Annotated in this window: 176 protein-coding genes, 5 tRNA genes, 1 other RNA gene and 7 pseudogenes (2 of these 189 cut by a window edge); 73 read left to right on the top strand and 116 right to left on the bottom strand. The window is 59.0% G+C overall.

What is annotated here, in order from left to right; genetic code table 11:
• Window positions 1-246: the 3' portion of a MarR family transcriptional regulator gene (locus AC4ANK_RS10025; protein WP_004658431.1), read on the top strand. It extends 225 nt beyond the left edge of the window; 246 of the gene's 471 nt are visible here — the last part of the coding sequence; its start codon lies off the left edge, out of view; it ends in the stop codon at window positions 244-246.
• Window positions 247-362: 116 nt separating this feature from the next.
• Window positions 363-1,556, top strand: a complete 1,194-nt coding sequence (locus AC4ANK_RS10020) for a benzoate/H(+) symporter BenE family transporter (protein ID WP_031596030.1) — start codon at window positions 363-365, stop codon at window positions 1,554-1,556.
• 30 nt (window positions 1,557-1,586) lie between these two features.
• On the opposite strand, the gene AC4ANK_RS10015 is transcribed toward AC4ANK_RS10020, so the two are convergent.
• Window positions 1,587-2,522 carry a S66 peptidase family protein gene (locus AC4ANK_RS10015; protein ID WP_002552830.1) on the bottom strand — a complete coding sequence of 312 codons (936 nt, stop codon included), beginning with the start codon at window positions 2,520-2,522 and terminating at the stop codon, window positions 1,587-1,589.
• A 231-nt stretch (window positions 2,523-2,753) separates the two neighbouring features.
• On the opposite strand from AC4ANK_RS10015, the gene AC4ANK_RS10010 reads away from it, so the two are divergent.
• Window positions 2,754-3,761 (top strand): NADP-dependent oxidoreductase, encoded by a 1,008-nt coding sequence (locus AC4ANK_RS10010; protein ID WP_002552829.1) that lies wholly within the window; start codon window positions 2,754-2,756, stop codon window positions 3,759-3,761.
• 67 nt (window positions 3,762-3,828) lie between these two features.
• Here the strand turns inward: AC4ANK_RS10010 and pyrF are convergent, their stop codons facing one another.
• Entirely contained in the window at window positions 3,829-4,527 is a 699-nt protein-coding gene (gene pyrF, locus AC4ANK_RS10005) for an orotidine-5'-phosphate decarboxylase (protein ID WP_002552828.1), read from the bottom strand.
• A 291-nt stretch (window positions 4,528-4,818) separates the two neighbouring features.
• On the opposite strand from pyrF, the gene eat reads away from it, so the two are divergent.
• Together eat and AC4ANK_RS09995 are read left to right on the top strand one after the other, a co-directional pair.
• Window positions 4,819-6,183 (top strand): ethanolamine permease, encoded by a 1,365-nt coding sequence (eat, locus tag AC4ANK_RS10000; protein WP_002552827.1) that lies wholly within the window; start codon window positions 4,819-4,821, stop codon window positions 6,181-6,183.
• A gap of 119 nt (window positions 6,184-6,302) precedes the next feature.
• Window positions 6,303-6,470, top strand: a complete 168-nt coding sequence (locus AC4ANK_RS09995) for a DUF2897 family protein (RefSeq protein WP_002552826.1) — start codon at window positions 6,303-6,305, stop codon at window positions 6,468-6,470.
• A gap of 36 nt (window positions 6,471-6,506) precedes the next feature.
• On the opposite strand, the gene AC4ANK_RS09990 is transcribed toward AC4ANK_RS09995, so the two are convergent.
• Entirely contained in the window at window positions 6,507-7,343 is an 837-nt protein-coding gene (locus tag AC4ANK_RS09990; RefSeq protein ID WP_002552825.1) for a substrate-binding periplasmic protein, read from the bottom strand.
• Between the two features lie 249 nt (window positions 7,344-7,592).
• Here AC4ANK_RS09990 and AC4ANK_RS09985 point away from each other — a divergent pair, with 249 nt between their 5' ends.
• Together AC4ANK_RS09985 and ppnP are read left to right on the top strand one after the other, a co-directional pair.
• Window positions 7,593-8,135 (top strand): 3'-5' exonuclease, encoded by a 543-nt coding sequence (locus AC4ANK_RS09985; RefSeq protein WP_002552824.1) that lies wholly within the window; start codon window positions 7,593-7,595, stop codon window positions 8,133-8,135.
• A gap of 112 nt (window positions 8,136-8,247) precedes the next feature.
• The gene (gene ppnP / locus AC4ANK_RS09980; RefSeq protein WP_002552823.1) at window positions 8,248-8,529 is read left to right on the top strand and encodes a pyrimidine/purine nucleoside phosphorylase; all 282 of its coding nucleotides are present in this window, start codon (window positions 8,248-8,250) and stop codon (window positions 8,527-8,529) included.
• Window positions 8,530-8,592: 63 nt separating this feature from the next.
• On the opposite strand, the gene AC4ANK_RS09975 is transcribed toward ppnP, so the two are convergent.
• Window positions 8,593-10,362 (bottom strand): ABC transporter transmembrane domain-containing protein, encoded by a 1,770-nt coding sequence (locus AC4ANK_RS09975; protein WP_002552822.1) that lies wholly within the window; start codon window positions 10,360-10,362, stop codon window positions 8,593-8,595.
• 280 nt (window positions 10,363-10,642) lie between these two features.
• Between AC4ANK_RS09975 and AC4ANK_RS09970 the strand changes: the two genes are divergently transcribed.
• Window positions 10,643-10,813 (top strand): PA1571 family protein, encoded by a 171-nt coding sequence (locus AC4ANK_RS09970; protein WP_002552821.1) that lies wholly within the window; start codon window positions 10,643-10,645, stop codon window positions 10,811-10,813.
• A gap of 72 nt (window positions 10,814-10,885) precedes the next feature.
• On the opposite strand, the gene pdxB is transcribed toward AC4ANK_RS09970, so the two are convergent.
• From pdxB to dnaX, 4 genes are all read right to left on the bottom strand, one after another.
• Window positions 10,886-12,028 carry a 4-phosphoerythronate dehydrogenase PdxB gene (gene pdxB, locus AC4ANK_RS09965; protein ID WP_002552820.1) on the bottom strand — a complete coding sequence of 381 codons (1,143 nt, stop codon included), beginning with the start codon at window positions 12,026-12,028 and terminating at the stop codon, window positions 10,886-10,888.
• 89 nt (window positions 12,029-12,117) lie between these two features.
• Window positions 12,118-12,372, bottom strand: coding sequence for a sulfurtransferase TusA (gene tusA / locus AC4ANK_RS09960; protein WP_002552819.1), 255 nt, complete (start codon window positions 12,370-12,372; stop codon window positions 12,118-12,120).
• Between the two features lie 156 nt (window positions 12,373-12,528).
• Window positions 12,529-12,855 (bottom strand): YbaB/EbfC family nucleoid-associated protein, encoded by a 327-nt coding sequence (locus AC4ANK_RS09955; protein ID WP_002552818.1) that lies wholly within the window; start codon window positions 12,853-12,855, stop codon window positions 12,529-12,531.
• A 61-nt stretch (window positions 12,856-12,916) separates the two neighbouring features.
• A complete protein-coding gene (gene dnaX / locus AC4ANK_RS09950; protein ID WP_002552817.1) occupies window positions 12,917-15,130 on the bottom strand; it encodes a DNA polymerase III subunit gamma/tau in 2,214 nt (737 codons plus the stop codon).
• 109 nt (window positions 15,131-15,239) lie between these two features.
• On the opposite strand from dnaX, the gene AC4ANK_RS09945 reads away from it, so the two are divergent.
• Both AC4ANK_RS09945 and AC4ANK_RS09940 read left to right on the top strand, forming a co-directional pair.
• Entirely contained in the window at window positions 15,240-16,019 is a 780-nt protein-coding gene (locus tag AC4ANK_RS09945; RefSeq protein ID WP_044343796.1) for a substrate-binding periplasmic protein, read from the top strand.
• A gap of 93 nt (window positions 16,020-16,112) precedes the next feature.
• Window positions 16,113-17,798 (top strand): acid phosphatase, encoded by a 1,686-nt coding sequence (locus tag AC4ANK_RS09940; protein WP_002552815.1) that lies wholly within the window; start codon window positions 16,113-16,115, stop codon window positions 17,796-17,798.
• Window positions 17,799-17,815: 17 nt separating this feature from the next.
• Here AC4ANK_RS09940 and AC4ANK_RS09935 read toward each other — a convergent pair whose 3' ends face one another.
• The gene (locus AC4ANK_RS09935; protein ID WP_002552814.1) at window positions 17,816-18,940 is read right to left on the bottom strand and encodes a mechanosensitive ion channel family protein; all 1,125 of its coding nucleotides are present in this window, start codon (window positions 18,938-18,940) and stop codon (window positions 17,816-17,818) included.
• Window positions 18,941-19,275: 335 nt separating this feature from the next.
• On the opposite strand from AC4ANK_RS09935, the pseudogene AC4ANK_RS09930 reads away from it, so the two are divergent.
• Window positions 19,276-19,929, top strand: a pseudogene (locus AC4ANK_RS09930) (DUF1826 domain-containing protein).
• Between the two features lie 186 nt (window positions 19,930-20,115).
• On the opposite strand, the gene ffs reads toward AC4ANK_RS09930, so the two are convergent.
• Window positions 20,116-20,212: signal recognition particle sRNA small type (gene ffs, locus AC4ANK_RS09925), an RNA gene on the bottom strand.
• Window positions 20,213-20,438: 226 nt separating this feature from the next.
• Between ffs and AC4ANK_RS09920 the strand changes: the two are divergent.
• A pseudogene (locus AC4ANK_RS09920) lies at window positions 20,439-20,738 on the top strand (GNAT family N-acetyltransferase); the annotation flags it as partial.
• A gap of 12 nt (window positions 20,739-20,750) precedes the next feature.
• On the opposite strand, the gene AC4ANK_RS09915 reads toward AC4ANK_RS09920, so the two are convergent.
• Window positions 20,751-21,500 (bottom strand): IS5 family transposase, encoded by a 750-nt coding sequence (locus tag AC4ANK_RS09915; protein WP_460382697.1) that lies wholly within the window; start codon window positions 21,498-21,500, stop codon window positions 20,751-20,753.
• 76 nt (window positions 21,501-21,576) lie between these two features.
• Here AC4ANK_RS09915 and AC4ANK_RS09910 point away from each other — a divergent pair.
• Window positions 21,577-21,786 (top strand): annotated as a pseudogene (locus tag AC4ANK_RS09910) (N-acetyltransferase); the annotation flags it as partial.
• Between the two features lie 52 nt (window positions 21,787-21,838).
• On the opposite strand, the gene AC4ANK_RS09905 reads toward AC4ANK_RS09910, so the two are convergent.
• The 5 genes from AC4ANK_RS09905 to AC4ANK_RS09885 all read right to left on the bottom strand — a co-directional run bounded on the left by AC4ANK_RS09905 (window position 21,839) and on the right by AC4ANK_RS09885 (window position 31,407).
• Window positions 21,839-23,002, bottom strand: coding sequence for a zinc-binding metallopeptidase family protein (locus tag AC4ANK_RS09905; protein ID WP_005731470.1), 1,164 nt, complete (start codon window positions 23,000-23,002; stop codon window positions 21,839-21,841).
• A 639-nt stretch (window positions 23,003-23,641) separates the two neighbouring features.
• Window positions 23,642-26,005, bottom strand: coding sequence for an NAD-dependent DNA ligase LigA (gene ligA / locus AC4ANK_RS09900; RefSeq protein WP_082301340.1), 2,364 nt, complete (start codon window positions 26,003-26,005; stop codon window positions 23,642-23,644).
• 129 nt (window positions 26,006-26,134) lie between these two features.
• Window positions 26,135-27,004: a cell division protein ZipA gene (gene zipA, locus AC4ANK_RS09895; protein ID WP_002552810.1), complete on the bottom strand. Its 870-nt coding sequence runs from the start codon at window positions 27,002-27,004 to the stop codon at window positions 26,135-26,137.
• Between the two features lie 250 nt (window positions 27,005-27,254).
• Window positions 27,255-30,743, bottom strand: coding sequence for a chromosome segregation protein SMC (gene smc / locus AC4ANK_RS09890; RefSeq protein WP_002552809.1), 3,489 nt, complete (start codon window positions 30,741-30,743; stop codon window positions 27,255-27,257).
• A gap of 4 nt (window positions 30,744-30,747) precedes the next feature.
• Window positions 30,748-31,407: a GntR family transcriptional regulator gene (locus tag AC4ANK_RS09885; RefSeq protein WP_002552808.1), complete on the bottom strand. Its 660-nt coding sequence runs from the start codon at window positions 31,405-31,407 to the stop codon at window positions 30,748-30,750.
• Window positions 31,408-31,682: 275 nt separating this feature from the next.
• On the opposite strand from AC4ANK_RS09885, the gene xdhA reads away from it, so the two are divergent.
• The 4 genes from xdhA to guaD are packed head-to-tail and all read left to right on the top strand — an operon-like array spanning window position 31,683 to window position 37,816.
• Complete coding sequence (gene xdhA, locus AC4ANK_RS09880; RefSeq protein WP_002552807.1) at window positions 31,683-33,137, top strand: xanthine dehydrogenase small subunit; 1,455 nt, start codon at window positions 31,683-31,685, stop codon at window positions 33,135-33,137.
• Entirely contained in the window at window positions 33,130-35,649 is a 2,520-nt protein-coding gene (gene xdhB / locus AC4ANK_RS09875) for a xanthine dehydrogenase molybdopterin binding subunit (protein WP_002552806.1), read from the top strand. Before xdhA ends, xdhB begins: the two co-directional genes overlap by 8 nt.
• Complete coding sequence (gene xdhC, locus AC4ANK_RS09870) at window positions 35,646-36,485, top strand: xanthine dehydrogenase accessory protein XdhC (RefSeq protein WP_002552805.1); 840 nt, start codon at window positions 35,646-35,648, stop codon at window positions 36,483-36,485. The genes xdhB and xdhC overlap by 4 nt, the downstream gene beginning before the upstream one ends.
• Before the next feature lie 17 nt (window positions 36,486-36,502).
• Window positions 36,503-37,816, top strand: coding sequence for a guanine deaminase (guaD, locus tag AC4ANK_RS09865; protein WP_002552804.1), 1,314 nt, complete (start codon window positions 36,503-36,505; stop codon window positions 37,814-37,816).
• Window positions 37,817-37,980: 164 nt separating this feature from the next.
• On the opposite strand, the gene AC4ANK_RS09860 is transcribed toward guaD, so the two are convergent.
• A complete protein-coding gene (locus AC4ANK_RS09860; protein WP_002552803.1) occupies window positions 37,981-38,733 on the bottom strand; it encodes a GntR family transcriptional regulator in 753 nt (250 codons plus the stop codon).
• Window positions 38,734-38,844: 111 nt separating this feature from the next.
• Window positions 38,845-39,198 carry a hydroxyisourate hydrolase gene (gene uraH / locus AC4ANK_RS09855; protein ID WP_002552802.1) on the bottom strand — a complete coding sequence of 118 codons (354 nt, stop codon included), beginning with the start codon at window positions 39,196-39,198 and terminating at the stop codon, window positions 38,845-38,847.
• A gap of 388 nt (window positions 39,199-39,586) precedes the next feature.
• Between uraH and puuE the strand changes: the two genes are divergently transcribed.
• The 6 genes from puuE (at window position 39,587) to AC4ANK_RS09825 (ending at window position 45,277) form a co-directional block, all read left to right on the top strand.
• A complete protein-coding gene (gene puuE, locus AC4ANK_RS09850) occupies window positions 39,587-40,516 on the top strand; it encodes an allantoinase PuuE (RefSeq protein WP_002552801.1) in 930 nt (309 codons plus the stop codon).
• Window positions 40,513-41,028, top strand: coding sequence for a 2-oxo-4-hydroxy-4-carboxy-5-ureidoimidazoline decarboxylase (uraD, locus tag AC4ANK_RS09845; protein WP_002552800.1), 516 nt, complete (start codon window positions 40,513-40,515; stop codon window positions 41,026-41,028). Before puuE ends, uraD begins: the two co-directional genes overlap by 4 nt.
• Before the next feature lie 41 nt (window positions 41,029-41,069).
• The gene (gene alc / locus AC4ANK_RS09840) at window positions 41,070-42,065 is read left to right on the top strand and encodes an allantoicase (protein WP_002552799.1); all 996 of its coding nucleotides are present in this window, start codon (window positions 41,070-41,072) and stop codon (window positions 42,063-42,065) included.
• Between the two features lie 242 nt (window positions 42,066-42,307).
• Complete coding sequence (locus AC4ANK_RS09835) at window positions 42,308-42,820, top strand: ureidoglycolate lyase (protein ID WP_002552798.1); 513 nt, start codon at window positions 42,308-42,310, stop codon at window positions 42,818-42,820.
• Window positions 42,821-42,825: 5 nt separating this feature from the next.
• Window positions 42,826-44,100 carry a urate hydroxylase PuuD gene (locus tag AC4ANK_RS09830; RefSeq protein ID WP_031594823.1) on the top strand — a complete coding sequence of 425 codons (1,275 nt, stop codon included), beginning with the start codon at window positions 42,826-42,828 and terminating at the stop codon, window positions 44,098-44,100.
• Between the two features lie 391 nt (window positions 44,101-44,491).
• Entirely contained in the window at window positions 44,492-45,277 is a 786-nt protein-coding gene (locus tag AC4ANK_RS09825) for an outer membrane protein OmpK (RefSeq protein WP_002552796.1), read from the top strand.
• Window positions 45,278-45,455: 178 nt separating this feature from the next.
• Here the strand turns inward: AC4ANK_RS09825 and AC4ANK_RS09820 are convergent, their stop codons facing one another.
• Both AC4ANK_RS09820 and AC4ANK_RS09815 read right to left on the bottom strand, forming a co-directional pair.
• Window positions 45,456-46,364 (bottom strand): DUF808 domain-containing protein, encoded by a 909-nt coding sequence (locus AC4ANK_RS09820; RefSeq protein WP_002552795.1) that lies wholly within the window; start codon window positions 46,362-46,364, stop codon window positions 45,456-45,458.
• Between the two features lie 149 nt (window positions 46,365-46,513).
• The gene (locus AC4ANK_RS09815; protein WP_460383056.1) at window positions 46,514-47,020 is read right to left on the bottom strand and encodes an Lrp/AsnC family transcriptional regulator; all 507 of its coding nucleotides are present in this window, start codon (window positions 47,018-47,020) and stop codon (window positions 46,514-46,516) included.
• 187 nt (window positions 47,021-47,207) lie between these two features.
• Here AC4ANK_RS09815 and AC4ANK_RS09810 point away from each other — a divergent pair, with 187 nt between their 5' ends.
• A complete protein-coding gene (locus AC4ANK_RS09810) occupies window positions 47,208-48,224 on the top strand; it encodes a 1-aminocyclopropane-1-carboxylate deaminase (RefSeq protein ID WP_002552793.1) in 1,017 nt (338 codons plus the stop codon).
• Between the two features lie 50 nt (window positions 48,225-48,274).
• Here AC4ANK_RS09810 and AC4ANK_RS09805 read toward each other — a convergent pair whose 3' ends face one another.
• Complete coding sequence (locus AC4ANK_RS09805; RefSeq protein WP_002552792.1) at window positions 48,275-49,129, bottom strand: LysR family transcriptional regulator; 855 nt, start codon at window positions 49,127-49,129, stop codon at window positions 48,275-48,277.
• A gap of 74 nt (window positions 49,130-49,203) precedes the next feature.
• Here AC4ANK_RS09805 and AC4ANK_RS09800 point away from each other — a divergent pair, with 74 nt between their 5' ends.
• Window positions 49,204-50,136, top strand: coding sequence for a DMT family transporter (locus AC4ANK_RS09800; RefSeq protein ID WP_460383059.1), 933 nt, complete (start codon window positions 49,204-49,206; stop codon window positions 50,134-50,136).
• Window positions 50,137-50,166: 30 nt separating this feature from the next.
• On the opposite strand, the gene AC4ANK_RS09795 is transcribed toward AC4ANK_RS09800, so the two are convergent.
• The 3 genes and pseudogenes from AC4ANK_RS09795 to AC4ANK_RS09785 form a co-directional block, all read right to left on the bottom strand.
• Window positions 50,167-50,871, bottom strand: a complete 705-nt coding sequence (locus tag AC4ANK_RS09795) for a methyl-accepting chemotaxis protein (protein WP_460414689.1) — start codon at window positions 50,869-50,871, stop codon at window positions 50,167-50,169.
• Window positions 50,872-51,072: 201 nt separating this feature from the next.
• A pseudogene (locus AC4ANK_RS09790) lies at window positions 51,073-51,966 on the bottom strand (methyl-accepting chemotaxis protein); the annotation flags it as partial.
• Window positions 51,967-52,363: 397 nt separating this feature from the next.
• Window positions 52,364-53,491, bottom strand: coding sequence for a saccharopine dehydrogenase family protein (locus tag AC4ANK_RS09785; RefSeq protein WP_002552788.1), 1,128 nt, complete (start codon window positions 53,489-53,491; stop codon window positions 52,364-52,366).
• Window positions 53,492-53,644: 153 nt separating this feature from the next.
• Between AC4ANK_RS09785 and AC4ANK_RS09780 the strand changes: the two genes are divergently transcribed.
• Entirely contained in the window at window positions 53,645-54,160 is a 516-nt protein-coding gene (locus AC4ANK_RS09780; protein ID WP_002552787.1) for a GNAT family N-acetyltransferase, read from the top strand.
• Between the two features lie 42 nt (window positions 54,161-54,202).
• On the opposite strand, the gene AC4ANK_RS09775 is transcribed toward AC4ANK_RS09780, so the two are convergent.
• The 4 genes from AC4ANK_RS09775 to AC4ANK_RS09760 all read right to left on the bottom strand — a co-directional run bounded on the left by AC4ANK_RS09775 (window position 54,203) and on the right by AC4ANK_RS09760 (window position 77,467).
• Window positions 54,203-55,072 carry a TauD/TfdA dioxygenase family protein gene (locus AC4ANK_RS09775; RefSeq protein ID WP_460383061.1) on the bottom strand — a complete coding sequence of 290 codons (870 nt, stop codon included), beginning with the start codon at window positions 55,070-55,072 and terminating at the stop codon, window positions 54,203-54,205.
• A gap of 98 nt (window positions 55,073-55,170) precedes the next feature.
• Window positions 55,171-64,323, bottom strand: a complete 9,153-nt coding sequence (locus AC4ANK_RS09770) for a hybrid non-ribosomal peptide synthetase/type I polyketide synthase (protein WP_031594821.1) — start codon at window positions 64,321-64,323, stop codon at window positions 55,171-55,173.
• Window positions 64,323-68,435, bottom strand: a complete 4,113-nt coding sequence (locus AC4ANK_RS09765) for a non-ribosomal peptide synthetase (protein ID WP_002552783.1) — start codon at window positions 68,433-68,435, stop codon at window positions 64,323-64,325. Before AC4ANK_RS09765 ends, AC4ANK_RS09770 begins: the two co-directional genes overlap by 1 nt.
• A complete protein-coding gene (locus tag AC4ANK_RS09760) occupies window positions 68,432-77,467 on the bottom strand; it encodes a non-ribosomal peptide synthetase (protein ID WP_460383064.1) in 9,036 nt (3,011 codons plus the stop codon). Before AC4ANK_RS09760 ends, AC4ANK_RS09765 begins: the two co-directional genes overlap by 4 nt.
• A gap of 619 nt (window positions 77,468-78,086) precedes the next feature.
• On the opposite strand from AC4ANK_RS09760, the gene AC4ANK_RS09755 reads away from it, so the two are divergent.
• Entirely contained in the window at window positions 78,087-78,605 is a 519-nt protein-coding gene (locus AC4ANK_RS09755) for a GNAT family N-acetyltransferase (protein WP_002552781.1), read from the top strand.
• A 25-nt stretch (window positions 78,606-78,630) separates the two neighbouring features.
• Here AC4ANK_RS09755 and AC4ANK_RS09750 read toward each other — a convergent pair whose 3' ends face one another.
• Window positions 78,631-79,353, bottom strand: coding sequence for a haloacid dehalogenase type II (locus AC4ANK_RS09750; protein ID WP_002552780.1), 723 nt, complete (start codon window positions 79,351-79,353; stop codon window positions 78,631-78,633).
• A gap of 157 nt (window positions 79,354-79,510) precedes the next feature.
• Between AC4ANK_RS09750 and AC4ANK_RS09745 the strand changes: the two genes are divergently transcribed.
• Together AC4ANK_RS09745 and AC4ANK_RS09740 are read left to right on the top strand one after the other, a co-directional pair.
• Entirely contained in the window at window positions 79,511-80,506 is a 996-nt protein-coding gene (locus AC4ANK_RS09745; RefSeq protein ID WP_002552779.1) for an aldo/keto reductase, read from the top strand.
• Between the two features lie 288 nt (window positions 80,507-80,794).
• Window positions 80,795-82,435 (top strand): methyl-accepting chemotaxis protein, encoded by a 1,641-nt coding sequence (locus AC4ANK_RS09740; RefSeq protein WP_460383067.1) that lies wholly within the window; start codon window positions 80,795-80,797, stop codon window positions 82,433-82,435.
• Window positions 82,436-82,507: 72 nt separating this feature from the next.
• On the opposite strand, the gene AC4ANK_RS09735 is transcribed toward AC4ANK_RS09740, so the two are convergent.
• The 7 genes from AC4ANK_RS09735 to AC4ANK_RS09705 form a co-directional block, all read right to left on the bottom strand.
• A complete protein-coding gene (locus tag AC4ANK_RS09735; protein WP_031594820.1) occupies window positions 82,508-83,707 on the bottom strand; it encodes an MFS transporter in 1,200 nt (399 codons plus the stop codon).
• Window positions 83,708-83,957: 250 nt separating this feature from the next.
• Window positions 83,958-85,250: a PQQ-dependent sugar dehydrogenase gene (locus tag AC4ANK_RS09730; protein WP_002552776.1), complete on the bottom strand. Its 1,293-nt coding sequence runs from the start codon at window positions 85,248-85,250 to the stop codon at window positions 83,958-83,960.
• Window positions 85,247-85,675 (bottom strand): DUF2231 domain-containing protein, encoded by a 429-nt coding sequence (locus AC4ANK_RS09725; RefSeq protein WP_002552775.1) that lies wholly within the window; start codon window positions 85,673-85,675, stop codon window positions 85,247-85,249. Before AC4ANK_RS09725 ends, AC4ANK_RS09730 begins: the two co-directional genes overlap by 4 nt.
• A 146-nt stretch (window positions 85,676-85,821) precedes the next feature.
• A complete protein-coding gene (locus tag AC4ANK_RS09720; protein WP_004658371.1) occupies window positions 85,822-85,965 on the bottom strand; it encodes a DUF2256 domain-containing protein in 144 nt (47 codons plus the stop codon).
• Window positions 85,962-87,500, bottom strand: coding sequence for a cryptochrome/photolyase family protein (locus AC4ANK_RS09715; RefSeq protein WP_031594819.1), 1,539 nt, complete (start codon window positions 87,498-87,500; stop codon window positions 85,962-85,964). The genes AC4ANK_RS09720 and AC4ANK_RS09715 overlap by 4 nt, the downstream gene beginning before the upstream one ends.
• 255 nt (window positions 87,501-87,755) lie before the next feature.
• Window positions 87,756-88,340 carry a glutathione S-transferase family protein gene (locus tag AC4ANK_RS09710; RefSeq protein WP_002552773.1) on the bottom strand — a complete coding sequence of 195 codons (585 nt, stop codon included), beginning with the start codon at window positions 88,338-88,340 and terminating at the stop codon, window positions 87,756-87,758.
• Window positions 88,337-88,765 carry a VOC family protein gene (locus AC4ANK_RS09705; RefSeq protein ID WP_005731427.1) on the bottom strand — a complete coding sequence of 143 codons (429 nt, stop codon included), beginning with the start codon at window positions 88,763-88,765 and terminating at the stop codon, window positions 88,337-88,339. The genes AC4ANK_RS09710 and AC4ANK_RS09705 overlap by 4 nt, the downstream gene beginning before the upstream one ends.
• 115 nt (window positions 88,766-88,880) lie before the next feature.
• Between AC4ANK_RS09705 and AC4ANK_RS09700 the strand changes: the two genes are divergently transcribed.
• Entirely contained in the window at window positions 88,881-89,789 is a 909-nt protein-coding gene (locus AC4ANK_RS09700; RefSeq protein WP_002552771.1) for a LysR family transcriptional regulator, read from the top strand.
• A 185-nt stretch (window positions 89,790-89,974) separates the two neighbouring features.
• The gene (locus AC4ANK_RS09695; RefSeq protein ID WP_031594818.1) at window positions 89,975-92,143 is read left to right on the top strand and encodes a TonB-dependent siderophore receptor; all 2,169 of its coding nucleotides are present in this window, start codon (window positions 89,975-89,977) and stop codon (window positions 92,141-92,143) included.
• 50 nt (window positions 92,144-92,193) lie between these two features.
• On the opposite strand, the gene AC4ANK_RS09690 is transcribed toward AC4ANK_RS09695, so the two are convergent.
• Window positions 92,194-92,877, bottom strand: a complete 684-nt coding sequence (locus tag AC4ANK_RS09690; RefSeq protein WP_002552769.1) for an ArsR/SmtB family transcription factor — start codon at window positions 92,875-92,877, stop codon at window positions 92,194-92,196.
• Window positions 92,878-92,950: 73 nt separating this feature from the next.
• Here AC4ANK_RS09690 and AC4ANK_RS09685 point away from each other — a divergent pair, with 73 nt between their 5' ends.
• The 3 genes from AC4ANK_RS09685 (at window position 92,951) to AC4ANK_RS09675 (ending at window position 97,473) form a co-directional block, all read left to right on the top strand.
• Window positions 92,951-94,177 (top strand): MFS transporter, encoded by a 1,227-nt coding sequence (locus AC4ANK_RS09685; RefSeq protein ID WP_057425942.1) that lies wholly within the window; start codon window positions 92,951-92,953, stop codon window positions 94,175-94,177.
• A 297-nt stretch (window positions 94,178-94,474) separates the two neighbouring features.
• Entirely contained in the window at window positions 94,475-94,723 is a 249-nt protein-coding gene (locus tag AC4ANK_RS09680; RefSeq protein WP_002552767.1) for a hypothetical protein, read from the top strand.
• Window positions 94,724-94,782: 59 nt separating this feature from the next.
• Complete coding sequence (locus tag AC4ANK_RS09675) at window positions 94,783-97,473, top strand: beta-glucosidase (RefSeq protein WP_460385218.1); 2,691 nt, start codon at window positions 94,783-94,785, stop codon at window positions 97,471-97,473.
• Between the two features lie 74 nt (window positions 97,474-97,547).
• On the opposite strand, the gene AC4ANK_RS09670 is transcribed toward AC4ANK_RS09675, so the two are convergent.
• Window positions 97,548-98,201 (bottom strand): TetR/AcrR family transcriptional regulator, encoded by a 654-nt coding sequence (locus AC4ANK_RS09670; protein WP_002552766.1) that lies wholly within the window; start codon window positions 98,199-98,201, stop codon window positions 97,548-97,550.
• Between the two features lie 342 nt (window positions 98,202-98,543).
• On the opposite strand from AC4ANK_RS09670, the pseudogene AC4ANK_RS09665 reads away from it, so the two are divergent.
• From AC4ANK_RS09665 to AC4ANK_RS09640, 6 genes and pseudogenes are all read left to right on the top strand, one after another.
• Window positions 98,544-101,397 (top strand): annotated as a pseudogene (locus AC4ANK_RS09665) (PAS domain-containing hybrid sensor histidine kinase/response regulator).
• Between the two features lie 106 nt (window positions 101,398-101,503).
• Window positions 101,504-102,112, top strand: coding sequence for a TetR/AcrR family transcriptional regulator (locus AC4ANK_RS09660; protein ID WP_002552765.1), 609 nt, complete (start codon window positions 101,504-101,506; stop codon window positions 102,110-102,112).
• Window positions 102,113-102,466: 354 nt separating this feature from the next.
• Window positions 102,467-104,098 carry a methyl-accepting chemotaxis protein gene (locus tag AC4ANK_RS09655; protein WP_002552764.1) on the top strand — a complete coding sequence of 544 codons (1,632 nt, stop codon included), beginning with the start codon at window positions 102,467-102,469 and terminating at the stop codon, window positions 104,096-104,098.
• Window positions 104,099-104,201: 103 nt separating this feature from the next.
• A complete protein-coding gene (locus AC4ANK_RS09650) occupies window positions 104,202-105,023 on the top strand; it encodes an aldo/keto reductase (protein ID WP_031594815.1) in 822 nt (273 codons plus the stop codon).
• 170 nt (window positions 105,024-105,193) lie between these two features.
• Window positions 105,194-106,213 (top strand): transporter, encoded by a 1,020-nt coding sequence (locus AC4ANK_RS09645; protein ID WP_002552763.1) that lies wholly within the window; start codon window positions 105,194-105,196, stop codon window positions 106,211-106,213.
• Between the two features lie 116 nt (window positions 106,214-106,329).
• A complete protein-coding gene (locus AC4ANK_RS09640; RefSeq protein ID WP_005733138.1) occupies window positions 106,330-107,946 on the top strand; it encodes an inorganic phosphate transporter in 1,617 nt (538 codons plus the stop codon).
• 315 nt (window positions 107,947-108,261) lie between these two features.
• Here the strand turns inward: AC4ANK_RS09640 and AC4ANK_RS09635 are convergent, their stop codons facing one another.
• Together AC4ANK_RS09635 and AC4ANK_RS09630 are read right to left on the bottom strand one after the other, a co-directional pair.
• Entirely contained in the window at window positions 108,262-109,419 is a 1,158-nt protein-coding gene (locus AC4ANK_RS09635) for an HlyD family secretion protein (protein WP_005733139.1), read from the bottom strand.
• On the bottom strand, window positions 109,416-111,095 hold the full coding sequence (locus tag AC4ANK_RS09630) for an MFS transporter (protein ID WP_002552759.1): 1,680 nt from the start codon (window positions 111,093-111,095) through the stop codon (window positions 109,416-109,418). Before AC4ANK_RS09630 ends, AC4ANK_RS09635 begins: the two co-directional genes overlap by 4 nt.
• A gap of 278 nt (window positions 111,096-111,373) precedes the next feature.
• On the opposite strand from AC4ANK_RS09630, the gene AC4ANK_RS09625 reads away from it, so the two are divergent.
• Together AC4ANK_RS09625 and AC4ANK_RS09620 are read left to right on the top strand one after the other, a co-directional pair.
• Window positions 111,374-112,471: an enoyl-CoA hydratase/isomerase family protein gene (locus tag AC4ANK_RS09625; protein WP_002552758.1), complete on the top strand. Its 1,098-nt coding sequence runs from the start codon at window positions 111,374-111,376 to the stop codon at window positions 112,469-112,471.
• A 3-nt stretch (window positions 112,472-112,474) separates the two neighbouring features.
• Window positions 112,475-113,626 (top strand): acyl-CoA dehydrogenase family protein, encoded by a 1,152-nt coding sequence (locus tag AC4ANK_RS09620; RefSeq protein WP_004664374.1) that lies wholly within the window; start codon window positions 112,475-112,477, stop codon window positions 113,624-113,626.
• A gap of 43 nt (window positions 113,627-113,669) precedes the next feature.
• Here the strand turns inward: AC4ANK_RS09620 and AC4ANK_RS09615 are convergent, their stop codons facing one another.
• Window positions 113,670-118,895, bottom strand: a complete 5,226-nt coding sequence (locus tag AC4ANK_RS09615; RefSeq protein WP_031594814.1) for a dermonecrotic toxin domain-containing protein — start codon at window positions 118,893-118,895, stop codon at window positions 113,670-113,672.
• Between the two features lie 137 nt (window positions 118,896-119,032).
• Window positions 119,033-119,602: an NADPH-dependent FMN reductase gene (locus AC4ANK_RS09610; protein ID WP_002552754.1), complete on the bottom strand. Its 570-nt coding sequence runs from the start codon at window positions 119,600-119,602 to the stop codon at window positions 119,033-119,035.
• Window positions 119,603-119,813: 211 nt separating this feature from the next.
• On the opposite strand from AC4ANK_RS09610, the gene AC4ANK_RS09605 reads away from it, so the two are divergent.
• Window positions 119,814-120,029: a hypothetical protein gene (locus AC4ANK_RS09605; RefSeq protein WP_002552753.1), complete on the top strand. Its 216-nt coding sequence runs from the start codon at window positions 119,814-119,816 to the stop codon at window positions 120,027-120,029.
• A gap of 46 nt (window positions 120,030-120,075) precedes the next feature.
• Here AC4ANK_RS09605 and AC4ANK_RS09600 read toward each other — a convergent pair whose 3' ends face one another.
• Together AC4ANK_RS09600 and dnaQ are read right to left on the bottom strand one after the other, a co-directional pair.
• Window positions 120,076-120,630, bottom strand: coding sequence for a GNAT family N-acetyltransferase (locus tag AC4ANK_RS09600; RefSeq protein ID WP_002552752.1), 555 nt, complete (start codon window positions 120,628-120,630; stop codon window positions 120,076-120,078).
• Between the two features lie 21 nt (window positions 120,631-120,651).
• Window positions 120,652-121,431: a DNA polymerase III subunit epsilon gene (gene dnaQ, locus AC4ANK_RS09595; protein ID WP_002552751.1), complete on the bottom strand. Its 780-nt coding sequence runs from the start codon at window positions 121,429-121,431 to the stop codon at window positions 120,652-120,654.
• Between the two features lie 260 nt (window positions 121,432-121,691).
• Between dnaQ and epsC the strand changes: the two genes are divergently transcribed.
• Complete coding sequence (gene epsC, locus AC4ANK_RS09590; RefSeq protein WP_031594810.1) at window positions 121,692-122,456, top strand: serine O-acetyltransferase EpsC; 765 nt, start codon at window positions 121,692-121,694, stop codon at window positions 122,454-122,456.
• Window positions 122,457-122,471: 15 nt separating this feature from the next.
• Window positions 122,472-123,377 (top strand): VOC family protein, encoded by a 906-nt coding sequence (locus AC4ANK_RS09585; RefSeq protein WP_002552749.1) that lies wholly within the window; start codon window positions 122,472-122,474, stop codon window positions 123,375-123,377.
• Window positions 123,378-123,398: 21 nt separating this feature from the next.
• Here AC4ANK_RS09585 and rnhA read toward each other — a convergent pair whose 3' ends face one another.
• Together rnhA and AC4ANK_RS09575 are read right to left on the bottom strand one after the other, a co-directional pair.
• Complete coding sequence (gene rnhA / locus AC4ANK_RS09580) at window positions 123,399-123,848, bottom strand: ribonuclease HI (protein WP_002552748.1); 450 nt, start codon at window positions 123,846-123,848, stop codon at window positions 123,399-123,401.
• Window positions 123,849-123,894: 46 nt separating this feature from the next.
• Window positions 123,895-124,656 carry a class I SAM-dependent methyltransferase gene (locus tag AC4ANK_RS09575; RefSeq protein ID WP_002552747.1) on the bottom strand — a complete coding sequence of 254 codons (762 nt, stop codon included), beginning with the start codon at window positions 124,654-124,656 and terminating at the stop codon, window positions 123,895-123,897.
• 81 nt (window positions 124,657-124,737) lie between these two features.
• Between AC4ANK_RS09575 and gloB the strand changes: the two genes are divergently transcribed.
• The 8 genes from gloB (at window position 124,738) to fabI (ending at window position 135,544) form a co-directional block, all read left to right on the top strand.
• A complete protein-coding gene (gloB, locus tag AC4ANK_RS09570) occupies window positions 124,738-125,517 on the top strand; it encodes a hydroxyacylglutathione hydrolase (protein ID WP_002552746.1) in 780 nt (259 codons plus the stop codon).
• A 99-nt stretch (window positions 125,518-125,616) separates the two neighbouring features.
• Window positions 125,617-127,203 (top strand): LysM peptidoglycan-binding domain-containing protein, encoded by a 1,587-nt coding sequence (locus AC4ANK_RS09565; protein WP_460383079.1) that lies wholly within the window; start codon window positions 125,617-125,619, stop codon window positions 127,201-127,203.
• Window positions 127,204-127,340: 137 nt separating this feature from the next.
• Entirely contained in the window at window positions 127,341-129,170 is a 1,830-nt protein-coding gene (locus tag AC4ANK_RS09560; RefSeq protein WP_002552744.1) for an extracellular solute-binding protein, read from the top strand.
• Window positions 129,167-131,023, top strand: coding sequence for an extracellular solute-binding protein (locus AC4ANK_RS09555; protein WP_002552743.1), 1,857 nt, complete (start codon window positions 129,167-129,169; stop codon window positions 131,021-131,023). The genes AC4ANK_RS09560 and AC4ANK_RS09555 overlap by 4 nt, the downstream gene beginning before the upstream one ends.
• Window position 131,024: 1 nt before the next feature.
• Window positions 131,025-132,098 carry a microcin C ABC transporter permease YejB gene (locus tag AC4ANK_RS09550; protein ID WP_002552742.1) on the top strand — a complete coding sequence of 358 codons (1,074 nt, stop codon included), beginning with the start codon at window positions 131,025-131,027 and terminating at the stop codon, window positions 132,096-132,098.
• Window position 132,099: 1 nt separating this feature from the next.
• A complete protein-coding gene (locus tag AC4ANK_RS09545; RefSeq protein WP_002552741.1) occupies window positions 132,100-133,119 on the top strand; it encodes an ABC transporter permease in 1,020 nt (339 codons plus the stop codon).
• Between the two features lies 1 nt (window position 133,120).
• Window positions 133,121-134,731: an ABC transporter ATP-binding protein gene (locus AC4ANK_RS09540; protein ID WP_002552740.1), complete on the top strand. Its 1,611-nt coding sequence runs from the start codon at window positions 133,121-133,123 to the stop codon at window positions 134,729-134,731.
• Window positions 134,732-134,749: 18 nt separating this feature from the next.
• Window positions 134,750-135,544, top strand: a complete 795-nt coding sequence (fabI, locus tag AC4ANK_RS09535) for an enoyl-ACP reductase FabI (RefSeq protein ID WP_004660733.1) — start codon at window positions 134,750-134,752, stop codon at window positions 135,542-135,544.
• Window positions 135,545-135,654: 110 nt separating this feature from the next.
• On the opposite strand, the gene AC4ANK_RS09530 is transcribed toward fabI, so the two are convergent.
• From AC4ANK_RS09530 to tig, 6 genes are all read right to left on the bottom strand, one after another.
• Window positions 135,655-137,538 carry a SurA N-terminal domain-containing protein gene (locus AC4ANK_RS09530; RefSeq protein WP_002552738.1) on the bottom strand — a complete coding sequence of 628 codons (1,884 nt, stop codon included), beginning with the start codon at window positions 137,536-137,538 and terminating at the stop codon, window positions 135,655-135,657.
• Between the two features lie 205 nt (window positions 137,539-137,743).
• Entirely contained in the window at window positions 137,744-138,016 is a 273-nt protein-coding gene (locus tag AC4ANK_RS09525) for an HU family DNA-binding protein (protein WP_002552737.1), read from the bottom strand.
• A 146-nt stretch (window positions 138,017-138,162) separates the two neighbouring features.
• Window positions 138,163-140,559, bottom strand: a complete 2,397-nt coding sequence (lon, locus tag AC4ANK_RS09520; RefSeq protein ID WP_002552736.1) for an endopeptidase La — start codon at window positions 140,557-140,559, stop codon at window positions 138,163-138,165.
• Window positions 140,560-141,038: 479 nt separating this feature from the next.
• Window positions 141,039-142,322 (bottom strand): ATP-dependent Clp protease ATP-binding subunit ClpX, encoded by a 1,284-nt coding sequence (clpX, locus tag AC4ANK_RS09515; RefSeq protein WP_002552735.1) that lies wholly within the window; start codon window positions 142,320-142,322, stop codon window positions 141,039-141,041.
• 106 nt (window positions 142,323-142,428) lie between these two features.
• The gene (gene clpP / locus AC4ANK_RS09510; RefSeq protein WP_002552734.1) at window positions 142,429-143,070 is read right to left on the bottom strand and encodes an ATP-dependent Clp endopeptidase proteolytic subunit ClpP; all 642 of its coding nucleotides are present in this window, start codon (window positions 143,068-143,070) and stop codon (window positions 142,429-142,431) included.
• 91 nt (window positions 143,071-143,161) lie between these two features.
• Window positions 143,162-144,472 carry a trigger factor gene (gene tig / locus AC4ANK_RS09505; RefSeq protein WP_002552733.1) on the bottom strand — a complete coding sequence of 437 codons (1,311 nt, stop codon included), beginning with the start codon at window positions 144,470-144,472 and terminating at the stop codon, window positions 143,162-143,164.
• 1,123 nt (window positions 144,473-145,595) lie between these two features.
• On the opposite strand from tig, the pseudogene AC4ANK_RS09500 reads away from it, so the two are divergent.
• A pseudogene (locus AC4ANK_RS09500) lies at window positions 145,596-146,083 on the top strand (hypothetical protein).
• 135 nt (window positions 146,084-146,218) lie between these two features.
• Here AC4ANK_RS09500 and AC4ANK_RS09495 read toward each other — a convergent pair.
• The 4 genes from AC4ANK_RS09495 to AC4ANK_RS09480 all read right to left on the bottom strand — a co-directional run bounded on the left by AC4ANK_RS09495 (window position 146,219) and on the right by AC4ANK_RS09480 (window position 147,599).
• A complete protein-coding gene (locus tag AC4ANK_RS09495; RefSeq protein WP_031594806.1) occupies window positions 146,219-146,863 on the bottom strand; it encodes a hypothetical protein in 645 nt (214 codons plus the stop codon).
• Between the two features lie 391 nt (window positions 146,864-147,254).
• A tRNA-Leu gene (locus AC4ANK_RS09490) sits at window positions 147,255-147,339 on the bottom strand.
• Window positions 147,340-147,395: 56 nt separating this feature from the next.
• A tRNA-His gene (locus AC4ANK_RS09485) sits at window positions 147,396-147,471 on the bottom strand.
• 51 nt (window positions 147,472-147,522) lie between these two features.
• Window positions 147,523-147,599, bottom strand: a tRNA-Arg gene (locus AC4ANK_RS09480).
• Between the two features lie 293 nt (window positions 147,600-147,892).
• Between AC4ANK_RS09480 and folD the strand changes: the two genes are divergently transcribed.
• On the top strand, window positions 147,893-148,747 hold the full coding sequence (folD, locus tag AC4ANK_RS09475) for a bifunctional methylenetetrahydrofolate dehydrogenase/methenyltetrahydrofolate cyclohydrolase FolD (RefSeq protein WP_002552732.1): 855 nt from the start codon (window positions 147,893-147,895) through the stop codon (window positions 148,745-148,747).
• 62 nt (window positions 148,748-148,809) lie between these two features.
• Here the strand turns inward: folD and AC4ANK_RS09470 are convergent, their stop codons facing one another.
• The 6 genes from AC4ANK_RS09470 to AC4ANK_RS09445 form a co-directional block, all read right to left on the bottom strand.
• The gene (locus tag AC4ANK_RS09470) at window positions 148,810-150,582 is read right to left on the bottom strand and encodes an ABC transporter substrate-binding protein (RefSeq protein WP_002552731.1); all 1,773 of its coding nucleotides are present in this window, start codon (window positions 150,580-150,582) and stop codon (window positions 148,810-148,812) included.
• 85 nt (window positions 150,583-150,667) lie between these two features.
• Entirely contained in the window at window positions 150,668-150,940 is a 273-nt protein-coding gene (locus tag AC4ANK_RS09465; protein ID WP_002552730.1) for a DUF2160 domain-containing protein, read from the bottom strand.
• Between the two features lie 12 nt (window positions 150,941-150,952).
• Window positions 150,953-151,753: a carbohydrate ABC transporter permease gene (locus AC4ANK_RS09460; protein ID WP_003315280.1), complete on the bottom strand. Its 801-nt coding sequence runs from the start codon at window positions 151,751-151,753 to the stop codon at window positions 150,953-150,955.
• 10 nt (window positions 151,754-151,763) lie between these two features.
• Window positions 151,764-152,630: a carbohydrate ABC transporter permease gene (locus AC4ANK_RS09455; protein WP_002552729.1), complete on the bottom strand. Its 867-nt coding sequence runs from the start codon at window positions 152,628-152,630 to the stop codon at window positions 151,764-151,766.
• Window positions 152,623-153,738: an ABC transporter ATP-binding protein gene (locus AC4ANK_RS09450; protein ID WP_002552728.1), complete on the bottom strand. Its 1,116-nt coding sequence runs from the start codon at window positions 153,736-153,738 to the stop codon at window positions 152,623-152,625. The genes AC4ANK_RS09455 and AC4ANK_RS09450 overlap by 8 nt, the downstream gene beginning before the upstream one ends.
• Window positions 153,738-154,832, bottom strand: coding sequence for an ABC transporter ATP-binding protein (locus AC4ANK_RS09445; protein WP_002552727.1), 1,095 nt, complete (start codon window positions 154,830-154,832; stop codon window positions 153,738-153,740). The genes AC4ANK_RS09450 and AC4ANK_RS09445 overlap by 1 nt, the downstream gene beginning before the upstream one ends.
• A gap of 299 nt (window positions 154,833-155,131) precedes the next feature.
• On the opposite strand from AC4ANK_RS09445, the gene AC4ANK_RS09440 reads away from it, so the two are divergent.
• On the top strand, window positions 155,132-156,985 hold the full coding sequence (locus tag AC4ANK_RS09440; RefSeq protein ID WP_002552726.1) for a sigma-54-dependent Fis family transcriptional regulator: 1,854 nt from the start codon (window positions 155,132-155,134) through the stop codon (window positions 156,983-156,985).
• Between the two features lie 164 nt (window positions 156,986-157,149).
• Here the strand turns inward: AC4ANK_RS09440 and cysS are convergent, their stop codons facing one another.
• Both cysS and AC4ANK_RS09430 read right to left on the bottom strand, forming a co-directional pair.
• Window positions 157,150-158,532, bottom strand: coding sequence for a cysteine--tRNA ligase (gene cysS / locus AC4ANK_RS09435; protein ID WP_002552725.1), 1,383 nt, complete (start codon window positions 158,530-158,532; stop codon window positions 157,150-157,152).
• Window positions 158,533-158,551: 19 nt separating this feature from the next.
• A complete protein-coding gene (locus AC4ANK_RS09430) occupies window positions 158,552-160,246 on the bottom strand; it encodes a glutamine--tRNA ligase/YqeY domain fusion protein (protein ID WP_002552724.1) in 1,695 nt (564 codons plus the stop codon).
• 207 nt (window positions 160,247-160,453) lie between these two features.
• Here AC4ANK_RS09430 and AC4ANK_RS09425 point away from each other — a divergent pair, with 207 nt between their 5' ends.
• Together AC4ANK_RS09425 and lpxH are read left to right on the top strand one after the other, a co-directional pair.
• Entirely contained in the window at window positions 160,454-160,957 is a 504-nt protein-coding gene (locus AC4ANK_RS09425) for a peptidylprolyl isomerase (protein WP_002552723.1), read from the top strand.
• Window positions 160,954-161,700: a UDP-2,3-diacylglucosamine diphosphatase gene (gene lpxH / locus AC4ANK_RS09420; protein ID WP_002552722.1), complete on the top strand. Its 747-nt coding sequence runs from the start codon at window positions 160,954-160,956 to the stop codon at window positions 161,698-161,700. Before AC4ANK_RS09425 ends, lpxH begins: the two co-directional genes overlap by 4 nt.
• Window positions 161,701-161,960: 260 nt before the next feature.
• On the opposite strand, the gene AC4ANK_RS09415 is transcribed toward lpxH, so the two are convergent.
• The 3 genes from AC4ANK_RS09415 to AC4ANK_RS09405 all read right to left on the bottom strand — a co-directional run bounded on the left by AC4ANK_RS09415 (window position 161,961) and on the right by AC4ANK_RS09405 (window position 166,456).
• Window positions 161,961-163,298: an MFS transporter gene (locus AC4ANK_RS09415; RefSeq protein WP_005733175.1), complete on the bottom strand. Its 1,338-nt coding sequence runs from the start codon at window positions 163,296-163,298 to the stop codon at window positions 161,961-161,963.
• Window positions 163,299-163,446: 148 nt separating this feature from the next.
• The gene (locus AC4ANK_RS09410) at window positions 163,447-164,391 is read right to left on the bottom strand and encodes a 1-aminocyclopropane-1-carboxylate deaminase/D-cysteine desulfhydrase (protein ID WP_002552720.1); all 945 of its coding nucleotides are present in this window, start codon (window positions 164,389-164,391) and stop codon (window positions 163,447-163,449) included.
• A gap of 25 nt (window positions 164,392-164,416) precedes the next feature.
• Window positions 164,417-166,456 (bottom strand): NADPH-dependent 2,4-dienoyl-CoA reductase, encoded by a 2,040-nt coding sequence (locus AC4ANK_RS09405; protein ID WP_002552719.1) that lies wholly within the window; start codon window positions 166,454-166,456, stop codon window positions 164,417-164,419.
• Between the two features lie 203 nt (window positions 166,457-166,659).
• Here AC4ANK_RS09405 and AC4ANK_RS09400 point away from each other — a divergent pair, with 203 nt between their 5' ends.
• Together AC4ANK_RS09400 and AC4ANK_RS09395 are read left to right on the top strand one after the other, a co-directional pair.
• The gene (locus AC4ANK_RS09400; RefSeq protein ID WP_002552718.1) at window positions 166,660-167,793 is read left to right on the top strand and encodes a nitrilase-related carbon-nitrogen hydrolase; all 1,134 of its coding nucleotides are present in this window, start codon (window positions 166,660-166,662) and stop codon (window positions 167,791-167,793) included.
• A 2-nt stretch (window positions 167,794-167,795) separates the two neighbouring features.
• Window positions 167,796-168,836, top strand: coding sequence for an AraC family transcriptional regulator (locus AC4ANK_RS09395; protein ID WP_002552717.1), 1,041 nt, complete (start codon window positions 167,796-167,798; stop codon window positions 168,834-168,836).
• A 6-nt stretch (window positions 168,837-168,842) separates the two neighbouring features.
• Here AC4ANK_RS09395 and AC4ANK_RS09390 read toward each other — a convergent pair whose 3' ends face one another.
• Window positions 168,843-169,262: a hypothetical protein gene (locus AC4ANK_RS09390; protein WP_010208991.1), complete on the bottom strand. Its 420-nt coding sequence runs from the start codon at window positions 169,260-169,262 to the stop codon at window positions 168,843-168,845.
• Between the two features lie 121 nt (window positions 169,263-169,383).
• Between AC4ANK_RS09390 and ilvA the strand changes: the two genes are divergently transcribed.
• Window positions 169,384-170,919 carry a threonine ammonia-lyase, biosynthetic gene (gene ilvA, locus AC4ANK_RS09385; protein WP_080900718.1) on the top strand — a complete coding sequence of 512 codons (1,536 nt, stop codon included), beginning with the start codon at window positions 169,384-169,386 and terminating at the stop codon, window positions 170,917-170,919.
• 158 nt (window positions 170,920-171,077) lie between these two features.
• Here ilvA and AC4ANK_RS09380 read toward each other — a convergent pair whose 3' ends face one another.
• The 31 genes from AC4ANK_RS09380 to AC4ANK_RS09230 all read right to left on the bottom strand — a co-directional run bounded on the left by AC4ANK_RS09380 (window position 171,078) and on the right by AC4ANK_RS09230 (window position 198,865).
• Window positions 171,078-171,896, bottom strand: coding sequence for a DUF2242 domain-containing protein (locus AC4ANK_RS09380; protein ID WP_002552716.1), 819 nt, complete (start codon window positions 171,894-171,896; stop codon window positions 171,078-171,080).
• 233 nt (window positions 171,897-172,129) lie between these two features.
• A tRNA-Asp gene (locus AC4ANK_RS09375) sits at window positions 172,130-172,206 on the bottom strand.
• Between the two features lie 66 nt (window positions 172,207-172,272).
• A tRNA-Val gene (locus tag AC4ANK_RS09370) sits at window positions 172,273-172,348 on the bottom strand.
• Between the two features lie 149 nt (window positions 172,349-172,497).
• Complete coding sequence (locus AC4ANK_RS09365) at window positions 172,498-173,316, bottom strand: SDR family oxidoreductase (RefSeq protein WP_460383092.1); 819 nt, start codon at window positions 173,314-173,316, stop codon at window positions 172,498-172,500.
• Window positions 173,313-174,524 (bottom strand): O-succinylhomoserine sulfhydrylase, encoded by a 1,212-nt coding sequence (locus AC4ANK_RS09360; RefSeq protein WP_002552714.1) that lies wholly within the window; start codon window positions 174,522-174,524, stop codon window positions 173,313-173,315. Before AC4ANK_RS09360 ends, AC4ANK_RS09365 begins: the two co-directional genes overlap by 4 nt.
• A 21-nt stretch (window positions 174,525-174,545) precedes the next feature.
• The gene (gene purF / locus AC4ANK_RS09355; protein WP_004657889.1) at window positions 174,546-176,054 is read right to left on the bottom strand and encodes an amidophosphoribosyltransferase; all 1,509 of its coding nucleotides are present in this window, start codon (window positions 176,052-176,054) and stop codon (window positions 174,546-174,548) included.
• Window positions 176,055-176,066: 12 nt separating this feature from the next.
• Window positions 176,067-176,654, bottom strand: coding sequence for a CvpA family protein (locus tag AC4ANK_RS09350; protein ID WP_002552712.1), 588 nt, complete (start codon window positions 176,652-176,654; stop codon window positions 176,067-176,069).
• Window positions 176,655-176,772: 118 nt separating this feature from the next.
• Window positions 176,773-177,438 (bottom strand): SPOR domain-containing protein, encoded by a 666-nt coding sequence (locus tag AC4ANK_RS09345; RefSeq protein WP_002552711.1) that lies wholly within the window; start codon window positions 177,436-177,438, stop codon window positions 176,773-176,775.
• A complete protein-coding gene (gene folC / locus AC4ANK_RS09340; RefSeq protein ID WP_460383096.1) occupies window positions 177,422-178,726 on the bottom strand; it encodes a bifunctional tetrahydrofolate synthase/dihydrofolate synthase in 1,305 nt (434 codons plus the stop codon). Before folC ends, AC4ANK_RS09345 begins: the two co-directional genes overlap by 17 nt.
• Window positions 178,723-179,643: an acetyl-CoA carboxylase, carboxyltransferase subunit beta gene (gene accD / locus AC4ANK_RS09335; RefSeq protein ID WP_002552709.1), complete on the bottom strand. Its 921-nt coding sequence runs from the start codon at window positions 179,641-179,643 to the stop codon at window positions 178,723-178,725. Before accD ends, folC begins: the two co-directional genes overlap by 4 nt.
• Window positions 179,644-179,892: 249 nt before the next feature.
• Window positions 179,893-180,513, bottom strand: coding sequence for a phosphoribosylanthranilate isomerase (locus AC4ANK_RS09330; protein WP_002552708.1), 621 nt, complete (start codon window positions 180,511-180,513; stop codon window positions 179,893-179,895).
• A 61-nt stretch (window positions 180,514-180,574) separates the two neighbouring features.
• Complete coding sequence (gene truA, locus AC4ANK_RS09325) at window positions 180,575-181,399, bottom strand: tRNA pseudouridine(38-40) synthase TruA (protein WP_011168144.1); 825 nt, start codon at window positions 181,397-181,399, stop codon at window positions 180,575-180,577.
• A gap of 161 nt (window positions 181,400-181,560) precedes the next feature.
• Entirely contained in the window at window positions 181,561-184,389 is a 2,829-nt protein-coding gene (locus tag AC4ANK_RS09320; RefSeq protein ID WP_031594872.1) for a motility hub landmark protein FimV, read from the bottom strand.
• 109 nt (window positions 184,390-184,498) lie between these two features.
• Complete coding sequence (locus AC4ANK_RS09315; protein WP_002552704.1) at window positions 184,499-185,509, bottom strand: aspartate-semialdehyde dehydrogenase; 1,011 nt, start codon at window positions 185,507-185,509, stop codon at window positions 184,499-184,501.
• Window positions 185,510-185,594: 85 nt separating this feature from the next.
• Complete coding sequence (locus AC4ANK_RS09310; RefSeq protein ID WP_002552703.1) at window positions 185,595-186,155, bottom strand: DUF1285 domain-containing protein; 561 nt, start codon at window positions 186,153-186,155, stop codon at window positions 185,595-185,597.
• 20 nt (window positions 186,156-186,175) lie between these two features.
• Complete coding sequence (locus AC4ANK_RS09305; RefSeq protein ID WP_002552702.1) at window positions 186,176-186,778, bottom strand: DUF4823 domain-containing protein; 603 nt, start codon at window positions 186,776-186,778, stop codon at window positions 186,176-186,178.
• Between the two features lie 123 nt (window positions 186,779-186,901).
• A complete protein-coding gene (locus AC4ANK_RS09300) occupies window positions 186,902-187,564 on the bottom strand; it encodes a TetR/AcrR family transcriptional regulator (RefSeq protein WP_031594871.1) in 663 nt (220 codons plus the stop codon).
• A 155-nt stretch (window positions 187,565-187,719) separates the two neighbouring features.
• Window positions 187,720-188,373, bottom strand: a complete 654-nt coding sequence (locus tag AC4ANK_RS09295; protein WP_002552700.1) for a LysE family translocator — start codon at window positions 188,371-188,373, stop codon at window positions 187,720-187,722.
• Window positions 188,374-188,731: 358 nt separating this feature from the next.
• A complete protein-coding gene (locus tag AC4ANK_RS09290) occupies window positions 188,732-189,517 on the bottom strand; it encodes a TatD family hydrolase (RefSeq protein WP_002552699.1) in 786 nt (261 codons plus the stop codon).
• A gap of 14 nt (window positions 189,518-189,531) precedes the next feature.
• Window positions 189,532-189,888 (bottom strand): PilZ domain-containing protein, encoded by a 357-nt coding sequence (locus tag AC4ANK_RS09285; protein ID WP_002552698.1) that lies wholly within the window; start codon window positions 189,886-189,888, stop codon window positions 189,532-189,534.
• 34 nt (window positions 189,889-189,922) lie between these two features.
• The gene (locus AC4ANK_RS09280) at window positions 189,923-190,909 is read right to left on the bottom strand and encodes a DNA polymerase III subunit delta' (protein WP_002552697.1); all 987 of its coding nucleotides are present in this window, start codon (window positions 190,907-190,909) and stop codon (window positions 189,923-189,925) included.
• A complete protein-coding gene (gene tmk, locus AC4ANK_RS09275; RefSeq protein WP_002552696.1) occupies window positions 190,902-191,534 on the bottom strand; it encodes a dTMP kinase in 633 nt (210 codons plus the stop codon). Before tmk ends, AC4ANK_RS09280 begins: the two co-directional genes overlap by 8 nt.
• Before the next feature lie 22 nt (window positions 191,535-191,556).
• Window positions 191,557-192,681, bottom strand: coding sequence for an endolytic transglycosylase MltG (mltG, locus tag AC4ANK_RS09270; RefSeq protein WP_002552695.1), 1,125 nt, complete (start codon window positions 192,679-192,681; stop codon window positions 191,557-191,559).
• A gap of 3 nt (window positions 192,682-192,684) precedes the next feature.
• A complete protein-coding gene (gene pabC / locus AC4ANK_RS09265) occupies window positions 192,685-193,500 on the bottom strand; it encodes an aminodeoxychorismate lyase (protein WP_002552694.1) in 816 nt (271 codons plus the stop codon).
• Window positions 193,500-194,744 (bottom strand): beta-ketoacyl-ACP synthase II, encoded by a 1,245-nt coding sequence (fabF, locus tag AC4ANK_RS09260; protein ID WP_002552693.1) that lies wholly within the window; start codon window positions 194,742-194,744, stop codon window positions 193,500-193,502. Before fabF ends, pabC begins: the two co-directional genes overlap by 1 nt.
• A gap of 128 nt (window positions 194,745-194,872) precedes the next feature.
• Entirely contained in the window at window positions 194,873-195,109 is a 237-nt protein-coding gene (acpP, locus tag AC4ANK_RS09255; protein ID WP_002552692.1) for an acyl carrier protein, read from the bottom strand.
• 191 nt (window positions 195,110-195,300) lie between these two features.
• Window positions 195,301-196,044: a 3-oxoacyl-ACP reductase FabG gene (gene fabG, locus AC4ANK_RS09250; protein WP_002552691.1), complete on the bottom strand. Its 744-nt coding sequence runs from the start codon at window positions 196,042-196,044 to the stop codon at window positions 195,301-195,303.
• A gap of 15 nt (window positions 196,045-196,059) precedes the next feature.
• Window positions 196,060-196,998: an ACP S-malonyltransferase gene (gene fabD, locus AC4ANK_RS09245; protein WP_002552690.1), complete on the bottom strand. Its 939-nt coding sequence runs from the start codon at window positions 196,996-196,998 to the stop codon at window positions 196,060-196,062.
• A gap of 116 nt (window positions 196,999-197,114) precedes the next feature.
• Complete coding sequence (gene plsX / locus AC4ANK_RS09240) at window positions 197,115-198,137, bottom strand: phosphate acyltransferase PlsX (RefSeq protein WP_002552689.1); 1,023 nt, start codon at window positions 198,135-198,137, stop codon at window positions 197,115-197,117.
• Window positions 198,138-198,141: 4 nt separating this feature from the next.
• On the bottom strand, window positions 198,142-198,324 hold the full coding sequence (rpmF, locus tag AC4ANK_RS09235; protein WP_002552688.1) for a 50S ribosomal protein L32: 183 nt from the start codon (window positions 198,322-198,324) through the stop codon (window positions 198,142-198,144).
• Window positions 198,325-198,337: 13 nt separating this feature from the next.
• On the bottom strand, window positions 198,338-198,865 hold the full coding sequence (locus AC4ANK_RS09230) for a YceD family protein (RefSeq protein WP_460383106.1): 528 nt from the start codon (window positions 198,863-198,865) through the stop codon (window positions 198,338-198,340).
• 106 nt (window positions 198,866-198,971) lie between these two features.
• Here AC4ANK_RS09230 and AC4ANK_RS09225 point away from each other — a divergent pair, with 106 nt between their 5' ends.
• Window positions 198,972-199,550 (top strand): Maf family protein, encoded by a 579-nt coding sequence (locus AC4ANK_RS09225; RefSeq protein ID WP_002552686.1) that lies wholly within the window; start codon window positions 198,972-198,974, stop codon window positions 199,548-199,550.
• 55 nt (window positions 199,551-199,605) lie between these two features.
• On the opposite strand, the gene sppA is transcribed toward AC4ANK_RS09225, so the two are convergent.
• Genes sppA through rluC form a run of 3 tightly spaced genes read right to left on the bottom strand, consistent with a single transcriptional unit; the run spans window position 199,606 to window position 202,237 of the window.
• Complete coding sequence (gene sppA, locus AC4ANK_RS09220) at window positions 199,606-200,604, bottom strand: signal peptide peptidase SppA (protein WP_002552685.1); 999 nt, start codon at window positions 200,602-200,604, stop codon at window positions 199,606-199,608.
• 24 nt (window positions 200,605-200,628) lie between these two features.
• A complete protein-coding gene (locus AC4ANK_RS09215; RefSeq protein ID WP_002552684.1) occupies window positions 200,629-201,291 on the bottom strand; it encodes an HAD-IA family hydrolase in 663 nt (220 codons plus the stop codon).
• Window positions 201,281-202,237, bottom strand: a complete 957-nt coding sequence (gene rluC / locus AC4ANK_RS09210) for a 23S rRNA pseudouridine(955/2504/2580) synthase RluC (RefSeq protein WP_002552683.1) — start codon at window positions 202,235-202,237, stop codon at window positions 201,281-201,283. Before rluC ends, AC4ANK_RS09215 begins: the two co-directional genes overlap by 11 nt.
• 716 nt (window positions 202,238-202,953) lie before the next feature.
• Between rluC and rne the strand changes: the two genes are divergently transcribed.
• Window positions 202,954-206,310 (top strand): ribonuclease E, encoded by a 3,357-nt coding sequence (rne, locus tag AC4ANK_RS09205; RefSeq protein ID WP_460414686.1) that lies wholly within the window; start codon window positions 202,954-202,956, stop codon window positions 206,308-206,310.
• Between the two features lie 154 nt (window positions 206,311-206,464).
• Here the strand turns inward: rne and murB are convergent, their stop codons facing one another.
• The 10 genes and pseudogenes from murB to AC4ANK_RS09155 all read right to left on the bottom strand — a co-directional run bounded on the left by murB (window position 206,465) and on the right by AC4ANK_RS09155 (window position 215,532).
• Window positions 206,465-207,484 carry a UDP-N-acetylmuramate dehydrogenase gene (gene murB / locus AC4ANK_RS09200; RefSeq protein ID WP_002552681.1) on the bottom strand — a complete coding sequence of 340 codons (1,020 nt, stop codon included), beginning with the start codon at window positions 207,482-207,484 and terminating at the stop codon, window positions 206,465-206,467.
• A gap of 34 nt (window positions 207,485-207,518) precedes the next feature.
• A complete protein-coding gene (kdsB, locus tag AC4ANK_RS09195; RefSeq protein ID WP_002552680.1) occupies window positions 207,519-208,283 on the bottom strand; it encodes a 3-deoxy-manno-octulosonate cytidylyltransferase in 765 nt (254 codons plus the stop codon).
• The gene (locus tag AC4ANK_RS09190; RefSeq protein ID WP_002552679.1) at window positions 208,280-208,465 is read right to left on the bottom strand and encodes a Trm112 family protein; all 186 of its coding nucleotides are present in this window, start codon (window positions 208,463-208,465) and stop codon (window positions 208,280-208,282) included. Before AC4ANK_RS09190 ends, kdsB begins: the two co-directional genes overlap by 4 nt.
• Window positions 208,466-208,482: 17 nt before the next feature.
• Window positions 208,483-209,478 carry a tetraacyldisaccharide 4'-kinase gene (gene lpxK / locus AC4ANK_RS09185; protein ID WP_002552678.1) on the bottom strand — a complete coding sequence of 332 codons (996 nt, stop codon included), beginning with the start codon at window positions 209,476-209,478 and terminating at the stop codon, window positions 208,483-208,485.
• A complete protein-coding gene (locus tag AC4ANK_RS09180; protein ID WP_002552677.1) occupies window positions 209,478-209,909 on the bottom strand; it encodes an ExbD/TolR family protein in 432 nt (143 codons plus the stop codon). Before AC4ANK_RS09180 ends, lpxK begins: the two co-directional genes overlap by 1 nt.
• Window positions 209,906-210,583 (bottom strand): MotA/TolQ/ExbB proton channel family protein, encoded by a 678-nt coding sequence (locus AC4ANK_RS09175; protein WP_002552676.1) that lies wholly within the window; start codon window positions 210,581-210,583, stop codon window positions 209,906-209,908. Before AC4ANK_RS09175 ends, AC4ANK_RS09180 begins: the two co-directional genes overlap by 4 nt.
• Window positions 210,584-210,664: 81 nt before the next feature.
• Window positions 210,665-212,871, bottom strand: a pseudogene (locus AC4ANK_RS09170) (DNA internalization-related competence protein ComEC/Rec2).
• Between the two features lie 136 nt (window positions 212,872-213,007).
• A complete protein-coding gene (locus AC4ANK_RS09165; RefSeq protein ID WP_002552673.1) occupies window positions 213,008-213,796 on the bottom strand; it encodes an ABC transporter permease in 789 nt (262 codons plus the stop codon).
• Window positions 213,793-214,725, bottom strand: a complete 933-nt coding sequence (locus tag AC4ANK_RS09160) for an ABC transporter ATP-binding protein (RefSeq protein ID WP_002552672.1) — start codon at window positions 214,723-214,725, stop codon at window positions 213,793-213,795. The genes AC4ANK_RS09165 and AC4ANK_RS09160 overlap by 4 nt, the downstream gene beginning before the upstream one ends.
• A gap of 183 nt (window positions 214,726-214,908) precedes the next feature.
• Window positions 214,909-215,532, bottom strand: coding sequence for a glutathione S-transferase (locus AC4ANK_RS09155; protein WP_031594866.1), 624 nt, complete (start codon window positions 215,530-215,532; stop codon window positions 214,909-214,911).
• Between the two features lie 162 nt (window positions 215,533-215,694).
• Between AC4ANK_RS09155 and AC4ANK_RS09150 the strand changes: the two genes are divergently transcribed.
• The 3 genes from AC4ANK_RS09150 (at window position 215,695) to AC4ANK_RS09140 (ending at window position 219,686) form a co-directional block, all read left to right on the top strand.
• Entirely contained in the window at window positions 215,695-218,142 is a 2,448-nt protein-coding gene (locus tag AC4ANK_RS09150; RefSeq protein ID WP_031594865.1) for an acyl-CoA dehydrogenase, read from the top strand.
• Window positions 218,143-218,219: 77 nt separating this feature from the next.
• Window positions 218,220-218,630: a PA2817 family protein gene (locus AC4ANK_RS09145; protein ID WP_004657828.1), complete on the top strand. Its 411-nt coding sequence runs from the start codon at window positions 218,220-218,222 to the stop codon at window positions 218,628-218,630.
• 201 nt (window positions 218,631-218,831) lie between these two features.
• Window positions 218,832-219,686, top strand: a complete 855-nt coding sequence (locus AC4ANK_RS09140; RefSeq protein WP_002552668.1) for a pirin family protein — start codon at window positions 218,832-218,834, stop codon at window positions 219,684-219,686.
• A 107-nt stretch (window positions 219,687-219,793) separates the two neighbouring features.
• Here AC4ANK_RS09140 and aceE read toward each other — a convergent pair whose 3' ends face one another.
• Window positions 219,794-222,463 carry a pyruvate dehydrogenase (acetyl-transferring), homodimeric type gene (gene aceE, locus AC4ANK_RS09135; RefSeq protein WP_460383115.1) on the bottom strand — a complete coding sequence of 890 codons (2,670 nt, stop codon included), beginning with the start codon at window positions 222,461-222,463 and terminating at the stop codon, window positions 219,794-219,796.
• Window positions 222,464-222,607: 144 nt separating this feature from the next.
• Between aceE and AC4ANK_RS09130 the strand changes: the two genes are divergently transcribed.
• Window positions 222,608-223,060 (top strand): MarR family winged helix-turn-helix transcriptional regulator, encoded by a 453-nt coding sequence (locus AC4ANK_RS09130; protein WP_002552666.1) that lies wholly within the window; start codon window positions 222,608-222,610, stop codon window positions 223,058-223,060.
• Window positions 223,061-223,062: 2 nt separating this feature from the next.
• Here AC4ANK_RS09130 and AC4ANK_RS09125 read toward each other — a convergent pair whose 3' ends face one another.
• Complete coding sequence (locus AC4ANK_RS09125) at window positions 223,063-224,166, bottom strand: transketolase-like TK C-terminal-containing protein (RefSeq protein ID WP_002552665.1); 1,104 nt, start codon at window positions 224,164-224,166, stop codon at window positions 223,063-223,065.
• Between the two features lie 289 nt (window positions 224,167-224,455).
• On the opposite strand from AC4ANK_RS09125, the gene AC4ANK_RS09120 reads away from it, so the two are divergent.
• Window positions 224,456-225,199, top strand: coding sequence for a helix-turn-helix transcriptional regulator (locus tag AC4ANK_RS09120; protein WP_002552664.1), 744 nt, complete (start codon window positions 224,456-224,458; stop codon window positions 225,197-225,199).
• Window position 225,200: 1 nt separating this feature from the next.
• On the opposite strand, the gene AC4ANK_RS09115 is transcribed toward AC4ANK_RS09120, so the two are convergent.
• Window positions 225,201-225,881 carry an acyl-homoserine-lactone synthase gene (locus AC4ANK_RS09115; protein ID WP_002552663.1) on the bottom strand — a complete coding sequence of 227 codons (681 nt, stop codon included), beginning with the start codon at window positions 225,879-225,881 and terminating at the stop codon, window positions 225,201-225,203.
• A gap of 218 nt (window positions 225,882-226,099) precedes the next feature.
• Here AC4ANK_RS09115 and AC4ANK_RS09110 point away from each other — a divergent pair, with 218 nt between their 5' ends.
• The 5 genes from AC4ANK_RS09110 to AC4ANK_RS09090 are packed head-to-tail and all read left to right on the top strand — an operon-like array spanning window position 226,100 to window position 229,671.
• On the top strand, window positions 226,100-227,296 hold the full coding sequence (locus AC4ANK_RS09110) for an aminotransferase class I/II-fold pyridoxal phosphate-dependent enzyme (protein ID WP_002552662.1): 1,197 nt from the start codon (window positions 226,100-226,102) through the stop codon (window positions 227,294-227,296).
• Window positions 227,289-227,807, top strand: coding sequence for a DUF6190 family protein (locus AC4ANK_RS09105; protein ID WP_002552661.1), 519 nt, complete (start codon window positions 227,289-227,291; stop codon window positions 227,805-227,807). The genes AC4ANK_RS09110 and AC4ANK_RS09105 overlap by 8 nt, the downstream gene beginning before the upstream one ends.
• Window positions 227,797-228,594, top strand: coding sequence for a dihydrodipicolinate synthase family protein (locus tag AC4ANK_RS09100; protein ID WP_460383118.1), 798 nt, complete (start codon window positions 227,797-227,799; stop codon window positions 228,592-228,594). The genes AC4ANK_RS09105 and AC4ANK_RS09100 overlap by 11 nt, the downstream gene beginning before the upstream one ends.
• Window positions 228,594-229,451: an iron-containing redox enzyme family protein gene (locus tag AC4ANK_RS09095; RefSeq protein ID WP_002552659.1), complete on the top strand. Its 858-nt coding sequence runs from the start codon at window positions 228,594-228,596 to the stop codon at window positions 229,449-229,451. Before AC4ANK_RS09100 ends, AC4ANK_RS09095 begins: the two co-directional genes overlap by 1 nt.
• Window positions 229,435-229,671 carry a Rieske (2Fe-2S) protein gene (locus tag AC4ANK_RS09090; protein ID WP_002552658.1) on the top strand — a complete coding sequence of 79 codons (237 nt, stop codon included), beginning with the start codon at window positions 229,435-229,437 and terminating at the stop codon, window positions 229,669-229,671. The genes AC4ANK_RS09095 and AC4ANK_RS09090 overlap by 17 nt, the downstream gene beginning before the upstream one ends.
• A gap of 41 nt (window positions 229,672-229,712) precedes the next feature.
• On the opposite strand, the gene AC4ANK_RS09085 is transcribed toward AC4ANK_RS09090, so the two are convergent.
• A protein-coding gene (locus AC4ANK_RS09085; RefSeq protein WP_002552657.1) for a patatin-like phospholipase family protein crosses the window boundary here: on the bottom strand, window positions 229,713-230,686 show its 3' portion. Its footprint extends 208 nt past the window's final position; the window shows 974 of its 1,182 coding nt (coding positions 209-1,182); the start codon falls outside the window, past its right edge; the stop codon is at window positions 229,713-229,715.

Here is a 230,686-nt window from a genome sequence, read left to right as displayed (position 1 = left end):
CAATTGATCGGCATGGACCTGGTGCACAGCACCGCCCCGGAAACCGACAAACGCAAACGACTACTCGGGCTCACCGATGAAGGCGCCCGTTTCGAGCAGGCGTTGCGGCGTGAACAGGTCAAGCTTCTGCAACGCGTGTTCGCCGAAGCGGGTCAGGAAGCGGTGGATGGCTGGATGACAGTCAACCTCGCGCTGGGCCAGACACTGCAATCCGGTGCGTGTCCAATCGGGACTGACGTCGAGTAAATGCCACTGTCGCAACTGTGCTGGCGGTTACTCGTATCGCTGTATCGTAAAGCCGAGTGGTCATGCGTTTAGGCTTGGCGTCCTTTGCTACCTGCCCGCTTCAAGGAACGCCCTGCATGAACGAAACCCTCAAGGCACCATTGCGCCCGCTGACCGACTCATCGCCGTCTGCGGTGGTTGCCGGCTTCATTGCCATGATGACTGGCTGCACCAGCTCACTGGTGCTGATGTTTCAGGCCGGACAGGCGGCCGGTCTGAGCAGCGTGCAGATTTCGTCCTGGCTGTGGGCGTTGTTCATGGGCATGGCGGTGTGCAGCATCGGCCTTTCGTTGCGCTACCGCATGCCGATTACTGTCGCGTGGTCCACACCCGGTGCCGCACTGCTGATCACCAGTCTGGGTGGTGTGGCATACCCGCAGGCGATTGGCGCGTTCATGACCAGCGCGCTGCTGGTTATTCTGTGCGGCGTAACGGGCAGCTTCGAACGTATCGTGCGGCGTTTGCCAGCCTCGCTGGCTGCGGCCTTGCTGGCGGGAATCCTGTTCAGGATCGGCAGTGAAATATTCATCGCCGCCCAGCACCGCACCAGCCTGGTATTGGGCATGTTTTTTACGTATCTGGTGGTGAAGCGTCTTTCCCCACGCTACTCGGTGCTGCTCGCACTGCTGGTCGGCATCGGGATATCGGGCGCGCTGGGCTTGCTGAACTTCAGCGGTCTGGCGCTGCAAGTCGCCGCGCCGGTCTGGACCACTCCCGAGTTTTCCTGGGCCGCGACGGTCAGCATCGGCATTCCGCTGTTCGTGGTGGCCATGACCTCACAGAACATGCCGGGTGTGGCGGTGTTGCGAGCCGACGGTTACTACCCGCCTACCTCACCGCTGATATCGGTAACAGGCTTTGCTTCTTTGCTTACCGCACCGTTCGGCTGCCACGGGATCAACCTGGCCGCCATCAGCGCCGCCATCTGTACCAGCCCTCATGCGCACGAAGACAAGTCCAAACGCTACACAGCGGCGATCTGGGCCGGGATTTTCTACGCAATCGCCGGGATTTTCGGCGCCACGCTGGCAGGTCTGTTCAGTGCGTTCCCCACGGAGCTGATGATTTCGATTGCCGCACTGGCGCTGCTCGGTTCGATCACCAATGGCCTGACCGTGGCCATGGCCGAGCCCCGCGAGCGCGAACCCGCTCTTATCACCTTTATGGTGACGGCCTCAGGGCTGACGCTGTTTTCCATAGGTTCGGCATTCTGGGGCATTGTTGCGGGCCTGCTGACCATGCTGATTCTCAATGTACGCAAGCCCGGATAAGCCTGCCTCAAGCCCACAGCAAAAGAGCGATCAACTACGGGCAGTGGCCGATACCAACAGGGTTCCAGCATCTGCATCAAGTATTGCCTGCGTTCCCAGTGGCACGGCCTGATTGAGATCTCCATGCCCTACCGGCAAGCCGCCCAGCACCGGAATGCCCAGACTGCCCAGCCGTTCCAGCAGCACATCGGCGGGGCTGATGGTGCCGCCGGTGTTCGCGGCAGGGGTGAACTCGCCCACCGCGACACCCGCCAGACGCGCAAGGATGCCGCAGTTACCCAGATGGGTCAGCATGCGGTCAACCCGATAGGCCGGTTCGTTGACCTCTTCGATGAGCAAAATCGCACCGGTCATGTCGGGCATGAACGGCGTACCCACCGAAGTATCGAGGATGCACAGATTGCCGCCCAGCAACAGGCCCTGCGCGCTGCCGCCGGTTCTGACCTTCGCCGTTGGTGAGGCATGATCGGCCTTGAGCAATACCGGCTCGGTACTCATCAGCACATGGTGCATGCCGCTGACGAACAGGCCACCGCGTTCCAGCTGCGAGGCGACCGGGCCATGAATAGTGGCCAGACGCGCATGGTTCCATAGCGCACCATGTAGTGCGGTGATATCGGAAAAGCCGGTCACCAGCTTGGGGTCACGACGCACAGCGTCCATATCCACCTGCTGGACAATTCGCTGCACGCCATAGCCGCCGCGGTTGCAGATGACCGCACGGATCTCCGGATCAGCCAGCGCGGCATTGAGGTCAGCAAGCCGCTCCTCGTCGGTCCCCGAATAGAATGAGTATTTACCCAGCGCATGCGGATAGACGCGCGGCCGCAGCCCCCACCCCTTGAGTACTTCGACCGCAGCGTCGATTTTGCCAGGGTCAACCGGCCCGGCAGGCGACACCAACGCCACGGCGTCGCCAGCGCGCAGAACCTTAGGGTAAAGCGTCGGTTTAGATATAGCTGGCATTACGGTCACCCAGGTGTTTGTCGAGCGACGAATCTAGAGCACAGCCGCAACTGACTCAAGCCCTATCGGCCTTCAGCATGCGTCATCTGCAGATCCGTCTGAACGCCAAAGCCGCAACGGACTCCTATCAATCACATGGATCAAACAGCATTCGCTTGATGATCGCTTCTTGCCTGAGCAACGCGGCGAGCGTTTGAATCCATCTTTGAACCATTTTCTGGAGACCCTGCCATGACTGATCTTTCCAACCGCCAGTTCCTGCTCGCCAAGCGTCCGTCGGGCGATGTGCGCCGTGAAGACTTCACCTATCAAGAGGCTCCGGTCACCGCACTTGCCGAAGGCCAGATACTGGTCAGGAACAAATACCTGTCGCTGGACCCGGCGATGCGTGGCTGGATGAATGACGGAAAATCCTACATTCCGGCCGTAAAGCTGGGCGAAGTGATGCGCGCCCTGGGCGTGGGCGAAGTGCTTGAATCGAAAAACCCGAAATTTGCCGTAGGCGACCATCTGCAAGGCGCACTTGGCGTTCAGGATTACTTCGTGGGCGAGCCAAAAGGCTTTTACAAGGTCGATACCAGCCTTGCCCCGCTACCGCTTTATCTGTCTGCTCTGGGCATGACCGGCATGACTGCCTACCTGGCGCTGCTGGATGTCGGCCAGCCAAAAAGCGGTGATACCGTAGTGATTTCCGGTGCAGCGGGTGCTGTCGGCAGCGTCGCCGGACAAATTGCCAAGCTCAAGGGCTGCCGGGTTGTCGGCATCGCAGGAGGCGCAGAAAAATGTCGCTTACTGACCGAAGAACTGGGCTTCGATGCAGCCATCGACTATAAGTCCGAAGACGTTATGGATGGTTTGAAGCGCCACTGTCCGGATGGCGTGAACGTGTACTTCGACAACGTTGGCGGCGACATTCTGGACGCGGCGCTCAGCCAGCTGGCGGTCGGCGCGCGCGTGGTGATCTGCGGTGCCATCAGTCAGTACAACAACACCACGGCGATCAAAGGCCCGGCCAACTACATGTCACTGCTGGTCAACCGTGCACGCATGGAAGGCTTCATCGTACTCGACCACCCCGAGCGCTTCGCTGAAGCCGGTCAGGTAATGGCGGGCTGGATCAAGGAAGGCAAGCTCAAGAGCAAGGAGCATATCGTCGACGGTCTCGAGACTTTCCCGGAAACCTTCCAGATGCTGTTCAGCGGTGAGAACCAGGGCAAGCTGATCTTGAAAGTGGAATAAAGCTCGCGGGCCGGACACCTCATGCTTCGGCATGGGGTGCCTTGCCTGACGCTGTGCGTCCTCGCGCTCAAGCCAGCTCGGCAACCACCGCAGCCAGGGCCTTTGCCGGGTCAGCTGCCTGGCTGATCGGGCGGCCGATGACGAGATAATCGGAGCCGGCGTCCAGAGCCTGGCGCGGAGTCAGGATGCGGCGCTGGTCGTCCTGCGCACTGCCCGCAGGACGAATGCCGGGCGTCACCAGTTGCAACGACTGGTGAGCCGCTTTCAGGGCCTGCGCTTCCAGCGCCGAACAGACCAGACCGTCCATACCGGCCTTCTCGGCCAGCGCAGCAAGGCGCAGCACCTGCACCTGCGGATCAATGTCCAGGCCGATACCGGCAAGGTCTTCCCGCTCCATACTGGTCAGAACGGTAACGCCAATCAGCAGTGGTTGAGGACCGCTGCGCTGCTCCAGCACTTCGCGGCACGCCGTCATCATGCGCAGTCCGCCTGAGCAGTGCACGTTGACCATCCACACACCCATCTCGGCAGCGGCCTTGACCGCCATCGCCGTGGTATTGGGGATATCGTGGAATTTGAGATCAAGAAACACCTCGAAGCCCTTGTTGCGAAGGGTCTCGACGATATCGGCCGCGCAACTGGTGAACAGCTCCTTGCCGACCTTGACCCTGCACAACTTGGGATCGAGCTGATCAGCCAACCGCAAGGCGGCTTCACGGGTCGGAAAATCCAGGGCGACGATGACAGGAGTCTGGCAGGCGGACATGAGCGTGGTCTCAGGTAAGTCGAAATCGGCGCGCATTGTAGCCGAACCGGCGAGCAGACGGGACCCGTAGATCGGCATTTAGCCAGCCGCCATCGTAAAAACTCATGATTCCCTGCACTCGCAGCGACCATTGCTTCGGCGGCCTGCACCAAACCTGCACAACCCGATGAATCGGTTCACTGCAGCGTTCTGTAAACGACCCGTTTTGAAGCAACACGACAATGATCAGTGCACTGGCACGGCCTCTGCTACAGGATGTTTCAACGATTACCGAATCTCAGGGAGATGACCATGAGCACGCAACTCAAGCCAACGCTGGGCACGATTCATCTATGGGGGATCGCTGTCGGGCTGGTGATTTCCGGCGAGTACTTTGGCTGGAGTTACGGCTGGGGCGTGGCGGGTACACTGGGCTTTTTGGTAACAGCCTTGATGGTTGCGACCATGTACACCTGCTTCATCTTCAGCTTTACCGAGCTCACTACGGCCATCCCGCACGCGGGCGGCCCATTTGCCTATAGCCGCCGCGCCTTTGGCGAAAAAGGCGGGCTGATCGCCGGTATGGCCACGCTGATCGAATTCGTATTCGCGCCACCGGCCATTGCCATGGCAATCGGTGCGTACCTTAACGTGCAATACCCGGGGCTGGACCCCAAACATGCGGCTGTCGGCGCTTACATCGTGTTCATGGCGCTCAACATCGTGGGCGTAAAGCTGGCAGCAACCTTTGAGCTGGTCGTGTGCATTCTCGCCGTGGCCGAGCTGCTGGTGTTCATGGGGGTGGTCGCACCTGCATTCAGCTTCAGCAACTTCGCCCTCAACGGCTGGGCCGGTTCCCAGACCTTCGGGCCGGAAGCGATTGCCGGCATGTTCGCCGCCATCCCCTTTGCGATCTGGTTCTTCCTGGCCATTGAAGGCGCTGCAATGGCCGCCGAAGAAGCCAAGGACCCGAAACGCACCATCCCGAAGGCCTACATCAGCGGCATTCTGACCTTGGTGATACTGGCGATCGGCGTCATGCTGTTTGCCGGTGGCGTGGGCGACTGGCGCACCCTGGCCAACATCAACGACCCACTGCCGCAAGCAATGAAAGCCGTGGTCGGTGACAGCTCCGGATGGCTGCACATGCTGGTGTGGATCGGCCTGTTCGGTCTGGTCGCCAGCTTCCACGGCATCATCATGGGTTACTCGCGCCAGTTCTTCGCCCTCGCCCGTGCCGGTTACCTGCCTGCCTCGCTGGCCAAGCTGTCACGCTTTCAGACACCGCACCGGGCGATCATCGCAGGTGGCCTGATCGGCATCGCCGCCATCTACAGCGATGGCCTGGTCAACCTGAGCGGCATGACACTCACCGCCGCGATGATCACCATGGCTGTTTTCGGCGCTATCGTCATGTACATCATGAGCATGCTCAGCCTGTTCAAGCTGCGCAAGACCGAGCCTGACCTTGAGCGCAGCTTCCGCGCGCCAGGCTACCCGGTGGTGCCCGGCATTGCGCTGGCTCTGGCAATCGTGTGTCTGGTGGCAATGGCCTGGTTCAACATGCTGATCGGCCTGATTTTCCTCGGGCTGATGGCCATAGGTTTTATCTACTTCAGCCTGACCGCCAAATCGCGCGCCGATGCACCGACCGACGCGATGCTGACCGGGCAATAATTCAGAGACTTTCCGGGGTTGCGTGCAAAGGGTTTTGCACGCAACCCGATCAGGGCACATACACTTGAACCATTGAGCAGCCTCGCTGCTCAAACCGGTATCACAACAAGGAGAGCGCTATGCCCTGGTATGCCTGGTTAATTCTGCTCGTAGCCATCGGCTCGATCGTCGGCGGTCTTATGATGCTGCGCGATACAGCCAAGAAACTGCCCCTCACCGAAGAACAACTCAAGCGCGTCCATGAGCGCAACGCCGAAATGGACGCCAAGGAAGCCAAGGACCGTTAAATAAGTCCGGGTGGCAGGCTGAAAACCTGCCCCTGCCTATTTCCCGATCTCTGCGCTGACCGAAAGCACCTTGATATGAAGCGGCTGAAAGATCGTCTCCAACTCGCCGTCCGCGCGCAACTTCTGCAGCAGCGCTTTGAAGTGTGGAACATCAATGTTGCCATTGGGGCGCAACAATGCGTATTGACGGTAGATCTGATCAACGCGTTCGGAGACCATTAACTGCGCCGCTTCATCTTTGTTATGTGCCATAAAATCAATCAGATAGGAACGGGTAACAGGCGCGATATCCGCGCGATTGCGCACCACCATCAATAGATTACTGTCGTGAGAATAGGTGGAGGTCACATTGAAGTGCTCACTCAAGTACTTCTGATCGGTATTGAAGTTGGCAAATCCATAATGGTAACCACTGAACAACGCCAGACGTTTGTCAGACAGATCATCGAAGTAATTCTGATCACGCCCTTCGACCCGCCTTGCTACATAGACCTCGGCATCTTCAAGGCCCAGATCGACGGTTTCGTGCGCAATATCCTTCCAGCCCCAGTCAGGGTTCTCGAAGATCGCAACATCGAAACGCCCTTCCGCGAAGTCACGAAAACGCCGGGGCACGGAGGTGGGGATCATCACAAACTCGTAATCGTCCTGCTCGGCATTCAGGGCATCGATCAGCTTGGGCAACAGACCGGCGTCTTCGCCTTTTTCAGGGCGGACCATATACGGAGGGAAATGCACGGCGGCCACCCGCACGACCTGCGCGGCATAGACTTGGGACGTTGCCATGAACGGCACAAAGAGCAGAAGGCCTGTGGCGAACGTGCGCGCGACGCCATCAATTAATACTGCAAATTTTTTCATAAAACACGACATCAATCAAAGCCCTCCACGCTATGCGGTTTCCATGATTTAAACAACTGTCAAATCAACGGCGTCAGCATTGCTCACAGTGGTTACTATTGTGCACCGCTGCGATGAACTCGCGTGAGGCACCAATGCCATTAGCAGCGGTCACTGTAAGGGCAGTTGTAAAAACGATATTGTCGGCGCAGCCTCAAGCGTGGGCGCAACAGGCTAATCTGGCTACGCTGAAGCCATTGACTATCGTAAGGGAGCTTGATGATGCCGCATTGGCTGGTGATTGATCTGGAGGCTACCACTGAAGAAGGTGGCTGGCCGGTCGCAGAAATGGAAGTCATCGAAATAGGCGCGACGCTGGTCAATCAGGACGGGCGCGAGCTGGACCATTTCGAGCGCTTCGTACGCCCCGCACGCAGGCCTGTGCTGACTCATTTTTGCCGGGAGCTGACCCATATCAATCAAAGCAGTATCGACAGCGCTGCGCCCTTGACGGCCGTGTGGCCTCAGTTCGAGCGCTGGCTGAGCCATCACCGTGCCCGCGTGCTGGGTTGGGCCAGCTGGGGGGATTACGACCGCCAGCAACTGGAAGAGGAATGGCGCTACCACCGCCTCGACAGCGCATTGTCGAGCATGCCGCACGTCAATCTCAAACAGCGATTCGCCCAGGCCCGTCAGCTACAAAAGCCGATGGGCCTGAACAGCGCCCTGCAATTGGCAGGCATGCAATTCACAGGTCAGCAACACCGGGCACTGGTTGATGCACGCAATACCGCCCGGCTCTTGCCGTTGATACTGCCTAATTGAATCTCGCTGCACGTCGTCGTTTGTTCAGCATCGACTTGCAAGGGGCGTGACGAGTTTTACCGTGTTGGGCATACTGGCGGGCCATTTCCAGCCCTTTCAAAAGGAATCGCCCATGTTCAAGGTCAACGAGTACTTCGACGGCACCGTCAAATCCATTGCCTTCAGTCAGGTCGACGGTCAGGCAACCATCGGTGTCATGGCGGCGGGCGAATATGAGTTCGGTACAGCGCAACGGGAAATCATTCACGTGATCTCCGGCGAGCTGAACGTGAAGCTCCCGGACAGTACCGACTGGGAAACTTTCTCCACCGGCAGCCAGTTCAATGTCCCGGCCAACAGCAAGTTCCAGCTCAAGGTCAGCGTTGATACCGCTTACCTGTGCGAATACCGCTGAGACTGAACACGTGGGGGGCCTGACCTCCCACCTTGCCCGCACACCTGCCTATACTGCCCCTTTCTATTCGACGCCAGCATTGAACTGCAACGCCGCCAGACGTGCGTAGAGCGGGTTGCTGGCAATCAGTTGCTGATGGGTACCGACCGCCACCAGCCGGCCCTGATCCATAACGGCAATCCGGTCGGCATTCTGCACAGTGGCCAGTCGATGGGCGATGACCAGCGTAGTACGGCCCTGCATCAGGCTTGGCAAGGCTTGCTGAATCAAGTGCTCACTTTGCGCATCCAGCGCACTGGTCGCCTCGTCCAGCAACAGGATCGGCGCATCGACCAGTAACGCACGGGCAATCGCCAGACGCTGCCGCTGTCCGCCGGACAATCCCACCCCGCCCTCACCCAGATGCGTACCGTAGCCGTCGGCCATGTCGAGAATGAACTCGTGCGCATGGGCGATACGCGCTGCTGCCTGTACCTGCTCAAGGCTCGCAGTGGCGTTTCCGTAACGAATGTTGTCCTCGACACTGCCGAAAAACAGTGCGGGCGATTGTGAAACCAGCGCGAAGCAGCGGCGCAGATCGTGCGGATCGAGCCGTGCGATCGGCACGCCCTCGATCAGGATGCGCCCTTGAATCGGGTCGTAGAAACGCAGCAGCAGGTCGAGGATAGTCGACTTACCTGCTCCGGAAGGCCCGACCAGCGCCAGGGTTTCACCGGGCTCGATGTTCAGGGTCAGGTTATCCAGCGCATTGCGCTCGGGACGCGACGGGTAGGCGAAAGTGACATTCTCCAGCGCCAGACGCCCGCTGATGCGTTGCGGCAGGCTCTGCAGCTCTGTGGCTGGCGCTTTGATCTCGCTGCGAGCCTGAAGCAGCTCGCCAATCCTCTCTGCGGCACCGGCGGCGCGCTGCAAATCGCCGATCACCTCGCTCAATGTGCCAAACGCCATGCCGACCATTAGCGCGTAAAACACAAACGCTGCCAGCTCCCCGCTGGAAATACGTCCGCTGATCACGTCCATGCCGCCCACCCACAGCATTACCGCCACTGCGCCCAGCACCAGAACGATCACCAGCGTAATCAGCCAGGAGCGCTGCAAAATCCGTTTGCGAGCGGTATCGAACGCCTGCTCCACCGTATGTGAAAAACGCTGTTTGTCCTGCTCTTGATGGTTGTACGCCTGCACCGTCTTGATCTGCCCCAGCGCTTCGGCCACGTAGCTGCCCACATTGGCGACCCGGTCCTGGCTCTCGCGCGACAGGTTTCGTACCCGCCGTCCGAACATGAGAATGGGCGCGATGATCAGCGGCAACGCCACCACCACGATGCTGGTGAGCTTGGGGTTGGTGATGAACAACAGCACGATGCCGCCAACGACCATCAGTACGTTGCGCAGGAACATCGACAGTGACGAGCCGATCACCGACTGCAACAACGTGGTATCGGCAGTCAGCCGCGACTGGATTTCCGAGCTGCGATTGTTCTCGTAGAAGCCCGGATGCAGCTCTATCAGGTGATCGAATACTTTCTTGCGCAGGTCGGCGACCACGCGCTCGCCGATCCATGACACCAGATAAAAGCGGGCGAACGTTCCGATGGCCAGGCCAACCGTCAGCAGCATGAAAAAGCCGATCGAGCGTTCGAGCAACTGCGGCGAGCGGGTCATGAAGCCCTGATCGACCATCAGCTTGATGCCTTGGCCGATCGACAGGGTGATACCCGCGGTAATGACCAGTGCCAACAACGCTCCGAACGCTTGCCAGCGATACGGCGCAATGAAACTCGCGGCCAGGCGAAGTGCCTGGCGGTGACGTCGGGTAATCCGTGAAATCATGAAGCCTGCCTGTTTGCCCGATCTGTCTGAATAGCGAAGCCTACACCTGTCATGCATGGCGCGCTGTGCATCATTTCGAATGAACTTGCGCCCGGCTTCAAAGGTCAGGTTATGACTGCTTTACAGAGGCGCTATAAGACATCGATCTAAGCGCCTGCTGGCAGATTTGCATCATTTCTGTTGCACTGGGAACGCGTTTGAGCGGCTGACAGAACCTGTCACGGACCGGTCATCAAGCGCGGTTAATTTAACGCCGTTACCTGATGAAAGGAGAAACACCATGAGCCTGCAAGAGCGCAGCAACGAAGTTCCAGTCGTTCGAGCCACGCCCAATCTGCCGGTTGGCGGTGCAATTCTCGACGAGCATGGGCAAGAAGTCCTGATCACTGAAGCAATGGTTCAGGCTGCCTGCCAGGAATGCGACAAGAACTGGGTAACCCCGGAAAAATAAAACCGAACCTGACCAAATGCCTTGAAACCCGACCCTGAGTCGGGTTTTTTATGCCCCGCGTTTACCGGACGATCAGACCAGTACCGCCCCCAGTGCCCGCACGAGTTGCGCAAGCTCCCCGGACTCACCTTCCACGCGGACCTTCAGACCTTCGATTTCCCGACGTGGCGGGTAATGCTTGCGCAACGCATCGAAGGCCAGGCGCTGGCTGGCAGTGTCGCCGGTCAGGCTGCGCCGAAAATCTGCATCGTCACGCCGCGGGTCGTACACGCCACGGCACAGCATGTTCAGTGCCCAGACCGGATCGCTTGCAGCATCAAGGCTGACCTGCGCCAGCCACGGCTTGGGCAGCAGATCGTCCAGTTTTATCACCGCAGGCTGCCCCAGGAAGGCACACAGCGCCTGATAGATCTGCGCAGTGCCCCGTTGCCTGCCATCGAGGCTGTAACCGGCGATGTGCGGCGTACCCAGAACGCACAGGTCGGCCAGCGCCACGTTGACCTGCGGCTCACCTTCCCACACATCCAGCACGGCTTGCAGGTCTTCGCGCTCAAGCAGCACGTCGTGCAGCGCAGTGTTGTCCACCACGGCACCACGGCTGGCATTGATCAGCCAGGCGCCCTGCCTGAGTTGGCGCAAACGGGTTTCGTCGAGCAGGTGCCAGGTTGCCAACGCCCCGGTCTTGCTCAACGGCGTGTGCAGGCTGATGACGTCACAGCGCTGCAATATCTCGTCAAGGCTGACGAAGTCACCACCTTCGACAGACTCGCGTGGCGGATCGCAGACCAGTACGTTCCAGCCAAGCACCTTCAAGACATCGACCAGACGACCACCCACCTGCCCTGCACCGACCACACCGTAAGTACGTTGCGCGAGGTCGACGCCTTCGATTTCAGCCAGGGTCAGCAGGCTGCCGAGCACGTAATCCACCACGCCGCGCGCATTGCAGCCCGGTGCGCTGGCCCACTGGATACCGGCTTGCTGAAACCCGTCCAGATCCAGATGATCGGTGCCGATGGTGCAGGTGCCGACAAACCGCACCGGGCTGCCTTCGAGCAGCTCACGGGTTAAGGGTGTCACGGAGCGCACCAGCAGGATGTCGGCGTTCGCCACCGCAGCGCGATCTATGGCGCGTCCCGGCAAGCGATGAATCTCACCGAAATGAGCGAAAAAAGCGTCGAGCAGGGGAATATTTTCGTCAGCAACAATGCGCATGGAAGACTCTCTGGGTCTGGCGAACAGGGACCGGTCCCCAGTGGGAACAGGTGCGTCGTGAACCGGCGCGGGTTGCAGCGATGTAACAATCAATCAGGCTTTTTGCGTATCCAGTACAGGAACGTGCCTTCTTCAGCCTGCTCCGCAACCAGCTCATGCCCAAGAAATACACAGAACTTCGGAATATCGCGGCGCGTGGACGGATCGGTCGCGATCACCTTGAGCAGGCCGCCCGCAGGCAAGTCACGCACCTTTTGATGCAGCATCATCACCGGTTCCGGACAGAACAGGCCGACAGCGTCCAGCACGGCGTCGACGGTCAGGTTTTCAATGGGCTCAGACATGGGGCACTCCAGAGGCGGGTGACGATTGTCGCTCAATTCAGTCGGTCAGGCCAAATACTGATGGTTGTACTGATGCCGAACGGCGGCGCGCAGCAAGACAGCAGACAGAAAAATGCCAGGCACATGGCCTGGCATTGATCGTGACCCAGACGACCGTCAGAACGGCAGTTTCATGCCCGGTGGCAACTGCATGCCCGCGGTCATGGAAGCGGTCTTGTCCTGGCTGGCCTGCTCGATCTTGCGCACGGCGTCGTTGACGGCGGCGGCGATCAGGTCTTCCAGCACTTCCTTGTCTTCCTGCATCAGGCTGTCATCCAGATTGATGCGCTTGACGTCGTGACGACCGGTCATAACGACGCTCACCAGGCCTGCGCCCGATTGACCGGTGACTTCCGCGTTGGCCAGTTCTTCCTGCATCTTGGCCATTTTTTCCTGCATTTGCTGCGCCTGCTTCATCAGGCCAGCCATGCCACCTTTCATCATGGGATATCTCCTCGAAAATGGATGGTTTGTTTGCGCGGCGCCAATGGCGCCCTGTGTTCAGTTATTGAGGCTGCACCGCAGGCGCGTCTACGGGCTGGATAGTATCTTCCCGGATAACAGCGCCAAACTGCTGCAACATCTGCTGGATATACGGGTCGGCCTGGATCGAGGCTTCGGCCTGACGCTGACGCTCGGCACGCAGTCGCGAAGCAGCCTGGGCAGGAGTTTCCTGCTCGGGCTTGATCAGCTCGATACTCAGATTGATCGTGCGACCATGATACTGGTTCAACGCATCGTTCAGGCGGCGCTGCTGGGTTGAGTTGAACAGGGCGCTGTGCGCCGGGTCCAGGTGCAGCAGCCACTTATCGCCATCGACCGCCATCAAGGTGCAGTTGGCGGCAATGCTGCCGGTCATGCCGGAGATCGGCAGTTTGGGGAATACCTCCAGCCAGTCGGCAGCAAGGCCGGTGGCTGGTTTGGCGGCCGGAGCGGGCTCGGGCTCGACCGCTTCAAGCTCGACGACGCTCTCGTGGGCCAGTTCATCCAGATAGCTATAGGACGCCGGGTCGATGTCGATATCCGGCTCGACGTAATCGTCATCCGCTGGCGGCTCGTCATCGCGCCCCATTGGGCCGGAATTCGAAGACATCGAATCCGGATTCATGGACAGATAGGCGGAATCAGGGATGGCTTCAAGCATCGCCGGTGTAACCTGCTGCTCGGCAACCGGCTGCACAGGTTCCGCCTCCGGCGCATCTGGCACTGGGCTGGCGGGCGCAGGCGTCGGCATTGGCGTGAGGTCTGGCTGTTCGGAGACAGTCTCCAGAACCGGCTCGGCTACCGGTTCTGCAACAGTGCCAGTGTCAGGTGCGGATTCAGCGTTTTTTTCGGCAACCGGTGCCTTTGGCTCATTCCACGGCAGATCGACTTCTTCGACCGGCTCGGGCTGTGCTTGCGGCTGTGATTCTGGCTGTGCTGCGGGCTCAGCTCGTACAGCAGCGGTCGGCATCGGGGCGGCGGCTGGCGGCAGCGCTTCGAAGGCCGGATCGGGCGCAGCCATCACCGGTGCTGTTGAAACTGCGGGAGCTACCGATGCAACAGGTGTCGCATCAGCCACTGCTTTTCGGGAATCAACCGTGGCCTGGCTGATCCCCACCGGCTTTAGCGGTTGCCTCGGCGCATCGTCGTTATCGGCCGGGCGGAACGCCAGCATGCGCAGCAGGACCATCTCGAAACCGCCACGCGGATCCGGGGCCAGCGGCAAGTCACGACGACCAATCAGACCCATCTGGTAATAAAACTGCACGTCTTCGGCAGGCAATGCCTGGGCCAGCGCCAACACCCGGTCGCGGTCGCCGTGCCCGTTGTCGACGCCTTCGGGCAACGCTTGGGCAATCGCCACGCGGTGCAGAACATTGAGAATTTCCGAGAGCACACCATTCCAGTCAGGCCCCTGCTCGGCCAGGTGGCGTACCGCCTCCAGCACACCGCGAGCGTCGCCTTCCAGCAACGCAGTCAGCACATCGAACACCTGACCATGATCCAGTGTGCCGAGCATGGCGCGCACATCGGCAGCCATGACCTTGCCTTCACCAAAGGCAATGGCCTGATCGGTCAGGCTCATCGCGTCACGCATCGAACCGTCGGCAGCGCGCCCGAGCAGCCACAGCGCGTCGTCTTCGAACGGCACATTCTCGACGCCCAGCACGTGGGTCAGGTGCTCGACCACACGTTCTGGCGTCATGTTTTTCAGCGAGAACTGCAGGCAGCGCGACAGAATGGTCGCAGGCAGCTTCTGCGGATCGGTGGTAGCGAGGATGAACTTGACGTAGGGCGGCGGCTCTTCAAGCGTCTTGAGCAAGGCGTTGAACGAGTGACTGGAGAGCATGTGCACTTCGTCGATCAGGTAGACCTTGAAGCGACCGCGACTTGGCGCGTACTGCACGTTATCCAGCAGTTCGCGCGTGTCTTCGACCTTGGTGCGGCTGGCGGCGTCGATCTCGATCAGGTCGACGAAACGACCTTCATCGATCTCTTTGCACACCGAGCAAGTGCCACAGGGCGTGGAGGTGATGCCGGTCTCGCAGTTCAGGCACTTGGCGATGATCCGCGCGATAGTGGTCTTGCCGACGCCTCGCGTGCCGGTGAACAAATAGGCATGGTGCAGGCGCTGGCTGTCCAGCGCGTTGATCAGGGCCTTCAACACATGAGCCTGGCCGACCATTTCGCGGAACGAGCGCGGACGCCATTTACGTGCAAGAACCTGATAACTCATTTAAAACCGTCGCAACTGGTAAGCGGAAGACCGCCAATGCTAGCCGAGCAGGGGCAAAATTGCATCTGGTGTCCGCCTCTATTGTGGCTAAGCTGAGCAAATGAATCCAATGACGCGCTTTAAACGGACGTTTGCAGAGCCACGGCTGCCTCGTGCAGCCGTGGCGTGCATGCTATTGCTGTCGACGCAGACCGTCAGCGCGGCCAAAGCTACTCTGGACTTCGCGGTCAACGAAGGCTGGACCATGCCGATGATGCATATCACCGACTTTCGGCCCGAATCCGGCATTCTGTTCGACATCATGCAAAGCGTTGCGCACCATGTCGGCCTTGAAGCCAGGTACCACGTGATGCCGCGCCTGCGCATCCAGTCGGCGCTTGAGCGTGGCGAAGTAGACATGCATTGCTACAGCTCACAGGCGTGGTATCCCGATCTGTCCGGGGATTACCTCTGGAGCCTGCCGATTCTCTATCAACGCGACTGGCTGGTCGCTTCAGCCGAAACAGCTGCGGGTCCTTACCCGGAGCAGTTCGACAATGAAACCGTCGGCACGGTACTTGGCTACAACTACCCTGCCCTGCAGCATCTTTTCGATAATCATCAACTGATACGTGAAGACGCGCGCACACAGAACCAGACGCTCGGCAAGCTGATGGCTGGACGCTACAACTACGCCGTGACCAACCAGTTGATCCTTGAATGGACCAATCGAAACCTGCCTGTCGGCAGAAGGCTGAAGCCCATATCGCTGGTCGCAGAGCAGCCTGCGGCCTGCCTGATACGCAACACCCCCGAGCTGCCGACAGGTAAAATCCTGCGCACACTGGTGCAAATGCGCCTGTCGGGCGAGATTCAGCAAATCATCGATCACTACACCGCGCCCCCGTAACCCTTCATCTGCGGTGTAGCAATAGCGTCATATTCCGTCGTTACGCTCGCCTGAAATCTTTGGTAATACATTAACCAGCGCGAGTATTTGGCGATGAGCGACAGACCAGACGACGAAGACACCAACAACAACCCCAGCCGCCGTCGTTTTCTGGGCGGGATGGCTGCCTTGGGCGCAGGCGTCACGCTGAGCAGCTACGTTTCGGCCCACGAGAAACCGCCCGCCGACAACGACAAGCATCATCATCTTGCCGGGCCGGCGCTGGACCGGGCCTTGCGCGAAAACGTGAAGACCATTGTGGTGATCTACGCCGAGAACCGCAGCTTCAATAACCTGTTCGGCGATTTTCCCGGGGTCCAGAAGCCACTCTCCTCGCTCAGACCTTCCGACTATGAACAGCGCGACCGCGACGGCACGCTATTGTCCAAACTGCCGCCCGCCTGGGGTGGTGTGTTGCAGGTCGGGCCGCAAACCGTTGACGGCGTGACCTACCCGGCAGGCGAGCAGTTTCAGAAAGACCTGCCCAACGCTCCCTTCCCGCTCAAGGGGCCAAACGGCGAAGATCTGCCGCTGAGTCTGGTCACTCGCGACCTGTGGCACGTTTTCTATCAGAATCAGATGCAGATCAACGACGGTCGCAATGATCGATTCGTCGCCTGGGCCGACGCTGGCGGGCTGACCATGGGCAACTACGCACAGACTCAGTACTCGCTGCGCCTGTGGGACGTTGCCTCGGAATTCGTGCTGTGCGACAACTTCTTTCAGGGTGCATTCGGCGGCTCGTTCCTCAACCACCAGTACCTGATTTCAGCCACCGCGCCGATTTACCCCAACGCTGCCGAGTCTCCGGCCAAATCCCAGATCGCAACCCTGCAGAGCTTCAACCCGCAAGACCCGCGCCTCAAGCCACTGGACAAGTCGCCTGCCAGCGCAATGGAGGGGCCACCGCAGTTTGGCCCCAGCGCCATTACCCCGGACAACTACGCCGTCAACACCATGGCCCCGCCCTACTGGCCAACCTGGCTGCGCGACCCGCAGAACCCTGATTACTCGAAACCGGATCTGCCCAACGTGCTGGTTCCGCAAAGCCACGAACACATCGGCGACAAACTGTCGAAAAGAAATGTCGACTGGGCCTGGTACGCTGGGGCCTGGCAAGTGACGCTGGACGAGTTCAAGGACTCCACGGGAATCCCGAAAATCCCTAACTTTCAATACCATCACCAGCCGTTCAACTACTTCAAGCAACAGGGTCCGCAAAACCATGAAGAACGCAAAAAACGTTTGCGTGACGGCGGCCTGGGTGACGAGTCGAGCACCAACCGCTTCCTCGCCGATGCCGAAGCCGGCAAGTTGCCCGCGGTAACCTTCTACAAGCCCCAGGGCAACCTGAACATGCACGCCGGTTATGCCGACGTGGCTGCGGGTGACCGGCACATAGACCGGGTGATCAAGGTGCTGCGCAAGAGCCCGCAATGGGACAACATGGTGATCGTCGTGACTGTGGACGAAAACGGCGGCTGGTGGGACCACGTCGCACCGCCCAAAGGCGACCGCTTCGGCCCCGGCACGCGTATTCCGGCGCTGGTCATTTCACCCTTCGCCCGCAAAGGCAAGGTGGACCACACGGTCTACGACACGGCCTCGATTTTGCGCCTGATTACCCGTGTTCACGGCCTGGAAAAGCTCGACGGGCTGAAGCGCCGCGACGACGCCATGATCGCGCGCGGCCAGGCTCCCATGGGCGACCTGACCAACGCATTGCACTTTCCTGCCTGATTCCGTCGCTGTATCGCTCAGGTACTCGCGTCGGCTGCCTCCAGTGCAGTCGGACGCGACGTCTTGACCGGTGGCAGGGACGCCACATACACCGTGCGGGACGGAAATGCGAAACGCACATCCAGTTCGGCGAAGGCTTCCATGATGTCCAGATTGATCGCCTGCTGCACATCCATATAAACGTTGTAGCTGGGGTCGAGAACGATAAAGACGATCTCGAACTCCAGTGACGTTTCGCCAAAACCACGGAAATGCGAGCGGTCGAAACGGGCGAGTTTCTGCGCGTTGATGATCGTTTCTACTTTCTTTGGCACTTCCCGTATCTGATCGACAGAGCAGTCATACGTGAGCCTGAATTCGAAGACAATGCGCCGTTCCTGCAAGCGTTTGTAGTTCTGAATGGTGTTGTTGATCATGTCGGCGTTGGCCATCACGATCTGCTCGCCGCCCAGGCTACGGATGCGTGTGGTCTTCAGACCCACATGTTCGACCGTACCGGACAGCGCGCCAACCACAATGAAATCGCCCACTTCAAAAGGCTTGTCCACTGCGATGGAAAGTGAGGCAAACACATCACCCAGAATGTTCTGCACCGCCAGCGCGACCGCAATACCGCCCACCCCGAGGCTGGCGACAAACGCGGTGATGTTGACCCCGACGTTCGACAACATCGCCATGACCACCGTGGCCCACAGCAACACCTTCGCGCCCCACAGGCTCAAAGTTGCCAGCGCACTGCCCTGATAGGTGCTGCCAGCGTTGTGACGTACAAAGTAGCGCTGCAGCGCGAGCGCAATTGCCCGGTTCGCCCACAACCCGACCTGCAATGCAGCAACCACGAACCACAGACTGCTGACCCGCCCAAGCCAGCGCTCCGGCAGATCGAGCATGCCCACCCCGATCAGAATCGAAGCCAGCAGTAACAGTGTATTGCTGGTGCCCGACAGCACCTGCACCACGATGTAGCGCATATGCGTGCTGGGCGAATCAGGCCGCGAGCGCATCTTTCGGAGCACAAAACCGATAACCCCCCTGACCAGAATAAAACTCATGGTCGAGGCGAACACAGCGAGTATCCAATTGGCGAGCGAAATGCCCAGAAATTGCGAGTCTGTGAAAAATCTGATGATGTCCTGTTCCATCCGGCCCCCGGCTCCACTGCTACGAGACGCCTGACCGAAAAGCCCGTGACACCCGCAGCGACCTGAATTGCCCCTTGCCGTAAAACGGTTTCAAGCGACGCGTAAGGGGTTAGGGGGTGTGTAGGAGTGAGGGTTCAGTTGAATTGGCTATTGATCGATCACCTGAACGCACACCGAGTTTTCACTGTTCGTCGAAACTGATCGGACAGCATGGAACCTCTCCTCAATGAGTTGCCACTCACGGCCCGAGCGACGGGCTACCAAGCACCAAGCGTTCAAGCGGCCCAAAAGGCCAATTCGTGGTTAACACCACATTCAACCAGAGGAAAATATCCGTGACCTACGGCATTCGCGGCGGAGTTGGCACATCGGCTTACTACACCCAGCCCCAGCCTTTTGATGAGTTGAAGCTGAAGCCGGAACAGATTCAGGAAAAGACGGCAAAACTCATGGAGAAAGGTTATTTCACCGTTCCCATAGCAGAACCTACAAGACGTTTTTTGCATGAGCAAAGCAGTCTCAGTAACCCCGCCTGGAGACAGGAGCCCGTTGGAAAGGTTATTGATTTGAAAGCAACCGACTACGAACGATCAACAACAGCCGTAGCGAAGGAAATTGCAACCACTCTCACCGGGAAGCAACAACAATTGGGGCCTCATGAGTTCTAACTGCGAAGGGCCAAAAATCAGGGCGCAGACAAATGGCATCAGGATAAGGAGCCGAAAAAGGTCATCTGCATCGCCACTATCGAGGGGCGCGGCACCGAATACGTGAAGCGCGCAGAATCAGAAGGAATATTTGAAGCGGGGCATTTTGGGAAAATGACGCCTCTGGATGCCAGGGCTGTCGAGCAGAGAACCAGAGAAGCCAAGCAAGACCGCTTCTATTTCTTTGCGGGCAAAGGTATTTGCGAAGACAGCATTCCCAAACTGATACACCGCTCGCCCCATCAGAGTGGTCGCTCCATCTTCCTGGCACGATGGCAATAAGGCAGGCCACGCAGGATTAACCGCCGGATTGGAGACATCCGGCGGTTATCTCCGTGCCGGGCAAACTGTTTTTACAGACGCACGAAGTTCTCGCCAGCGCATGGCGCAGTCGAAACAGGAATAGGCTTTCATTTTTACGGGTAAGCCCCTTTCAGAAAAGGACCTTGAGCTTGAGATAGGTGGTGCCCCCACCAGCCACACCCCGGCACACAATGTTCCCGCTGTGGCTGCTTCCTTCCGGATCTGACCAGGTTCACGGGTAATCGTTGCGGGGGGACCGATGGGGTCACCATAACGACACTCACCAGTTGGCGAGCCGCGCCATTGTACCGGTCTGGCGTGAGTTTACAACCGTTGGTTCGGATAAAAATTTCGAGGGGGCTCAAGCACTTGTGTGCAGGGGCTAAAAGGCAAATACGTGCCGGTCATCAGCGTTACAAATCCTCGAAACGGCCCCGTTCGATCCTGTACCCTGCCCGCCTCAACCATAATCAGCCAGCAGGTTGCTCATGCAGACTCGATTGGTCGACTACCACGACCTCAGCGCCTCTCAACGCCAACAGCTCGGATACCTCGAGGTGACGCAGGAGCAGACACAGTTCTCCGGTGATATTTACACCGCGCTCAATACTCTGCTGGTCAACCCCAGCCCGAATGTTTGCGGCGTTGTGCTGCTGGGCGACGACAAGCCGGTGGGTTTTTTCCTGCTTAAGCGTGGCGACTGTCTGCCGCACTGGGCTCAGGAGGAGCTGGCTGCGACGCTGCATGCGTTGCAAATAGATCATCGCGAACAGGGCAAGGGGCTAGGGTCTGTTCCCGTTTCACATTGGCAGCCACAGAAAAGCGCAGGCCATTGCTATGACGCTTTCATAGTTTCTCTTGAGTTTGTCGAACCGAGAAGCCGCCGCCCGGAAATGCTTCAACCGGGCAAAGGCGTTTTCTACGAGATGTCGATTGCGATATAATCCTTTGTCCAGATCTGCGTTCCCTTTCAGAGAATTGCGCTTTCGTGGAATCACCACTTTGCTGCCTTGCTGCTCGACCTGAGCGCGTATCGCTTCAGTGTCGTAGCCCTTGTCCGCAATGATCACTTCTGCATTGGGCATCTTGGCAATCAACGAGGCCGCCTGCGAACAATCATTGGTCTGGCCTCCGGTCACGTCAAATGCAATGGGCAGCCCACAAGCGTCTACAGCCAGGTGAATCTTGCTGGTGTTACCGGCTCGGCTTTTTCCGATGGCCTGGTCCTGCGTGCTGGCAGCACCTGCACTGTGCTGATGAGCCTTTACATAACTGCCATCAATGAAAACCCACTCCATGTCAGGATCGGTCATCAGCACCTCAAGCACCTTGACCCACTTGCCTGAAGCAGACCAGGCATTGAACCGCTTGTAGACCTTGCTCCAGTTTCCAAACGCTTTCGGCAGGTCTCGCCAAGGGCAACCCACACGCATGCGGTACAGCATGCCTTCAACCGTGGTGCGCAAATCTCGCTTGTTGTAGATCGATTCGTGCAGCAAAATTTCTCGAAGCTTCGGCCAGTGCTCATCACTGAGCATTAATCGGGGCATTGCAGGCTCGTATTGGTGTTGTGTGAGAACTCCAACAATACGGGCCTGTTCTCATAGAGATCAATGGGTTACGTCGAAACGGGAACAGACCCTAGGCAAAGCGTGCTTGCAGGCGTTGCCTGCGGCGCTAAGCCTGAAGTGGCCAGACATCAAGCATTTGATGCTCTCGGTAGATGCAGATAATAGCGCTGCTATCGGGCTTTATTCAGGTCAGGGCTGGGTGGACACCGGAGAGGCTTACCGCGGAAGGATCGGTTTTGAGCGCAGGCTGGTGCTGAAGCTTTGATACGGCGTTTGAACACGCGCCTGACATCCAGCGATGTCAGGCGCTGTCTGGGTTACTGAGCCTGCAACACCTCGTCGGCCTTGCCGCCCGCATCCTGAATCACCAAGTGGATGAAATGCAGCTTGGCGATTACCGCAGGAGGCAGCACGAACGGATAGAAGTCCGGCTGACCCATACTGCGTGACAGCTCGTTGAGCATGCTGGCCAGTTCGATCCAGGCGTTGACGAACGACAGGAACGCCGGGCCGCCTGGGTGCTGTGGATCGTAGAGCACTTCCAGCGGGAATGGCTGGTAGTCCAGCTCCATGTCGCGCGCGCTCATGCCAAAACCCAAGGCAGTGTCGACCGCGTCCATCATGTGCAGGTAGTGAGCCCAGGTTTCGGCCCAGTCTTCCCACGGGTGCATGGTGGCGTAAGCACTGACAAAGCTTTCCTGCCAGTTGTCGGGCGCGCCGTTTTTATAATGGTGATCAAGCGCATCGGCGTAGCTGGCGCGCTCGTCGCCGAACAGATTGCGGCAACCGTCCTGCCAGTGGGTATTGGCGATCAGTCGATCCCAGTAATAATGGCCAACTTCATGGCGGAAATGGCCGAGCAAGGTGCGGTAGGGTTCGTGCATCTGCACGCGCATCGCTTCGCGGTGAGCGTCGTCGGCTTCCTCGATGTTAAGGGTAATCAGGCCATTGGCGTGGCCAGTGGTCGGCAGCTTGCCTTCCAGATCGACACCGACAAAGTCAAAGGCCAGGCCGGCTTCTTCATCGACGCTCTTGGGGATGACCTGCAGCCCCAGGGAAATCAGCTGCGCAACCAGACGACGCTTGGCGGTCTCGACCTTGCGCCAGCGCTCACCGTTTTCGGCGATGGACAGGTCGGGAATGGTGCGATTGAGGCTGCACGCAACGCAAAACTCACCGGCATTGTGCTCCGGAAACAGCCAGTTACAGGCTGCCGGGGTATCGAGGTTGGCGCAACGCCGATACAGACCAGCACCCGGCTCGTCGCTCAGGCGCCAGGTAGGCTCAGGGCCTGCTTCAAGCGTAGCCACGCGCCCCTGCTCTGGCAGGTAACCCAGCGCAGCCGAACAGGCCAGGCATTGGGAATTGGGGAAAAACACCGACTGGCCGCATGTGCACTGCCAGACCTTGCTGTTACGTTTGGATTCGCCGACAAATGGGGCGGTAATGCGTGAACTCAATTGCTCGAAAAAGCGATACATGGCGATCTCCCGTTGGCCTTGCATGGACTAGATCATGCCTAAGCTTCAGGGGTTCAAAATATTATCGAACGGTGGGGACGGATAGCGTCGACGGCGTTTGCGTGGGCGAAAACGGTGCGTCGCACGGTAGCTAAGATTATCGTTCCGCACGCTCCAGCGAGGGAATGCCGTGCGTGACGCTCTGCGTCACAGATCTGCGCTGCGCCGCACGCTCAAGATCGGACGCAGAGCGTCCAGAACGGCATGCGACGCGGAGCGTCGCACGATGATCAAGACATGCCTAAGCGGAGCGTCGCACGGTAGTTGGGATTATCGTTCCGCACGCTCCAGCGATGGAATGCCGTGCGTGACGCTCTGCGTCACAGATCTACGCCGCACCATCACACTCAAGATCGGACGCAGAGCGTCCAGAACGGCATGCGACGCGGAGCGTCGCACGATGATCAAGACATGCCTAAGCAGAGCGTCGCACGGTAGTTGGGATTATCGTTCCGCACGCTCCTGCGTGGGAATGCCGTGCGTGACGCTCTGCGTCACAGATCTACGCCGCACCATCACATTCAAGATCGGACGCAGAGCGTCCAGAACGGCATGCGACGCGGAGCGTCGCACGATAATCAAGTGGAGCGTCGGCCTGCCTCAGTCAACCGCCACGCCCAGTTCGGTCAGGCGTTTGAGCAGCGCATCTTCGTCCAGTACGGTCAGCCCCAGCTCGTTGGCCTTGGTCAGTTTCGAGCCTGCACCGGGGCCTGCAACCACGGTGTGGGTCTTGGCCGAGACCGAGCCGGAGACTTTGGCACCAAGGGTTTCGAGTTTTTCCTTGGCGACGTCGCGACTCATGCGTTCCAGCGACCCCGTCAGTACCCAGGTCTGTCCGGCCAGCGGCAAGCCTTCGACGGTTTTTTTCTCGCTGCGCCAGTGCATGCCGAAGTCTTTGAGCTGGGCTTCTATGGCGCGGGCACGCTCGGCATGTGCGCTTTCGTCGAAGAAATCACGGACTGATTTGGCCTGCTTCTCCGGCAGCGTCTGGCGCATGTCCAGCCAATCGGCGCTGATGATGGCCTCCAGCGTGCCGAATCTGTCAGCCAGTTTCTGTGCAGCGCCCGGCCCTACCGACGGGATATGTAATTTGTCGATCAGCCCTTCGAGCGTAGTGCTGGCCGCAAACTCGGCACCCAACTCGCCCTGGTCCTGCAATTTCAGTCCACATTCGCCCAACAGCGCATCAATGACGTTACGGTTGTGCTCGTCTTCGAAGAAGCTGTGAATTTCGTAGGCGACTTCCAGACCGACATCCGGCAGGTACGTCAGGACTTCCGGCAATGCCTGTTTGACGCGGTCCAGAGACGCCAGCGAACGCGCCAGCACCTTGGCCGTCTCTTCTCCCACATCAGGAATACCCAAGGCATAGATGAAGCGCGCCAGGGTCGGCTGTCGACTGTCGGCAATCGCCTTGAGCAGCTTGTTGCTGGAAATTTCGGCAAAGCCTTCCAGGTCGATGATCTGCTCGTATTTCAGCTTGTACAAGTCGGCAGGCGAGCCAATGAGTTTTTCATCGACCAGTTGCTCGATGGTCTTGTCGCCCAACCCTTCAATGTCCATCGCACGACGTGACACATAGTGGATGATCGCCTGTTTGAGTTGCGCACCGCAGGCCAGACGCCCGACACAGCGATACACCGCGCCCTCGGTGACGGTTTCCTTGCCTTTGCTGCGTTTGATCAGCTGCGTGCGCTCGACATGCGAGCCACACACCGGGCAGGTCTGTGGAACCTGCACCGCCCTGGCATTCTCGGGGCGGCGCTCGGCAACCACCTGCACTACCTGCGGAATCACGTCACCGGCACGCCGGATGATTACCGTGTCGCCAATCATCAGGCCGAGCCGCGCCACTTCGTCCATGTTGTGCAGCGTGGCGTTGGCGACCATGACACCCGCCACCTTGACTGGCTTGAGGCGCGCGACCGGCGTTACCGCACCGGTACGGCCTACCTGGAACTCGACATCCAGCAACTCGGTCAGCTCTTCCATGGCCGGGAATTTATGGGCGATCGCCCAGCGTGGCTCGCGGGCACGAAAGCCCAGTTCGCGCTGCGCAGCCAGGTTGTTGACCTTGAACACCACACCGTCGATCTCGTAGCTCAGCGTCAGGCGCCGCTCACCGATATCGCGGTAATAGTCCAGACACTCCTCGACGCCATTCGCCAGCTTCAGCTCGCGACTGACCGGCATCCCCCATTTTTTCAACGTTTCAAGCACGCCGATGTGAGTGTCGGCGATTTCCGCCGAAGTCTGCCCCAGGCCATAGCAGCAGAATTCCAGCGGACGATTGGCAGTGATTTTCGAGTCCAGTTGGCGCAGGCTGCCCGCCGCTGCATTGCGCGGGTTGGCGAAGGTTTTGCCGCCGATTTCCAGCTGGCTGGCGTTGAGCCGCTCGAAACCTGCCTTGGACATGAACACTTCGCCGCGCACTTCCAGCACATCCGGCCAGCCCTTGCCTTTCAGCTTGAGCGGGATGTTGCGCACGGTGCGTACATTGACGCTGATGTCCTCGCCGGTGGTCCCGTCCCCGCGCGTCGCACCGCGTACCAGCGCACCATCGCGATACAGCAGGCTGACTGCCAGACCGTCCAGCTTGGGCTCGCAGCTGTACTGCACCTTGCTGCCCGCACCAAACAGGTCCCCGGCAGGCAAATCCAGCCCTTCGGTTACCCGCCGGTCAAACTCGAGCATGTCGCTTTCTTCGAAAGCGTTACCCAGGCTGAGCATCGGCATTTCGTGTCGCACTTGGGTGAACGCCGACAAAGCGGCACTGCCAACCCGTTGCGTCGGCGAATCCGGCGTGACCAGATGCGGGTTTTCTGCCTCAAGGGCCTTGAGTTCGTGAAACAGGCGGTCGTACTCGACATCCGGGATGCTGGGCTCATCCAGAACGTGATAGCGGTAGTTGTGCTCATCCAGCTCTGCACGCAGTTCCAGGATTCGGGTTTCGACGGCCTTCATACGGTGTTCTCTCAAAAAGCAAAAGAGCAGCCGAGGCTGCTCAATCTGTTGGCTCTGTTCTGTTCAAGCCCAAGTCCCGAAAAGGCCTGCCGGAGCATGCTCCTGATCGGGACGTGGACAAGGATTCGCTTAACCGCGACGCTGGGTCAACGCACGGCGCTCGAATTCAACGATGCGCTGACGGTAATGCTCGATGGTTTGCGCGGTCATGACGCTGCGCTGATCATCCTTCAGTTCGCCATCCAGCTCGTGAGCCAGCTTGCGAGCGGCGGCAACCATGACGTCGAAGGCCTGCTTGGGATGACGCGGGCCTGGCAAACCAAGGAAGAAGCTCACTGCACGGGTGCTGAAATGGTCGATATCGTCCAGATCGAACACGCCGGGCTTGACCGCATTGGCCATCGAGAACAGCACTTCGCCGTTACCTGCCATGCTTTCGTGACGGTGGAAAATATCCATCTCGCCAAAACGCAGGCCGCTTTCCAGGATGTTCTGCAACAACGCAGGGCCCTTGAAGCCGCCTTCACTGCGCGAAATCACGCTGATGACCAGCACTTCCTCAACCGGAGGCAGGTCCTTGTCCTCAGTGATGCGCTGGGCAGGCTTGTCGTCCGGGAAGTCATCGTCACGCCCGGTGAACAGGCTCGGGCCGTCCAGATCCAGATTCAGGTCACCCTGCTGCGGTTCGTCCTTGCGCTTCTTGTCGCTGTTGCCACGCTTGTCACTGTTGCTGCGCTTGCCCTCACGCGGGCTGGCGCTCATCGACGGCAAATCATGCTCATCGAGCTGCGGCTCCTTGTGGGTGTCCAGCACACGGGGCGGCCCGAGCACTTCGGCCGACGTGGCTTCCTCCTCATCCGGAAGATTGGAGAAGCTTCGATCCAGCCTGAATTTCAACTTACCTTTGCTGCCGCGCATACGGCGCCAGCCATCGAAAAGAATACCGGCAATGACTATTATGCCGATGACGATCAGCCACTCGCGCAGACCGATTTCCATGTAATCCAGTGCCTCTAATGAAGAAATCTGAAAATAAGGGCCTAAACCCCTTTAATACGTGGTGCCAAGTCTATGTTCTGACTGGCAATTTGCCCACGCGAAAATAAAAAGTGGTCACTAAACTAGCACGACCAAAGGTAACTTTACACCGTCTGTTACGTCTCTTCGCCGCCCAAAGTGCCATCTATCACACAAACGTCAAATTTTCAGACCCTTACGCAGCGATTTCGCGACTGAATCAAGCCAGAACTCAAGCATCCACGAGCGCCATCGCCTGCTCTACATCCACCGCTACCAGCCGCGAACAGCCTGGTTCATGCATCGTCACCCCCATCAATTGGTCAGCCATTTCCATGGCAATCTTGTTGTGGGTGATGTAGATGAACTGAACAGTTTGTGACATTTCTTTCACTAACCGCGCATAGCGACCCACGTTGGCGTCATCCAGCGGCGCATCCACCTCATCAAGCATGCAAAACGGCGCAGGATTGAGTTTGAAAATGGCAAAAACCAGCGCCAGTGCAGTCAAGGCTTTTTCCCCACCCGACAGCAGATGAATGGTGCTGTTCTTCTTGCCGGGAGGGCGCGCCATGATTGTCACCCCTGTATCGAGTAAATCTTCGCCCGTCAGTTCCAAATAAGCGGAGCCACCACCGAAAACTTTTGGGAAAAGTGCCTGAATTCCGCTATTTATCTGATCGAAGGTATCTTTGAAGCGGTTTCGGGTTTCTTTATCGATCTTGCGGATGACGTTTTCCAGCGTGTCGAGTGCTTCCACCAGATCAGCATCCTGCGCATCCAGATAACGCTTGCGTTCGGATTGCTGCTGGTACTCGTCAATGGCGGCAAGGTTGATCGCCCCCAGACGCTGAATACGCCCGGCGATGCTCTCCAGTTGCTGCTCGGCCGCCTGCTCGCTGGCATCAGGGGTCAACGTGGCGAGCACGCCGTGCAGGTCGTAGCCGTCCTCGTGCAATTGGTCCTGCAACGCCGTGCGGCGCACCGTCAGCGACTGCCATTCCAGACGTTGCTGCTCAAGCTGACCGCGCAGCAGTTGCGACTGCTGTTCGGCCTGGGTCCGGCGCTTTTCAGCTTCACGCAATTCGCGGTCAGCGTCTTCGAGGGCGTTCTTGGCGATGCGCATTTCATCATCGACCACCATGCGCCGCTCCAGCAGCTCTTCAAGCTTGAGGCGCAGCTCTTCAAGCGGTGCCTCGCCCTCCTCCAGATTCAGACTCAGTTGCTCGCGCTTTTCGGTCAGCCTCTCGGACTGCATACGCAGGCGCTCCAGCGCCTGACGCGTCGAATCGTACTGCGCCTTGAGCGAGCCCAGACGCACCGCCAGTTGATGACTGTGATCCTTGTGCTGCCGCGCATCCTGACGAATCCTATCCAGACGCTCACGCAGCGCATCACGCTGCGCCTGAAGCACTTCGCGCTGTTCGGTATCCTGCGCCATGCTGTCCAGTGCATCCTGCAATTGCAGGCGCGATTCGCCGAGGTGCTCGTGCTCGACAGCGCGTTGCTCGCCCAGCTCGGCCAGCTCTTCGTCCAGACGAGTACGACGCAGGGTCAACTGCTCGACCTTCACCCTGACCGCCGACAGTTGCGCCTTCAACTCGCTTTGCTGACGGGTTTCGTCCTGCACGCGGCGGCGCAGTTGCTCGCGGGCTTCTTCCTGCTGCGATTGTTGCTCGCGCAGCACCAGCAATTGCTCTTCAAGCGTAGCCAGCGTCGCTTCGCGCTCATCACGCTCCAGGCCCAGCATTTGTAATTCCTGCCCCCGCGCCAGCACGCCACTCTGCGCCTCGCTGGCACGTCGCACACGTAAAAAGTGCCGACCGACCCAATAGCCGTCACGGCTGATCAGGCTTTGTCCGGCGCTGAGTTGCGCACGTCGCGCCAGCGCTTCGTCCAGATCCTCGACCGGAATCACCTGGCCCAGCCAGGCGGACAGATCAACCGTACTGTCCACTTTCTCCAGCAGGCTGCCAGGCACCCGCACTGTATCGGCACCTGCGCTGAGCAAGCGCAGATCGCCCTGCTGGAAGTTCGCCAGATCAAGCGCGTCGAAGTCATCCACCAGCACAGCCTGCAAATCCGCGCCGAGCACGGTCTCCACGGCCAGCTCCCAGCCCGCTTCGACACTCAGCCCCTCGGCCAGACGCGGGCGTTCGGCCAATTGCTGATCGCGCAGCCATTCGGCGGTGCCGGTGTCCGGGTCAAGCGCCGCCTGTTGCAGCGCTTCCAGGGAAGCCAAACGCCCGTTGAGACGTTGCAGCTCGCCCTGCGCCTGCTGTTGCGCCTGGCTGGCCTGCTGCAGAGCTTCACGCAATTGCTCAAGACGCTCGACCGCCTGCTCTTCGCCTGCGTGCAGCTCTTCAAGGGTCATATCACGGGTGGCGAGGTCTTCGCTCAGTTCCAGAATGGCCGCATCTTCAGGATCGGCGGCCAGCAACTGACGCTCTTCGGCCAGACGCCGCTGGCGTTCGGCCAGGCGTTCGATGCTTTGTTCAAGTTGCTGAATGCGCGACTGCTGGACCTGCGCCTGGCGCTGTGGCTCGGCGGATTGCTGATTGAAGACGTCCCACTTCTCCTGCCAGCCCTGCATGGCCGCTTCGGCGTCTTCCAGGGCAATGGCCGACTCTTCGGCGGCCGCGCTGGTCATTTCCTGCTCGGGCTCAAGCATCTCCAGCTCTTCGCCCAGGGTGGCAAGCAAGGTGGTGTCGTGGCCGAGATGGGATTCGGTTTCCTGGCGGGCGCGCTCTGCTTCGCGCAGGTCGTCCTGCAATTGACGCAGCCGCTGCTGACCGTGCTGGATGCTCTGCTCGACGCGGGCGATGTCGCCACCGACCGAATAAAAACGGCCCTGCACCAGGTTGAAGCGTTCGGACAGATCATGATGGCCGTCGCGCAGCCTTTCGATGCTGGCATCGGCGCTGCGCTGATCAGCCACCAGCGCTTCAAAACCGATCTCCTGATTGCCGATCACAGCCTCGCGCTGCCCCACCAGATCATTCAGCGCCTGCCAGCGCAGGGCCGACAGTTGCGCCTTCAACTGGCGTTCTTCGGCCTTGTATTCCTGATACTTCTCGGCGGCCTGGGCCTGCCGGTGCAGACGCTCCAACTGACGCTCGAGTTCTTCCCGAAGGTCAGTCAGGCGCGCCAGGTTCTCGTGGGTGCGGCGAATACGGTTTTCGGTTTCCCGACGTCGTTCCTTGTATTTGGAGATCCCGGCGGCTTCTTCGATAAAGTTGCGCAGGTCTTCAGGCTTGGCTTCGATCAGCTTGGAGATCATGCCCTGCTCGATGATCGAATAGCTGCGCGGCCCCAGGCCGGTGCCAAGGAAGATGTCGGTAATGTCGCGACGGCGGCATTTGGTGCCGTTTAGGTAGTAGCTGTTCTGGCTGTCGCGCGTCACTTTGCGGCGAATGGAGATTTCCGCATACGCCGCGTACTCGCCAACCAGCGTGCCGTCGGAGTTATCGAACACCAGCTCGATGCTGGCCTGGCTGACCGGTTTACGGCTGGTTGAGCCGTTGAAGATGACGTCGGTCATCGACTCGCCGCGCAGGTTCTTGGCCGAGCTTTCGCCCATGACCCAGCGCACGGCGTCGATGATGTTGGATTTGCCACAGCCATTGGGGCCGACAACGGCCGCCATGTTACTGGGGAAGTTCACCGTGGTGGGATCGACGAACGACTTGAACCCTGCCAGCTTGATGCACTTCAGGCGCATGGCGTCAGTCCGCTGCCAGGGCGGCCAGCACCAGCTGGCAGCTGCGCTGACAGTAGGCGATCAGCACAGCACGAATTTTCGGCAGATCCCGCGCGATCACCGCGCCAAGCAACTCGTCGAACAGCGCCAGGTAGTCGCCCATATCGGCCTTGCGTTGCTCGAGCGCGAGGAAATAGCTGCGGCTCATGGACGGCTGCAGGTTCTCGACCGTTTCTTCGAGGTACGGGTTGCTGGCGAACGGATAGGCCGCGCGCATGACATTGAAGCTCTCTTCGACAAATGCCTTGACGTCCTGCTGCTCGAAGCTGACCTGCAGACGCTGCTGTATCTGCACGAACGGCGCAAGATCATCCTCGGTGCGCCAGCGCTCGACCACTGCATTGGCCAGCAGAATGTACAACTCGCTCATCAGGCCACACAGGCTGGTCACGTTATGCGCGTTGAGCACCGTGACCTGTGCCCCCCGACGCGGCAGGATCACCACCAGGTGGCGGCGCTCCAGAATCAATAATGCTTCGCGCACAGAACCACGGCTGACGTTCAACGCCTGCGTGACTTTCTGTTCCTGAATACGCTCTCCAGGCTTGAGCTCACCGCGAATGATCCGCTCGGCAAGATGATGAGCAATTTGCTCAGCGAGGCTGTCCGGGGCCTTGAACGTCATGACTATCCTTCAAAAAAACCAGTTCTGCACGCAAGCCGCGAAGTGTAGCGCAACCGGTACGGATGGCGCAGGGCCATAGACGCGGAAACTGGCACGAAATACGCAAAACCTTGAATACACCCGGCAGGCGATTCAAGAACCAGAGGTTGTTTGATCGGCAGATCGCCGAAAAACTCAATTTCCTGACTCCTAAGTCAGAAACAAATTGACCCAATAAGCAGAGCTGATAGATTCATCGACATGTCTGATGACAATAAATATGAGGGCTTTGCGCCGTGATTCAGTTCCTTTTGAACCAAGAGCTAAAAACCGAGCGCAGCCTGAATCCGAACATGACCGTGCTGACCTACCTGCGTGAGCAGGCACACAAGCCCGGTACCAAGGAAGGTTGTGCCAGCGGAGACTGCGGTGCCTGCACCGTCGTGGTTGGCGAGTTGCACAGTGACGCCGATGGCAAGCAAACGTTGCGTTATCGCAGCCTCAATTCGTGCCTGACGTTCATGGCGTCGCTGCACGGCAAGCAATTGATCAGCGTCGAAGACCTCAAGCACCAGGGTCAGTTGCACAGCGTGCAACAGGCCATGGTCGAGTGTCACGGCTCGCAATGCGGCTTCTGTACCCCAGGCTTTGTGATGTCGCTGTTTGCCCTGCAAAAGAACAGCACCGACGCCAACGCGCATCAGGCTCACGAAGCGTTGGCAGGCAATTTGTGCCGCTGCACCGGTTATCGCCCTATTCTGGCCGCCGCCGAGCAGTCTTGCAGCCAGCGCCAGCCGGATCAGTTCGATCAGCGCCAGGCTGAGACGGTCGAGCGCCTGCGGGCAATCACCCCAGCCCAGACCGAAGCACTGAGCGACGGCGAAAAAAACTGCTTCATTCCGCTGACCGTGGCAGACCTGGCCGACCTTTATGGCAGCCATCCGCAGGCCCGTCTGCTGGCGGGCGGCACTGATCTGGCGCTGGAAGTCACCCAATTTCACAAACAGTTGCCGGTGATGATTTACGTCGGACACATCGACGGGATGAAGGGCGTGAAGCGTTTCAACGACCGTCTGGAGATCGGCGCGGCCACTCCGCTGACCGATTGTTATGCAGCACTAAAGGCCGAATACCCGGACTTTGGCGAGTTACTACAACGCTTCGCCTCGTTGCAGATCCGCAATCAGGGCACGCTGGGTGGCAATATCGGCAATGCCTCGCCGATTGGCGACTCCCCGCCCCTGCTGATCGCCCTTGGCGCGCAGATCGTGCTGCGCAAAGGCAACAGCCAACGCACGCTGGCGCTGGAGGATTACTTCATCGACTACAAGGTCACGGCTCGTCAGGAGAGTGAGTTCATCGAAAAGATCATCGTGCCGACCGCCAATCCACTGCAGACCTTTCGTGCCTATAAAGTTTCAAAACGCCTGGATGACGACATTTCGGCGGTCTGTGCGGCATTCCGCCTGACCATAGAAGACGGCGTGATCCGCGAGGCACGTGTGGCGTATGGCGGCATGGCAGCTATTCCGAAGCGCGCAGCGGCCTGCGAGCGAGCCCTGGTCGGTCAGCTCTGGAGCAATGAAACCGTTGAGCAGGCCTGCGCCGCACTGAGCGAAGATTTCACACCGCTTTCGGACTTCCGTGCCAGCAAGGAATATCGCCTGTTGAGCGCGCAGAACCTGCTGCGCAAGTATTTCATCGAAGTGCAGACGCCTGCCGTCGCAACGCGGGTGACTGACTATGTCTGAGCATTCTCCATCCATTACCCAGGCCGAAATGCTCGCCGTGTTTCAGCAGGGCTTGAGCACTGGCGTCGGTCGCAGCGTCAAGCATGACAGCGCCGACAAACATGTGTCCGGCGAAGCGGTGTATATCGATGATCGCCTGGAGTTTCCCAATCAGTTGCATGTGTATGCACGTCTTTCCGACCGTGCCCACGCGCGAATCATCAGCATCGACACCTCGCCCTGCTACGCCTTCGACGGCGTACGCATTGCGATTACTCATCAGGATATTCCGGGGCTGAAGGACATCGGGCCGTTGCTGCCCGGCGATCCGTTGCTGGCCATCGACACGGTGGAGTTTGTCGGTCAACCGGTGCTTGCCGTTGCTGCTCGCGATCTGGACATTGCCCGGCAGGCGGCAATGGCGGCGATTATCGAATATGAGGACCTGGAGCCGGTGCTGGATGTGGTTCAGGCGCTGCGTCAGAAACACTTTGTGCTCGACAGCCACACGCACAAACGTGGCGACTCGGCCGCAGCGCTGGCAGGCGCAACCCACCGTTTGCAGGGCAACCTGCACATCGGCGGTCAGGAACATTTTTACCTGGAAACCCAGATATCCTCGGTGATGCCGACCGAAGACGGCGGCATGATCGTCTATTGCTCGACCCAAAACCCCACGGAAATCCAGAAGCTGGTGGCCGAGGTACTGGGCGTGCCGATGAACCGCATCGTGGTCGACATGCGGCGCATGGGCGGTGGCTTTGGCGGCAAGGAAACCCAGGCGGCGAGCCCGGCCTGCCTGTGCGCCGTGATTGCAAGGCTGACCGGCCAGCCCACCAAGATGCGCCTGCAACGCTTTGAAGACATGCAGATGACCGGCAAGCGCCACCCGTTCTACATCGAGTACGACGTGGGCTTCGACGACGAGGGTCGTTTGCAGGGTATAGAGCTGGATCTGGCAGGCAACTGCGGCTACTCGCCGGACCTGTCCGCGTCGATTGTCGACCGCGCCATGTTTCACGCCGACAACGCCTACTATCTGGGCGAAGCCACGGTCAACGGCCACCGCTGCAAGACTCACACCGCGTCCAACACGGCCTACCGTGGCTTTGGCGGCCCGCAAGGTATCGTCGCCATCGAAGAGGTCATGGACTGCATCGCACGTTTCCTCGGCAAGGACCCTCTGGCGGTGCGCAAGGCCAACTATTACGGCAAGACCGAGCGTAACGTCACGCACTATTACCAGACGGTCGAACACAACCTGCTGGAAGAGATGACCGCCGACCTCGAACAGAGCAGCCAGTATGCCGAGCGCCGCGAAGCCATTCGCACGTTCAATGCCGGAAGCCCGATCCTGAAAAAAGGCCTGGCGCTGACGCCGGTCAAATTCGGCATTTCCTTTACCGCCAGCTTCCTCAATCAGGCAGGCGCGCTGATTCACATCTACACCGACGGCAGCATCCACCTGAACCATGGCGGCACCGAAATGGGCCAGGGTTTGAACACCAAAGTCGCGCAGGTCGTGGCTGAAGTGTTTCAGGTGGACATTGACCGTATTCTGATCACCGCCACCAACACCGACAAGGTGCCGAACACCTCGCCCACCGCCGCCTCAAGCGGCACCGACCTGAACGGCAAGGCCGCGCAGAATGCCGCTGAAACCCTCAAACAGCGGCTGGTGGAGTTCGCAGCCCGGCACTATCAGGTGGCAGAAACAGAAGTCGAGTTTCGCAACGGCCATGTGCGGATCGGCGATATTTTCCTGCCCCTCGCCGAGCTGGCGCAGTTGGCATGGATGGGCCAGGTTTCGTTGTCCAGCACCGGCTATTACAAGACGCCGAAGATTTTCTATGACCGCAGCCAGGCGCGTGGCCGACCGTTCTATTACTACGCGTTTGGTGCGGCATGCGTCGAGGTCATCGTCGACACGCTGACAGGCGAGTACAAAATGTTGCGCACCGACATTCTGCACGACGTCGGCGCCTCGCTGAACCCGGCCATCGATATCGGCCAGGTCGAAGGCGGCTACATTCAAGGCGCAGGCTGGCTGACCACCGAGGAACTGGTGTGGAACGACAAGGGCAAGCTGATGACCAGCGGCCCGGCGTCCTACAAGGTCCCTGCGGTGGCGGACATGCCGCTTGATCTGCGCATCAAACTGGTGGAGAACCGCAAGAACCCGGAAGACACCGTATTCCACTCCAAGGCAGTGGGCGAGCCACCGTTCATGCTCGGCATCGCGGCCTGGTGCGCAATCAAGGACGCCGTGGCGAGTCTGGGCGACTACCGCCATCAACCAAACATCGCCGCCCCGGCGACGCCGGAAAAAGTGTTGTGGGGCTGTGAGCAGATGCGCCAGAAAAGCACTGCGCGTCGCGCATCCGGCGAAGGTGCCGAGCCGACTGTTTCCGCCCCTTCGCGGGTAAGTGAAGCTTCGCCAGGCTCGCCTTCACCTATTCAGGATGCCCCCGTGGAAGCGAGCTTGCTCGAGAAGGCGCCTGGCCTGGATCACTCTGTCCTGGAGCAGAAATGAACAACTGGATCAGCGCCCTGGCCGAGCTACAGGCCCGTGGAGAACCCGGCATTCTGGTGACCATCATCGAGGAGCTGGGCTCGACGCCACGCAACGCCGGCTCGAAGATGGTGGTCTGTGCCGAGCATATCCACGACTCCATCGGCGGCGGGCACCTGGAATACAAGGCCATGCAAATCGCCCGCGAGATGCTGGCCAGCGGCACCCGGCAGACGCGTCTGGAACGTTTCAACCTCGGCGCAAGCCTCGGTCAGTGCTGTGGCGGCGTCAATGTGCTGCTGTTCGAACCAATGGGCGAACCGGTCGCACAAATCGCCGTGTTTGGTGCCGGTCATGTTGGCCGTGCGCTGGTGCCACTGCTGGCCAGCCTGCCCTGCCGGGTGCGCTGGATCGACGCACGTGAGAACGAATTCCCCGAGCCGATGCCCGAGGGCGTGTTGAAGATCGTCAGTGAAGAGCCGGTCGACGAGGTCGCGCAGTTGCCTGTCGGCACTTACTGCATTGTCATGACCCACAACCATCAACTGGACCTTGAGCTGACTGCTGCAATCCTCAAGCGCGGCGACTTTGCTTACTTCGGGCTGATCGGCTCGAAAACCAAGCGCGTCAAGTTCGAACATCGCTTGCGGGAACGCGGTTTCGACGCCAGCCTGCTGCAACGCATGCGTTGCCCGATGGGCCTGGCGGAAGTCAAAGGCAAGCTGCCCATCGAGATCGCGGTGTCCATCGCCGCCGAAATAATCGCCACCTACAATGCAAGCTTTGGCCAGCACAGTGCCAATGCCGAACCAATCGCCAGACTGCTGCCCGCATCACGCCGCAGCCAGTCGCAATGAGTCACAACGAGAGTGCCATGAGTTCAGTTTCCCGCCGTAAAGCCTACCGCGCCGCCATCCTTCACAGCATTGCCGACCCCGCGGAGGTGGCAGTAGAGGCGTCTTATGAGTATTTTGCCGATGGCCTGTTGCAGGTCGAAAACGGCAAAATCATTTCAGTGGGCCCTGCTGCCGATTTGCTCGATAGCCTCGACAGCGATGTCGAGCTGATCGAATACCCGGACGCACTGATCACACCGGGTTTCATCGACACTCATATCCACTTGCCGCAAACCGGCATGATCGGCGCGTACGGCGAGCAACTGCTCGACTGGCTCAACACCTACACTTTCCCCTGCGAAAGCCAGTTCGCCGACCCCGAGCATTCAGCGCAAGTGGCGGACATCTTTATCAAGGAACTGCTGCGCAACGGTACGACCACAGCGCTGGTGTTCGGCAGCGTGCATAAAGAATCGGTAGAGGCGTTTTTCAATGCGGCTCAGGCACTCGATCTGCGCATGATCGCCGGCAAGGTGATGATGGACCGCAATGCGCCGGATTATCTGGTTGATACGCCAGAATCCGGGTATGCCGACAGCAAGGCGCTGATCGAACGCTGGCACGGTAAAAGGCGTTTGAGCTACGCAGTGACCCCGCGATTCGCGCCGACCAGCAGCCCGGAGCAATTGAGCCTGGCTGGGCAGTTGCTTACTGAGCATACCGGCCTGTACATGCAGACCCACATCAGCGAAAACCTTCAGGAGATCGAGTGGGTCAAGGCGCTGTTCCCCGAGCGCAAGCATTACCTGGATGTATACGATCACTTCAACCTGCTCGGCGAGCGCTCGGTGTTCGCCCATGGCGTGCACTTGTGTGACGAACAGTGCGCACGACTGGCGCAGACCGGTTCGGCGATTGCCTTCTGCCCGACCTCCAACCTGTTTCTGGGCAGCGGCCTGTTCAACCTGCCGATGGCCGAAAAGCACAAGGTGAATGTAGGCCTGGGCACCGACGTGGGCGGCGGCACCAGTTTTTCGATTCTGCAAACCCTGAACGAAGCTTACAAGGTCATGCAAATGCAGGGCGCACGGCTCAATCCGTTCAAGTCGCTCTATCTGGCGACATTGGGCGGCGCACGCGCATTGCGACTGGAAGACAAGGTCGGCAGCCTGAAACCCGGTAACGAAGCCGACTTTCTGGTGCTGGACTACAACGCCACCCCGCTGCTGTCATACCGGTTGAAACAGACTAAAGACATCGAAGAGATTCTGTTTGTGCTGATGACGATTGGTGATGACCGGACAGTGAAGCAGACTTGGTCGGGCGGGCGCTTGGTGCATGACAGAGGCTAAATCGTCCCTCATGCTCACGCAGGCTCTGCGTCGTCAAGAGGACGCGGAGCGTCGCACGATGGTCAAAGCTTCAGCACGAAGTTGAGATTATCGTTCCCACGCTCCGCGTGGGAATGCAGGTCTCGACGCTCTGCGTCGCACGATAATTGTTCATCCACACAGCCTCAACGCCCGGTCTTTTTCCGACCCATGACGTGCGAGAACACCGCATGCAAATCGTCCGAGGCACTGTCCTGGTCGAGGTTGAGCTTGCCGTCGATGTGGTCCATGTGATGCATCATCAACTCGACGGCGAGCGGCGCATCGCGCGCTTCGATAGCGTCGATCAGCTGAGTGTGTTCGTCATAGGAACAATGTGTGCGGTTGCCGGTTTCGTACTGGGCAATGATCAATGAAGTCTGCGATACCAGGCTGCGCTGGAAGCTGATCAGCGGCGCGTTTCTGGCGGCTACGGCCAGTTGCAGATGGAATTCGCCGGAGAGACGGATGCCTGCACCTCGATCACCACGGGCAAAGCTGTCGCGCTCGTCGCTGACCATCTGACGCAGTTCGGCCAGTTGCTCGGCAGTGGCGTGCGCGACTGCCAGTTCAGTGATTGCCTTCTCGACCATGCGCCGGGCAAAAAATACCTGGCGCGCCTCTTCGACGCTGGGGCTGGCGACCACCGCGCCACGATTAGGGCGCAACAGCACCACACCTTCATGCCCCAATCGCGATAGAGCGCGACGAATGATGGTGCGGCTGACACCAAAGATCTCGCCCAGCGCCTCTTCACTCAATTTGGTGCCCGGCGCCAGCCGCTGCTCCAGAATGGCATCGAAAATATGCTCGTAAACGACATCGTCCTGAGTAACGCTGCGGCTGGCGCTGGTCGTGCCGCGCGGCTGTTTCTTGAGAGGCAGGGACTGGTCGTTCATGGGCACTCGTGCGCAGATGGATTACGGCGTTGGGACTGGCGCATTGTACACAGGGCAAAACCGGAAACGCGCGCAAAAAAAGGCCCGCAGTGTGGGGCGGGCAAGAGGCACTCAGCTGCCCCGATACGTCGAGTAGCTGTACGGCGAGATTAACAGCGGTACATGAAAGTGTTCCTGACCTGCATCAATGCCAAAGCGCAGCACCACTTCATCAAGAAAGGCCGGTTCATTCAATACCACGCCTCGCGCACGGTAATAATCGCCAGCCTGAAAGTGCAGTTGATAAACCCCGGACTGATAAGTGTCTCCCTGCAACAGGGGCGCATCGCAACGTCCGTCGCTGTTGGTGACAGCGCTGACAACGTGCAGAAGCTGCTGGCCTTCGACCCGATACAATTCAATGCGGATGGCACTGCCTGGGCAACCGTGGGCAGCGTCCAGCACGTGTGTGGTCAATTTCCCCAAAACTTCACTCCTCACATCCGGCGATGGTGAAACAGTGCACCAATGAAGTGCTCTGCATGGTGCGATTGCGACCGATTAAGACACTTTCGCAAAAACCTGTACACAATAAAATCTTCAGTGGATTGCAGCTGACGCCTATGCTGCTCGCCAATCGTCGAATTACCTGAAAAGAAAGGAAGCAAAGGAAAAATATCAGATTTTTTTCGATTAGCTGACCACTCAGGCAGGTTTCTTGCTTTCTTTATTTGAACCGGCACAAATCGGTAACGAAACCTACAGGGTTACAAGCCGAAAATAAAATTGTATACAATCTGCGCGTCGCAGTGCCTTGTCTGCTATTCGCACCGCACCTGGCTTAACGCACATAACGCACAAAAGGAAGCTTGCAGTGAGCGCTGACTACCCACGCGACCTGATCGGTTACGGCAACAACCCGCCTCATCCACGCTGGCCGGGCAACGCGCGCATTGCCTTGTCATTCGTGCTGAATTACGAGGAAGGTGGCGAGCGCAATATTCTGCACGGTGACAAGGAATCAGAAGCCTTTCTGTCCGAGATGGTTGCTGCGCAGCCATTGCAGGGCCAGCGCAATATGAGCATGGAATCGCTGTATGAATATGGCAGCCGCGCAGGTGTATGGCGCATTCTCAGGCTGTTCAAGCAGTTCGATATTCCCCTGACCATCTTCGCCGTGGCCATGGCCGCGCAGCGTCATCCCGAGGTGATCCGCGCCATGGTCGCCGACGGTCACGAAATCTGCAGCCACGGTTATCGCTGGATCGACTATCAGAACATGGAAGAAGCCGACGAGCGTGAACACATGCGCCAGGCGATTCAGATCCTCACCGAGATCAGTGGCGAACGGCCGCTGGGCTGGTACACCGGGCGCACCGGGCCCAATACGCGGCGACTGGTGATGGAGGAAGGCGGTTTTCTCTATGATTGCGACACCTACGACGACGACCTGCCGTACTGGGAGCCGAACAACCCTACCGGCAAGCCGCATCTGGTCATCCCTTACACGCTGGACACCAACGACATGCGCTTCACCCAGGTGCAGGGCTTCAACAACGGCGAGCAATTCTTTCAATACCTCAAGGACGCGTTCGACGTGCTGTATGCCGAAGGCGAAGACGCACCGAAGATGCTTTCCATCGGTCTGCATTGCCGCCTGATCGGTCGCCCTGCCCGGCTGGCTGCGCTCAAGCGTTTCATTGAGTACGTCAGAGGCCATGAGCAGGTGTGGTTCACCCGACGTGTCGATATCGCCAGGCACTGGCACACTGAACATCCGTTTACCGGCAAGGCCGAGCAATGAGCACGTTTAAAACACTGACACCTTCAAGCCTGGGCCGGGAGGCGTTCATCGCGGCCTTTGCCGATATCTACGAACACTCACCGTGGGTCGCGCAGCAAGCGTTCGACCAAAGCACAGGCGCGCATCTCGATCAGGTCGAGACCCTTCACGCACGCATGAGCGAGATCCTGCTGGGTGCCACACACGAGCAACAACTGGCACTGATCAATGCCCACCCGGACCTGGCAGGCAAGGCTGCCGTCCAGGGCGAGCTGACTCAGGCCAGTACCGATGAACAGGCCGGCGCCGGTATCCACCACTGCACGCCTGAGGAGTTCCAGCGCTTTACCGAGCTGAACGAGGCTTACAAGGCCCGCTTCGGCTTTCCGTTCATCATGGCGGTCAAGGGCAGCGACAGGCACAAAATTCTGGCAGCGTTCGAACAACGCATCCACCACTCACCCGAGGCCGAGTTCGCTTGCGCCCTGGCCGAGATCAACAAGATCGCACTGTTTCGTCTACAGGCGCTTTGAGCGTCGCAGTCATAACCGTATTCAGAAGGCAGACAAAGAGCATGAAAGTTTACGCCGCACCGTTCGAGAAGTTCGTGAACCTGGCCGACGCACGTCTGGGCACCAAAATCCTTTCGGTCACCGATGACTGGTTCGCCGACGCCAACCGGCTGTTCCAGCCGACCCCGGCCGTCTGGAAAGAAGGCGTGTTCGACGACAACGGCAAGTGGATGGACGGCTGGGAGTCGCGCCGCAAGCGTTTCGAAGGGTACGACAGCGCAGTGATTCGCCTCGGTGTGGCAGGAACCATCAAGGGTGTGGACATCGACACCTCGTTTTTCACCGGCAACTTCCCGCCTTCCGCGTCGCTGGAGGCGTGCTTCCTGGCGTCGGGCGAGCCCGATGAAAACACTGCCTGGACCGAAGTGCTGCCGTCTGTGGAGCTGCAAGGCAACAGCCATCATTACCACGAGATCAGCAACGATCAGGCGTTCAGCCACCTGCGCTTCAACATCTACCCGGATGGCGGCGTAGCGCGCCTGCGCGTGTACGGCGTGCCGCATCGCGACTGGTCGAAAGTCAGCGAAGGCGAGCAGATCGATCTGGTCGCGGCACTCAACGGTGGCCGGTCGATTGCCTGCTCGGACGAGCATTACGGCAGCATGAGCAATATCCTCAACCCCGGTCGTGGCGTGAACATGGGCGACGGCTGGGAAACCGCGCGCCGTCGCACACCGGGCAACGACTGGGTCATCGTGGCGCTGGGACACAAGGGCGAAGTCGAGAAAGTCATCGTCGACACCCTGCACTTCAAGGGCAATTACCCGGACAGCTGCTCGATCCAGGGTGCTTTCGTCAAGGGCGGTACCTACAGCCAGATCGAAACCCAGAGTTTGTTCTGGCGCGAGCTGCTGCCAAGCCAGAAGCTGACCATGCACGCCGAACACGAGTTCGCCGAGCAGATCAACGCCATCGGGCCGATCACCCATATCCGCCTGAACGTATTCCCTGACGGTGGCGTGAGCCGCCTGCGAGTGCTGGGCAAGGTGTCCAGGTAACAACGTGTGAACTCTCGTTCCCACGCTCCGCATCATACACAGGCCTGATTTGGATTCTGGCCGAAGGCTGTAGGAGCGAACTTGTTCGCGAAGGCTTTGTTCCAAACGGTACATCTTCAGGGGGTGTACCGGCCCTTTCGCGAACAAGTTCGCTCCCACGCCCTTCGGGCAGAAGCAGGCGAGAACCGTATTCCAGGCGCGCCAAGTGCGATAAACCCTGAAGCCATTGAAGAAGAGCCCGCATGCGCAAACTGATAATCGAGCCACTGACCAAGGAAGCCTTTGCGCCATTCGGTGATGTGATCGAAACCGATGGCAGCGATCATTTCATGATCAATAACGGCTCGACCATGCGCTTTCATCGTCTGGCTGAAGTACAGACCGCGCAACCGGATGACAAGGCGATCATCAGCATATTCCGCGCCGAAGCGCTGCCGATGCCGTTGACCATTGGCATGCTGGAGCGTCACCCGCAGGGCAGTCAGGCCTTCATCCCACTGCTCGGCAACCCCTTTCTGATCGTGGTCGCGCCGGTTGGCGATGTGCCTGAATCAGAGCTGACCCGCGCCTTCGTGTCGAACGGCAGGCAGGGTGTCAATTACCATCGCGGCGTCTGGCACCATCCGGTGCTGACGATCGAAAAGCGGGATGACTTCCTGGTGGTTGATCGCAGTGGCGAAGGCAACAACTGCGACGAGCATTACTTTGCCGAGAGCCAGTTGCTGGTTCTCGATCCCAACCCACTGGAAGGGTAAAAACCGTGCTGGCACATATGATGGAATGGCTGAATCTGGGCGTACGCTGGATTCACATGATTGTGGGCGTGGCCTGGATCGGCGCATCGTTCTACTTTGTCTGGCTGGAGAACAACCTCAACCGCAGCAACCCGCGTGAAGGGTTGTCCGGTGATTTATGGGCGATCCACGGCGGTGGCATTTATCACCTGGAGAAGTACAAGCTCGCGCCGCCGACCATGCCGGAGAATCTGCACTGGTTCAAATGGGAAGCGTATTCAACCTGGCTGTCGGGCGTGGCCCTGTTGTGCGTGGTGTTCTACGCCAATCCGACGTTGTACCTGTTGGCGCCGGGCAGTAGCCTCAGTGGTGCCGAAGGCGTGCACATTGGCCTGGGTTCCTTGTTTGTCGGCTGGTTCATCTACAGTTTTTTGTGCGACTCGCCACTGGGCAAGCGCCCTGCACTGCTGGGCCTGATTCTGTTCCTGCTGCTGGTGGCCGCAGCGTACGGGTTCAGCAAAGTGTTCAGCGGTCGTGGTGCCTACCTGCACGTGGGCGCGATCATGGGCACCATTATGGTCGGCAACGTGTTCCGCATCATCATGCCGGCCCAGCGCGCCCTGGTGGCGGCAATTGCCGAGAACCGCACGCCTGACCCAAGCCTGCCCGCCAAGGGCCTGCTGCGCTCGCGTCACAATAACTACTTCACCCTGCCCGTGCTGTTCATCATGATCAGCAACCACTTTCCGAGCACATACGGCAGTGAGTACAACTGGCTGATTCTGGCGGGCATCGCACTGCTGGCGGTCCTGGTGCGCCACTATTTCAATACAAGACATGACAGCCATCGATTCGCCTGGACCCTGCCGGTCGCTGCGCTGGGCATGCTCTGCCTGGCGTACGTCACCGGCCCTGCGCAACCTCCCGCGAAAATCGTCTATCAACCGCTGCCCGGCACCGCAGTCGGCGGTCATCGGGCCGACGAGAAACCTCCGGAGCCGGTCACCGCGCCGGTCGAGGCCAAGCCTGCCAGTACCGGCGCGGACTTCGCCAAAGTGCATGAAGTGATTCAGCATCGTTGCACGGTGTGCCATTCGGCCACGCCTACCAGTAAGTTGTTCAGCGTTGCGCCTGCGGGAGTGATGTTCGATACGCCAGAACAGATTCAGCAGCAGGCCCCGCGCATCAAGGCGCAGGCCGTCACCTCGCCGATCATGCCGCTGGGCAACATCACCCAGATGACACAGCAGGAACGCGAACTGGTCGGTGCCTGGGTCGATCAAGGCGCACACACTAATTGAGCCCCTCGCTAACCAAGCGCCCCTGAAAAGGGGCGCACTCGCCCCACTTTCGCTCCAGACGCCCTGCGCTGGAGCACTTGAGCCAGACAACGCAAGTCAGTATTCTCCGCCGCCGCTGCAAAACCGGACAACCGCTCCTTGTACGCTGACTTTGACCGAACAGCCAACTAGCTGACTGTACGGTCAGGACTCTGTCGACCCGGAAAAATGACTTGAAACCGACACGTTGATGCCGGTTTGGGGATTACTTCAACTTTTTTCGCTGTTTGGCGCAGCTCTTGCTAACAACACAAAGCTGACCAGACAGACAAATTACTGCAACCACAGACAAGGCGTCATTTAGAGAACGCCAGTCTGAAAAAATCACGATCTACTTCAAGGGACTCACCGCATGAACCGTACGTTTTCCAGCGTGTTACTGGCCAGCAGTCTGCTGGCCGCTGCGCCAGCCATGGCCGGGGATATCTTCCAGTGGCAGAGCAATAGCCTGACCTATCTCAATGGACGAGACTTTGCCGTCAACCCGGCAAACCAGCAGACGTTCACCTTTGAACATGCTGACAGCTGGAAGTACGGCGACAACTTCTTCTTCGTCGACAAGATCTTCTACAACGGTAAGGGAGACGCAACGGCTGGCGATAACACCTATTACGGTGAGTTCTCGCCACGCTTGTCGCTGGGCAAGATATTTGGCCAGAAGTTTGAGTTCGGCCCGATCAGCGATGTGCTGATTGCGGCAACTTACGAATTTGGCGAAGGCGATAACGAGTCTTACCTGATCGGCCCGGCGTTCGATTTGAAGATCCCGGGTTTCGACTACTTCCAGCTGAACTTCTACCAGCGCCAGACCGAAGGCAACCGTCCGGGCGATGGTGTATGGCAGATTACCCCGGTGTGGTCCTACACCATCCCCATGGGCAAATCGGATGTGCTGATCGACGGTTTCATGGACTGGGTAGTGGACAACGACAAGACGTCGCGTGGTACTTACCACTCCAACCTGCACTTCAACCCGCAGATCAAATATGACCTGGGCAAGGCACTGAATTACCCTGAGCGTCAGCTGTACGTCGGTATCGAATACGATTACTGGACCAACAAATACGGCATCAAGGACAGCCGCTCGTTCGACACCGACCAGAACACCGCGAGTTTGCTGGTGAAGGTGTTCTTCTAAGCACGATCCGGTTGTGACGCTCGTTCCCGCGCTCAGCGCGGGAACGCATTTCTGAAGCCTCTGCGCCCAACCTTGAGAGGGTGTTGCTGCGCAGATCTGTGACGCGGAGCGTCACGGGATGCATGCCAACGCGGAGCATTGGCACGATATTCAACTCCTGCGCGGCGCCGGCCTCCACTCACTCCCTCGCCGCTTTCCAGACCTTGCCAATCAGCGTCACGACCAACACCAGCACCGCGCCAGCGATAACCCCGGCGACCGCATCGATCAGCGTCGGGACGACCATCGACAGCCCGCCCACCGCACCGGCTGCAGCTTCGGTCACGCCTTCGACCCAATGGTGAGCAAACGGCAGACCGTGAACCAGAATCCCGCCGCCGACCATGAACATGGCCGCAGTGCCGACAATCGACAGTACCTTCATCAATACCGGCGCAAGCCAGAGCAAAGCACCACCGGTTTTCTGCGCCGCAGAGCTTGCAGTCTTTTTCAGGTACAGGCCCAGGTCGTCAAGTTTGACGATACCTGCCACCAGTCCATAGACACCGACGGTAATAAGTACCGCGACAATAACCAGTACACCGACCTGATCCATGAAGGGTCGAGCCGACACTACGCCCAGCGCCAGCACGATGATTTCTGCCGAAAGAATGAAGTCGGTGCGAATCGCGCCTTTGATACGGTCCTTTTCGAACGCCACCATGTCCACTGAAGCATCCGTCGCCGCCTGCTTGCGCTGATCATGCTCTTCGCCGGTTTCGGGATGCAGCCATTTATGGGCGATTTTCTCGAAACCTTCGAAACACAGAAATGCGCCGCCGATCATCAACAAGGGAAGAATCGCCCAGGGCGCGAAGGCGCTGATCAACAGTGCTGCCGGAACCAGGATTGCCTTGTTGAGCAACGAGCCCTTGGCCACGGCCCAGACAACGGGCAGTTCGCGATCGGCTGAAACACCGGTGACCTGCTGGGCATTGAGCGCCAGATCATCGCCCAACACACCCGCGGTTTTCTTGGTGGCCAGTGCCACGTCATCCAGCAGGGTCGCAATATCGTCGAGCAGGGTAAGCAAGCTTCCAGCAGCCAAAATAAAAATCCTTGAGCAAGTAAAAAAAGGAAATAGCACTGATTGAATCATGCGCCAGGGTCAATCGTGTGGCAGTCAACAACTCTGACCTTTATCAGACGTGAACGTTTGACGCTGCGTAGTACAAGCAGGCCACGTCGAGCAACCGGTTAAATGGGTAATTGCGTGGTCGACACCACCTGACGCAATCCCATGAACGAGCGGATCTGTCTGACACCGGGCAAGTACAGCAGCTGTTCGGCATGCAGGCGGTTGAAACTCTGACTGTCTTTGGTGCGCAGCAGCATGAAGTAATCGAACTCGCCGATGACCACATGAAACTCCATGCAGCCGGACACCTTCTGCGCGGCTTCTTCAAATTGGGCAAATGAATCCGGGGTCGAGCGGTCGAGCACCACACCGATCAGCACCACCATGCCCGCGTCCAGAACGTCGCCATTGAGCAACGCCACCACGCCCTTGATAACGCCCGCCTCCTTCAACCGCTCGACGCGCCGCAAACAAGCAGGCGGGCTCAGCTTGACCTTCTCGGCGAGTGCCACGTTGGAAATCGAGGCGTCACGTTGCAGGGTCTTGAGAATGGCGCGGTCAATCCTGTCCAGCAGCGGCGCTACATCGCCAGCGGACTTTTTAGTGCGTTCATTTATTGCTTTCATGATGGCTTTCACAAAATAAAAGTTTGCGTTAGTGGCATGACACTAACGCTAATTTTGCAAATAGACAATTCTTTGCAACCACGATTATTCAGCTATTTCCTATGATAGGAACCACTTCAGGCACACCGTTCAAAACGTCGAACTCATTCCTTGCAGGCCTGAATCAACTTATCAACGGAGCCCCGATATGAACCTGAGCAAGTTCAAGCGCTACCCTCTGACCTTCGGCCCCTCGCCCATCACCCCTCTGAAACGCTTGAGCGAGCATCTGGGTGGCAAGGTCGAGTTGTATGCCAAGCGCGAGGATTGCAACAGCGGTCTGGCCTTTGGCGGTAACAAGACCCGCAAACTGGAATACCTGGTGCCGGAAGCCATCGACGGCGGCTACGACACACTGGTGTCGATCGGCGGCATCCAGTCCAACCAGACCCGTCAGGTGGCGGCAGTCGCGGCGCATCTGGGCATGAAGTGCGTGCTGGTTCAGGAGAACTGGGTCAACTATTCCGACGCGTTGTACGACCGGGTCGGCAATATCGAGATGTCACGCATCATGGGTGCCGATGTGCGCCTGGATTCGGCAGGCTTCGATATCGGCATTCGCCCGAGCTGGGAAAAGGCCATGGCCGACGTCGAGGAAAGCGGCGGCAAACCGTTTCCGATTCCAGCGGGGTGCTCGGAACACCCTTATGGCGGCCTGGGGTTCGTGCGTTTTGCCGATGAAGTGCGCCAGCAGGAAGAGGAACTGGGCTTCAAATTCGACTACATCGTGGTCTGCTCGGTAACCGGCAGTACTCACGCAGGCATGCTGGTGGGATTCGCTGCCGATGGCCGGGCACAGCGTGTGATCGGTATCGACGCGTCGGCCAAACCGGAAAAGACCCGCGCGCAGGTTCTGCGTATCGCTCAGAACACCGCAAAACTGGTAGAGCTGGGTCGCGAAATCACCGCCGAAGACGTGGTGCTCGACACCCGCTACGCCTACCCCGAATACGGCCTGCCGAACGATGGCACCCTTGAAGCCATTCGCCTTTGCGCGCGCCTTGAAGGCGTATTGACCGACCCGGTCTACGAAGGCAAATCCATGCACGGCATGATCGACATGGTGCGCAATGGTGAATTCCCCGAGGGCTCGAAAGTGCTCTACGCACATTTGGGCGGCGTACCAGCGTTGAATGCGTACAGCTTTTTGTTCAAGGATGGTTGAAGCGCCAGCGCTCTGACAGTCGATAGCGCTGCCAACTGCAGCGCTATCGACTAAAGCCGAAAATACTTCTGCAGCGCCTGCGCCAACAGGCTAACCGCCTCGTCGTTGTGTGACGACAGCGAGCGCAGGAAAACGATTTCGTGCTCGGGAATTTCAGGCAGGTCATCGAGAATCTGCATGGCTTCCGTGACACCGCTCCGGTCGATGAGGCTGATCGCCAGGCCCGCTTCCACACAGGCTTTGATCGCCTGATTGGACGGGCTTTCGAGAACTACCCGGCTTTTGCGGCCGTTGTCTTTGAGTGACGCCATCATGGCTTCACGGTAAGGACATTGCGCTGCGTGAATGGCCAGCGGCAACGGGTCCGCAGATCCCAGTGCGACGCTGGCCGGCCCGACCCAGACCGGCTTGGTGGATACCAGAAACTGCGTATCAGCACTTGGCTGCCCTTTGGGTTGCGCGATCACGGCTGTCTGCAACTTGCCGCGCGCAATCTGCTCGCGCAGGGTGTAGCTGGGTGCGGTTTTCAACTCCAGCACCACATTGGGCCAGGCCGCAGCGAACACCGGCAGGATGTCGCGGATGACATGAACGGCGTACTCATCCGGAACACCCAGCGTGATGCGCCCTGCCAGATGAGTCCCCTGCAGGTCAGCCAGCACCCGGTCATGGGTGGACAGCAATTCCGTCGTCGACAGCAACAAACGCTTGCCCAGCGCAGTCAGAGACACCGCCTGGTTGTCCCGATTGAGCAAACGCCCGCCCGCTACCGCCTCAAGCCGCTGGATATGCACACTGACTGCCGCGGGGCTTTTGTGAAGTAGCTCGGCAGCTGCAGAAAACTTCCCTATTCGCGCCACGGCATGAAAAGTACGTATCAGTTCGATATCGAGAATTGCGCTCATGATTCATAAAACCTGAACAACTACTGCACTTAATTTTGATTTATTAGATTACGCTGACTTCGTAACCTGTGTCCATGAATCAGCACCTATCGATTTCTCCGAGCGTAACGCGGCCTGCCTGGCATCAGGCCATTCCCCTTATCTTGCTGGAAGCAGCCCTTGTCCTGACCTGGAGCTCGGGTTTCATCGGCGCACGGTTTTCGCTTGATTACGCACCGCCACTGCTGGTGGTGTTCTGGCGTTGTGTGGTGGTCACGTTGATCCTCTTGCCTTTCGTCGCCAGGCAACTGAGATCGATACCGCCTGCCACGCTGTTGAAAAATGCGGGCATCGGTCTGCTGGCCATGGCGGGCTATGTGGCAGGCGTTACGCAGGGCATCGCGCTGGGCGTACCCGCAGGACTCGCGGCACTGTTTGCCGACTTGTTGCCGATGGGCATGGCACTGCTGGCTGCCGCCGTGCTCGGGCAGCGACTTGTCTCGCAAATCTGGGCGGGGCTGGTGGTCGGTCTGGTCGGCGTGGTGCTGGTCACGTACAGCGCGCTGGCGGTGGGAGATGCGCCATTGTGGGCCTACGGCCTGCCACTGCTTGGCATGTTGTCACTGGCTATCGCGACACTGTGGCAAAAACAATCGACCCACATGCAGCCCATGGGCTTGCTTCCCAACCTGTGGCTGCAATGTTTTATATCGAGCTTCGCGTTCGCCATCATTCAGGGAACACAGGGCAGCCTGGCCCCCATTCCCAGTACCGGGTTTGCGTTGAGCGTGATCTGGACGGTGGGGCTGGCGACGCTTGGCGGCTACGGGCTTTACTGGGTGTGTCTGCGCCGCGCATCAGCCACCCGCGTTGCCAGCGTGCTGTACCTCAGCCCACCGGTGACAATGCTCTGGGCCTGGGTGATGTTCAACGAGCCGCTGTCCTGGCAGATGGCGTCAGGCATGGCGGTGTCGGGCGTCGGTGTGTGGATGGTCGTACGGGCGGAAGCGCGGCAGGTCGCCTCGTGACCGAGTCACAAGGCGCCTGGTACAGGGAAGTTAAATCTTGAAACGTGCCACCATGCTCTGCAAGTCGCTGCCCAGGCGGGCCAGTTCTACAGTCGATGCGGCGCTTTGCTCGGTTGCCGAAGCCGATTGATCAGCAATGTCGCGCACGCTGAGCACGCTACGGTTGATTTCGTCGGTCGCGGCGCTCTGCTGCTCGGCCGCGGCAGAAATCTGCTGGCTCATCTGCTCGATCGTACCGATGGACTGATTGATCTCAACCAGTGCCTGTTCGGCCTGACGAGCCAGCACTACCGTGCCTTCGGTGCGTTGCAGGCTGGCATCCATCAGACCCGATGCGGCACCTGTACCTTTTTGCAAGGCCTGGATGAGCGCTTCGATTTCCGTGGTGGAATTCTGGGTACGCTGAGCCAGCGAACGTACTTCGTCAGCCACCACCGCAAAACCGCGGCCCTGCTCACCCGCACGTGCAGCCTCGATGGCCGCGTTGAGCGCCAGCAGGTTGGTTTGTTCGGCAACGGCCTTGATCACGTCAATCACGCTACCGATCTTGCCACTGTCTTCGGTGAGGCGCTGCATGGCTTCGCCCAGCTGCTTCACTTCACCGGCCAATTGGCCGATTTCGCGAGTGGCGTGCCGCACCACACTGCTACCGTGAGCGGCACGCTCGCTGGCCTGCTTGGCCGCCAGCGAAGCGTCTTCGGTGTTGCGTGCTACTTCCTGCACGGTCGACGCCATTTCGTTCATGGCGGTGGCAACCTGGTCGACTTCGTTTTTTTGCAACGTGACGCCGGCACTGGTCTGTTCGCTGACAGCAGACAACTGTTCGGCCGCAGTGGCGATCTGCGTCACACCGTTGCCGATGCCGCCGATCAGGCCGCGCAGAGAAACCGTCATGTGCTGCATGGTGTTCTGCAACAGGCCCAGTTCGTCCTGGCGGGTGGTGCTGCTGTCATGGGTCAGATCGCCGTCGGCAATCCGGCGCGCCGCAATTACGGTGCTATTCAACGGCACGGTAATCTGACGCGTGATCAGGAACGCAGCAAAGATGCCGACCAGCAGCACTACCAGCGCCACACTCAGCAATTGCACCACAGCGGTTTGTTGTTCCTTCTTGGCACTGATGACCTGCAACGCCGCCAGATCATCGGCACGGGCAGCGGTCGCTATGGATTGCTGTTGCAGATCGGTACGGACTTGCTCGGTCTGCTGCAGCATGTCCGAAATCGACGTCATCAGCACCTTGTACTGTTTCAACGCGACCAGCGCGGCATCCACTGCAGTATTTGCCTCGACAGGCAACTGGCTGCGAGCGGCGTCCACTTGCGCGATCAGGGCGTCGGCGGCCTTATAGGTGGCCTGACGGTTGTCGGCATTCGGAACACTCAGGTAGCGGCGAAACACCAGACGGAAATTGGTCATGCCGTTACGCAGGTCGCCAGCGATCTTGACCTGCCTGATGCCGGTTTCATTCGGCGAACGCAAGGTGTCGTCAATGGTCTTGTTCAGCAGATTTTCAAAGGTCGCGCTGACGTCATCGGAAACCTTGATGATCGGTTTCAACGCCTCGTCGACTTTCTGATTGATGCCGACCAATTGGTTGAACGTCTGCTTCAGACCGCCCACCTGTTCCTTGATCTCGCGCAGCTTGGCCAGGTTGCTCGATATCACGAACACCTGCAGGCCCTGATCGACACTGCGGTCCAAGGTATCCAGCGCGCTGGCGTAGTTCTGCACACCCGCAGCGGTAGGGCCGGTCGCATAGGCTTGCGCAGCAATCCGGGCATTCAGAACGTAAGCCTTGATCTCGGCGACCTTGCTGCTTTTGCCCATGCGCTCGATCAGCAGGTTGGTGCTGGAGTAACCGATGGCGGTAACGGTCAGTACGCCCAGCAAAATAGCGGCAAAGCCCAGCCCTAATTTTTTGCTGACTTTCAAGTTGTCCAACCATTTTGCGCTCATTACGTGTGTGCCTTTGATTTTTCGGGATGCACGTGAATCGGCGCTGAAAGATTTAACTTTATAGTTAACGTTATCGGAATCACGCACGCGCCAATCGAAGGCACCCTGAAGCCCAAGAATTACGTGGCCGGAGCGCGATGATGAATATTTATTTAAATCGCCTGAGCAGAATTTTTCCGATGATTGGCACCGCGCGAAACCGGAAGATCACGCAATGAAACTGCCTTGATCTTCGCCTGTACGGAGCCATCGGAGATTGGCAACAGCGTCAGACGTTGCGGTCGGTGAAATGAACATCCAGCCGGATGTTTTCCGGCTCGTTGATCGCTGCCAGGTACTCGTCTAAGGTGATTTCTCCGACGCAGGCCCGTGCGCCCGGTTGTGGGCGATAGCCACCGGCCATTTTGCCGCTCAGCGCGACGGCAGCACTGCCGGGGATCTCCGGGCCCTTGTCGTTCAGTGCAGTCAATTGCGCACGCATGTGCAGCGGCTGGCCGGTGAGGTCGACGCCATCGACATCGATGTACATCGCGCTCTTTCGATCACCCCAGTGTTCAAAGCGCGCGCCCCAACGGTACAGCCGCTCGGCCCACGACGCAGGATCGCGCAGCAGCCCACAGCGAATCGCCAGCGCCAGCAGCCAGGTCGCGATGCCGCCGGCCTTGAGCGCGGAGCCGGCCTTGAAGCTCAGATGCCGCGCGGCATAACGTGTCGCGAATACATCCAGGTCCGGGACGTCGACATTGGCCACCAGCCGTGTGCCCATGCCGGGCATCCGGCGCAGGGTCAGGTCCATCCAGCCATGGACTTCGTGGACCTTGCCGTTGCGCAGTTGCCTGATCGGCCGCCCGGCATTGGCCAGTACGCCACGCACGGTCGACAGACCGGGCATTTTCGCTGCCGAGGAGATGCCATGCGCTATCGAATCGATGCGCAGGAAACGCTGGCGATGCTGATCGATGATGGCCGCCGAAAGCGTCGGCACCGAGCTGCATCCGCTCAGCACGCAGACGCCCGCCTCACGCGCCAGGGCATCCAGAGTAGCGATACCGGAGACGAAGGTCCGGCAATCCGACAGGTCGCAATAATTCACACCCGCCGCGATGCAATGCCGGGCCACGGCATACGACTGCCCCTGAAAAGGCCCCGCCGTATGGATAACCAGATCAATGCCCAGCGCGCGAAGTTGGCTGCCAGCGCCGTCCTGCATGATATCCACGCACCAGCTCTCGCAATATTTGCCACCCTGTGTTTGCAGCTCAGCGACTTTTTCCGCCAGCTTGCGGCTGTCACGGCCGGAAATGACCAGTTCAATGTCCGGCATCATCACCAGATGATTGCAGATAAGGCTGCCGAAGTTACCATAGCCACCAATGACCAATACGCGAAGTGCCATTTACTCGTCCCTGAAATGCTGAAGGGTATGACCATGCCTTGCTGCTCAGCGATTGCCGCGAGCGATGGCGATGAAATGCGCGTGCATTATTGATCATTGGCCGAATGCCGAGTACAAAACCCTGTGCCTTTTTGATCGTGCAAGGAGCAACGGATGCTGAAACTACACACCGAACGGCTTTATCTGCGGACCCTGTTCGCCAGTGACTGGCCGTTGTTTCTGAGGCTGCACTCCGAGCCTCAGACGATGCAGTACGTCTTCGGGGAAATCGAAGAAGCACAAGTTCGCAAAGGCTTTGATCATCGCCTCCCGGTGTGGACGCCAGAGTCCGATCACTGGCTGTGCCTGGTGGTCGTCGACAAGCAGAGCGGCGTGGAGCTGGGGGTTAGCGGCTTTCGCATCATGTCGCCAGGGCATGCCGAAGTGGGCTGTCTGTTGCTGCCGGAACATCAAGGCAAAGGCTTCGGCACCGAATCCCGCCGGGCAATCATCGACTACGCTGCCGCCATCGGCCTCGATTCACTGGAATCGACCGTGACCGATGGCAACATTGCCTCCTGCAAGGTGCTGGAGAAATGCGGTTTCTCTTTCGAACGCCGCGTCCCGCAGGCCTATCAAATCGGCGATCAGTGGTTCGACGACCTGATATACCACCTGCCACTGCGCTGATGAAGCAGCTGACCGGCGTTCGCCGGTCAATCGCAAACGCCTTCAGGCCTGGGGCCGCCCTCCGAGAATCGTCACTCGCTCGCCATAGCGCGAGTGCGGGAAGTAATCCCACACCGCGTGATGCTGGGTGCAGCGGTTATCCCAGAACACCAGCGTGTTGGGCTCCCAGCGCACGCGGCAACTGAGACAGGGTTCACGGGCGATCAGGTCGAACAGCATGTTCAGCAGCTTGCGGCTCTCTCCTGCGGACAGTTGCACGATATGCGAGGTGAAACCGGAATTGACGAACAGGCTGCGGCGTCCGGTTTCAGGGTGGCGAACCACCACAGGGTGCTCGCTTTTGGGAAGGTTGGCAGGCGGCTGATAGCCCTTCCACGGAATCTCGCCATCGTGAATGGCCGTCAGTTCGCCAAGAAACGCCTGCATCGCAGGCGAGAGCATTTCTATGGCCAGGTGCATGTTGGCAAACAGCGTGTCGCCACCGGTTCCAATGGCGGGCGTCTCTTTTACATACAGCATCGAGCCCATCGACGGTTCCAGGTCGGCGGTGCCGTCGGTGTGCCACAGCTCGCCAGCAGCGAAGCGTGACTGGGCGTTGGCGCGCACCACGACCAGCTCCGGGTCATCGCCATCAATGCTTTCTACCGGCAAGGCACGTAACGGTCCAAACAGCCGGCCAAAGGCTTTGTGCTGTTCGACCGTCAGGTGCTGATCACGAAACACCAGCACGTGGTTTTCCAGAAAGGCACGACGGATTTCCGTCAGTTGCTCCTCACCCGGAGGCTGCGACAGGTCGACCCCGCTGACCTCTGCACCGATTATGGGTGTCAGGCGGTTGACCGTGATGCTGTGATACGGCGCGCGAGGCGCCCCCGCGATGCCTTCGATGGCCTTGAGTGCCATTTGATCCATGATCCCTCACCCTTGAATGGTTGGCATGGCCGATCACCATGTCCGTAACTGGTTTACCGGGACATCAGCCCCGTCTGAAAAGCGTGCCGGTAACGCGTTCAGCCCTCCCCCGCTGGCAGGTCTGCGTTGATCATCTCGGCAATCAATTGCGCCCACGGCGCTGCGACAATGCTGTAATGATCAGTATCCAGAGGCTGCCAGCTCAGCAGGTGCGGCAACAGGTCCTGCCAGGCACGCTGCAGGTCTGCCATTTGCCAGGCGCTGCCCATGCCATATGGATTGGGACGCGTAGCAATGAACAGTCGTGCCTTGGTATCAGGCAGTTGCGCGGGCCGATGATCAGCCATGCTCGCCATGTTGTTCTGGCAGCAGACAATCAGGCTTTGCAGGTAACGTGACGCGTCTTCGCTGGCCGTGCTGGCGGCAGTGTTGAGGGCCCGTCGTGCAGAAAACTCGCGCTGGAAGACCTGCTGAATATGTTCTTCGTCGATCCGCGCCAGCTCGGTGCCAGCGTCCGGCGCAGGCGGATCGATCAGGTACAGCAACGGCTGCTCGCAACCGTCCGCCAGCAGGTTGCACATCGCCTGCGCCACCCACGCGCCGAACGACCAGCCGGCCAGCCGCCATGCTGTGCCGTCGGGGTGATGGGCCTGCAACGCGTCGAGATATAGCTGCGCCCGTTCGGCCAGGCTGATATTCGGCAACTCGGCCAGGCGCAAGGCCGGGTCGGCAATTACCCACACACCCAGATCAGGGTGCAGCGCCGAGGCCAGCTCGCGATACGCCTGAACATCGCCGCCCACCGGATGGATCAGGTACAGGCGCTCGCGGTCAGCCCCCGCATGCCATTGGTCAATCCTCACCGCATCGGCCCATTGGTCTTCGACTGCAGCCGCACCGCCCTGCGCTGACTGCACCAGCGCCAGTACCTCGCGCAGGCTGACCTTGTGGCTGAACTGTGACAACTGGAATACCACACCCGTCGCGGCCTGCAATTCGTCGATCAGGTCCAGCAAGGTCAGGGAATCAGCGCCCAGCTCGTACAGCGAGTCATCCGGATCCAGAGCGCTTACGCCAAGCCATTTGCACAGGCAGCCATGCAGACGCTCTGGCAGACCGGTTTCTGCCGCAACGGCTGGCGCAATATCGACCAGCGTCGCCCCACCGCTATGACGAGCCGGGTAAAACTGGCGTGCGGTGTTCAGATCGGTCGTCGAAATCAACAATTGCGGTAGTTGTGCAGTCATGGCGGCGTCGAATACCCGGCAGCCCTCTTGCGCCGACATGCCGACCGCCAGGTGCCGCTGATGCGCTTCATCGCCGACGCCGCTGGCAGTGGCCATACCGGTTTCGCTCCAGATGTCCCAGTTGATACCCAGCCGCACGCAGGCATTTTCGGCATTCGGGCGGTAATGGGCGAAGCCGTCGAGCACCGCGCTGGCGGCGGCATAATCCAGATGTCCAGCGCCGCCAAACAGCGCCGACATCGATGAGCAGTACAGCACAAACCCAGGCGTCATCTGTTCGATCAACGCTTCGACCGCCAGCATGCCGCGGGTCTTGCTCGCCATCGCTTCAGACAACAGGTGAGCATCGCGCTGACGGATCAGGCTGCCCGCTCCGGTCCCGGCAGCATGGATTACCCCATCAAAGCGTCCATAACGCTCGCGCAGTTGCTCAAGCACCTTGGGCCAGCGTGCCAAATCGGCGATATCCGCCTGAACGCTATCGATACGCGCGGCATAATCGCGCAGCTCCTGCGGACACTCCCCACGGCGTGACAACAGCACCACCCGCCGCTGGCTTGATTGCAGAAAGTGTTCGCACAACGTACGGCCGATACCGCCTGCACCGCCGAGCACCAGAAACGTGCCATTTACCGGCAGCAGATTCGAAACGACCGTTGGCAGCGCGAGCGAGCTGGGCTGCAACTGTGGCTGCCACAGGTAACCGTCACGAATGGCCATGCGCCGTGGCAGCGACGTCGGCTCGGCGAGCAGCGTCGCCAGTTGCCGAGCCTGCGTGCCCCATTGCGCAGTGGGCAGATCCAGCCAGTGACAGCGTATCGGGTACTCCTGCGGGACCACTTCGGTAATACCTGCCAGCGCCGCCAGTTCCGGACGCATGACCTGACCATTTACCGGGCACGCCTGCCAGGACAGCAGCCAGAGTCGCAAAGCGGTCTTCTGTGCGCGTTGCCCCCAGGCCTGCAAAAACGCGCTGACCGTGTCCAGACACGCCCATTGCGCGGCGGCAAGGCTTTGCTCGTTGACCACCCCGGCAACCGAGAGTGGCAAGGCATGCAGCCAGTCGAGTTCGGTCGCCGCCTGCCCACTCTGATCAAGTTCGGCGATCAATCGGCTAAACGCCAGCGGGTCCAGTGGATCGAGCTCATAACGGTTCGGGCCAAGCTGCTGATAGCCATTACCGGCCTGCACCTCGATGACGTGCCGATAAACGCCCTGCAGGCTGCCAAGCAGTGCGGCATCAATGCGCTCGTGACTGCACACCACCAGCCTGTCGCGACGCTCGCCAATCGGTTGTGTGCCCAGACGACGCACCCGCTGCCACTGACGCTGATAAAACCAGTCCGCCATCGGCTGGCGCTCAGCGGTTTGCGGCGGCTGCGGCTCGACAGCGGCGGATGGCTTGAAGCGGAAGGTCTGCAAGTCGAACGCCGAGGGCGGCAAGTTCCACGGTGGCGGTGCCGAACGCGTCGCCACCTCGATACTGGCTCCCGCGTACCAGGCTTCCAGCAACGCCTGCGGCGAGTGTTCACTGGCCTTCAGACGCACGTCCGAGACCGTCACCCGTTTGATCGAAGAAGGTTGCAAGCGCAGCGTGTGACCCGGCTGGCAGATCACCGCAAAGCGCCAGGGCAACGCGCGCCGTCCGTTTTGCAGGTAACGCAGCAGTGCGGTCTGTTGTTCGGGAAAGGTATTGAGCCACGCATCGATTGCCGCGACGTCCCGCTCCAGCGCTGTACGGCTGTGCGCCGACAGCAGCAGGCACGGCGGGCATTCCTCGGCGCTGTCTGCCTGCGATGGCGGCGCGCCGACAATCACATGCGCGTTGGTGCCGCCGATACCGAAACTGCTCACCCCGGCCAGCCGCCGACGGCCTTCGGGCCATGGCCGTGAGGTGGTGGGTATGTAGATCGGTGAGTGCTGCAGGTCGATTTGCGGGTTGATCCGGGCAAAGCCCAGATTGGGCGGGATCACACCATGAAATACCGCAAGCGTCGCACGAATCAGCCCGACTACACCCGCCGCCGCGCCCAGATGGCCGACCTGGCTTTTCACTGAAGCCAGAGCGCAACTGGCAGCGGGCGTTGCACCGAACGCCTTGCTCAGTGCCGCCACTTCAATAGGGTCGCCCAGCAGCGTGCCTGTGCCGTGGGCCTCGATGTAGCCCATGTCAGCCCCTGTGACACCCGCCTTGCGCAGGGCCTCGCTGATCACCGCGCTCTGCCCCGCCACCGAAGGCGCGGTGTAGCTCATCTTGGCCCGGCCATCGTTGTTCAGCGCAGAGGCCTCGACCAGCGCATAGATTCGGTCGCCATCGGACTGGGCGCGGGCCATCGGTTTGAGCACCACCACCCCATAGCCGCTGGCCCCGATGGTCCCGCTGGCATCGTCACTGAAAGGACGGCACAGCCCGTCACGAGAGAAAATGTGTTGCGGGCGATAACGGTAGCCATTCGTCAGAGTCGGGTCGACGAGCACCCCGGCGGCCAGCATTACATCACTGTCGCCCTGGCGCAGCATCGCCGCCGCAAGGTGCACGGCAATCAGCGAACTGCCGCACGCTGCCTGAACACTCAGCGCCGGGCCGCCGAGGTCCAGGTGGTACGCCGCCTTGGTGGCCAGAAAGTCCTTGTCGTGGTGCAACGCCATCTGAAAGCCGTCCGGCAGATCACCCTCGGCGGTTTCACGCAGCATCTGCTGGAAATACGTGGTTTCGCCGCAACTGGCGATCAGGCCAATGCGTGGGCCGTCGGCTGTGGGCGTGATTGCAGCATGTTGCAGCGCCTGCACACAGCCCATCAACAGGTGCCGCTGTTGCGGGTCCATCAGCCGTGCTTCCTGAAGGCTGATGCCGAAGTATTCCGGGTCGAAATCCAGCATTCTCGCCAATTGACTACGCGCGCCGACCAATCCATCGGCGGCGTCGAACAGCTCGATGCCCAACTGGTTTCCCTGGACCATTGCCCAGAACTCGGCAAGGTTGCCCGCCCCCGCCACATTCACCGACATGCCGATGATTGCCATCGGCTGTTCGTCAGCTTCGGGCCCTTGCGTACGCGCCACCGAGACCGATGGGGAGGCCGAAAGGTGCTGCGCCAGACGGCGCACGGTGACATGTTCGAACAGCGCTGCCATCGCCACTGGTTGTGCCAGTTGTTCGTTGAAACGGGCATGCAGGCGCATCAGCCCGAGGCTGGTGGCACCGGCCTCGAAGAAGGTCTGATCAAGCTCGATATCACGGCCGATGACCGCCACGAACAACTCGCTCAGTTGCTGTTCAAGCGCGCTCAGCGGCACTTGCGCAAGTGCACTGCGACGCCGTGGCAGTGCCTCGCCCACTGAACCCAACGCCTTTCGGTCGATCTTGCCGCTGGGCGTACGCGGCCAGGCATCGACACAGCGGTATTCGTCGATACGCACATGCGCAGGCAAGTGCAGCGTGACCTGGCGATCCAACTGCTGCACGTCAGGCGGCGTGCCTTTGACCTGCAACCAGGCCACCAGACGCGGCGGCTCGCCGTGCATGGCCACCACCGCATTGCTTACCTGAGCGTCCTGCATCAGTGCGGCTTCGATCTGCCCAAGCTCAAGACGCTGGCCACTGACCTTGACCTGTTGGTCGTCACGGCCAAGGTAGTGCAGGCAGGCATCGGCATCAGCCCGGGCGAGGTCGCCGGTGCGATAGAACAGCATGTTGCCCTCGGGCTGCGGCAACTCGACAAACCGCGCGGCATTCAGCGCCGGGTCGGCCAGGTAGCAGCGCGAAATCATCGGCCCCGCGACCAGCAGATACCCCCGGCTGCCACCTGGCACTGGCTGGTCGTGTTCGTCCACCAGCAGCAGCCGCGCGTTGTTCACCGCCAGCCCGATAGGCGCTCGCAGTGGCCAGTCCTGAACCGCCGCTGGCAAACGCCAGGCGCTGACCACGTGGGTTTCGGTCGGCCCGTAATGATTGAACAGACGCGCCTGCGGCATGCCACCAAACCAGCTGCGCAGTGCATCGGTGCAGAGCAGTTGCTCGCCGGCCGTGATCACCTCACGCAACGCCTGCGGGTAAACGCCCTGGCTGACTGCCGTCTGCGCCAAGTGCTGCAAGGCCACGCACGGCAGGAACAACCGCTCGATGCGCGCTTGCTGCAGATAACTCAACAATGCCTGGGCATCCTGCCGCCAGCGTGGGTTGATCAGGTGGTAGCAGCCACCGCCGCAAAGCGTGCTGAAAATCTCCTGAAACGACACATCGAACGACAGCATGGAAAATTGCAGGGTCACCGACCTGGCTGGCAACTGACCTTGGTTACGCTGCCAGTGCAACAGGTTGCAGAGGGTTCGGTCCGGTACCTGAACGCCTTTCGGCGTACCCGTCGAGCCGGACGTGAACAGCGTGTACAACGGTCGCTCGCCCGCGTGACGGCGACGTTCGAATGACCGTGGCGCAGCGCTCAGGTCGACCCGATGACGGGCCACCCGACCAGCGCTCAGTTCATCCAGTGCCGCCTCGGTGGCTGTGCTGTACAGCAGGCAACACGGTTGTGCCTGCTGCATGACCTGACGCTGCACCGCCAGCGGATAGCCAGGGTCCAGCGGCACGGCCGTGAGGTTGAGTCTGGCCAGCGCCAGCAAGGCCACGATGTGCTCGACCGACGCTTCGAGGTACAGCACCACTTGCTGCGGTGCGTCATACCCTTCCGGTAATGGGCATTGCTCGACCAGGGTCGCCGCCAGCGTGTCGGCCAGCGCATCCAGTTCGGCATAGCTGATACGCTGCTGATCCGCGACCAGTGCCAGGGCATCCGGTGTGCAATTGACCTGATGTTCGAACCAGTCGGCCAGGGTGCCGAATGGCGCCGCATCGCTGCCACCCTGACTGGCGGGCGGCAGGCTGAAGCGGTAAGGCGTGAGCAGATCGTCAAGGATGGCCGCGGGTTTTTCCAGGAGCAGATCAAGGCCCTGTTGAAACACCTGGTTGACGGCGGTCATTTGCGCGGCGTCGAAATAGCTGCACTGGTATTCCCACCAGCATTCCAGCTGTGAACCGGCATCGACCACTGACAAAGTCAGCGGGCATTTGGCCTGCACGGTCTCGGTGAGTTCGAACGTCGCTCGCAAGCTGGTACGAGCGAGTCTGGCGTAGTCGGTGTTTTCCAGCACGAACATGAAATCGAACAACGCACTGCTCGACGACAGCCGCAGGTCTTCGACCAGATCAGCCAGGGCGACGTCCTGCAAGGCCAGCACCTCGCGCACTGTGCCAGTCTGGCGGTGCATCTGCTGGTCGAGCGTCATGCTGTTGTCGAACGCCGTCGGGATCAGCACGGTGTTGGCAAACATGCCGATTGCGTCTTCGAACTCGGTCAATGGACGGTTGGAGACCGGGCTGGCGATTCGCGGCCGTTCGCAGCCGGTCAGCGCGTACACGCTCCAAGCATAAACGCTGAACAACACTTCATAGCGGGTGACGCGTTGCTGGCTGCAAAACCGATCCAGTGCGGCGCTGCGCATGGCACCCAGCGGCTGGCGGTACAGCCGTGCCTGCGGGCCTGGTTCGCGAACCGCCACCAGCGGTGGAGAACATGCTGGCTGCTGGCGATGCAACCCGGCCAAGGCACGGCGCTGGTCGCGATAGCGCGGGTCGACACGCCATTGCCGCTGCCAGAGCGCAAATTCCAGCGTGCCCAGCCCAGGCAAAGGCTCGGCACTCGCCCGCCCGTGCAGCGCATCGTCGTACAGTTGCACCAGATCATCGAACAACAGGTTCATCGACCAGCCATCAATGACAATGTGGTGCAGGTTCATCAGCAAGCGACAGCTGCCATCGGCAAACGGCAATAGCCAGGCCTGGCACAGGGCTGATGTCGCCAGATCGAAGGGTGTATCGAATACCAACGTCGCGAAGCTGCGCCAGGTCTGTTCGCTGAACGCCCCCACAGCAAAGGTGCGGCACAGCACGTCACGCTCGCAAACCTCCTGATACAGCCCGTCGGCCGCGGACACGAAGGCCGTACGTAACCCGCTGTGTCGGGCCAGCAGGCGTTGCACGGCTTCGGCCAACGCAGGCAACTGAATGCCTGCCGCAAGGTGCAGAATGAGCGGCACGTTATAGGCCGTGGCTTGCGGCGTGCGTTGCTGCATCAGCCACAGGCGGCTTTGCTCGGCAGTGGCTGGCGCACGCCCGACCCTGTTGACGGGTGGCGCGGGTGGATAGGCAGACGCAGCGCCCTGTTCATCGCTCAGGCGTTCGGCCAGTGCTGCGAACGATTCGCCCAGCACCGCGCCCAGCATAATTTCGCGTCGCCAGTGCGTGCGGATTGCAGAGCGCAGGCGCATGGCCTTGAGAGAGTCGCCACCACTGCCCAGCCAGTCATCCTGGCTGTTGAGGTCGGGCTGTGCCAACAGCCTGCGGGCCTGGGTCAACAGCCAGTCCAGTGCGGGCGAGTGCTGATCGTCAGGCAGTGAGCAGGCTTGCGGTCGCCAGGGTTTCAAGGGCTGCTCCAGCAGCGCACGCTGATCGACCTTGCCATTGGCAGTCAGCGGCAGACGCTCAAGCAGAAACAGCTGATGCGGGCGCATCCATACCGCCAGGTGTTCACGCAGGTGCTGGTCCAACTCGCGATAGTCCAGGCCTTCGCGTGGCACGATGAACGCCAGCAACTGATGGTCTTCGGCCGTTTGCCTGCGGGTACAGACATGCGCCTGCGCTACCCGCGGATGGTCCAGAATGCGTTGTTCGACCTCGCCCGGCTCGATACGAAAACCGCGCACCTTCACCTGTCGGTCGATGCGGCCCAGGTACTCGATCAGCCCCTCGGCATTGACCCGTACCTGATCGCCGGTGCGGTAATAAAGAGTGTCTGCAGCGTCGAGCGCGGGCAGGCGCACGAAACTGTGTTCGGTCTCTGCCGGACGGTGGCGGTAACCCCGTGCCACCCCGCTGCCACTCAGGTAAAGCTCGCCCGCCTCGCCGACAGCAACCGGTCGCTGTTCCGGGCTCAGCACACGCACGCCTGTGTCAGGCAATGGCCGGCCAATTGGTACCGTATCACCGGTAAAGTCTCGGGCAATGGGATGGCACAGCGCAAAGGTGGTGCATTCAGTGGGACCGTAGGCGTTGAAAATCCGGCAACGGCTGTCGGGATTGGCCTGATACCAGGCACGCACCGCAGCGGCGCTGACTTGCTCGCCGCCGATCAGTACCTGGCGCAGGCTGGCAAAACAGCCAGGGTCATCCGCACTCAGCGTGTTGAACAGCGAAACGGTCATGAACAGGTTATCGACCTGTTGTGTTTCCAGCACTGTGGCCAGCAGCCGTGCGTCCTGCAGGTCTGCGTCGGCAATGATGACGCAGCAACCGCCATTGAGCAGCGGTGCCCACAGTTCGAAGTTACAGGCGTCAAACGCCGGATTGGACAGGCAGCCAAAACGGTCGCCTGCACGAATCTCGATGTAACTGTCGGCCCGGGCCAGACGCAACAGGCCGCGCTCGCCCACTTCCACTGCCTTGGGTGTGCCGGTAGTGCCCGAGGTGTAGAACAGAAAACTCAGCTCGGCGAAGTCATCCGGCACAGGTTGTGGCGGCTGATCAGGGTAATCCAGCAGCGCCTCGACGCTGATGTGCCAGCCACGCAGCGTCGAAACGGCATCAGAATCTTCGCTCAGGGTGACCAGCCCGACACACCCCCCATCGTCCAGCATCAGTTCCCGACGCCGTAGCGGGCTGGCCCGATCCAGCGGCACCACGACGCCCCCCACTTTCAAGGCGGCCATGATCGTCGCCACCCACTGCCAGCCACGCGGCATGCACAGGGCAAGCGGATCACCGCGGCCTGTGCCTTGTGCCAGCAACCCCTTGGCGATGCGCTCACTGGCGCTGGCCAGTTGCGCGTAGGTCAGCCGTACGTGCTGATCGATCACCGCCAGTGCCTCGGGATCGCGTCGCACCTGCTCGGCAAAGCGCGACAGCAGAGTTGCGGGTTGCCGGGCCATACCCTCCTTGTGGCTGCTCATCATTGCGCCTCCTGCGTGTCGAAACGTTGCAATTCCTGCCTGAGCGTCTGCGAGACCCGATGCACCTCGGCACTTTCCAGCATGTCCCAGTGCCCGCCGTGCACCAGCCTGGCTCGATAACCGTTGCCCGCGCGGCGACGCCAGAAGCTGCGCAACTCGTGCAACTGCGCGCGGCTGAAACCTTCACGGGCCTGAATCAGCACGACGCGCCCGGCGTGCGGCTCGCATTCGTAAGCGGCCATGGCCAGGCGGTTGTGGTTGTAGAGGTGGAAATAACGCTCGACCTGCGCGTCTTCGATACCGGGGTACATGCCGTTGAAGCGCACCAGCTTGTCGCGAAATTCAGCCATGTCGACGGTGCCGATCTGTTGCCGAAAGCCTGGGTCATCCGAGCCCTGGGTATCGAGCAGCACCACCGTGACCTGACGATTGCCAGCAGCCGTCAGGCGCCGGGCCATTTCGTAGGCCACCAGACCGCCGAACGACAGCCCGGTGAGTATCAGCGGTTGTGACGTCAATGGCGCGATGCGCCGCAGATAGGCGTCGGCCATCGCTTCGACGCTCGGCTCGGTGCTCTCTCCAGGGTTCAGCCCCGGCGATTGCACGCCGTACACACCGATAGCGTCCGGCAGTTCCTTGGCCAGCGACAGGTAGCAAAACGCCGTGCCGCCCGCCGGGTGAATGCACACCACGTTACGTTGCCCGGCACCACGGCGGAATTCGATCAGGTTGCCCTGTGCCGAAGTCAGGCTGGCCCCGGTACGCAGCCAGCCGCCCAGCGCCTCGATGGTCGGATGGCCGATGATCACACGCACCAGCACTTCGACTGCGAAGGCCCGGCCGATCTCGTAGGCCATCTTGATCGCCGCAATCGATGTCCCGCCAACGTTGAAGAAGTTGTCGCGAATGCCAATCTGCGGCACCAGCAGCAGATCTTTCCAGATCTGATACAGCGTCAGCTCGATATGGTCTCTGGGGCTGCCGAGGTTGACCTGCCGTTCGGCCAGGTCCTGATCGGCCAGTGTCGCGAGAGCCACACGGTCGACCTTGCCATTGACCGTCAACGGCAAGGCGTCCAGCCACAGATAAGCGCTGGGCATGACGGCGCTGGACAGGGTCGTCGCCAAGTGAGCCCGCAGCGCGGACTCGTTCACTGCGCCGTCGGCGACACAGCACGCCACCAGACGCTGGTTCTGCGCGGTATCGCCAACGATCAGTGCCACACTGCTACGGATGCCGGGAAACAAGTCGAGCCGCGCTTCGATTTCACTCAACTCCAGGCGGATGCCGCGCAGCTTGACCTGAAAGTCGTTGCGGCCGAGAAACTCCAGCTGACCGTCCGGACGATAACGCGCCAGATCGCCGCTGCGGTACAACCGGTCACCGGCAACGAACGGGTTATCGATAAACCGTTCGGCAGTGAGCTCGTCCAGCCCCAGATAACCCCGTGCAACGCCGACCCCACCAATGTGCAACTGACCGGTGACCCCGACCGGCACCGGCGCATCACGCTCGTCGAGCACGTAAAAACGGGTGTTGGCGATAGGTCGGCCGATGGGCAGTTGGCGCGGCGGAACCTCTGCGCCAGGCTGCAGCGTCCAGACACTGCTGATCACTGTGGTTTCGGTCGGGCCATAGACATTGTGCAAGCGGGCATGCGGCAGACGCTTCTGAAACAGTCTGGCCACTGCGGGCGACAGCTCCCCGCCGCCACTGAACACATCCTTCAGGGTGTGACAGGCGCTGACCTCTTCGACCTCCAGAAACAGTTGCAGCATGGCCGGGACAAATACCATCGCGGTGACGCTTTGTTCACGCACCACCTGAGCCAGATAACCGGGTTCGAAATGCCCGCCGGGACGGGCGATGACCAGTCGGCCGCCCGTCAGCAGCGGCCAGAAGAGCTCCCAGGCGGAAGCGTCGAAACCGAATGGAATCTTGTGCAGCATGCTTCCGGATTCGCCACAGAACTGCTGACACCAGAGCAGCAGGTTGCTCAGCCCCTGGTGCGTGACCATCGCCCCTTTGGGCAGGCCGGTAGTGCCCGAGGTGTAAAGCACGTACGCCAGATGGTCGGCGTTGACCCTGACACGCTGCGGGTCTGGATTGTCTGGCGAGCATTGAGCCCAGAGCACGGCATCAGCCTGCACATCGAGGATCGGCACCTCGCAGTCTGCACCTTGCAGGGCCTCGCGGAGAATCTTGCGCGTCGGCCCGAGAGCAAGCAACACCACCGGGCAAGTGTCGTCGAGAATATGACGCAAGCGTCCTGATGGATAGTCCGGGTCCAGCGGCACATAGGCGCCACCGGCCTTGAGCACAGCCAATAAAGCCACCGGCAGTTCCAGCGAGCGCTCGATACAGACGGCTACACGCACATCCGGGCCGACGCCAAGGGTGAGCAAGTGCTGCGCCAGTCGGTTGGCCTGGCTGTTGAGCTGGCTGTAACTCAGTGACCGACCTTCGAAAATGACAGCGCACTCATCATCGCGACGCGCTACCTGAGCTTCGATCAGGCGATGCACGCAATCGACAGGCTGCGTCAGCGCTGCCGGGCTGTTCCAGTCGTGCAGAATCTGTTCACGTTCGGCGTCAGTGATCAGCGTCAGTGCGCCAACCGGCTGTTTCGGGTCCAGCGCAACCTGCTCCAGCAGGTGTCGATAATGTCCACTCAGGCGCTCGATGCTGGCCTGATCAAACAGATCAGTGTTGTATTCCACCAACAGGTTCAGCGCACCGTCGCGCTCGACCCATTCGAAGGCCAGGTCGAACTTGGCCGTGGCACTGCCGGTGCCATATGGCGTCATGCTCAGCCCCGGCATCTGCACAGCGGTACCCGGGGTGTTCTGTAGCACCATCATCACCTGAAACAACGGCGAATAACCGGTATCACGCTGTGGGTTGACGGCCTCGACCACCCTGTCGAAAGGCACATCCTGATGGGCGTGGACATCCAGCAGCGTGGCACGTACCTCGCGCAACAGTTCAGCAAAGGTCTGCTGCGCATCGAGACGCTGGCGAATCACCTGGGTGTTGACGAAATGGCCGATCAGAGACTCGATTTCAGGACGGCTGCGGTTGGCAAACGGCGTACCGATGCACAGGTCCCGCTGACCGCTGTGGCGCCACAGCAGCACGGAAAGCGCGCCGATCAACACGTTGAACAGCGTGCCCTGGGTTTGTCTGGCCAGTGCATTAAGACCGCGCAAGGTGCTGCCATCGACTGTCGAGCTGAAGGTCGCCCCAGCGTAACGCTGCACGGTCGGGCGTGGTCGGTCGGCAGGCATGTCGAGCAGCGGCGGCGCGTCGGCCAGCGTGCGCTGCCAGAAAGCCAGTTGCCCCGCCAGCGCCTCGCCGCTCAGACGCTGTTGCTGCCAGCAGGCGTAGTCGGCGTACTGCACCGCCAGCGGTGCCAGACTGGACGCCTGACCGCGCAGAAAATCGCCATACAAGGTGCTCACTTCGTGAAGGATCACCCCCATCGACCAGCCATCGGCGATGATGTGGTGCACGCTGTACAGCCACAGATACTCGTCATCGGCCAGACGCCGCAGCGAAGCCCGCAACAGCGGGCCGCTGGCCAGGTCGAATGGCGCTTTGGCCTCCCGATCGACAGCCATTCCGACCTGCACTTCACGCGCCTCTGGCGACAGGTCACGCAGGTCGACCTTCGGCATCGCCAGCGCCATCACCGGGTGCACGATCTGCCGTGGCTCGCCGTCCACACTGGCAAACGTGGTGCGCAGCATTTCGTGGCGCATGATCAATTCGTTCAGCGCCTTTTCCAGCACCGGCACATCCAGCGTGCCCTTCAGCAAGATCGCAGTGGGAACGTTATAGAACGCATTGCCCGGTTCCATCTGGTCGAGAAACCACAGCTGGCGTTGCGAAAAGGACAGCGGCAGCGCCGTTAGCCCGACAGCACGACGGGGGATCGCCGCCGGGTCGGTGCCGCTCAGCAAAGCGATCAGCTCTGCCTTGTGTTGCTTGAGTGCCTGCAACATCTCGTCATTGAGAAACCCGCGCGGAGCCTTGCAACGCAGTTTTTCGCCGTCCACTTCAAGCACCACGGCATGACGACCGAACAACTCCAGCAATTGATAGGCATTCATATCTCGATCTCCTCCATGTCGCTGGCGTCGTCCGTTTGATCCGCAGCAGAAGCGAACGCCTCGATCTGCGTGCGGCGATGTTCATCAGCAGTGCGCAGGCCGCCCACCATCGAGTAGATCAACTGATGATTCGGTCCCAGTTCGAACAACGCCGACAATTGCTGCTCTTCGAACGAGCCCATGCCGCACAGGCCAAGGCCCTGCTCGACCGCAGTCATGGTCAGCAATTGCGCCATGCCTCCGGCTTCGATATGACAGAAGTCGCGACTGCGCTCGCCATACAGCGGCCGGATTGCGGCCATGTCGGCGATGAAGAACAGCGAGAACGCAGCGTTTTCGAACACCGGACGATTGACGAAGTAGTCGTAGGTGTCCGGGTCCAGCACATCACTGTCGAGCCTCAGCAGGCGGTGCTGAACCGGGTCGTAGTAATAGGCACCCGCTGCGACACCGGTTACCCGCTGCGGCTTGACGTACAGGTAGCTCTGGATCGGGTACAGACCGCCTGCGGACGGAAACTGGTATTTGACCTCTCCATCCAGTTGCCCCTGCGCCAGGCTGGCCAGCAACCCTGCAAAGGCTGCGGTCGGGATCGGCTGGGTAGCGAACTGGCGTACCGAGCGGTAATCGCTGAAGCGCCGCGCCAACGCCGGGTCATCCGGGCGCGCAAGGTCCAGCGCCGGAACCTGCGCGTTGAAGGATCGACGCCCGCGCTGGTCGGCCTTGAAGCGCGCCCGCTGCTGCGGATCTTCAATCACCTGCTCGGGCGCAGCTGCCCGTTGCCGGACGCTGTCGACCACGCTGCCATCGGCCAGAGTCTGGCGGTACATGCCGAGCAGATTGAGCAGGGTCGGCTGCGCCAGCAATTGCGCAACGTTGGGGCGGAACTGCAGCTCGCCAGACAGCGCATTGCTGATCCTGACAATGTCGATCGACGTTGCGCCCAGGTTCAGCAGATTGGCGTCGGCAGCAATCGAAGGACGCTTGAGCACGCCCTGCACAATCGTCACCAGTTGTTGCTCCTGTGGCCCTTCGACTTCAAGCGCGGGACCTGACGCCTGAGCCTGCGTTGGTTCCGGCAGGCGTTTCTTGTCGACCTTGCCGTTGGCCGACAGCGGCCATTCCTGCACGAAGGTAAACGAGCTCGGCACCATGTAGGCGGGCAACTTGTCTGCCAGGTACTGGGCAAAATCACTGGCCTGCAACGAGGGATCGGCCTTGAGTACGTAGCCCGCAAGACGCTTCTCGCCCAGCGCTTCGCCCAGCACCCGCACCACAGCGCTTTGCACGCCGGGATGGCGATTGAGCGCAGCTTCGATCTCGCCCAGCTCGATACGATGCCCCTGAACCTTGACCTGAGTGTCTTCCCGACCGAGAAACTCGATATTGCCATCGGGCAACCAACGGCCCAGATCGCCAGTGCGATACAGACGCTCGCCGGTCAGCGGGTGAGCGAAGAAGCTCCCGGCACTCAGGGTTTCATCGCGCCAATAGCCCTTGGCCAGACCGATACCGCCGATATACAACTGACCGGCCACCCACGTCGGGCGAACCTGCAACGCATCATCCAGCACATAGAAGCGCTGGTGATCCATTGCCTTGCCGTAGGGAATGCTGCGCCAGTTGGGATCGACCTGTTGCAACGGATACAGGATCGACCAGATGGACGCCTCGGTCGCCCCGCCCAGGCTGATCAGCTGCAAGGTCGGCTGCAACGCCCAGGCGCGTTCGGGCAGCGTCAGGGGAATCCAGTCGCCCGACAGCATCGCCACCCGCAGGCTCGACGGCAATGCACTGCGCTCGCCTTCGGCATACTCCAGCAACATGCCGAACAAGGCTGGCACCGAGTTCCACAGGCTGACCTGATGCCGCTCGATGAGCCCCAGCCAGTGCGCCGGGTCGAGGGCCTGCTGCGGTTCGAGCAGCACCACCGCCGCGCCAGCGGCCAGCGTGCCGAAGAAGTCATAGACCGACAGGTCGAAACTCAGCGACGAAACCGCCAGCACCCGGTCCGCAGCGCCGACGGCAAAGCGCCGGTTGATGTCGAGCAACGTGTTGACCGCGCCGCGATGATCGATGACCACGCCCTTGGGCATGCCGGTCGAGCCCGAGGTGTAGATCACATAGGCGAGGTCGTCTGGCGTGAGGTCTACAGCGTGCAATTCAGGCTGATCGGAAATGGCATCGCCGGAAATGACCGGGTCGGTCACGCTGATGACCTTGACCTGCTCGGGCCATTCGATGCGTTGCAACAGTGCAGGCTGAGTCAGGGCCAGACTCGCTTCGGCACGCTGCAAAATGTGCTCCAGACGCTCTGTCGGCAACGCCGGGTCGAGCGGCAGGTAGGCACCGCCTGCGTACTGGATCGCCAGGGTTGCGACGACCTGTTCCCAGCCACGTTCCATGACCACAGCGACCAGCCTGTTGGGCACCACGCCCATACGCTGAAGCCGCGCCGCCAGATGCCGCGCTTTGGCTCGCAGCTGTCGATAACTCAACTGGCGCTGCGTGCCGATCACCGCCAGCGCGTCCGGGGCAGCAAGCGCCTGACGGTCGAACAATTCGTGCATCAGCGCCGAGTCGACAGGACTGGCATCGGGCACAGGCAAGCGTGCCAGCGATATCAGCTGCGCGGTGTTGGCGCTCCAGGCATCCGGCGCCAGCAGACGGTCCAGCAGCGCGTTGTAGGCGACGAACATCTGCTCGATCATGCCCACCGGAAACAATTCGTCGATGCTGTCCCAGTTGAACAGCAGGCGCCCTTCCAGCTCCAGCAACGTGTGGTCCAGCCACACCTGCGGGGTCTGGGTGATGCTGTGCATGTGCTCGGCGTTCAGGGCGTCGGCCAGATTGAATTCGGCCAGTTCCGGTGCGGCCTCCGACAGGGTGCTGTTGAAGACAACCGGCATGGCGGTCTGCTGCACACCACGGGCCTGGGACAGCTCGCGCAGTACCCGGACCCCGCTGACCACTGAATGGTCGATGTCTTGCCACAACCTGGCCTGCACGGCACGCGCCTTGTCAGTGAAGCTGGCTGCCGCTTCAAGGCTGACTTCGAGCAAGATCAGCGAGGTGAAGTCGCCGATGATGTCATCGACATCCGCGTGCAAGGGCATGCGATTGAACAGCGGCAGACTCAAAGTGAAGCGCGGCTGTCGACTCCACAGCGCCAGCACTTCACTGAACGCGGTCAGCAGCATCACCGACGGCGTCACGGCAAATTGTCGGGCCAGCTCCTTGAGTCGCGACCACTGCTGCACCGACAGTTCGCGATCGCGGCGGGTAAAGTGCGGCTGGCTGATGCTTTCCGGCTGACACACCAGCGGCAGGTCCGGTGCGGGCGCCAGCGTAGCGACCTTCTCGCGCCAGTAGCCCAGCGCCTGTTCGTAGCGGCGGTCACTGCGCAAGCGCTGTTCGGCCAGCACGTAGTCGCGAAAGGTCAAGCCCGGCTCAGGCAGTTGCAACTGCGGGTCGGCATAAAATGCCATCAGTTCGCGCGCCAGAATCTGCGTACTCGCCGCGTCGACGATCAGGGCATCAAGGCTGATGTGCAGATGGCTGATGCCGTCATCGAGCAACGACAGACTGAACTCGAACAATGGCCAGCGACTGGCGTCCAGCACCTGATGGGACTGACGTTCGCGGGTCTCTTGCAGGGCCTGCTGCGCAGCGGCGACGGGCAAGCCGCGCAGATCACTGCGTGGCATCCGATACGTCGGTACGCTCTCCAGAACCTGCTGCGTGCCGTCGCTGCGAAACACCACGCGCAGCATGTCATGCCGCTGGATCATGCGGTTCAGCGCCTGCTCGAAACGTGGCACGTCGAGGCCGGGAATGCGCAGCTCTTCGTAGCCGTGGGCACTGACACCGCCGAGGCTGACCGAAGACTCGCGGCCAAACCAGTACGCTTGCTGGATATCGGTCAATGGAAAGGGTGCGTAACGTGCGCCGCGGTCAGCTTCAATCGGGGTAAACGGCGTTTCAACCGAATGACCTTCGCCACGCCCGAGCCGTACCTGCTCTGCCAGATCCACCAGCACCGGCGTCTTGAACAGACTGCTCAGGGACAACTGCGCGGCCATGCGCTGGTTGATCATGTAGACCATCCGCGTGGCCAGCAGCGAATGCCCGCCCAAGTCGAAAAAGTTATCGTGGAGGCCGACCTGCTCGCATTTGAGCACCTCGGCCCAGATCTGCGCCATCTGCCGCTCGGTCTCATCACGCGGGGCCACGTAAGTGCTTGCGTTCTGGCGCTCTGGCGCAGGCAGGGCTGGACGGTCAAGCTTGCCGTTGCGGGTCAGTGGCAGTTGCGCCAGAGAAACCCAGGCGGTCGGGACCATGTGTTCCGGCAGGTGGCGCTGCAGCCCGGCGCGCAGGGTTTCAGTACTTGCCAGGCCCACCACGTAAGCCACCAGACGCTGGTCGCCCGGCACGTCTTCGCGCAGCAGCACGACCGCTTCCTGCACGCCCGGCTGCTGTTGCAAAAGGCTGTCGATCTCGCCAAGTTCAACGCGAAAGCCGCGCAGCTTGACCTGCTGGTCGATCCGCCCCAGATACTGCACGTTGCCGTCGGCGTGAAACCGCGCCAGGTCACCGCTGCGGTACATGCGCGCGCCAGGCTGCGGATCGAACGGGTCCGGCAGGAAGCGTTCGGCGCTCAACGCCGAACGATTCAGGTAGCCACGGGCCAGACAGGTACCCGCGATGTACAACTCCCCGGCCACGCCGACCGGCACCGGGTTCAAGTCGCCGTCCAGCACGTACAGACGCGCATTGGCGATGGGCCGGCCAATCGGTGGCGCGTCCGGCCACTGTCCGGCTTCGTCACAGTTCAGGCTGAACTGGCTGACCACATGGGTTTCGGTCGGGCCGTACTGATTATGCAACTGCGCGCCGCCAAGGCCGCAAACAAAGGCACGCAGTTCGTCATTGATCAGCAACGCCTCGCCGGCCGTGACGATTTCACAGCCATACGCCGGACGCGCGGCATCGGCCTCGCTGAGACCGGCCAGTTGCTGGAGCACGGCAAAGGGCAGAAACGCCCGTTGTACGCCTTCGGCCACCAGCGTCGGGCGCAGTGAAGCGAGGTCCTTGCGAGCAGTTTCGCTCATCAGCACCAGGCTGCCGCCCTGACACAAGGTGCTGCAGATTTTCTGAAAGGACACGTCGAAGTTCAACGAGGCGAATTGCAACACCCGTTGCGAAACAGGTGCCTGTTCCAGTTGCCAGGCGATCAGATTGTCCAGCGCGGCACGGCTGTGCGCTACGCCCTTGGGCCGCCCGGTCGAGCCGGAGGTGTAGAGCACATAAGCCAGATTGCCGGGGCTGACGGGCACGTGTGGATTGCAATCCGAACACTGCGCCCACTGCTGCGCATCCACGTCCAGGCAGCAGATCGACAGCGTGTCGCGCAGCTGCGGCAGGTCTGCGCGCAGGGAGGCCTGAGTCAGCAGCAGGGTCGGTGCGGCGTCACCGAACATGAACGCCAGCCGCTCGGCCGGGTACGCGGGATCGAACGGCACGTAAGCGGCACCGGCCTTGAGAATGGCCAGCAAACCGATAACCATCTGCGGCGAGCGCTCCAGACACAAACCCACACGTTGCTCGGGCTTTACACCCTGCTGGATCAGGTAATGTGCCAGCCGGTTGGCAGACTGATTCAGCTCGGCATAGGTCAACGCTTGCTCATCGGCAAGCAACGCCACGGCATTGGGCACGCGCTGCACGATAGCCTCGAAGCGCGTTACACAATCGGGCTGCCGCGAGGTGTCGCGTTCAGTGCGGTTCCAGTCATGCACAATCTGGCGATGTTGCTCGGTGTTCAGCAAGGCGACCGTCGCAAGGGGCTGTTCGCTGTCCTCGACCATCTGCGTCAGGATGCGGCGCAAGTACTCGCCCATCTGCACCACGGTCTCGGGCTCATAAAGGCCCGAAGCATATTCCAGACCGCCGACTATTTGCCCGTCACGCTCGCTGAGCGCCAGTTGCAGGTCGAATTTGGCCACTGGCTGACTGCTTTGCAGCACGCTGACGTCAAGTCCGGACAACGTCAGGTCCGAATCCTGATGCTGTTCCCAGGCGAACAGCGCCTGAAAGACCGGGCTGTAAGCCAGACTGCGCGGCGGGTTGAGCACTTCCACCACCTGATCGAACGGCAGGTCCTGATGTTCCTGGGCCGCAAGCGCGACGTGAAGCGCCTGTTGCAGCCAGCTCGCCACTGTCGGGTTGGCGGAGCGGGTCATGCGCAAGGCCAGGGTGTTGACGAAGAAACCGATCAAGCCCTCCAGCTCTTGCTGGCTGCGGTTCGCCGAAGGCACACCGATAACCACATCGTCCTGCCCCGACAGGCGCATCAACAACAGCGACCAGGCGGCCAGCAGGTTCATGAACAGCGTGGTGCCTTGTTGCGTTGCCAATGCGCGCAGGCGTGCGCTCAGCGCACGGTCAAACACCAGCGGCACGAAGCCGCCACGGTAATTCTGGACCGCTGGACGTTTGTGATCGGTAGGCAACTCCAACAGTATCGGCGCACCGCTCAACGTTTCACGCCAGTAACGTCGCTGCGCTTCCAGCACTTCGCCAGACAACCACTGGCGTTGCCAGACTGCGTAATCCACGTACTGGATCGACAGGGGCGGCAATGGGTCGGCGTGTTTGTGGAGGGCTGCTTCGTACAACACCCCCAGCTCACGCGTCAGCACGCCCATCGACCAGCCATCCGAAATGATGTGGTGCTGGGTCAGCAGGAGCACGTGATCGTCTTCGGCCAGCTTCACCAGGCTGACGCGCATCAGCGGCCCGACCGCCAGGTCGAACGGCCTGCTGCCCTCCTCGCCCATCAGCTCAGGCAGACGCGCCTGGGCATCAGGCTCGCCATGCAGGTCGATGATCGGCAATGCAGCAATCGTCCCCGTCGCAGCAACCCGCTGCCGCCCCTCACCCTCGACGGCGATGAACGTGGTACGCAACGCCTCATGGCGGGCCACCAGCCGGTTGAAACTGCTTTGCAGTGCAGCCACCTGCAACGGTCCGCGCAGGCGCAGATTCAACGGCATGTGATAGGCCGCGTTGCCACCCTCCATCTGCGCCAGAAACCACAGCCGCTGTTGAGCAGACGACAACGCGTGTGCGCCGCAACGCTCTATGACTGTGATGGGCGGACGAGCGCTGCCTGAAGCGCTGCTCAGTTGCTCAGCAAACTGCCGCAGCACGGGGGCGGCAAACAGCGCAGCCGGCGACACGTCCAGACGCAATGTCTGCCGAACCTTGGCCAGCACGCGCATCACCAGCAGCGAGTGGCCGCCAAGCGCAAAAAAGTGATCCTGACGACCGACCCGCTCCACGCCCAGCACCTCGGCCCAGATAGTCGCGAGTGTCGTTTCCAGCGGGCCCTGAGCCGCCTCGAACGCGTGTTGATCGAACGCATCGGCACCCGGTTCCGGCAATGCACTACGGTCCAGCTTGCCGTTGGCGGTCAGCGGCAGCGCGTCCATGCGCACGAACGCTGCGGGGATCATGTAGTCCGGCAGGCTGAGTTGCAGGTGCTGGCGAAGGCTTTTCGGCGTCAGCCCTGCATCAGCCTGTTCGCGAAAGTAGGCGACCAGCCTGGGCACACCGACGCTGTCCTCACGCAGCACCACCAGGTTGTCACGCACGCCGGTAACTTCGGCCAGACGCGCCTCGATTTCACCCAGCTCCAGACGCAGACCACGCAGCTTGGCCTGCGAGTCATTACGCCCGAGAAATTCCAGGTTGCCGTCTGCGCGATAACGCGCCAGGTCGCCGGTGCGGTACAAGCGCTCACCGGCCACGAACGGGCTGTCGACAAAGCGTTCAAGGGTCAATTGCGGCAAGTTCAGATAACCGCGTGCGACACCTGCGCCGCCGATATACAGCTCCCCCGTAACACCTGGAGCAACCTGTTCGCCAAACGCATCGAGCAGGTAAATCCGCGTATTGGCCAACGCCCGCCCGATGGGCAGCACCGCATCAACGTGGCTGTTGCTATCGAACTCAAAACAGGTGCTGTCGATGCTTGCTTCAGTGACCCCGTAGGCCTGAACAATCTGCACGCGCTCGCCACACAGCCTGCGCAGTTGCCGCGCGCTATGGGCAGTCCAGATGTCCGATCCGCAGACCACCGTGCTCATGAACGACAGATTGCGCCCCGTCTCCTGCGCCCAGACCAGCAACGGGTTGAGCACCGCAGGCACGAAGTCCGCAAAATCGATGCGCGCCTCGCTCAACAAGCGATACAGCGCGGGCGGGTCCATCAGCGTGTCGCGCGGGCACAGAACAAGCGTGCCGCCAAAGCCCAGTGCGCGAATCAGATCGGCGCTGAACACATCGAAGGAAAACCCGGCCATTTGCAGGTGATTGAGGGGGTTGTGCAGTGCGTATAGCCGCTCCCATGCAGCGCTTACCGCCATCAGCCCGCGATGCTCGACCATGACGCCCTTGGGTGTGCCGGTCGAGCCCGAGGTGTAGATCACATAAGCCAGATGACGCGACGTGAGCCCGACCGCATGCGGGTCCGGATTGTCTACCGGCTGCGCTGCCCACAGCCGGGTATCGGCCAGATCAAGCAGCGGCGCTAATGCCGCACCACCCTCAAGCGCTGCCAACAACGCCGGACGCGCAGCTGCATGGCTCAGTAGCACGCGCGGTGCACTGTCCGCCAGCATGTGTGCCAGACGCGCTTTTGGGTAAGCGGGGTCGAGCGGTACATAAGCGCCGCCCGCCTTGAGTATCGCAAGCACGCCGACCAGCATGTCCAGCGAGCGCTCCAGGCACACACCGACGCGCACATCCGGTCCGACGCCGAGGCTGCGCAGGTAATGGGCCAGACGGTTGGCCTGGGTATTGAGCGTCGCGTAGTCAAGCGCGCCCTGTTCGAAGCGCGCGGCTATGGCGTCGGGATTGCGCCGCACCTGAGCCTCGAACAGGCCGTGTACACACCGGTTTTCGGCAAAGGGTTGCTCTGTATCGGGATGAGCGAAGCCCGTCCCGCGCGAGGAAGATTTGTCGACCATCAGGAACCACCGTCCGTGAGCAGATTATTTTTATGAACGGACAGAGGCACAGAGCGTCCCGCCCGTCAGGCACGGCATAGGAAATGCCGGATGTACCTTGAGACTCAGGGAGAAGGTGCGGCGCGTGCTCTTGCGCTCACGTCATGACCAGACATGGAAGCGCTTGGGGGGATCGCAGAGAAATGACGGGCGAACGCGGCAAGGCGCGACTCGCATACAGAAAGGGGGGTGGCTGGCTCGTTGACGAGACTGATCGCTCTGCCCTTGGAACTGACGTTTGCATACCGCGTGACCAATTGAAACCTCATCTTCCGTTTGAGGGTCAACGACGGGGAACGGCCTGCGCCGGGTGTCAGCGCCAAGGTGGACCCGATCGGCTGCGACTGCGGGGTTGTAGACCCATGGCAATCATTGACGCTGGGTTTTTGGCCCTGAGCGCCCGGGATAATAACCATGATTTTTGGCAGTGAGGCAAACAAAAAGTTACAAACCCCCAAAGTGTCCGTCAAACGGCACTGCTGCGCGAACCAGACATCTGTTTAAAACTCAGCGTGCGGTTAAGACTTTTCCCGCCTCCGGGTGCAATACTCAACGCTTGAGTCAGACGAATCCTGCTTTTATGACCCTTACTTACCGACGACTGACACCGACCGATGCAGTGGCTTATCGCGCGTTGATGCTTGAGGCATATGATCGCCACCCGGACGCCTTTACCTCAGATGTGAAAGAGCGTGAAACGCTGCCTGGCGAATGGTGGGAAAACAGGCTGGATAACAGCAATGCGTCGACCGAAGCAGTGTTTGCCGCCGTCGAAGACAACAAACTGCTGGGCGTAGCCGGGTTGTCCGTTGAAACCCGAAATAAGGCCCGGCACAAGTCAACCTTGTTCGGGATGTACGTGCCTCAGGCTCACAGAAACAGAGGCATTGGTTACCAATTGATGTGCAGCGTGCTCGAGCATGCCAGATCCCGTCCTGAGCTTCTGGTCGTACAGCTCACCGTCACGCAGGGTAATGCCGCAGCACAGGGGCTTTATGAGCGCGTGGGCTTTGTGACCTTTGGCGTTGAACCGCTTGCAGTTGCCGTAGGCAGCCGGTTCGTCTCCAAGGTGCATATGTGGAAGGATTTACGGGAGTAAGTTATCCCCTAGCCATTATCTGCGCTCAGCATCCGAGCGCCTCGGCTGCGTCGGTCAGAGAGTCGACAATAACGTCCCAGTCCTGTTCGGCAGTAAGGTCAGACGTCTGGCCTGGCCCGTGCTCGGACGGGCGTCGGACAAATACCGTCTTGAAGCCATTCGCACGGGCTGCCGCCAGGTCGGAGTTATGCGCAGCCACCATCGCGACTGCTTGCGGGGCCAGGCCCACGGCGTCTGCCGATTTCAGGTAGGTCTGCGGCATTGGTTTGTAAGAGCCCGCGATTTGCGCGCCGACAATCACGTCCCACGGCAAGCCAGCGAACTTTGCCAGGTTGAGCATGCCGGCAATATGCCCGTTGGAAAGCGTGCCAATCGAGAACCTGCGCTTGAGCCGCGTGAGGCCGGCGACGGAATCGGGCCATGGATCAAGCCGTTCCCACGCCTTGTTGAGCTCAATCAGTTCGGTATCCGGAATGCTGCCGAAGTCTACCTCGTGCCGTGCCAGCACGGTTTCCAGACTCTCCCGGTTGAGCACGTCAAGTGTCACGAAAGGACGCTCACCCGAGCGAACGCGCTGCATGGAAGGCTGGTAGAGCCCGCGCCATTGATCGGCAAAATCGAGGGGGTCGACGTTCACGCCATGACGCAGCAGAAAGGGCGCCGCGGCGCGTGCCACACCACCTCGCCAATCCACAACGGTGCCGAATACGTCGAACCCGAGAAAACCCACCTGTGCAAATCTGGCCATATTATCGCTCCGGTAATGTGTATCGTCGCTTATAGTTCTACACAAGCAGTCGCTCAGAGGACAGTCGTTTCCGGGCAGACATTGCCCTCGTTGAAGAGGTAATGAGTGATATCGAAACCGGTCGGCGACTGGCCAATCAACGATGGATGGAGAATTCATGAACTACGTGAAGCTTGGAAACACAGGGCTGGATATTTCCAGACTGTGCCTTGGGTGCATGACCTTCGGCGAACCTGATGCCGGAACGCATCCCTGGACACTGGGCGAAAAAGCAAGCAGACCGATCATCAAGCACGCCGTCGAGCAAGGCATCAACTTTTTTGACACCGCCAACAGCTACTCGGCAGGCACCTCGGAAACCATCGTCGGAAAGTTGCTGAAAGAGTTCACGCGCCGCGACGAAACCGTGATCGCCACCAAGGTGTTCTTCCCGGCAAACATGTGGGAAGGCTCGACAAGGCCCAACGAGAAAGGGCTCTCGCGCAAAGCCATCATGTCCAGTATCGATGCGAGCCTGACGCGGCTCGGCACTGATTATGTCGACCTGTACCAGATTCACCGCTGGGACTATGACACGCCCATCGAGGAAACCATGGAAGCCCTGCACGATGTGGTCAAGGCAGGCAAAGCCCGATACATCGGCGCCTCGTCCATGTATGCGTGGCAGTTCGCCAAGGCCCAGCAGGTCGCGGTCGCGCACGGGTGGAGCAAGTTTGTGTCCATGCAGAATTATCTGAATCTGGTGTATCGCGAAGAAGAACGCGAGATGATCCCGCTGTGTATCGATCAGGGTGTCGGCCTGATGCCCTGGAGCCCGATGGCGCGTGGCAGGCTGACCCGGCCCCATGGGCAGCAGACCGAGCGGACCAGGACCGACATTTCCGGTCAATCGTTTTACCAGGCGACGGAAAAGGAAGACGGTCGGGTGATCGACGTTGTGGAACAGGTCGCAGCAGAACGGGGTGTGCCGATGGCGCAGGTCGCACTGGCCTGGGTATTGGCCAAACGAGGGGTTTCAGCGCCGATTGTCGGCGCGTCCAAAGCGTCCCAACTGGACGATGCCATCGCCGCACTGGAGCTGGTGCTCAGCGACGAAGAGATCCAACGCCTTGAGGCACCTTATGTACCGCATCTGGTGACCGGATTCGTCTGATCCGCACAGCAGAAACCCGACGCCGGCGAACGTTACAGCGTCGCCGGTAACCTGATGGACCGCAGTCATCCGATAGAACGGTGACCAGCAACGCTTATCTTATGAACACAACATCACAACCCTCGTAACCGTCACACACTTCTGAAATAACACCTGTCTATCTCGCCGCATGCAAATATCTATTGGGCGACCGACCCGCTGCACGGTATTGTCTTGCCATTCGCAATGAATGGCCGTTTGCCAGTGCTTGATTCGACTTTACCCACTTCCCCAGTTCGAGTTCCTTCCATGAAAAATCCGGTTTCTCTGGCTACCCGCATCGGCTTGGGGTTTGCCGCGGTCGTTTCACTGCTCATATTGATCACCGCTGTCGGCATTCAGCGGGTTGGCTTCATCGACAGCACCCTGGAAGACGTTGGAGACAATGCCGCAAAGGTGCAACGCTATGCGATCAACTTTCGTGGCAGCGTGCATAACCGGGCGATCGCCCTGCGCGATGCGGTGCTGGTCAACAATGATCAGGACCTCGCGCTCCATCTGGCAGAGATGACCCGGCTGGAAAAGGACTACATCGATTCGGCTGCACCGATGGATCAACTGTTCTCCAGGCCGACCGTAAGTGCCGAAGAGCGGCAACTGCTGCGTGGCATCAAGGAAATCGAACAGCAGACGCTGGGCTCTACCAAAAGCGTCATTGCCTTGCGCCGTACCGGTGACATCGCCGGTGCCCAGGCCCTTTTGCTGAGCCAGACATCGGGGGACTACAGCGAATGGCTGAAGCGCATCAACGCGCTCATCGACCATGAGGAAGCCTCGATCAGGGTTCAGCTGGATAATGTGCAGGCGACCGCCAGCCAGTTCCGTGGCCTGATGCTGCTGGCAACGGCTTTCGCCGTGCTGCTGAGTATCGTGCTGTCGGTTTTCATCATTCGCTTTGTGAAAAAGACGCTTGGCGCGGAGCCTGTAGAGGTTGCGCAGGCCATTCGAAGATTGGCGGCCGACGATCTGCAGCAAACCATCACCACCGCGCATCCCGACAGCGTCATGGGCGTACTGAAAACCGCGTTGACTCGTCTCTCGGAAACCATCACAGAGGTGAGGACGGCTGCCCAAGAGGTCAGCCAATCATCCACCGTGCTGTCGGCGGCGTCATCTGCCAACAATACCCAGATCATGGTGCAGACCCGTGAAGCCGAACAGGTGGCGACCGCCATCAGCCAGATGGCCGCCACGGTCAATGAAGTCTCGGGCTATGCAGCACAGGCAGCGGACGCTGCACGTTTGGCAGACAGCGAAGTGGCGACCGGTAACCGACTCGTCGAAGGCACTACCACTGCCATCGAGCAACTGGCAGCCACGCTGACTGAAACAACAAATACTGTGGAGCAGGTGTCCAGGCACAGCGAGCAGATCGAAACGGTGATCGAGGTGATCAACTCGATTGCTTCGCAAACCAATCTGCTGGCGCTTAATGCGGCCATTGAAGCAGCCCGTGCGGGTGAGCACGGCAGAGGCTTTGCGGTCGTCGCCGATGAAGTTCGTTCCCTGGCGAATCGTACCCAGCAGTCGACCCAGGAAATTCAAAACATGATCAGCACGCTGCAAGGCGGTACTGAAACCGCGGCGCAGAACATGCGCGACAGCTGCGAACTGGTCAATCGCGCCGTTGACCAGACACGCAACGCACAAAGTGCTCTGTCCAGAATCAATCAGGAAGTGGGCGCGATCAATCACATGAATGCGCAAATCGCCAGCGCTGCGGTTCAGCAAAGCTCGGTGGCAGAAGACGTTGCCATGAACATCAACAGTATTCACGACTCGACACTCAAGTCCGCCAATGGATCGCAGCAGGTGGCAAGCGCCAGCGAAGAGCTGGCACAGCTTGCAGATCGCCTTACCCGCAAGGTCGCGTTTTTCAAAGCAGGCTGACGGTGTGAGCAGGTATTCGGCGATGGATGCTGCATCGGATGCTGCATCGCCGGATACCTCATTAGCGGCAAATCAGTCTGTGCAAATGACCGACCTGGAGCTACGTATCGCCAGCGCAACGGTGAACATGGACAGCGCGGCACATACCGCACCGATGACGATGGCGGCGGTAAAGCCGGCCCGACCGGACACCACGCCGCCGATGAACGCCCCACCGCCAATCGACAGATTCACCACACAGACCAGTAACGCCTGAACACCCTCCACGCGGTCATTGGAGGCCTCGAAACACCAGATCTGCGTGGTGACGGGGATCATCCCGAAAGCGAACCCCCAGACCAGAATCACCGGCCAGAGCAGCCACGGGTTGCCGACAAACATCAGCAATGCGGTCAACGATCCCAGCATCAGCAGGGTCATGATCAGCACCGAGGACGGCGCGCTTCTGGCTGCCAGGGCTCCCCCGGCCAGATTCCCTGCCACCGCTGCCAGACCGAAGGCGAAGAGCAATGCTCCCAGGGCCTGCCCCTGGATATGCGCGAACTCCTGCACGAAGGGCGCGAGGTAGGTGTAAGCCGCGAAGTGTCCGACGTAGATCAACAGTGCGGCGGCGAACATACGACGAATGCGTTGCTCGCCAGCCAGCGACAGCATCTGACTGATGCCGGCAGAGCGCTCGCCCGGTAACGCCGGTAAAAACGCTGCGATCAACAGCCCTACCGCAACCGTGACCACTGCTGCTGTTTCAAATGCCGCCCGCCAGCCGAAGGCTTCACCGATCAACGTGCCAGCCGGAATACCGGCAACGGTGCCGATCGAGACGCCCGCCAGCACATACGCGGTGGCCTTTACGCCCTCCTTGCCGGGCCTCAAGCGAGGCCCGAGCGAACCGGCAATCGTCCAGAAACCTCCCAGTGCGAAGCCAAGCAGGACCCGGCCGGCAAGCGTCAGCCAGAAGTGCGTCGACAGCGCCACGATCAGGTTGGACGCCAGCAATATCGACAGCAGCCCCAGCAGCAGGCGCTTGCGATCAACATGACTGAACAGGGCAATACAGGAAGGTGCTGAAATGGCCGCGAGGATGCCGGGGACAGCCATCATCAAGCCCGCTTGGCTGATGCTGGTTCCCAGGTCACGAGCAATATCGGGCAGCAGCCCGACAGGGAGAAATTCAGTAGTGACGGTAGCGAATGACCCAAGGGATACACTGCCTACAGCCCACCATGAAGCGGGGTTTATTACGAGGTTTCCAGCAGTTTCAAAACGACTCACAGCGGTTCCAGAATTCGGGGATGTCAGCAGCTGACCCGTCGGGCCAGCGCGTGGATGCGCGTAACCCTACCGTGTAAAGCCTTGACGAAGCCACCTTGCGAGAGAAATTCTGTGTCAACGACCCGCGATAATTTCTGCGGAAACTGGCTATCAGGCCGATGCTCTGCGTCGAGGTTTCGTGGGTGACGCAGAGCGTCACGAAAGGCGTTCCCATGCAGAGCATGGGAACGCTCACTCAGGCAGTCGTGACCTACTTGTTGCGGGTCACTCTCCAGACGGTGTTGGCCAGGTCGTCGGCGATGATGAGCGCGCCCTTCGGATCAACCGTCACGCCTACCGGCCGCCCGCGAGTCTTGCCATCAGCACCACGGAAACCCGTTGCGAAGTCCACCGGTTCACCCGCAGGACGTCCATTGCTGAACGGCACAAAGATGACCTTGTAGCCAACCGGATTATCGCGGTTCCAGCTGCCGTGCTCGCCAACGAAGACGCCGTCAGCGAACTTGTCACCCATGGCCGGGATGGAGAAATCCACACCCAGAGCGGCAACGTGCGAACCCAGGCTGTAATCCGGCTTGATCGCCGCAGCGACCTTGGCCGGATTCTGTGGCTGGGCACGCGTGTCTACGTTCTGGCCCCAATAGCTATACGGCCAGCCATAGAACGCGCCCTCCTTCACCGAGGTCAGGTAATCGGGAACCAGGTCCGGGCCCAACTCGTCACGCTCATTGACCACCGTCCACAACTGCCCGGTATCCGGCTGAATCGTCAACGCGGTCGGGTTACGCAGACCGGTCGCATAAGGCTTGTGGGCACCGGTTGCGGCGTCGATCTGCCAGACCATCGCGCGATCGATTTCGACTTCCATGCCACGCTCGGTCACGTTGCTGTTCGAGCCGATGCCAACGTACAGGGAGCGACCATCAGGGCTGACAGTCAGTGCCTTGGTCCAGTGGTGGTTGATCGCCGAAGGCAGATCGGTAACCTTGACCGGCTCACCGCTGGCCCTGGTCTGACCGTCCTGATAATCGAAGCGAACCAGCGCGTCCTGATTGGCCACGTACAGCTTGCCATCGGCAAACGCCAAGCCATAAGGAGCATTGAGGTTTTCGGCAAAGACTGTCTTTAGCTCGTACTTGCCGTCACCGTCCGCGTCGCGCAGCAAGGTCAGGCGATTGCCGCCTTTGACCTTGGTATTGCCCTGGGCTTTGATGACGCTGGCAATCACATCCTTGGGCTTGAGCTTGGCAGCACTGCCGCCGCGACCTTCGGCGATGAGGATGTCGCCGTTCGGCAACACGAGGGACTGGCGCGGAATGCTCAAGTCGGTGGCAATCGCAGTGATGCTGAACCCCTCGGGTACGGTGGGCTTTTGATCGCCCCATGCAACGGGCTCGGCAATCTTCATGCTGGGCAACAGGCCACGTTGCGGTTCCGGTAGTTTCGGGTCCGGCCCGCGTGCCTGGGTACTGTCCGCTTCGCCACCACAGGCGCTCAGCAGCAGCGCCATGCTCAATACTGTCAGTGCGTGAGAGTGCTTCATTCTGCACCTCCCGAACGCAGGCTGGTCAGCCCCGTCCATGTCGCAACACCGGCCAGTACGGTCACGATAACCGACAGGATCAAGCCAGACGGCATGACCGCCCAAGCGTCTTTAGCATGCTCGAAAGCATTGACCAGACCCAGCACCCAGGTGACCAGCAACAACAGAAAGTACACCACGGGACGACCGGCCTTGTGATCCGCACGCACTAGATTGACCAGCGCGAACAGCAACGCCAGCCCGCAGAACAGCAAGCCTCCGGCAATCAGCCAGGCGGCAAAGTTGCTCCACTGAATCTGAAAGGTCTGGTAGTAGGCGATGTCGCTCAGCAATCCGCCAAGAAACAGAGGAACGGTTCCTGCAAGCAAGGTCGCGTGTAGCGGGCCTGGCGTATATCGGTAGACGGGATGGGTGGTTACAGTCATGACGGCTCCTTTTCGTTCGGCGACCCTGGATCAATGCTCAGTGCGAATGCACTCGCCTGTCAGGGTCGCGCTGAATGCGCATAGAAAAGGATCATGCTGGCGAAGCGATAGTTCAGCACTTTTCATTTCGAAATATTTTGAAAACGCTACTGGCTTGCAGTGCGCTTGTTTCGCCGGCAACGCTCAGAGCAATAAAGCACCTCATCCCAGCAGCGCGCCCACTTCTTGCGCCAGGTAAACGGCAGCCCGCAGACCACACAGGTTTTGACCGGCAGTTCACTCTTTTTCAAAGTGCCTCTCCGGCATCGAGCCTGGCCAGCAATGCCTCGCCTCGCTCCCACAGCGCCTGCTGTTTGGGTTCAGCCATGCGATCAAGGTTCTTGTAAATAATGCCCATACGCTGGTTGCGCCGCAAAAGATCGCCATGGCGCATCAGAAAATGCCAGTAGAGCGCATTGAACGGGCAGGCATCGTCAGTCGTGCTTTCAGTGACCTTGTAAGCGCAGTCTCGGCAATAGTCAGACATGCGCTTGATGTACTGGCCGCTGGCGCAGTAGGGCTTGGAGCCCAGATAGCCGCCATCGGCGTGCATGACCATGCCCAGCGTATTGGGCAGCTCGACCCAGTCGAAAGCGTCCATGTAAATCGCCAGATACCACTCGCAGATCTGGCTCGGCACGATACCGGCAAGCAGCGCAAAGTTGCCGGTCACCATCAGGCGCTGAATATGATGGGCATAGGCATGCTTGAGGCTCTGGCCGATCGCCTGACTCATGCAGTTCATCTTCGTTTCGCCGGTCCAGTAAAACTCCGGCAGCGGCCTGCTGTTACCGAACAGGTTGCCATCGGCATACTCGGGCATTTTCAGCCAGTAAACGCCACGCACATATTCCCGCCAGCCGATCAATTGGCGAATGAAACCTTCGGCGGCATTCAGCGCCACCCTGCCCGACCAGTACGCGGACTCAACGTCACTGCAGATCTGGCGCAGATCCAGCAGACCGATGTTCAGCGCAGCGCTGATCCGCGCGTGAAACAGAAACGGCTCATCAGTGGCCATTGCATCCTGATAATCGCCGAAGCCAGACAGCCCGAAATCGAGAAAGTAGTCCCACAGCGCCTGAGCATCGACATGCGTCACCGGGTAATCGAAATCATCCAGCGAACCGTAATGACTGGCAAAACGTTCAGCGACCAGTGTCAGCACGTCGCGAGTGATCCCATCTGCCGAGAAGCGCATCGGGTAAGGCGCAGCGACGCCCTTGGGCAGCGCCTTGCGGTTTTCCGCATCAAAATTCCAGGCACCGCCCACCGGTGTGCCATCGCCGTTCAACAGCAACCGGCTCTTGCGCCGCATCTCCCGGTAGAAGAACTCCATGCGCAACTGCTTTTTACCCTGCGCCCACGACAAAAACTCTTCGCGGGAACAGAGAAAGCGCGTATCGGCATACCATTGAATCGGCAACCCGCTGTCCTTGATCGACTGCTCCAGCCGCCAGTCACCGCACTCGGTGACGTGCAGCTCTTTGGCTTGCAGCAGGGCCTGCCAGCGCCGCAACTCACCCGGCACCGACCCGGTGTTCTGCGGGTCATCAAGCATGACGTACTGCACCCGAATGCCGCGCTCACGCAGCGCCTCGGCAAAATGACGCATGGCGCTGAAGATCAGCACGATTTTCTGCGGATGATGCGGCACATGGCTCGCCTCCTCCATCACTTCGACCAGCAGGACCGTATCGCGCTCTGGGTTCAGGTCTTTCAGGGACGCCAGGTCGAAACACAGTTGATCACCAAGGACGAGGTGGAGATGGGGGGATTCGGTCAATGGAAAAAGCTCCGCATGGCGTCTGCAAGGATCTGAAAAGCTGTGGCGACAGACGATTGGCCTGTACCTCAGGGCCAGCTACCCAATACTCCGAAGCCGCAAAACTTGTACCAATGTAATTTCATGTACAAGATTTTCATAGCGTTTTTCGATGAGTTACCTGTAATGGTTGTCGCAGGTACAGCTGCGGTGGCCGAGTGGTGTCCTGCCAACTGGCAGGCACCTACACGATCATTGCCAGGCCACCGGCCCGAATCAAACCGACTGGTAACCCGCCAGCCCCGCCACCCGTTCAACCCACCGCAAAACACTCGGATACGCCCCCAGCTCCACACCGCCTTCCGGTGCCAGCACCACATACGGATAAACCGCACACTCGGCAATCGTAGGCCGCCCCATTGCCAGCCAGTCATGCTGTTCAAGGTGTTTGTCGAGTAGCCCCAACACAACAGACGATTTCTGCAGGGCCTCGGCCTTGTTCAGCGCAGCGCCGAATTTCTGCACCAGTCGCGCCGCGCAAAGGCTGTGCTGGATCTCGTTGCCGGCGAACGACAGCCATTGGGCGATTTCGGCCTGGCCTTGAGGGTGAGCGGGCCACCACGCCAGGCCGCCATATTCGCCAGCGAGGTAAATCAGAATGGCCTGCGAGTCGCGCAGGACGACCGGACCATCTTGTAGAACAGGTAATTCGCCCAGAGGATTGAGGTCAGACAGTGGTGGCTTTTTATGCTCGCCGTTCAGAAAGTCCACCGCTACCACTTCAAGCTCGATATGGGCCAGGGCAGCGAACAGGCGGACTTTGTAGCAGTTGCCGGAGGCTTGCAGATCGTACAGTTTCATTGTGTGTCTCCATCGACGAGTTGATTGAATTCCAGAACGTTGCCATCGGGGTCGCGGATGAACAGTGCAATTCGTCGCGGGCCGATGGGGTGCGGCCCTTCAGTGACGACAATTCCCTGCGCGTCGAGCCAGCGCTCTAGCGCCTGCAAGTCATCGACGATAAACGCCGGGTGCGTCATGCCGGGTAGTTTCAGCGGGGCATCCAGCAACACGTTGTGAGCACGGGGCACGCGAACGCCATTGAAGATCAGGTTGATGCGCACGCCGTCCGGGCTGAGCATCTCGTTGGCTTCGTAACGTGGAAAACGCGCACTCTCGACAAAACCAAGCGCCTGATAGAAGGCCAGTGCGCGGTTTTGGTCGCTGACGCGAATACCGATGTGGTCGTATGCGAGAATCCGGGCGGGGTTGGGTTGCAGACTCATGAGGTTGAAACTCCGGTTGGAAGCAGTTTCGCAAGTGTCGGCCACGGCAGCGGTTTCACCTATGCTGCGGACCTGACAAGACCTATGCACTAATCGCACAAATCAGAAGGTGGCAATGGACAGGCTCAAGGCAATGGCCAATTTCGTGCGGATCGTCGACAGTGGCAGTCTGAGTTCGGCGGCGGATGTCACCGGGCAATCGGTTGCGTCGCTGGTCCGCTCGCTGGCCGCTCTGGAAAGTCATCTGGGCGTACGCCTGTTGAACCGCAGCACGCGGCGCATGGCTCTGACCGATGAGGGCGAGGAGTATTTGCGCTGGACCCGGCGCATGCTCGCGGACTTCGATGATATGGAACAGCGCCTTGATGGCCGCGACGGAATCGTACGCGGCCTTCTTCGGGTGACGGCACCTGTCGAGTTCGGACAGCGTTATATCGCCCCGTTGGTAAACGCCTTTCTCTGCGAGCATCAGAACATCAACGTCGAGCTGAACCTCAATGACCAGATCGTGCCTCTGCTCGACGAGCGCCTTGATCTGGCGTTGCGCATCGGCCATCTCCCGGACTCGGCGATGGTCGCGCGCAGGATCGGGGCGACCCGGCTGGTGAGCTGCGCAAGCCCGGGCTACCTGCGCACCGCCCCGCTGCTGGACACCCCGAAATCCCTGCCTGAGCACGCGTGCATTACGCTGGCTTCGCACGGCCGGCAGTGGTACTTCCGGCATCAGGGCAAAGAGTTGATACAGGACATTATCCCCAGACTTGTCTGTAATCAGGTCCGCGCCGCCAGCCTAGCCTGCGTGCAGGGTCTGGGCGTGACCCGGCTGATGCATTATCAGGTTGCAGACGAACTGGCTGACGGTCGCCTGATCAGGGTACTCAACGACTTCGAAACGGCAGATCTGCCGATTCAACTGGTTTATCCGCACGCCTTGCAGCTCTCGCCACGGGTCAAGGCATTCGTCGAATGGGCAATTCCACAGCTGGAAAAATGCCTGCCTGATCCCTCTCTTCAAGACCGATAGCGCTGCCAAAAGCTCATCTGATGTACGGCACAGAGGCACCTGTGCTCGCAGTGGAAATGTGAAAATTTTGTTAACTATTTGTTCGCAGTGTCTTTTTCTGACAGAAACAACCTGCCACAATAATGCGAACAGTTATCAACATTATTATCATCCAGCCACGGACGGCTTCAGGGAGTGTCGGGTTCATGCCGGGCCAGCAATCGCAAAGCCGTTTTCTTTTTACCCCTGCCCTGCTGACAATGGGCATCTGGATCGCAACTTCTCAGGCTGCCTACGGCGCTGAAACGCAAGCCACAGAAGCGTCATCGGCGACGACAATGGAGCTGGGCGCGACGCAAATCAGCAGCGACCAACTTGGCTCTACTACCGAAGACAGTCAGTCCTACACCACGGGCCCGATGCAGACAGCGACCAAATTGCCGCTGACCATCCGCGAAACCCCGCAGGCTGTGACCGTCGTCACTCGTCAGCGCATGGACGACCAGGCCATGACCAGCATCAACGACGTGGTGAAATACACCCCAGGTCTGTTTTTGGACCAGTCCAGCGGACCGGGTCGGCAAACCTATACCTCTCGCGGTTTCGACATCGACAACATCATGTACGACGGCCTGCCCGCCTCATACTCGGGCTACACGGCAGGCGTTCAGCCCAACCTGGCCATGTTCGATCATGTCGAGGTGATCAGAGGCGCTACAGGCCTGGCGACAGGGTCTGGTAACCCTTCAGCGGCGATCAATATGGTGCGCAAACGTCCTACCGCCGTTCCACAAGTCACCCTCACCGGCACGGTCGGGAGCTGGGACGACTACCGCGGCGTATTCGATGCCTCCGGACCACTGAACGATAGCCGCACGGTACGCGGCCGAATAGTCGGTTCCTACCAGGATGCCAACAGTTTCCGCGACAAGGAAAAAAGCGATCACGGCGTTTTCTACGGGGTTGTCGAGGCCGATCTGAACGATGCCACGACCGCCACTCTGGGCTTGTCTCGTCAGGAAGATCAGACCAATTACTTCTGGGGCGGCCTCCCACTCGGCACTGACGGCCATCACCTGAACCTGCCGCGTTCGACCTATTCCGGCTCGGATTGGGAAAACAAGAAAATCCGCATAGACACCGTGTTCGGTGAGCTGGAGCACCGTTTCGACAACGACTGGAAACTACGCGTAGCAGGCTCGAGCTCGTCGCTGGACGGTCTGTTTTCAGGCACTTACCTGTCGCGCTACAACGGCCCGCTGGAAACGACGGCCTATCAGTCCAAGCCTGAGGAGCAGCAGACTGCGTTCGATGTCTACGCCAGCGGCCCGGTCGAAGCGTTTGGGCGCACCCATGAAGTGGTGGTCGGCACCAGCAGGCGCTTGTACGACAAGACCAGCAAGGAATACAGCCCCTACGACACAGGACTGCCGATTGGCGCGCCGAAGCCGGACTTCGTCCGCGATGGCAAGACGCATAGCATCGCCACTCAGGACGCGATTTACCTCACTACACGTCTGAGCCTGGCCGACCCGCTGACCCTGATCCTCGGCGGCCGTCTGGACTGGTACGACTACGACGATCGCTCTGGCGATGAAGACTACAAGGTCACCCGCAATCTGACCCGCTACGCGGGGCTGATCTACAAGCTGGATGAACACCATTCCCTGTACACCAGCTACACCGATGTCTTCCAGCCACAGAGCGCGCAAAGCTTGTCTGGCAAGGTGCTAGACCCCGTCGTGGGCGAAAACTATGAAGTCGGCATCAAGGGCGAATATTTCAACGGCGCCCTCAATGCCAGCCTGGCAGTGTTCCGGATCGACCAGAAAAACCTCAAGACCGAGTCACCGACCCAGGCGGGCTGCGCGGTCCTGACCTGTTACGACGCAGCCGGTCTGGTACGCAGTCAGGGCATCGAGATGGAACTGCAAGGCGCGCTGACCGAGAACTGGCAAGTCGGCGCAGGCTACACCTATGCCCGCACCCACTACCTCAAGGACACCGATCCGGCGAACAAGAACCAGCAATTCAACACCGACACACCTGAGCACCTGTTCAAGGTATCGACCGTCTACCGCCTGCAAGGCGCACTGGAAAAAATGCGCGTCGGCGGCAACGTCTACTGGCAGAGCCGCATGTACAACGACATCGCGCTCACCAATGGCAGTTACCGCCTGGAACAGGGCAGCTACGCCGTCGCAGACTTGATGGCGGGGTATCAGGTGAGCAAGAACCTCGACTTGCAACTGAACGCCAACAACATCTTTGACCGCACCTACTACACGGCGATTGGCGCAAGCTCGGTATGGGGCTCCACCGACGTCTACGGCAACCCGCGCAGCTATGCGTTGACGGCCAAGTACAGCTTTTGAGCCTGAGCCACGCTGCTACCAGGCATGCTCGGTAGCAGCGTGGTTACGCCTCACACCCCAAACACCTTCGCCATACCGCCCACCCCTTTGGCCGTCAGCTTCAGTGCTCTGGAGTCCAGATGGCGGCTTACCCAGCCGCGCGTGAGCATCAGCTCCAGCAGCGCCGCCCCCAGAGCGCCACCGATGTGCGGGGCGCGTTCGCTCCAGTCCAGACAGGCATAGGCCAGACGTCTGCGTTGCTGACGTACTGCGTCCACGTCGATGCCCAGCGCATTCAGTGATTCGACACCCCGCTCACTGATCACATAGTCCTTGCCCTGCTCATTTAACCAGCCGGCCTTCAGTAAGGCATCGTGCAACTTGACGGCGACTTCACCGGCGCAATGGTCGTAACAGGTTCGAGCCTGTCGCAAGGCCGAAGGCGTGTTGGGTTTGAAGGGCACGGCGCTGTGTTGAGTCAGTAACAGCAAGGCTTCCAGCGCTTGCGCCACCTGCGCATTGGTCAGTCGATAGTAACGATGCCGGCCCTGTACGAGCATTTCCACCAGCCCCTGCTCACGCAAACGCGCGAAATGGCCGCTGGCACTCGATGCGCCTATATCGGCCAGCGCCGCCAGCTCGGTCGCGGTTCGTGCATGCCCGTCCAGTAGCGCACAAAGCATTCGGGATCGTGCAGGGTCAGCAATGGCACCCGCCACTGCCGCCAGCGAGAGGTCTGCTGCTTCAACATCCATAGTTCAGCCATCCCTGAAGTGTTCTGGTAGGCGGTCATCATACTGCTGCCAAACCACTTGAAGGGATTCACCTATGCATCAATCTAGTTTTTTTGGCAGAAAAGTCGTCGCAGCTACATTTCTGATGGCTGTGTTTGGCTGGGGCATCGGCTTTTACGGTCCGCCAATATTCATGTATGCCGTGATTCAGAGAACCGGCTGGTCGACCGCGCTGTGCTCGGCTGCGGTCACGGTGCATTTTCTGGCAGGTACGTTGGTCGTGGTCAACCTGCCTGTGTTGTACAAAAGGTATGGCCTCCCGTGGATTACGGTTTCAGGGGCGGCAACCCTTGCTGTCGGTGTGTACGGCTGGTCGATCGCCAATCAGCCCTGGCAATTGTTCATCGCCGCAGCGCTGAGCGGATTCAATTGGGTAACCATGGGCGCGGCAGCGGTCAACGCTACCATCTCGCCATGGTTTGTCAGCAAGCGCCCTGGCGCATTGGCGATGGCCTATAACGGCGCGAGCATCGGCGGTGTAGTCTTTTCATCGGGCTGGGTGTACCTGATCGACCGGTTCGGGTTCAGCCTTACTGCGGTCGTGGTGGGTGTGCTTTCAACAGGTGTGATCGCGCTCCTCGCTTTCGGTGTGTTCCGCTTCAGGCCTGAACATCTGGGTCAGCAGCCCGACGACATTCTCCAGATAACCACTGACCTGCCTCCATTCCAGGACACTGCGCCCTTAACGTTACGGAGTAACCGACCATTCCTCACGCTGGCGGCGGCCATGTCGCTCGGGCTGTTTGCGCAGATCGGCCTGATCAGCCAATTATTCCTGCTGCTGATTGATCACGTCACACAGCAGACCGCAGGTATGGCCATGGGTGTCGCTACCTGCAGCGCTATCTTCGGCAGATTTCTGTCCAGCAGGCTATTAGCGCCAGGCACCTGTCGACGCCACGTCGCCTGCCTGAGTTACGCCTGCCAGTGCCTGGGCTGTGTGGTGCTGATGTTTATAGGCACAAGCCCTGCTCTGTTATGTGCCGGCATGATTCTTTTCGGTGTGGGTATCGGCAATGCGACATCACTGCCTCCGCTAATTGCCCAAGCGGAATTTCCCAGGCATCAGGTTGCGCGCGTGGTGACGTTGATCGTCGCCATCGCTCAAGGCTGCTACGCCTTTGCGCCAGCCTTCTTCGGTGGCGTCCGGACTTTATTCAACGGGCCTGACAGCGACCTGATAGCGCTGGCACTTGCTGCCAGTATTCAGGCGGCAGCGATACTTGTCCTCATCAGCACGCGGCCACATGTAAAACCGTAGCCAATGCCAAAAACAGAGTGAGCACTCTGCTTTTAAAAAAGAATATTAATTTCTATAAAATAGTAAAAAACACTAATTTATTGCCGTAAATATGAATTTTATGGGATTAAATCAAAGTTAAATCCGTATAGTTGATACCTGAATTTACATACCATCAACTATATAAAATTGCATTCGTGTATTTTACCGTTCAGCAATTTTCTGCTTGTTACGCACGTTTTGAAGAACCTGTCGGCCGCCCCGAGCTGCCGACTTGCCTGTCTGCCTGTTTCATATTTCTATTTGGAGACTCTCCCGATGGCCAGCCCCCTGCTGCCTGTTGTTGCCACTTTACTGATGTCCCTTGCCGCCCTGCCGGTGTCTGCCGCTGACAGGCAGAACCCGCTGCCATCCACGTCGAGCGAGCGCCGCGCAGAGGTCGACGCTCAGCGTGAGCAGATCACCGGTGCCGACGCTGCCGTACAGAAAACGCCCAATGGCGCGCAAACGGTGGTGGATGCGCCGATCGACACTGCTGACGCCCCTGCCGGCAATGAAGACCACTGAGTGACCCACTGACTGCAACCGATCAACCTATGAATGACGTAAGGAATAACTCCGTGTCCATGATCAAACAAGGCCTGGGCCTGAGCCTGTTGGCGCTCGGTATCGCCCAGGCAGGCAGGGTGTTCGCTGTGACGCCGATGACAGGCAATGAAGTCGAAGCGCGCGTAGGCGCAATGCTCGACAACATGACGCAATCGGAAAAAATCAATTTCTCGCGCGTTGACGACGGCCGGATGATTCCGAAGCTGGACAAGTTCAACCTGCAGGGTACGGTCGCCTATGATTCGGCGATGGGCGTGCTGGTCGGCGGCAAGACGTTCGGTGCGCAGTACCCTTCCCCGTCAGCACTCGCAGCCACCTGGAGCATCAACCGGGCCAAGGAATTCGGTCTGGCGATCGGCTACGAAACCCGGATAGCGGGCGGGCAGCAAATGCTCTCGCCAGCCATCAACCTCTACCGTACGCCTTTCAACGGGCGAGCGGCTGAGTACATGAGCGGCGAAGACCCGTTTCTCGGTGCCGTATTGGCACCTGCGGTGACCAACGGCATTCAGGTGCAAGGCGTCCAGGCGGCCGCCAAGCACTACCTGATGAACGAGCAAGAAGCGAACTGTCATTATCTGGATGTGAAGATTGACGAGCGAGCGATGCAAGAGCTGTATCTGCCTGGCTTCGAGTCACTGGTCAAGAACGCCAATATCGCCTCGATCATGTGCGGCTACAACAAGATCAACGGCGAATATGCGTGTGAAAACCACCACCTCATCACCGACATCCTGAAAGGCCAATGGGGCTTTCAAGGTAACGTCATGAGCGATTTCAACTCGGTTCAGGACGCCTTCAAGGGTGCGTGGGCGGGTACCGATATCGACATGCCCAGCGGGCTCCAGTTTACTGAAGCCAAACTGCTGCCTTACATCTGGAATGGTCAACTGCATCAGAACGTGATCGATGACAAGGTGCGCAGGAACCTGAGAGCGCTGGTCAGCTACGGCTTTGACAAGGGGATCAACAAGGCGCAGCCACTGGAGCATCGTGAGTACGGGCAACTGGCGGCCTTGAACGTGGCCAGGGAGTCGATAGTCCTGCTGCGCAACCAGCCGGTAGACGGAAACAAGCCTCTGCTGCCACTGTCCAGAAACGCAAAGATAGCGGTCATTGGTGATCTGGCCATGCAGCCCCCGACCGCGCCGTTCGGTACGGCTTATTCGGCACCCGCAAGCTATGTCCCTGAACTAAGCGGCCTCAAGCAACTGGCGTCGAATACATCCAACGTGGAATACCTTTCACAGATGAGCCTGAACCCGAAGTCGTCGGTCTGGTATCAGCCCGCTAAAGACCAACAGGCCATCAGCAATACCGGTGTAAAAGCCGAGTATTACGCCAATACCTCGCTGTCCGGCGACCCGGTTGCAACCCGCGTCGAACCCGGCATCAATCTGGACTGGATTACCAACACCAACCAGACCGATAACGGCACCAGCACAGTCAACGGCTATACCCCGTCAGCAGGCTCGTTCTCGGCGCGCTTCACCAGCAAGATCAAACCGACGATCAGCGGCCCTCAGGTGTTCAAGGTACGGGCGGACGGTGCCTATAAACTCTGGATCAATGACGAGCTGGTGCTTGAGGATGAGGGCTCGCAAGTCTCGTTCGACCTGATTCCAGTGGTGCCGCGCACTGTCAAAACGGCCAGTCTTAAGGCCGGTACCGAGTACAACGTGCGCCTGGAATATCGCCGGCTTAAAGGCAACTTCACTCCGGTACTGGGCGGCATGAACGGTGTGCAGATGAGCTGGGCAGCGTTGCGTCCACCGAAGAACCTGGGGGATTACGACGCTGTCGTGGTAGCCGCCGGCAATAACTTCGAATACGAGGGTGAGTCGCTTGATCGGCCGTTCGAACTGCCGCAATTCCAGTCCGAGTTGATCAGCTTCATTCAGAAAGCCAACCCTAAAACCATCGTCGTACTGCACGGTGGCGGTGGTATGGATATGCAGCCCTGGGCTGACAAGGTAGCTGCGTCTCTGCACGCATGGTATCCGGGGCAACAGGGTGGTCAGGCACTGGCCGAAATTCTGTATGGCAAGGTCAACCCGTCGGGCAAGCTTCCGATCACCCTGGACAAGAAGGCGCAGGACAACCCCAGCTATGCTTCCTACTCGAACCCGGTGCCGTACTATTTCAGCAGCGCCAACCCTCCAGTTGAAATGACCTACAGCGAAGGCCTGTACCTGGGCTATCGCGGTTACGACAAGAAGCACACCAAACCGCTCTATCCATTCGGTTTCGGGCTTTCCTATACCACGTACGAGTACAGTGATCTGAAACTGTCGAGCAACGTATTGGCTCCGGGCGCGACCATTCAGGCCTCTTTCAAGGTCACCAATACTGGCGACAAGGCAGGTTTTGAAGTTGCTCAGCTTTATGTGCAGCCATCCAGGCCTCAGGTTGATCGCCCGGAGAAAGAGTTGAAGGGCTTTACCAAGGTTTACCTGAAGCCAGGCGAAAGCAAAACCGTCACGATTGCACTGGACTCGCGTTCTTTCGCTTATTACTCACCCGATTCGGTGAGCTGGAACGTCGACCCTGGCAAGTTCAAGGTCCTGGTGGGCAAGGACTCGGAAAACCTGGCACTCGACCGCACGGTAGTAGCGCTTTATCCGGAGCAACTGACCACACGAGATTCAAACCCCCTTCCAGTCCCCCTGCGCAAGGCAGTACAAGTCAAGGCAGAGCAGGCTTACTAAGCAACAGCCATTCTGAGTAGCGGTAATCGGTGGTCGATGCGACCACCGATTACTCTCATGCGATTGATCGTTGATCAGCGCCCTGCCAGTTCCTGCGCCAGTCGTTCGAGAAACCTGGCAAATGCACTGTCTATCTGCACGTCTGCTGGCGATCGAAGCCACTGAATCTGCATGCCATCCATCATCGCAACTATCTCAAGGCTGATTTGCCTGACATCAACGTCCTGGCGAATTTCACCTGCCTGAGCCAGCACATTCAGATGCGTCTGAAGATGACTGTGCACAATCTGGAAACGCTCACTGAACCAGCGGTGTGCAGGGTGCGTGACCGACAGACTTTCAGTGTTGATGATCATCAGCGCCTGGCTGACGGAGGCGTCTTCGATGCTGAAACTCATGACCTGCTTCAGAAAGGCAATGAACCCCTCCAGCGAAGCGACTTGCCCGGCGTCCTGTAACCTGGCAGCAACGTACTGATCCCTATGTTCAAGAACAGCTTGCAACAACACCAGTTTGGTCGGGAAATGATGCAGCAATCCGACCTGAGAGAGACCTGCAACCTTGGCAATGTTAGACAACGAGGCCCCCGCATAGCCATCCCGGGCGAAGATGGTCATGGCTGCCTGAATGATCTCTGCCTTGCGCACCTCCCCTTTGGGAAGACGTCGCTTAACCGCAGGTTGCTTGACTGTGGCGGGTGTATCAGAACTGTTTGAATTCACGGACATACGAAGGGCACTGTTCGCACAACGAAAGGATAAATCGTAGCATGCGACCGGAAGAAACCCGGAAAAAAGGCCTGAGCACCGATATTGACGCCCTTTAAAGAAACCCGCACGCATGCCGATGCATACCGAAGCCCGACTGTATGTCGATAGCCATAGAGAGACATACCCAAAGTACGGCACCTGGCACCCGGACGCTGAGGGGCACTGGCAAGCGTCGACCTCGACAGTGAGATTGCAGTGCGAAAAGCAGCCACGGGCAGCTGCCCGACCATGCAGACAATTAACGTGTGAGCCGGAGGCGCTCTGAAATACCTGACAAGAGAAGAGCTGGAAGCACAGGTCGTGCACCTGCGCGCAGCACTTGAAGAAGCCGGTATCGACGCCGGGCCGGAAAACGGCGCAGCAGCACTGCACAGCCGGGAGGCGCGCAAGCGTGCGGCTTTTGACAGCGCGTTGGACTTTGCCATGATCCTCACGGATCCAGACGGCATCATTACCGACTGGAATCCGGGTGCAGAACAGGTGTTAGGCTGGTCCGCTGCACAAATGGTCGGGCAGGATGCGGAGTGTTTCTTCACGCCGGAGGACCGCGCCTGCGGCCGGATCGAACATGAAATGCAACTCGCTCTGAGCGTCGGCCGAGCGTCGGACGAACGCTGGCACCTGCGCAAGGATGGTCAGCTGTTCTGGGCGTCTGGCGAAATGATGCCGCTGTATGACGAGGAAAATACTCGTCAAGATCCTGCGCGACCGCACCCGGGAGCATCTGGTGGCACGCGCAACCGAAGAAGCCCAGGAACGTTACCGGTTGGCCGCCAAGGCTACCAATGACGCAATATGGGATTGGGATTTTACCGCCAACCACGTGCTCTGGAATGACGCACTGGAACATGCATACGGCCACCCCCTGACGACACTGGACACCTCCGGTAACTGGTGGATAGCCCAGATCCATCCCGATGACCAGACACGCATTTACCACTCTATCCATGCATTGATTGACGGCAGCGGCACTGCCTGGACCGATGAATACCGTTTTCGCCGATTCGATGGTACTTATGCCAATGTTCTGGACCGTGGTCATGTGATACGCAACAACGAGGGCAAAGCCGTACGCATGATCGGCGCGATGCTCGACATGTCACAGATGCAACAGGCAGAAAACGCGCTGCGCCAGAGCGAAGAGCGCTCCAGAGCCATGCTGGAGACCATCGAAGCAGCGTTCGCCATCATTCAGGTCAAGTTCGATGCAGACGACAGCCCGGTAGACTACCGGTTCATCGAGGTCAATCCTGCCTTTGAACGTCAGGCCGGTGTCGATTTGCGTGGCAAGTGGGTGACCGAGTTTGCTCCAGACCTGGAGCGTTTCTGGTTTGAGGCTTATGGCCATGTCGCCAAAACCGGCGAACCTGCCAATTTCGAGAATTACGCCAAGGCGTTCGAGCGCTGGTTTGAAGTCAGAGCGGTGCGTGTCGGTGAACCGGCTGATCGACAGATTGCAGTCATCTTCAGTGACGTGACGGAAAGACGCAACGCCGAGGAGCGATTGCGCACCAGCGAAGCCGTCGCACGCGCGAACGTCGACCGCGTTCAGCTCGCCCTCGCCGCGGGTGCGATTATCGGTACCTGGCATTGGGACTTGACGGCCGACCGCTTTACCGTCGACGAAGCCTTCGCCAAGGCGTTTGGTCTTGACCCCGCTCTGGGCTTCGATGGTTTGAGTCTGGAACAGGTCATTGCCACTGTTCATCCCGAAGACAAGCAAGGCTTGATCGATGCGATCAACGCGGTCATCACCAGTGGGCGTGTTTATGCCCACCAGTATCGGGTCCGCCGTGCCGACGGCCTCTACTACTGGATCGAGGCGAACGGTCGTGTCGACCGTGCCGATGACGGCACTCCACTGAGCTTCCCGGGCGTGCTCATCAACGTCGATGAACGACGTGCTGTGGCGGCCGAGCGCGACCGGGCCACTGCAGCGCTGCGCTCGCTCAACGACACGCTTGAACAGCGCGTGGCAGCACGCACTGCGGAACTGATGCAGGCTGAAGAAAAGCTGCGTCAGTCGCAGAAAATGGAAGCTGTGGGGCAACTGACTGGCGGTCTCGCCCATGATTTCAACAACCTGCTGGCGGGCATTTCCGGTGCTCTGGAATTGATGAACACCCGTATTGCACAGGGGCGCTGGAACGATGTAGACAAATACATCGTCACCGCACAGGGCGCTGCCAAGCGCGCCGCGGCCTTGACGCACAGGCTTCTGGCCTTCTCCCGACGCCAGACACTGGACCCACAGCCAACCGACGTGAACAGGCTGATGAAAGGCATGACAGACCTTATCCAGCGCACGGTAGGCCCCAGCATCGTGGTCGAAACCATTGGCACCATAGGTCTATGGCCAACGCTGGTCGATGCAAGCCAGCTGGAGAACGCGCTGCTGAATCTGTGTATCAACGCCCGCGACGCGATGCCGGACGGCGGGCGCATCACGATCGAGGCCGACAACCAATGGATAGAAGGTGATGTGGCGCGGATGCACGATATGCCTGAGGGTCACTATCTGTCGCTGTGCGTGACCGACACAGGCATGACGCCCGATGTCATCGCCAAGGCATTCGACCCCTTCTTCACCACCAAGCCCATTGGTCAGGGCACCGGTCTTGGTCTGTCGATGATTTACGGGTTCGCCAATCAGTCCGGCGGTCGGGTGCGCATTCAGTCGCAGGTGGGCAAGGGAACCTCGATATCCCTGTATCTGCCACGTTACGACGGTACAGCGACCAGAGACGAGAGCGATGTGCACCAGGCGCCGTTCGAGTTTACCCAGTCTGGAGAGACCATTCTGATCGTGGACGACGAACCGACGGTACGCATGCTGCTCACCGACGCGCTCGGGGATCTGGGTTATACCCTGATCGAGGCGGCCGACAGCCTGGCCTGCCTCAAACTGCTGCGCTCGGACGTGCATATCGATCTGCTCATCACCGACGTGGGCTTGCCCGGTGGCATGAACGGGCGACAGATGGCCGACGCGGGACGCGAAGTACGTCCGCATCTGAAAACCCTGTTCATCACCGGTTATGCAGAAAACGCTGCCATTGGTGACGAGCAGCTCGGGCCAGGCATGCGGGTACTGACCAAGCCGTTTGCGATTGATGCTCTGGCTGCCCGAGTCCAGGAATTGATGAGCGCCTGATGCAACCGGCTCGTTGCGATCCTGCTTCGGGCCTTCGACATTGAGCGCTGCGCGAACCCGGTGCTAACATGCGCGACCGCCATGCAGGCAAGGGAATAACCGGGTCATGAGCAGTATCCGCGAGCGCAACAAAGAACTCATCCTGCGCGCTGCCAGCGAAGAATTCGCCGACAAGGGCTTCGCCGCCAGCAAGACCAGCGATATCGCGGCCAAGGCCGGTGTCCCCAAGCCCAACGTCTATTACTACTTCAAATCCAAGGACAACCTCTATCGCGAGGTGCTGGAAAGCATCATCGAGCCCATCCTGCAAGCTTCGACGCCGTTCAATCCTCAAGGTGTACCGGCCGACGTACTGAGCAGCTACATCCGTTCGAAGATCCAGATTTCCCGTGACCTGCCCTTTGCCTCAAAAGTGTTCGCCAGCGAGATCATGCACGGCGCCCCGCACCTTACGTCAGAGCAGATCGAACAGCTCAATGGGCAGGCGCGGCACAATATCGAATGCATTCAAGCCTGGATCGACAGCGGGCAGATCGCCCCGCTCGATCCCCATCACCTGATGTTCACCATCTGGGCCGCGACCCAGACCTACGCAGATTTCGACTGGCAGATCGCAACCGTTACCGGCAAGGCGAAACTGGAGGACGCTGATTACGAGGCCGCGACCCGGACCATTCTCAGGCTGGTGCTCAAGGGTTGCGAGCCGGACCGCTGAACCCCACCCCGCTTTGCTGCAGACGCAAAAAACCCGCCGAAGCGGGTGGTTTTGCAACATGACCATTCCGACATCCTGTCAGTAGCCTCCTGGCAATGGTCGATCTTCCCTGATCGCTGCGGCGTTCCTTCGCTGCAGCTGTTGAATTGGATCCTACATTCACTGAGGGTCCGTCGATAGAGCCAATCGCGTCTGTTGCTGTAAGCCTTTCGCTATACCGATGTAGGTCTGTAAAAAAATGTGACTGTTATCTCATGTTTGGTCATGATGCGCCGAGAAGCTTAAAGGCTCTGCATCGCGCGTTGCGCGGCTCGGTTTCCATAAAAAGAAAAAATAATGCACGGGATGATAATCATGAGTATGCGCAGTTTTTCCATCAGCCGCCGTCTGTGGCTGATCCTTGTGGTTTCAGTGCTGATGCTTTTTGTTTTGTCGGCGACCCTGCTCAGACAGATCCATAACGATCTGTATCAGGCCAAGGCCGAAAAAACCATGCATGTGGTCCAGACCGCCAGCGGCATACTCACCTACTACCAAGGGCTTGAAGCCGCGGGCAGCATGACGCGCGAAGCCGCGCAACAACAGGCCCTGAAAGAGATAAAGGGCTTGCGTTACAGCCAGAGCGACTACTTCTGGATCAACGACCTGCGCCCGGTGATGATCATGCACCCCACCAACCCCAAACTTGAAGGCCAGGACATATCGACCATCAAGGACCCGGACGGCTTTGCGGTGTTCAACGAAATGGTCACGCTGGTCAAAGCCCAGGGTGCCGGGATGGTGAATTACCGCTGGCCCAAGCCCGGCGCCAGCGAGCCGGTGAAAAAAACTTCTTACGTGCAGCTTTTTCAGCCCTGGGGCTGGATTCTGGGGTCGGGCGTATACGTCGATGACGTAGCGGCAGAGTTCAAGGCACAGCTATGGAACGCCGGCATCTTCATCGCAGGCATCGTGCTGGTCATGGTCCTGCTACTGGTCATGATTGTGCGCAGTATCGTGCGACCGCTGAGAGCGGCGGTCGGTGCAATGGCCAGCATCGCCAGTGGCGAAAGTGACCTGACCCGTACGCTGGAAACCCACGGCAAGGATGAAATCACCGAGCTGGGCGTTCACTTCAACGCCTTTGTCGCCAAGCTGCGCAATGTCGTCGGCCAGTTGCAGAATTCGGCAGTAGCGCTGGGCCAGGCCTCAACGGATCTGGGCAGCAATGCCGGGCAGGCGCAGAAACGCAGCGAGCAGCAGTCCCAACAAATGGACCTGGTTGCCACCGCGATCAACGAAGTGACCTATGGCGTACAAGACGTGGCCAAGAACGCCGAGCAGGCCGCCAACGAAATGCGTGATGCCGAGTCACAGGCGCAGCAGGGTCAGGTCAACATCGATAACAGCCTGCGCCAGATCGAACACCTGTCCACCACCATCGGCCAAGCCGTTGAAGTGATGCAGAGTCTGGCCAGCGAGAGCACGCAGATCGGCAGCGTACTGGAAGTCATCAGTTCGATTGCCGAGCAGACCAACCTGCTGGCGCTGAACGCCGCCATCGAAGCGGCACGCGCAGGTGAACAGGGTCGTGGCTTTGCCGTAGTGGCTGACGAAGTACGTCTGCTGGCCCAGCGCACCCAGAAGTCGACTGCAGAAATCCAGGCCATGATCGAACGCCTGCAAAAGCATTCCGACGCGGCGGTCAAGGTAATCGGCGACAGCAGCCGTTCCTCGCAACTGACTATCGAGCAGGCCAACCAGGCAGGCCAGAGCCTGACGTCCATCAGTCAGGCGCTACGCAACCTCAATAGCCTGAACACCTCCATTGCCAGCGCTACTCTGCAACAGACGCATGTGGTGGACGACATCAACCAGAACGTGACCCAGGCCGCGCAACTGTCCCAAAGCACTGCACTCGCCGCTGAACAATCGACTTCGGCCAGCCTGCACCTGCGCGACTTGAGTGAAGAACTGAACGGGCTGCTGAAACAGTTCCGGGTTTAAATCTGCATTGCGATGGGGTGCACGGAACCTAGTGCGCCTCTTGTTGCCTGACACCTGCTTAATCAACCGCTCATTTAGATGCTTATTTATTGCAGGGGGTCACATGCGCACACTGGAATTGGCAGGCAGAACTGTACCAGTGCTGGGTCAGGGCACCTGGCACATGGGTGAAAAAGGGCACCTGCGCTCGGCAGAAATTGCTGGCCTTTGCATGGGTATCGAACAGGGCCTGACCCTGATCGACACCGCCGAGATGTACGCCGACGGCGCTGCCGAAGAGATCGTCGGGCAAGCCATCGCCGGGCAACGCGACAAGGTATTCGTGGTCAGCAAGGTCTACCCGCACAATGCCAGCCGCAGCGGTATCCCGGCCGCGTGCGAAGCAAGCCTGCGAAGGATGAACACCGACTACATCGACCTTTATCTGTTGCACTGGCCGGGCCAGTACCCACTGACAGAAACCGTCGAAGCCTTCGAACGCTTGCAGGAAGCGGGTAAAATCGGCGCCTGGGGTGTTTCCAACTTTGATGTCCCGGACATGATCGAACTGAACAACCCGCGTTGCGCGACCAATCAGGTGCTGTACAACCCGGAACAACGCGGCATCGAGTTCGACCTCATGCTGTGGAGCGCTGATCGCCACTTGCCACTGATGGCGTATTGCCCGATTGGCCAGGCAGGCGATCTGCTCTATCACCCTGCCCTGCACGAAATCGCCAAACGCCATGACGCAACACCGGCGCAGATTTCCCTGGCGTGGGTGCTGCGTCAGGACAACATGATCGCCATTCCCAAGGCGACCAACCCCGAGCATATCCGTCTGAATATCGCTGCCGAGCAGAGTCGCCTCACCGAGCGCGACCTGGCCGACATTGATCTGGCCTGGCCAGCGCCGACTCGCAAAGTACCGCTGGCAATGGTCTGACCGGTGTCGATGCAGTAGCAGCTGTCGATTGACTGAACGGCCGCCAATGCGGCCGTCTCTTCATGTGACAGATGACACACCCGGCAACAAGCTGTCACAAATATGAAATAACGCCTTGTCATCATGCGGCCTTCGCCTCCCTGCCCGGGCCAGGCCGCACGTGGACAGCCATGAACCACAGTATCGCGCACCACCATCAGGACTCCGACCTTTTCGGTCTGCTCTACGGCTTCCGTTTTCGCCACGCTGAAAGTGGCCAGGAAATCGGCTCGGCCGCCGCGCTGGATTACCTGCAAAATCCTCCCGAAGAGAACGACTTCATCTGGCTGCACCTGAACCTGTCGCACGCAGCCTGCGAGCGCTGGATGAAAACCCATCTGGACCTTCCAGAAGAGTTTTTCGAGGCCCTGCACGAGGGTTCGCGTTCCACCCGAATCGAGCACGTCGACGCCACGTTGCTGGCAGTAGTCAACGATGTGGTGTTCGATTTCAACAGGCTCTCGACCGACATCTCGACCTTGTGGGTCTGCGCTCGACAGCGCTTGCTGATCACCGCCCGGCTGCAGCCACTGCGTTCGGTAGACAAGTTGCGCTCGGCGGTCAAACGCGGCGAACAGTTCGATTCACCGCTGGAACTGCTCGCTCACCTGCTGAGCGATCAGGGCGAAGTGCTGACCCAGTTTCTGCGCAAGACCAGCGTCAACGTCGACCGCATTGAGGACCAGTTGCTTTCGCAGCGACTGAGCAACAATCGCTCCGAACTCGGTGCCATGCGCCGTGTGCTGGTGCGACTGCAGCGTCTGCTGGCGCTGGAACCGGGCTCTTTGATGCGCCTGTTGCACAAGCCTCCGCAATGGCTGCGCGAGCAGGATGTCCAGGCGTTGCGTCAGTCCATCGAAGAGTCCTCGCTGGTGATCAACGACCTCACGGCACTGGGCGAGCGCATCAAACTGTTGCAGGAAGAAATTGCCGCCAACCTCAACGAACAGAGCAGCAGAACCCTGTTTACCCTGACCGTGGTAACGGTTCTGGCATTGCCGATCAACATTGTCGCGGGCTTTTTCGGCATGAACGTGGGGGGTGTACCACTGGCGTCCGACCCTGAAGGCTTCTGGATTCTGGTGGCACTGGTCGCGACGTTTACGCTGGTCGCGGGACGCTGGGCATTTCGCAAACGTGGCGATTATTGACCCGGCCTGCCGGTTGTCAGAAATCTGGCGCAAAAGGCCACTGATTACTCGCATGTCGCATCTCTGTCACATTTTGCAATGACCATGTCAATATTCTTTCAATCAGGATTGCGAACATGGCTATAAACGCACTTTCTCCCGATGCGACGGGCCGGGCGGGCCTGTCGGCAACTCACTTCGGGCGCAAACCGGGTCGACTGACCATGGTCATCTTCTTCGCGATACTCATCGCCGGCCTGCTATTTACTGGCTACAGCCTCAAGCAGGATGTCGATGACATGGGCACGGTGGTTACCACCTGGACCCCGTTCGTGCTGCTGGGCGTGGCGTTGCTGATTGCACTGGGGTTTGAGTTCGTCAACGGTTTCCATGACACCGCCAACGCAGTCGCAACCGTGATCTATACCCATTCCCTGCCACCCGGCTTTGCGGTGGTCTGGTCGGGGTTCTTCAACTTTCTCGGCGTGATGCTCTCCAGCGGTGCAGTAGCGTTCGGCATCATCGCACTGCTGCCGGTGGAGCTGATTCTGCAAACCGGCTCATCGGCAGGCTTCGCCATGATCTTCGCCCTGCTGATCGCGGCGATCATCTGGAACCTGGGCACCTGGTGGCTGGGCTTGCCAGCGTCCTCGTCGCATACGCTGATCGGCTCGATCATCGGTGTCGGCATCGCCAACGCCTTGATGCACGGACGGGACGGGACCAGCGGCGTGGACTGGTCTCAGGCAACCAAAATAGGCTACTCGCTGCTGCTGTCTCCATTGGTGGGTTTCGGCTGTGCCGCCTTGCTATTGCTGGCCATGCGCATGTTCATCAAGAACCGCGCGCTGTACAAGGCACCAGAAGGCAATGCACCGCCACCGCTGTGGATTCGCGCCATGCTGATCGTGACCTGCACCGGCGTATCATTCGCTCATGGCTCCAATGACGGGCAGAAAGGCATGGGGCTGATCATGCTGATTCTGGTCGGTACCCTGCCGATGGCCTATGCGCTCAACCGCACCATGCCGGCCGATCAGGCCACTCAGTTCGGCGCGGTGGCAGAGGTCACCCAACAGGCACTGATGCGCAGTGCTCCCCTGCCTGCCCCGGCTGACTCGCGCCAGACCCTGTCGGATTATCTGGTCAGCAAACAGGCAGGCCCCGACCTGATCCCTGCGCTGGCGGTCATGACCGGCAAGATCGGCAATCAGGTCGCCAGTTACGGCTCGCTCTCGAAGGTGCCTGCGGAAGCGGTGACCAACGTTCGAAACGACATGTACCTGACCTCGGAAACCATTCGGGTGATGGATAAGAACAAGGTAGGCAATTTCGACGCCGATACCCAGACCAAGCTCGATGCGTTCAAAGGGCAGATCGACAGCGCGACGCGTTTTATTCCGACCTGGGTCAAGATTGTGGTCGCTATCGCCTTGGGGCTGGGCACGATGGTCGGCTGGAAACGCATCGTCGTGACGGTAGGTGAGCGCATAGGCAAGACGCACATGACCTACGCACAAGGCGCGTCGGCAGAAGTCGTGGCGATGTTCACCATCGGCGCGGCGGACATGTACGGGCTGCCCGTATCGACCACCCACGTGCTGTCATCCGGGGTAGCGGGGTCGATGGTCGCCAACGGTTCAGGCCTGCAAATGCGCACCTTACGCAACCTGGCCACCGCCTGGGTGTTGACCCTGCCGGCTGCCATCCTGCTTTCGGGTTCGCTGTACTGGGTGTTCAGCAAACTGTTTTGAGGTCTTCAGCGAGCGGTGCCTGCTGCCATCAAGTCTTGATGCAGGTCGCAAAGAGGACGCGGAGCGTCCAGAAATGCATGCGACGCGGAGCGTCGCACGATAGTTGCGATGATCGTTCCTCACGCTCCAGCGCAGGAATGCAGGTCGCGACGCGGAGCGCCGCACGATAGTTGCGATGATCGTTCCGCACGCTCCAGCGTAGGAATGCAGGTCTCGACGCGGAGCGTCGCACGATAGTTGCGATGATCGTTCCGCACGCTCCAGCGTGGGAATGCAGGTCGCGACGCTCTGCGTCGCACGATAGGGGTGGCGAGATTATCGTGCCTCGGGACCCGATGGTTCATCACCCTCTACACTGGTATCGATACTCACCACCACCGACATGCCCGGCCGTAAATGCTCGAGCATTGGCTGATCGGCATCGACCACGATGCGCACCGGGATGCGCTGGGAAATCTTCACAAAGTTGCCGGTCGCGTTATCGGCAGGCAGCAGGCTGAATTCAGAACCTGCGGCAGGCGAAATTCGTTGTACGTGGCCGTGCATCTCGTGACCGTCGAGCGCATCGACGGTAAAGCTTACCGGCTGGCCAAGGCGCACATGGGCCATCTGGGTTTCTTTCATGTTGGCAACGATCCAGCGCTGCTCGGGTACCAGCGCCATCAATTGTGCACCCGAGTTGACGTAGGCACCCAGGCGCACGCCGATCTGCCCCAACTGCCCGTCACGCGGGGCGACAATGCGGGTGTTGTCCAGGTCGATGCGCGCCAGTTCGATGGCCGCCTGAGCATTGGCCACTGAAGCTTCCAGTGAGCCACGGTTGACGATCACCGTTTGCAGATCCTCGCGGGCGATCTGCAATACCGCCCTGGCTTCAGCGACCGCGGCATTTGCCTGCGCATCGGCAGCACGGGTCACATCAAGCTCGCTTTTCGATACCGAGCCATCGGTCACCAGTGCCTGATTGCGGCGCAGATCGGCAGCACTCTTGCGGCTCTGGGCGATGCTGTTCTGCAGTTCAGCCTGGCGCTGGCCGATGGTCGCTTCGGCACTGCGTCGCTGTTGCAGGTTATTAGCCAGCGAGGCTTTCTGTACCGCCAGTTGCGCAATGGCCTGATCCAGGCGCTGGCGATAAATACGATCATCCAGACGCACCAGCAAGTCGCCGGCCTTGACGAACTGGAAGTCCTGAACCGGCACTTCGTAAACATACCCGCTCAACTGCGGCCCGATCAGCGTGGTCTGGCCCTTTACCTGGGCGTTCTCGGTGCTCTCGATCGGACTTGCGAACGGTGGCAGTTGCCAGGCGTATAGCACAACCAGCACCCCGACCAGCGCGACGGCAGCGAAAATCACCGAAGACACGACTCGCTTGCGGGTCGAGCGCGGCTTGCTGGTCACCGGCGACGTCAACGGTGCAGGTGGCGGCGCGCTGCGGGTTGCTTCTGTATCTGAGGTCGTGGATTCGTTCATGAAGATTTAACGCCGGAATTGGATACGGAAGGCGAAGCGGCAGGTGCTACAGGTGCCAACGCCAAAGGTTGAGTGGTCATTTTCAGCCACAGGACCCGGGCTGAAATCCAGATCATGGTCAGTACGGCAATCAGGGCGATCAGCATGAACACATCGTTGTAGGCCAGCACATTGGCTTCTCGGGTCGCAGCCGTAGCCATTGCGCGCATGCCTTGAGTGTTGCGCAGCGACGGGTCGGCAATAACCGAACTGTAACTGGCGCTGTAGCTCTGCAATCGCGCCTGAACCAGCGGGTCAATCAGGGTCAGGTGCTCAACGATGTGACTGGAGTGAAACTTCTCGCGCACGATCTGAAAAGTGCCCAGTGCAGCAGACCCGATCAGGCCGCCAATGTTTTGTGTGATCCCGAACAACACCGAAAAACTCACCATGTTGCGCGGGTTGGCCAGTACACCACTGATCCCCAGCACCAGCGTCGGACCGAGAAAAAACGTACCGCCGAATGCCAGCAGGAATTGACTGAGGTACATGTTCGACTGACGGGTCAGATTGGTCGAATGACTGTCCATCCAGGCACCGACTGCCATCATCGCCAGAGAAATCAGCAATGGCTTGATCAGGTGCGCAGGGTTGATGGTCAGCGCACTGACCGCCAACCCGGCCACACTGCCCAGCAACATCACCATGTACAGCGTGTGCAGTTGCTGACTGCCCATGTTCAGCGCCTGAAGAAAGCCTACGGCACCCACTGACTGCTCGGACAGCACCACGCGAAACAGGATAACGGCCAGCCCTAGACGCAGAATCGCCCCGCTGCCTAGCCAGCGCGTGATCAGCAACGGATTGCTTCGGTTATGCTCGATGGCCAGTCCGGCGCAGATCAGCACAATGGAGGCCGCCGACGCCAGACCTATCCACTGCGCTTCCAGCCACCATTCAATGCGCCCCAGCGAGAGAACGGCACAGAGCAGCGCAAAACCACCAGCCAACAGGCCGAAGGTCAGGAAATCCAGCTTTTCGAACGCCTTGAAACGATCACCCGGTGGCAGCTTGAGCAGCAGTACGCAACCCAGCGAGAGTAGCGCCATACCCAGTTCAAACAGATACAAACCGCGCCACTGGGCGATCTGCAACAAGTCTTCTGACACCAGCCGGGCCAGCGGCGTCGCCAGCTGGGCGGTGCCAAGCCCGAGCACCAGCGCCTTGAGCCGCCATTTCTGCGGAAACGCCTGAATCATGTAATACAGCCCAAGGGTACTGAGTGCAGCGCCAACCATGCCGTGCGCCGCACGCACGGCGATGGCTGAATCAATATCGTTGACGAACAGGTGCGCCAGCGTCACCAGTGCATAAAGCACTAGAAACAGTTCGGTGAACGCGCGCAAACCAAATTGCTGACGAAACTTCACCAGCAGCAGGTTCATCGACACATTGGTCATGATGTACGCAGCGGGCAACCAGGCGATGTCCTGCGACGTCGCACCCAGCGCACCCTGCAAATAGGGCAGGTTGGCAACCACCAGCGCGTTGCCGAGCCCGCCAGTCAGCGCGACGATCACCCCCACCAGCGCAAATGCCCAGCGCCGCGCATCGGAATGCAGAGGCGTCGAAGGCGAGCCGGGCATGGTTGGACGCTCATGGGCGGCCCACTCGCGCGGGGCATATTTATCAGTCATAGAGAACGGTCATGGAGACTTTCATGGGTGCACCCGAGGAATTCCCTTTTGTGACACTAATGACAGTCATAATACTCATCAGCCAGGCAATGATTCACCCCGGTCAGCCCGGCGCATTAAACTCAGTCTCGCCGCAAACGCTCTAAATAGTGGCTTTGTAAAACTTCAGGCTATGCTTAAACGCAGTTTTGCTTTGCACATTTGCGCTGCTAGGATCTTCTGCGATGCTCCAACAAGACTCGAACAAGAAGAAAGCGCAACCGAACAAGGAGTTCAGAATGAGTTCACAGGTTTCATCGGCCCGCCCGGTTCGGCAACCCTCCAGCCGGGATTCGATCGTTGTCGAGGTGCGTAACCACATGGGTCACCTGACCCTCAATCGCCCGGAAGGCCTGAACGCAATCGATCTGGATATGGTCCGCACACTTCGCCAGCAGCTTGACCTCTGGGCTGACGACCCGTCTGTTCATGCAGTGGTTCTGCGCGGCGCAGGTAGCAAAGCATTCTGCGCTGGCGGCGATATCCGTTCACTGTACGAAAGCCATCAGAACGGCCAGGACCTGCACTACACATTCTTTGCCGAAGAGTATGAGCTGGACCTGACCATTCACCGTTACCGCAAACCGATACTGGCCCTGATGGACGGTCTGGTGCTGGGCGGCGGCATGGGCCTTGTCCAGGGCGCTGACCTGCGCGTGGTAACCGAACGCAGCCGGCTAGGCATGCCGGAAGTCGCCATTGGCTACTTTCCGGATGTCGGTGGCAGTTATTTCCTGTCGCGTCTTCCAGGCGAGCTGGGCACCTGGCTGGGCGTGACCGGGTCCCAGATCGGCGCTGCCGATGCCTTGTACTGCGGGCTTGCCAACTGGTCGATGAACAGCGAAATGCTGCCGCGCCTCGACCACATGCTCGACCACCTGAAATGGAAATCGACGCCGCTCAAGGACCTGCAGGGTGCCCTCGCCAAGCTGGCGACCCAGCGCCTGCCCTACCCGCCTCTGGAAACCCTGCGCCCGGCGATTGATCATTTTTTCGGCTTGCCGGATATCCCCAGCATACTCGAGCAGTTGCAAGAGGTGGTCATCGGCGACACCCGCGAGTGGGCGCTGGATACCGTCGGCCGCATGAAGCGTCACTCGCCGCTGGCGATGGCCGTGACCCTGGAAATGCTCCGTCGTGGCCGTCACTTGCCACTACAGGAATGCTTTGCCATGGAACTGCACCTGGACCGCCAATGGTTCGAGCGTGGCGACCTGATTGAGGGCATACGCGCCCTGATAATCGATAAAGACAAGAAGCCGCAATGGAAACACGCCAGCGCGCAGGACGTCAGCAGCGCGCATGTGCAGGGTTTCTTCAGCGGTGTGGAGAATTAAGTCGTGCACGACCTTGAATTGACCGAAGAACAGGTAATGATTCGCGACATGGCGCGCGACTTTGCCCGCAACGAAATCGCCCCGCACGCCCAGGCCTGGGAAAAGGCTGGCTGGATCGATGATGCGCTGGTCGCCAAACTTGGCGAGCTGGGCCTTTTAGGCATGGTGGTGCCGGAGCAATGGGGCGGCACTTACATCGACTACGTCGCCTATGCGCTGGCGGTTGAAGAGATCTCCGCTGCCGACGCAGCTACCGGCACGCTGATGAGCGTACACAGCTCAGTTGGCTGCGGGCCAGTGCTCAATTACGGGACTGATGAGCAGAAACACACTTGGCTGGAAAAGCTCGCCACCGGTCGGGCTATAGGCTGCTTTTGCCTGACCGAACCGCATGCGGGCTCCGAAGCACATAACCTGCGCACTCGTGCCGAGTTGCAAGGTGATGAGTGGGTCATCAATGGTGCCAAACAGTTCGTCAGCAACGGCAAACGCGCACAACTGGCCATTGTGTTTGCCGTGACCGACCCGCAGCTTGGTAAAAAGGGCCTGTCAGCGTTTCTGGTACCCACCGAAAACCCGGGGTTCGTGGTTGACCGCAGCGAACACAAGATGGGCATCAGGGCGTCCGACACCTGCGCTGTCACCTTGAACAACTGCCGAATCCCGGCGGCCAACCTGCTGGGCGAGCGCGGCAAGGGGCTGTCCATTGCCCTCTCCAATCTGGAAGGTGGCCGTATCGGCATCGCGGCGCAGGCGCTGGGCATCGCCCGCGCCGCGTTTGAAGCCGCGCTGGCCTATGCGCGTGAACGTGTGCAGTTCGACAAGCCGATCATCGAGCACCAGAGCATCGCCAACCTGCTGGCCGACATGCACACCCGCATCAATGCCTCGCGGCTGTTGATTCTGCATGCCGCGCGCCTGCGCAGCGCCGGGCAGCCGTGCCTGTCCGAAGCCTCGCAAGCCAAGCTGTTCGCTTCGGAAATGGCCGAGTGGGTGTGTTCCAAAGCAATCCAGATTCATGGCGGCTACGGCTACCTGGAAGACTACCCTGTCGAAAGGTACTACCGCGACGCGCGCATCACCCAGATCTACGAAGGCTCCAGTGAGATCCAGCGTCTGCTGATTGCCCGCGAACTGCGTCACTACCTGGTCTGATAAACGCGACTGCCCCGGCGATGCCTGTCGCCGGGGCATGCTGTCAGCGCGTCATGAATCGCTCCCGCCCAAGCAGTGTCACCAGCAACGCGACCGAGTCGGCGTTTTTAAGCGTGATGTCGATACGCTTGCGAACATCGTCGTAAAACACGTCTCGGGCCTCATCTAGGGTCTTCTTACCCGCTATCCGCAGAATCGTCTGCTTACCATTACCGTCCGTTCGCCTCAAGTCGCGCCACGCGTCTTCATCCAGCTGCCTGAACAGTTTGTCGCGGTCAGTGTGGTAGGACAGGGTCTTCTGCTGTTGATAGGTCAGCTCGTTTCTGATGCGCAGTCGATACTCCGATGCATCATCCAGTAAATCAACAAATGGCGCCTGAGATTCGAGATAGGCAATGTCGTCAGTCTTGAGCACCAGGTGAGATAACTCATGAATCAGGATCGTGGCGCGATAATGCGGACCATGCTTGAATTCACCCGAGCGAATGACGTTGAGCTTGAAACGGTAGGTAGGCAAACGAAAGAACTGCTCAGTCAGAAAAACCCGCCTTAATGGGTCAGCTTCGAAGATAAACGCACTGGCGGACTCGTTGCCCACCCGGTTAATGCCGACCACGTAACGCTTGGAGTCGATAGGCGACATCGAAGGGCTCATCAACTCCTCGTAAATCTTGGTAACGGCCTTTTTGGTGACTTTATATAAATGCTCATCCGGGACCTTCTGAGCAAAAAAATCAGCCAGTATCTTTTCCGTCCGTGGATCTGGCTTTCCGTCCGGCAATCGCCTGGTCAGGTTGGCCAGGCAGTTTTCCAGATAATGCTGAGCCTGAACATATGCATCTTCGATGGCCTGGGCCATTTCTCGATAGGAATGTCGAATCTCGGACATACCTCGAGCATTGATGACTATCAGGTCGTCAACCAGATCATCAATGACGCTGCCTTCAATACGGGTAAGTGCACCACCGCCACCTTTTAGTCCGCCCTGAATATCGAGTTTCCATTGCTGATCGGCATCAAGACTGACCGAGGGGCCAATCTTCTTGCCCGCAATAATGAACCAACCGTCCTCATCGGACTGCAATTCATAGGTCTTACCACCAATGGCTGCATACTTTCTATCGGTGGCCGGATCGCGGTAGACACTTAACAGCTCATCCCTTTGCAGCGTGTCCAAGGCGATCTCATGAGCTTCGAATTCGCGCAGGCGGTCTCTTATCTGCTGCGTCAGTGAGCTATTGCTCCAGGAAAACCCGGACTCATTGGGCTCATCTTCCAGTTGCAAAAGCGTGTCGGACAGAGCAGCGTCGTCCGGTAACGTGCTGGTCTCGTCAACCGTACGTGATGTGAATGCCGAAGAGTTCTGCCCGGAAGAGATCATTACGCTCAAGGCAGCCATGAACTCCGACAGGGCCTTGCCCCAGTGCTGCCCCCCGGCCGAGATGACCGACAGATTCAATAGCGCCTGCCCCTGGATGATACCAACCAATGCACCCAGACGCCCCGGCATCAGTGCCATGACTTGCTCGGCCCCCAGAGTGAACAGGTACCGGGAAGCAGCGCGGCGCTGTTCGGCATTAGTGACGCTGTGCTGTTGCACTTGTAACTTCAGGGTATCCAGAGCGCCCTCGAACATCAGCAGCAGACAGTTACCGTTATAGGGATCGATTTGCACGGTCACCGCTGCAGGAGTATCAAAGGGCACGTCAAAAGAGGATTCTGCACTGAAAGGTAGATGCGGCTCCACGAAGCCACCTTTGTCATAGACTTTGCGCAAATGGGGATCAACACGATCCAGAATGTACGCTTGAAGATAGGTAGAGGTATGGATGTCCCTCAACAGCGCAGCCTGGTCCGGGTACTCCTTGAAAACAAATTCGTCGTGCAGTGGCGCGTAAAGCACCCACGGTCCCGATTGGCTTTCATGCGGCCCCATCAGATACGTATTGAGTACGAGGGTCGGCTCCCAGCCTTCCTTGGCAGGGAGCAACTGCAGGGGGCTGAATACCATCTTGCAGCCGTTGACGGGAAGGCGTGCAATGGCATCAGGCATATCAAGAACGTTTTCGATAACCGTATAAGCTTGCTCGGACAACTCATTCTTGAGCCTGAGCGCAAACGCTCGCAGTATATCCAGCGAAGGGATCTGATCGACGAACAGTTTGCGTCGCTTGAGGTAATCAGGAGCAGTCGCGGCAAGGATCGGGTCGAGCATGCTCCGGTAACCCGCAGCGATGTCCAGCGACCTCACCAGATCACGAACGTAAGCCGGAGTGAGCGACGCGTTCAGTGGCTTATCGTGCGCTGATGAGAGAAGGATGACCCCGTCCTGCCTGGACAGGAAACGGTCGATGGCATATTCCACAAGGGTTTCGCTGACTGATTGTGTGGCCGCCGGTATCGACTGGGGTGTCTGCCCCGGTGCGACCGGGACAGGAATGTAATGCGCCATTGTCACCCGGACGCTTTCAGGGTCAGGGCGAGGCTCGGTGAAATCAGTGTTGAACCTGCTTTTCAGTCGCTCGCAGGAGTAGTCATAGAGACTGGGTATATCAAACAAAAAATCTTTCTGGCCGATACAGGTCACATAGAACCGCTGCAGGGCATTCACCAGCGTAATCTGATCAGTCCCCGACGCTTCGCTGACCCATGAAGGGACGATGGCTTTGTAGATGATGAACTGGATGGCAACGCCCAGATAGCCAAGAGCCTGGCGATTTCGGTCATCGCGCTCTCCTGCACTCAGCAGGTTGACGAAAAGTTCTGACGGTACCCGCCAGGTCACGGCCTGCTGATAAAGATACGCCACGGTGCTTCGCTGACGTTCCACCTCGCCACGTTGTAACGTTTCGATGAAATGCTCTTCAATGCGTTGCAGTTTTACCTTGAGATCCAGCGTGCCAGTCCGGGTACGATGATCAAGCAGCCTCTGCCTGTCCGGCTCGGCAAGAACCCCCGACAAGTGCGAAACCAGTTCGAAACCTGTCAACCGCGCAGCAATGTAGTCTTTCAGTGCCTGCAGGGTTTCGAAACTTACAAGTCCCTTGCTCAGTACCCACAGAGCGGGCGAGCTGTGAGCAAGCCTGTTATTGATCACGAACGCGTTGGGCACCTGGATTGCAGGTGATTCAGGATCGAACTGAACAGAAACGGTGAACGCATCGACCTGTGACTCACCCAGAGCCTCCCTGAGACCAGGCAGTGGCCGGTCCAGTAATTGCTGAACGCTCTCGATGACCGACTCGGGAAGCAAACCTGTACGCTTTTCAACAAGCAATTCCAGGCGCAGTGCATACTCGCGGACCAGGCCGGATATCACACCGGGGCGCTCGCTGCTATCCAGCTGACGAACCGTACGTGAATAGAATTGGCTGATTTGCTCTTCGAAGCGGCGAGGAAACTCCTCCTGTACACAGACCAGTATGTGTTCGAGCAATGCCAACGGCAGGCGTTGCAACGGCCGATTCAGAACCGGAGTTATCAGCCCTGCCACCACCACGCTGTCTGACAGGGGGTCCTGCGTGTAGCCACAAACGCGGTCAAGCGCCAACGAAAGCAGCCGCACAGGCACCGCATCCATGGCAGCCGGCAAGATCCAAAGGGCCCGGGCATCCAGAGGTGGTCCTCCAATTACAGCCAGGTAACGGTTCAGCGCGTGACGCATGCAGCCCTCTACACCGGCATGTAGAACATCAACACGCTCAAGCAACACATCAAGCTTCTTCAGTTTGCCAATCCAGTTGTAAGAAGGCTCGGAAACAAGCGTCGGATGCTCCCCCACGCTAGCCTGGATCGAGGCTCCCCAGGTTTGGCCAAAGGGCAGCACTTCCGGACGCCAGCGCCCTGAGTCGTGGAGGTTTGATAGCCGGCCATCCAGTAGTGCGCGAATATCCAGTGCATCATCAACCCGAACCGGATTTTTTTCGTATTGGATCGGTGGCAGGCCCAGGACATAACGCAAATTGCGCTTTTGCAGAGCGATCACAGAGTCAGCGAATTCACTGAAAAACACGTTGGCTAACGCATCCTGATACGACTCGACCTTACCCTTCTCTTTAATGGCAAGGTGATCGTTCAAGGATGAATAAAACAGCAGCTCGGCACGTGAGGGGTCGCTCAGTACGTGCGCTATTGCACGAGCCGGATCATCAAAGCGCAAGAAGCCCGACAGCGAGAAGTAGAGAAACGCACTCGACGGCTGTTCTGCGGGAAAATCAATCAGGAACACGCCCACCAGCTTGACAGGCTCCTGTCCAGCAACGGTGACTGACAACCGTTGAACGCGTATCGACTGTGCATTGCCAGGTTGCGAGGGTAACAGGCTGAGCAAACAGCGATACTCTGCTTCAGTCATCGTGCCATGTGCCCGGCTCGATAGAAGATGCTGAAGAAAGCACTCAGCGAGCGCATGACCAATAAAGTCTCTTGCTGTACGGCCGTCCTGTCGTTTTGACATCCAGTAGTCAGACAGCAATTGCTCGTATGCATCGCGGACTCCCGAAACCACGTCAGCCAGCGCCAGCTCGAAAAGCTCGCTCTGCGCTTGCGGCAAGACAAGGCCCCGCGCATCCAGAAATTGCCGTATCAGACCCGTCGGAAGAACGTTCAGGGAAAATGCCTGCACAGCAGCATCAGCCAGATACTGAGTGCCCACTACCGATGACACCACCGGATTGGCTCCGGGGTCAGTGCCCAGAATCTGCACCACCTGACTGAAAACGTCGACGCTGTCTGCGACGCCTCTCTGCACTAACGCCGTCTGCAAGGCCTTGCCTGCCGCAGCTCGCAGGTCCGGCAGCTCCTGCAACTGGACCAACAGGCGTTCCAGATGCCCGGCCTGCTGGCGCATGATCGCCAGCGTACGCGCTTCGAAGAGCGAGCCCTCGACACGCTCTGCCTCGATAGTCGATATATCGCTGACGTCGCCAAACCGCTGCTGCAAGGCACTTAGCAGCGAAGTGCGGCTCTCGAATCGCTCGACCCCGAAGGTCAGGGTACTCAAAAAGACTGGCGCGACACCTGGCGTGGGGTCACTGATTAACAAGGCACCCGCAAGTTCGGCGTTAGCGGGCGAATTGTCGCCTATGATCAGCCGATCAGCTCTTGGAAGGGGTGCATCGCTGTTGGGCTCGACACTTACTCCGACCAATAATTGCAGCCACTTGCCATCTTCACTGCTGATGCGTGAGCTGCCGACTGCGTCATGAATGTCCTGTGTGAATCGGCTGCGCAGAGAGTCGCTGAAAAAATAGGGAAGTACTGTTGGCATGTGCTGTTTCCTTTGACTAGCCCTCATCGCTCACTGCGCCGGGGCACGTGGCAGAGGAAAAGGAAACAGCTTATTGAGGTAGCACGACGCGCCTGCGTTACATAAAGCAATGGGTCCGCAGGCGCACGTCGCTCACATCAATTAACGGAAGGCTGGACGTTCTTTTCAACCCATGCAGCGAAGGCGTTGATGAACGTCTCCAGAAATGGCCGTGTCTTGTCGGACAGTGCGCCCGCTTCATCGAAAAAGCTTCCAGCGCCACCCAGGTATGCCTCAGGCTGCTGAAGGCACAGCACGTCCAGAAATACCAGAGACTGGCGCAGGTGATGGTTGGCACCAAAGCCACCGACAGCACCCGGAGAAGCGCTTATGACCGCGCCGGGTTTGCCGCTGAAAGCGCTTTTGCCGTAAGGACGCGAGCCCACATCAATGGCATTTTTCAGGGCACCCGGCACCGAACGGTTGTATTCCGGTGTTACAAAAAGCACGCCGTCGGCAGCGCCCAACTGGTCGCGAAATGCACTGTAGGCTGGCGGCGGAGAAGCGCCATCAATGTCTTCGTTATACAGAGGCAAATCGCCAATTTCGACGATATTAAGTTTAAGGCTGGCAGGTGCCAGCTCCGCGAGGGCAAGCGCAATTTTTCGGTTGATGGAGTCTTTTCGCAGACTGCCGACCAATACGGCAATGGTATGAACCTGGCTCATGAAAATATCCGTCATCTGATTAATAGGGAATATCAGGTATACAACAACAGCCGCCTTTAGACGACCATTGCCCTGGTCAATTCCCCGACGCGCCACAACCGCCCGGATTATTTTTTTCCTGCCGGCAAACTCACCTATAGATCAGTGGTCTACTAGCCTCGATGGATTCGTAAACCAGCAGTTATATTCAGTTTCAGAGGTTACAGAGCAAATGGCTTCAGTTCTCGTCGGACAATTTCATGCCAGAGACGCCGAAGGTCGCGTCTACCCGGTCCATGAATTCCAGGAATCGCAGCCGGGTGAGGTGCAGGGCGGGCAGCCGGTAATCACTTACAGACTGGCAATTGGTGACCGGGTCAAGCATTTGGGCGGTGAAGACTTTCAACTGGTGCAATCGGGCGTGAAAATCACCCGTACAACGCCGTAATACAAACAGAACTCCCGCTCGAGCTACCGCTGCCAGCGGGAAGTTGCTAGTCAGAAAAGATCAGATACCAGAAAATTGCCGTTTCACGTGTATTGGGATCTATGCCTCGATAGCGCATATGGTCCACCCCGCCTACCACGTATCCACAACGCTCATACAACCTGCAGGCACCCAGGTTATTGTTCTGGGTTTCCAGAACGATGCCGGGCAGATTGCGCTTGCGGCTCCAGAATTGAGCGACATCGAGCAATGAGCGCGCGACCCCATGACGACGCGCCGACTCGTCTACCGCCAATTCATCGATGTAGGCGAACCCGCTCCAGTGAGTGCTCATCACGATATGGCCAACCGGGCGGTCATCCAGCCAGGCCACCATCACCGAACTCGTGGCGGCATCGCGATGATCGGCAAACTCCTGAGAATCGATACCATAATTCTTGCTGTACGGCTCGACCAGCTCAACCTGCCATGAATCAACGCTTTCGCCGATACGCGGTTGGGCATAGCCAAGCACTGTAAACGTGAATTCGCTATTGAGAATGTAGTCCTCGAAGCATTCGTCTGCGATCCGAATGCTCAAGGCAGGGTTTGCCAGGTTCATGTCACCACTCGCTGGTTGCTGTCAGGAGGACGTCTGCGCTGCGGCTTCCAGCATTTGTACCCACAAAGCAGGTGCACCGGATGCCTTGGCAATGGTGCTCATACGGACTTCATGCTCGGCCAGTTCACTTTCCGAAGCACGAATGATGCGGCAAGGTTTGCGATCGGCAGGCAAACGGCGGATTTCGCTGCCTCGGTTGCCAGAGCCTTCACCGGAGCCGTTGCCGTCAGAGGCATTACCAGCCAGCGACAGGCTGGTCTGCCCGCCGGTCATCGCCAGGTAGACGTCGGCCAGAATTTCAGAGTCGAGCAGTGCGCCGTGCAGCTCGCGGCCCGAGTTGTCGACGCCGTAGCGCTTGCACAGGGCATCCAGACTGTTGCGCTGCCCCGGATGGCGCTCACGCGCCATCATCAGGGTGTCGAGGATCGAACAGTGCTGGGTAATATCAGCCCTGTCCTGCGAACCCATCAAGGCAAATTCGTTGTTGATGAAGCCAACATCGAACGCTGCGTTGTGAATGATCAGTTGCGCGCCTTTGATGAATTCGAAAAATTCATCGGCGACTTCGGCAAACCGGGGCTTGCCGACCAGAAATTCGTTGGTGATACCGTGAACACCAATCGCGCCTTCGTCACTTTCGCGATCAGGTTGCAGGTACACGTGAAAATGCCGACCGGTCAGGCGCCGGCCAATCAACTCGACACAACCGATCTCGATGATCCGGTGACCATCTGTCACCGGCATACCGGTGGTTTCGGTATCGAGAACGATCGATCTGTTATCCAGGTTTTGTAATGCCATTGACTGTCGCCTCATCTACAGGCCGCGATTCTAACACGCCATGGAAGCTGCGAGCCTGTCGGATCCATCCGCAATTGAAAGGGATAAACGTCAGCAGGCGCTGCAGGGATACAACGGATTCGGCGATTTTACCCGGAACTCGCCCGCCTCCCGAGTTGCATCATGAGTTGCGATAAAGGCAACAGAGTTCCGAGTTTGCGATGATTGCTGACGCGTCTGCCGCGTGTCCATACTCGACCCATCGGCAACAGGAGATCGATATGAGCCCTCTTTGGCAGCGCCTTCGCGATCAAGCCCGGCAACTGACCGAGCGCAACCCGGTACTCGGCGATTATGCGACAAGCCACCTGCTGGTCTATTCGACTTTCGAGGATGCGCTCGCTGCGAACCTTGCCCGACAGATGCAGGCCCAAGCGAGTAACGTGGCGCTGGAAGACTGGTTCAAGGCGATCATAAAGGCCAGGCCGTCCATCGCTCAGGCAGCAGCTGCCGATATCAACCATCTGGAAACAGTCAATCCTGCCTGCCCGGATCACCTCACGGCCTTTCTGACCTTCCGGGGCATACAGGCCGTTCAGGCATACCGCATCGCCCATGCACTGTGGGCTGAGGGCGATGAGCAAAGCGCGGTGCTAGTACAGAACTGGGCGGCCAACACCTGGAGCATCGATATTCACCCGGCGGCGCGGCTCGGCAAATCCTTGTTTGTCGACCATGGCATCGGCCTTGTTATCGGGGAAACCGCTGTAGTCGAAGATCAAGTGAGCCTCTGGCACGGTGTCACGCTGGGCAGCACCCTCAACGAAGCAGGCGACCGACACCCGAAAATCCGCAGAGGCGCACTTATTTGCGCCGGAGCAACCGTTCTGGGAAACATCGAAGTAGGAGCCAATGCCATTGTGGCGGCCAACTCGGTCGTACTCAAAGCAGTGGCGGCTGAAACGGTCGTCGCTGGCACACCGGCAAAGGTGGTGGGTAATGCCCCTGCTTTTCTGGCGACCTTTACGACAAAATCCAAAGGCTAATCAGGAGCTATTACCATGACAGCCGTTGCTCAATTTGCGCAGGGTATCGATCATCCTCTTGTCACCGTGCGTAATCATGCCGAGGCTCTGGAGCTGTATCGCAGAATGGGCTTCGCGCCGTCGCCGGTCAGCTACCACCCTTGGGGAACCGTCACCTCGTTGATGATGTTTCCCAGTAACTTTATCGAATTGATCGGCGTCGAAGATGCTTCGAAATTCGGCACCCACTCGGTAAACGGTTTCTGCTTCGGACGTCAGTTGGGTCAATTCCTCGACCGCGGCGAAGAAGGCGTTTCGCTGGTGGCGCTGCACAGTAAAGATGCCGACGATGACCACGCGCGTATGGCGGCTGCAGGGCTTGAAAGCCAGGGCCGTATTGATTTTCGCCGAAAAATGACGCTTCCCGATGGTCGCGACGATGAAGCCGTTGTTTCGCTGGCGCTCTTCATCGACCCGGAACTCCCGGACGCCTCCAACTTTATCTGCCATCAGCATCGTCCTGAGCTGATCTGGGTGCGCGGCTGGCAGAACCACCCCAATGGTGCAGACGGGATTCTGGCGATCACCTATCTGGCAGACCCCGAACGGCTTGAACCCCGCTGGCGAGCTATCTACGGCAATGCGGTGACATACAACGGTGCCGCCCTGGAGGCTGATACCCGATGCGGCGTATTGCGTGCCATCGACGCCGCGACAGCTGCCCTGGAATTTCCGGACGTCGAGCTACCTGCAATTACCAGGGAGCGCCCCCATGCGATTTCCATCCGGCTGCGCACCACGAGCCTCAACGATCTGCGCGCAATACTGGCGCGTAATGACGTGGCTCATCATGAAATACGGGGTCATGAAATACCGGACCGCGTCCTCGTGGCGCCGCACGCGGCAGGCAATGTCATCCTCGATTTCGTACAGAGTATCTGACTGAACGTCGACTGACGAATATCAGCTTTTTATGCCACGCACTTCGTCAACACCACGGTTGGCAAGCTGGTCGGCACGCTCGTTGCCGGGATGGCCGATATGGCCTCGTACCCACTGCCATTTCACGTTATGCCGGCTGACCTGTTCATCGAGCAGCTGCCACAGATCGGCATTTTTGACCGGTTCCTTGGCCGCGGTTTTCCAGCCGCGTTTCTTCCAGTTGACCATCCACTCGGTAATGCCTTTCATCACGTACTGAGAGTCGGTCACCAGCGTCACTTCGCAGGGACGCTTGAGTTCTTCGAGCCCGCGAATGGCACCCGTCAGCTCCATGCGGTTGTTGGTGGTGTTGGCCTCGCCACCCCACAGCTCTTTTTCGACACCCTTGCACACCAGCAGGGCACCCCACCCGCCCGGGCCAGGATTGCCCTTGCAGGCACCGTCGGTGAAGAGTTCAACGCTATCGCTCATTACGACCTTTCCAGAATGATGGGCTTCATGTGCAGCATGGCATTGCTCAGGAATGATCCTGAGTGTTGCGACTGACCTTGGCCATCGGCATGGGAATCAGCTTGCCGATAGGGTCGCGGCGTACCTGACGTACAGGCCTCAGGCCTACCACCAGTTTACGCGCCACCAGAAGGTAGAAGCCGCCACCGGGGCTCTGACGTCCTTCACCGAGGCTTTCGAGCCCAGCAAGGCGTGACTGCCATGCCGCTGAAGCAAGGGGCGGACGATAGCATCCGAAGCGCCGTTTCTCCAGCGCGAAGCCCAGCAGGTTCAGCCAGTCGGCGACCCGCGAGGATGAGATGCAGCGCGCCTTGCGCAGCCCATCCCGAGCGAACACGTGACGCATGCCCCAGGCGCTCCAGGGGTTGATGCCGATAATCAGCAAGTGCCCGCCCGGCCGAACACTGCTGGCCGCTTCACGCAGCAGCCCGTGGGGCGACAGACAGAAATCCAGACCGTGCTGCAGTACCACGACATCCGCCGCGTGCTCGCTCAATGGCCAGGCCTGCTCTTCGCAGACAATCTCGACGCCCGGCAATGGTGCTCCGAGCCGCACATTGCGTTGCACCTGCGGGGCAACCGGCGGCGCTTGCGCCGACGGGCCGTAATGCACCAGGTAGCCGCCGAAATACCGCCCCAGCTCTTCGTCGAGAATGCGCCGTTCCTCTTCGAGCAGAAGCTGCCCCAGCGGCCCGGAAAGCCATTCACGGGCAGCGCGGATCAATGCAAGCCACTCAGGATCAGCCTGAGCGAACGCTTCATCGGTCATGAGTTCTCCTCCAGAGGTGCTCGCGTACAGCGGCAACAGACTCTAAGATGCACCATTGTCCGCCGCTATGCGAACTGCGCCATGATACAGATCCACGCCCTTCCTGCTTTCAATGACAACTACATATGGTTGTTACAAGACCTTTCGAGCCAGCAATGCGCTGTGGTCGATCCTGGCGACGCGAAACCGGTGCTGGGCTGGCTGGCGGAGCATCCGGACTACCGGTTGACCGATATTCTCATCACCCACCACCACAATGATCATGTCGGCGGCGTGGCGGAACTCAAGCAGGCGACCCGGGCACGCGTACTCGGCCCTGCGGCAGAGACTATTCCGGCACGCGATATCGCACTGGTCGACCATGACCGACTGACAGTGCTCGGCCTCGAGTTTGTGGTGCATGCAGTTCCCGGCCACACGCTCGGTCATATCGCCTTCTACCATGAAGACGCTACAACGCCCTTGCTGTTCAGCGGCGACACGCTGTTCGCAGCAGGCTGTGGACGTCTGTTCGAGGGTACGCCAGAGCAGATGCATGACTCCCTCGAGCGTCTGGCCAAACTGCCGGACAGCACGCTGATTTATTGCGCCCACGAATACACGCTGAGTAATCTGCGCTTCGCTCAGGCCGTCGAGCCCGATAATCAGGATATTGCCCAACGCCTCGCCGAAGTCACCCGCTGGCGTAGTGAAAATCGCATCAGCCTTCCTTCAAACCTGGCTCTGGAAAAACGCACCAACCCGTTCCTGCGAACCCGGGAAACATCTGTTAAAGAAAAAGCGGACGAACGGAGCGGCGGGCAAAACACCTCGCAGAGTGCGGTCTTTGCCAGCTTGAGGGCATGGAAAGATAAGTTCTGACCTGACCATAAAACCGCAATAAAATTCTGAAAGGTTGACCGACGGCAGGCTGCTTCCTAGAATCGCCCGACATTTTCGTCTGGATGTACCCCCCGAACAATGTCGTCATCTATCAGCAAGCCTTCACATTCGGACGCATTGACTCGGTTGGCTCAGGCCATGGCTGTCACCGCGAGTGCGCTTTTGGCCGGTTGCCAGAGCACTGCCAGCGTCGACCCGGTCAGCAGCCATCGCACGCCTAATCTGGCCGCCGGCATCAAGCAAAAACCGATTTTCCTGTCTCACAAGCCCGTCACTCCCCTCGCCCCGCCACAAGATGTGTGGGAGCGCATGCGTCAGGGCTTTCAACTGCAACAAGGCAACGATCAAAACCCCCGTATCGACCAGCAGCGCCTGTGGTTCGCCAACAACCCTTCCTTTCTGGAAAACGCTGGCGAGCGTGGCAGCCTGTATATGCATTACATCGTCGAGCGCCTTGAAGAACGCAACATGCCGCTGGAGCTGGCTCTGCTCCCTGTCATCGAAAGCGCCTACAACCCGATGGCCGTTTCACGCAGCCAGGCTGTAGGTCTATGGCAGTTCATCCCCTCGACCGGGCGTTACTTCAACCTGCGCCAGACCAGCTTTTATGACGGACGTCGCGACATCCAGGCCTCGACCGTTGCCGCACTGGATTACCTGACCCGTCTGCATGACATGTTCAACGGTGACTGGTTACTGGCCCTCGCGGCCTACAACGCGGGCGAAGGCACAGTGAGCCGTGCCATCGAGCGCAATGACAAGCTCAACCTGCCGACCGACTACTGGAACCTGCCACTTCCGCAGGAAACACGGGACTATGTGCCCAAGCTGCTGGCCTTGTCCCAGGTGGTACTGTCGCCGGAAGCCTATGGCGTCAACCTCAATCCGATCGCCAACCAGCCCTATTTCGAAGTCGTCGAACTCAACAAGCGCGTCGATCTGTCCAAAGTGGCCAGCGCTGCCGATATTGACGAAGATGAGCTTATCCAGCTCAACCCTGCCTACAAGAAGCGCCTGACGGTCGATGGGCCTCAGCATCTGCTGGTGCCAACGTCCAAGGCGCAACTGCTGACTGCCAGCCTGCTGACCATGAAACAGGAAGAGCTGGTCGCCTGGCAGCCTTACCGCGTACGCAAGGGCGATACTCTGGAAAGCCTGGCGAGTCGCTATCAGGTCACGGTCAGCTCGCTCAAGGGCAATAACAAGCTGTCCGGCAACCGCCTGAAGGTCGGTCAATCACTGAGCATACCGGTCAAGCCGGGCATGCAGAATTCACAGCCCGTGTTCGAAGCGTTGGCCAGCAACGACAAGCCGTCACGTACCCGAAGTTACAAGGTGCGCAGCGGTGACAACCTGACCACCATCGCGCAAGCCAACAAGGTGGATGTCGAAGACCTGCAACGCTGGAACAAGCTGACCGGCAAGAAGCTCAAGGTCGGCCAGACGCTGGTCATGCAGGACACCAGCAAATCCAGCAGTAAAACGGTCGCCAGCGCCAAAGACGGCGAAAAGAAATCCATGCAGTACAAGATCCAGAAAGGCGACTCGATGTACCTGGTCGCCAAGCGCTTTAACGTCGAGATTCAACATCTCAAGCGCTGGAATCCACGTAGCGGGCAGGCCCTCAAACCCGGTCAGACCCTGACCGTTTACCTGCCGCACTGATGATCGCGGCCACTTGCCCTTCGATAACCTTGGGGCGGGTGGCCGATGCAGCCCCGGCTGCGCAGTCACCTGCAGTCTTTTTCCAGCTGGAACAAGCTGTTACTGTTAGCGACCCGAAAGCCCAAGTCGCCCGGATCGTGATACGTCCCTTCCTGCTAACCATCAGCCTGGCCTTGAGCTTCTGCGCCAACGCAGCCATCACAGAAAGTCATGGCTATGCGCAGTTTGGTGTTCTCAAGTACCCGGCCAGCTTTACTCATTTCGACTGGGTCAATCCCGAGGCGCCGAAAGGTGGCACCTTGAGAATGATGGCGTTTGGTACGTTCGACACGCTCAATCCTTACACATTCAAGGGCAGCAGCCCGGTCTCGACCGGAAACTTCCTGCAATACGGCGTCAATGAACTGAACGAGCCGTTGATGGTGGGCACAGGGCAGTACGACCCGTCCGGCGATGAACCGACCTCCAGTTACGGGCTGATCGCGCAGTCCGTTGAATACAGCGAGGACCGCAGCTGGGTGGTGTTCAACCTGCGCCCGCAGGCGCGCTTTCACGATGGCAAGCCCATCACCGCCTACGACGTGGCGTTTTCCTACCGAACGCTGCTCAAGGACGGTCATCCTCAATACCGCACCGCCTTGCAGGAAGTGCAGCGCGTCGACATCCTCAATCGTCATCGCATCCGGTTTGTCTTCAAGCGCTCTGGCAATCCGTTGCTGATTCTGCGTCTTGGGGAACTGCCAGTGCTGCCCCAGCATTACTGGAAGAACAGAGACTTCAAGGCGACTACCTTCGAACCGCCGCTGGGCAGTGGCCCCTACAGCATCACCCGCGTGCAGCCCGGACGTCAGCTGGTGTTCGAGCGGGTCAAGGATTACTGGGGCAAGGACCTGCCGGTCAACCGCGGCAAATACAATTTCGACCGGGTGGAAGTCGAGTTCTACCGCGACAGCGATGTGGCGTTCGAAGCATTCAAGGCGGGCGAATTCGATATCTACATCGAGCATCAGGCCAAGAACTGGGCGAATGGCTATAACTTCCCGGCAGTCGCAAACGGTCAGGTAATCAAGGCGCAGATTCCGCACCGCATACCGACCCAGACCCAAGGCCTGTTCATGAACACCCGGCGCGCGGCCTTCGCCGATATCCGCGTACGCGAAGCACTGGGGCTGTTGTTCAATTTCGAATGGACCAACCGCACACTGTTCAGCGACGCTTATGAGCGTTCGACCAGCTATTACCCCAACAGCGAGTTTTCCGCGACGGGCCTGCCGAGCGGGGCTGAATGGTTATTGCTGGCGCCTTATCGCGATCAGTTGCCCGCCAGTCTGTTTACCCAGCCATTTGCCCCATCGAAAACCGATGGCGGCGGCATCCCGCGCGACACTCTGCGCAAGGCCTTGAAACTGCTTGCCGATGCTGGCTGGACGCTGTCGGACAAGGGCTTGCTCAACGCCGACAAGCAACCGCTGCGCTTCGAGATCCTGCTGGTCAACCCCAACCTCGAACGCATCCTGCAGCCCTACATCGAAGACCTGCAACGCCTGGGTATTGATGCAGGGCTGCGCACCGTCGATCGCGCCCAGTACAAACAACGCCTGGACCGTTTCGACTTCGACATGATTCTCATGACCCTGCAACAGACGCTGAGCCCCGGTCTTGAGCAGTGGCAATATTTTCATTCAAGCCAGGCCGCGATCAACGGCAGCAAGAACTACGCCGGCATTGCCAACCCGGTGGTCGACGCCCTGCTGAACAAACTGCTCGGCGCGCAAACCCGCGATGAACAGGTCGCGGCTGCGCGAGCGCTGGACCGCGTGCTGCTGGCTCAGCACTACAGCATTCCCAACTGGTATCTGAACAATCATCGGCTTGCCTATCGCAACCGATTCGCCATGGTCACCACCCCGCCCTACACCCTGGGGCTGCGTGCGTGGTGGCTCAAGACTCTGGAGAAGCCCCGATGAACCCATTGCATTCCCTGCGCGCGCAAGCGGCCGGCCTGCTGTTGGCCAGCCTCGCCTGCACGGTACAGGCTGCGCCTCAGCATGGCGTGACGCTGTACGACGAGCCGCCCAAGTACCCGGCCGACTTCAAGCACTTCGACTACGTGAACCCGGATGCGCCCAAGGGTGGCACGTTCCGTCAGGCAGGCTTCGGCGGTTTCGACAGCCTCAACCCGTTCATCAACAAGGGCGTGCCGGCAGATGACATCGGCCTGATCTACGACACCCTGGCCCGTGCAAGCCTGGATGAACCGTTCAGTGAGTACGGGCTGGTTGCCGGTAAAATCGAGAAAGCCCCGGACAACAGCTGGGTACGCTTCTACCTGCGCCCGGAAGCGCGCTTTCATGACGGCCACCCGATGCGTGCCGAAGACGTGGAGTTCAGCTTCAAGACACTGATGGAGCACGGGTCGCCCATGTACAAGGGTTACTACGCCGACGTCGATCAGGTGGTCGTCGAAGACCCGCTGCGCGTGCTGTTCAAATTCAAGCACAAGGGCAATCGGGAGATGCCGCTGATTCTTGGCCAGTTACCCGTGCTGCCCAAACATTTCTGGGCAGATCGCGACTTCAGCAAGGGCAACCTGGACTTCCCGCTGGGCAGCGGGCCGTACAAGGTCGCCGATGTAAAAGCCGGGCGCTCGGTGCGTTATGAACGGGTCAAGGATTACTGGGCCAAGGACCTGCCGATCAATAAGGGCTTCTACAACTTCGATGTGCTGACCACCGACTACTATCGCGACAACACCGTCGCGCTGGAAGCGGGCAAAGCCGGGCAGTTCGATTATTGGGTGGAAACCAGCGCCAAGAACTGGGCAACTGCATATGACACGCCAGCAGTCCGGGATGGCAGGCTGATCAAGGAAGAGCTTCCCAATGGCAATCCGACGGGCATGCAGGGTTTTGTCTTCAACCTGCGCAAGCCGGTGTTTCAAGACGTCAGGGTCCGTGAGGCGCTGACTCTGCTGCTGGACTTCGAGTGGACCAACAAACAGCTGTTCAACGGCTCGTACAGCCGCACCAAAAGCTATTTCGACAACTCGGAAATGGCCGCCAGCGGCCTGCCGTCCGCCGAAGAACTGAAAATTCTTGAACCGTTGCGCGGCAAGATTCCGGATCGAGTGTTCACCGAACCCTTCACGCTGCCGGTAACCGATGGCAGTGGCATGATTCGTCCACAGCAACGCCGGGCCTTCCAGCTGTTGCAGGAAGCGGGCTGGAAGATCGTCGACGACAAGATGGTCGATGCCCAGGGCAACCCGGTGAAGCTGGAGTTTCTGATCGCCCAGACCGAATTCGAGCGCATTCTGTTGCCTTACAAACGTAACCTGAGTGATCTGGGCATCGAGCTGGTGATTCGCCGCGCCGACGTGTCGCAATACATCAACCGCCTGCGCTCGCGGGACTACGACATGATCGTCACTGGCTATCCGCAGTCCAGCTCACCCGGTAACGAGCAGCGCGTGTATTTCGACTCATCCAGCGCCGACAACCCGGGCAGCCGCAACTTCATGGGCCTCAAGGACCCGGCGGTAGACACGCTGGTCAACGGGCTGATCAACGCCGACTCCCGGGAAAGCCTGATCACCCATACCAAAGCGCTGGACCGCGTATTACTGTGGGGTTTTTACGTTGTACCCAACTGGCACATCAAAACCTGGCGGGTGGCTTACTGGAATCACATCGACCATCCCAAGGCCAAGGCGCTTTCCGATATCGGCCTGATGACTTGGTGGGCGAAGCCGAATGTCAAACCCGCCACCGCGACCCCGTCAGCCACTGATCAGGCCAAGCCTGCGAACGCGGAGCAATAACATGCTGGCTTATATTCTGCGACGGCTACTGCTGATCATCCCTACCCTGCTCGGCATTCTGATCATCAACTTCGTCATCATTCAGGCCGCACCCGGTGGACCGGTCGAGCAGATGATCGCCAAGATCGAAGGCTTTGATGGCGCTACCAGCCGAATTGCGGGTGGCGGTGCCGAGGTATCGGTGGCGGGCTCCAACTACCGTGGCGCGCAGGGCCTGGACCCGGCACTGATCAAAGAAATCGAACGCATGTACGGTTTCGATAAATCGGCACCGGAACGCCTGTGGATCATGATCAAGAACTACGCCACGCTGGATTTCGGCGACAGCTTCTTTCGCGATGCCAAGGTGATCGACCTGATCGTCGAGAAGATGCCGGTCTCCATCTCTCTGGGGTTATGGAGCACGCTGATCATGTACCTGGTGTCGATCCCGCTTGGGATCGCCAAAGCCACTCGCCACGGCAGCCAGTTCGACGTGTGGACCAGCTCGGCGATCATCGTCGGCTACGCCATCCCGGCGTTTCTGTTCGCGATTCTGCTGATCGTGGTGTTTGCCGGTGGCAGCTACTTCAACTGGTTCCCGCTGCGCGGGCTGACTTCGAACAACTATGACGAACTGAGCACTCTGGGCAAGGTCTTCGACTACTTCTGGCATCTGGTGCTGCCGGTCACCGCGCTGGTGATCGGCAACTTCGCCACCATGACCCTGCTGACCAAGAACAGCTTTCTCGACGAAATCAGCAAGCAATATGTCACCACCGCCAAAGCCAAGGGCCTGAGCAACCACAAGGTGCTCTACGGCCATGTGTTTCGCAACGCGATGCTGCTAGTGATCGCCGGCTTCCCGTCGGCGTTCATCGGTATCTTCTTCACCGGCTCGCTGCTGGTGGAAGTGATCTTTTCGCTGGACGGCCTGGGCCTGATGAGTTTTGAAGCCGCTATCAACCGCGACTACCCGGTGGTGTTCGGCACCCTGTTCATCTTCACCCTGCTGGGGTTGGTGGTGAAGCTGATCGGCGACATCACCTACACCCTGGTAGACCCGCGCATCGACTTCGAAAGCAGGAAGCATTGATATGAAGCTGTCTCCTCTCAATCGCCGTCGCTTCGAACGCTTCAAAGCCAACCGACGCGGCTGGTGGTCACTGTGGCTGTTCCTCATCCTGTTCGGCCTGAGCCTTGGCGCCGAACTGATCGCCAACGATAAACCGCTTGCCGTGCGCTACGACGGTCACTGGTACTTCCCGGTGCTGGAGCGTTACCCGGAGACCACCTTCGGCGGCGAATTCCCGCTGGAAGCCAATTACAAGAGCCCGTACATCAAGGAATTGCTCGCGGCGAAGGATGGCTGGACCCTGTGGGCGCCCATCCCGTTCAGTTACCAGAGCATCAACTACGACCTGAAAGTCCCCGCCCCTGCGCCACCGTCCCGGGAAAACCTGCTGGGCACCGACGATCAGGGCCGTGATGTGTTGGCACGAGTGATCTACGGCTTCAGGATTTCCGTGCTGTTCGCCCTGACCCTGACCATCCTCAGTTCGATCATCGGCGTCATCGCCGGTGCCCTGCAGGGTTTCTATGGCGGCTGGGTCGACCTGCTGGGCCAGCGTTTTCTGGAGGTGTGGTCGGGCCTGCCCGTGCTGTATCTGTTGATCATTCTCGCCAGCTTCGTGCAACCCAACTTCTGGTGGCTGCTGGGCATCATGCTGCTGTTCTCCTGGATGAACCTGGTGGACGTGGTGCGTGCCGAGTTCCTGCGTGGCCGGAATCTGGAATATGTAAGAGCCGCGCGAGCGCTGGGCATGGAGAACGGCGCGATCATGTTCCGCCATATCCTGCCCAACGCCATGGTCTCGACCATGACCTTCATGCCGTTCATCCTCACCGGGGCCATCGGCACCTTGACTGCACTGGACTTCCTGGGCTTCGGCCTGCCCGCCGGATCGCCTTCGCTGGGCGAACTGGTGGCGCAGGGCAAATCCAACCTGCAGGCACCCTGGCTGGGCATCAGCGCGTTCGCTGTGCTGGCCATTATGCTGAGCCTGCTGGTGTTCATCGGCGAATCTGCCCGCGATGCTTTCGACCCAAGGAAATAAGATGAGCAATGACAATCTGATCGAAATCCGCGATCTGGCGGTCGAGTTCGTGACGGGCGACTCACGGCAACGGGTGGTCGAGAACATCAGCTTTGACATCCGTCGGGGTGAAACCCTCGCACTGGTCGGCGAAAGCGGCTCGGGCAAATCGGTTACAGCGCATTCGATCCTGCGCCTGCTGCCCTACCCCATTGCCAGTCATCCGAGCGGCACTATCCGCTACGGCGGTGAAGACCTGCTGAAAGTGGAAGAGAAAAAGCTGCGCTCGATCCGTGGCAACCGTATCGCCATGATCTTCCAGGAACCGATGACTTCGCTGAACCCGCTGCACTCGGTCGAAAAACAAATCAACGAGGTGCTGGGCCTGCACAAGGGCCTGACCGGCAAGGACGCCACCAAACGCACGCTGGAGCTTCTTGAGCTGGTAGGCATCCCCGAGCCACACAAACGGCTCAAAGCCTTGCCACACGAGCTTTCAGGCGGCCAACGCCAGCGTGTAATGATAGCGATGGCACTGGCCAACGAGCCGGAGCTGCTGATTGCCGACGAACCGACTACTGCACTGGACGTCACGGTACAGCTGAAAATTCTTGAGTTGCTCAAGCAATTGCAGGCTCGTCTGGGCATGGCGTTGTTACTTATCAGCCACGATTTGAACGTGGTAAGGCAAATAGCCAACCGAGTATGTGTCATGCAGCGCGGTTGCATCGTCGAACAGGCATCGTGCGAAGAATTGTTCCGTTCGCCGCAACATCCTTACACCAAAGTGTTGCTCAGCGCAGAGCCCAGCGGCGGTCCTTCGACCAACCCGGCCGGCGCCCCGCTGCTTGAAGTCGAGGACCTGAAAGTCTGGTTCCCGATCAAAAAGGGCCTGCTCAAGCGCACGGTCGACCACGTCAAGGCGGTGGACGGCATACGCTTCAGCCTGCCGCAAGGGCAAACACTGGGCATCGTGGGTGAAAGCGGGTCGGGCAAATCGACGCTGGGGCTGGCGATTCTTCGGCTGATCGGCAGCCAGGGCACCATACGTTTCAAGGGCAACGCGCTAGAATCTCTGTCGCAACAGCAGATCCGTCCGCTGCGCAGGCAGATGCAGGTGGTGTTCCAGGACCCGTTTGGTAGTTTGAGCCCGCGTATGTCAGTGGGTGAAATCGTTGGCGAAGGCTTGCGAATCCATGGCATGGGCACGGCCGCCGAGCAACAGACGGCGATCATCGAAGCACTCAGGGAGGTTGGCCTGGATCCGGATACCCGGCACCGCTACCCTCACGAGTTCTCCGGTGGCCAACGGCAGAGGATCGCCATTGCACGTGCGCTGGTATTGAAACCGGCGCTTATCTTGCTGGACGAGCCGACGTCAGCCCTAGACCGGACCGTACAGCGTCAGGTCGTCGAGCTGCTTCGCTCGCTGCAAGCCAAGTACAATCTGACGTATTTGTTCATCAGCCATGACCTGGCTGTCGTCAAAGCGCTGAGCCACCAGCTGATGGTGGTCAAGCAAGGCCAAGTGGTCGAACAGGGTGCAGCGCAGGACATCTTCGCCGCACCGCAACATCCTTATACACAGCAGCTGCTGGAAGCCGCCTTTTTGGCACCGGTAGCTGTCGATTAACCTGAAGAGGAACAACACATGGGTTTTCTCGCCGGTAAGCGCGTCCTGATCGTCGGTGTCGCCAGTAAACTGTCCATCGCATCCGGCATTGCTGCCGCCATGCATCGTGAAGGTGCAGAGCTTGCTTTCACCTACCAGAACGACAAGCTCAAGGGCCGTGTCGAAGAGTTCGCCGCAGGCTGGGGCTCAGGTCCTGAGCTGTGCTTCCCTTGCGATGTGGCCAGCGACGAAGAGATCACCAAGGTCTTTGAAGAGCTGAGCAAGAAGTGGGACGGCCTGGACGTGATCGTTCACTCGGTCGGCTTTGCTCCGGGTGACCAGCTCGACGGCGACTTCACCGACGCTACCACTCGCGAAGGTTTCCGCATCGCTCATGACATCAGCGCCTACAGCTTCGTGGCCCTGGCCAAGGCTGGTCGCGAAATGATGAAGGGCCGCAATGGCAGCCTCCTGACCCTGTCGTACCTGGGCGCAGAGCGCACCATGCCCAACTACAACGTCATGGGCATGGCCAAGGCCAGCCTGGAAGCCGGCGTTCGTTACCTGGCCGGCAGCCTCGGCCCGGAAGGTACTCGCGTCAATGCTGTATCGGCCGGCCCGATCCGCACACTGGCGGCTTCGGGTATCAAGAACTTCCGCAAAATGCTGGCTGCCAACGAGGCGCAGACTCCTTTGCGCCGCAACGTGACCATCGACGAAGTCGGCAATGCCGGTGCGTTCCTGTGCTCTGACCTGGCGTCGGGCATCAGTGGTGAGATCATGTACGTCGACGGCGGTTTCAACACCACCGCGATGGGCAGCATGGAAGAGTAAGACGGCAAGCGCCGCTCCTCGCGAGCGGCATTTTTCCGGCAGGCAACTTTCCTGCACTCAAAAAGAAGGCCGCTCAGTGAGCGGCCTTCTTTTTTGTGCGGGTTTCGAGCTTAGAACTTCTCGATCTTCGCGTTGCTTTCCAGCTGTGCACGGTACGCAGCGAAATCCTGCTGACCCGCACGCGACGCGAGGAAGCGACGGTATTGCGCCTTTTCCGCGTCAGTCGGCGCAGCAGCCTGATTCACGCCATTGAGGCGCACAATCACGAAGCTGCCATCGGCTGCAGTAATGCTGGCGAATTCCGGCTTGCCCTTGCCATCAGGCTTGGGCATGCGGAACAGCGTCTGCAGTACTTGAGGATCAACGCCTTCCTGACTGCGAGTGACTGCTTCCATCGATTTCCAGTCACGTCCATCCTGCTTCGCAGCCAGCGGGATCTTGCCATCACGCAGCCCGGCCAGCAGAGCCTCGCCCTTGGCCTTGGCAGCGGCCGTGGCGTGCTCCTTGACCAGTTGAGTGCGAATCGAGCTGGCAACGCTCTCAAGCGGCAACTGCTGAGGTTGCAGATGCTCTTTGGAGCGCACCACCACGACGGTCTCCGGATCCAGCTCCAACGTGTTGCTGTTGGAGCCTTCTTCCAGCACTTCCGGGCTGAACGCAGCCTGGATAACCGCACGGTTGGCTGTAATACCCTCACCGCCTTCACGACCGAATGGCGCAGTGGTCTGAACCTTCATGCCCAGGTCCTGTGCCGGTTGAGACAGATCGGACGATTCAAACGCAGAATCTTCCAGCTGCTTGGTCACTTCGACAAATTTCTGCTCGACCAGCTGCGATTTCAAATCCGTGGTCAGTTTGTCTTTCAGACTGGCGAAGGTCGGCACCGATGGAGCCTCGACGCCCAGCAACTTGATCAGGTGCCAGCCGAAGTCGGTACGCACAGGCTGCGATACCTGGTCCTTGTTCAAGGCATACAATGTGTCTTCGAACGCAGGGTCATAGACACCCTTGCCTGCGTAACCAAGATCACCGCCCTTGCTGGACGAACCAGGGTCCTGCGAATATTCCTTGGCCAGCGCCGCAAAATCTTCACCCTTGGCCAGACGCTGTTGAATTTCTTCAATCTTCGCCTTGGCCTGCTCGTCGTTCAGTTTGTCGTTGACCTCGATCAGGATGTGCGCAGCACGACGCTGTTCGGACAGATTGGCGATTTCCTTCTGATAAGCCGCCTGCAAGTCCTCATCCTTGACCTGCACCTTGTCGAAGAAAGACGACTTCTTCAATTCGATGTAATCAAGCACAACCTGCTCAGGGCTCATGAACTCCTTGGCATGCTGGTCGTAGTGAGCCTTGACTTCGTCGTCCGTCACTTTGACCGCCGTGGTATCGGCGGGCAGGGTCAGCGACGCGAAATCACGGGTCTGCTTTTCCAGACGGGCAAAAGCGTCAACCTGTGCATCGGTTACGAAAGCACTGCCGGCAACCCCCGCACGCACCTGACCGATGAGCATTTCCTGGCCAAGCATCTGGCGGAACTGCAGACGGCTGTAACCCAGCTGGCGAATGACCTGATCGAAACGGTCAGCACTGAACTTGCCATCGACCTGAAACTCAGGCGTCTGCAAAAGCTGCTGATCCAGTGCCGCGTCGGAAAACGAGAATTTCGCATCCGTTGCACCTTGCAGCAGCAGCTTGCGGTCGATCAGGCCTTTGAGGGCTGATTCACGCAACAGCTTTTCATCCAGCATCGCAGGATCGAAATCCTTGCCCAACTGCTGCGCGAGCTGCTGAGCCAACTGACGCCGCTGCATGTCGACGGCCTGGCTCAACTCATTCTGAGAGATGTCCTCGCCGTTCACTTCAGCCGCGTTCTGCTTATTGCTGGTAGCGGTAAACAACGCCTCGATGCCGGTGAAGGCCATCAAAGCGATGATGATTCCGATAATTGTCTTGGCAATCCAGCCTTGTGAATTGTCCCTGATGTTCTGCAGCATTGCGTCCCCCAAAACGGTTGAACTGACTAACCAACCGCGGAGCGTGGGTAGAAAGCGGATAGAAGAAAGGCGCATCCGAGGATGCGCCTTCTCGTAACTGACGGAGCGATAGGGCTCGAACCCCTCGGTGTTGCAACCGAATGCACCACCGCTCCGCTACTGGATCAGGACAGACCCGACCCAGCGGGCAAAGGCATCGAGAGGCTTAGTTGACAGCTTCTTTGAGGGCTTTACCAGCTTTGAAACCTGGTTTTTTAGCAGCAGCGATTTCCAGCGTCTTACCAGTCTGAGGGTTGCGACCGATGCGAGCAGGACGATCAGTCACGGAGAACGTACCAAAGCCAACCAAAACAACCGAGTCGCCAGCCTTCAGAGCGCCAGTGACGGATTCGATCACTGCGTCCAGCGCACGGCCAGCAGCAGCTTTCGGGATATCAGCAGATGCAGCGATAGCATCAATCAGTTCCGACTTGTTCACTCTAAGTCCCCTTATCTCTATATTGAGTATGTTTCTAAGTTTTAGGTGTTAAGCAAAACGAGCGCTGGAAGGCTTGCTGGTGCTTGCTTTAAAGAGCCGCTTTATAACAAGGGCTCTAAAAAGCTGTCAAGGAAGCCTACCCAGTCTTAATGCGTGCTAATTCTGTCCTTAGAGTCAGACTCGCGTTTTTCTTCCTTTGCGACCAGATCTGTAGCCACGTCCGGCAACGGCTCCGGCGCGTATTGCAGCGCAATTTGCAGGACTTCGTCAATCCATTTAACGGGCTTGATTTGCAGATCCTGCTTGATATTGTCAGGAATCTCCTTCAAATCACGCACGTTTTCTTCCGGAATGATCACCGTCTTGATTCCGCCGCGATGCGCAGCCAGAAGTTTTTCCTTCAGACCACCAATCGCCAGCACCTGCCCGCGCAAGGTAATCTCGCCCGTCATTGCCACATCGGCACGTACCGGGATCTGTGTAAGCGCTGATACCAGAGCAGTACACATGCCTACGCCAGCGCTTGGTCCATCCTTGGGCGTCGCGCCCTCCGGCATGTGGATATGCGTGTCGTGTTTCTCGTGGAAATCGGCTGGAATGCCCAGACTACGGGCACGACTGCGCACCACGGTCTGCGCGGCTGTAATGGATTCGACCATGACATCACCCAGCGAACCGGTCTTGATCAACTGGCCCTTGCCCGATACAACCGCAGCCTCGATGGTCAGCAATTCACCGCCCACCTGAGTCCACGCCAGGCCTGTGACCTGACCGATCTGATCCTGTTGCTCGGCCAGTCCGTAGCGGAATTTGCGCACACCCAGGAAGTGTTCGAGCATCTCGGCAGTAACCTGCACGGAGAAGCGTTTTTCCATGGCGTGTTCTTTGACCGCCTTGCGGCAAACCTTGGCAATCTGGCGCTCTAGACCGCGTACGCCCGCTTCACGGGTGTAGTAGCGAATGATGTCGCGGATTGCTTCCTCGTCGAACTGGATCTCGCCTTTCTTCAAGCCATTGGCCTGAATCTGCTTGGGCGAGAGGTATTTGACGGCGATGTTGATCTTTTCGTCTTCGGTGTAACCCGGCAGGCGAATGACTTCCATCCGGTCCAGCAAGGCTGGCGGAATATTCATCGAGTTCGACGTGCACAGGAACATTACGTCGGAAAGATCGTAGTCGACTTCGAGGTAGTGATCATTGAAGTTATGGTTCTGCTCGGGGTCCAGAACCTCAAGCAATGCCGACGCCGGATCGCCGCGCATGTCACTGCCCATCTTGTCGATTTCATCAAGCAGGAACAGCGGGTTGCGGACGCCCACTTTTGTCATCTTTTGTATCAATCTTCCTGGCATCGAACCGATGTAAGTCCGGCGATGACCACGAATTTCAGCCTCGTCACGCACGCCACCGAGTGCCATACGCACGAATTTACGATTGGTTGCGTTGGCGATGGACTCGGCCAGGGAAGTTTTACCCACACCCGGTGGACCTACCAGACACAGTACAGGGCCACGAATCTTCTTCACGCGCTTTTGCACGGCGAGGTATTCGAGAATGCGTTCCTTGACCTCATCCAGACCATAATGGTCTGCATCCAGGATCGCTTCGGCGCGCGCAAGGTCCAGACGCACCTTGCTCTGAGCCTTCCACGGCACCTGAACCAGCCAGTCGATGTAGGAGCGCACCACAGTCGCCTCGGCCGACATCGGCGACATCTGCTTGAGCTTGTTAAGCTCGGCAGTCGCCTTTGTCAGAGCGTCCTTGGGCAGCCCGGCAGCGTCGATGCGCTTTTTCAGCTCTTCAATTTCGTTATGGCCTTCGTCGCCATCGCCCAGTTCCTTCTGAATGGCCTTCATCTGCTCATTCAGGTAGTACTCGCGCTGGCTGCGCTCCATTTGTTTTTTCACACGACCGCGAATGCGCTTTTCAACCTGCAGCAGGTCGATTTCGGCATCCAGCAAGGCCAGCACGTGCTCGACACGGGCCGACAGGTCGATAATTTCGAGAATTTCCTGCTTCTGCTCGATCTTGAGCGCCATGTGCGCTGCCATGGTGTCAACCAGGCGACCGGGCTCATCGATGCTGTTGAGCGACGAGAGGACTTCTGCGGGGACTTTCTTGCCAAGCTGCACATACTGCTCGAACTGAGCCAGCAGGCTGCGCACAAATACTTCGGATTCTCGATCCGGGGCATCGACTTCGTCGATCAACGCGACGTCGGCGCGGTAATGGCCATCGACTTCGATGAAACGCTCTACCGAACCACGCTGCTCACCTTCGACCAGCACCTTGACGGTGCCATCAGGCAGCTTGAGCAACTGCAATACGGTGGCAATAGTGCCGACGTTGTACAACGCCTTTTCATCAGGATCGTCGTCAGCCGGGTTTCTTTGCGCCAGCAGCAGAATCTGCTTGTCGCCCGTCATTGCCGCTTCAAGGGCTTCGATAGACTTCTCGCGCCCCACGAACAGCGGGATAACCATGTGCGGATAAACCACGACATCACGCAATGGCAAGAGAGGCAATTCAATAGTGGTCTTCATGATTTCGCCTCTACGGCGGCCAATTGGCCGGGACAGATGGAATTAGCTTGAAGCCAAGATGGGGGTAGCGTCCAAAAAAAACAAGCTCTAGAGCCACGACCCGTCAAGATCAATTTCTTCATACAAAACGAATGTACACCGCAGCCATCGCCGGCCTGACCGTGCAGGGCCTGGTCAACAATGCCCACAGCATCGCGCAATTGAGGTACGTGCCGGCCTGATACGGGAGAGGTGCGTCCAAAATCTGGAAAAGGTAAAGAAAAGTCGCTTTCAATCCATTTTTCGGCGTGGGTGATGGGTAAAAAAAGCTTTTTGCCGCCATCGACGCCACGTTGGCATCACGCCGAGGGGACCTTTTTTGGCGGATTACCTTGTATAGGAATTATTGAAATTCCTATACATGAACGGCTGAAAAATGCAAAAGGGGGCCAAAAAGGCCCCCTTCCGTATTACTTCACACGCCCATACGCCTGCGTGTGTTACGCGTCAGGGGCAACCTTGGCAGGCGGCTCACTGTTTTCGTAGATCAGCAGCGGCTTGGACGTACCATCGATAACGCTCTCATCGATCACCACCTTGCTCACGTCACTTTGCGACGGAATTTCGTACATGGTGTCGAGCAGCACGCCTTCGAGGATGGAACGCAAGCCACGGGCACCGGTCTTGCGCTCCAGCGCGCGACGGGCAACCGACTTCAACGCGTCGGTGCGGAACTCGAGGTCCACGCCTTCCATCTCGAACAGCTTGGCATACTGCTTGGTCAGCGCATTCTTCGGCTCGGTGAGGATCTGTATCAAAGCAGCCTCATCCAGCTCGTCCAGCGTTGCAAGCACTGGCAGACGGCCCACGAACTCAGGGATCAGACCGAACTTGACCAGATCGTCAGGCTCGACTTCACGCAGGGACTCGCCAACCTTCTTGCCCTCCTCCTTGCTGCGAACCTCGGCGTTGAAGCCGATGCCGCCACGGGTGGAACGGTTCTGAATGACCTTTTCCAGGCCCGAGAAGGCACCACCGCAGATAAAGAGGATGTTGCGTGTGTCCACTTGCAGGAATTCCTGCTGCGGATGCTTGCGACCACCTTGCGGAGGAACGGAAGCCACGGTGCCCTCGATCAGCTTCAGCAAGGCTTGCTGCACGCCTTCGCCGGAAACGTCACGAGTGATCGAAGGGTTGTCGGATTTGCGCGAAATCTTGTCGATTTCATCGATGTAGACAATGCCCATCTGGGCCTTCTCGACATCGTAATCACATTTCTGCAACAGCTTCTGGATAATGTTTTCAACGTCCTCACCCACATAACCGGCTTCGGTCAGGGTGGTGGCGTCAGCGATGGTGAACGGCACATTGAGCAGACGGGCCAGTGTTTCGGCCAGCAGCGTCTTGCCGGAGCCCGTAGGGCCGATCAGCAGGATGTTGCTCTTGCCCAGTTCGACATCGTCATTCTTCTTGTCACGCTGGTTCAGACGCTTGTAGTGGTTGTACACCGCTACTGCGAGGACCTTTTTGGCACGTTCCTGACCGATTACATACTGGTCAAGGATGCCGCTGATTTCTTTAGGCGAAGGCAATTTATGCGCGCTGCTTTCGGCCTGTGCTTCCTGCACCTCCTCGCGGATGATGTCGTTGCACAGGTCGACGCACTCGTCGCAGATAAAGACCGAGGGGCCGGCAATCAATTTGCGCACTTCATGCTGGCTTTTGCCACAGAAGGAGCAATAGAGCAATTTGCCGTTGTCCTCGCCGTTGCGGGTGTCAGTCATTCGATCGATCCAATCCGGTAGGCTTGCAACACAAGATGAAGGCTATTGCGGGCTTTTTCAAGTCCGCAGGCGGTCGGTTGTGCCGACCCCCTACATTTTGAGCCGCTTAGGCAGGCATTTGACGCTTGTTGATCACGGAGTCGATCAGGCCGTATTCAGCCGCACGCTCTGCGCTCATGAAGTTGTCACGCTCGGTGTCGCGCTCGATGGTTTCGAGGCTCTGGCCGGTGTGATGCGCCAGCAGCGAGTTGAGACGATGACGAATGTGCAGGATTTCCTTGGCATGGATGTCGATATCCGACGCCTGACCCTGGAAACCGCCCAGCGGCTGGTGAATCATCATCCGCGAGTTGGGCAGGCAATGACGCTTGCCTTCTGCACCACCGGCCAGCAGGAATGCACCCATGCTGCAAGCCTGACCGATACAGATAGTCGAAACGTCCGGCTTGATGAACTGCATGGTGTCGTAGATCGACATGCCTGCTGTCACCGAACCGCCCGGCGAGTTGATGTAGAGATGGATATCCTTGTCCGGGTTTTCCGCTTCAAGGAAGAGCAGTTGTGCCGCGATAAGGTTGGCCATGTAGTCCTCTACCGGACCAACCATAAAGATGACTCGCTCCTTGAGAAGGCGCGAATAGATGTCATAGGCGCGTTCGCCACGGGCGGACTGCTCGATAACCATCGGGACCAGGCCGCCAGCGGCCTGGATGTCAGAGTTCTGCTGAATATAAGAATTGCGGGACATGTCCTGCATTCACTCCCAAATAGTCGAGTCTTGAATACGCACAAGCCAGCGCGAAGGCTGGCTTGTGGGTGTTTTCGCACGAAAAGAGAAATCAGTCGGCTTTTGGAGCTTCCACCGGCTTGACAGCTTCTTCGTAGGAGACCGATTTGTCGGTCACGCTAGCTTTCTGCAAAACAGTATCTACAACTTGCTCTTCAAGCACAACAGAACGTACCTCGTTCATTTGCTGCTCGTTCTTGTAGTACCAGGCAACAACCTGCTCAGGCTCCTGATAGGCGGATGCCATTTCCTGAATCATTTCACGTACGCGAGCATCATCAGGCTTGAGGTCGAACTGCTTGACGACCTCGGCAACGATCAGACCCAGCTCGACGCGACGCTTGGCCTGCTCTTCGAACAGCTCAGCCGGCAACTGGTCTGGCTTGATGTTGCCGCCGAACTGTTGAACAGCCTGGACGCGCAGACGGTTGACTTCGTTTTCCAGCAGCGCTTTAGGCACTTCGATCGGGTTGGCAGCCAGCAGACCGTCCATGACCTGATTCTTGACCTTGGACTTGATCGCCTGACGCAGCTCGCGCTCCATGTTCTTGCGAACCTCGGTGCGGAAGCCTTCGATACCGGTTTCCTTGATACCGAACTGCTTGAAGAACTCTTCGTTCAGCTCAGGCAGCTTTGGCTCGGAAACGGTATTGACGGTCACGGTGAACTCGGCAGCCTTGCCGGCCAGCTCAAGGTTCTGATAGTCCTCGGGGAAGGTCACGTTCAGAACGCGCTCTTCGCCAGCCTTGGCGCCAACCAGACCGTCTTCGAAACCAGGAATCATGCGACCCGAACCCAGCACCAGCTGGGTAGCCGTGGCAGAACCGCCAGCGAACACTTCGCCGTCGACCTTGCCCACGAAATCGATGTTCAGCTGGTCTTCGTTCTGGGCAGCACGGTCGGCCACTTCAAAACGAACGTTCTGCTTGCGCAGCACTTCCAGCATGTTGTCCAGATCGCTGTCCGCCACATCGGCAGACAGGCGCTCTACGGCGATGGTGTCGAAACCGGCAACGGTGAATTCCGGGAATACTTCGAAAGTAGCCACGTATTCCAGGTCTTTGCCTTTTTCGAAAGATTTCGGCTCTACAGCAGGAGCACCGGCCGGGTTCAGCTTCTGCTCAACCACAGCTTCGTAGAAAGTAGCCTGAATCAGATCGCCCAGTGCTTCCTGACGTGCGCCGTCTTCATAACGCTGACGGATCACGCTCATAGGCACCTTGCCTGGGCGGAAGCCCGGGATCTTGGCTTTGCGTGCGGTCTGCTGCAGACGCTTGTTGACTTCAGTCTCGATGCGTTCGGCAGGCACGCCAATGGTCATGCGGCGCTCAAGAGCGGAAGTATTTTCAACAGAAACTTGCATGGATATTCCTCGTTGCACAGACGTTAGCCGGCCGTTTCCGACCCCAGAATCAAGGGCATGCATTCTAGTGGGTCAAACTCAAGAAGTCACCCTACTGAAAAAGGGTGGATTTATAGGACGAAAGCGGAGCGCTGCAGCGCAAGGAAGAAAAAAGCCTCACACCCTCGGCGACGCGTCTGGCACGGCCTCTATATAAAGAAGCATCAGCGCCGGAGACGACCGACTCCATCCAGGTAGCACGTCCCACTCGACCGACGGCGGCAAGCCACCGGACCCGTGAAACGGTAAAGCGAATACGCTGAAACAAAAAAAGCCGCTTCACGCGGCTTGCAGCGACCCGGGCTTTCGCTTGAATCACTTCTGCTCTGGCGAACGGAGAACACAAAGAAATCTCCGCACACCTGCCATGCAAGGCTTCAGCCTCGAAGCCTGATGAATCAACGCACATTTTGCGCTGCTGATTCCATAGCGCCGGGCTGCTTGCAGCCTTATTCAACCCGGCGCGCATCGTACACAACGCAACCCACGCGCGCCACCCATTGCAAGCAATTGACGCGCCTGACAATTTTACTCTCGGATAAGCCCTACAACTTGTCACCCACCAGAGGCAAAAGCTGGCGTACGCTCAAACACCTTGCGGCAGCAGCCACACTGCGCACCACGGAAAGGCGGTGCAACTTACCGAGGTAACGCTTCTGACCTGCAACTCTGCACTACGCCATGATTAAAAAAGATTAACGACTGAGGAAGCAAACACCACAGTGACACGCTCGGCACGACCGCAATCATGCGGACCTCCCAACGCCAGGCCATGACGCCTCACCCTAAACCAGACACAACGTCGAAAACCGACCATCTTCCGCGTGACCATACCGGCCTCCGGCACCCGCCAACCTTGCGGCACAGCAAGGCCTGACGAGAGCCAGCACCTCCGCCGCACCCCTGTACTGCTTAGCCATCCGCTACATAATCCGACCACTGATTTCACCGCTGCTGGCAACAATAATGAAGCCTGCGCCACGAATGAACTGCACTGTTTTCGCACCACACCAGCAGCATCGCCCGAGCTCTTACACGCCAAGAAATCAATGCCCTTAAACATTGAAACCCGTCAGGAAAAACCATGTACAAGATGATTGCTGCACTTACTTTTCTCGCCATCACCTCAGCAACACTGACGGGGTGCAAAGACAAGGAGGGGAGCACGGGAAACGCAGCAGCCACTAAAACCACTTATTATTCTTCCTACAAATGCAACATTGACTCAATTGCCGGGAAGATCAGCCCGGGAACAGGAGCAAGCATTTACGTACCGCGGGGCGTCGCAATGTTCAACGGCTCGGTGATCACTGCGAACCAGGACGCTCCGAAAGAAATCAGACTTCGCCTGACCGGCTACAAAGGAAAGCCCACTACGTTCAAGGACCCGCCATCGTTGATCGAATTGACCTGGTGAAGACGTACAACAATGAAAAACTCCTGAAGTGAGGTTTTTCGTTCACCGCAGATTTATCGTCAATGGAATCCGGCGGCTACAACGTCGTACTCGAGATCCCTGGAGCAAACCCACCTCTTCTGTGCCAGGGCAAGGTGTTGCTTGTCATCGAATAACTAGAAAGCCTGATGGCGAGACTGAGCCTCGACAATCTGGTAGCTTTCTTTTCCACTTCAACGCAAAAGCCCATGCCGCTGGGGCTTTTTGGTTTCTGCCAGATGCAAAAACCGCCCAATGACGGGCGGTGCTGGTCAGTTTTTGCAGACTACCTGCGGAGGTGCCGCAGGTGTCAGCTTTTGGGGAATCACGATTGAAGTTCCGGGCAGAGACACGAGCTCGATGACTCCAAACATGCAAATAAGCGCTTGCTCACCATCGTTGCTTGATCTGCTACGTACCCCTACTAAAGCCTCGTAGTCCTTCCCTGGTTCCAGCTTGTAAACGACCGCTTGGCCAGCACAGGACAAGTAAGTGCTGCCATTGCCACCAATCGTCGCGCCCAGGGTTGCAATTTGAAACGGGAGATCAGTCCTGACGCGATACTCGGTCACAACCTCTTTATAGACACCTTCGCCCATCCGGGTGGCTGGGACGTATTCAGTAAGCGTGGGCGCAACTCGCTTCGGCATGCGAACGCTTGCCGATTTCAGGGGGTACTGCGGATAGTTGATATTCGCCGTGCCGTCTCGCCCGAAACGTCCAGCATCAGCCATCTTGTGGCGGGTAGCAGGGGCACAACTACCCATAATGCTATCTCCATACACACTGGAGTTCGTGATAACGCGAACATGTGCCAAGTCTTCTGACTGAGCAGGCTCTTCGTAGGGCACTGAAGGTATTCCGGAGCAACCAGTAAGCGCTACAGCAAAAAAAATTACGAAAGTGACAGCCCGCATTACGATGTCCTTATTGACTTGCCAATCAAAAAACCGACGCGATGGCCGGTTTTTTTGTCCCCTTTCCTACGCATGCACAAAGGAAGTAATGGCCAAATGATGGCTTTGTGACCCACTGCTGTCAAGCAGCTGCCGCATTCATTAGTCTCTCGCGAATACCCCGCCCCAGCGCTACCGCCTTTGTCAGTGCGTTTCGATTGCCAGACGGCGGATCAGTGAAACGGAAGCATGAGTACATCACCAGCAAGCCAATTCAGGATGTACTCATTAACGTACTAAAAAAATCCAGACACCGGCAAATACTCATGAAACTCAACACAACAAAAAGCCCGCACTTGGCGGGCTTTTCTTGGCTTTCGCGGTTCTCAGTGGAACCCGGCGAAAGTACATCTGGTGCGGACGGAGAGACTCGAACTCTCACACCTTGCGGCGCTGGAACCTAAATCCAGTGTGTCTACCAATTCCACCACATCCGCATTTCAGACTTTTAAAGCAAAGGCGCCAGACTATGAATCTGGCGCCCTTCTTAATATGGGGTGGACGATGGGGTTCGAACCCACGACCGCAGGAGTCACAATCCTGTGCTCTACCAACTGAGCTACGCCCACCATATTGCGCGTGACGATAAAACTTACTTGCTGTGCCAAAGCTGCCTTAAATGGCGCACCCGGCAGGACTCGAACCTGCGACCATCCGCTTAGAAGGCGGATGCTCTATCCAGCTGAGCTACGGGCACTTATATAATTTGTATTCTTGCGATAACAAACTAAAAGGCTTTCAATCACACCGAGCTGATTTGCAACTCTGCCTGACCTAATCAACCAGTGCTAGCTTAACCAGTGCTGGGCTCTGCCCGGCAAGTGCGACGAATCTTATAGACGGCCCCTGGGGTCGTCAACCTTTTTTTGAAAAAAATTCAGCTAGATAAAGGAGTTAGCGGAATATCCAACGCATGCGCCTTTGCCCTCGCGCCATGTCATGCGAGAATGCGCGCTCATTTTATTTCCTCTCGATGGTTAATCACGCGTCATGACTGCAAAACTAATCGACGGCAAGGCGATCGCCGCCAGCCTGCGCCAGCAGATCGCCAAACGTGTCGCCGAACGTAGCCAGCAAGGTCTGCGTACGCCGGGCCTCGCGGTGATTCTGGTCGGCAGCGACCCTGCCTCTCAGGTCTATGTCTCTCACAAGCGCAAGGACTGCGAGGAAGTCGGCTTTATCTCCCAGGCCTATGACTTGCCCGCTGATACCACTCAGGTTGCGCTGACCGATCTGATCGACCGCCTCAATGAAGACGCCGCTGTCGACGGCATTCTGCTGCAATTGCCTTTGCCAGCCCATCTGGACGCATCGCTGCTGCTCGAGCGCATCCGCCCGGACAAGGACGTGGACGGTTTCCATCCTTATAACGTCGGCCGTCTCGCCCAGCGCATTCCCCTGCTGCGACCGTGCACACCCAAAGGGATCATTACACTGCTGGAAAGCACTGGAGTCGATCTGTACGGTCTGGATGCTGTGGTGGTTGGCGCGTCGAACATTGTCGGCCGCCCCATGGCCATGGAATTGCTGCTGGCGGGCTGCACGGTCACCGTGACCCACCGTTTCACCAAGGATCTGGCAGGCCATGTAGGTCGCGCCGATCTGGTGGTGGTTGCCGCCGGCAAGCCCGGCCTGGTCAAGGGCGAATGGATCAAACCCGGCGCGATTGTCATCGACGTCGGCATCAACCGTCAGGACGATGGCAAGCTGGTGGGCGACGTGGTTTACGAGACTGCCCTGCCCCGCGCCGGCTGGATCACTCCGGTTCCGGGCGGCGTTGGCCCCATGACCCGCGCCTGCCTGCTGGAAAACACACTGTACGCCGCAGAAACCCTGCACGACTGATCAGCCTGCAGCAATAAAAAACGGCACCTCCAAGGTGCCGTTTTTTTTACCTCGACAAAACCTTACTTTTTGCCAGCCTCCCAGCTTTTCAGCAGGTCAGCGTAGGCGATGGTTTCACCCTTGGGTTTCTCGTTGGCCAGTTTGCGCTGTGGCGCGAGGAACTTGCCGTTGCTGTTCTCAGCCTTGGCATACCACTCCTCGGCAGACGTTTCGGGGTTCATCTTCGGCGCACACTTGCTGGCTTCCTGAACCTTGGAACGTTCGATGCGCGTCATGATGGCATCCTGATCCTTGGCCAGACCGTCCAGCGCCTGCTGTGCTGTCTTCTCGCCAGTGACCGCCTCGGCCACATGGCTCCACCACAGCTGTGCCAGCTTCGGATAGTCAGGCACGTTGGTGCCGGTAGGCGACCATTGAACGCGGGCCGGGCTGCGATAGAACTCCACCAGACCTCCCAGCTTGGGCGCCAGAGCGGTCATCTCCTTGGAATTGATATCCGACTCGCGAATCGGCGTCAGACCGACAATGGTCTTCTTCAGCGAAACACTTTTCGAGGTCACGAACTGCGCATACAGCCAGGCCGCCAGGCGCTTCTTCTCGTCGGAAGACTTCAGGAAGGTCCATGAGCCCACGTCCTGGTAACCGAGCTTCATGCCTTCTTTCCAGTACGGCCCTTTGGGTGACGGGGCCATGCGCCATTTCGGCGTGCCATCGGCGTTCATGACTGGCAGGCCGGGCTTGGTCATGTCGGCAGTAAAGGCGGTGTACCAGAAGATCTGTTGCGCGACGTTACCCTGCGACGGAACCGGACCGGACTCCGAAAAGGTCATGCCCGCAGCTTCAGGCGGTGCGTAGGCTTTCAGCCAGTCGATGTATTTCTGAGTCGCGAACACCGCTGCCGGCCCGTTGGTGTCGCCACCGCGGGTAATGCTGGAGCCGACCGGGTGGCAATCCTCGACGCGGATGCCCCACTCGTCCACAGGCAGACCGTTAGGCAAGCCCTTGTCGCCGCTGCCAGCCATGGAGAACCAGGCATCGGTGAAGCGCCAGCCCAGCGACGGGTCCTTCTTGCCGTAATCCATGTGCCCGAAGACTTTCTTGCCGTCGATCTCCTTGACGTCTTCGCTGAAGAATTTGGCAATGTCTTCGTAGGCCGACCAGTTGACCGGGACGCCCAGCCCATAGCCGTACTTGTCTTTGAACTTCTTTTTCAGGTCGGGACGTTCGAACCAGTCGGCACGGAACCAGTACAGGTTGGCGAATTGCTGATCAGGCAGCTGGTAAAGCTTGCCGTCCGGCGCGGTGGTGAACGAGGTGCCGATGAAGTCTTTCAGGTCCAGAGTCGGCGAGGTGACCTTGCTGCCTTCCGGACTGGCCATCAGGTCGGTCAGCGACAGTGCCTTGCCGTAGCGGAAGTGTGTCCCGATCAGGTCCGAGTCGTTGACCCAGCCGTCGTAGATACTTTTGTCCGACTGCATGGCGGTCTGCAGTTTTTCGATCACATCACCCTCTTGCAGCAGGTCATGGGTGACTTTGATACCAGTGATTTCAGTGAAGGCCTTGGCCAGGGTTTTCGATTCGTACTCGTGGGTGGTCAGGGTTTCCGATACCACCTTGATGTCCATGCCACGGAACGGCTCGGCGGCCTTGATGAACCACTCAAGCTCTTTCAACTGTTCTGCATCGGAAAGCGTACTCGGCTTGAATTCACTGGCCGCCCACTTCTTCGCCGCATCTTCGTACTGATCTGCCCACGCCGAAACACTCAACCCGCTGAGCATCATCATGGTCGCCAGCGTCACGCTATGTTGCAGCTTGTTTTTCTTATTGAACATAGTCATCTCCAATGTTGCTTTTATGTAGTCCCGCTTTTCGAATATTGCCGACCGGATCACCCCGGCAATCGCGCCCGGCCGCCCTCTAACCCCAACGCATCACCACCAACAGCCACACCAGGGAGGCCCCTGAAGCGATCCAGACACTCCAGTCGGTCGCGCCGATCACCAGCAAATGCAGGTAAGCGCTACCCAGAAGCCCAATGAACAAACGGTCGCCACGCGTGGTGGCAATCGGCAGAAAACCACGGCGCTCGATACTTGCCGAGCGCAACTCCCATACGGTCATCCCCGCCAGAAGCAATGCGATGCTGATGAAAAAGGCCGCAGTGGGCAGTGTCCAGGACATCCACTCCATTTTTTCGACTCCTCAGACACGACCAAGAGCAAAGCCCTTGACCACATGGTTGCGAACGAACCAGATCACCAGCATACCCGGCAGGATAGTCAACACCCCCGCCGCCGCCAGCACCCCCCAATCGATACCCGATGCCGAGACGGTGCGGGTCATTACCGCAGCGATCGGCTTGGCGTTCACCGACGTCAGGGTGCGCGCCAGCAACAGCTCGACCCAGGAGAACATGAAGCAGAAAAACGCGGTGACACCGATACCCGAGCCAATCAACGGAATGAAAATCTTCACGAAAAACTTCGGAAAGCTATAACCGTCGATGTAGGCCGTTTCATCAATCTCCTTGGGAACGCCGGACATGAAGCCCTCCAGAATCCAAACCGCCAGCGGAACGTTGAACAAGCAATGCGCCAGAGCAACGGCGATGTGCGTGTCAAACAGGCCGATGGACGAGTACAGCTGGAAAAACGGCAGCAGGAACACGGCCGGTGGCGCCATGCGATTGGTCAGCAGCCAGAAGAACAGGTGCTTGTCGCCGAGAAAACGATAGCGAGAAAACGCGTAGGCTGCCGGAAGCGCAACGCTCAGCGATATCACGGTATTGAGGCACACGTAGTACAGCGAGTTCAGGTAACCGCTGTACCAGCTTTCGTCGGTGAAAATCACCTTGTAGTTGGCCAGGGTAAAGTCCTGCGGCCACAGGGTCAGGCCACCGAGGATCTCGGTATTGGTCTTGAACGACATGTTGATCAGCCAGTAAATCGGCACCAGCAGAAACAACAGGTAAATCCACAGCGGTATGATTTTGCGCAGACTCATGACCAGCCCCTCAATTCTTTTCGCTGTGAGTCATGGCGGTGTAGAACACCCATGACACCAACAGAATGATCAGGAAGTACACCAGCGAGAACGCCGCCGCAGGCCCCAGGTCGAACTGCCCGAGCGCCATGGTGGTCAGGGTCTGACTGAGGAAGGTGGTGGAGTTGCCAGGACCGCCACCGGTGAGCACGAACGGCTCGGTGTAGATCATGAAGCTGTCCATGAAGCGCAGCATTACCGCGATCAGCAGCACGCTTTTCATCTTCGGCAGCTGGATGTGCCGAAAGATGGCCCAGCCGGAGGCACGATCAATCCGCGCCGCCTGATAGTAGACATCCGGAATGGCTCGCAGCCCTGAATAGCACAGCAAAGCCACCAGCGAAGTCCAGTGCCAGACGTCGATGACCAGCACTGTCACCCAGGCATCCGAAGCATTGGCGGCGTAGTTGTAGTTGATGCCCAGCACGTTGTTCAACGTGTAACCCAGCAAGCCGATATCGCCACGGCCGAAGATCTGCCAGATGGTACCGACCACGTTCCACGGAATCAGCAACGGAATGGTCATCACAATCAGGCACAGCGAAGACCAGCGGCCTTTGGTGGGCATGGTCAGGGCAATCGCGATACCCAGCGGGATCTCGATCAGCAGTACACAACCCGAGTAAATGAACTGGCGCAGCAGCGAATCGTGCAGACGTGGGTCCTGCAAGACCTGACGGAACCAGTCAGTACCAACAAAATAGCGGCTGGACTGGTCGAAGATGTCCTGCACCGAGTAGTTGACCACAGTCATCATCGGGATAATCGCGCTGAATGCCACCAGCAGAAACACCGGCATCACCAGCCACCAGGCTTTGTTGTTCTGCACCTTACGCATGGGACACCTCACTGGCCGGGCCGGCTTCAAGCAGGTAATCGTCGGCATAGAGCATCAGCCATTGCCCTGGAAAGCTGATCCAGGCCTGGCCATGCGGCACCGGTTTGTCTTCCTGCAAACGAACCTTGAGCAGTTGCCCGGCCAGTTTCAGGGTAATGATCTTGTAGGTACCGAGGTCTTCCACATAGGTCACGTCGGCGCACATCGCATCGTCGTAAGGCCCGTCCCAGACATGCACGAACTCTGGACGAATACCCACTTTCAGACTTTTCCACGGTGTATTGGCAAGCTTTTGCTGCAACGACTCAGGCAGCGGCAGATGAATGTCGGCAAAACCGACACCGCCCGGTCGAGGCGTAACGTCAATCAGGTTCATGCCAGGGCTGCCAATGAAATAGCCGACAAAGGTGTGCGAAGGCTTTTCAAACAACTCCCGCGGCGTGCCGAACTGCACAATCTGTCCGCCATACATCACGGCGATCTTGTCGGCGAAAGTCGACGCCTCCAGTTGATCGTGGGTGACGTAAACCATAGTGATATTGAATTGCTCGTGGATCTGCTTGAGCTTGCGGCGCAGTTTCCATTTCAGGTGCGGGTCGATCACGGTCAGCGGTTCGTCGAAGAGGATCGCCGACACGTCATCGCGCACCAACCCGCGACCCATGGAGACTTTCTGCTTTTCGTCCGCGCTGAGGTTGCGCGCTTTCTTTTTCAGCAGCGGCTGCAGGTCCAGGACATCGGCAATTTCATTGACCTTGATGAGAATCCGCGCCTCGTCCAGGCCCTGATTGCGCAACGGAAAGGCCAGGTTATCGAACACCGTCATGGTGTCGTAGATCACTGGAAACTGGAAAACCTGAGCGATGTTGCGACGCTCCGGGGGCAGCTCATTGACTACTTTCGAGTCGAACAGCACTTGGCCCTGCGACGGACTGAGCAGACCGGAAATGATGTTGAGCAGGGTTGACTTGCCACACCCGGAAGGCCCGAGCAGCGCGTAAGCACCGCCCTGCTCCCAGATGTGGCTCATCTCGCGAATTGCATAATCGTCAGGACCAGGCTTGGCGCTGTAACTGTGCGCCAGGTTCTGCAAGCGGATCTCGGCCATCAGGCAACCCTCGCCATGCGCAGGCCCGGCGCCTGAATCAGGCCGCCCTGCTGATCGAATACAAATAATTTGTGAGTCGGGATGTACACCCGAATCGATGCGTCAACGTCGTAGGCATGCACGCCCGGCAGGTGCAAAACCAGTGAAAACAGCTCGTTGCGCACATGCAGAAAGGTTTCCGAGCCGCTGATTTCTGCCAGCTCGACGGTGACCGCCAGCTCCAGATCATCATCGTTGGAAGGCACAAGGCTCAAATGGCTGGGGCGCACACCAAAGCGGTACTCACCATCCCCGACGGCCCGCAGGTCGACGTTGAGCGGGAAATGCACAAAGTTGGCGAAGCTGACCTCATTACCGTCTATTCGACCCGGCATCAGGTTGATCGGCGGTTCAGAGAACAGCTCGGCCGCCAGTACCGTGCTCGGGCGGTGATAGACCTCAGGAGTCTTGCCGCTCTGCACCACCCGCCCTTCATGCAGAATGGTGGTGGTACCACCCAGCGCCAGCGCTTCATTGGGCTCGGTAGTGGCATAGATTGCGATGGTATGGCGGGCTGCAAACAGCTCGCGCATTTCCTGACGCAGCTCTTCACGCAGCTTGTAATCAAGGTTGACCAACGGCTCGTCGAACAGGATCAACTCGGCGTCCTTGACCAGCGCCCTGGCCATAGCGGTGCGCTGCTGCTGCCCACCGGACAACTCGAGGGGGTGGCGTTGCAGGAATTTTTCGATGCGCAGCATCTTCGCCGTTTCCTGCACACGGCTGTGGATAACATCCTTGGACAGACCGGCCTGACGCAGCGGCGAGGCAATGTTTTCAAACACCGTCATGCTTGGGTAATTGATGAACTGCTGATAAACCATCGAGACGTTGCGCAGACGAACCGGTCGATTTGTAACATCGACCCCGTTCATCAGCACCCGCCCGCTGTCAGGCTTGTCCAGCCCGGCCATCAGGCGCATCAGGCTGGTTTTGCCGGACAGGGTTCGCCCCAGCAGAACGTTGAAAGATCCTGGCTCAAAGCTCAGGGAAGCGTCGTCGATCCAGACCTGACCATCGACCGCGCGACTGACGTGCTCCAGCGTGAGAGACATGGCGTGCCCTTTGTTGTTTTTTTCTTATGGGTGAATGCGTGACTGTTTGCAGATAGCGACATTCGTGCCAGCTCGGCCAGACTGCTTGAGAGCCCCGAAACAGAGCCTTCCCCCGTATTCAGGGGGCGAAAGCGCTTTCACAGCTGAACAATAATGAACAGTAAACACTGAACACTTGAACAAAATGAACATTGACTTTGAACAAAACTGAACGACACTGGACGGACGTTGCGGGCAAGGATGGTCACGCCGACGGGACCTAAAAACAAAAACAACACGTCATATTCGCAGGCATCCTAATGTCTCAATCCAGCGCTTCGCTCGTTCACGACATCATCATTCAGGATTCATGGAGGCGCTGCCGGGATTTCGGTCTCAGCCATCAGACGCGCCCTTCATTCGGCCAACTGCCGGGCGCTGAGGTTTCCAGGCTGCTGGAGCGCCATCACGGGCTGGTGCAGACCACCCATCAGGAAGTCCTGCCGGTTTATGAAAACATTCTGAGCAACTCCAATTGCCTGATTCTGCTGGCCGACCCTCAAGGCCAGTTGCTCAAATCCTGGGGCGCGCAACGCTTCGTCGAGTCTTCTCAGGCACAGGGCTTCATGGCTGGCGCCAGCTGGAGCGAACGGGGCACCGGCACCAATGCCATCGGCACAGCACTGGCCTGTGAGCAGGCCATTCACATTGAACCGGACGAGCACTTCCTCAAGGCGAATCGCTTCATGACCGGTTCAGCTTCACCGATCTTCGATGCCGATCGGCGGATCATTGCCGTGCTGGATGTATCCAGTGACAGTTTCCTGCCCCCCTCGCATACCCTGGGTATGGTCAAGATGATGAGCCAGTCGGTGGAAAACCGACTGATCCTCGATCAGTTCCGCGACTCCCACTATCAGTTGATATTCAATACGGGCCTGAACAATCTCGACAGCCAATGGGCAGGCCTGCTGATTTTTGACGAAAGCGGCCAGATCCTTTGCGCCAATCGACGCGCTGACAATTTGTTGGGGACGACGCCGTCCGGTGCCAGTATTGAAACGTTGTTCAGATGCCCGATCCTGCAACTGCTCAGCGAGACAGAAGCGCGGCCGTTTGCGCTGCACGCGTTTGGCAACAATCGCTTTCAATGTCTGCTCAAGCGTCCGACCCGCAAGCCGCTGAAGCTGCACAGCGTCCAACCGGCTCAGGCACCTGTCGCGCCGCGGAGCCTGGATCTGGAGGCGATCAGCCTGGGTGATGCAAAAATCGAGAAAGCAGTGAATCAGGCGCAGCGGCTGCTGGAAAAAGACATCCCGCTGCTGATCCACGGGGAAACCGGGGTCGGCAAGGAAGTGTTTGTCAAAGCCCTGCATCAAGCCAGTACCCGCGCCACTCAGCCGCTGATCGCTGTCAACTGCGCGGCTATCCCGGCCGAACTGGTCGAGGCCGAGCTATTTGGCTATGAAAGGGGGGCGTTCACCGGTGCCAGTCAAAAAGGCAGCATTGGCCTGATTCGCAAAGCCAACAAAGGCACGCTGTTTCTGGATGAAGTCGGTGACATGCCCCTGCCGGTACAGGCGCGATTGCTGCGTGGGCTTCAAGAGCGCTGCGTTCAGCCGTTGGGCAGCAGTGAATTATATCCGGTAGACATACGCCTGATTTCAGCCACCAATCGCAGCCTGCGCGATCAGGTTCAGACGGGGCACTTTCGCCAGGACCTTTATTATCGAATCAGTGGGCTCAACATCGAGTTGCCGCCGTTGCGCGAGCGCACCGACAAACATGCACTCATCCAGCGTATCTGGGAGCGGCATCGCGACGCTCATCAACGGGCAGGGTTTTCCAGAGAGGTTCTCGAGCTATTCGAACATCACCCGTGGCCGGGCAACATTCGTCAGCTCAACAGCGTGATTCAGGTGGCGCTTGCTTTGGCAGATGAACAGCCGATCAGTACCGAGCACCTGCCGGAGGATTTTCTGCTGGATATGGGCATGGATGAGGACTGCCGAGAGCCGGTGAAAACTCAGGAATCCACTGTGCGCCTTCACACGACAGAAGACCTGAGCCAACTGTTTCAAGCGGCAGGCGGAAATATTTCACAGCTGGCAAAACGTCTGGGGGTAAGCCGCAACACGCTGTACAAGCGGTTGCGGGAACAGCGGATTGTCTAGTTTTTGGCTTTCGGCAGACCGCACATCGAGGATCGGACGCGGAGCGTCCAGAACAGCATGCCCACGCTGAGCGTGGGCACGATAGTCTTCCGGGTCATTTCGTTCCCATGCTCCGCGTGGGAATGCACGTCGTGACGCTCCGCGTCACTAGCCGCCTTATTTGATCAGTCCGCCAGACGCCAGGTCGTGCCGCCCTTGCCGTCTTCCAGCAGTACACCCATGGCGGTGATCTGGTCGCGAATCCGGTCGGATTCGGCCCAGTCCTTCGCCGCGCGTGCAGCCAGACGTGCCTGAATCAGCGCTTCCACTTGCGCCGCATCGACCCGCCCTTCCGCGCCTGCACGCAAAAAGTCGTCGGCTTCGAGCTGCAGAACACCCAGCACACTGGCCAACTGCTTCAAGCGCGCCGCCAGACCCGCCGCTGCGGTGACATCGGATTCACGCAGGCGGTTGATCTCACGGACCATTTCGAACAGTACCGCACACGCTTCCGGCGTGCCGAAGTCATCATTCATCGCCGTGCTGAAACGCTCGACGAACGCTTCCCCACCCGCAGGCTCGGCAACCGGCAACCCCTTGAGCGCGTGATAGAAGCGTTCCAGCGCCGCCTTCGACTCACGCAGGCTGTCTTCGGAGTAGTTGATCGCGCTGCGGTAGTGGCTGGATACCAGCAGGTAACGCACCACTTCCGGATGGTATTTCTCCAGCACGTCGCGGATGGTGAAGAAGTTGTTCAAGGACTTGGACATCTTCTCGCCATTGATGCGAATCATCCCGCAGTGCAACCAGGCATTGGCGTAGGTCTTGCCGGTGGCCGCTTCGCTTTGGGCAATTTCGTTTTCATGGTGCGGAAACTCCAGATCGCTGCCGCCACCATGAATATCGAAGGTGTCACCCAGGCAGCAGGTCGACATCACCGAGCATTCGATATGCCAGCCCGGACGCCCTGCGCCCCATGGCGACTCCCAGCTCGGCTCGCCAGGCTTGACGCCTTTCCAGAGCACGAAGTCCAGTGGGTCTTCCTTGGACTCATCCACTTCGATCCGCGCGCCGATGCGCAGGTCTTCGATCTTCTTGCGTGACAGCTTGCCGTAACCCTGAAACTTGCCGACCCGGTAATACACATCGCCGTTACCCGGCGCGTAGGCATAGCCCTTGTCGATCAGGGTCTGGATCATGGCGTGCATGCCGGGGATATGATCGGTGGCACGCGGCTCCATGTCCGGCTTGAGGATATTGAGGCGCGCCTCGTCCTCGTGCATGGCGTCGATCATGCGCGCAGTCAGCGCGTCGAACGACTCACCGTTGTCACGCGCACGATTGATGATCTTGTCGTCAATGTCGGTGATGTTGCGCACATAAGTCAGCTCGTAACCGCTGAAGCGCAACCAGCGAGCCACCAGATCGAACGCCACCATGCTGCGCCCATGGCCCAGATGGCAGTAGTCGTACACGGTCATCCCGCAGACGTACATGCGCACCTTGTTGCCATCCAGCGGTTTGAATACTTCTTTGCTCTTGGTGAGCGTGTTGTAAATAGAAAGCACTATCTGCCCCTCGGACATCTCAGGTCCAGGAATCCCGCAACGTGACCGTGCGGTTGAAGACTGGTTGACCAGGTTTCGAGTCCTTGATGTCCGCGCAAAAATAACCTTCGCGTTCGAACTGGAAACGGTCTTCCGGTTGCGCGTGTCCCAATGATGGTTCAGCACGACAACCGGTCAGCACTTGCAGGGAATCAGGGTTGATATTGTCCAGAAAGCTCGCGCCGTCTTCGGCTTTTTCCGGGTTGGCGGAGCGGAACAGGCGGTCATACAGACGCACTTCGCATTCAACGCTCTCGGCCGCTGGCACCCAGTGCACAACGCCCTTGACCTTGCGGCCTTCAGGGTTCTTGCCCAGGGTGTCCGGATCGTAGGAGCAACGCAGCTCGACGATATTACCCTCTGCGTCCTTGATCGCTTCGTCGGCGCGAATCACATAGCTGCCTCGCAAACGTACTTCACCATTGGGTTCAAGACGTTTGTAGCCTTTTGGTGGCTCTTCCATGTAATCGTCGCGATCGATGTAGATCTCCCGCGAAAACGGCAGCTCGCGCATGCCCAGGTCTTCTTTCGGATGGCGCGGCAGTTCCAGCTTCTCGACCTGGCCTTCCGGGTAGTTGGTGATGACCACTTTCAGGGGGCGCAGCACACACATGGCGCGCGGCGCGCTGTGGTCCAGGTCGTCGCGAATGCTGAATTCGAGCATACCGAAATCGACCACCCCGTCAGAGCGGTTGGTGCCGATCATTTCGCAGAAATTGCGAATCGATTTCGGCGTGTAGCCACGACGACGAAAACCGGACAGCGTCGACATGCGCGGGTCATCCCAGCCACTGACGTGTTTCTCGTCAACCAGTTGCTTGAGCTTGCGCTTGCTGGTGATGGTGTAGTTCAGGTTCAGCCGCGAGAACTCATACTGACGCGGTTTGCACGGCACCGGCAGGTTGTCGAGGAACCAGTCGTACAGCGGACGATGGCTTTCGAACTCCAGGGTGCAGATCGAGTGGGTGATGCCTTCAAGGGCATCCGACTGACCGTGGGTGAAGTCATAGATCGGGTAGATGCACCACTTGTCGCCGGTCTGATGGTGATGCGCATGACGAATGCGGTAGATGATCGGGTCACGCAGGTTCATGTTCGGCGAGGCCATGTCGATTTTGGCACGCAGTACACGGGCGCCATCTTCGAATTCACCAGCCTTCATACGCGCGAACAGGTCGAGGTTGTCCTCGACGCTGCGCTCACGGAACGGACTGTTCTTGCCCGGCTCGGTCAGGGTGCCGCGGTATTCGCGGGCCTGCTCGGGGGTCAGATCGTCAACGTAAGCCTTGCCTGCCTTGATCAGCTCGACCGCCCAGTCGTGCAACTGGTCGAAATACTGCGAAGCGTAGCGCACTTCGCCCGCCCACTCGAAGCCCAGCCACTTGACGTCGCTCATGATGGCGTCGATGTATTCCTGGTCTTCCTTGGCCGGGTTGGTGTCATCGAAACGCAGGTGCGTATCGCCACCGAACTCCTTGGCCAGACCGAAGTTCACGCAGATCGACTTGGCGTGACCGATGTGCAGGTAACCGTTGGGCTCTGGCGGAAAGCGCGTGATGATTTTACTGTGCTTGCCCGAGTCCAGGTCTGCCTGCACGATTGGACGCAGGAAATTGGTCGGTACGGCTGGGCCTGCCTTGGAATGGGCAGCGGGTTCTGGAGTGGGCTTGCTCATAGGATCCTTGGACATACGTGCGCGGCCAGGGTAGGCCGACTAAATCAAAGCGCTTATCATAGCCGAAGCTGTCAAGTCCCTGACAACAGAGTGCACATTTGAGGGCATAAAAGCTGCAAAAACGCTGAAAAATGTAACCTCGTCCGTAAACTGCGCGTCAGGGTCATAATGTGCCCATTCATGCATGACTATAGAGCGACTTTCCACATGTCCAAAGTAAAGCTGACCACCAACCACGGCGACATCGTTCTGCAACTGAACGCAGAAAAGGCGCCACTGACTGTAGCCAACTTCATCGAATACGTTAACGCTGGCCACTACGAAAACACGGTTTTCCACCGTGTAATCGGTAACTTCATGGTTCAGGGCGGCGGTTTCGAGCCTGGCATGAAAGAAAAGAAAGACAAGCGCCCAAGCATCCAGAACGAAGCCGACAACGGTCTGCCGAACAAGAAGTACAGCGTCGCCATGGCCCGCACCATGGAGCCGCATTCGGCCTCTGCGCATTTCTTCATCAACGTGGCTGACAACGCCTTCCTGAACCACAGCGCCAAGACCGTTCAGGGCTGGGGTTACGCTGTATTCGGTGAAGTGATCGAAGGCACTGATGTCGTCGACAAGATCAAGGGCGTTGCGACTACCAGCAAAGCCGGTCATCAGGACGTGCCTGCAGAAGACGTGATCATCGAGAAAGCCGAGATCGTTGAGTGATACTGCTGATCTCCGATCTGCACCTTGAACAGGAGCGCCCGGACATTACCCGGGCGTTTCTGGATCTGCTCGCGGGCCGCGCCCGCGAAGCCGAGGCGCTGTATATCCTCGGGGATTTCTTTGAAGTCTGGATCGGTGACGACGCCATGTCACCGTTTCAGCTTTCAATCTGCAAGGCCCTGCGCGTATTGAGTGACAGCGGCACACGAATTTTTCTGATGCACGGCAACCGCGACTTCATGATCGGCAAGGGTTTCTGCAAGGCAGCGGGTTGCACCCTGTTGAGCGATCCGAGCGTCGTGCAGTTGAACGGTGAGCGCGTGCTGTTGATGCATGGCGATAGCCTGTGCACCCGCGATGAAGGTTACATCCGGATGCGCCGTTATCTGCGCCATCCGCTGACGCTTTTCATTCTGCGCCATTTGCCGCTGGGCACCCGGCACAAGCTGGCGCGCAAGTTACGCAATGAAAGCCGTGCGCAAACCCGTATGAAGGCCAATGATATTGTCGATGTGACGCCAGACGAGGTGCCGCGGATCATGCAGCAGTTCGACGTGCGTACTCTGGTCCACGGCCACACTCATCGCCCCGCGATTCATAAGTTGCAGATTGGCGATCAGGCAGCCAGGCGCATTGTGCTGGGCGACTGGGATCGTCAGGGCTGGGTGTTGCAGGTGGATGAGCAGGGTTTCAGTCTGAACTCATTCGACTTTGTGCCCGAGACGACTGCGCTGTTGAATTGATGGCGCGGGAACGCGGCTGAGAGCACAGCGGTTCTGCGATGTCAGGTGGATTGGGGTTCGACTCAGGTCACCTTTTTCACCCCTCGGCGAGTTACTTTGAGGGGCCATAGCAACCAAAGCCCCTCGCTCCTGTTTCCGGCCCGACTTCGTCGGATTCGTTCGCCGTGTCACTAAGGTCGCACTCTGCGTCGCCAGTGCCATCGCGGTTGAAACGCACTGCGTTGGCAGTTGCTATTTATATGGCATGCCGATCGTGACGCTCAGGCGATCGACCCCATCACCGGCTCTTCGCCTGCAACGGGCACATCATGCAACGAGATTTTCGAGGTTTCCGGCAGGGCTAGGCCGCCAGCCATCGCCAATACGGCTACGGCGATGAGGTAGAACGCTGGCGACAGGTTGCTGCCCGTGACACCGATCAGCCAGGTCGCCACCAGCGGCGCGGTGCCCCCGAACAGGGTGTAGGCCATGTTGTAGGTGATTGCCGAGGCGGTATAGCGGGTGCGGGTCGGGAAGGTTTCCGACAACAGCGCTGCTGTCACTACACCGCACAGCACTGCGCCCACAGCAAGCAGCATGACCCCGACGATCGAGGCAATGAACGAGCCGGAGCTGGCCATCAGGAATGACGGAAACACCACGACCATCAACAGAGTACAGGCCGTTGCCATGGTGACCCGACGGCCTACCCGATCCGAATAGGCACCGGCCAGCGGACAGAGAGCAGCGGCGAAGGCCAGTGCGATCAACGAAACCAGCAGCGCCGTCGCCCTGCTCAACCCGCCGGCCACTTGCAGGTAGGTCGCAAAGTAAGTGGTGAACATATAGAACGACAGCGCCGTCAACGACACGAACGCTCCCAGACAACACATGGCCGCTGCATGATGGCGCAAGGTGTCCTTTAGTGGCGAGTGAGCCACGGCGTGCTCTTGCGTGACAGCCTGAAAGGCCGGGGTTTCGTCGAGCTTCCAGCGCAAGTACAAGCCGACCAGCCCCAAGGGCGCTGCAATCAGAAACGGCAGGCGCCAGCCCCAACTGCCCATGGCTTCGGTCGACAGTGACGACTCCAGCGCGTAAGCCACCACTGCTGCGGCAGCGAAGGCGGAAAACGTCGACACCGGCACGAAGCTGCCGTACCAGGCCCGCTGCGTGCGCGGAGCGTGCTCCATGAGGTAGGCGCAGGCCCCGGCATACTCCCCTCCGGCCGAGAAACCCTGCGCACAGCGAATCACGGTCAGCAGAATCGGCGCCATCACGCCAATCGCCGCATACGTCGGCAACAGACCGATCAGTGTGGTCGCGCCTGCCATCAACAGGATGGTCATCGCCAGGGTCTTCTTGCGCCCGATGCGGTCACCCAGCATGCCAAAGAAAATCCCGCCCAATGGCCGGAATGCGAAGGCCACGGCAAACACGGCGAAGGTTTTCAACAACGCGGCGCTGCTGTCACCGCTGGGGAAAAATTGCAGCGCGATGGTGGTTGCCAGAAAGCCGTACACGGCGAAATCGAACCATTCGACGAAGTTGCCGATGGCCGCCGCGACGATGACCTTTTTCAGCGTGGCAGGATCGACTTGCTCTACGGCGGTAGTTGTCATGGCTGACCTCAGCGTATTGATCTGGAATGGACCAATTATCGAGACAGCGACCCGGATGCCTCACTCCAGAAGTGTCATCCACGTAGTCATGGCCGACGTCTCGCCACCGATCTGCGCAGAATTCATGCCAAAGGCTCTGCCACAAGGCTTACAGGCCCATCGCGCGCCGCCCCTGCAGGCCACCGGTATGGACGAGGACCAGACGGCTGCCTGACTTGAACCGACCGGCCAGCACCTCATCGTGCAGGGCCAGCAAAGCCTTGCCGGTGTACAAGGGCTCCAGAGGTACGCCGCTATGCGCCTCGCTGCTGGCGATGAAGTCGAGCAGCGCGGCATCGGTTCTGGCGAAACCGCCCCGGCTGGCCTCCAGCAGGACACAGGCAGCGGGCAGGTTCGGCGAGGCGTTCACCTGCGACCCTGCGGCTTCTTTCAACACAGCCACGATGTTTTGAGCAACGCCATGATCGTCCGGCACCGCCATCGCGCCATATACCGGATGGGCGCCGGCCTCGGCCAACAGCAAACCGGCAAGCGTTGTGCCTGTGCCGACTGCCAGCCACCAGCCGTGATAATCGTCCCAGCCAAGGTGCCCGAGCTGGCTATCGACCATCTCCCGCAACCTTGCGCAGCCCAGCGCACCGGCAAGCCCGCCACCGCCTTCGGCAATCGGATACAGCTCAGGATATTGCGCCTGCCAGGGCAGCCAGAAATCCGCAGCATGTCGTGCTCGATAACCCGCATAACCCAGCCAATGCAATTGCATGCCAAAAGCTTGCAGGTCCAGTACCGTCGGCGTCTGCTGGGCGTGACCACGCAACAGGCCCACCGTCGGGAAACCGAAGCGCCTGCCCGCTGCTGCCAGAGCATGGAGATGATTGGAGTGTGCGCCGCCCAGGCTGATCAATCCCTCTGCACCCGCCTCGACAGCCTGGGTCAGGTGTTCGCTGAGCTTGAACCATTTGTTGCCGCTGATGAGCGAGTCAATAAGGTCCAGGCGCAGGATCGCCACCTCGACCCCGGCATCTTGCAGCCAGGGCAGGTTCAAGCGTTGCAGCGCAGCAGTGGGCTGCCAGTCAAGGGCGTCAACGATCATCCGCGCAGTTTACAGACAAGCTCAATCAGAGCGCAGCGGCCAGACGCGAACCTTGATCGATAGCGCGTTTGGCATCCAGCTCGGCGGCAACGTCTGCACCGCCGATCAGATGGACGCTTTGCCCGGCGCTGACCAGATCGTCATACAGCTCGCGCAGCGGGTCCTGCCCGGCGCAAATCACAATGTTATCTACCGCCAGCAGCTTTTCCTCGCCGTCTTCACCAATGCGAATATGCAACCCGGCATCGTCGATTTTCAGGTACTGGACACTGTTTAACATCTGCACCTGCTTGTTTTTCAGCCCGGTGCGGTGAATCCAGCCGGTGGTCTTGCCCAGGCCGTCGCCCACCTTGGAGCTCTTGCGTTGCAGCAGGTACACCTGGCGTGCCGGGGCGTGCACATCAGGTTTGATCCCGGCCACGCCGCCGCGCGCTTCAAGCGTGGTATCGATGCCCCACTCTTTCCAGAACGCCTCACGATCCAGGCTGGTGGCCACGCCCTGATGCACGAGAAATTCCGACACATCGAAACCGATACCGCCTGCGCCGATCACTGCCACGCTGCGCCCGACCGGCTTGCGCTGCAAAATGACATCCAGATAGCTGAGCACTTTTTGGTTATCGATACCTGGGATGGCAGGAGTGCGCGGTGCGATGCCGGTTGCCAGAATCACCTCGTCAAAGCCGGCCCCCAGCAAGTCTTCGGCTTTTATGCGAGTGCCGAGGCGCAACTGCACGCCGGTTTCTTCCACTTTGTTGCGGAAGTAACGCAGCGTCTCGGAGAACTCTTCCTTGCCCGGCACGCGCTTGGCGATATTGAACTGGCCGCCGATTTCGCTGGCCGAATCGAACAACGTCACCTCATGTCCGCGCTGTGCAGCAACGGTTGCAGCAGCCAGACCGGCAGGACCGGCACCCACCACGGCAATTTTCTTCACCTGCCGGGTGGGCAGGTAGTTGAGTTCAGTCTCGTGACAGGCGCGCGGATTGACAAGGCAACTGGTGAGCTTGCCGCCGAAGGTGTGGTCAAGGCAGGCCTGATTACAGCCGATGCAGGTGTTGATCCGTTCGGCGTGCCCCGCCGCAGCCTTGTTGACGAATTCCGGGTCGGCCAGAAAAGGACGAGCCATCGAGACCATGTCGGCGTCGCCTTCGCTGAGGATGCGCTCGGCAACTTCCGGGGTATTGATGCGGTTGGTAGTGATAAGCGGCACCTTCACCGAACCTCGCAGTTTGGCAGTGACCTTGCTGAACGCTGCACGCGGCACCTTGGTGGCGATGGTCGGAATACGTGCCTCGTGCCAACCGATCCCGGTGTTGATCAGCGTCGCACCCGCCTGTTCGACCGCCTTGGCCAGCTGGACGATCTCTTCCCAGGTGCTACCACCCTCCACAAGGTCCAGCATCGACAGTCGAAAGATAATGATGAAATCCGCACCGACCGCCTCACGCACCCGCGTAACGATCTCGACCGCCAGGCGCATGCGGTTTTCATAGCTGCCGCCCCAGCGATCGGTGCGGTGGTTGGTATGTGCGGCGAGGAATTGATTGATGAAATAGCCTTCCGAACCCATGATTTCGACACCGTCATACCCGGCACTGCGGGCCAGCGTGGAACAGGTCACGAAATCAGCGATCTGCTTTTCGATGCCCTCTTCGTCCAGCTCACGCGGCGTGAACGGATTGATCGGTGCCTGGATAGCACTCGGCGCAACCTGCTTGCGGCTATAAGCGTAGCGACCGGCATGCAGGATCTGCAGGCAGATCTTGCCGCCAGCCTCGTGGACGGCACGGGTAACGATGCGATGCTGCTCCGCCTCTTCGGCATTGGTGAGTTTTGCCGCACCGTCGTAGACGCCACCCTCTTCGTTGGGCGCGATCCCGCCGGTCACCATCAACCCGACCCCGCCGCGTGCCCGCTCGGCAAAATAAGCCGCCATGCGCTCGAAACCACCCGGCCGCTCTTCAAGACCAGTGTGCATCGAGCCCATCAAGGTCCGGTTGCGCAAGGTTGTGAAGCCCAGGTCCAGCGGGGCCAGCAGGTGCGGGTAATGAGCAGCAGTCATGGCGAAGCTCCATCGAGTCAATCACGGGAAAACAAGGACCTCTGCGGGTCCTCTCATGGGCAACAGTAAAGACGCATCCAGCCCCACACTCAATGACCGAAAGTGACAAGTTATTGATCCAAACGCGCAGCGGCACTTGGCAAGCGACTGACGTCGTCCTACCCTAGTCGACAATTCCCTGATGGCAGCCAGTCGGCCTTTTTATGCGCAAACTCTTCGCCATCTGTCTGATCCTGCTGAGCATAGCCAGCCTTGTCAGCTACGCAGTCTGGACCGGACAACGTCCGGCGGGCCACTACCTGTCCGATCTGCGCATTCGCCTGGCAATCAATGAAGGCGAGCCCGGTGAACGCGGAAACATGCTGGGCATCGAGCCGGAGCTGTTCCCCACGGACTACCAGAACACTGACCGACTGCACCGCAAGCTGGCCGCCTATCTGCAACAGGCCCGCGATTACGGGCTGATCAACCACAGAACGGTGGTAGTACTCCCCGAGCATATCGGCACCTGGCTGTTCGCCAGTGGCGAGAAGGATGAGCTTTATCAAGCAGCAACAGTCGATGAAGCGATGGACTGGCTGTCCTGGAGCAATCCGCTGCAATTCATCACGGCGATGCTCAGTGCCGAAGGCCAGGACCGTTTGGATGACGCCCATCTGCGCCTCAAGGCACGATCGATGGCACGCGACTATCAGGCACTGTTCGGCGGTCTGGCCAAAGAGTTCGGCATAACACTGGTGGCAGGCTCGATTGTGCTGCCGGAACCAAGCGTTGAAAACGGTCAGTTGAAAGTCGGTAAAGGCGCCCTGTACAACAGCAGCCTGACATTCGGCAGCGATGGCCAGCCGCTCGGCCAGCCTCAGCGTCAGCTGTACCCGGACCGTTTTCAGAAACGCTACGTGCACACGGCGAGCGACGCACCATTGAATGTGCTCGACACGCCCGCAGGGCGTCTGGCCGTGCTGATCGGTAGCGACAGTTGGTACGCGGACAATTACGCACGCTTGAATCAGAGCGGTGCGCAGCTGATTGCGGTGCCTGCTTTTGTGATCGGCAAGGCCACTTGGTCCGAACCGTGGCGCAAGCCTCGGCACTCAAGCATCGATATGGCAGCCGACAATCCAAGCGAGGGCGAAGCCTGGCATCGCCTGACCCTGATCGGCCGTCCAGCGCAAAGCAGTGCACAGGCAGGGGTCAGCGTGTTCATGCGCGGGCAATTCTGGAATCAGGGCGTTGCCGGGCAAAGTTTTGCCAGCCACGCAGGTCAGACAATTGCCGAACCGTCGTCTGACAATGGCCCCGCTGGCGGTGCCCGCCTGATCAACCTCTGGCTTTGACGATGCCGACCTTGACCCTGCGCCTTGGTGACCTGTCGGTGGGCTACATCCAGAGTCTGGCCGGTGCGGTCACTCGCTTAGGCAAGAATCCTGATCCGCTGCTCGAGCAGTACGGTCTGGACCCCGCCCGCCTGAGTCAGGCGCGTGCGCGACTGTCTATCCCACGCTACATGCGCCTGGGGCATGCTGCCATACAGCTTACCGGCCAGCCCGGGCTCGGCTTGCACATGGGCCAGCTCAGTCGTTTCGCGCATGCAGGTCTGGCGGGCGTGACCGCCGCCCAGGCTCCCACAGTGCGCGAGGCCGCCCGCACGCTGATCCGTTTCGAGCCATTGTATGCCTCCAACTATCGCGGTCAGTCGAGCTTTCACGAGGATGCGCAAGGCGCCTGGATGCGCTTCTATTCAATCAGCCCCTATAACGCTTACAACCGCTTTGTTGTGGACTCGATTTTGGCTGGCTGGCTGGCTCAGCTCTCAACACTGGCGGGCACCAGACTACGTGCACAACGTGTCGAGATCGAATTCGATGCGCCTGACTACGCCGCGCAATATGCCAGCCTGAGCGACAGCCCGGTGATATTTGCCGCAGCCACCAATCAACTGCGCCTGGATCAGAGCTGTCTTGCATTACGCAACCCTGACCACTGCCCGAGTACCTGGCGGCATTTGCTGCAATTATGCGAAGGCGAACTGGATCAACAGACCCGTACCCGCAGCTTGCGTGAACGCATTATTCAATTGCTTGGGCCGCTATTGAACGGTGGCAGGGAACCGGATCTGGAAGAGGTGGCGGCAAGGCTCAAGCTGCCGACCTGGACACTGCGACGCAAGCTGGCCGAGGAAGGCACATGCTTTCGCGCCGTACTCAATGACACGCGGCGTGATCTGGCGATGACTTATATTCGCGACACTGAACTGGCGTTCGGGGAGATCGCCTACCTGCTGGGGTTCGCTTCTGCCGAAGCCTTTCAACGCGCCTTCAAACGCTGGAACGCACAGACTCCAGGAGAGTTCCGCCGCAGCCAGCGCCAAAGCGCATGAAGCCTTTCATAACTCGGTAGCGTCGTCGGCAGGCTCTACCGGGTCCAGCTCCGATGCACGGTATTCAAGCAGTTCTTCCTGGTATTCGTCCATTTCTTCGCCCTCTTGGCTGATTGAGTATGGGTGATAATTAAAGCTGAAATAACTGACCGCAAGATCAACATTAAAGTGCCAATGTGAAATAAAAATGTTGATCCCTATCAAACAGACGAAAAAGATCGTCGCCGATTCAGCACGTCTCTCGATACGCGGCCAGCCAGGCACTATTGACTTGCAGGCCCGTGTCGACCTAACCTCAGGGCCATGAACCTCATCAAGCAAAACCTCGGCCAGATTATTATTACCGTCATTCCAGTCATGGCGGGTTAGCCGACGTTTGCAAAAACCCGCCCTGGAGGCGGGTTTCTTCTGTCTCCTGGGCAACATTATTGAACCAGGAGTCAGACATGATCGTTATCCCTCGCTCTATCGCCCTTCGCGCCTTCCTGAACCTGATTAGCGGTCTGCCATCTGTTGCCGCCCTGCGCATGTATGAGGGATCGACGCGATGAGCCAAGGCCAGCACGATCTGCTCAATCATTACGCCCGCAAAATCCTCACCTCCCGTGTTTATGACGTGGCTATCGAAACCCCGCTGCACGGCGCTCGCCAGCTGTCCGAGCGGCTGGGCAATCAGGTGCTGCTAAAACGAGAAGACCTGCAGCCGGTGTTCTCCTTCAAGATTCGCGGCGCGTACAACAAGCTGGCGCAATTGACCGCAGAAGAGGCCGCACGCGGCGTGGTCACGGCCTCGGCGGGTAACCACGCGCAAGGTCTGGCACTGGCAGCGCGTGAACTGGGCATTCTGGCGACTATCGTCATGCCGCGCACCACCCCGGAAATCAAGGTCGCAGGCGTGCGCTCACGGGGCGCCACGGTGGTGCTGCACGGCGACTCCTTCCCCGAGGCGCTGGCCTATTCGCTGAAACTGGTCGACGAACAGGGTTTCGTCTACATCCACCCGTATGACGACCCCGATACGATTGCCGGGCAAGGCACCGTGGCGATGGAGATTCTTCGTCAGCAGCCGGGGCAGCTGGATGCGATCTTTGTTCCGGTCGGGGGCGGCGGTCTGATCGCCGGTATCGCAGCGTATGTGAAATACCTGCGCCCGGAGATCAAGGTGATCGGCGTCGAGCCGGACGACTCCAACTGCCTGCAAGCGGCGATGGCCGCCGGGGAGCGCGTGGTGCTGAGCCAGGTCGGGCTATTTGCCGATGGTGTGGCGGTGGCGCAAATCGGCCATTACACCTTTGAAGTGTGCCGTCATTATGTCGATGAGGTGATCACCGTCAGCACCGATGAAATCTGCGCGGCGATCAAGGACATCTACGACGACACCCGCTCGATCACCGAGCCTGCGGGCGCGCTGGGTGTTGCCGGGATCAAGAAATATGTCGAGCAGCGCGGCATCAGCGGTCAGACACTAGTGGCCATCGACTCCGGAGCCAACGTCAACTTCGACCGTTTGCGTCACGTGGCCGAACGTGCAGAGCTGGGCGAAGGTCGCGAGGCGATCATTGCCGTGACGATTCCTGAACAACCGGGCAGCTTCAAGGCGTTCTGCGAGGCCATCGGCAAGCGGCAGATCACCGAATTCAACTACCGCTATCACACTGATCGCGAGGCGCACATCTTCGTCGGCGTGCAGACCCATCCCGAGAACGACCCACGCAGCGCCCTGATCGCCAGCCTGACCGGCCAGGGCTTCCCGGTGCTGGACCTGACCGACAACGAACTGGCCAAACTGCACATCCGCCACATGGTCGGCGGGCATGCCGAGCGCGTCGACGACGAAGTGGTACTGCGTTTCGAATTCCCGGAGCGCCCCGGCGCGCTGTTCAACTTCCTCAACCGCCTGGGCGGACGCTGGACCATCTCGATGTTCCATTACCGCAACCACGGCGCAGCAGACGGCCGAGTGGTCGCTGGCCTGATAGTGCCGGAGGAAGAGCGGCACCTGGTGGGCGCAGCGCTGGACGAGATTGGTTACCCGTATTGGGACGAGAGCGAGAACCCGGCGTATCGGTTGTTTCTGGGCTGAGGACGTGGATACCTCTCGTTCCTCATGCGGACCGGCATACCCACGCGGAGCATGGGCACGATAGAGGTTCTCTGGACACCTTGATTATCGTCCCCAAGCTCTGCGTGGGGATGCAGTTCTGGACGCTCTGCGTCCGCCGTGCATGATCACGACAGCCGTTATTGAGCGGGCTCAGCCTCGGCTGGCTTGGCGCTGTCTGCTGGCTCGGCTGCCGGTGTGTCGACCGTTTCCGCCTTGAACGATGCAGGCTCGGCTGGCGCTGGCAGTGGTTCGCTTGCCGCGGGCGGCGTGGCTGATTCGGCAGCGGGTTCGGCCTTGGCGGGCGACTCCGTTGCTGCTGGAGCCAGTTTGGCGGGTTCGGCCGCCTTGGCCGGCTCGGCTGCAGCAGGGGCTACATCAGGAACACCCAGATCTGCCTTGGGCTTCTCGACAATATGCGCAGCCTTTTTCACTTCCGGTGGCAGGAAGTTTTCCACCAGACCGAAAAAGCGCTCGTAGAACTTCGCCGATGACACGGTTTCACTGGCCACCTTGACCATCGAGTCATCAGTGGAGCCTATCGGCATCGAGACGGAACCCAGCACTCCAACCCCGAGGCTGGCCGAGTTGTTGGTCTTCTTCAGCGCATAGCGGTCCTGCAGAGCGTTGGCGAACATGGTGGAACTGCCGTCCTTCGCATCAGCGGCGCACACCAGATTGAAGCTGATTTCAATATGCGCATCGCCGGTCTGTTGAAAGCTCTTGCGACCGGCAATCATCTTCGGGTCGCTGCTGGTGATGATATAGCCCTGGCTCAACAAGGCACGCCGCCCCGCTTCGCAATAAGCCAGGTCGGTGGCGGGATAACTACGGGAGAAGGTCCCGGCGTCATCGAAATGTTCGTGGTCATAAACCGCCTGCTTCGGCGATGAACAACCAGCTGCCATCAACACGGCAGAGATCCAGAATGCGGTACGAACGTTCAGTAGCTTAAACATCGAAAATCCTGAGGAAGGAAAAGACTGCCAGCAAGACTGCGAACTGGGAAATGGCGGTAAGTCTGCAACAAGGCCGACGCTGGATCAACGTACAGATCAAAAGGATTTGGATACAACACGTGTTCAGGCCAACCACCCTACTCGCCTAAGGACAAAACGCAGACAACAAAAAAGCGACCCTAGGGTCGCTTTCGTGTTTGCTTCAAGGAGTTCAAGGGCCTTGAAGCGGTGTATGGCGCAGCGGACGGGACTCGAACCCGCGACCCCCGGCGTGACAGGCCGGTATTCTAACCGACTGAACTACCGCTGCGCATTGTGGACTTGCGTCCTTTTGATACTTTGAAAGCCCTCGTACTTCAGCTTTCAAACTCAACGATGGTGGGTGATGACGGGATCGAACCGCCGACCCGCTGCTTGTAAGGCAGCTGCTCTCCCAGCTGAGCTAATCACCCTTTGCTTCGTTGAGGCCGCGAAATTTACGCACCTAACGAACCTAAGTCAATAGCCTGATTGAAGTTTTTTAAAAAACAGGCTCAATCGCAAAACCGCTACCACACATCAAAAGCACAACAAAGAGTCAATGTTGGCAGACTGCACGAAACTATTCGGCGTAGACCATCTTGCGCGTCATGCCGCCGTCGACCACAAATTCCTGCCCGGTCACAAAACCGGCGTTTCTGGACAACAACCACGCAACCATCGCGGCCACATCTTCTACCGTCCCTACCCTGTCGGCAGGATGCTGGGCGTGATCGGTCTCGGACAACGGCTCGGCCTTGCGCAACGAGGGGTCGCGCGCATCAATCCAGCCGGGACTGACGGCGTTTACACGTATCTCCGGCCCCAGACTGATTGCCAGCGCGTGCGTCAGCGCCATCAGGCCGCCCTTGCTGGCCGCATAAGCTTCGGTATCGGCCTCGGACTGGCGGGAGCGAGTAGAGGTAAGGTTGACGATGCTGCCACAGTGCGCACGCAGGTAAGGCGCGCAATGCTTTGCGAGCAGCATCGGACCGCCGAGGTTGACTGCCAGTACACGGTTCCAGTGCGACAGCTCAAGGCTTTCCAGCGTAGTGTTGTGCGGATCGGCAATCGCGGCGTTGCACACCAGCGCATCGAGACGGCCAAACTGCCTGAGCACCTCGGCCACACCTGCCGCGACCTGCTCTTCACTGGCAACGTCCATGGCAATGAACAGGGCATTTTCACCCAGTGCACCCGCCACTTTGAAGCCCCTCGCACGATCCAGATCGGTCAGCACCACTTGCCAGCCCTCGGCAATCAGCCACGCCGCGATACCCAGCCCGATGCCGCGCGCGGCACCTGTCACCAGAGCAACACGGCCGTTGTGGGTGCTGGCAAATTTCAACGCCCACTCTTCGCCCGTCTCGCCACTGTTTTTGTTACCGGACTTGTCGTTCACAATGCCGCCAGACCACGAGCCAGGTCGGCTTGCAGGTCCGTCACATCTTCCAGGCCCACTGCAACCCGTATCAGGCTGTCCCGAATACCCGCTGCCTCACGCTCCTGAGGTGCCAAACGACCATGAGACGTAGTGCTCGGGTGAGTGATCGTGGTTTTGCTGTCGCCCAGGTTGGCGGTGATCGAAATCAGCCGCGTGGCATCGATGAAGCGCCATGCGCCATCCTTGCCACCCTTGACTTCGAAACTTACCACCGCGCCAAAACCCTTTTGCTGACGCTGCGCCAGCTCATGCTGCGGATGACTCTTGAGTCCGGCGTAGTGGACCTTTTCGATACCGTCCTGCTGCTCGAGCCACTCGGCCAGCGCCTGGGCATTGGCACAATGAGCGCGCATCCGCAGGTTCAGGGTTTCCAGGCCCTTGAGGAAGATCCACGCGTTGAACGGGCTGAGTGTCGGCCCGGCGGTGCGCAGGAAACCCACCACTTCCTTCATCTGCTCGCTGCGGCCGGCAACCACACCGCCCATGCAACGACCCTGGCCGTCGATGAACTTGGTAGCCGAATGCACGACAATATCAGCACCCAGCAACAGCGGCTGCTGCAAGGCCGGCGTGCAGAAACAGTTGTCGACGATCAGCATCGCACCCTTGGCGTGAGCGATTTCAGCCAATGCAGCGATGTCCACCAGCTCGGCCAATGGATTGGACGGCGACTCGACAAACAGCATTTTGGTGTTGGGCTTGATGGCCGCGTCCCAGCCACTCAGCTCTGCGAGCGGAACGTAATCCACCTCAATGCCAAAGCGTTTGAAGTACTTGTCGAACAGGCTGATGGTCGAGCCAAAGACGCTGCGCGACACCAGCACATGATCACCGGCACTGCACAGGCTCATCACGACCGCCAGGGTCGCCGCCATGCCGGTGGCCGTAGCGACGGCCTGTTCGGCACCTTCCAGCGCGGCGATGCGCTCTTCAAAAGAGCGCACGGTCGGGTTGGTATAACGCGAGTAGACGTTGCCGGGCACCTCGCCAGCAAAACGCGCGGCCGCATCGGCAGCCGTGCGAAAGACATAGCTGGAGGTAAAGAACATGGGATCGCCATGCTCACCTTCCGGGGTGCGGTGTTGCCCGGCACGTACGGCAAGGGTATCGAAACCCACACCTTCAAGGTCGCTATCCAGCCGACCTGCATCCCATTCCTGAGTCATGCCGCCCACTCCTTGTCCAATTTAGTTGTTGTACAGATCGATGATCGCGCTCACGGCCTGAGTCTTGATCTTGGAGGCGTCGTTACGCGCGCTCTCGATCCTGTTCAGATAATGCTCGTCGATGTCACCGGTCACGTACTTGCCATCGAAAACCGAGCAGTCGAAGTTGTCGATCTTGATCTTCTTGCTGCCACTGACCGCTTCGATCAGGTCATTCAGATCCTGATAAACCAGCCAGTCGGCACCGATAAGGTCGGCAACGTCCTGAGTGGAACGGTTGTGGGCGATCAGCTCGTGAGCACTCGGCATGTCGATACCGTAGACGTTCGGGTAGCGCACGGCCGGGGCCGCCGAACAGAAGTAGACATTCTTGGCACCGGCTTCACGGGCCATCTGGATGATCTGCTTGCAGGTCGTGCCGCGCACGATGGAGTCATCCACCAGCATCACGTTCTTGCCACGGAACTCCAGCTCGATGGCGTTGAGCTTCTGGCGTACGGATTTCTTGCGCGCAGCCTGGCCCGGCATGATGAAGGTCCGGCCGATGTAGCGGTTCTTGACGAAACCTTCGCGGAACTTGACGCCCAGATGATTGGCCAGCTCCAGCGCAGCGGTACGGCTGGTGTCCGGAATCGGGATGACCACATCGATATCGTGATCCGGACGCTCGCGCAGGATCTTGTCGGCCAGCTTCTCGCCCATGCGCAAACGCGCCTTGTAGACCGAAATGCCGTCGATGATCGAGTCAGGACGTGCCAGATAAACGTGTTCGAAGATGCACGGCGCATACTTGGGGTTGGCCGCACACTGACGGGTATGCAGCTTGCCATCTTCAGTGATGTAGACCGCTTCGCCCGGTGCCAGGTCGCGAATCAGGGTAAAGCCGAGCACGTCCAGCGACACGCTTTCCGACGCGATCATGTATTCGACGCCTTCGTCGGTATGACGCTGGCCAAACACGATAGGACGAATGGCGTCCGGGTCACGGAAGCCGACAATGCCGTAGCCGGTGATCATTGCCACGACCGCATAGCCGCCACGGCAGCGATTATGCACGTCGGTCACTGCGGCGAAGATATCCTCTTCGGTCGGCTGCAACTTGCCACGCACGGCCAGCTCATGGGCGAAAACGTTGAGCAGCACTTCCGAATCGGAATTGGTGTTCACATGGCGCAGGTCGGATTCGTAAATCTCCTTGGCCAGTTGTTCGACGTTGGTGAGGTTGCCGTTGTGCGCCAACGTGATGCCATAAGGCGAGTTGACGTAGAACGGCTGGGCCTCTGCAGACGTCGAGCTGCCCGCCGTTGGATAGCGCACATGACCAATGCCCATATGCCCGACCAAGCGCTGCATATGGCGTTGATGAAACACATCACGCACCAATCCGTTGTCCTTGCGCAGGAATAACCGGCCATCGTGGCTGGTTACGATACCGGCAGCGTCCTGGCCGCGGTGCTGGAGGACGGTAAGCGCGTCATACAGCGCCTGATTGACGTTCGACTTGCCGACGATACCGACGATGCCACACATGCGACACAACCCCTACTTAGTGGAACTGGATTTACCGAGCACATCCTGCGGCATTGTAGACGGCAGGATCTGTTCCTTGAACGGCAGATCAGCGGGTACGCTGATGCCGCTGGCGAGCCACTTGCTGGACATCCCTAGAATCAGGTTTTTCGACCAGTCAGCGACCATGAGAAATTGCGGCACCAGCCTGGACTGCTGCCACCATTGATCCTGTTGCACCGGCCCCAGGCTCAACAGCCCTACCGCTACAACGACAAGCAGGCCTCCGCGCGCTGCGCCGAAGACCATGCCGAGAAAACGATCGGTCCCGGAAAGCCCGGTGACGCGAATCAGCTCGCCTATCAGAAAGTTGACCATGGCGCCTACCAGCAAGGTGGCGACAAAAAGAATGGTGCAGCTCGCAATCACGCGGGCCGAAGGTGTTTCTATGTAATTGACCAGATACTGCGACAGCCCCGCGCCAAACATCCAGGCCACAACGCCTGCAATGATCCACGTCGTCAACGACAGTGCTTCTTTTACGAAGCCGCGCTTCAGACTGATCAGGGCGGAGATGGCGACAATTCCCAGAATTGCCCAGTCAACCGGAGTAAATGGCACGTTGCAGCCTGCAGACGGATAAGGCGGCGCATTTTAGCAGAGCGCCCGCCTGCCGGTAAGCAGCGATTACCGGCGCGAGGCATTTTCCTTTAACGCAAGGGCACGAGGTGCCGAACGGTCAGCCCCGCTCAGGCTGAAAGCGCACCACAATACCTTTGAGCTTTTGCTGTTTGTCGAGCTGATCGCGCAGACGATCAGCTTCGGCACGCTCGATAAGCGGGCCGACAAATACCCGATTAACGCCATCGGCAGTGCGAATGTAAGCGTTGTAACCTTGAGTTCGCAGGGTCTTTTGCAGGTTATCGGCGTTGGCACGGTTGGACATGCTTGCCAGTTGAACCGACCAGCTGATCGACAGCCCGTTGGCATCGACGCCAGCAGGTGCTGCTGGCTTGGCGGGTGCCGCAGGGGCTGCCGGGGCCGGGGCCAGAGCAGGCGCAGGTGCCGGCTTGGCAGCAGGCTTCGGGGCCGGGGCGCTGGCAACCGGGGGTGCAGCCGGAGTACTTGGGGCAGGTGCGATCGGCATGGAAGGCGGCTGGCTGCTGCTCATGTCATCGTCGTTGGGCACAGGCTCCTGAGGCAGGGCCTGAGGCTCCGGAACAGGCACCGGGTCGACCCGGATCTGCGAAGCCGCAGGTGCCTGGGGTGCGGACGGTGCATCGACCTGCACCTGACGCGTTTCATCTTCCCGCGTGAAGAGCATGGGCAAGAAGATGACCGCCACAGCGATCAGCACCAGTGCTCCAACCATTCGCTGCTTGAATACGTTATCCAGCAAAGCCATTTGCAGCGTCCTCATCGGTGTACCGGGCCACCCATTCCAGGGCCTCGGCAACACAGTAAAATGATCCGAACAGCAGAATCTCGTCATCGGGCGTGGCGTGCGCGCACTGAGCTTCCAGCGCCAACGCAACACTCTGATAGGACGTCACGCAGGCGCCAAGGTTCTGCAAGGCCGAATGCAACTCTTCTGCCGGTCGGCTGCGCGAGGTAGGAAGCGGCGCAACGGCCCACTCATCGATGACCGGCACCAGATGCGCGACCACACCCTCGAGGTCCTTGTCGTTCAACAGGCCAAATACGGCGCGACGCTTGCCGACAACCGGCTGGCGCGCAAGGCATTGCTCCAGAAATTGCGCCGCATGGGGGTTGTGACCCACATCGAGAAGCAGATTGAGCCGCTTGCCTTGCCAGCTGACAGTTCTGCGATCAAGACGACCGGCGAGCCGGGTCTGCGCCAGAACCCGCCCTACTGCATCCGTTTGCAGCGGGTACCCCAGCAAGGCAAACGCCTGAAGTGCCAACGCTGCGTTCTGCATAGGCAGGTCCAGCAGTGGCAGACCGCGCAGTTCGACCTGTTCGCCGTGAGCAACACCACGCCAGTCCCAACTGTCCTTGCCTATCGAGAGGTCGAAATCACGACCACGCATCAGCAGCGGGCAACCCAACTCACGAGCCTTGGCCAGCAGCGGCTCGGGTGGTTCTGGATCGCCGCACAACGCTGGGCAACCGGCACGAAAGATTCCGGCCTTTTCGAAGGCGACCGACTCACGGGTGTTACCCAGATACTCGGCGTGATCAACACCGATACTGGTGACCAGCGCGAAATCCGCATCAACAAGATTTACCGCATCCAGGCGACCACCCAGACCGACCTCCAGAACGACCGCATCCAGCCGGGCCTGTTCGAACAGCCAGAATGCCGCCAGCGTGCCCATTTCGAAATAAGTCAGGGTTACATCACCACGCGCCGCTTCAACCGCCGCGAACGCATCGCATAACTCCAGGTCGGTTACCTCGACACCCTGCACTTTCACCCGCTCGTTATAGCGAATCAAATGTGGGGAGCTGTAGACACCGACTTTCAAGCCCTGAGCCTGCAACAAGGCAGCGACAAAGGCGCAGGTTGATCCCTTGCCGTTGGTGCCGGTCACCGTAATCACCCTGGGAGCCGGACGCGTCAGCCCCAACTGCTGCGCTACCTGCCGAGAACGATCCAGCCCCATGTCGATGGCGGATGGATGCAGTTGCTCCAGGTAAGCGAGCCAGTCGCTCAGGGATGTAGAGGTCATATCGTGGCCGGTGCCGGTGGAACGACGATAGGCTCGATGACCGGCGCTACAAAACGAGGCGTCGGCAGGTTCATCATCTGCGCCAGCAGGTTACCCAGACGCGGACGAAGCTCGCTACGCGAGATGATCATGTCGATAGCACCGTGATCCAGCAGGAACTCGCTACGCTGGAAGCCCTCTGGCAGCTTCTCGCGAACGGTTTGCTCGATCACGCGAGGACCGGCGAAACCGATCAGCGCCTTGGGCTCGGCAACGATGACATCGCCCAGCATGGCCAGACTGGCGGAAACGCCGCCGTAGACCGGGTCCGTCAACACCGAGATAAAGGGCAGGCCTTCTTCGCGAAGACGTGCCAGAACGGCCGAGGTCTTGGCCATCTGCATCAGCGAGATCAGTGCTTCCTGCATGCGCGCACCGCCGGAAGCGGCGAAGCAGATCATCGGGCAACGATTTTCCAGGGCGTAGTTGGCGGCGCGCACGAAACGCTCGCCGACGATGGCGCCCATAGAACCGCCCATGAACGAGAACTCGAATGCTGACGCCACCACCGGCATGCCCAGCAGGGTGCCGCTCATGGAAATCAGCGCATCCATTTCACCGGTCTGCTTCTGCGCAGCGGTCAGGCGGTCCTTGTATTTCTTGCCGTCACGGAATTTCAGACGGTCGACCGGCTCAAGATCGGCACCCAGCTCTTCGCGGCCTTCAACATCCAGAAAAATATTCAGGCGTGCGCGCGCACCGATACGCATGTGGTGGTTGCACTTGGGGCAGACGTCCAGGGTCTTTTCCAGCTCCGGGCGATACAGAACCGCCTCGCAGGACGGGCATTTGTGCCAGAGGCCTTCGGGAACCGAGCTCTTTTTGACCTCGGAACGCATGATCGATGGGATCAGTTTGTCTACCAACCAGTTGCTCATGCTTTATATCTCCAGTACCGGTGTGGCTCGAACGGCTGGCGATCACGCGCCAGTCGCATGCCCTCGGATAAATTCGTGTATGGACGATGATGAAGGATAGCGATCGACCCAAGCCAGACCTGCACATCCCTCACCCCGATTTTTCACAACGACGGCGTTGCACTCTGGCACCACCGCTTACTTGATTCGACCCGCATGCCTCGTGGCAGGGACAGGCTTATGGACGGCGGCCGACCGGCAACCATCACATCAGGTGCCATGCACCGCACTCATGAACGCAAGGATCTTTTCCCGATCCTTGATGCCCCTGCTCTTTTCGACACCGCCGCTGACATCCACGGCGTAGGGCCGAACCTGGGCAATGGCCTGCGCCACATTCGCCGACGTCAGCCCGCCCGCCAGAATGACCGGTTTATCCAGATCGTCCGGAATCAGCGCCCAATCGAAGGTTTCTCCGGTGCCGCCAGGAACACCCTCTACATAGGTGTCGAGCAGCACGCCTCGCGCATTGCGATAGGTACGGCAAACCTGAGCGATGTTATCACCCGCCTTGACCCGCAAAGCCTTGATGTAGGGGCGATGATAACCATCGCATTCATCAGGTGTTTCATCGCCATGAAACTGCAGCATGTCCAGCGCAACCGCATCCAGCGTCTCGTTGAGTTCGCAGCGGCTGGCGTTGACGAACAGGCCGACAGTGGTAATGAACGGCGGCAACGCGGCAATGATAGCGCGAGCCTGCAGCACTGTTACTGCACGCGGACTTTTCGGGTAGAACACCAGGCCAATTGCATCGGCTCCTGCCTCGGCTGCAGCCAGAGCATCCTCTATGCGGGTAATCCCGCAGATCTTGCTGCGAACGGCTGACATATAGTGAGCAACCTCAGACCTTTCGGAAAGTCCCGGATGTTAGCAAATGCTGCTCGGGTCGTCAGCCGTCCAGTTCTGCAAAGCCCGTAAGAAAATGCGGACCTACAAAACGCTCGGGCAGCGGAAATTCATCACGGTACTCGACCTGCACGAGGTACAGACCATAAGGATGGGCTGTCACACCACCGGTACGCCGAACCCGGCTTTCCAGCACGTCCCGCGCCCATTCGACCGGACGTTCGCCAGTGCCGATGGTCATCAGAACACCGGCGATGTTGCGCACCATATGGTGCAGGAAGGCATTGGCGCGCACGTCGATCACGATCATCTTGCCGTGACGCGTCACGCGCAGGTGGTGCAACTGCTTGACTGGCGACTTGGCCTGACACTGGCCGGCGCGGAAAGCGCTGAAGTCGTGAGTACCGACCAGATACTCGGCTGCCAGTGCCATCCGCTCTACATCAAGTGGGCGATGATTCCAGGTAATTTCCTGATTCAGGTGCGCCGGGCGAATCTGATCGTTGTAGATCACGTAGCGATAACGACGGGCAATGGCCTTGAAGCGGGCATGAAACGTAGCGGGCATGACCCGGGCCCAGGTTACGCTGACGTCATGGGGCAGATTGATATTTGCGCCCATGACCCAGGCCTTCATGGTGCGCTCGGCCTGCGTATCGAAATGCACCACCTGCCCGCAGGCATGCACGCCAGCATCTGTGCGGCCGGCACACATCAGTGATACCGGTGATGCAGCCACTTTTGACAAAGCGTCTTCAAGAGTTTCCTGCACGGTCAGCACACCGGATGCCTGACGTTGCCAGCCGCAATAGCGCGAGCCCTTGTATTCAACGCCCAGCGCGATTCGGGAAAAACCCTCGGCAGCCATTTCGGCTGCCGGGTTGTCTATGTTCGCCAAAGTGGTACAGCCTGTCGGTTCGCAAAAAGTCGGTCATTATACGGCCGCAAGAAAAACACGCTACCAAGCCGGGCGATTGAAATGCAAACGGCCGCATAAGCGGCCGTTTGCAGGTTGTTGCCTTAGGGGGATCAGGCCAGCCGCGAAAGCATCTCCCGCGCTTCGCTTTTCTGTCCGTCATCGCCCTCGGTGACCACTTCGTCAAGAATATCCCGGGCACCGTCTGCATCGCCCATGTCGATATAGGCGCGCGCCAGATCAAGCTTGGTCGCGGCTTCGTCAGTGCCGGCCATGAAGTCGAAGTCCGGTTCGTCATCCAGTGCCGCGGCATCTTCGGCCGTGAACCTTGGTTCATCAAGCGGCGGATGCTCGAGATTCTGTGAAAGGCGGTCCAGCTCGGCATTGACGTCGTCGATTTCGGTCGCGAATGCCTGGCTGGCCTGATCGGTTTCAATCTCGTCCGCCAGCGACAGATCAAAGTCTTCCGGAAGCTCAAGGTCATCACTGACAGGCGGCACAGACGGCGTTTCACCCAGATCAAGTGGATCATTGCCAAGGCCGAGCAGGAAGTCATCCTCGTTCTTGAGCGCCGGATCTTCTTCGGACAGGTCCAGATCGAAGTCGGCAAGGTCTTCCGGCGTAGTCGCCGCACGGACCTCTTCCTGTTGCTGCATGATCGACTCGAAGCTCAGCTCCTCGTCATCCGCTGCTGCCTGCACCTTCGGCTCATCCAGCATCAGGTCGTCAAGCTCGTTCACAGTGGTGACTTCAGGCGTGGGCGCTTCTTCGAATTCATCCAGGCTCAAGTCAAAATCGTGATCGAACGGGTCCGCTTCTTCAGCAGGTTCAGCGGCCAGCGGCGTAACCACTTCAGGTGCGGGCTCGGGATCTGCTGTTACAGCGACTTCAGGCTCAGGTTCAACCTCTTGCTCTGCCGAATCATCGGCCAACAGCTCTTCAACATACTTGGCGTCAAGCTCTGCAACCAGCGCAGCAGCACTGGCAGCTGCCGCCGCGGCCACTGCCGGAGCAGCCGACGCAGTAGCAGATTCAGAAACCGCTGGCGCAGCAACAGGCGCTACCGGCTTCAGGGTCGAGTTAAGTTCTTCCTGCTGCTCGACCTCAGCTTCACGCTTTCCCGCTGCCACCAGTTTGCGTTCGTGGGCGGCGTAAGCTTTGTTATTACCCTGCTCGGCGTAGATTTCCATCAGCTTGAGGCGAATATCATCGCGCTTCGGATCTTCCTTCACTGCTTCTTCAAGCAGTTCGACAGCCTGATTCATGCGCCCGTAAGCAATATGGATCTCGGCCTGAAGCAGCGGATCGGCAGGACGTTCGCGAGCGGCGGTGGCAGCGGCGGCACCAGCAGCCCCCATGCGAACGTTCGGTGGTGGCACGTCCAGGCCATCGAAGCTGGCTGGCGGTGCATTCATGTCCATGTCTGAAACAAAATCCGACTCCTCAGCCAGAGCACGCGCCATACGCTTGTGCTTCTCGGCTTCGGCCTTCGCAGCGCGACGACGCGCCAGGAACAACAGCAACAAGGCCAGAATCAACAATACGGCACCGCCGATCAGGCCAAGCAGTACCGGGTTGTTGAGGATTTTCTGCAGCACGTCTTCATCTTCGGCTGCAGCCACCGGCTCCACAGCCAGCGGCTGATCGGCTGCAGGAGTCGCAACCTCGGCGGCACCTGCCGGCAATGCATCCTCAGGAGCAATCTCCCCAGCCGGTTTGACCGGAGCTCCATTGGCATCGACCAGCGAAGCAGGCACTGCCGCATTGGCAGGCGTGGTGGCTTCCGGGGTGGCAGCAGCCGGAGGCACAGCTGCACCGGCGGCCTGCATTTTGGCCAACTGACCGTTTTTCAGCTCAATCAGTCGCTGTAGCTTGTCGAGCTGGCTTTGCAGGTCGTTCATGCGGCTTTTCAGCTCGGCATTGTCACGGCGCGTGGTGTCCAGAGCTTCCTGAGCCACCGCCAGCTTGTTGCCAAGATCACTGTCACCCGCTGCACCTTTTGCCGCAGGCTTGCCGCTTGCCGAAACCAGGCTCAGGTTGTCGGAGGTATCGACCTTTGAAGGAGCAGCGCCAGCGCGATCACGGCGGGTGGCATCGACCTGGCGCGTGCCGGCAGGCAGGCGACGGCCTTCACGCCAGGCGCTGTACTGCCGGGAAACTTCTGCAACTGCCTGCGGTTGTGGCAACGCGGTGGTTTGCTGCGGAGTCGGAAGGCGCAGCACCTGCCCCTTCTTCAAGCGGTTGATGTTGCCGCCGATGAAGGCTTCCGGGTTCAACGCCTGAATGGCCAGCATGGTTTGCTGGACAGTGCCGCCAGTACGTACCTTCGCGGCAATTTCCCACAACGTATCGTTATTGGCGGTGACATATTGTGCCTGTTTGTCCGCGGCTGGCGGCGGCAATACCGGCGCACTGGCGGCAGGTGCTGGAGCCTCGGGTGCCGCAGCCTCTGTCGACGGCGCGACTGTCGCCAGTTGCGCGGGTGCGGCAGGAGCAGCAGCTGGTGCCGGGGCGGCGGCCGCAGCGGCGGCCTCTGGAGAAAACTTCGGTGGATCGAGCAGAAGGCTGTATTCACGCAGCAACCGGCCATTTGGCCAGAGCACCTGAACCAGGAACTTCACGTAAGGCTCGCGCACCGGCTTGCTGGAAGTAATGCGCAGGACACTTTTACCGCTGGCGTTGATAACCGGGGTAAAAGTGAGATCGTTGAGAAATGCCTGACGGGTAACGCCCGCCTGAGCGAAGTCAGCAGTGGTCGCCAGGCTCGGCACAACTTGCGTTGCGTTAAGCCCCTGCGCCTCAGTCAACTCTATTTCCGCTACCAGGGGCTGATTCAGGGTCGACTTGACCGACAATTCCCCGAGCCCCAGCGCCTGCGCCATACCCGATGACAGCGCTGAAGCCGCAGCGATTGCTAATACCAGTTTACGAACCTGAACCATAGCCCATCCCTTGTTTAAAGATTCCCCGAGATCCGGGGAGGTAGTCCTGCATTTGGGTGTAAGGCGTATCGCCGCTAAAACAATTATTCAAATTGTTGCCAAGTATCTTTTACACATAGTCTTTTATCAACAATTCGCCAACCTGCACAGCATTGAGCGCAGCGCCTTTTCGTACATTATCTGACGTCAGCCACAGATTCAGCTGCTCGGGATCGTCAATTCCCGCCCGAACGCGCCCCACATAAACCACGTCCTGCCCTACGGCATCACCCACTGGCGTAGGGTAATCACCCTCATCGACCAGTTCGATTCCGGCGGCAGACTCGAGTGCCGCATTGATCGCCGCAACATCGACCGAACCTGCGGTGCGCAGCGTTACGGTAAAGCTGTCGCCAAAGAACACCGGCACTTGAATGCAGGTAGCAGACACTTTGAGCAATGGCAGCGTCAGCAGTTCGCGTAATTCATCGACCAGACGCCTTTCCAGCGGCAAATGCCCCGACTCGTCAGGCGTCCCGACCTGGGCCAGTACGTTGAACGCCATCTGACGATCAAAAAAGCGGGTTTCCAGCGGGCGGACATTCAATAGCTCGGTAGTCTGACGCGCCAGCTCACTGACGCCTTCGCGCCCGAGTGCGGAGACCGCCAGACAGGCCGTTACTGTCACCGACTGGATATCGATCAACCCGCGCAACGGCGCCAAAGCCAGTGCGACCGCAGTGGCAGAGGCGCTCGGGCTGGCCACCAGCGAGGCGGCCGCGCCGCTGTGCAAAAGCGTAGCATTTATTTCCGGCACGATATTAGGTGCCTGCACGACGGGAAATGCACCGGACAAGTCGACGACCGAGCACCCCGCCGCCACGGCCTTTTCGGCGTAACTGCGGCTTACCGCCGGGCCAGCGGCGAAGAATGCCAGGCGCACCTTGCTGAAGTCGAACTCATCGACTTCCCGTACGCGTACATTCTTGCCCCGAAACGGCACCGAGTGACCCGCAGACTCGATACTTGCCAGCAGGTGCAGATTGCCGACCGGGAAGTTGCGCTCCTCCAGCACCTGGACAACGGTTTCGCCGACAGTACCGGTTGCGCCGATTACGGCGATATCAAAGGACTGGCTCATGCAAAAACCTCAGGGAAATCAGGGAGCGGCACTTTAACTGTCGCACTGGCGACAGGCAATTCAAGCCGGCAAATAGCCGTGTTTTTCAAGGTTCAAGACCCACCGGGAAAAACACGCCGTGACTCCAGACACCCAGCCAGCGCTGCCCGTCGATCTTGCGGGAGACCGCCAGCTCGACCAGTTGATAAAAGACATTGCGGTGAATCAGCGCCTCAAGATTGCTCCGCACATGGATATACGGCGCTGGCTCCTGAGTATCAGGGTTTGTCACAACCCGCAAAGGGTGCTCCGGCCCCGCTTCAGTCTGATCCTCGACATTGGTCAGGAAGCGCAGCACCTGACCCTCACCCTCTCCCAGCACCTCAAGGGTTACGGCGACAAAGGGCGCGTCATCGACCTTGATGCCGACTTTCTCGACAGGGGTAATCAGAAAATAGTCATCGCCGTCGCGACGCATGATCGTCGAGAACAACCTGACCATTGGTTTGCGGCCGATCGGCGTGCCCAGGTAATACCACGTCCCGTCTCGGGCGATACGCATGTCGATATCGCCACAGAAATCCGGATTCCACAAATGAACAGGCGGCAACCCCTTGGTTTTGGGGATCTGCGCAAACAGATCACCCGCCTTGTTTGAATCGGTCACTCCACTCTCCTGACGCTGGCTTAACGTTCGACGCCCAATAAGGTACGAGCGTAGTCCTCAAGAGGCGGACCCAGCAAATCTTCGGGGCTTTTGTCGTAAAGCGTCAGCAATCCGCCACGGCTGCGAATGCGCGCGCTGTCGATAAGGTAACGGGTGCTGGTTTCGATCAGCATCAGTTGAATGACACCGCTGTCGACACCCAGACGGTCCACGGCTTCCTGATCGGCCCACTGATCGCCGGTGCCGATGCGATCATCGGCCTTGGCAAAACGGGTGTAGAGCAAATAATGTGCGCCTGCACTGCGCGCCTCGATCATGGCCTCATCCAGGCCCATTGGCCCACGGGCACGACGGACCATCGGGAAGTACTCGATGAACCCCTTGAAGGCCTCTTCAGCCACCACATTGGGCCGCGGATAGGCATTGCCTGGCGGCACGAAGGCACCTTGCGCGATATAAATGAACGAGTCGGGCTGCACACGCCAGTTGGCAGTACGGCGAGTGTCGCTGTGATCGAGCAGACCCGCATCGCTGAATTGCTCGCGAACCCCCTCGCCCATGTCACTGACTTTCATGCAGCCACTCAACGCCAAAAGCGCGAGCAGCATAACCAGGCTACGCATCATCCCCTCCCAAATACCGGTGACGGAAAACCGGCGAATGGTCGTCGGATGCAGCTTCCGCGCCATCTCTGGCACAGCAGGCACCAAAGCCTTGAAGCAGATGCTCAAGACCGGGCCGGGGCGTTATTCCGTAGCAGGGTCGGGTTTGGGCTCGGCGACGACGTCGGCATCGCGCTTGCGCTTGTTGCCCATACGCACGCCGATGTCCATGAGGAAGTGGAAGAAGCCTTCCTGATCTTCCAGCACATTGCTCCAGAACGGCGAGTGGTACAGCGCAACGGCGCCATGCACCAGCGCCCAGGCGGCACAGTAGTGGTAGTAAGGCGGGACATCTTCGAGCTTGCCTTCGGTGATGCGGCCTTTGATCAGCAGGGTCAGGTGTTCGAAGTTGGAGGCGCGGATCTTGTGGAGCTCTTCGACCAGCTCGGGCACCTGATTGCCCTTGACCACTTTTTCCTCCAGGCGGTCGAACAGGCGATAGCGCTGCGGATCACGCATACGGAATTCGAAGTAGGCACGTGAGAGCGCCTCCTTGTCCTTGTCGACATCAGCGGAGTGCAGCAGCTCGTTCAGGTCTCGCTCATAGTCGAGCATCAGGCGCAGATAGATTTCTGCCTTGGACTTGAAGTGCTTGTAGATGGTGCCTTTACCAATGCCGACGGCGTCCGCGATCATCTCGACAGTGACGCTGTCTTCGCCCTGCTCCAGGAACAGCTTTAGCGCGGTGTCGAGAATTTCCTGCTCACGGCGGCGAAATTCACGGACCTTACGAGGTTCTTTCTGCATAGAGAGGTCTGTCAGGATCGAAATCGAAGCCGGGTATTATGCCCAATCGGCGCTAAATTGCACGGATCATCCTTACTTGTCGATCTTTATGAACGAAACCGGCGAAAAATTCGCATTTTGGCGTCAGCTTCGCAAACCGGACACACGACGGTATGCTACGACGCAGGCAGTACCGGGGATGCAGCGACAAACTCCAGGTAACCCGTGATCACTACATACAACGTGAAATAGGCAAAGATCAGCGCCGAGGCAATGTAGGACCAGCGCAACATACGCTCCCCCATGAAACGCCCACCCTGATGTGCCAGCGCACACAGCGAGATCGACCAGACCACGCCCGCCGCAACGAACCCGGCAAGAAAGGTCGAGGCACTGGCAAGATCAGAACCCTGTCGAGCAATCAGCGCACCGCCGACTGCAGCAAACCAGAGAATGGCGCTGGGTGATGACATCGCCAGAAAAATTCCGCGCAGGAACAACGCCAGGCTGGATTTTTCCGATTGAACATCCTGATTATCGAGGCCGGCACTGAGCGCGGTGGCACTCATGACCATCCTGAAGCAGAACCAGGCCAACACCGCCGTACCGCCGAGCCAGAGCACGTAGCGTACGGCTTCATATTGCAGCAGCACCGCCATGCCGAGCATGGCCAGGACCGCATAGGCCAGATCGCCGACACAGGTTCCCAACCCAAGCCACAGCCCCTTGGAAAAGCCGCGCTGCATGGACAGCGTGATCATGGCTATATTTGCCAGGCCAATATCCAGGCATAACGACAGACTCAGTAGAAAACCGTTGGAAAACTCCACTCGAACACTCCGACCAGGCACTGAAAAACCTCGGCATGCCTGACCTGCTGGCGTACACGGGCAAATTTGATGCGATGGCCTTGTATCCCGTCCGGCAAAAAGTGCTCATCAAGGACTCAAGAATCGCTTTAGTATTCCAAAACTGTTTAAAAAACGATCACAAGGCACTGGACGGTACGCCATGCTGGGCAATACTTAAGCCACTGACGGGTCATCATTCCCCAAATGACTCGCCAGTAAAGGTGCCTAAGGACTAGCGTGCCTTTGTTTTACTCCTAATGGTCTTAACCCGGCTTCACCCCCCCAGAATCCGGGTTTTTTTTGCCCGCGATTTGCCGTCAGTCAACGTGTACGCCACTCAGCGTTGAACATGCGCCAGCGGGAACAGGCGAGCGAAGTTAGCGGTGGTCTGCTCGGCGAAATGTTCGTAGGACTCGCCCCGTAGCATCGCCAGAAACTCGGCAACTTCGCGTACGTACTGCGGCAGATTCGGTTTGCCCCGATAAGGGATAGGCGCAAGGTACGGGGAATCGGTTTCGACCAGCAGCCGGTCAGCGGGGACTTGCCTTGCGACATCCCGCAGGGCGTCGGCGTTGCGAAAGGTCACGATGCCGGACAGCGAGATGTAGTAACCCATATCCAGCGCCGCCCTGGCCATCTCCCAGTCTTCGGTAAAGCAATGCAGAACGCCCGCCTGAGGCAGCGCCGCATCACGCAGAAGGCTCAATGTATCGGCGCGCGCGCCACGGGTATGGATGATCACCGGCTTGCCAGTGACACTGGCTGCCTCCAGGTGCAACCGAAAAGAAGCCTGCTGCAGCTCGGCAGCTTCGGGTTCGTAGTGATAGTCCAGACCGGTTTCACCTATCGCCACCACTCGCGGGTGATCCAGCTCCTTGAGCAACCAGTCCAGAGGCGGCATCTCACCGGGCTTCACGTCCAGCGGATGAATGCCTACCGAGCAGTCGACATCGGCGTAGCGCTCGGCGAGCGCCTTGACCGCGCCTGCATTGTCGGCGCTGACACCGATACATAGAAAATGCCCGACCCCTCTGCCCCGAGCGGCTTCAAGGGCTGCATCCAGCGAACCGTCGTGCTGGGCAAGGTCAAGGCGATCAAGGTGACAATGGGAGTCTACAAGCATGGGTTAAAACACAACTACATCGTATGGGTTGGACGATCGGACTTCAGAGCACCGACCAGATGAGTTTCGATCAGATTGCGCGCGGTATTGTCGCCATCATTGAATTGCACGCCGACACCGGCAGTCCGGTTGCCCTGCGCACCTTTTGGCGTAATCCAGGCGACGCGGCCAGCCACCGGAACCTTCTCCGGTTCGTCCATCAGATTGAGCAGCATGAACACTTCATCACCCAGCTTGTAGCTTTTGCTGGTGGGGATGAACAGCCCGCCGTTTCTGATGAATGGCATGTAGGCAGCGTAAAGCACGGATTTGTCCTTGATGGTCAGGGACAGAATGCCATTACGTGGACCTGTGTTCAGCGGCAGACTCATGACAACACCTCAACGGTTCCGGATAACGCCGAGTCTACGCCTGTCCCGGCAGGCCTGCCCACTGCACCAGCAATGCTTCAAGCAGCAAGACCCGGTTTAGATTGGCCTTGGACATGACTTTTTGCCTCTGTGCCAGAATCCAGTCCTGGATCTCCAGCACTTTTGCGCGAGAAGACTTCTGCGCCAGGTATTGAACGACCTTGCGCATGTCGCCAAGACCAAGGCCTTCCTCGTCCTGCGTCATCTGATAGCGCAGGATCAGGTGCGACCAGTCACAGAACCAGTCGAACAACAATAACAACGGGATATCCTTCCAGCCTTCGGCCAGCTGGGTAGCCGATTGCTGTTGCTTGAGTAGCTTCTTGACGCCATCCACCACCAGCGCGTGTTGTTCGCGAACGCCTTGCGTGTAAAGTGCCACGGCAGCCAGCGGCGACCCCGCTGCCAGCGTCAGCAATTCGAAGCGTTCTTCCTGCGTGCAATCAGGCAGGGCATTGCCCAGCCAGTCCAGACTCATCTGCTCACTGGGCAATGGGCAGGCCTGCTGCACACAGCGACTTTTTACCGTTGGCAGCAAGCGGCTCGGCTGATGGCTGACCAGCAATAGAACGGTATTGCCCGACGGCTCCTCAAGACTCTTCAACAAGGCATTGGCAGCGTTGATGTTCATCGCTTCCACCGGCTCGACAAGCACCACCTTGCGACCGCCCATCTGGGCGGTCTGCACCACAAAGCTCACCAGGTCACGGACCTGATCAACCTTGATCGGCTTGTCTGCTTCTTCCGGCTCCAGCACATAGTTGTCCGGATGACTGCCAGCCGCCAGCAGCAGGCAGGATTTGCAATGCCCGCAGGCCTCAAGCGCTTCGGGAGCCTTGCACAGCAGGCTGGCCATCAGGCGCTCGGCCAGTGCCCGCTTGCCGATACCAGCCGGACCGTGCAGCAGATAGGCATGAGCGTGCTGAGCACGACCGGCCATCTGCTGCCAGAGTGATGCCTGCCAGGGGTAGGCTTCAGCCACGTCGCAGCTCCAGCAACTGCGGCAGCAATGCATCAAGGGAAGCCTGAACGTCAGCCAGCGGCTGGGCCGCGTCCACCAGACGATACCGCGCAGGATCCGCCTTCGCCCGCTGCAGATAAGTCGAGCGCACCGCGTCGAAGAAAGCCCGGCCTTCCTGCTCGAAGCGATCGAGTCGGCCACGTGCTGCGGCACGTGACAGACCGATTTCCACCGGCAGGTCAAACACCAGCGTCAGATCAGGCCGCAGATCGCCTTGAACAAACTCTTCCAACACGGCAATACGCTGCTGAGACAAGCCGCGGCCACCACCTTGATACGCGTAGGTTGCATCGGTAAACCGATCACAAAGCACCACCTCGCCACGCGCCAGAGCCGGGCGAATGACCTCGGCCAGGTGTTGTGCGCGCGCGGCAAACACCAGCAGCAGTTCGGTGTCGGCACTCATGGCTTCATCACTGGGAGCCAGCAGCAGTTCGCGAATGCGCTCGGCCAGCGGAGTGCCGCCCGGCTCGCGGGTCAGCAATACCTGAACGCCCTGCGCGCGCAGCTGTGCCGCCAGGTATTCGCGATTGGTACTTTTGCCAGCACCTTCCGGGCCTTCAAGGGTGATAAACAAGCCAGTCACAGGTAATCCTTAATTATTGCCATCATTGCGCATTCGGCTCGGGCTGAGGGGCATCTGTTGCAGTCGCAGGCTCGGGCTCTGAAGAGGGAGAATCAGTTGATGGTGCCGGTGCAGCAGGTGCCGGGCTGGAGCGATAATCTGCGCGGCGCTTGAGCTGATAGTCACGCACCGCTGAGTTATGGGCATCCAGATCGTCCGAGAACACATGGCTGCCGTCCCCCTTGGCCACGAAATACAGGCTGCTGCCCGCTACCGGGTTGAGCGCGGCATGAATCGCCTCGCGCCCCACCAGTGAAATCGGTGTCGGCGGCATACCGGCTATCACGTAGGTATTGTACGGCGTGGGTTCCTTGAGATTGGCCCGGGTCAACTTGCCGTTGTAGCGCTCGCCCATGCCATAGATCACGGTCGGATCGGTCTGCAACTGCATGCCCAGCTTCAAGCGACGCACGAACACACCCGCGATCTGGCCACGCTCCTGAGGCACACCGGTTTCCTTCTCGACCAGCGACGCCATGATCAGGGCCTGATAAGGATTGGAATACGGAGCCTCAGACGACCTGGCGTTCCATTCTTCATCCAGCACTTCTTCCAGACGACTGTAAGCCTGCCTGAGCAATTCGGCATCGGTCATGCCGCGCACATAGCGATAGGTGTCAGGAAAGAAACGCCCTTCAGGGAATACATCAGGATGGCCGATTTTTGCCATCAGCTCGCCGTCGGACAAGCCAGCCAGCGTTTGATCGAGCTTGGCCTGTTTGGCCAGCGCAGCCCGCACCTGACGGAAATTCCAGCCCTCGACCAGCGTCAGGCTGTATTGCACAACCTCCTTGCGCTTCCAGACGTCGAACAGCCCCTTGACGTTCATGCCCGGCACCATGCGGTATTCGCCGCTGTGCAGTGCCTGTCCGGAGAGGTTGAAACGCCAGTAGAGGCGCAACCAGAAGGCGTCCTTGATCACGCCATCGGCCTGCAGTCGATTAAGCACACCGGTCGGCGTTGAGCCGGCCGGGACATCCAGCAGTTGCTCCTGAGCGACTTCGAGCGGCTGGTTCAGCGCCTGATGTTGCTGCCAGAACGCAAAGCCGAGCAAAAGGCCTGCCAGAACGACAGCTGTTTCCAGCAACACCAATATTTTTCGGATCACAAATCAGATATCCAGAAGGGTGCGAGCAATACCTTGCAGTTTACGGGTGAGCGGCCCGACCGGCCAGCTCAAGACTGTAAAGCCGCGAACCGGCCAGACGCCGTAGACGCTATTGCATAGAAACACTTCGTCCGCCGATTCAAGGTCGGACAGGTGCAAATCACGGATATCGACAACCAGTCCCAGGTTTCGTGCCTGATCCAGTAACTCGGCACGCATCACCCCCGCTACCCCGCAGCGGCTCAGATCGGCAGTCAGCAGGCGGCCCTGGCTTACCAGAAACAGATTGCTGTAGACACCCTCGATCAATCGCCCGGAGGTATCGCGCATCAAGCCTTCGGCATGCTCGCTATCGCTCCATTCCGAGCGGGCCAGCACCTGTTCCAGGCGATTCAGATGCTTGAGTCCAGCCAGAAGCGGCTGTTCCGCCAGACGCGTCTGGCAGGCAAACAGGCGCACGCCCTGCTCGGCATGCACACCCGGATAGGCTGGCGCAGAGCCGCCCTGCAGGATTCGACGCGATTGGGCATTGGGGGCTGGAGCGTAACCGCGCTGGCTGTCGCCGCGGGTAAGGATCAGCTTCATGACACCATCGCCAAGCTCTGCAGCGAAGCGGGTCATTTCTGCACGGATAAGCGCATGATCGGTTGCGATCGACAAGCGCGCGCATCCGTTTTCGAGACGCTGCAGATGGCGCTCCAGGAGCAATGGCTGCCCGGCCTTGACGACGATGGTTTCAAACAGTCCATCGCCGTAGGCCAGCCCCCGGTCCTTGAGGGACAAGGCGTCTGCGGGGCAGCCATCGACCCAGGCGGGCATTACTCGGCGAACCGACGGAATACCAGCGAACCGTTGGTGCCACCGAAGCCGAACGAGTTCGACAGAACGACATCGATCGGCATGCGGCGTGCTTCGTGAGGCACGAAATCCAGATCGCAGCCTTCGCTTGGCTCATCCAGGTTGATGGTCGGCGGAGCCACCTGATCAACCATTGCCAGCACACTGAAGATCGCCTCGACAGCACCAGCAGCGCCCAGCAGGTGGCCGGTCATCGACTTGGTCGAACTGACAGCCAGCTTGTAGGCGTGATCACCAAACACCGACTTGATCGCAGAGGCCTCGGCCAGATCGCCCGCAGGCGTCGACGTACCGTGTGCGTTGATGTACTGCACCTGATCGGCATTGACCTTCGCATCACGCAACGCATTGACGATGCAGCGTGCAGCACCGGCACCGTCATCAGGTGGCGAGGTCATGTGATAGGCATCGCCGCTCATGCCGAACCCGACCAGTTCAGCGTAGATGGTCGCGCCGCGTGCTTTGGCGTGTTCAAGCTCTTCAAGCACCATCGCACCGGCACCGTCAGACAGGACGAAACCATCACGGCCTTTGTCCCAGGGACGGCTGGCACGGGTCGGGTCGTCGTTGCGGGTCGACAGCGCACGCGCGGCACCGAAACCACCCAGCCCCAGGCCACAGGCAGCCATTTCAGCGCCACCGGCAATCATCACGTCCGCTTCGTCATAGGCGATGTTGCGAGCCGCCATGCCGATGCAGTGGGTCGCCGTGGTGCAAGCCGTGGCGATGGAGTAATTAGGCCCCTGTGCACCCAGATGGATAGACAGGAAACCGGAAATCATGTTGATGATCGAGCCCGGCACGAAAAACGGTGAAATCCGTCCTGGGCCTTGCTCGTGCAGCAGACGACTGCTGTTTTCGATGTTGGTCAGACCACCGATACCCGAACCCATCGCGACGCCGATGCGTTCACGGTTTGCATCAGTGACTTCGAGGCCTGCATTACGCACCGCCTGAAAGCTGGCCGCGAGGCCATACTGAATGAAGAGATCGAGCCGGCGCGCTTCTTTGGGCGCGAGGTATTCTTCGACGTTGAAACCCTTGACCGAACCGCCGAAACGGGTGGTGAAGGCCGACAAGTCCGTGTGCTCGATAAGGCCAATGCCACTGCGGCCCGCCAGAATGCCCTGCCAACTGCTGGGCACGTCATTGCCCAGTGGCGAAAGCATGCCCATCCCGGTGACCACGACGCGTCTACGCGACACAGGACTCTCCTTCTCTCTTGTTTACGGAACAATCAGTTACGAACAATCACAGCGTTTTCTAAAGAAAAAACCGCACGCCGGTTAAAGCAGTGCGGTTTTCCCGTGACAGCAGTCAGCGATTACAAATCTTAAGCCTGGTGGCTAGTGACGTAGTCGATTGCTGCTTGAACGGTAGTGATCTTTTCCGCTTCTTCGTCAGGGATTTCGGTCTCGAATTCCTCTTCCAGAGCCATTACCAGCTCGACAGTGTCCAGGGAGTCAGCGCCCAGGTCTTCAACGAAAGAAGCAGTGTTGACAACCTCTTCTGATTTGACGCCAAGTTGCTCTGCAACGATTTTCTTGACGCGCTCTTCGATGGTGCTCATACCTAGTTTTAACTCCTAGTGGAAATGTTCAGGCATCTGGCCAGTGGGTAAGTGTATAGAAGAGGTTTTGCGAATTTCAAGCTTAACGCTCTTCCCTTATGCCCAACCGTACCTTTGCCCATGCATAGATTGCAGCTTTATAACGGATTTTAGACAGCTCGTATGACATTTTTTTGAAACAGGTGGTCACATTAGCTCATGTACATGCCGCCGTTAACAGGGATTGTGGCCCCGGTAACATACCCTGCGCCTTCGGAGGCAAGAAAAGCGACTACATGCGCAATCTCTTCAGCCTGCCCCAGACGGCCCAGGGGTATCTGGGTAATCAGTGACTCACGCTGAGCCTCAGGCAGCTCACGCGTCATATCGGTGTCGATGAAACCGGGCGCAACCGAATTAACGGTTACTGCCCGCGAACCCACTTCACGGGCCAGAGCCCTGCTGAAACCTTCCAGCCCGGCCTTCGCGGAAGCATAGTTTACTTGACCGGCGTTGCCCATGGCACCCACAACCGAACCAATGCTGATAATACGACCCCAACGCGCTTTGGTCATGCCGCGCAAAACACCCTTGGAAAGGCGGAAAAGGCTGTTCAGGTTGGTGTTGACGACGTCATACCATTCGTCATCTTTCATGCGCATCATCAGATTATCACGGGTGATGCCAGCATTATTGACCAGAATCAACGGTGCACCGACACGCTCCTGGATGGTCGACAGGACCGAATTCACGGACTCGGCATCGCAGACATCGAGCATCAGGCCAAAGCCTTCGATGCCGTTTTCCTTGAGCGTCGCACTAATGCGCTCGGCGCCGGACTCAGAGGTCGCGGTGCCCACAACGACAGCACCATTGCGCCCCAATTCCAGGGCGATGGCTTGACCAATACCGCGACTCGCACCGGTGACCAGTGCAACTTTACCTTGAAGGCTCATACAGGCTTCTCCTAATCAGGCCAGTGCCGCGCGCGCGGCGGCAAAGGCGTCCGGGGTATCAAGGTTGTAAGTAATCACGCCTTCGGCGCAACGCTTGTTCAGACCGGCCAGGACTTTGCCCGGCCCACATTCCACAAGCTGGTTCGCACCACGGCTCGCCAGGCATTGAATGGATTCAACCCAGCGAACCGGCTTGTACAACTGTTCCAGCAAGTCACGCTTGAGCGTCGCCAGATCACTGACAGCACTGGCACTGACGTTTTGTACCAGCGCGATTTCCGGCGCCTGCCATTCGATGGCCTCAACAGCCTCGGCGAAACGTTCGGCAGCCGGGCGCATCAGTTCGCAGTGCGATGGCACGCTGACCGGCAACGGCAAGGCGCGCTTGGCACCACGGGCCTTGCACAGCTCCATGGCACGCTTGACGGCCTCGGCGGAACCGGCAATCACCACCTGACCCGGCGAGTTGAAATTCACGGCACTGACGACTTCGCCCTGCGCCGCTTCGGCGCAGGCTGCGATAACGTCGGCATCATCCAGCCCCAGAATGGCGGCCATGCCGCCCTGACCCGCTGGCACCGCTTCCTGCATCAACTGGCCGCGACGCTCGACAAGCTTCACGGCGTCGGCCAGGCTCAGGCTTTGCGCGGCCACCAGTGCGCTGTATTCACCCAGGCTGTGACCGGCGACGAACGCAGGAACCGCACCGCCCTCGGCCAGCCACACATGCCACAAGGCAACGGAAGCGGTGAGAATGGCCGGCTGGGTCTTGTCGGTCTGATTGAGCAGCTCGGCAGGACCGTTCTGAGTCAATGCCCACAGGTCGTAGCCAAGGGCTTCGGAAGCCTGCTCGAAAGTGTCGAGGATCAGCGGATGCTGCGCGCCTTGCTCGGCGAGCATACCGAGCGATTGCGATCCTTGACCCGGAAAGACGAATGCGAGGGATGCAGACATTTGACAAGCCTCTGAATTATTGTCGCCAAAATGGGCGTCCGGACAGGCCGAACGCGGGTATTCAAATTTACATGACTGATCGGTTGGATGACTGACCAGTCTGATGCGTCACATTTTCAGGCTCCGCCGTTCTGGAGAAGCAATTCAAGCCGCCCCTTCAGGCGCTGCGGCAGGTTTTCACGGGATTCAACGATCGCTCGCTGAATCGCACTCTGGAACCCTGAAACACTGGCCGAACCGTGGCTTTTCACCACAACCCCCTGCAACCCGAGCAAGCTCGCGCCATTATGACGAGCAGGTGCCAGATCAGTCTGCAGTCGCTTGAGCAACGGCAACGCCAGCGCTCCGACCGCCCTGCTCAGCAGGTTGCGGTTGAACAGTGTATCGATTCTGGCGGCAATCATGCTCGCCAGCCCCTCGCTCGACTTGAGCAGTACATTGCCGACAAAGCCATCACACACCACAACGTCAGCCTCACCCCGGTACAAACCGTCGCCTTCGATGTAGCCAATGTAGTTGAGCCCCAGGGCTGCCTGCAGAAGACCAGCGGCAAGCTTGACCTGCTGATTGCCCTTGATGTCTTCCGTGCCCACATTAAGCAAGGCAACCCTGGGTTTTGTGACGCCCAGGGTCTCGGCAAGAACAGAGCCCATTACGGCAAACTGATAAAGCGCCTCGGCGCTGCAATCGACGTTCGCACCCAGGTCGAGCAACTGGCAATGGCCAGACCGGGTGGGAATGGCTGCGATCATCGCGGGACGGTCGATACCGGGCAAGGTCTTGAGCACAAACCGCGAAAGCGCCATCAGCGCACCGGTATTACCAGCGCTGACACATGCCTGGGCCTGCCCGCTCGCAACAAGCTCAAGCGCAACGCGCATGGACGAGTCAGGCTTGCCACGCAGGGCCTGGGACGGGCGCTCGTCCATTGCAATGGCTTCACTGGCATTTACGACACGCAGACGCGAGTGATCCACGGCACCGTGACGGGCAATGAGTTCTTCAATCAGGGAGGCTTGGCCGACGAGGACCAGATGAAGCGAGGGCGTAGCTGTCAGGCACGCGAGGCTTGCCTGAACAATGTTGCGGGGACCGAAGTCCCCGCCCATTGCGTCGATCGCTATGATCGGAGCGGACAAGAAATTACTCGTCAGCGCCCTTGTCGATCACTTTACGACCACGGTATACGCCTTCTGGCGATACGTGGTGACGCAGGTGAATTTCACCAGTGGTCTTTTCTACCGACAGAGTGCTTGCCTCAAGGGCGTCGTGCGAACGACGCATGTCACGGGCAGAGCGGGATTTTTTGTTCTGCTGAACAGCCATAATTGATTAACTCCTAAACGTTTGGGTCACGCTTTAACTGCGCCAATACACTGAACGGGTTGGACCGCGTTACCTCGTCCACGCTCGGTTCGGGCTCATCGAGACCCGCCGGTTGCTGGCATTCTTCAGGATGATGAGCAGGCACAATGGGCAAGACGAGCAATAGCTCCTCCTCGATCAATGCCAGCAGATCCAAAGGATCTTCGCCCAGTTCCAGCACGTCATAACCTTTCGGTAACGACTGGGTATTCGCACCCTCCTTCACCACGGCGTAACTGCATTCGCTGTGGATCGGCAGGGTCACCAGCTCAAGACAACGCTGGCAAACCATCTTGACCGGGACGTCTATCGAACTGTGGATAACCACAGAACGGCGTTCGTCACGCTCAAAAACGAATTTCGCCTGCACCGTACCGACAGTGTCGGCAAGCGGGTCGCAGAGTCTCTTCAAATCGCCCAGCAGCACTTCACCCTGAAGGGTAGTGCCGCGATCAGACAATTTGCGCGGGTCAACGTGAGATGGAATCGGGTCATTCAACATAGGCGCAGCATTCTAGGGATGCCCCCTTGGCATGTCAAAGGAAATTCAGGCCTGTTCGTCACTCCGGCCACTCTTTAGAATCGACGCTCAGCCTACGGAGAACCGCATGCCATCCCTGCTCCTTGCCTCCAGCTCTTCATACCGGCGCGAACTGCTCACTCGCCTGCGCCTGCCATTCACCTGCAAGTCCCCGGACATTGATGAAAGTCACCGACCGGACGAAACCGCACACGACCTCGTTCGACGCCTTGCCTTAAAGAAAGCCGAGGCGCTGGCGGGCGAATATCCGCATCACCTGATCATTGGCTCCGATCAGGTTGCCGTCCTAGACGGGCAGATACTCGGCAAGCCACATACCTTCGAGCGCGCACTTGAGCAACTGACGGCTGCCAGTGGCACCAGCGTAACCTTCCTGACCGGACTGGCCCTGCTTAATAGCTCGACAGGCGAGCATCAGGTCGATTGCGTACCCTTTACCGTGCACATGCGCGAACTCGATCAAGCCAGCATCGAACGCTATCTGCATGCAGAGCAACCTTATGACTGCGCCGGCAGCTTCAAGGCTGAAGGGTTGGGGGTTAGCCTGTTTCGCAGCACCGAAGGCAGCGACGCGACCAGCCTGATCGGCCTGCCACTGATACGCCTTGTGGACATGCTAATAAAGGAAGGGGTCAGCGTACCCTGACGCTCAGACAAAGAACCCGGCCATTGGCCGGGTTCTTCATTTCTGCATCAAGCCGTCAGCGCAGGCTTGGACCGTTGAAGCCGACCAGCATGGCAATGCGCTCAGCGATACTGGTGCCCAGCTTTTTCGAAAAGCGGTCGAAAGGCGACTCTTCGACGGTGTATTCAACGATATCCTTTTCCTTGATCACATCCCGCGCGACATAACTGGCGCTGCCAAGACCATCCACCAGACCGAGCGCAACGGCCTGCTCACCGGTCCAGATCAACCCCGAAAACAGCTCGGGATGATCCTTGTCCTTCAGACGATCACCACGACCCTGCTTGACGCTGGCAATGAACTGACGATGCGTTGTGTCCAGCACACCTTGCCAGAACTGCGTCTCATCGGCCTTCTGCGGCTGGAACGGATCAAGGAATGCCTTGTGCTCGCCCGATGTGTAGGTACGACGATCAACGCCGAGCTTGTCCATGGCACCGACAAACCCGAACCCCGCCGCCGTCACACCGATCGAACCCACCAGACTGGCCTTGTCGGCGTAAATCTGGTCAGCGGCACTGGCGATGTAATAAGCACCCGAAGCACCCAGGTCGGTAATGACCGCATACACCTTGATGTCCGGCTTTGCAGCACGCAGACGACGGATTTCGTCATAGACATAGCCCGACTGCACAGGACTGCCGCCCGGGCTGTTGATACGCAGAATCACGCCCTTGGTTTTCTCATCCTCGAACGCCTTCTGCAGCGCCGTGACGATATTCTCGGCACTGGCCGACTCCTTGTCGGCAATCACACCCTGCACATCGATCAGCGCTGTGTGGCTGGAGCGGCGCGATGTACCGCCTTCAAAGTCCAGCATCGGAACGACCACTGCAACGAACAGAAACGCGAACGTCAGCAGCTTGAAGAAAATTCCCCAGCGACGCGCACGACGCTGCTCCTGAACACTGGCCAGCAGCGTCTTTTCCAGAAGTTTCCAGCTTTTTGCTTCTTCCTTGCCATTGACGCCCTCATCCGCGCTTTGCGAGACGGGTGCCTTCCATTCGTCAGACATGTTCCAATCACTCCAACCCTAAAACTAGACGCCGCGCCCATTCAACCAGGTGCGCAGCTCGGAAAAATGCTCAATAGCCAATCGTGGCTGAAACTGGCGCAACGACTCCAGCGACTGAGCACCATAACCCACCGCAACCGAATCCATACCTGCGTTGCGGGCCATCAGCAGATCGAACGACGCATCGCCGATCATCAACGAACGCTGCGGCGCAACATCACAATGCGCCATGATCTCGTTCAACATCAGCGGGTCCGGCTTGCTGGCGGTTTCGTCGGCAGCCCGGGTGGCATCGAAGTAATCTCCCCAGCCATTGGCCTGCAGCACCCGATCCAGCCCACGGCGCGCCTTGCCGGTAGCGACCGCCAGACGATAGCCGTCCTCGCGAAACGCCTGCATCGACTCCAGAACGCCCTCGAACAGCGGCGAAGGCACGTTATCCATGGCCATGTAGCTGTCAGCGTAGCGTTGCCGAAAGTCGATCACCTGACTGTCGCTGATCTGCGGATAAAGGGTTCGAATCGCCTCGGGCAGACCCAGACCGATAATGCCCTTGATCGCCGGATCATCACGAACCTCCAGATCAGTCTCGATAGCCGCGGTACGCATGGCCAGAACAATTCGCCCCACAGAGTCGGCCAGCGTGCCGTCCCAATCGAAAATCAACAGGTCGTAATTACGGCGCACTCAAACGCTCCACTGTCTTGGCCCACATTTCGTCCACAGGCGCCTGCACATTCAGTTTGCTGCCATCGGGCATCGGTACCGTCAGCATATAGGCGTGCAGGAACAGACGCTTGCCGCCCAGATCACGAATCTCGCGACTGAAATTCTCGTCACCGTATTTGGTATCGCCTGCAATGGCGTGCCCCGCATGCAGCGTGTGCACGCGGATCTGGTGCGTGCGCCCGGTCACCGGCTTGGCTTCGACCATGGTGGCAAAGTCACCGAAACGACGCAGTACCTTGAAGATCGTCAGAGCCTCCTTGCCCTCTTCATTCACTTCGACCATGCGCTCGCCGGAGCGCAGATTGCTTTTCATCAGCGGCGCACGCACCTGTTTCTGAGCCGTTGCCCAGTTACCGCGGACGAGCGCCATGTAGCGCTTGTCGACGCCGTCGCCGCGCAGGGCTTCGTGCAGATGACGCAGCATGCTGCGTTTCTTGGCAATCATCAGCAGACCGGACGTGTCGCGATCGAGACGGTGCACCAGTTCGAGCTCCTTGGCATCCGGACGCAACTGACGAAATGCTTCGATTACCCCGAAACTCAGGCCGCTGCCGCCATGCACAGCGATACCCGCAGGCTTGTTGAGCACGATCAGCGCCTTGTCTTCGTAGACAATCGCAGCCTCGAGGCGCTGCAGCAGAGCCTGCGCAACCGGCACCGGCTCGTCGCGCTCAGGCACGCGTACTGGAGGAATGCGCACGATATCGCCTGCCTGCAACTTATACTCCGGCTTGATCCGCCCCTTGTTCACACGCACTTCGCCTTTGCGCAAAATGCGGTAAATCAAGGTTTTGGGCACACCCTTGAGATAAGTGATCAGAAAATTATCGATGCGTTGACCGGCAAGTTCCGGGGCAACCTCAACCAGCTGGACGCCGGGGGTTGGAGGGGCAATATTCGTCATGCCGCAAATGATAACAATTTTTTATGGATTTGAAGCACTTAATGATTGCTGCTATAGTCGCGAACGCCGCCAAAAGCGGCCGGACAGCGGACCAACGGTTGACAACCGGCCCTGACCAACGCAATTCACAAGGACGGGAGGCCGTCCTACGCAGTGTTCGGTGACAACGGAGCACGCTGAAAACGTAACGAGCGCAGGTGACATGAGGCCGGAAACACGCCTGACAGCAGAGCAGACAGCTCGCGGCCAGTGCGGACAGTTCATGGCCAGTTCACAAAGTGCAGTCGCTTCAGACGCTACGAGCGAATGCTTCGGGAACAACGCCTCAAGCCATGATGCGCGACCTTCCCTATCGAAGATCGCGGTAAATGCCAACCCGCTGCGGATTCTGCGCGCGGCAGCACCCGAATTATCAGGGATACGTGTAGGGTGGAGACGCACAACCATCGGACTGTGTAGCACAAGGCTTGTTCTAGACGCTTCATCTCGTCCGCTACCGATGGTCGATTCCTCCTCCTGACAAAGCTTTTGCTGAAAAGGGTGTCTTATGCCACCACAGCAAGCAGGAAACGTCGTCGCGACCCTCCGCCCCCTCTGGGCGAGGACCTCGCTAGACACTGGAGTGTCCAACCACTCCTGACGTGCCCTGACACCGACCGTGAGAAGTCGTGTGTGCCGAACGCCGTTTCCGGCAGCCCGGAAACCGACGGTACTACATGAAAAGAATGCTGATTAACGCAACTCAACCCGAAGAGTTGCGTGTTGCACTGGTAGACGGCCAGCGCCTCTACGACCTGGACATCGAGTCAGGTGCACGCGAGCAGAAGAAGGCCAACATCTATAAAGGCCGAATCACTCGCATTGAACCCAGCCTTGAGGCTGCCTTTGTCGATTTCGGCTCTGAGCGCCACGGCTTTCTGCCCCTCAAGGAAATCTCCCGCGAGTACTTCAAGAAAGCCCCTGAAGGCCGCGTCAACATCAAGGACGTCCTGAGCGAAGGCCAGGAAGTCATCGTTCAGGTCGAGAAAGAAGAGCGTGGCAACAAGGGCGCAGCCCTGACCACCTTCATCAGCCTTGCAGGCCGCTATCTGGTCCTGATGCCGAACAACCCTCGCGCCGGTGGCATCTCGCGCCGTATCGAAGGCGAAGAGCGCAACGAACTGCGTGAAGCCCTCAACGGCCTGATCGCTCCAGCCGACATGGGTCTGATCGTTCGTACTGCCGGCCTGGGCCGCAGCAGCGAAGAAATGCAGTGGGACCTCGATTACCTGCTGCAACTGTGGACCGCCATCAAGGAAGCGTCCCTGGACCGTTCGGCCCCTTTCCTGATCTATCAGGAAAGCAACGTCATCATCCGTGCCATCCGTGACTACCTGCGTCAGGATATCGGCGAAGTCCTGATCGACAGCGTCGAAGCCCAGGAAGAAGCCCTGACCTTCATCCGCCAGGTGATGCCGCAGTACGCCAGCAAGATCAAACTGTACGAAGACAGCGTTCCACTGTTCAACCGCTTCCAGATCGAAAGCCAGATCGAAACCGCCTTCCAGCGCGTGGTCGAACTGCCTTCCGGCGGCTCCATCGTCATCGATCCGACCGAAGCCCTGGTGTCCATCGACATCAACTCGGCGCGCGCCACCAAAGGCAGCGACATCGAAGAAACCGCCCTGCAGACCAACCTTGAAGCGGCTGAGGAAATCGCCCGTCAATTGCGTCTGCGCGACATCGGCGGCCTGATCGTGATCGACTTCATCGACATGACACCGGCCAAGAACCAGCGCGCGGTGGAAGAAAAAGTCCGCGAAAGCCTGGAAGCCGACCGCGCCCGCGTGCAGATCGGTCGCATTTCGCGCTTCGGTCTGCTGGAAATGTCCCGTCAGCGCCTGCGTCCATCGCTGGGCGAAAGCAGCGGCATCGTCTGCCCTCGCTGCAACGGCACCGGCATCATCCGTGATGTTGAATCGCTGTCGCTGGCCATCCTGCGCCTGATCGAAGAAGAAGCCCTGAAAGACCGCACTGCCGAAGTGCGCGCTCAGGTGCCGATTCCGGTCGCGGCTTTCCTGCTCAACGAAAAACGCAATTCGATCACCAAGATCGAGCTGCGCACCCGTGCGCGCATCATCATCCTGCCGAACGACCAGCTGGAAACCCCGCACTTCGAAGTTCAGCGTCTGCGTGATGACAGCCCGGAAGCACACAACAGCCAGACCAGCTACGAAATCGCCGCGGCTGCAGCCGAAGTGGAAGAAATCGCCCCGCTGGCTGCCGCAACCCGCACTCTTGTTCGCCAGGAAGCAGCCGTCAAGACTGCACCTGCTCGTGCCAATGCGCCGGTTCCGGTAGAAGCCGTTGCGCCTGCCCCAACGCCTGCACCGGTCGCTCACGAGCCAAGCCTGTTCAAGGGCCTGGTGAAATCCCTGGTCAGCCTGTTTGCGACCAAGGAAGAGCCTGCCGCTCCGGTAGTGGTTGAAAAACCTGCTGCCGAACAGCGTCCGGCCCGTAACGAGGAGCGCCGCAACGGTCGCCAACAGAGCCGTGGCCGCAACAACCGTCGTGACGAAGAGCGCAAGCCTCGTGAAGAACGCGCCCCCCGTGAAGAACGTGCCGAACGCGCGCCGCGCGAAGAGCGCGCCCCACGTGAGGAGCGTGCACCTCGTGAAGAACGCGCACCTCGTGAAGAGCGTACCGTTCGCGAACCGCGTGAAGCCCGCGAGGATTCAACACCACGTGAAGAGCGTCCAGCCCGTACTTCCCGCGAGCGCAAGCCACGTGAAGCACGCGAAGATCGTCCGGTCCGCGAACTGCGCGAGCCTCTGGATGCAGCCCCTGCCGTAAACCTTGCTCGTGAAGAGCGTCCTGAACGCGCACCGCGCGAAGAACGCCAGCCGCGCGCACCTCGCGAAGAACGTCAACCACGCGCCGAACAGGCCGCGGCTGCCGTGAGCGAAGAGGAAGTGCTGCTCAACGAAGAGCAGATCAATGACGAGAACCAGGAAGGCAACGACGGTAGCGAAGGCGACCGCCCTCGCCGCCGCTCCCGCGGTCAGCGTCGTCGCAGCAACCGTCGTGAGCGTCAACGTGATGCCAATGGCAACGTGATCGAAGGCTCTGAAGAAAACGGTTCCGAAGAAAACGGTTCCGAAGAAAACGGCTCGGCAGAAAATACTGAAGAAGGCAGCAGTGCCACCGATCTGTCGGCTGGCCTGGGATTCACCGCAGCAGCTGCGGCTGGCGGCGTGATCAGCGCCACAGCAGAAGCCGATGCACACCAGCAGGCCGAGCGGGCCAACAGCACTGCTGTAGACGCTCCAGCCGTAGAGCCCGCGCAGCAAGCGCCTGTTGCCGAAGCAACTGCTGCCAAGGCACCGGAAGCTGACGCACCGGCAATTGAAGCATCCACTCCAGAAACTCCGGTAGCAGCAGAACCGGTCGTTGAAGTGCCTGCCGTTGAAGCGCCGGTTGCGGATAATGCGCCAGTCGCCAAACCGGCTCCGGAAGTAGAGGTTCAACCTGCTGCGGTCGAAGCACCTGCCATTGCCGCGCAGACCGAGCTGTTCGAAGCGCCGCATGCAGAGCGCGTCGTGCCGTTCACACCAACGCCAGAGCCAGCGCCACAAGCGCCGGTCGAAGCAGCGGCCCATGAAGAAGTGCCAGCCACTGAATCGTCCGAACTGCCAACGCCTGCTACTCCTGCTGCCGAGCCTGTCGTCGTGAAGGAGGAGCCTGCTCCTTACGTCGCGCCTCAGGCCATCGAGGAAGCAGCGCCTGCACCTGCAGAGCAACAACCTGTGGTCGTGGAAACACCGGCAGCACCGGTCAGCAGCACCGGCCGTGCACCGAACGATCCTCGTGAAGTTCGTCGTCGCAAGCGTGAAGAAGAAGCACGCCGTCAGCAGGAAGCCGCTGCTGCCAGCACTCCAGTCATCGCCGAAGCAGCACCTGTTGCCGCTGAAGCAGAATCGGTCCAGCCTTCTCAGGCTATCGAGGAAAAGACTGAAGAAGCGGCGACTGAGCAACCAGCAGTCAAACCGCAACATGAAGCCGAGAAAGAAAACGAGCCTAAACCACTCGTTTAACTCCGGCTCATGAAAAAGCCCCGCCTGTGCAGACAGGCGGGGCTTTTTCATGTCCGCTGATTGAGGACTGCACTGCGCTCATCTTCAATACACAGCGCTTGATCTAATCCCTTCGCGAGCAAGCTCGCTCCCACAAGAGACCATCCCCAGGCTATCAGTAGAGGTTCGGCTCCATCTCCAGCTCAACGCCAAAACGCTCGACGATGTCACTCTGGATGCGGCGCGCCAGGCTCAATAGCTGCAAGCCACTGGCCTGCCCGTAATTGACCAGTACCAGTGACTGGAGCTTATGCACGCCAGCGTCGCCGTCACGATAGCCCTTCCAGCCAGCCTGTTCGATCAACCACCCCGCTGCCAGCTTCACCCGGCCATCGACCTGCGGATAGCCCACGACGCCCGGATGCCCGCTTTTAAGCGTTGCGTACAGTTCAGCAGAAACCACCGGGTTCTTGAAAAAGCTGCCCGCATTGCCAAGTACCGCCGGATCGGGCAGTTTTTCACTGCGAATTGCGCAGATTGCCCGACTGACATCAAAAGGCGTCGGTTTATCGATACCCAATTCGTCGAGACGCTGACGAACCGGACCATATTCAAGGTGCAGATTGGCTACGCGGCTGAGCTTGAAGCGCACCCGCAGGATCAACCAGCGCGCGACCTGATGCTTGAACACGCTGTCGCGGTAGCCGAACGCACAGTCCTCCAGGGAAAACTCGCGCAATTCACCCGTTTCACGATCCAGCGCAGTCAGGCTATGGAATATATCCTTGATCTCGACGCCATAAGCACCGATGTTCTGCATGGGTGCCGCCCCAACGGTGCCTGGAATCAGACTGAGGTTTTCCAGCCCCGCCAGCCCCAGTTCCAGACAGGACTGCACGAACGGATGCCAGGGCTCGCCAGCCTCTGCCTCGACAATCGACTCGAGACAGTCCTCATGCACGATGCGAATGCCGCGACTGGCCATGCGCAGCACCAATGACTGCACGTCACCGCTGAGCAGCAGGTTACTGCCACCGCCAATAACCAGCAGCGGTACATCGTGCTCGACCGAATACGCCAGCGCCTCGCGAACATCGTCATCGCTATGCGCTTCGGCAAACAAGCGGGCCTGAACATCCACGCCAAAGGTGTTGAAAGGTTTGAGGGAAATCGCGGACTGCACCTGCAAGGTCATACTCTCGCCTTCCCGAACCACTGGACGAAGCGCATCAACCCTCCAGCAAGCGCCTTACGCGCTCCAGGTCTTCAGGCGTATCGACGCCACCGGGTGGCGCTTCAAGCGCGTCGGCAACGTGAATTCGCACGCCATTCCACAACGCACGCAGTTGCTCCAGGCTTTCGGTGTTTTCCAGCCAGCACGGACCCCAGCTAACGAAGTCATGAAGAAAGCCCGCACGATAGGCGTAAATACCGATATGACGACGATAAGGCACGCCAGCGGGCAACTCGTCCCTGTTTGCGGTCAGCGCGTCACGCGCCCAAGGCAATGGGGCACGGCTGAACGTCAGCGCCAGGCCGTTGATGTCTGTTGCGACCTTGACGATGTTCGGATTGAACAACGCGACCACATCGTCGATAGGCTCGGCCAGCGTAGACATGCCGGCTTCGGGGTGAGCCGCCAGGTTGGACGCCACCTGATCGATCACCGCAGGCGGGATCATCGGCTCGTCGCCTTGCACATTGACGACAATCGCATCAGCAGCCAGCCCCAGTTGCGCAGCCACCTCGGCCAGACGATCGGTGCCGGAATTGTGATCCTCGCGGGTCAGCAGCACTTCTGCACCAAAAGCCTGACAAGCCTCGACGATGCGCGCATCGTCGGTAGCAATCACCACACGCTCGGCGCTGCTTTTGCACGCCTGCTCCCAGACAAGCTGAACCATGGGCTTGCCTGCAATGGTTTTCAGTGGCTTGCCGGGAAAACGGCTGGAGCCGTAACGCGCAGGAATGACAACGGTGAACGCTGCTGTCATTTTTCCAGCCGCTCATCGGTGCTCAAGGTGCGTGCTTCGCTTTCGAGCATCACAGGGATGCCGTCGCGTACCGGGTAGGCAAGGCCTGCCCCTTTGCTGATCAGCTCGGTCTTGTCGGCGCTGAGCTTCAATGGTCCCTTGCAGACAGGGCAAGCGAGGATATCGAGTAGTTTGGTGTCCATAGGAGATCCTGAAGCAATCATGGAGAGAGACGTAGCAGTTGCTCATCGAACCAGTCGACAAAAGCATCGGACGGTACTGCATCCACTGCCAGATACCACCAGTCATCGGCTGCAAAGGCACGACATTTCACCGCATCCTTCTCGGTCATGACCAAGGGCAATGCCGGTGTGAATGTCAGCGCCTGGGCACTGTAGACCGCATGGTCGGCGAACGCGTGAGCCACCGGCCGCCAGTGTAATCCTTCGAGGGTATTGAAGAAACGTTGAGGATTGCCGATTCCGGCGACCGCATGCAGCGCCTGCCCGGCCGGGAAATAATCCACCGGCTGGCGTTCGCCACTGCGCAGATTGATAAGGGCTGACGGTTTGAGCATAAATGCGTAGCCATCGTCACGATCAGCCATCGCGCCGTTGTAAAGCAAAGCGTCGACACTGCCTAGGCGCTCAACCGGCTCGCGCAATGGCCCGGCAGGCAGACAACGACGGTTGCCCAGCCCGCGGGCGGCATCGATCAGCACCAGCTCCAGATCGCGAGCCAGACGATAATGTTGCAGGCCATCGTCGGAAAGAATCAGATCCAGAGGCTCGGCAGCGAGCAGGGCCTGCACGGCGCGACTGCGATCCGGATCGATCATCAGCGGCACGCCACTGCGTTTGACGATGAGCAACGGCTCATCGCCCGCCTCGCTGGCACTCTGGTCGGCCTTGACGCGCCAGGGCAGGCTGGGAGGTTTGGCACCGTAACCGCGACTGACCACACCAACGCGCAGGCCACGACGACGGCAGTGCTCGATCATCCATAGAATCAGTGGCGTCTTGCCAGTGCCGCCGATGGTGATATTACCCACCACAATAACCGGCACCGGAGCGCGGTAGATAGTGCCCTCACCCGCCAGAAAACGCGCGCGCTTGCCCTCTACGACGCGCCGATAAAGGCCTTCGAGCGGACGCAAAAGCGCCAGCGCAGGGTGGCCCTTGTACCAGGCATCGAGCAAACGGTCGGTAAATGCCATCAGTTAGCCGGTGTGGCCTCGACAGTGGTCATGCGCAAATGGCTGAAACCCAGTTTACCCGCCGCATCCATGGCCGTAATCACCGATTGGTGAGGGGTCTTGCCGTCGGCACTGATCGACAACGGCAGGCTGGTATCGCCCGCCGACTCGCGTTGCAGCGCTTCGATCAGGGTTGCCAGGTCGTTCTTGGGCAACAGTTGGTTGTTCAGCGAGAAGATCCCGTCGGCGTTGATGGCGATGTCGAGATGCTTCGCGCTGGCGTCCACCTCCGGCGTACCGGTGACCGCCTGTGGCAGATCCACCCGCAGTTGGGTTTCACGGGTGAAAGTGGTCGTCACGATGAAAAACAGCAGCAGGATGAACACCACATCAATCAGAGAGACCAGATTGATGTCGATGTTTTCCCGGGGTCTGCGACGGCGAAATTTCACTTCTTCTTGCCCCCGCCCGCTCTGGCCAGCGACTTGAGATCGATTTTGGCGTCGATCAGATCGACATCGCGGTCGCCCTGCACCACTTCAACCAGACGAATGGCCTGCTGCTCCATGCCGACCACCAGTTCATCGACGCGACTTTGCAGAAAGCGATGAAAGAAGATTGCCGGAATAGCCACGATAAGGCCCGACGCGGTACAGATCAGCGCCTTGGAGATACCACCGGCGAGTACACCGGCATTGGCCGTGGCCCCCGAACTGTTGAACGAGCCGAAAATATCGATCATGCCCAGCACCGTACCCAGCAAGCCAAGCAGCGGTGCCATGGCGGCAATCGAACCCAGCGCGCTCAGGTAGCGCTCCAGTTCATGGATAACCCGGGCGGCGGCTTCTTCGATGCATTCCTTCATGATCTCGCGACCGTGCCTGGAATTGGCCAGACCTGCGGCGAGAATTTCACCCAGAGGCGAGTCGGCGCGCAGTTGCTTGAGCTTTTCGCCGTCGAGCTTCTTTTCCTGAATCCACTGCCAGACCTGTCCGAGCAGATGCGGCGGCGTGATACGGCTGGCACGCAGCGTCCACAGACGCTCGATGATAATGCCGGCAGCGGCGATGGAGCTCAAAATAATCGGCAGCATCATCCAGCCGCCAGATTTGACCAGTTCCCACACAGTGATCACTCCCTCGAAAAATTGGCGCCACTCTATCATAGGGTCGTCAAGTGCCGAACGCCGAGATCGATATCCATTCACTCAGTCACGCCAGAAACGCCGTTGCGCGCGCTCTGCCTGCGGCGTGCCGAACGTCCCCAGCCGCAGACTGACAGTGCCCAGCTCAGCGCTGTCATAACTGGCCATACCCAGCCATCGATAACGCGCCATGACCAACGGATGCGGGTGGCCGAAGGCGTTGTTACGGCCACGGGAGATCAGCACGCCAACCGCTCCGACGGCCTGAAGAAATACTTTGGATGACGAGGTCCGGCTGCCGTGATGCGGGGACTGCAACCAATGGGCACGAAGGTCGAAACCGCTGGCGATTGCCGCACGTTCCGCGTCGGCGTCTATATCACCCGTCAGCAGCAGACGCTCGCCCCCTGCGTCGACACTCAACATGCAGGATGCCGGATTGCCATCAGGGCCCTGCTCCCAGCGCCAGGTGGAGAACATCACCCCATCCCACTCCCAGCGCGCATCGCTCTCACACAAGCGCGCGTCGAGTTGCGGCGCGAGCCTGGCCAGCTCACCGCCCAGTACACGGTCAACCGGAAATGCCTGATGAACCGCCGCTGCGCCCCCGGCATGATCGGCATCGGCGTGACTGATCAACATCAGGTCCAGATGACGCACACCGGCCTTGCGCATGGCGGGCACGACCACACGCTGACCGATATCGAACTCGCCGAAACGTGGACCTGCGTCGTACAAGAGCGTGTGATTTCGAGTGCGCAGGAGAATGGCCAGGCCCTGCCCCACGTCCAGCTGCAATACTTCTACCTGGCCTGCTGGCACTGAGTCGAGCGGCGGAAAAGCGCACAACAACAGCAATGGCCAACCCAGCAGACGCATCGGCACGCCTTTGGGCAGTAATAAAATGAAGGCCCCGAGCAGACTAAGCAGCCACGCCCAGCCTGGCATTGCACTGGGCAACCAGGCGGGCAAGACTGCGGCAACCCAGCCGAGAAACATAAACAGCCACTCCAGCGCCCCTCCGGCCAGCCAGAGCAAGCCTTCGCCCACACCAGAGACCGGCAGCAGCAGTGTTCCAAGCAACGCAGGCGGCAGGACGATCAAGCTGACCCAGGGCACAGCCAGCAAATTGGCAAACGGCCCGCTGAGGCTGATCGGCAGGTTCAGCGCCAGCAGAATAGGCAGCAAGCCAATTGCGATCAGCCACTGCGCACGCGTCCAGCTTTGCCACCAATTCCAGGCACCGAGACGTCCACTGAAAATCAGCACCAGAATGCCAACCGCCGCGAAAGACAGCCAGAACCCCGGCTGCAGTGTCACCAGCGGCTCGAAAATCAGCACCGCGTTGAATGCGGCCAGACAACGCCCAGGTGCCGAAAGCGCAAACGCCACAGCAGCACCATCGCGACCATCACACAGGCACGCCGTACCGGCACCTCGAAACCGGCCAGCAGCCCGTAACCCAGCGCAGCGATGAACGCCAGCGCACAGGCCCAAGGCAGCCAGGGTAAAGCCCGTGGCCACAGCCCCCAGCGTGCAAGGCCTGCGACCAGCGCGTAAATCACCCCGGCCAGCAAACCGATATGCTGGCCGGAAATCACCAGCAGATGCACCGTGCCGGTGTCCTGCAGCACCTGCCAATCGGTGCTCGACAATCCGGAGCCATCGCCCAGCACCAGCGCCGCCAAGCCGCCCTCTCTGCCCTGCGCATCGACCGCCAGCAAGCGCTGACGAATAAGGTCGCGCCACGCCCCGCGCGCAGGTGTCAGCAGTTGACCATCCACCACCGTACCGGTGGCACCGATGCGCTGCGCCAACAGCCAGGCTTCGTAATCAAAAGCATCAGGATTGACCAGCCCGGCCGGCCGCTTGAGTTTGACCGCCATGCGCCAGCGCTCACCGCTGTTGACCTGCGGACCGCCGTACCACGCCACCCGGATGCGTGCAGGCAATATCGCCCTGCGCGACCTTGCCCCTTCCAGTTCGAAACGCACCACGCCCTCGGCGACACTGGGCAAACCGACTACCTTGCCTTGCAGCCACAGCGTCTGACCGTCCAGACGATGAACCAGACGGTCATTCAACGCCCACTGCGCAGAAACACACGCCCAGGTAAAACCGAGCAGGAACAGCGCCAGTGGATAGGTGCGAAACGGTAGCAGCATCAACGCCAGTATCGGTATCAGCAGCAACAGCCAGGTCGGCGGCAAAGCAGGCAGCAAGCGTAAGGCCACAAGCCCCGACGCGAGCGCGATCATCCCTGTGCGCATGGTGATTCCTTGAAGCGGAAAGCTTCAAGGATCAGCGCAATATGGAAATGTCGGAAGTGATGGTGTGTTGCAAAACCTGAACAGCCGGTCTCGGCAGACAGCCGACCCGCCAGGCTGGCGGGTCGCAAAGCATGTGTTACTGACGCATACCGCGCCCGCTCACCAGCAACCGTGCGCAGCCGAAGTACAGCACAAACGTTGCCACGATCATGAACGCCAGGGCGATGCTGATCTTTATGTCGGAGACGCCCAGAATGCCGTAGCGGAAGGCATTGACCATGTGCAGGACTGGGTTGGCCAGCGATACGGTCTGCCAGAACGGCGGCAACAGGTTGATCGAGTAGAACACGCCACCCAGATAGGTCAGCGGGGTCAGGACGAAAGTCGGGATGATCGAGATATCGTCGAAGTTGCGCGCGAACACTGCGTTGATGAAGCCCAGCAGCGAGAAGATGGTGGCGGTCAACACCACCACAAGGATGGTTACGCCCAGGTGATGCACTTGCAGGTCGGTGAAAAACATCGACAGCATGGTGACAATGAAACCCACCATCAGCCCGCGCAACACGCCGCCCAGGGTGTAGCCAATCAGAATGGTGTGCGGGGAAACCGGCGAGACCATCAGTTCTTCGATGGAGTGCTGAAATTTGGCACCAAAGAAGCTGGATACCACGTTGCCGTAGGAGTTGGTGATCACCGACATCATGATCAGCCCCGGCACGATGTACTGCATGTAGGTAAAGCCGCCCATGTCGCCAATCTGGCGGCCGATCAGGTTACCGAAGATCACGAAATACAGAACCATGGTGATCGCAGGCGGCAGCAGGGTCTGCGGCCAGATCCGCATGAAGCGATGGACCTCGCGGTAAACGATGGTCTTCAGGGCAATCAGGTTGGGGCGCAACTCGCCGCTCTGCACAGTCATAGCGCCACCTTCGCAAGGTTTTTTTCCACCAGGGACACAAACAACTCCTCAAGGCGATTGGATTTATTGCGCAGGCTCAAGACTTCGATGTTCTGGAAAGCGAGCTGGCTAAACAGCGCGGTGATGCCGACATTCTTGTCGACCTGAACTTCCAGGGTGTGGCTGTCGAGCAAACGGCAAGGGAAACCGGGCAGCTGCGGCGCGGTCTGCCAGGACGCCTTCAGATCCAGCACGAAGGTTTCGACAGTCAGGGTGCTGAGCAATTGCTTCATGCCGGTGTTCTGCACGATCACCCCGTGGTCGATAATGCCGATGTTGCGGCACAGCTGCTCGGCCTCTTCCAGGTAGTGCGTGGTGAGGATGATGGTGATGCCTTTTTGATTCAGTTCGGTCAGGAACGTCCACATCGAACGGCGCAACTCGATGTCCACACCAGCAGTGGGCTCATCGAGGATCAGCAGACGCGGCTCATGAATCAGCGCACGGGCGATCATCAAGCGCCGTTTCATACCGCCTGACAGCGACCGCGAAGGCACGTCGCGCTTGTCCCACAGGCCCAGTTGAGTCAGGTACTGCTCGGCGCGCTCCTTGGCGATCTTTGCCGGGATGCCGTAGTAACCCGCCTGGGTGACGACGATGTCGAAGGTCTTCTCGAACTGGTTGAAGTTGAACTCCTGCGGCACCACGCCAATGGAACGCTTGAGCGCAGCGGGCTCGCGATCCAGATCGTGACCGAAGATGTTCACCGTTCCGCTGGTCTTGTTGACCAGCGTCGAGATGATACCGATGGTGGTGGACTTGCCTGCGCCATTAGGGCCAAGCAAAGCGAAGAAATCACCCTCGGCCACGTCCAGATCAATGCCACTCAAGGCCTGGAAACCGTTGCCGTAGGTTTTGGTTAGCTGCCGAATGGACAGAGCGGAAGACATATCGGAAAGAGTACTCATCAGGAAAAAGGAATGAAGCTGACCGGGAACACACGCCTGTCATGACGACCCAGGCGTGCAATGGTGCTCGGCTGGGTCATTCAAGTACAGACACATCTGTTAATAGTAAATATCAAGAGCCGAACATGAGCCCGATCAACTGTTTTAAATGCTCAGACTGCATGCTCAGGTCAGCGGACTCATGACGGCCTTGCGATACGCCGGACGCGTCTTGAGGCGTGCATACCAGGCTTGGAGGTGGGGCAGCGGCGGACGTTCAATCGGCATTTCGAACCAGCCGTAAGCGAAGCACCCCAGGGGAATGTCGCCCATGCCAAAAGCTTCGCCGGACAGGTAAGGCTGGCGAGACAGGGCCTCATCGGCGACCAGCAACAGACTGTGCAGGGTCTTGATGCCTTGCTCGATGGCCGGCCAGTCCTGTTTCTCGGGCGGGGTGCGTACCACGCCCCAGAATACCGGGCTGAACGGGGCCGCGATGGTCGAGGAGGTCCAGTCCATCCACTTGTCTGCGTTGGCGCGGGCCTGAAGGTCAGCGGGGTATAAGTCCGAGTCCGGGGCATGGCGGGCGGCCAGATAGCGTACGATCGCGTTCGACTCCCAAAGCACGAAGTCGCCGTCCTCAATCATGGGAATCCGGCCATTGGGGTTTTTCGCGCGGTAAGCTGCTTCATTGACCAGCCCGAATGCCCCACCGGCGTCCTGCGTCTCGTAGGGCACGCCCACTTCTTCGGCAATCCAGAGTGCCTTGCGCACATTGCTGGAATTCTTCCGTCCCCATATCTTGAGCATTGCGTTCCCCTCGCAGTCGCTGATAAATAAAGGCTCACAGTCTACCCAGAAGCGACGGCAACTTCCTCGTCAACCAGGGGTCACTATCGATGTCGCCTCACCACTGCCCGGCGACCAGTTCTTGATCGCTGCCACGGCGGCGGTCATCACGGAGGAATACCTATGCTGTTGTTGTGGATTGTAGTGCTGGTCGTCGGCATTGCCTGGCTGGCCCATCGGCGTACCGCCCCGCTCCCGGCGCTTGGCGTGGTAGCCGTCTACCTGCTGGCCATGGGCATTTTCAGCCACGCGCCAGGATGGCTGCTGACTGTTTTCTGGGTGCTGTGGCTGGCAGTGTTCGTACCTGTTGTGCTGCCCGACCTGCGCCGCAAGCACTTCACTGCGCCCATGTTCAGCTGGTTTCAGAAAGTGCTGCCGCCCATGTCGGAAACCGAGCGCGATGCGATTGACGCCGGTACGGTCTGGTGGGATGGCGAGCTGTTCAGCGGTCGCCCGGACTGGGACAAGCTGCTGGCCTATCCAAAAGTCCAGCTCACCGAAGAAGAACAGGCCTTTATCGACGGGCCGACCGAAGAACTCTGCGCGATGGTCAGCGACTGGGAAATCGGTCAGGCCATGGACCTGCCGCCTGAAGCCTGGGCGCACATGAAAGAGCACGGGTTCTTTGCCCTGATCATTCCGAAAGAATTCGGTGGCAAGGGCTTCTCGGCCTACGCCCACTCTCAGGTGGCCATGAAACTGGCCACCCGCAGCGGCGACCTGGCCTCCACCGTGATGGTGCCCAACTCCCTCGGCCCTGCTGAATTGCTGCTGCATTATGGCACTGACGAACAGCGCAACCATTACCTGCCACGTCTGGCACGTGGCGAAGATATCCCCTGCTTCGCGCTGACGGGTCCATTGGCAGGTTCCGATGCGGGCGCGATGCCCGACACCGGGGTTATCTGCAAAGGTCAGTGGCAAGGCGAGGAAGTCATCGGCCTGCGCCTGACCTGGGAAAAGCGCTACATTACCCTTGGCCCGGTCGCCACCCTGCTCGGCCTGGCTTTCAAGGCTTACGACCCTGAGCACTTGCTCGGCGAAAAAGAAGATCTGGGCATCAGCCTGGCGCTGATTCCGACCGACACGCCCGGCGTTGAAATCGGCCGTCGCCACTTGCCGCTGGGCGCAGCGTTCATGAACGGCCCGAATTCAGGCAAGGACGTCTTTGTTCCGCTGAGCTACCTGATCGGCGGCCAGCCAATGCTCGGCAAAGGCTGGATGATGCTGATGAACTGCCTGTCGGTAGGACGTTCGATTTCGCTGCCCGCGGTCGGCACCGGCGCTGCCAAGTACACCAGCCTGGTGACCGGCCAGTACGCCAAGGTGCGCGAGCAATTCAATGTGCCGCTGTCGGCGTTCGAAGGTATTCAGGAAGCGCTGGCGCGCATCGGCGGCAACGCCTGGCTGATGGACAGCGCGCGCATGCTGACCGCCAATGCGGTCGATCTGGGAGAAAAACCCTCGGTGCTCTCCGCGATCCTCAAATACCACCTGACCGAGCGTGGCCGCGAATGTATCGGTCAAGCCATGGATGTGCATGGCGGCAAGGGCATCATCATGGGCCCGAACAACTACCTGGGCCGCAACTGGCAAGGTGCGCCGATCTTCATCACCGTTGAAGGGGCGAATATCCTTTCACGTAACCTGATGATCTTCGGCCAGGGTGCCATTCGCTGCCATCCATTCGTGCTCAAGGAAATGGCCTTGGCCGGTCGCGAAGACAAGCAGCAGGCGCTGCTCGAGTTTGACGCGCTCCTGCTCAAGCACATCGGTTTTGCGGTGAGCAACGCCGCCAGCACCCTGATTCTTAATCTGGGCTTTGGCCATTTTGAAAGAGCACCGGGCAACAGCCTGAGCCAAGGCTACTTCCGCGCGTTGAACCGTCAGGCAGCAGCTTTCGCGATGTTGGCGGACTTGAGCATGATGCTGCTGGGCGGCGAGTTGAAACGCCGCGAACGCCTGTCGGCGCGTCTCGGTGACGTGCTCAGTCATATGTATCTGGCTTCGGCGGCACTCAAGCGCTACCACGATCTTGGCTCGCCAGATCACATGAGCCCGCTGTTTCGCTGGGCCATGGAAGAAAGTCTGGGCCACTCGGAACGTGCCATGGACGAAATCCTCGGCAACTTCCCTAACCGTGTGCTGGGTGGGCTGTTGCGTGCAGTGGTGTTCCCGTTCGGTCGTCGCCACAAGGGCCCTTCGGACAAGCTGGACGCCGAAGTTGCACAGGTACTGGGCCGCGCCAAGGGCGATCCGACACTGGAAGAGTTGCTCGCAGGCTGCTATCGCCCGCAATCGGCAGAAGATCCGGTCGGCGCGCTGCAACATGCCATCAACTTGCTGACTACTGCATATCCGTTGCACAAGAAGCTGCAAACGGCGCTCAAGAGTGGTCAGATCAAACCGGCCGCAGGCGAGCATGCCATCGACGCTGCGTTGCGCATCGGTGTATTGCAGGCAGAAGAGGCACAGACACTGCGTACAGCCGAAGCCGCCCGTCGCAAGGTGATCGACGTGGATGATTTCGACAAGGAAGAACTGACCCTGGCAGCGGGCAAGATTCGCTGACGTTCAAGGTCACACCACACAGCAGGCGCGTAGAGCTTTATACTCTCGCGCCTGTTTTTGCATTTGAGGATTACCCGATGGCCGACGCCACTCTCGATCACCAACTTGGCCTGCTGGCACACCTGCGCAGCATTCTGGTCGCGCTGGGCGAGGCCGAGCAGGTTCCGGAAGAAAGCCACGCGCTGTTCATGGAGCGCTTCGACGAACTGGTCGAGCAACTGCCGCAGGACCCGATAGAAAGCCAGTACCTGGGCCAGGACATCCTGTGTCAGGTCATCCAGCGCTACCCGCAAATCGCCCACCTGGTGCCTCGCGACCTGCTGTGGTTTTTTGCCGGTGACTGCCTGCATTTCATGCCGGATGATGAAATCGAGCTGTATCAGGCGCTGGAAGAGCGCCGTTACGAAGCCGAGCAGAACGACGAACCATTTGACTGGAACCAGGAAAAGCAGCTGCTGGCCATGTCGACACAGGGCAGCAAACACTGATCACCTCTCGTTGTAACGCCTGGCCCGGAGTCTGTTCCGGGCAGGTTGCCTGTTACTCACGCCAATGCGTATCAACAGGCAACACATCGATAAATACGATCATTCCGTTCCGGGATTCGAATCAGTTAATCGAATAGACAGGCATACCATGACACTCCCTTGCGCCTGAAAAGGCCACCTGATAAGGAGTGCTCTCTTTCCATGACTCAATTTCGTAAAGTCCTGTCGATTCAGGCAGGCCAACCTGCCTCTGACGGCGCGGGAGTCAAACTGACACGCGTTTTCGGCGGACGGGGCGTGGAACAATTCGATCCATTCCTGATGATGGACGAGTTCGGGTCGGACGTGCCTGATGACTATATCGCGGGCTTTCCACCTCATCCGCACCGTGGCTTCGAAACGGTGACCTACATGCTTGAAGGCCGTATGCGTCACGAAGACCATATGGGCAATGTAGGCCTGCTGCAGGGCGGCGGCGTACAGTGGATGACCGCTGCACGCGGGATCATTCACAGCGAAATGCCTGAACAGGAAGAAGGCACCATGCGAGGTTTTCAGCTATGGCTGAACCTGCCGGGCAAGAACAAGCTGAACGACGCCAGTTATCAGGACATCCAGCCGGAAAACGTTCCTCGCCTGACCACTGAAGCCGGTGTGCAGGTGGTGGTATTGGCCGGGCATTTCGACGATGGCCAGGTTCGACAGGCCGGTGCGGTACAGCGCCCGGATACCGAGCCCTTGTACTTTGACTTCGACATGCCTGCCGGCAGTCGTATCAGCCCGCGCTTGCCCGAAGGGCATCTTGCATTGCTGTACGTGTACGAAGGCAGAATCGAAATAGAAGGCAGCGCACAGTCAGTGAGCAAGCGCCATCTTGCGCGCCTGTCTGACACAGGGGATTTGCAGATCAGCAGCACCAAGGGTGCGCGCGTCTTGTTGATTGCAGGCAAGCCCTTACGCGAGCCGATCGTGCAGTACGGGCCGTTCGTGATGAACACCCGCGAAGAGATTGACCAGGCGTTGCGTGATTTCCGGGAAGATCGTCTGACGGCGTGACAGGCTAAAGTGAGCAGATACTCTCACTCAGGTAATCAGGAAACCGTGCACCTCGCTTGAAGTGCACGGTTTCGCAACTACTGTCTCGTGACAGAGACGAGCGCGACTCAGACCAGCACCGGGTTCTGCTTGCCTGGGTCGATCTTGTAGCGTTCGATGGCCTGGGCCACGACCTTACGCTCGACCTTGCCGTCATCGGCCAGCGCCTTGAGCGCAGCCACAGCCACGAAGTAACGGTCCACCTCGAAGAAATGACGCAGCGATTCACGGGTATCGGACTGACCAAAACCATCCGTACCCAGCGCCACGAAACGACGCAGGGGTACGAATGGACGGATCTGGTCAGCGAAGATCTTCATGTAATCCGTTGCCACGACGACCGGCCCTTCCCTGTCGGCGAGACAGCTTTCAACGTAGCTCAGGCGCGGCTCCTCCTCAGGGTGCAGCAGGTTCCAGCGCTCGACGTCCTGGCCTTCACGGCGCAGCTCGGTGAGGCTGGTAACACTCCAGATTTCACTGCTAACACCAAAGTCGTCCTTCAGCAATCTGGCGGCCGCGATGACTTCCAGAAGGATCGACCCGCAGCCCATCAATTGCACGTGTTTGCCGGAGTTGACCGACGCACTGGCCTGCAATGGGTACATCCCTTTGATAATGCCGGCTTCGGCGCCCTCGGGCAGATCAGGGTGCGGGTAGTTCTCGTTGAGCAAAGTGATGTAGTAATAGATGTCCTCATTTTCGGCAAACATGCGGCGCATGCCATCTTGAATGATCACCGCCAGTTCAAAGGCAAACGTCGGGTCGTAAGACACACAGCACGGTATCGTCGACGACATCACGTGGCTGTGCCCGTCATCATGCTGCAGGCCTTCGCCCATCAGCGTGGTCCGGCCTGAGGTGGCCCCCAGCAGAAAGCCCCTGGCCCGGGCATCACCCGCCGCCCAGGCCAGATCGCCCACACGCTGGAAACCGAACATCGAATAGAAGATATAGAACGGCACGGTCATCACGCCATGGTTGGCGTAGGACGTACTGGCGGCAATCCACGAGGAAATGGCGCCGGACTCATTCAGCCCTTCCTGCATGATCTGCCCGTCGGTGCTTTCCTTGTAGTAGCTCAGTTGCCCTGCATCCTGTGGCGTGTACAGCTGACCGACATGGGAATGGATGCCGATCTGGCGGAACAGGTTCTCCATACCAAAGGTTCGCGACTCGTCCGGCACAATCGGCACGATCAACTTGCCAATGTTCGGGTCCTTGAGCAGCGTCGAGAGGATGCGCACAAAGGCCATGGTCGTCGATATACCGCGATCACCGGTGCTTTTCAGCTGGGTATCCAGCACCGAAAGCGGTGGAACCTGCAAGGTGGCCGCGTCACTGAAACGCGCCGGAATGTACCCGCCCAGCTGAGCACGGCGGGCCTTGAGGTACAGTGCTTCGGTGCTGCCCTCGGCGGGTTTCAGATAAGGCATGTCGCCCAGTTGATCATCGGTGATGTCCAGAGAGAAACGGTCGCGGAAGGCCTTGATCGCCTCTGCCCCGAGCTTCTTCAACTGGTGGTTGATGTTCTGCCCCTCGCCCGCCTCGCCCATGCCGAAACCTTTGACCGTCTTGGCCAGAATCACGGTCGGCCCGCCCTTGTGACGCATTGCGGCAGCGTAGGCGTTGTAGACTTTTTCCGGATCGTGCCCGCCCCGCGAGAGCTTCCAGATATCGTCGTCGCTCATGTCGCTGACCAGCTCCAGCAACTCAGGGTACTTGCCGAAGAAATGCTCACGCACGTAAGCGCCGTTCTGGGATTTGTAGTTCTGGTACTCGCCGTCCACGCATTCCATCATGCGCTGACGCAGCAGCCCGCTCTTGTCCTTCTCCAGCAGCGCATCCCAGCCACTGCCCCAGATGACCTTGATTACGTTCCAGCCAGCGGCGCGATACAGGCTTTCGAATTCCTGAATGACCTTGCTGTTACCACGCACCGGGCCGTCGAGACGCTGCAGGTTGCAGTTGACCACGAAGATGATGTTGTCGAGCTTTTCGCGCCCGGCCAGCGCAATGGCCGCCTGAGACTCGGGCTGGTCCATTTCGCCATCGCCGAGAAAAGCCCAGACCTTGCGCCCCTGATGCTCCTTGAGCCCGCGATTTTCCAGGTAACGCATGAAACGCGCCTGATACGCCGCCGTGATTGGCCCAAGCCCCATTGAAGCAGTAGGGAACTGCCAGAAGTCCGGCATCAGGCGCGGGTGCGGATAGGACGAAATGCCATCGCGATCCGTTTCGCGACGGAAGTTGTCCAGTTGCTCTTCGCTCAGGCGACCTTCCAGGTACGCCCTGCCGTAAATGCCCGGCGAAGAATGGCCCTGGATGTAGACCAGATCGCCAGCGAACTGCTCGGTACGGCCACGGAAGAAGTGATCGAACCCCACGTCATAGAGCACGGCGGCAGACGCATAGGAGGCAATATGGCCGCCCACACCGGAATGCTTGCCGGCACGCAGTACCATCGCCAGGGCGTTCCAGCGGATGAACGCGTTGATACGCTTTTCAACCTGGAGGTCACCCGGATAAGGCTGCTGACGGTCGCTGGGAATGGTGTTGACGTAGGGCGTCGTGACCCGACCATAGAAATCGCCGTGTTGAGCGACATCGAAGTCCAGCAACTGATCGATCAGGTAGTGCGCGCGCGGGCGCCCTTCACTGTTGAGTACCGACTCAATCGATTCGAGCCATTCGCGGGTTTCTTGCGGATCCTCGTCAAGAAACCGGGGTTGCTGTGCCATCGTCGCCTCCTACTGTGATGCGGCAGTGGACGCCGGACAGGCGTCTGCCTTGAAAAATCTGATTGCAATTGCAACCACATGCCGGAATTTATCCCGTGCTCGGTTACTATTGCAACCCTCAAGAATTTCAGACAAAGGTGATTCATGTCGTCAGCCGAACCGGATATGTGGTTCAGATTCGTCAGGGCGCACCGCTGTCTTATTCGCGAAATCGAACGACGTCTGGCGGCGGCCGAACTGCCCCCATACGCTTGGTATGACGCGCTCTGGGGTGTGGAAAGCGGGCCTCAGGGCATGCGCCGCATGCATGAGCTGGCCGATGTCATGGCCATCGAACGCTACAACCTGACCCGCCTCATCGACCGCCTTGAAAGCGAAGGGCTGGTGGAACGCCACAGATCCGACAGCGACGGCCGGGGCGCGGTGGCAGCGATCACCGACAAGGGCCGGACACTGCGCAAACAGATGTGGCAGATCTACGAAACGGCGGTCGACGAGCTGTTTCTGGCGCAATTCGACGCCCCGCAGCGCCGCGTGTTTGCTGATGCGCTGGAGCGTGCCGCACTGGCAGCCCGACAAAGTGGCAGTAAAAGCTGACATCAGACCAGCCGATAGCGTTGCAGGGCGAGTTTCAGCGGCTCGTAGCTCAGTTGCCCGCCCTCCGCAAGCGCGGTCAGGGCCTGAACGACAATCCACTCGGGGCTGATTGCAGGCTTACCTTGCGGCGCAGCGGAATCGGCTCCCAAGGCAACAAACCGTCCGGGGACATGTTCACGCAGTTGCTCGGCCACGGCCTGCGGATAACCGGTGACCGCCACCACGGCGTCGTGCCCTTCGCCGAGGCAATCACGCAAGTGCCAGGACCGAGGGGTCTTCAAGGGATGGAAACGATTCCAGCGTCGGCCCGAGCCGGCATCGCGCGCCAGTCGGGTATAGCTGGGGCAGCTCCAGACTTCGCAATCGACATTCCAGTGCTCCTTGAGCAGGCTGGCCGCCTGACGTACTGACCGCAGGGCCAGGCCCGCACCCAACAGGCGCACGCGACGGCCGTCGTTGCCGGAAACGACATCGCCAACCCGATACATACCTTGCACAGCCGCCGCAGCCTGCGTCTCGCTCAACGCGCTGACCTGATCATTGGATTCGTCATGCAACGCCATGTAATAAAAACCGGCCCGGCCTTCAACATACAGACTGTGCAAAGCGTGCAGCGTGATCGCCCGCGCCTCCGCAGCATCCGCAGGGTCGTAAGGCTGACACTTGCTGTTTGAAAGGAGCCACAACGGCAGCCACGGATGAGCGCCCTTGGGCCAGCGAGATGGCAACGTCTCGATGTCGTTGCAGAAAATTCCACGTTGGGATGACTCCGATGCCAGCGCGCTCAGTTCGGCCGAGGTTTCGCTGCTGATCATGTAGATCAGAGGCAATTCGACCTTGCCGGCCTGTGCAGCAAATCGCAAAGGCCAGGCGCTGGCGAGCACGCCCTCCTGTTCGCAGGCCATGTGCTTGCTGGCTCGCACCACGGATATACGCCGCGAGGTAGACGGGTCTCGGGTCAGACGCTCGACGATGTCGGCCATCGCAAACAGGGGTGAACAGCACCCGCGCAGCGCAAGCCCCGCAGCCGCTTGAATCTTTTCCATGCAAGCCAGCGCTGCAACCCGGGTTTGCGGCGCCAACTGGTGGCCATTTGCGCTGTTCATCACTACTCCTTGCTGTCGGACAAGCGTCCTTGCACCTTAATGGAACGAAGAATATGATTGCAATCGCAACAAAATCCCATCCGGTGTGCGTGATCGCAGTGCAGGGCCCAACGCCCAAACACGCGTGCGCTCGTATGCAAATGCTTCGACGAGCGCACTTTTTTACAGCCTTGACCGGTGTTCAAAATCAAAAGACACAGGTAGTCCATGTTTTCATGTACTACTTAAATTACACATGCGGATAATGAGTACAGCCAGGCCGAGAACAAAACAATAAACAAGGTATTACATGGAGGTTCGTACCGTGAAAGCCCAACTTGACTGCCCACCGTTGAAGATAAACGGGGCCCCTGCCCCTCTCCGTCAACTGATCGAAGACTTTGAAAACGATCTGCACCACATTGGCGATTTCACTTATGCCTACTTTTCCACGCCCAAGACGCGTAATGTCAAACCCGTCATTTCGTCCAATTACCCCGACTCCTGGCTGAAATCTTATGTAGCCTCAAACTATCACCTCATTGACCCCATCATCAAACATGCCTGGCATAGCATTACGCCATTCTTCTGGAGAGAGGCCCGCAATGCTGTTCAGGGCGTCGAAACCGACGATTTCCTGAAGCGGTCAGCCAAATATCAGCTCTCCTCGGGGGCCACTTTCACCCTGCACGATGCCAGTGGGCTTTTTGCCGCACTGAGTCTTTGCAATGCCCGGCAGCAGAACGATTTCGATCAGCGAATCCGCGAAAAAGCCGCCGATATCCAGATGAGCCTCATCCGCTTCCATGACCGGTTGATCAAGACCCGAGCGCCCCATGAACTCTTTCCGCAGCCCGCCCAGTGCAAGTTGTCCACCCGCGAGACAGGTGTGTTGAAATGGATGGCGATGGGCAAGTCGTACAGCGAAATCGCTGAAATATTTTCCATCTCGGAACGCACTGTGAAGTTTCACATGTCCAATGTCTCCAGCAAGCTCGAAGTGCGCACTGCCAAGCAGGCGGTCTACAAAGCCATCAACATGGGCATGGTCTGATTCAGGCAGCGCTATGCATGCAGGCTTGCGGTGCGGAGCCTGATACGCCAAGCGCTATCGGCCAACGCAGCAGGTCATCCGTGACAGGCTGTCTGAAGGCAATATTCTCGAGCAGCCGCTGATGGTTGTCGGCCGTCACCGGCATCTCGAGCAACAGCACTGTCTCGCCTGGCGATGCTTCACCGGTCGACAGCACATGGTGCTCCCATCCAGACTTGCGCACGATCCGCGCCATTGCCTTGCTGACCACCGTGATGATCGATTGCAAATCGGACAACGCAGCATGGTTGTGCATGGAGAACAGCAGCATTTCGGTCAGTGGTGCGTGCAGAATACCCAACGAGCGTGCCCGAGCCGTGTCGACAAAGAACCTGCTCGACTCCGCCATGGCGGCATTTTTGGGCGCAGCGCAGTCAAAAAAACTGCGGAATGGGCCTTCCAGCATGTAGGGATCACAGGTGTTGATCAGCCTTAGCCCGGCCAGCGGAACCCCCTTCCAGCTTCCGACAAGGTAAGTGGTAGTGGCATTGTCGTATTCATCAAATTCAAATGCGTGACTCACACGAACTTTCCATTCAAGACGATCTGAAAAAATCTTCTTGCGCATGGAATACAGTGTTTCCAGCAACGTAACGGGCATCGTCGTGTAACTGGCTAACTGAAACTCAAACCCGCTCGACATTATAAACTCCACTTCGCACAACCAGTGTCAAGCATCGCGTATTTCAAAGGGTAAATCTACTGTACCTAAGAACAGGTCAATACCTTGAAATATAACCTTCTGTTATTTGCACTTAGGTACAGTGTTATTTCAGCCAAAAATAAGGAAATCTGCTTCGGCGCTCTGGATATCCAGGACGGCTGCACCCCAAACAATAATGACTCCATAGGGATAATGGTATGAACAGTCTATATGCCGGTATCGACACCTTGAACGCGGTTCCAGTTCTGGACGATATTACCCAACACGAAATCTCTGCCCTGAAAACCCGTTTCAACCTGGCCGATGCACACACTCATCAGGATCAGAGCGACACTCAGCGCATGATCGTCGCCAGCCTGCCCGAGCTGTGGTATCAGGCGCAGAACCAGACCCAATACCAGAGTGAGCAGGCCTTCATTCATGCCTTTTTCACCTTCCATGGTCAGCACCATGCGCTGAAACGCCACGACGAAATCTATCTCGTCTACGCAGCGTCCATCGCCATGCACATTACCGCGACCTACCTGCGCAAACAGAACATGAGTGTCGGGCTGATCGAGCCTTGCTTCGACAACCTGCACGATCTCTTGAAACACATGGAAGTGCCTATGTCGGCACTCGATGAAAGCCTGTTCACCTCATCGACCGAGGTGTACGCAAACTTGCAGAAAGCGGCCATCGGGCTGGATGCGATCTTTCTGGTCGACCCCAATAACCCGACCGGTTCCAGCCTGTTTGCCGGCGGACCGGATACGTTCGTCGAAGTGGCCAGATACTGCCGCGATTACAACAAACTGCTGATACTCGATTTCTGTTTCGCCTCGTTCTTCAAGGCGGCCGGTCGGGAACGCGTGGACGCCTACGCGATTCTCGACGATATCGGCACGCAATACCTGGTCATGGAAGACACTGGCAAGACCTGGCCGCTACAAGACACCAAATGCGCCACCCTCATGGCCAGCCAGGACATCAACGCCGATATCTATAGCATCGTCACCAGCGTCCTTTTGAACGTCTCGCCATTCATCCTCAATGTGGTTACCCGCTACATCGAGGACAGCAACGACGATGACTTCAACTCCGTGCGCTCGGTGCTGGACGTCAACCGCCGCATGGCCCGGGCGAGTCTTGAAGGCAGGGTTTTGAAGTATGTGGAGCCGATGATCGACACCAGCGTGGCGTGGTTCGAGATTCTGCCCACTGGCATTAACGCCGATGAGTTGCAGGCTTATCTGTTGCAATGGGACGTGTACGTACTGCCGGGCAAATATTTCTACTGGAGCCAGCCCGAAAAAGGCCAGCGTTACATACGTCTGGCGCTGGCACGCAAGCCGGAAGAATTTGCGGCCGCCGTTCAGGTCATCGCAAGGGCCCTGGAGAACTTCCATGTCTGACTTCGACCTGCCAATGATCGACGCAACAGTGTTCATGGGCATGCACCACGCCGATCCCGGCGTGCGTGAAAAATCCCTGGGTTTGTTTTCCCGGTTCTATGAAAGCAGCGTGCAGATGAGTTTCGCCCAGATAGGCATTTGCGACGCCATTATCTGGAAGAAAAGCCGCGCCTTGCAGGACGTGTACTACCCGTTCATGGATGTACTGCACACTGACATGGCCATCCAGCGCCAGGGTTGTAGCGAACACATACTCCAGCGCGCCGCGACGGACACACTGCTCAAAGGCCTGCCCGTCGAAAAGAAACTGCTGGCGGCGCAGGTACTGGAGCAGGAAATCCCGTTTTATACCCATGATCCAGAGCTGCTGCGCCTGCACGTCCTGCAGCCTTTCCTGCAGCCGTTCGAAAGCCAAGTCAGACAGCCTGCGTTCCCGGAGATGTTGCAACGTCTCTATGACCAGTCGAGTGCCATGGTGATCCGCAACGAGGACTTTGAACATGTCTGGTAAAACCATTCTGGTGCCGCTGGTAACGCCCCTGAACGAACAGGCGCAGGTCTGCGAAACCAGTCTTGAACGTCTTTTGAGCAGCCTCGCAGCCCACGTCGACGGCTACATTCCATGCCTGACCTCCGGAGAAGGCTGGCGGCTGTCGCGCCAGCAATGGCTAAAGATGCTGGAGCTGACCCTACGCCATGCGGGCGACAAGCTGGTCATCGCCGGGATTGAGCGCAGTTCGACGCAGGAGGTACTGGACTTTGCCCTGATGGCTCAGGATGCCGGCGCGCAAGCGGTGATGTTCACCTCGCCGTTTACACCCGGTATCAGTCAGCAGGTGATCATCGATCATTACCAGACCATTCATGACGCGACCCGTCTGGATATCTTCATGTACAACGAGGCCGCCCTGTCAGGCAACGAGAAGACCTTCACCCCCCTCGAGGCCATCGCGCAGTTACCCAGGGTGATTGGCCTCAAGGACTCGCCATCCATGTCTCGCTCGCAGGATCAGGTGGATGCCATTCGGCAACAGGGCGTCGACTACTTTATCGGTTGGGAAATGCAGCTGGCTGGCGAACTGGAGTCAGACGGCAATGTGGTGTCCCTCGCCAACCTGGAACCGCGGCTCTGTCGGCAAGCGGCTGCCCGCCAACAGCCAGCGCTCAGTCAGGAAATCGCGACGCTCAATGAACGGTATCTGCTGAGTGCGTCCGACTGGTACGCCCAGGTCAAGCGCGAGCTTAAAGCCCGTGGCGTGATCGATAGCGACCGGGTTATGACCGAGGAGGCTGCTTAATGGAAAACATGCAAAAGCAACTGTTTCTGGCCAATCGTGCACTTATCGAAAAACTCGTACCTATCCCACAGGAGCTTCTGACATTCGAGCAGCGCTGGATCGACGACGCCATCGAACGCAGCATGACCGCGGATGTTCCTGGTGATCTTGCTGGTCTGCGCAGGATGCTGGCCGAACTGGTCGAGCTGGAGAGCAGCGAAGTGCCGCCCAGCGCGCAGTATGTCGGCAGCGACATGACGCTCGACGAGTTCCGGATTCTGGTTCAGGAGTTTGCGCTGGATGGTCTGACCGAAGCGCAGGTTTTCTATCATCTGATGCCCAGGCTCAGCCTGCCCGCGCAAATGCCCATGCTGCGCATGATGATCGACGAGTTTGGCTCGGGAAACCTCAAGCGCTCGCATACCACGCTGTATCAGGACCTGCTGCGCGAACTGGACATGCCGCTGGACCTGCAATTCTATGTGGAGGCCAACTCCAGTGCCGGTTTCACCTTTCCCAACATGTTCTGCTGGCTGGCCATGCGCGCGGATGATCCATCATGGTTTGCCGGGGTCATTACCTACTTCGAGACCGTGGTGCCGTTCTTTTTCGAGTGTTACACCAAGCTCTGCGAGCGATTGCAGATCCAGGCTCATACCTACTACTCCGAACACGTTCATATCGACGTTTTCCATGCCATCGAGGGGCAGCGCCTGCTCAAGGCCATGGACGTCAGCGGTGATCTGGACCCGGTGAAAGCCTGGCGAGGCATCTGCATGGGGCGCGAGATCACCAATCTGGCATTCGACCTGGCCGTAGAGAAAGCTCGTCGAGTCAAGCACTTCAACAAGGAGGCCAACCTTGAACGAGCCTGCTGAGTTTCGTCGTCCCGACACGTTCACCGTGCATATCGGCCAGGAGCAATACCTGGTACCGAGTAGTTGCCCGCATCGTGAGGGGTGGCTGGAGCATGGAGTGGTCAACGAGAAACGCCGATCCATTACCTGTCCCCTGCACTTCTCGGTGTTCAGCCTCGAAACCGGAGAGCAATTGAGCGGCCCGCCTTGTGGCAACCTGCAGGTTCGGCGACTGAGGTAGAAGCGCGTCCCACGGCAGGATTCGCTCCTGCCGTGGAGGCGTCATGTGAGGCGCAGGAACCTTTTCAATTCCGCACCTTGGGCAATCGCATCGTGTCGGCCCAATTCGATCAGTTCGCTGCAATAACCCGATTCGAACAACAGATAGCTCAGGACACTGGCGCCACTGCTTTTGGTCGCGCCCGGCCCGCGCAGGAACGTGCGCAATGCAGGCGGAAGTTCACGGCGGTGCCGGGCAGCGATTTCGTCCAGCGGGCGGCTTGGGGAAATCACCAGCACTTCCACCGGCTCCATACCCGGCTGCCTGATCTGATCGCAAGGCAGCAACGCGCTGGCCATGTTCAAGCGCTCCAGCAACTCGATATCGCTTTCCAGATTATCGATGAAGGTGCTGTTGAGCATGTGGCCGCTGATCTGCGCCAGACTTGGCTGTATACCGATTGGCGCACGCGGTGCCGGCCTTTCGGTTTTCAGCCCGCGCGGATTGCCACTCACGCCTACGACCAGAACACGATTGGCACCCAGGTGCAGTGCCGGACTGATCGGTGCCGACTGACGCACGGCGCCGTCACCAAAGTATTCCTGATCCAGCATTACGGGGGCGAACAGCAAGGGAATGGCTGAACTGGCAAGCAGGTGATCCACGGTCAGTTGAGTCGGGCGGCCGATACGTCGATGACGCAGCCAGGGCTCGATGGTGCCGCGGCCCTGATAGAACGTGACTGCCTGCCCTGATTCATAGCCAAAGGCTGTTACCGCCACGGCGCGCAGGTGATGGGCATCGATGGCGGCCTCGATCCCGGACAGGTCCAGCCGCTCATTGAGCAGTTCACGCAGAGGCGAGCTGTTGAGTAAGGCAACCGGGATATTTCGCCCGAAGCCCATCAGGCTGCGGCCAAAAAAACGGCTGGCCTGATGAATCACACCAGACCAGTCGCTGCGCAGCACCTGATGGCTGCGGAACGACTGCCAGAACTCGGTCAACTGGTGAATGGCAATGCGAAAGTGCAGCGCGC

It is taken from the genome of Pseudomonas sp. Pmew2, assembly GCF_058129885.1.
This window is presented reverse-complemented; position numbering and strand designations above follow the sequence as displayed.

Excerpts from the sequence above, each read along its gene's own strand:
- AC4ANK_RS09885 (WP_002552808.1), bottom strand. The coding sequence starts at position 31,407 with ATGACGTTCAAGGCCCCGGACAGCCTCGCTGAGCAAATTGCTCATCAT.
- truA (WP_011168144.1), bottom strand. The coding sequence starts at position 181,399 with ATGGCTGCCGAGGGTTTTTCCCGAATCGCGCTGGGCGTTGAATACAAG.
- tig (WP_002552733.1), bottom strand. The coding sequence starts at position 144,472 with ATGCAAGTTTCTGTTGAAAATACTTCCGCTCTTGAGCGCCGCATGACC.
- clpP (WP_002552734.1), bottom strand. The coding sequence starts at position 143,070 with ATGTCCCGCAATTCTTATATTCAGCAGAACTCTGACATCCAGGCCGCT.
- AC4ANK_RS09120 (WP_002552664.1), top strand. The coding sequence starts at position 224,456 with ATGGAGGTTCGTACCGTGAAAGCCCAACTTGACTGCCCACCGTTGAAG.
- fabI (WP_004660733.1), top strand. The coding sequence starts at position 134,750 with ATGGGTTTTCTCGCCGGTAAGCGCGTCCTGATCGTCGGTGTCGCCAGT.
- AC4ANK_RS09970 (WP_002552821.1), top strand. The coding sequence starts at position 10,643 with ATGAGCCTGCAAGAGCGCAGCAACGAAGTTCCAGTCGTTCGAGCCACG.
- dnaX (WP_002552817.1), bottom strand. The coding sequence starts at position 15,130 with ATGAGTTATCAGGTTCTTGCACGTAAATGGCGTCCGCGCTCGTTCCGC.
- AC4ANK_RS09785 (WP_002552788.1), bottom strand. The coding sequence starts at position 53,491 with ATGGCACTTCGCGTATTGGTCATTGGTGGCTATGGTAACTTCGGCAGC.
- AC4ANK_RS09555 (WP_002552743.1), top strand. The coding sequence starts at position 129,167 with ATGAACCCATTGCATTCCCTGCGCGCGCAAGCGGCCGGCCTGCTGTTG.
- accD (WP_002552709.1), bottom strand. The coding sequence starts at position 179,643 with ATGAGCAACTGGTTGGTAGACAAACTGATCCCATCGATCATGCGTTCC.
- AC4ANK_RS09695 (WP_031594818.1), top strand. The coding sequence starts at position 89,975 with ATGCCGGGCCAGCAATCGCAAAGCCGTTTTCTTTTTACCCCTGCCCTG.
- AC4ANK_RS09315 (WP_002552704.1), bottom strand. The coding sequence starts at position 185,509 with ATGAGCCAGTCCTTTGATATCGCCGTAATCGGCGCAACCGGTACTGTC.
- AC4ANK_RS09730 (WP_002552776.1), bottom strand. The coding sequence starts at position 85,250 with ATGAAGCACTCTCACGCACTGACAGTATTGAGCATGGCGCTGCTGCTG.
- AC4ANK_RS09755 (WP_002552781.1), top strand. The coding sequence starts at position 78,087 with ATGACCCTTACTTACCGACGACTGACACCGACCGATGCAGTGGCTTAT.
- AC4ANK_RS09440 (WP_002552726.1), top strand. The coding sequence starts at position 155,132 with ATGTCTCAATCCAGCGCTTCGCTCGTTCACGACATCATCATTCAGGAT.
- AC4ANK_RS09635 (WP_005733139.1), bottom strand. The coding sequence starts at position 109,419 with ATGAACGAATCCACGACCTCAGATACAGAAGCAACCCGCAGCGCGCCG.
- AC4ANK_RS09815 (WP_460383056.1), bottom strand. The coding sequence starts at position 47,020 with ATGAAAGCAATAAATGAACGCACTAAAAAGTCCGCTGGCGATGTAGCG.
- AC4ANK_RS09390 (WP_010208991.1), bottom strand. The coding sequence starts at position 169,262 with ATGTTGCCCAGGAGACAGAAGAAACCCGCCTCCAGGGCGGGTTTTTGC.
- AC4ANK_RS09125 (WP_002552665.1), bottom strand. The coding sequence starts at position 224,166 with ATGAACAGCGCAAATGGCCACCAGTTGGCGCCGCAAACCCGGGTTGCA.
- AC4ANK_RS09165 (WP_002552673.1), bottom strand. The coding sequence starts at position 213,796 with ATGACTGTGCAGAGCGGCGAGTTGCGCCCCAACCTGATTGCCCTGAAG.
- guaD (WP_002552804.1), top strand. The coding sequence starts at position 36,503 with ATGAGTTCAGTTTCCCGCCGTAAAGCCTACCGCGCCGCCATCCTTCAC.
- AC4ANK_RS09400 (WP_002552718.1), top strand. The coding sequence starts at position 166,660 with ATGCGCAAACTCTTCGCCATCTGTCTGATCCTGCTGAGCATAGCCAGC.
- ppnP (WP_002552823.1), top strand. The coding sequence starts at position 8,248 with ATGTTCAAGGTCAACGAGTACTTCGACGGCACCGTCAAATCCATTGCC.
- AC4ANK_RS09450 (WP_002552728.1), bottom strand. The coding sequence starts at position 153,738 with ATGGCCGAGATCCGCTTGCAGAACCTGGCGCACAGTTACAGCGCCAAG.
- AC4ANK_RS09650 (WP_031594815.1), top strand. The coding sequence starts at position 104,202 with ATGCGCACACTGGAATTGGCAGGCAGAACTGTACCAGTGCTGGGTCAG.
- AC4ANK_RS09940 (WP_002552815.1), top strand. The coding sequence starts at position 16,113 with ATGAGCGACAGACCAGACGACGAAGACACCAACAACAACCCCAGCCGC.
- AC4ANK_RS09640 (WP_005733138.1), top strand. The coding sequence starts at position 106,330 with ATGGCTATAAACGCACTTTCTCCCGATGCGACGGGCCGGGCGGGCCTG.
- AC4ANK_RS09975 (WP_002552822.1), bottom strand. The coding sequence starts at position 10,362 with ATGATTTCACGGATTACCCGACGTCACCGCCAGGCACTTCGCCTGGCC.
- AC4ANK_RS09225 (WP_002552686.1), top strand. The coding sequence starts at position 198,972 with ATGCCATCCCTGCTCCTTGCCTCCAGCTCTTCATACCGGCGCGAACTG.
- folC (WP_460383096.1), bottom strand. The coding sequence starts at position 178,726 with ATGACCTCTACATCCCTGAGCGACTGGCTCGCTTACCTGGAGCAACTG.
- AC4ANK_RS09835 (WP_002552798.1), top strand. The coding sequence starts at position 42,308 with ATGCGCAAACTGATAATCGAGCCACTGACCAAGGAAGCCTTTGCGCCA.
- rne (WP_460414686.1), top strand. The coding sequence starts at position 202,954 with ATGAAAAGAATGCTGATTAACGCAACTCAACCCGAAGAGTTGCGTGTT.
- AC4ANK_RS09285 (WP_002552698.1), bottom strand. The coding sequence starts at position 189,888 with ATGAGTCTGCCGCTGAACACAGGTCCACGTAATGGCATTCTGTCCCTG.
- AC4ANK_RS09995 (WP_002552826.1), top strand. The coding sequence starts at position 6,303 with ATGCCCTGGTATGCCTGGTTAATTCTGCTCGTAGCCATCGGCTCGATC.
- AC4ANK_RS09700 (WP_002552771.1), top strand. The coding sequence starts at position 88,881 with ATGGACAGGCTCAAGGCAATGGCCAATTTCGTGCGGATCGTCGACAGT.
- AC4ANK_RS09670 (WP_002552766.1), bottom strand. The coding sequence starts at position 98,201 with ATGTCCGTGAATTCAAACAGTTCTGATACACCCGCCACAGTCAAGCAA.
- AC4ANK_RS09655 (WP_002552764.1), top strand. The coding sequence starts at position 102,467 with ATGAGTATGCGCAGTTTTTCCATCAGCCGCCGTCTGTGGCTGATCCTT.
- dnaQ (WP_002552751.1), bottom strand. The coding sequence starts at position 121,431 with ATGGCATTACAAAACCTGGATAACAGATCGATCGTTCTCGATACCGAA.
- AC4ANK_RS09915 (WP_460382697.1), bottom strand. The coding sequence starts at position 21,500 with ATGCCCCGATTAATGCTCAGTGATGAGCACTGGCCGAAGCTTCGAGAA.
- AC4ANK_RS09630 (WP_002552759.1), bottom strand. The coding sequence starts at position 111,095 with ATGACTGATAAATATGCCCCGCGCGAGTGGGCCGCCCATGAGCGTCCA.
- AC4ANK_RS09780 (WP_002552787.1), top strand. The coding sequence starts at position 53,645 with ATGCTGAAACTACACACCGAACGGCTTTATCTGCGGACCCTGTTCGCC.
- zipA (WP_002552810.1), bottom strand. The coding sequence starts at position 27,004 with ATGGAAATCGGTCTGCGCGAGTGGCTGATCGTCATCGGCATAATAGTC.
- pyrF (WP_002552828.1), bottom strand. The coding sequence starts at position 4,527 with ATGTCCGCCTGCCAGACTCCTGTCATCGTCGCCCTGGATTTTCCGACC.
- AC4ANK_RS09320 (WP_031594872.1), bottom strand. The coding sequence starts at position 184,389 with ATGGTTCAGGTTCGTAAACTGGTATTAGCAATCGCTGCGGCTTCAGCG.
- AC4ANK_RS09825 (WP_002552796.1), top strand. The coding sequence starts at position 44,492 with ATGAACCGTACGTTTTCCAGCGTGTTACTGGCCAGCAGTCTGCTGGCC.
- AC4ANK_RS09810 (WP_002552793.1), top strand. The coding sequence starts at position 47,208 with ATGAACCTGAGCAAGTTCAAGCGCTACCCTCTGACCTTCGGCCCCTCG.
- acpP (WP_002552692.1), bottom strand. The coding sequence starts at position 195,109 with ATGAGCACCATCGAAGAGCGCGTCAAGAAAATCGTTGCAGAGCAACTT.
- AC4ANK_RS09300 (WP_031594871.1), bottom strand. The coding sequence starts at position 187,564 with ATGCAGAAAGAACCTCGTAAGGTCCGTGAATTTCGCCGCCGTGAGCAG.
- AC4ANK_RS09330 (WP_002552708.1), bottom strand. The coding sequence starts at position 180,513 with ATGTCAGCCGTTCGCAGCAAGATCTGCGGGATTACCCGCATAGAGGAT.
- AC4ANK_RS09230 (WP_460383106.1), bottom strand. The coding sequence starts at position 198,865 with ATGTTGAATGACCCGATTCCATCTCACGTTGACCCGCGCAAATTGTCT.
- AC4ANK_RS09740 (WP_460383067.1), top strand. The coding sequence starts at position 80,795 with ATGAAAAATCCGGTTTCTCTGGCTACCCGCATCGGCTTGGGGTTTGCC.
- ilvA (WP_080900718.1), top strand. The coding sequence starts at position 169,384 with ATGAGCCAAGGCCAGCACGATCTGCTCAATCATTACGCCCGCAAAATC.
- fabG (WP_002552691.1), bottom strand. The coding sequence starts at position 196,044 with ATGAGCCTTCAAGGTAAAGTTGCACTGGTCACCGGTGCGAGTCGCGGT.
- AC4ANK_RS09095 (WP_002552659.1), top strand. The coding sequence starts at position 228,594 with ATGGAAAACATGCAAAAGCAACTGTTTCTGGCCAATCGTGCACTTATC.
- xdhB (WP_002552806.1), top strand. The coding sequence starts at position 33,130 with ATGTCTGAGCATTCTCCATCCATTACCCAGGCCGAAATGCTCGCCGTG.
- AC4ANK_RS09625 (WP_002552758.1), top strand. The coding sequence starts at position 111,374 with ATGAGTTCACAGGTTTCATCGGCCCGCCCGGTTCGGCAACCCTCCAGC.
- smc (WP_002552809.1), bottom strand. The coding sequence starts at position 30,743 with ATGCGCCTGAAGTGCATCAAGCTGGCAGGGTTCAAGTCGTTCGTCGAT.
- folD (WP_002552732.1), top strand. The coding sequence starts at position 147,893 with ATGACTGCAAAACTAATCGACGGCAAGGCGATCGCCGCCAGCCTGCGC.
- AC4ANK_RS09770 (WP_031594821.1), bottom strand. The coding sequence starts at position 64,323 with ATGAGCAGCCACAAGGAGGGTATGGCCCGGCAACCCGCAACTCTGCTG.
- AC4ANK_RS09805 (WP_002552792.1), bottom strand. The coding sequence starts at position 49,129 with ATGAGCGCAATTCTCGATATCGAACTGATACGTACTTTTCATGCCGTG.
- AC4ANK_RS09990 (WP_002552825.1), bottom strand. The coding sequence starts at position 7,343 with ATGTCGTGTTTTATGAAAAAATTTGCAGTATTAATTGATGGCGTCGCG.
- AC4ANK_RS09600 (WP_002552752.1), bottom strand. The coding sequence starts at position 120,630 with ATGAACCTGGCAAACCCTGCCTTGAGCATTCGGATCGCAGACGAATGC.
- sppA (WP_002552685.1), bottom strand. The coding sequence starts at position 200,604 with ATGTCTGACGAATGGAAGGCACCCGTCTCGCAAAGCGCGGATGAGGGC.
- AC4ANK_RS09455 (WP_002552729.1), bottom strand. The coding sequence starts at position 152,630 with ATGCGTAAGGTGCAGAACAACAAAGCCTGGTGGCTGGTGATGCCGGTG.
- AC4ANK_RS09765 (WP_002552783.1), bottom strand. The coding sequence starts at position 68,435 with ATGAATGCCTATCAATTGCTGGAGTTGTTCGGTCGTCATGCCGTGGTG.
- clpX (WP_002552735.1), bottom strand. The coding sequence starts at position 142,322 with ATGACTGACACCCGCAACGGCGAGGACAACGGCAAATTGCTCTATTGC.
- lon (WP_002552736.1), bottom strand. The coding sequence starts at position 140,559 with ATGAAGACCACTATTGAATTGCCTCTCTTGCCATTGCGTGATGTCGTG.
- AC4ANK_RS09545 (WP_002552741.1), top strand. The coding sequence starts at position 132,100 with ATGAAGCTGTCTCCTCTCAATCGCCGTCGCTTCGAACGCTTCAAAGCC.
- AC4ANK_RS09305 (WP_002552702.1), bottom strand. The coding sequence starts at position 186,778 with ATGCGTAGCCTGGTTATGCTGCTCGCGCTTTTGGCGTTGAGTGGCTGC.
- gloB (WP_002552746.1), top strand. The coding sequence starts at position 124,738 with ATGATACAGATCCACGCCCTTCCTGCTTTCAATGACAACTACATATGG.
- AC4ANK_RS09155 (WP_031594866.1), bottom strand. The coding sequence starts at position 215,532 with ATGCTCAAGATATGGGGACGGAAGAATTCCAGCAATGTGCGCAAGGCA.
- AC4ANK_RS09190 (WP_002552679.1), bottom strand. The coding sequence starts at position 208,465 with ATGGACACCAAACTACTCGATATCCTCGCTTGCCCTGTCTGCAAGGGA.
- AC4ANK_RS09465 (WP_002552730.1), bottom strand. The coding sequence starts at position 150,940 with ATGGAGTGGATGTCCTGGACACTGCCCACTGCGGCCTTTTTCATCAGC.
- kdsB (WP_002552680.1), bottom strand. The coding sequence starts at position 208,283 with ATGACAGCAGCGTTCACCGTTGTCATTCCTGCGCGTTACGGCTCCAGC.
- alc (WP_002552799.1), top strand. The coding sequence starts at position 41,070 with ATGAAAGTTTACGCCGCACCGTTCGAGAAGTTCGTGAACCTGGCCGAC.
- AC4ANK_RS09360 (WP_002552714.1), bottom strand. The coding sequence starts at position 174,524 with ATGACTCAGGAATGGGATGCAGGTCGGCTGGATAGCGACCTTGAAGGT.
- pabC (WP_002552694.1), bottom strand. The coding sequence starts at position 193,500 with ATGCCCGCCTGGGTCGATGGCTGCCCCGCAGACGCCTTGTCCCTCAAG.
- AC4ANK_RS09290 (WP_002552699.1), bottom strand. The coding sequence starts at position 189,517 with ATGCTTGTAGACTCCCATTGTCACCTTGATCGCCTTGACCTTGCCCAG.
- AC4ANK_RS09605 (WP_002552753.1), top strand. The coding sequence starts at position 119,814 with ATGGCTTCAGTTCTCGTCGGACAATTTCATGCCAGAGACGCCGAAGGT.
- AC4ANK_RS09725 (WP_002552775.1), bottom strand. The coding sequence starts at position 85,675 with ATGACTGTAACCACCCATCCCGTCTACCGATATACGCCAGGCCCGCTA.
- AC4ANK_RS10010 (WP_002552829.1), top strand. The coding sequence starts at position 2,754 with ATGACTGATCTTTCCAACCGCCAGTTCCTGCTCGCCAAGCGTCCGTCG.
- AC4ANK_RS09100 (WP_460383118.1), top strand. The coding sequence starts at position 227,797 with ATGTCTGGTAAAACCATTCTGGTGCCGCTGGTAACGCCCCTGAACGAA.
- rluC (WP_002552683.1), bottom strand. The coding sequence starts at position 202,237 with ATGACGAATATTGCCCCTCCAACCCCCGGCGTCCAGCTGGTTGAGGTT.
- AC4ANK_RS09710 (WP_002552773.1), bottom strand. The coding sequence starts at position 88,340 with ATGAAACTGTACGATCTGCAAGCCTCCGGCAACTGCTACAAAGTCCGC.
- AC4ANK_RS09495 (WP_031594806.1), bottom strand. The coding sequence starts at position 146,863 with ATGCGGGCTGTCACTTTCGTAATTTTTTTTGCTGTAGCGCTTACTGGT.
- rnhA (WP_002552748.1), bottom strand. The coding sequence starts at position 123,848 with ATGAGCGATAGCGTTGAACTCTTCACCGACGGTGCCTGCAAGGGCAAT.
- AC4ANK_RS09110 (WP_002552662.1), top strand. The coding sequence starts at position 226,100 with ATGAACAGTCTATATGCCGGTATCGACACCTTGAACGCGGTTCCAGTT.
- murB (WP_002552681.1), bottom strand. The coding sequence starts at position 207,484 with ATGACCTTGCAGGTGCAGTCCGCGATTTCCCTCAAACCTTTCAACACC.
- AC4ANK_RS09430 (WP_002552724.1), bottom strand. The coding sequence starts at position 160,246 with ATGAGCAAGCCCACTCCAGAACCCGCTGCCCATTCCAAGGCAGGCCCA.
- AC4ANK_RS09985 (WP_002552824.1), top strand. The coding sequence starts at position 7,593 with ATGCCGCATTGGCTGGTGATTGATCTGGAGGCTACCACTGAAGAAGGT.
- AC4ANK_RS09395 (WP_002552717.1), top strand. The coding sequence starts at position 167,796 with ATGCCGACCTTGACCCTGCGCCTTGGTGACCTGTCGGTGGGCTACATC.
- AC4ANK_RS09540 (WP_002552740.1), top strand. The coding sequence starts at position 133,121 with ATGAGCAATGACAATCTGATCGAAATCCGCGATCTGGCGGTCGAGTTC.
- purF (WP_004657889.1), bottom strand. The coding sequence starts at position 176,054 with ATGTGTGGCATCGTCGGTATCGTCGGCAAGTCGAACGTCAATCAGGCG.
- AC4ANK_RS09945 (WP_044343796.1), top strand. The coding sequence starts at position 15,240 with ATGACGCGCTTTAAACGGACGTTTGCAGAGCCACGGCTGCCTCGTGCA.
- ligA (WP_082301340.1), bottom strand. The coding sequence starts at position 26,005 with ATGAAGGCCGTCGAAACCCGAATCCTGGAACTGCGTGCAGAGCTGGAT.
- AC4ANK_RS09760 (WP_460383064.1), bottom strand. The coding sequence starts at position 77,467 with ATGGTCGACAAATCTTCCTCGCGCGGGACGGGCTTCGCTCATCCCGAT.
- AC4ANK_RS09745 (WP_002552779.1), top strand. The coding sequence starts at position 79,511 with ATGAACTACGTGAAGCTTGGAAACACAGGGCTGGATATTTCCAGACTG.
- AC4ANK_RS09575 (WP_002552747.1), bottom strand. The coding sequence starts at position 124,656 with ATGACCGATGAAGCGTTCGCTCAGGCTGATCCTGAGTGGCTTGCATTG.
- AC4ANK_RS09935 (WP_002552814.1), bottom strand. The coding sequence starts at position 18,940 with ATGGAACAGGACATCATCAGATTTTTCACAGACTCGCAATTTCTGGGC.
- AC4ANK_RS09425 (WP_002552723.1), top strand. The coding sequence starts at position 160,454 with ATGTCCAAAGTAAAGCTGACCACCAACCACGGCGACATCGTTCTGCAA.
- AC4ANK_RS09405 (WP_002552719.1), bottom strand. The coding sequence starts at position 166,456 with ATGACTGCTGCTCATTACCCGCACCTGCTGGCCCCGCTGGACCTGGGC.
- uraD (WP_002552800.1), top strand. The coding sequence starts at position 40,513 with ATGAGCACGTTTAAAACACTGACACCTTCAAGCCTGGGCCGGGAGGCG.
- pdxB (WP_002552820.1), bottom strand. The coding sequence starts at position 12,028 with ATGCGCATTGTTGCTGACGAAAATATTCCCCTGCTCGACGCTTTTTTC.
- AC4ANK_RS09470 (WP_002552731.1), bottom strand. The coding sequence starts at position 150,582 with ATGTTCAATAAGAAAAACAAGCTGCAACATAGCGTGACGCTGGCGACC.
- AC4ANK_RS09860 (WP_002552803.1), bottom strand. The coding sequence starts at position 38,733 with ATGAACGACCAGTCCCTGCCTCTCAAGAAACAGCCGCGCGGCACGACC.
- AC4ANK_RS09795 (WP_460414689.1), bottom strand. The coding sequence starts at position 50,871 with ATGGCGTCGACCGTGCAGGAAGTAGCACGCAACACCGAAGACGCTTCG.
- AC4ANK_RS09150 (WP_031594865.1), top strand. The coding sequence starts at position 215,695 with ATGCTGTTGTTGTGGATTGTAGTGCTGGTCGTCGGCATTGCCTGGCTG.
- AC4ANK_RS09610 (WP_002552754.1), bottom strand. The coding sequence starts at position 119,602 with ATGAGCCAGGTTCATACCATTGCCGTATTGGTCGGCAGTCTGCGAAAA.
- AC4ANK_RS09800 (WP_460383059.1), top strand. The coding sequence starts at position 49,204 with ATGAATCAGCACCTATCGATTTCTCCGAGCGTAACGCGGCCTGCCTGG.
- lpxK (WP_002552678.1), bottom strand. The coding sequence starts at position 209,478 with ATGGCATTTACCGACCGTTTGCTCGATGCCTGGTACAAGGGCCACCCT.
- AC4ANK_RS09415 (WP_005733175.1), bottom strand. The coding sequence starts at position 163,298 with ATGACAACTACCGCCGTAGAGCAAGTCGATCCTGCCACGCTGAAAAAG.
- AC4ANK_RS09130 (WP_002552666.1), top strand. The coding sequence starts at position 222,608 with ATGTCGTCAGCCGAACCGGATATGTGGTTCAGATTCGTCAGGGCGCAC.
- AC4ANK_RS09140 (WP_002552668.1), top strand. The coding sequence starts at position 218,832 with ATGACTCAATTTCGTAAAGTCCTGTCGATTCAGGCAGGCCAACCTGCC.
- AC4ANK_RS09645 (WP_002552763.1), top strand. The coding sequence starts at position 105,194 with ATGAACCACAGTATCGCGCACCACCATCAGGACTCCGACCTTTTCGGT.
- AC4ANK_RS09660 (WP_002552765.1), top strand. The coding sequence starts at position 101,504 with ATGAGCAGTATCCGCGAGCGCAACAAAGAACTCATCCTGCGCGCTGCC.
- AC4ANK_RS09145 (WP_004657828.1), top strand. The coding sequence starts at position 218,220 with ATGGCCGACGCCACTCTCGATCACCAACTTGGCCTGCTGGCACACCTG.
- AC4ANK_RS09105 (WP_002552661.1), top strand. The coding sequence starts at position 227,289 with ATGTCTGACTTCGACCTGCCAATGATCGACGCAACAGTGTTCATGGGC.
- AC4ANK_RS09410 (WP_002552720.1), bottom strand. The coding sequence starts at position 164,391 with ATGATCGTTGACGCCCTTGACTGGCAGCCCACTGCTGCGCTGCAACGC.
- fabD (WP_002552690.1), bottom strand. The coding sequence starts at position 196,998 with ATGTCTGCATCCCTCGCATTCGTCTTTCCGGGTCAAGGATCGCAATCG.
- xdhC (WP_002552805.1), top strand. The coding sequence starts at position 35,646 with ATGAACAACTGGATCAGCGCCCTGGCCGAGCTACAGGCCCGTGGAGAA.
- AC4ANK_RS09460 (WP_003315280.1), bottom strand. The coding sequence starts at position 151,753 with ATGAGTCTGCGCAAAATCATACCGCTGTGGATTTACCTGTTGTTTCTG.
- AC4ANK_RS09530 (WP_002552738.1), bottom strand. The coding sequence starts at position 137,538 with ATGCTGCAGAACATCAGGGACAATTCACAAGGCTGGATTGCCAAGACA.
- eat (WP_002552827.1), top strand. The coding sequence starts at position 4,819 with ATGAGCACGCAACTCAAGCCAACGCTGGGCACGATTCATCTATGGGGG.
- AC4ANK_RS09750 (WP_002552780.1), bottom strand. The coding sequence starts at position 79,353 with ATGGCCAGATTTGCACAGGTGGGTTTTCTCGGGTTCGACGTATTCGGC.
- AC4ANK_RS09550 (WP_002552742.1), top strand. The coding sequence starts at position 131,025 with ATGCTGGCTTATATTCTGCGACGGCTACTGCTGATCATCCCTACCCTG.
- AC4ANK_RS09685 (WP_057425942.1), top strand. The coding sequence starts at position 92,951 with ATGCATCAATCTAGTTTTTTTGGCAGAAAAGTCGTCGCAGCTACATTT.
- AC4ANK_RS10020 (WP_031596030.1), top strand. The coding sequence starts at position 363 with ATGAACGAAACCCTCAAGGCACCATTGCGCCCGCTGACCGACTCATCG.
- AC4ANK_RS09615 (WP_031594814.1), bottom strand. The coding sequence starts at position 118,895 with ATGCCAACAGTACTTCCCTATTTTTTCAGCGACTCTCTGCGCAGCCGA.
- AC4ANK_RS09775 (WP_460383061.1), bottom strand. The coding sequence starts at position 55,072 with ATGGATCAAATGGCACTCAAGGCCATCGAAGGCATCGCGGGGGCGCCT.
- AC4ANK_RS09955 (WP_002552818.1), bottom strand. The coding sequence starts at position 12,855 with ATGATGAAAGGTGGCATGGCTGGCCTGATGAAGCAGGCGCAGCAAATG.
- AC4ANK_RS09705 (WP_005731427.1), bottom strand. The coding sequence starts at position 88,765 with ATGAGTCTGCAACCCAACCCCGCCCGGATTCTCGCATACGACCACATC.
- AC4ANK_RS09565 (WP_460383079.1), top strand. The coding sequence starts at position 125,617 with ATGTCGTCATCTATCAGCAAGCCTTCACATTCGGACGCATTGACTCGG.
- aceE (WP_460383115.1), bottom strand. The coding sequence starts at position 222,463 with ATGGCACAGCAACCCCGGTTTCTTGACGAGGATCCGCAAGAAACCCGC.
- AC4ANK_RS09675 (WP_460385218.1), top strand. The coding sequence starts at position 94,783 with ATGATCAAACAAGGCCTGGGCCTGAGCCTGTTGGCGCTCGGTATCGCC.
- tusA (WP_002552819.1), bottom strand. The coding sequence starts at position 12,372 with ATGTCTGAGCCCATTGAAAACCTGACCGTCGACGCCGTGCTGGACGCT.
- AC4ANK_RS09690 (WP_002552769.1), bottom strand. The coding sequence starts at position 92,877 with ATGGATGTTGAAGCAGCAGACCTCTCGCTGGCGGCAGTGGCGGGTGCC.
- AC4ANK_RS09585 (WP_002552749.1), top strand. The coding sequence starts at position 122,472 with ATGACAGCCGTTGCTCAATTTGCGCAGGGTATCGATCATCCTCTTGTC.
- AC4ANK_RS09380 (WP_002552716.1), bottom strand. The coding sequence starts at position 171,896 with ATGTTTAAGCTACTGAACGTTCGTACCGCATTCTGGATCTCTGCCGTG.
- AC4ANK_RS09345 (WP_002552711.1), bottom strand. The coding sequence starts at position 177,438 with ATGGCTTTGCTGGATAACGTATTCAAGCAGCGAATGGTTGGAGCACTG.
- rpmF (WP_002552688.1), bottom strand. The coding sequence starts at position 198,324 with ATGGCTGTTCAGCAGAACAAAAAATCCCGCTCTGCCCGTGACATGCGT.
- epsC (WP_031594810.1), top strand. The coding sequence starts at position 121,692 with ATGAGCCCTCTTTGGCAGCGCCTTCGCGATCAAGCCCGGCAACTGACC.
- AC4ANK_RS10015 (WP_002552830.1), bottom strand. The coding sequence starts at position 2,522 with ATGCCAGCTATATCTAAACCGACGCTTTACCCTAAGGTTCTGCGCGCT.
- AC4ANK_RS09905 (WP_005731470.1), bottom strand. The coding sequence starts at position 23,002 with ATGTATCGCTTTTTCGAGCAATTGAGTTCACGCATTACCGCCCCATTT.
- AC4ANK_RS09680 (WP_002552767.1), top strand. The coding sequence starts at position 94,475 with ATGGCCAGCCCCCTGCTGCCTGTTGTTGCCACTTTACTGATGTCCCTT.
- AC4ANK_RS09115 (WP_002552663.1), bottom strand. The coding sequence starts at position 225,881 with ATGTCGAGCGGGTTTGAGTTTCAGTTAGCCAGTTACACGACGATGCCC.
- AC4ANK_RS09160 (WP_002552672.1), bottom strand. The coding sequence starts at position 214,725 with ATGTCTTCCGCTCTGTCCATTCGGCAGCTAACCAAAACCTACGGCAAC.
- AC4ANK_RS09445 (WP_002552727.1), bottom strand. The coding sequence starts at position 154,832 with ATGTCTCTCACGCTGGAGCACGTCAGTCGCGCGGTCGATGGTCAGGTC.